At 36.9% G+C, this 230,686-nt stretch carries 209 protein-coding genes, 1 pseudogene, 3 riboswitches and 1 other annotated feature (1 of these 214 only partly in view); of the genes and pseudogenes, 91 read left to right on the top strand and 119 right to left on the bottom strand.

The window, feature by feature from the left end; genetic code table 11:
* Both ylqF and BZZ03_RS04550 read left to right on the top strand, forming a co-directional pair.
* Positions 1-853, top strand: the 3' portion of a protein-coding gene (gene ylqF, locus BZZ03_RS04555; protein WP_019294031.1) for a ribosome biogenesis GTPase YlqF. Its footprint begins 5 nt before the window's first position; only the last 853 of its 858 coding nucleotides appear in the window; its start codon lies off the left edge, out of view; its stop codon occupies positions 851-853.
* Entirely contained in the window at positions 840-1,601 is a 762-nt protein-coding gene (locus BZZ03_RS04550; RefSeq protein WP_086582639.1) for a ribonuclease HII, read from the top strand. Before ylqF ends, BZZ03_RS04550 begins: the two co-directional genes overlap by 14 nt.
* A 19-nt stretch (positions 1,602-1,620) precedes the next feature.
* Here BZZ03_RS04550 and BZZ03_RS04545 read toward each other — a convergent pair whose 3' ends face one another.
* On the bottom strand, positions 1,621-2,367 hold the full coding sequence (locus BZZ03_RS04545; RefSeq protein ID WP_086582638.1) for a mechanosensitive ion channel family protein: 747 nt from the start codon (positions 2,365-2,367) through the stop codon (positions 1,621-1,623).
* 137 nt (positions 2,368-2,504) lie between these two features.
* Here BZZ03_RS04545 and BZZ03_RS04540 point away from each other — a divergent pair, with 137 nt between their 5' ends.
* From BZZ03_RS04540 to BZZ03_RS04485, 12 genes are all read left to right on the top strand, one after another.
* The gene (locus BZZ03_RS04540; protein ID WP_019294028.1) at positions 2,505-3,527 is read left to right on the top strand and encodes a branched-chain amino acid aminotransferase; all 1,023 of its coding nucleotides are present in this window, start codon (positions 2,505-2,507) and stop codon (positions 3,525-3,527) included.
* A gap of 120 nt (positions 3,528-3,647) precedes the next feature.
* Positions 3,648-3,887 (top strand): YneF family protein, encoded by a 240-nt coding sequence (locus tag BZZ03_RS04535; RefSeq protein ID WP_004257058.1) that lies wholly within the window; start codon positions 3,648-3,650, stop codon positions 3,885-3,887.
* A gap of 27 nt (positions 3,888-3,914) precedes the next feature.
* Positions 3,915-5,327, top strand: coding sequence for a glutamate racemase (gene racE / locus BZZ03_RS04530; RefSeq protein ID WP_086582637.1), 1,413 nt, complete (start codon positions 3,915-3,917; stop codon positions 5,325-5,327).
* Positions 5,328-5,362: 35 nt separating this feature from the next.
* Positions 5,363-5,872, top strand: a complete 510-nt coding sequence (locus tag BZZ03_RS04525) for a metallophosphoesterase (protein WP_064305315.1) — start codon at positions 5,363-5,365, stop codon at positions 5,870-5,872.
* A 20-nt stretch (positions 5,873-5,892) separates the two neighbouring features.
* On the top strand, positions 5,893-6,357 hold the full coding sequence (cbpB, locus tag BZZ03_RS04520) for a cyclic-di-AMP-binding protein CbpB (protein ID WP_019294026.1): 465 nt from the start codon (positions 5,893-5,895) through the stop codon (positions 6,355-6,357).
* The gene (gene xerD / locus BZZ03_RS04515) at positions 6,332-7,042 is read left to right on the top strand and encodes a site-specific tyrosine recombinase XerD (RefSeq protein WP_004257070.1); all 711 of its coding nucleotides are present in this window, start codon (positions 6,332-6,334) and stop codon (positions 7,040-7,042) included. Before cbpB ends, xerD begins: the two co-directional genes overlap by 26 nt.
* On the top strand, positions 7,039-7,779 hold the full coding sequence (locus BZZ03_RS04510) for a segregation/condensation protein A (RefSeq protein WP_019294024.1): 741 nt from the start codon (positions 7,039-7,041) through the stop codon (positions 7,777-7,779). The genes xerD and BZZ03_RS04510 overlap by 4 nt, the downstream gene beginning before the upstream one ends.
* Positions 7,772-8,341, top strand: a complete 570-nt coding sequence (scpB, locus tag BZZ03_RS04505) for an SMC-Scp complex subunit ScpB (protein ID WP_086582690.1) — start codon at positions 7,772-7,774, stop codon at positions 8,339-8,341. The genes BZZ03_RS04510 and scpB overlap by 8 nt, the downstream gene beginning before the upstream one ends.
* Positions 8,328-9,044 (top strand): pseudouridine synthase, encoded by a 717-nt coding sequence (locus tag BZZ03_RS04500; RefSeq protein ID WP_017369897.1) that lies wholly within the window; start codon positions 8,328-8,330, stop codon positions 9,042-9,044. The genes scpB and BZZ03_RS04500 overlap by 14 nt, the downstream gene beginning before the upstream one ends.
* Before the next feature lie 86 nt (positions 9,045-9,130).
* Positions 9,131-9,228, top strand: a riboswitch (purine riboswitch).
* A gap of 158 nt (positions 9,229-9,386) precedes the next feature.
* Positions 9,387-9,980 carry a xanthine phosphoribosyltransferase gene (locus BZZ03_RS04495; protein ID WP_019294022.1) on the top strand — a complete coding sequence of 198 codons (594 nt, stop codon included), beginning with the start codon at positions 9,387-9,389 and terminating at the stop codon, positions 9,978-9,980.
* A gap of 17 nt (positions 9,981-9,997) precedes the next feature.
* A complete protein-coding gene (locus BZZ03_RS04490) occupies positions 9,998-11,299 on the top strand; it encodes a nucleobase:cation symporter-2 family protein (RefSeq protein WP_019294021.1) in 1,302 nt (433 codons plus the stop codon).
* 291 nt (positions 11,300-11,590) lie between these two features.
* Entirely contained in the window at positions 11,591-13,699 is a 2,109-nt protein-coding gene (locus BZZ03_RS04485; RefSeq protein ID WP_086582636.1) for a MucBP domain-containing protein, read from the top strand.
* Between the two features lie 74 nt (positions 13,700-13,773).
* Here the strand turns inward: BZZ03_RS04485 and BZZ03_RS04480 are convergent, their stop codons facing one another.
* Positions 13,774-14,277: a tRNA (cytidine(34)-2'-O)-methyltransferase gene (locus tag BZZ03_RS04480; protein WP_086582635.1), complete on the bottom strand. Its 504-nt coding sequence runs from the start codon at positions 14,275-14,277 to the stop codon at positions 13,774-13,776.
* 488 nt (positions 14,278-14,765) lie between these two features.
* Between BZZ03_RS04480 and BZZ03_RS04475 the strand changes: the two genes are divergently transcribed.
* The 11 genes from BZZ03_RS04475 to glmS all read left to right on the top strand — a co-directional run bounded on the left by BZZ03_RS04475 (position 14,766) and on the right by glmS (position 24,434).
* Positions 14,766-15,281 (top strand): dihydrofolate reductase, encoded by a 516-nt coding sequence (locus tag BZZ03_RS04475; protein WP_019294017.1) that lies wholly within the window; start codon positions 14,766-14,768, stop codon positions 15,279-15,281.
* Complete coding sequence (locus tag BZZ03_RS04470) at positions 15,278-15,451, top strand: hypothetical protein (protein ID WP_014024827.1); 174 nt, start codon at positions 15,278-15,280, stop codon at positions 15,449-15,451. The genes BZZ03_RS04475 and BZZ03_RS04470 overlap by 4 nt, the downstream gene beginning before the upstream one ends.
* 31 nt (positions 15,452-15,482) lie before the next feature.
* Positions 15,483-16,721: an ATP-dependent Clp protease ATP-binding subunit ClpX gene (gene clpX / locus BZZ03_RS04465; protein WP_019294016.1), complete on the top strand. Its 1,239-nt coding sequence runs from the start codon at positions 15,483-15,485 to the stop codon at positions 16,719-16,721.
* A 180-nt stretch (positions 16,722-16,901) separates the two neighbouring features.
* Positions 16,902-17,489, top strand: a complete 588-nt coding sequence (gene yihA, locus BZZ03_RS04460) for a ribosome biogenesis GTP-binding protein YihA/YsxC (protein WP_019294015.1) — start codon at positions 16,902-16,904, stop codon at positions 17,487-17,489.
* On the top strand, positions 17,482-17,829 hold the full coding sequence (gene folB / locus BZZ03_RS04455) for a dihydroneopterin aldolase (RefSeq protein ID WP_086582634.1): 348 nt from the start codon (positions 17,482-17,484) through the stop codon (positions 17,827-17,829). Before yihA ends, folB begins: the two co-directional genes overlap by 8 nt.
* Before the next feature lie 56 nt (positions 17,830-17,885).
* The gene (gene folE / locus BZZ03_RS04450; protein WP_019294013.1) at positions 17,886-18,935 is read left to right on the top strand and encodes a GTP cyclohydrolase I FolE; all 1,050 of its coding nucleotides are present in this window, start codon (positions 17,886-17,888) and stop codon (positions 18,933-18,935) included.
* 1 nt (position 18,936) lies between these two features.
* Positions 18,937-20,010, top strand: a complete 1,074-nt coding sequence (folP, locus tag BZZ03_RS04445; RefSeq protein WP_086582633.1) for a dihydropteroate synthase — start codon at positions 18,937-18,939, stop codon at positions 20,008-20,010.
* A complete protein-coding gene (locus tag BZZ03_RS04440) occupies positions 20,010-20,504 on the top strand; it encodes an NUDIX domain-containing protein (RefSeq protein WP_086582632.1) in 495 nt (164 codons plus the stop codon). The genes folP and BZZ03_RS04440 overlap by 1 nt, the downstream gene beginning before the upstream one ends.
* Positions 20,501-21,787 (top strand): bifunctional folylpolyglutamate synthase/dihydrofolate synthase, encoded by a 1,287-nt coding sequence (locus BZZ03_RS04435; RefSeq protein WP_086582631.1) that lies wholly within the window; start codon positions 20,501-20,503, stop codon positions 21,785-21,787. Before BZZ03_RS04440 ends, BZZ03_RS04435 begins: the two co-directional genes overlap by 4 nt.
* Before the next feature lie 39 nt (positions 21,788-21,826).
* Positions 21,827-22,465 (top strand): deoxynucleoside kinase, encoded by a 639-nt coding sequence (locus tag BZZ03_RS04430; RefSeq protein ID WP_086582630.1) that lies wholly within the window; start codon positions 21,827-21,829, stop codon positions 22,463-22,465.
* 151 nt (positions 22,466-22,616) lie between these two features.
* The gene (gene glmS / locus BZZ03_RS04425) at positions 22,617-24,434 is read left to right on the top strand and encodes a glutamine--fructose-6-phosphate transaminase (isomerizing) (RefSeq protein WP_086582629.1); all 1,818 of its coding nucleotides are present in this window, start codon (positions 22,617-22,619) and stop codon (positions 24,432-24,434) included.
* 32 nt (positions 24,435-24,466) lie between these two features.
* On the opposite strand, the gene proC is transcribed toward glmS, so the two are convergent.
* Together proC and BZZ03_RS04415 are read right to left on the bottom strand one after the other, a co-directional pair.
* On the bottom strand, positions 24,467-25,279 hold the full coding sequence (proC, locus tag BZZ03_RS04420; protein WP_019299359.1) for a pyrroline-5-carboxylate reductase: 813 nt from the start codon (positions 25,277-25,279) through the stop codon (positions 24,467-24,469).
* 46 nt (positions 25,280-25,325) lie between these two features.
* On the bottom strand, positions 25,326-26,333 hold the full coding sequence (locus BZZ03_RS04415; protein WP_019299358.1) for a DMT family transporter: 1,008 nt from the start codon (positions 26,331-26,333) through the stop codon (positions 25,326-25,328).
* Between the two features lie 141 nt (positions 26,334-26,474).
* Here BZZ03_RS04415 and BZZ03_RS04410 point away from each other — a divergent pair, with 141 nt between their 5' ends.
* The 3 genes from BZZ03_RS04410 to BZZ03_RS04400 all read left to right on the top strand — a co-directional run bounded on the left by BZZ03_RS04410 (position 26,475) and on the right by BZZ03_RS04400 (position 32,404).
* Positions 26,475-27,437, top strand: a complete 963-nt coding sequence (locus tag BZZ03_RS04410) for a helix-turn-helix domain-containing protein (RefSeq protein ID WP_019299357.1) — start codon at positions 26,475-26,477, stop codon at positions 27,435-27,437.
* Between the two features lie 399 nt (positions 27,438-27,836).
* Positions 27,837-27,996: riboswitch (M-box (ykoK) riboswitch) on the top strand.
* Positions 27,997-28,268: 272 nt separating this feature from the next.
* Positions 28,269-30,971, top strand: a complete 2,703-nt coding sequence (mgtA, locus tag BZZ03_RS04405; RefSeq protein WP_086582628.1) for a magnesium-translocating P-type ATPase — start codon at positions 28,269-28,271, stop codon at positions 30,969-30,971.
* Positions 30,972-31,174: 203 nt separating this feature from the next.
* Positions 31,175-32,404, top strand: a complete 1,230-nt coding sequence (locus tag BZZ03_RS04400; RefSeq protein WP_061413062.1) for an FtsW/RodA/SpoVE family cell cycle protein — start codon at positions 31,175-31,177, stop codon at positions 32,402-32,404.
* Positions 32,405-32,555: 151 nt separating this feature from the next.
* On the opposite strand, the gene BZZ03_RS04395 is transcribed toward BZZ03_RS04400, so the two are convergent.
* Positions 32,556-33,209, bottom strand: a complete 654-nt coding sequence (locus BZZ03_RS04395) for a redox-sensing transcriptional repressor Rex (RefSeq protein WP_019299353.1) — start codon at positions 33,207-33,209, stop codon at positions 32,556-32,558.
* 152 nt (positions 33,210-33,361) lie between these two features.
* Positions 33,362-34,255: a LysR family transcriptional regulator gene (locus tag BZZ03_RS04390; protein WP_004257125.1), complete on the bottom strand. Its 894-nt coding sequence runs from the start codon at positions 34,253-34,255 to the stop codon at positions 33,362-33,364.
* Positions 34,256-34,418: 163 nt separating this feature from the next.
* Between BZZ03_RS04390 and BZZ03_RS04385 the strand changes: the two genes are divergently transcribed.
* The 16 genes from BZZ03_RS04385 (at position 34,419) to BZZ03_RS04315 (ending at position 52,520) form a co-directional block, all read left to right on the top strand.
* Positions 34,419-36,041 carry a malolactic enzyme gene (locus BZZ03_RS04385; RefSeq protein ID WP_019299352.1) on the top strand — a complete coding sequence of 541 codons (1,623 nt, stop codon included), beginning with the start codon at positions 34,419-34,421 and terminating at the stop codon, positions 36,039-36,041.
* Positions 36,042-36,058: 17 nt separating this feature from the next.
* Positions 36,059-37,336, top strand: a complete 1,278-nt coding sequence (locus BZZ03_RS04380; RefSeq protein WP_017371074.1) for a 2-hydroxycarboxylate transporter family protein — start codon at positions 36,059-36,061, stop codon at positions 37,334-37,336.
* Between the two features lie 277 nt (positions 37,337-37,613).
* A complete protein-coding gene (gene msrB / locus BZZ03_RS04375; RefSeq protein WP_061413063.1) occupies positions 37,614-38,057 on the top strand; it encodes a peptide-methionine (R)-S-oxide reductase MsrB in 444 nt (147 codons plus the stop codon).
* 135 nt (positions 38,058-38,192) lie between these two features.
* Positions 38,193-39,032, top strand: a complete 840-nt coding sequence (locus BZZ03_RS04370; RefSeq protein ID WP_086582627.1) for an aldo/keto reductase — start codon at positions 38,193-38,195, stop codon at positions 39,030-39,032.
* A 182-nt stretch (positions 39,033-39,214) separates the two neighbouring features.
* Positions 39,215-39,382 carry a hypothetical protein gene (locus BZZ03_RS12155; protein ID WP_019299349.1) on the top strand — a complete coding sequence of 56 codons (168 nt, stop codon included), beginning with the start codon at positions 39,215-39,217 and terminating at the stop codon, positions 39,380-39,382.
* Positions 39,383-39,443: 61 nt separating this feature from the next.
* Positions 39,444-40,118, top strand: coding sequence for a DnaD domain-containing protein (locus BZZ03_RS04365; protein ID WP_019293991.1), 675 nt, complete (start codon positions 39,444-39,446; stop codon positions 40,116-40,118).
* 1 nt (position 40,119) lies between these two features.
* Positions 40,120-40,764 (top strand): endonuclease III, encoded by a 645-nt coding sequence (gene nth / locus BZZ03_RS04360; protein ID WP_004257144.1) that lies wholly within the window; start codon positions 40,120-40,122, stop codon positions 40,762-40,764.
* Positions 40,757-41,434: a tRNA (adenine(22)-N(1))-methyltransferase gene (locus tag BZZ03_RS04355; RefSeq protein ID WP_086582626.1), complete on the top strand. Its 678-nt coding sequence runs from the start codon at positions 40,757-40,759 to the stop codon at positions 41,432-41,434. Before nth ends, BZZ03_RS04355 begins: the two co-directional genes overlap by 8 nt.
* The gene (locus BZZ03_RS04350) at positions 41,431-42,201 is read left to right on the top strand and encodes a Nif3-like dinuclear metal center hexameric protein (RefSeq protein ID WP_019299347.1); all 771 of its coding nucleotides are present in this window, start codon (positions 41,431-41,433) and stop codon (positions 42,199-42,201) included. Before BZZ03_RS04355 ends, BZZ03_RS04350 begins: the two co-directional genes overlap by 4 nt.
* Positions 42,202-42,364: 163 nt before the next feature.
* The gene (locus BZZ03_RS04345) at positions 42,365-43,129 is read left to right on the top strand and encodes an HAD-IIB family hydrolase (RefSeq protein WP_086582625.1); all 765 of its coding nucleotides are present in this window, start codon (positions 42,365-42,367) and stop codon (positions 43,127-43,129) included.
* Positions 43,130-43,135: 6 nt separating this feature from the next.
* On the top strand, positions 43,136-44,524 hold the full coding sequence (gene rlmD, locus BZZ03_RS04340; protein WP_086582624.1) for a 23S rRNA (uracil(1939)-C(5))-methyltransferase RlmD: 1,389 nt from the start codon (positions 43,136-43,138) through the stop codon (positions 44,522-44,524).
* Between the two features lie 26 nt (positions 44,525-44,550).
* The gene (locus tag BZZ03_RS04335) at positions 44,551-45,168 is read left to right on the top strand and encodes a class I SAM-dependent methyltransferase (protein WP_086582689.1); all 618 of its coding nucleotides are present in this window, start codon (positions 44,551-44,553) and stop codon (positions 45,166-45,168) included.
* A 114-nt stretch (positions 45,169-45,282) separates the two neighbouring features.
* Positions 45,283-46,464: an AI-2E family transporter gene (locus BZZ03_RS04330; RefSeq protein WP_019293983.1), complete on the top strand. Its 1,182-nt coding sequence runs from the start codon at positions 45,283-45,285 to the stop codon at positions 46,462-46,464.
* Positions 46,464-47,705, top strand: a complete 1,242-nt coding sequence (locus BZZ03_RS04325; protein WP_086582623.1) for a tetratricopeptide repeat protein — start codon at positions 46,464-46,466, stop codon at positions 47,703-47,705. Before BZZ03_RS04330 ends, BZZ03_RS04325 begins: the two co-directional genes overlap by 1 nt.
* Before the next feature lie 197 nt (positions 47,706-47,902).
* Positions 47,903-49,570 carry an acetolactate synthase AlsS gene (gene alsS / locus BZZ03_RS04320; RefSeq protein ID WP_086582622.1) on the top strand — a complete coding sequence of 556 codons (1,668 nt, stop codon included), beginning with the start codon at positions 47,903-47,905 and terminating at the stop codon, positions 49,568-49,570.
* A 391-nt stretch (positions 49,571-49,961) separates the two neighbouring features.
* Positions 49,962-52,520: a DEAD/DEAH box helicase gene (locus BZZ03_RS04315; RefSeq protein ID WP_086582621.1), complete on the top strand. Its 2,559-nt coding sequence runs from the start codon at positions 49,962-49,964 to the stop codon at positions 52,518-52,520.
* Between the two features lie 631 nt (positions 52,521-53,151).
* Here the strand turns inward: BZZ03_RS04315 and BZZ03_RS12410 are convergent.
* Both BZZ03_RS12410 and BZZ03_RS11890 read right to left on the bottom strand, forming a co-directional pair.
* Positions 53,152-53,454: pseudogene (locus tag BZZ03_RS12410) on the bottom strand (Rgg family transcriptional regulator); the annotation flags it as partial.
* 12 nt (positions 53,455-53,466) lie between these two features.
* Positions 53,467-53,724 carry a hypothetical protein gene (locus BZZ03_RS11890; RefSeq protein ID WP_143466328.1) on the bottom strand — a complete coding sequence of 86 codons (258 nt, stop codon included), beginning with the start codon at positions 53,722-53,724 and terminating at the stop codon, positions 53,467-53,469.
* 516 nt (positions 53,725-54,240) lie between these two features.
* Here BZZ03_RS11890 and BZZ03_RS04300 point away from each other — a divergent pair.
* From BZZ03_RS04300 to BZZ03_RS04285, 4 genes are all read left to right on the top strand, one after another.
* Positions 54,241-60,120: a P-loop domain-containing protein gene (locus tag BZZ03_RS04300; RefSeq protein WP_086582618.1), complete on the top strand. Its 5,880-nt coding sequence runs from the start codon at positions 54,241-54,243 to the stop codon at positions 60,118-60,120.
* An 87-nt stretch (positions 60,121-60,207) separates the two neighbouring features.
* Complete coding sequence (locus tag BZZ03_RS04295; protein ID WP_086582617.1) at positions 60,208-60,684, top strand: nucleotidyl transferase AbiEii/AbiGii toxin family protein; 477 nt, start codon at positions 60,208-60,210, stop codon at positions 60,682-60,684.
* A gap of 59 nt (positions 60,685-60,743) precedes the next feature.
* Positions 60,744-62,699 carry a DUF4365 domain-containing protein gene (locus BZZ03_RS04290; RefSeq protein ID WP_086582616.1) on the top strand — a complete coding sequence of 652 codons (1,956 nt, stop codon included), beginning with the start codon at positions 60,744-60,746 and terminating at the stop codon, positions 62,697-62,699.
* A 423-nt stretch (positions 62,700-63,122) separates the two neighbouring features.
* Positions 63,123-63,923: a PhzF family phenazine biosynthesis protein gene (locus BZZ03_RS04285; RefSeq protein ID WP_086582615.1), complete on the top strand. Its 801-nt coding sequence runs from the start codon at positions 63,123-63,125 to the stop codon at positions 63,921-63,923.
* Between the two features lie 60 nt (positions 63,924-63,983).
* On the opposite strand, the gene BZZ03_RS04280 is transcribed toward BZZ03_RS04285, so the two are convergent.
* Entirely contained in the window at positions 63,984-65,228 is a 1,245-nt protein-coding gene (locus BZZ03_RS04280; protein WP_086582614.1) for an S-layer homology domain-containing protein, read from the bottom strand.
* A 365-nt stretch (positions 65,229-65,593) separates the two neighbouring features.
* Between BZZ03_RS04280 and BZZ03_RS04275 the strand changes: the two genes are divergently transcribed.
* A complete protein-coding gene (locus tag BZZ03_RS04275; RefSeq protein ID WP_086582613.1) occupies positions 65,594-66,322 on the top strand; it encodes an alpha/beta hydrolase in 729 nt (242 codons plus the stop codon).
* Between the two features lie 34 nt (positions 66,323-66,356).
* On the opposite strand, the gene BZZ03_RS04270 is transcribed toward BZZ03_RS04275, so the two are convergent.
* Together BZZ03_RS04270 and BZZ03_RS04265 are read right to left on the bottom strand one after the other, a co-directional pair.
* Positions 66,357-67,019, bottom strand: coding sequence for a lytic polysaccharide monooxygenase auxiliary activity family 9 protein (locus BZZ03_RS04270; protein ID WP_042219796.1), 663 nt, complete (start codon positions 67,017-67,019; stop codon positions 66,357-66,359).
* 31 nt (positions 67,020-67,050) lie between these two features.
* Positions 67,051-68,532, bottom strand: coding sequence for a glycosyl hydrolase family 18 protein (locus tag BZZ03_RS04265; RefSeq protein ID WP_086582612.1), 1,482 nt, complete (start codon positions 68,530-68,532; stop codon positions 67,051-67,053).
* Positions 68,533-68,815: 283 nt separating this feature from the next.
* Here BZZ03_RS04265 and BZZ03_RS04260 point away from each other — a divergent pair, with 283 nt between their 5' ends.
* On the top strand, positions 68,816-69,301 hold the full coding sequence (locus BZZ03_RS04260) for a TspO/MBR family protein (RefSeq protein WP_019293975.1): 486 nt from the start codon (positions 68,816-68,818) through the stop codon (positions 69,299-69,301).
* Positions 69,302-69,388: 87 nt separating this feature from the next.
* Here BZZ03_RS04260 and BZZ03_RS04255 read toward each other — a convergent pair whose 3' ends face one another.
* Entirely contained in the window at positions 69,389-70,213 is an 825-nt protein-coding gene (locus BZZ03_RS04255) for an Rgg/GadR/MutR family transcriptional regulator (RefSeq protein WP_046401147.1), read from the bottom strand.
* A 175-nt stretch (positions 70,214-70,388) separates the two neighbouring features.
* Between BZZ03_RS04255 and BZZ03_RS12385 the strand changes: the two genes are divergently transcribed.
* The 5 genes from BZZ03_RS12385 to BZZ03_RS04230 all read left to right on the top strand — a co-directional run bounded on the left by BZZ03_RS12385 (position 70,389) and on the right by BZZ03_RS04230 (position 77,172).
* Complete coding sequence (locus BZZ03_RS12385; RefSeq protein WP_328288145.1) at positions 70,389-70,781, top strand: ArsC/Spx/MgsR family protein; 393 nt, start codon at positions 70,389-70,391, stop codon at positions 70,779-70,781.
* Positions 70,782-70,847: 66 nt separating this feature from the next.
* Complete coding sequence (locus tag BZZ03_RS04245) at positions 70,848-71,555, top strand: EAL domain-containing protein (protein WP_086582611.1); 708 nt, start codon at positions 70,848-70,850, stop codon at positions 71,553-71,555.
* A 12-nt stretch (positions 71,556-71,567) separates the two neighbouring features.
* A complete protein-coding gene (locus tag BZZ03_RS04240) occupies positions 71,568-72,713 on the top strand; it encodes a GGDEF domain-containing protein (RefSeq protein ID WP_086582610.1) in 1,146 nt (381 codons plus the stop codon).
* 296 nt (positions 72,714-73,009) lie between these two features.
* Positions 73,010-74,977 carry an N-acetylglucosamine-specific PTS transporter subunit IIBC gene (gene nagE, locus BZZ03_RS04235; protein ID WP_046401176.1) on the top strand — a complete coding sequence of 656 codons (1,968 nt, stop codon included), beginning with the start codon at positions 73,010-73,012 and terminating at the stop codon, positions 74,975-74,977.
* A gap of 158 nt (positions 74,978-75,135) precedes the next feature.
* Positions 75,136-77,172 carry a copper-translocating P-type ATPase gene (locus BZZ03_RS04230; protein ID WP_086582609.1) on the top strand — a complete coding sequence of 679 codons (2,037 nt, stop codon included), beginning with the start codon at positions 75,136-75,138 and terminating at the stop codon, positions 77,170-77,172.
* Positions 77,173-77,197: 25 nt separating this feature from the next.
* On the opposite strand, the gene BZZ03_RS04225 is transcribed toward BZZ03_RS04230, so the two are convergent.
* Positions 77,198-77,647: a GNAT family N-acetyltransferase gene (locus tag BZZ03_RS04225; RefSeq protein ID WP_046401178.1), complete on the bottom strand. Its 450-nt coding sequence runs from the start codon at positions 77,645-77,647 to the stop codon at positions 77,198-77,200.
* Between the two features lie 165 nt (positions 77,648-77,812).
* On the opposite strand from BZZ03_RS04225, the gene BZZ03_RS04220 reads away from it, so the two are divergent.
* The 4 genes from BZZ03_RS04220 to BZZ03_RS04205 are packed head-to-tail and all read left to right on the top strand — an operon-like array spanning position 77,813 to position 80,480.
* Complete coding sequence (locus BZZ03_RS04220) at positions 77,813-78,139, top strand: PadR family transcriptional regulator (RefSeq protein WP_046401179.1); 327 nt, start codon at positions 77,813-77,815, stop codon at positions 78,137-78,139.
* Complete coding sequence (locus BZZ03_RS04215; RefSeq protein WP_086582608.1) at positions 78,132-78,752, top strand: DUF1700 domain-containing protein; 621 nt, start codon at positions 78,132-78,134, stop codon at positions 78,750-78,752. The genes BZZ03_RS04220 and BZZ03_RS04215 overlap by 8 nt, the downstream gene beginning before the upstream one ends.
* A complete protein-coding gene (locus BZZ03_RS04210) occupies positions 78,749-79,627 on the top strand; it encodes a DUF4097 family beta strand repeat-containing protein (protein WP_086582607.1) in 879 nt (292 codons plus the stop codon). The genes BZZ03_RS04215 and BZZ03_RS04210 overlap by 4 nt, the downstream gene beginning before the upstream one ends.
* Before the next feature lie 13 nt (positions 79,628-79,640).
* Positions 79,641-80,480, top strand: coding sequence for an undecaprenyl-diphosphate phosphatase (locus BZZ03_RS04205; RefSeq protein ID WP_019293965.1), 840 nt, complete (start codon positions 79,641-79,643; stop codon positions 80,478-80,480).
* A gap of 107 nt (positions 80,481-80,587) precedes the next feature.
* Here the strand turns inward: BZZ03_RS04205 and BZZ03_RS12150 are convergent, their stop codons facing one another.
* Positions 80,588-81,229 carry a hypothetical protein gene (locus BZZ03_RS12150; protein ID WP_165716825.1) on the bottom strand — a complete coding sequence of 214 codons (642 nt, stop codon included), beginning with the start codon at positions 81,227-81,229 and terminating at the stop codon, positions 80,588-80,590.
* A gap of 186 nt (positions 81,230-81,415) precedes the next feature.
* Between BZZ03_RS12150 and BZZ03_RS04190 the strand changes: the two genes are divergently transcribed.
* The 11 genes from BZZ03_RS04190 to hpf all read left to right on the top strand — a co-directional run bounded on the left by BZZ03_RS04190 (position 81,416) and on the right by hpf (position 91,256).
* Complete coding sequence (locus BZZ03_RS04190; protein ID WP_086582606.1) at positions 81,416-81,988, top strand: TetR/AcrR family transcriptional regulator; 573 nt, start codon at positions 81,416-81,418, stop codon at positions 81,986-81,988.
* A 19-nt stretch (positions 81,989-82,007) separates the two neighbouring features.
* Positions 82,008-82,367 (top strand): iron-sulfur cluster biosynthesis family protein, encoded by a 360-nt coding sequence (locus BZZ03_RS04185; protein ID WP_017369821.1) that lies wholly within the window; start codon positions 82,008-82,010, stop codon positions 82,365-82,367.
* 1 nt (position 82,368) lies between these two features.
* The gene (locus BZZ03_RS04180; protein WP_086582605.1) at positions 82,369-83,727 is read left to right on the top strand and encodes an FAD-dependent oxidoreductase; all 1,359 of its coding nucleotides are present in this window, start codon (positions 82,369-82,371) and stop codon (positions 83,725-83,727) included.
* Between the two features lie 127 nt (positions 83,728-83,854).
* A complete protein-coding gene (locus tag BZZ03_RS04175; protein ID WP_086582604.1) occupies positions 83,855-85,009 on the top strand; it encodes a cystathionine gamma-synthase in 1,155 nt (384 codons plus the stop codon).
* A gap of 108 nt (positions 85,010-85,117) precedes the next feature.
* Positions 85,118-85,666 (top strand): DUF6036 family nucleotidyltransferase, encoded by a 549-nt coding sequence (locus BZZ03_RS04170; RefSeq protein WP_046401186.1) that lies wholly within the window; start codon positions 85,118-85,120, stop codon positions 85,664-85,666.
* The gene (locus BZZ03_RS04165) at positions 85,667-85,948 is read left to right on the top strand and encodes a hypothetical protein (protein ID WP_019293959.1); all 282 of its coding nucleotides are present in this window, start codon (positions 85,667-85,669) and stop codon (positions 85,946-85,948) included. It begins immediately after the preceding gene.
* A 68-nt stretch (positions 85,949-86,016) separates the two neighbouring features.
* A complete protein-coding gene (locus BZZ03_RS04160; protein ID WP_086582603.1) occupies positions 86,017-87,390 on the top strand; it encodes a M24 family metallopeptidase in 1,374 nt (457 codons plus the stop codon).
* Between the two features lie 264 nt (positions 87,391-87,654).
* On the top strand, positions 87,655-88,218 hold the full coding sequence (gene ahpC / locus BZZ03_RS04155) for an alkyl hydroperoxide reductase subunit C (RefSeq protein ID WP_019293957.1): 564 nt from the start codon (positions 87,655-87,657) through the stop codon (positions 88,216-88,218).
* Between the two features lie 58 nt (positions 88,219-88,276).
* Positions 88,277-89,806 (top strand): alkyl hydroperoxide reductase subunit F, encoded by a 1,530-nt coding sequence (gene ahpF, locus BZZ03_RS04150; RefSeq protein WP_086582602.1) that lies wholly within the window; start codon positions 88,277-88,279, stop codon positions 89,804-89,806.
* A gap of 164 nt (positions 89,807-89,970) precedes the next feature.
* Positions 89,971-90,588 (top strand): FMN-dependent NADH-azoreductase, encoded by a 618-nt coding sequence (locus tag BZZ03_RS04145; RefSeq protein ID WP_017370397.1) that lies wholly within the window; start codon positions 89,971-89,973, stop codon positions 90,586-90,588.
* Positions 90,589-90,698: 110 nt separating this feature from the next.
* Positions 90,699-91,256: a ribosome hibernation-promoting factor, HPF/YfiA family gene (hpf, locus tag BZZ03_RS04140; RefSeq protein WP_086582601.1), complete on the top strand. Its 558-nt coding sequence runs from the start codon at positions 90,699-90,701 to the stop codon at positions 91,254-91,256.
* A gap of 51 nt (positions 91,257-91,307) precedes the next feature.
* Here hpf and BZZ03_RS04135 read toward each other — a convergent pair whose 3' ends face one another.
* Positions 91,308-92,144 carry a DUF368 domain-containing protein gene (locus BZZ03_RS04135; protein ID WP_019291677.1) on the bottom strand — a complete coding sequence of 279 codons (837 nt, stop codon included), beginning with the start codon at positions 92,142-92,144 and terminating at the stop codon, positions 91,308-91,310.
* 224 nt (positions 92,145-92,368) lie between these two features.
* On the opposite strand from BZZ03_RS04135, the gene BZZ03_RS04130 reads away from it, so the two are divergent.
* From BZZ03_RS04130 to trmFO, 7 genes are all read left to right on the top strand, one after another.
* The gene (locus BZZ03_RS04130; protein WP_086582600.1) at positions 92,369-92,989 is read left to right on the top strand and encodes a GntR family transcriptional regulator; all 621 of its coding nucleotides are present in this window, start codon (positions 92,369-92,371) and stop codon (positions 92,987-92,989) included.
* Between the two features lie 205 nt (positions 92,990-93,194).
* The gene (locus BZZ03_RS04125) at positions 93,195-94,397 is read left to right on the top strand and encodes a quaternary amine ABC transporter ATP-binding protein (protein WP_014024780.1); all 1,203 of its coding nucleotides are present in this window, start codon (positions 93,195-93,197) and stop codon (positions 94,395-94,397) included.
* A complete protein-coding gene (locus BZZ03_RS04120) occupies positions 94,390-96,114 on the top strand; it encodes an ABC transporter permease/substrate binding protein (protein ID WP_086582599.1) in 1,725 nt (574 codons plus the stop codon). Before BZZ03_RS04125 ends, BZZ03_RS04120 begins: the two co-directional genes overlap by 8 nt.
* A 143-nt stretch (positions 96,115-96,257) precedes the next feature.
* A complete protein-coding gene (gene budA / locus BZZ03_RS04115) occupies positions 96,258-96,956 on the top strand; it encodes an acetolactate decarboxylase (RefSeq protein WP_046401190.1) in 699 nt (232 codons plus the stop codon).
* Positions 96,957-97,042: 86 nt separating this feature from the next.
* Entirely contained in the window at positions 97,043-97,912 is an 870-nt protein-coding gene (dprA, locus tag BZZ03_RS04110; RefSeq protein ID WP_086582598.1) for a DNA-processing protein DprA, read from the top strand.
* Between the two features lie 189 nt (positions 97,913-98,101).
* Positions 98,102-100,252 (top strand): type I DNA topoisomerase, encoded by a 2,151-nt coding sequence (gene topA, locus BZZ03_RS04105; RefSeq protein ID WP_061413090.1) that lies wholly within the window; start codon positions 98,102-98,104, stop codon positions 100,250-100,252.
* Between the two features lie 45 nt (positions 100,253-100,297).
* Complete coding sequence (trmFO, locus tag BZZ03_RS04100; protein WP_086582597.1) at positions 100,298-101,641, top strand: methylenetetrahydrofolate--tRNA-(uracil(54)-C(5))-methyltransferase (FADH(2)-oxidizing) TrmFO; 1,344 nt, start codon at positions 100,298-100,300, stop codon at positions 101,639-101,641.
* Positions 101,642-101,714: 73 nt separating this feature from the next.
* Here the strand turns inward: trmFO and BZZ03_RS04095 are convergent, their stop codons facing one another.
* The 8 genes from BZZ03_RS04095 to BZZ03_RS04070 form a co-directional block, all read right to left on the bottom strand.
* Entirely contained in the window at positions 101,715-101,936 is a 222-nt protein-coding gene (locus BZZ03_RS04095) for a hypothetical protein (protein WP_019292266.1), read from the bottom strand.
* Positions 101,937-102,001: 65 nt separating this feature from the next.
* On the bottom strand, positions 102,002-103,063 hold the full coding sequence (gene xerS / locus BZZ03_RS04090) for a tyrosine recombinase XerS (protein ID WP_061413091.1): 1,062 nt from the start codon (positions 103,061-103,063) through the stop codon (positions 102,002-102,004).
* Positions 103,064-104,016: 953 nt separating this feature from the next.
* The gene (locus tag BZZ03_RS04085; RefSeq protein ID WP_086582596.1) at positions 104,017-104,847 is read right to left on the bottom strand and encodes an LPXTG cell wall anchor domain-containing protein; all 831 of its coding nucleotides are present in this window, start codon (positions 104,845-104,847) and stop codon (positions 104,017-104,019) included.
* A gap of 77 nt (positions 104,848-104,924) precedes the next feature.
* Positions 104,925-105,074, bottom strand: a complete 150-nt coding sequence (locus BZZ03_RS11975; RefSeq protein WP_158092865.1) for a hypothetical protein — start codon at positions 105,072-105,074, stop codon at positions 104,925-104,927.
* A 72-nt stretch (positions 105,075-105,146) separates the two neighbouring features.
* On the bottom strand, positions 105,147-107,177 hold the full coding sequence (locus tag BZZ03_RS04080) for an ABC transporter ATP-binding protein/permease (RefSeq protein ID WP_086582595.1): 2,031 nt from the start codon (positions 107,175-107,177) through the stop codon (positions 105,147-105,149).
* A 270-nt stretch (positions 107,178-107,447) separates the two neighbouring features.
* Positions 107,448-107,609, bottom strand: a complete 162-nt coding sequence (locus tag BZZ03_RS11970; protein WP_158092864.1) for a hypothetical protein — start codon at positions 107,607-107,609, stop codon at positions 107,448-107,450.
* Between the two features lie 121 nt (positions 107,610-107,730).
* The gene (locus BZZ03_RS04075) at positions 107,731-108,783 is read right to left on the bottom strand and encodes a zinc-binding dehydrogenase (protein ID WP_086582594.1); all 1,053 of its coding nucleotides are present in this window, start codon (positions 108,781-108,783) and stop codon (positions 107,731-107,733) included.
* Positions 108,784-108,795: 12 nt separating this feature from the next.
* The gene (locus tag BZZ03_RS04070; RefSeq protein ID WP_086582593.1) at positions 108,796-109,179 is read right to left on the bottom strand and encodes a cupin domain-containing protein; all 384 of its coding nucleotides are present in this window, start codon (positions 109,177-109,179) and stop codon (positions 108,796-108,798) included.
* A 210-nt stretch (positions 109,180-109,389) separates the two neighbouring features.
* Between BZZ03_RS04070 and BZZ03_RS04065 the strand changes: the two genes are divergently transcribed.
* Positions 109,390-109,827 carry a MerR family transcriptional regulator gene (locus BZZ03_RS04065; protein WP_019293941.1) on the top strand — a complete coding sequence of 146 codons (438 nt, stop codon included), beginning with the start codon at positions 109,390-109,392 and terminating at the stop codon, positions 109,825-109,827.
* Between the two features lie 176 nt (positions 109,828-110,003).
* Here BZZ03_RS04065 and asnA read toward each other — a convergent pair whose 3' ends face one another.
* Positions 110,004-111,008, bottom strand: coding sequence for an aspartate--ammonia ligase (gene asnA, locus BZZ03_RS04060; protein ID WP_086582592.1), 1,005 nt, complete (start codon positions 111,006-111,008; stop codon positions 110,004-110,006).
* A gap of 190 nt (positions 111,009-111,198) precedes the next feature.
* On the opposite strand from asnA, the gene BZZ03_RS04055 reads away from it, so the two are divergent.
* Complete coding sequence (locus tag BZZ03_RS04055) at positions 111,199-111,648, top strand: GNAT family N-acetyltransferase (protein ID WP_086582591.1); 450 nt, start codon at positions 111,199-111,201, stop codon at positions 111,646-111,648.
* A gap of 75 nt (positions 111,649-111,723) precedes the next feature.
* On the opposite strand, the gene BZZ03_RS04050 is transcribed toward BZZ03_RS04055, so the two are convergent.
* Positions 111,724-114,366, bottom strand: coding sequence for an HAD-IC family P-type ATPase (locus tag BZZ03_RS04050; protein WP_086582590.1), 2,643 nt, complete (start codon positions 114,364-114,366; stop codon positions 111,724-111,726).
* Positions 114,367-114,631: 265 nt separating this feature from the next.
* On the opposite strand from BZZ03_RS04050, the gene BZZ03_RS04045 reads away from it, so the two are divergent.
* Complete coding sequence (locus BZZ03_RS04045; protein ID WP_086582589.1) at positions 114,632-115,204, top strand: TetR/AcrR family transcriptional regulator; 573 nt, start codon at positions 114,632-114,634, stop codon at positions 115,202-115,204.
* Between the two features lie 81 nt (positions 115,205-115,285).
* Positions 115,286-115,951, top strand: coding sequence for an NAD(P)H-dependent oxidoreductase (locus BZZ03_RS04040; protein ID WP_086582588.1), 666 nt, complete (start codon positions 115,286-115,288; stop codon positions 115,949-115,951).
* Between the two features lie 55 nt (positions 115,952-116,006).
* On the opposite strand, the gene BZZ03_RS04035 is transcribed toward BZZ03_RS04040, so the two are convergent.
* The 25 genes from BZZ03_RS04035 to spx form a co-directional block, all read right to left on the bottom strand.
* Complete coding sequence (locus BZZ03_RS04035) at positions 116,007-118,781, bottom strand: Spy0128 family protein (protein WP_086582587.1); 2,775 nt, start codon at positions 118,779-118,781, stop codon at positions 116,007-116,009.
* Between the two features lie 354 nt (positions 118,782-119,135).
* Complete coding sequence (gene dltD / locus BZZ03_RS04030) at positions 119,136-120,425, bottom strand: D-alanyl-lipoteichoic acid biosynthesis protein DltD (protein ID WP_086582586.1); 1,290 nt, start codon at positions 120,423-120,425, stop codon at positions 119,136-119,138.
* Positions 120,412-120,654, bottom strand: a complete 243-nt coding sequence (gene dltC / locus BZZ03_RS04025; protein WP_004257293.1) for a D-alanine--poly(phosphoribitol) ligase subunit DltC — start codon at positions 120,652-120,654, stop codon at positions 120,412-120,414. Before dltC ends, dltD begins: the two co-directional genes overlap by 14 nt.
* 27 nt (positions 120,655-120,681) lie before the next feature.
* Positions 120,682-121,896, bottom strand: coding sequence for a D-alanyl-lipoteichoic acid biosynthesis protein DltB (dltB, locus tag BZZ03_RS04020; protein ID WP_086582585.1), 1,215 nt, complete (start codon positions 121,894-121,896; stop codon positions 120,682-120,684).
* On the bottom strand, positions 121,896-123,398 hold the full coding sequence (gene dltA / locus BZZ03_RS04015) for a D-alanine--poly(phosphoribitol) ligase subunit DltA (protein ID WP_086582584.1): 1,503 nt from the start codon (positions 123,396-123,398) through the stop codon (positions 121,896-121,898). Before dltA ends, dltB begins: the two co-directional genes overlap by 1 nt.
* 12 nt (positions 123,399-123,410) lie before the next feature.
* Complete coding sequence (locus BZZ03_RS04010; protein ID WP_080567254.1) at positions 123,411-123,545, bottom strand: teichoic acid D-Ala incorporation-associated protein DltX; 135 nt, start codon at positions 123,543-123,545, stop codon at positions 123,411-123,413.
* A 52-nt stretch (positions 123,546-123,597) separates the two neighbouring features.
* On the bottom strand, positions 123,598-124,539 hold the full coding sequence (locus BZZ03_RS04005) for an alpha/beta hydrolase (protein ID WP_086582583.1): 942 nt from the start codon (positions 124,537-124,539) through the stop codon (positions 123,598-123,600).
* 161 nt (positions 124,540-124,700) lie between these two features.
* Positions 124,701-125,957: a glutamate-5-semialdehyde dehydrogenase gene (locus BZZ03_RS04000; RefSeq protein ID WP_086582582.1), complete on the bottom strand. Its 1,257-nt coding sequence runs from the start codon at positions 125,955-125,957 to the stop codon at positions 124,701-124,703.
* Positions 125,954-126,778: a glutamate 5-kinase gene (gene proB, locus BZZ03_RS03995; protein ID WP_086582581.1), complete on the bottom strand. Its 825-nt coding sequence runs from the start codon at positions 126,776-126,778 to the stop codon at positions 125,954-125,956. Before proB ends, BZZ03_RS04000 begins: the two co-directional genes overlap by 4 nt.
* A 109-nt stretch (positions 126,779-126,887) precedes the next feature.
* The gene (locus BZZ03_RS03990) at positions 126,888-129,818 is read right to left on the bottom strand and encodes a beta strand repeat-containing protein (protein WP_086582580.1); all 2,931 of its coding nucleotides are present in this window, start codon (positions 129,816-129,818) and stop codon (positions 126,888-126,890) included.
* A 34-nt stretch (positions 129,819-129,852) separates the two neighbouring features.
* On the bottom strand, positions 129,853-130,530 hold the full coding sequence (locus BZZ03_RS03985) for an LPXTG cell wall anchor domain-containing protein (protein ID WP_086582579.1): 678 nt from the start codon (positions 130,528-130,530) through the stop codon (positions 129,853-129,855).
* A gap of 18 nt (positions 130,531-130,548) precedes the next feature.
* Positions 130,549-131,793, bottom strand: coding sequence for a class C sortase (locus BZZ03_RS03980; RefSeq protein WP_086582578.1), 1,245 nt, complete (start codon positions 131,791-131,793; stop codon positions 130,549-130,551).
* Between the two features lie 30 nt (positions 131,794-131,823).
* Positions 131,824-133,545, bottom strand: a complete 1,722-nt coding sequence (locus BZZ03_RS03975) for a SpaH/EbpB family LPXTG-anchored major pilin (protein WP_086582577.1) — start codon at positions 133,543-133,545, stop codon at positions 131,824-131,826.
* 140 nt (positions 133,546-133,685) lie between these two features.
* The gene (locus BZZ03_RS03970; RefSeq protein ID WP_086582576.1) at positions 133,686-134,027 is read right to left on the bottom strand and encodes a YxeA family protein; all 342 of its coding nucleotides are present in this window, start codon (positions 134,025-134,027) and stop codon (positions 133,686-133,688) included.
* Positions 134,028-134,371: 344 nt separating this feature from the next.
* Positions 134,372-135,457 carry a ribosome small subunit-dependent GTPase A gene (rsgA, locus tag BZZ03_RS03965; protein WP_086582575.1) on the bottom strand — a complete coding sequence of 362 codons (1,086 nt, stop codon included), beginning with the start codon at positions 135,455-135,457 and terminating at the stop codon, positions 134,372-134,374.
* A 177-nt stretch (positions 135,458-135,634) separates the two neighbouring features.
* Positions 135,635-136,522, bottom strand: coding sequence for a ribose/proton symporter RbsU (gene rbsU / locus BZZ03_RS03960; protein ID WP_019292290.1), 888 nt, complete (start codon positions 136,520-136,522; stop codon positions 135,635-135,637).
* Between the two features lie 25 nt (positions 136,523-136,547).
* Positions 136,548-136,943: a D-ribose pyranase gene (rbsD, locus tag BZZ03_RS03955; protein ID WP_019292291.1), complete on the bottom strand. Its 396-nt coding sequence runs from the start codon at positions 136,941-136,943 to the stop codon at positions 136,548-136,550.
* Between the two features lie 11 nt (positions 136,944-136,954).
* Positions 136,955-137,863: a ribokinase gene (rbsK, locus tag BZZ03_RS03950; protein ID WP_019293914.1), complete on the bottom strand. Its 909-nt coding sequence runs from the start codon at positions 137,861-137,863 to the stop codon at positions 136,955-136,957.
* A complete protein-coding gene (locus BZZ03_RS03945; RefSeq protein WP_086582574.1) occupies positions 137,856-138,848 on the bottom strand; it encodes a LacI family DNA-binding transcriptional regulator in 993 nt (330 codons plus the stop codon). Before BZZ03_RS03945 ends, rbsK begins: the two co-directional genes overlap by 8 nt.
* A 152-nt stretch (positions 138,849-139,000) precedes the next feature.
* Positions 139,001-140,323 (bottom strand): dihydrolipoyl dehydrogenase family protein, encoded by a 1,323-nt coding sequence (locus tag BZZ03_RS03940; protein ID WP_086582573.1) that lies wholly within the window; start codon positions 140,321-140,323, stop codon positions 139,001-139,003.
* A 77-nt stretch (positions 140,324-140,400) separates the two neighbouring features.
* On the bottom strand, positions 140,401-140,673 hold the full coding sequence (locus tag BZZ03_RS03935; protein WP_019292295.1) for a GNAT family N-acetyltransferase: 273 nt from the start codon (positions 140,671-140,673) through the stop codon (positions 140,401-140,403).
* A gap of 18 nt (positions 140,674-140,691) precedes the next feature.
* Positions 140,692-140,952: a (4Fe-4S)-binding protein gene (locus BZZ03_RS03930; RefSeq protein WP_086582572.1), complete on the bottom strand. Its 261-nt coding sequence runs from the start codon at positions 140,950-140,952 to the stop codon at positions 140,692-140,694.
* Positions 140,953-140,971: 19 nt separating this feature from the next.
* Positions 140,972-142,765, bottom strand: coding sequence for a pyruvate oxidase (gene spxB / locus BZZ03_RS03925; protein WP_086582571.1), 1,794 nt, complete (start codon positions 142,763-142,765; stop codon positions 140,972-140,974).
* A 200-nt stretch (positions 142,766-142,965) separates the two neighbouring features.
* Positions 142,966-144,063: a lactate oxidase gene (locus BZZ03_RS03920; protein WP_086582570.1), complete on the bottom strand. Its 1,098-nt coding sequence runs from the start codon at positions 144,061-144,063 to the stop codon at positions 142,966-142,968.
* A gap of 44 nt (positions 144,064-144,107) precedes the next feature.
* Entirely contained in the window at positions 144,108-144,503 is a 396-nt protein-coding gene (gene spx / locus BZZ03_RS03915) for a transcriptional regulator Spx (RefSeq protein ID WP_086582569.1), read from the bottom strand.
* Positions 144,504-144,856: 353 nt separating this feature from the next.
* On the opposite strand from spx, the gene BZZ03_RS03910 reads away from it, so the two are divergent.
* Entirely contained in the window at positions 144,857-146,215 is a 1,359-nt protein-coding gene (locus BZZ03_RS03910; RefSeq protein ID WP_086582568.1) for an MFS transporter, read from the top strand.
* A gap of 131 nt (positions 146,216-146,346) precedes the next feature.
* On the opposite strand, the gene BZZ03_RS03905 is transcribed toward BZZ03_RS03910, so the two are convergent.
* The 9 genes from BZZ03_RS03905 to BZZ03_RS03865 all read right to left on the bottom strand — a co-directional run bounded on the left by BZZ03_RS03905 (position 146,347) and on the right by BZZ03_RS03865 (position 156,693).
* Entirely contained in the window at positions 146,347-146,973 is a 627-nt protein-coding gene (locus BZZ03_RS03905) for a hypothetical protein (protein WP_086582567.1), read from the bottom strand.
* 66 nt (positions 146,974-147,039) lie between these two features.
* Positions 147,040-147,363 (bottom strand): rhodanese-like domain-containing protein, encoded by a 324-nt coding sequence (locus tag BZZ03_RS03900; protein WP_086582566.1) that lies wholly within the window; start codon positions 147,361-147,363, stop codon positions 147,040-147,042.
* Positions 147,363-147,659, bottom strand: coding sequence for a rhodanese-like domain-containing protein (locus BZZ03_RS03895; protein WP_019292302.1), 297 nt, complete (start codon positions 147,657-147,659; stop codon positions 147,363-147,365). Before BZZ03_RS03895 ends, BZZ03_RS03900 begins: the two co-directional genes overlap by 1 nt.
* 106 nt (positions 147,660-147,765) lie before the next feature.
* Complete coding sequence (locus BZZ03_RS03890; protein WP_086582565.1) at positions 147,766-148,638, bottom strand: ROK family protein; 873 nt, start codon at positions 148,636-148,638, stop codon at positions 147,766-147,768.
* On the bottom strand, positions 148,638-150,071 hold the full coding sequence (locus tag BZZ03_RS03885) for a glycoside hydrolase family 1 protein (RefSeq protein WP_086582564.1): 1,434 nt from the start codon (positions 150,069-150,071) through the stop codon (positions 148,638-148,640). Before BZZ03_RS03885 ends, BZZ03_RS03890 begins: the two co-directional genes overlap by 1 nt.
* A 121-nt stretch (positions 150,072-150,192) precedes the next feature.
* Positions 150,193-151,365: an EndoS/ChiA family endoglycosidase gene (locus tag BZZ03_RS03880; RefSeq protein ID WP_086582563.1), complete on the bottom strand. Its 1,173-nt coding sequence runs from the start codon at positions 151,363-151,365 to the stop codon at positions 150,193-150,195.
* A gap of 35 nt (positions 151,366-151,400) precedes the next feature.
* Complete coding sequence (locus BZZ03_RS03875; RefSeq protein WP_086582562.1) at positions 151,401-152,720, bottom strand: glycoside hydrolase family 125 protein; 1,320 nt, start codon at positions 152,718-152,720, stop codon at positions 151,401-151,403.
* Entirely contained in the window at positions 152,698-155,322 is a 2,625-nt protein-coding gene (locus BZZ03_RS03870) for a glycoside hydrolase family 38 N-terminal domain-containing protein (RefSeq protein ID WP_086582561.1), read from the bottom strand. The genes BZZ03_RS03875 and BZZ03_RS03870 overlap by 23 nt, the downstream gene beginning before the upstream one ends.
* 30 nt (positions 155,323-155,352) lie before the next feature.
* Positions 155,353-156,693: a PTS sugar transporter subunit IIC gene (locus BZZ03_RS03865; protein WP_019293899.1), complete on the bottom strand. Its 1,341-nt coding sequence runs from the start codon at positions 156,691-156,693 to the stop codon at positions 155,353-155,355.
* A 177-nt stretch (positions 156,694-156,870) separates the two neighbouring features.
* On the opposite strand from BZZ03_RS03865, the gene BZZ03_RS03860 reads away from it, so the two are divergent.
* The 3 genes from BZZ03_RS03860 to BZZ03_RS03850 all read left to right on the top strand — a co-directional run bounded on the left by BZZ03_RS03860 (position 156,871) and on the right by BZZ03_RS03850 (position 160,056).
* Complete coding sequence (locus tag BZZ03_RS03860) at positions 156,871-157,584, top strand: GntR family transcriptional regulator (RefSeq protein ID WP_061413122.1); 714 nt, start codon at positions 156,871-156,873, stop codon at positions 157,582-157,584.
* Positions 157,585-157,732: 148 nt separating this feature from the next.
* Positions 157,733-158,428 carry a metal-dependent transcriptional regulator gene (locus BZZ03_RS03855; protein WP_019292310.1) on the top strand — a complete coding sequence of 232 codons (696 nt, stop codon included), beginning with the start codon at positions 157,733-157,735 and terminating at the stop codon, positions 158,426-158,428.
* 71 nt (positions 158,429-158,499) lie between these two features.
* Positions 158,500-160,056: an Nramp family divalent metal transporter gene (locus BZZ03_RS03850; RefSeq protein WP_086582560.1), complete on the top strand. Its 1,557-nt coding sequence runs from the start codon at positions 158,500-158,502 to the stop codon at positions 160,054-160,056.
* 35 nt (positions 160,057-160,091) lie between these two features.
* On the opposite strand, the gene BZZ03_RS03845 is transcribed toward BZZ03_RS03850, so the two are convergent.
* From BZZ03_RS03845 to BZZ03_RS03805, 9 genes are all read right to left on the bottom strand, one after another.
* Positions 160,092-160,790, bottom strand: coding sequence for a TIGR00266 family protein (locus tag BZZ03_RS03845; protein ID WP_019292312.1), 699 nt, complete (start codon positions 160,788-160,790; stop codon positions 160,092-160,094).
* A 95-nt stretch (positions 160,791-160,885) separates the two neighbouring features.
* On the bottom strand, positions 160,886-161,401 hold the full coding sequence (locus BZZ03_RS03840) for a hypothetical protein (RefSeq protein WP_019293345.1): 516 nt from the start codon (positions 161,399-161,401) through the stop codon (positions 160,886-160,888).
* 130 nt (positions 161,402-161,531) lie between these two features.
* The gene (locus BZZ03_RS03835) at positions 161,532-163,481 is read right to left on the bottom strand and encodes a cation:proton antiporter (protein ID WP_019293346.1); all 1,950 of its coding nucleotides are present in this window, start codon (positions 163,479-163,481) and stop codon (positions 161,532-161,534) included.
* Positions 163,482-163,593: 112 nt separating this feature from the next.
* Positions 163,594-164,325 (bottom strand): class I SAM-dependent methyltransferase, encoded by a 732-nt coding sequence (locus BZZ03_RS03830; RefSeq protein WP_086582559.1) that lies wholly within the window; start codon positions 164,323-164,325, stop codon positions 163,594-163,596.
* 128 nt (positions 164,326-164,453) lie between these two features.
* Positions 164,454-165,671 (bottom strand): MDR family MFS transporter, encoded by a 1,218-nt coding sequence (locus BZZ03_RS03825; RefSeq protein ID WP_019293348.1) that lies wholly within the window; start codon positions 165,669-165,671, stop codon positions 164,454-164,456.
* A gap of 109 nt (positions 165,672-165,780) precedes the next feature.
* Positions 165,781-166,197 (bottom strand): nucleoside-diphosphate kinase, encoded by a 417-nt coding sequence (ndk, locus tag BZZ03_RS03820; protein ID WP_019335827.1) that lies wholly within the window; start codon positions 166,195-166,197, stop codon positions 165,781-165,783.
* 141 nt (positions 166,198-166,338) lie between these two features.
* Positions 166,339-168,942: an ATP-dependent chaperone ClpB gene (gene clpB, locus BZZ03_RS03815; RefSeq protein WP_061413128.1), complete on the bottom strand. Its 2,604-nt coding sequence runs from the start codon at positions 168,940-168,942 to the stop codon at positions 166,339-166,341.
* Between the two features lie 158 nt (positions 168,943-169,100).
* Positions 169,101-169,730, bottom strand: a complete 630-nt coding sequence (locus BZZ03_RS03810; protein ID WP_061413129.1) for an SDR family oxidoreductase — start codon at positions 169,728-169,730, stop codon at positions 169,101-169,103.
* 88 nt (positions 169,731-169,818) lie between these two features.
* Entirely contained in the window at positions 169,819-170,259 is a 441-nt protein-coding gene (locus tag BZZ03_RS03805) for an Rrf2 family transcriptional regulator (protein WP_019335830.1), read from the bottom strand.
* Positions 170,260-170,404: 145 nt separating this feature from the next.
* Here BZZ03_RS03805 and BZZ03_RS03800 point away from each other — a divergent pair, with 145 nt between their 5' ends.
* Complete coding sequence (locus BZZ03_RS03800; RefSeq protein ID WP_014024733.1) at positions 170,405-170,935, top strand: HdeD family acid-resistance protein; 531 nt, start codon at positions 170,405-170,407, stop codon at positions 170,933-170,935.
* Positions 170,936-170,983: 48 nt separating this feature from the next.
* Here the strand turns inward: BZZ03_RS03800 and BZZ03_RS03795 are convergent, their stop codons facing one another.
* The 3 genes from BZZ03_RS03795 to BZZ03_RS03785 all read right to left on the bottom strand — a co-directional run bounded on the left by BZZ03_RS03795 (position 170,984) and on the right by BZZ03_RS03785 (position 175,169).
* Positions 170,984-172,150 carry an MFS transporter gene (locus BZZ03_RS03795; RefSeq protein ID WP_017369318.1) on the bottom strand — a complete coding sequence of 389 codons (1,167 nt, stop codon included), beginning with the start codon at positions 172,148-172,150 and terminating at the stop codon, positions 170,984-170,986.
* 201 nt (positions 172,151-172,351) lie between these two features.
* On the bottom strand, positions 172,352-174,613 hold the full coding sequence (gshAB, locus tag BZZ03_RS03790; RefSeq protein WP_086582558.1) for a bifunctional glutamate--cysteine ligase GshA/glutathione synthetase GshB: 2,262 nt from the start codon (positions 174,611-174,613) through the stop codon (positions 172,352-172,354).
* A gap of 109 nt (positions 174,614-174,722) precedes the next feature.
* On the bottom strand, positions 174,723-175,169 hold the full coding sequence (locus BZZ03_RS03785; RefSeq protein ID WP_086582557.1) for an SACOL1771 family peroxiredoxin: 447 nt from the start codon (positions 175,167-175,169) through the stop codon (positions 174,723-174,725).
* A gap of 140 nt (positions 175,170-175,309) precedes the next feature.
* Between BZZ03_RS03785 and BZZ03_RS03780 the strand changes: the two genes are divergently transcribed.
* Both BZZ03_RS03780 and BZZ03_RS03775 read left to right on the top strand, forming a co-directional pair.
* Positions 175,310-176,158 carry a transporter substrate-binding domain-containing protein gene (locus BZZ03_RS03780; RefSeq protein WP_086582556.1) on the top strand — a complete coding sequence of 283 codons (849 nt, stop codon included), beginning with the start codon at positions 175,310-175,312 and terminating at the stop codon, positions 176,156-176,158.
* Positions 176,145-177,620, top strand: coding sequence for an amidase family protein (locus BZZ03_RS03775; protein ID WP_086582555.1), 1,476 nt, complete (start codon positions 176,145-176,147; stop codon positions 177,618-177,620). Before BZZ03_RS03780 ends, BZZ03_RS03775 begins: the two co-directional genes overlap by 14 nt.
* Positions 177,621-177,655: 35 nt before the next feature.
* On the opposite strand, the gene BZZ03_RS03770 is transcribed toward BZZ03_RS03775, so the two are convergent.
* The 10 genes from BZZ03_RS03770 to BZZ03_RS03725 form a co-directional block, all read right to left on the bottom strand.
* Positions 177,656-178,075: an N-acetyltransferase gene (locus tag BZZ03_RS03770; RefSeq protein ID WP_019292323.1), complete on the bottom strand. Its 420-nt coding sequence runs from the start codon at positions 178,073-178,075 to the stop codon at positions 177,656-177,658.
* 103 nt (positions 178,076-178,178) lie between these two features.
* Positions 178,179-178,754, bottom strand: a complete 576-nt coding sequence (locus BZZ03_RS03765; RefSeq protein ID WP_019293474.1) for a TMEM175 family protein — start codon at positions 178,752-178,754, stop codon at positions 178,179-178,181.
* Positions 178,755-178,798: 44 nt separating this feature from the next.
* A complete protein-coding gene (locus BZZ03_RS12380; protein WP_019292325.1) occupies positions 178,799-178,996 on the bottom strand; it encodes a hypothetical protein in 198 nt (65 codons plus the stop codon).
* Positions 178,997-180,026: 1,030 nt separating this feature from the next.
* Entirely contained in the window at positions 180,027-180,920 is an 894-nt protein-coding gene (locus tag BZZ03_RS03750; RefSeq protein WP_233128951.1) for a BadF/BadG/BcrA/BcrD ATPase family protein, read from the bottom strand.
* Between the two features lie 9 nt (positions 180,921-180,929).
* Positions 180,930-182,018, bottom strand: a complete 1,089-nt coding sequence (locus BZZ03_RS03745; RefSeq protein ID WP_086582553.1) for a DUF871 domain-containing protein — start codon at positions 182,016-182,018, stop codon at positions 180,930-180,932.
* Positions 182,019-182,036: 18 nt separating this feature from the next.
* Positions 182,037-182,372, bottom strand: coding sequence for a hypothetical protein (locus BZZ03_RS03740; protein WP_086582552.1), 336 nt, complete (start codon positions 182,370-182,372; stop codon positions 182,037-182,039).
* Between the two features lie 54 nt (positions 182,373-182,426).
* Positions 182,427-183,734, bottom strand: a complete 1,308-nt coding sequence (locus BZZ03_RS03735) for a PTS sugar transporter subunit IIC (protein WP_086582551.1) — start codon at positions 183,732-183,734, stop codon at positions 182,427-182,429.
* 312 nt (positions 183,735-184,046) lie between these two features.
* Positions 184,047-184,181, bottom strand: coding sequence for a hypothetical protein (locus BZZ03_RS12345; RefSeq protein ID WP_259294796.1), 135 nt, complete (start codon positions 184,179-184,181; stop codon positions 184,047-184,049).
* Between the two features lie 11 nt (positions 184,182-184,192).
* Positions 184,193-186,763, bottom strand: a complete 2,571-nt coding sequence (locus BZZ03_RS03730) for an LTA synthase family protein (RefSeq protein ID WP_198943945.1) — start codon at positions 186,761-186,763, stop codon at positions 184,193-184,195.
* Between the two features lie 97 nt (positions 186,764-186,860).
* Positions 186,861-188,366 carry a flavocytochrome c gene (locus BZZ03_RS03725; protein ID WP_086582550.1) on the bottom strand — a complete coding sequence of 502 codons (1,506 nt, stop codon included), beginning with the start codon at positions 188,364-188,366 and terminating at the stop codon, positions 186,861-186,863.
* A 473-nt stretch (positions 188,367-188,839) separates the two neighbouring features.
* Between BZZ03_RS03725 and BZZ03_RS03720 the strand changes: the two genes are divergently transcribed.
* Positions 188,840-190,000: a hypothetical protein gene (locus BZZ03_RS03720; protein ID WP_019293462.1), complete on the top strand. Its 1,161-nt coding sequence runs from the start codon at positions 188,840-188,842 to the stop codon at positions 189,998-190,000.
* A gap of 116 nt (positions 190,001-190,116) precedes the next feature.
* Here the strand turns inward: BZZ03_RS03720 and BZZ03_RS03715 are convergent, their stop codons facing one another.
* The 5 genes from BZZ03_RS03715 to BZZ03_RS03695 form a co-directional block, all read right to left on the bottom strand.
* Positions 190,117-190,452, bottom strand: a complete 336-nt coding sequence (locus tag BZZ03_RS03715) for a DsrE family protein (RefSeq protein WP_019292332.1) — start codon at positions 190,450-190,452, stop codon at positions 190,117-190,119.
* A 14-nt stretch (positions 190,453-190,466) separates the two neighbouring features.
* Positions 190,467-192,668 carry an ATP-binding cassette domain-containing protein gene (locus BZZ03_RS03710; RefSeq protein WP_086582549.1) on the bottom strand — a complete coding sequence of 734 codons (2,202 nt, stop codon included), beginning with the start codon at positions 192,666-192,668 and terminating at the stop codon, positions 190,467-190,469.
* 276 nt (positions 192,669-192,944) lie between these two features.
* The gene (locus BZZ03_RS03705; protein ID WP_019293461.1) at positions 192,945-193,808 is read right to left on the bottom strand and encodes a PRD domain-containing protein; all 864 of its coding nucleotides are present in this window, start codon (positions 193,806-193,808) and stop codon (positions 192,945-192,947) included.
* A gap of 11 nt (positions 193,809-193,819) precedes the next feature.
* Positions 193,820-195,274 carry a glycoside hydrolase family 1 protein gene (locus BZZ03_RS03700; RefSeq protein WP_086582548.1) on the bottom strand — a complete coding sequence of 485 codons (1,455 nt, stop codon included), beginning with the start codon at positions 195,272-195,274 and terminating at the stop codon, positions 193,820-193,822.
* Between the two features lie 21 nt (positions 195,275-195,295).
* On the bottom strand, positions 195,296-197,113 hold the full coding sequence (locus tag BZZ03_RS03695; protein WP_086582547.1) for a beta-glucoside-specific PTS transporter subunit IIABC: 1,818 nt from the start codon (positions 197,111-197,113) through the stop codon (positions 195,296-195,298).
* Between the two features lie 322 nt (positions 197,114-197,435).
* Here BZZ03_RS03695 and BZZ03_RS03690 point away from each other — a divergent pair, with 322 nt between their 5' ends.
* Positions 197,436-197,783: a VOC family protein gene (locus tag BZZ03_RS03690; protein WP_086582546.1), complete on the top strand. Its 348-nt coding sequence runs from the start codon at positions 197,436-197,438 to the stop codon at positions 197,781-197,783.
* 41 nt (positions 197,784-197,824) lie between these two features.
* Here BZZ03_RS03690 and BZZ03_RS03685 read toward each other — a convergent pair whose 3' ends face one another.
* The 10 genes from BZZ03_RS03685 to BZZ03_RS03640 all read right to left on the bottom strand — a co-directional run bounded on the left by BZZ03_RS03685 (position 197,825) and on the right by BZZ03_RS03640 (position 207,385).
* The gene (locus BZZ03_RS03685; RefSeq protein WP_086582545.1) at positions 197,825-198,499 is read right to left on the bottom strand and encodes a 5' nucleotidase, NT5C type; all 675 of its coding nucleotides are present in this window, start codon (positions 198,497-198,499) and stop codon (positions 197,825-197,827) included.
* 200 nt (positions 198,500-198,699) lie between these two features.
* Positions 198,700-199,065: a 50S ribosomal protein L7/L12 gene (gene rplL / locus BZZ03_RS03680; RefSeq protein WP_004257497.1), complete on the bottom strand. Its 366-nt coding sequence runs from the start codon at positions 199,063-199,065 to the stop codon at positions 198,700-198,702.
* A gap of 78 nt (positions 199,066-199,143) precedes the next feature.
* Positions 199,144-199,659 carry a 50S ribosomal protein L10 gene (rplJ, locus tag BZZ03_RS03675; protein WP_004257506.1) on the bottom strand — a complete coding sequence of 172 codons (516 nt, stop codon included), beginning with the start codon at positions 199,657-199,659 and terminating at the stop codon, positions 199,144-199,146.
* Positions 199,660-199,693: 34 nt separating this feature from the next.
* Positions 199,694-199,820 (bottom strand) — a sequence feature (ribosomal protein L10 leader region).
* A gap of 132 nt (positions 199,821-199,952) precedes the next feature.
* Positions 199,953-200,537, bottom strand: a complete 585-nt coding sequence (locus BZZ03_RS03670) for an ECF transporter S component (RefSeq protein ID WP_019291903.1) — start codon at positions 200,535-200,537, stop codon at positions 199,953-199,955.
* 100 nt (positions 200,538-200,637) lie between these two features.
* A riboswitch (FMN riboswitch) is annotated at positions 200,638-200,754 on the bottom strand.
* 57 nt (positions 200,755-200,811) lie between these two features.
* A complete protein-coding gene (locus BZZ03_RS03665) occupies positions 200,812-202,869 on the bottom strand; it encodes a cation:proton antiporter (RefSeq protein WP_086582544.1) in 2,058 nt (685 codons plus the stop codon).
* 8 nt (positions 202,870-202,877) lie between these two features.
* A complete protein-coding gene (locus tag BZZ03_RS03660) occupies positions 202,878-203,324 on the bottom strand; it encodes a hypothetical protein (protein WP_086582543.1) in 447 nt (148 codons plus the stop codon).
* 143 nt (positions 203,325-203,467) lie between these two features.
* Complete coding sequence (locus tag BZZ03_RS03655; protein ID WP_086582542.1) at positions 203,468-204,265, bottom strand: EAL domain-containing protein; 798 nt, start codon at positions 204,263-204,265, stop codon at positions 203,468-203,470.
* Positions 204,266-204,268: 3 nt separating this feature from the next.
* Complete coding sequence (locus BZZ03_RS03650) at positions 204,269-205,603, bottom strand: glycosyltransferase family 2 protein (RefSeq protein WP_019293452.1); 1,335 nt, start codon at positions 205,601-205,603, stop codon at positions 204,269-204,271.
* Positions 205,593-206,123 carry a hypothetical protein gene (locus BZZ03_RS03645; RefSeq protein WP_019293451.1) on the bottom strand — a complete coding sequence of 177 codons (531 nt, stop codon included), beginning with the start codon at positions 206,121-206,123 and terminating at the stop codon, positions 205,593-205,595. The genes BZZ03_RS03650 and BZZ03_RS03645 overlap by 11 nt, the downstream gene beginning before the upstream one ends.
* Before the next feature lie 119 nt (positions 206,124-206,242).
* Positions 206,243-207,385: a GGDEF domain-containing protein gene (locus BZZ03_RS03640; RefSeq protein ID WP_086582541.1), complete on the bottom strand. Its 1,143-nt coding sequence runs from the start codon at positions 207,383-207,385 to the stop codon at positions 206,243-206,245.
* A 213-nt stretch (positions 207,386-207,598) separates the two neighbouring features.
* Between BZZ03_RS03640 and BZZ03_RS03635 the strand changes: the two genes are divergently transcribed.
* Complete coding sequence (locus tag BZZ03_RS03635; RefSeq protein WP_086582540.1) at positions 207,599-208,435, top strand: Rgg/GadR/MutR family transcriptional regulator; 837 nt, start codon at positions 207,599-207,601, stop codon at positions 208,433-208,435.
* Between the two features lie 23 nt (positions 208,436-208,458).
* Here the strand turns inward: BZZ03_RS03635 and BZZ03_RS03630 are convergent, their stop codons facing one another.
* From BZZ03_RS03630 to mgtE, 23 genes are all read right to left on the bottom strand, one after another.
* Entirely contained in the window at positions 208,459-209,127 is a 669-nt protein-coding gene (locus tag BZZ03_RS03630; protein ID WP_019291910.1) for an SDR family oxidoreductase, read from the bottom strand.
* 127 nt (positions 209,128-209,254) lie between these two features.
* On the bottom strand, positions 209,255-210,244 hold the full coding sequence (gene guaC / locus BZZ03_RS03625; RefSeq protein ID WP_019292704.1) for a GMP reductase: 990 nt from the start codon (positions 210,242-210,244) through the stop codon (positions 209,255-209,257).
* A 172-nt stretch (positions 210,245-210,416) separates the two neighbouring features.
* A complete protein-coding gene (locus tag BZZ03_RS03620; protein ID WP_086582539.1) occupies positions 210,417-211,052 on the bottom strand; it encodes a TIGR01906 family membrane protein in 636 nt (211 codons plus the stop codon).
* A 1-nt stretch (position 211,053) separates the two neighbouring features.
* Positions 211,054-211,833, bottom strand: a complete 780-nt coding sequence (locus BZZ03_RS03615) for a TIGR01457 family HAD-type hydrolase (RefSeq protein ID WP_019292706.1) — start codon at positions 211,831-211,833, stop codon at positions 211,054-211,056.
* Positions 211,830-212,591 carry an acyl-[acyl-carrier-protein] thioesterase gene (locus BZZ03_RS03610; protein ID WP_019292707.1) on the bottom strand — a complete coding sequence of 254 codons (762 nt, stop codon included), beginning with the start codon at positions 212,589-212,591 and terminating at the stop codon, positions 211,830-211,832. Before BZZ03_RS03610 ends, BZZ03_RS03615 begins: the two co-directional genes overlap by 4 nt.
* A gap of 115 nt (positions 212,592-212,706) precedes the next feature.
* A complete protein-coding gene (locus BZZ03_RS03605; RefSeq protein WP_004257543.1) occupies positions 212,707-213,147 on the bottom strand; it encodes a deoxycytidylate deaminase in 441 nt (146 codons plus the stop codon).
* 1 nt (position 213,148) lies between these two features.
* Positions 213,149-213,484 (bottom strand): arsenic metallochaperone ArsD family protein, encoded by a 336-nt coding sequence (locus tag BZZ03_RS03600; protein ID WP_019335855.1) that lies wholly within the window; start codon positions 213,482-213,484, stop codon positions 213,149-213,151.
* Between the two features lie 119 nt (positions 213,485-213,603).
* Positions 213,604-215,247 carry an FAD-dependent oxidoreductase gene (locus BZZ03_RS03595; protein ID WP_086582538.1) on the bottom strand — a complete coding sequence of 548 codons (1,644 nt, stop codon included), beginning with the start codon at positions 215,245-215,247 and terminating at the stop codon, positions 213,604-213,606.
* Between the two features lie 10 nt (positions 215,248-215,257).
* Entirely contained in the window at positions 215,258-215,542 is a 285-nt protein-coding gene (locus tag BZZ03_RS03590; protein WP_086582537.1) for a rhodanese-like domain-containing protein, read from the bottom strand.
* Between the two features lie 169 nt (positions 215,543-215,711).
* Complete coding sequence (locus BZZ03_RS12145; protein ID WP_014024702.1) at positions 215,712-215,849, bottom strand: hypothetical protein; 138 nt, start codon at positions 215,847-215,849, stop codon at positions 215,712-215,714.
* 226 nt (positions 215,850-216,075) lie between these two features.
* Positions 216,076-217,557 (bottom strand): PTS sugar transporter subunit IIC, encoded by a 1,482-nt coding sequence (locus tag BZZ03_RS03580; RefSeq protein WP_086582536.1) that lies wholly within the window; start codon positions 217,555-217,557, stop codon positions 216,076-216,078.
* Positions 217,558-217,603: 46 nt separating this feature from the next.
* Positions 217,604-218,701, bottom strand: coding sequence for a DUF871 domain-containing protein (locus BZZ03_RS03575; protein ID WP_086582535.1), 1,098 nt, complete (start codon positions 218,699-218,701; stop codon positions 217,604-217,606).
* A gap of 39 nt (positions 218,702-218,740) precedes the next feature.
* Entirely contained in the window at positions 218,741-219,064 is a 324-nt protein-coding gene (locus BZZ03_RS03570) for a PTS sugar transporter subunit IIB (protein ID WP_019293481.1), read from the bottom strand.
* Between the two features lie 289 nt (positions 219,065-219,353).
* On the bottom strand, positions 219,354-220,361 hold the full coding sequence (locus BZZ03_RS03565) for a GNAT family N-acetyltransferase (protein WP_086582534.1): 1,008 nt from the start codon (positions 220,359-220,361) through the stop codon (positions 219,354-219,356).
* 4 nt (positions 220,362-220,365) lie between these two features.
* Positions 220,366-220,791: a DUF3284 domain-containing protein gene (locus tag BZZ03_RS03560; protein WP_061413150.1), complete on the bottom strand. Its 426-nt coding sequence runs from the start codon at positions 220,789-220,791 to the stop codon at positions 220,366-220,368.
* Between the two features lie 83 nt (positions 220,792-220,874).
* Entirely contained in the window at positions 220,875-222,140 is a 1,266-nt protein-coding gene (locus tag BZZ03_RS03555; protein ID WP_086582533.1) for a dihydroorotase, read from the bottom strand.
* Between the two features lie 38 nt (positions 222,141-222,178).
* The gene (pyrE, locus tag BZZ03_RS03550; protein ID WP_086582532.1) at positions 222,179-222,808 is read right to left on the bottom strand and encodes an orotate phosphoribosyltransferase; all 630 of its coding nucleotides are present in this window, start codon (positions 222,806-222,808) and stop codon (positions 222,179-222,181) included.
* A 223-nt stretch (positions 222,809-223,031) separates the two neighbouring features.
* A complete protein-coding gene (locus BZZ03_RS03545) occupies positions 223,032-224,936 on the bottom strand; it encodes an ABC-F family ATP-binding cassette domain-containing protein (RefSeq protein WP_086582531.1) in 1,905 nt (634 codons plus the stop codon).
* A 104-nt stretch (positions 224,937-225,040) separates the two neighbouring features.
* Positions 225,041-225,892 carry a MurR/RpiR family transcriptional regulator gene (locus BZZ03_RS03540; RefSeq protein WP_086582530.1) on the bottom strand — a complete coding sequence of 284 codons (852 nt, stop codon included), beginning with the start codon at positions 225,890-225,892 and terminating at the stop codon, positions 225,041-225,043.
* A gap of 81 nt (positions 225,893-225,973) precedes the next feature.
* The gene (locus BZZ03_RS03535) at positions 225,974-226,462 is read right to left on the bottom strand and encodes a glutathione peroxidase (RefSeq protein ID WP_086582529.1); all 489 of its coding nucleotides are present in this window, start codon (positions 226,460-226,462) and stop codon (positions 225,974-225,976) included.
* Positions 226,463-226,537: 75 nt separating this feature from the next.
* Entirely contained in the window at positions 226,538-227,242 is a 705-nt protein-coding gene (locus BZZ03_RS03530) for a 16S rRNA pseudouridine(516) synthase (RefSeq protein WP_086582528.1), read from the bottom strand.
* Positions 227,243-227,423: 181 nt separating this feature from the next.
* Positions 227,424-229,013 carry a hypothetical protein gene (locus BZZ03_RS03525; protein ID WP_086582527.1) on the bottom strand — a complete coding sequence of 530 codons (1,590 nt, stop codon included), beginning with the start codon at positions 229,011-229,013 and terminating at the stop codon, positions 227,424-227,426.
* Positions 229,014-229,221: 208 nt separating this feature from the next.
* Positions 229,222-230,583: a magnesium transporter gene (gene mgtE, locus BZZ03_RS03520; RefSeq protein ID WP_086582526.1), complete on the bottom strand. Its 1,362-nt coding sequence runs from the start codon at positions 230,581-230,583 to the stop codon at positions 229,222-229,224.
* Positions 230,584-230,686 lie beyond the last annotated feature (103 nt).

Genomic DNA, 230,686 nt, shown 5'->3' with positions numbered 1-230,686 from the left:
TGTAGCAATTCAATGGTTCCCAGGGCACATGTCCAAAGCGCGTCGTCAAGTTCAAGAAAATTTAAAATATGTTGATTTTGTGATTGAGTTGGTAGATGCACGTTTACCAATCAGTTCACGTAACCCAATGTTGGATAAAATTATTGGGGATAAACCACGTCTTATCGCTTTAAACAAGGCTGATTTAGCTGACAGAAACGCTGTGAAATCGTGGGTGGAGTTTTTCGAAAAGCAAGGCATAATCGCTCTAGCCATCAATTCGAAAGAAGCACATACTGCCAAACGTTTGACTGTTGCAGCGAAAACTTTGATGGCTGATAAGCTTGCGCGTAATGCTGAACGAGGCATCCAAAATAGTTCTTTACGTACGATGATTGTAGGTATTCCTAATGCGGGTAAGTCAACACTGATGAACCGTCTTGCAGGAAAAAAAGTAGCTGTTACAGGAAATAAGCCTGGTGTAACTAAGGGGCAGCAATGGTTGCGTACCAATAAAGAGTTGGAAATTCTTGACACACCAGGGATACTTTGGCCAAAATTCGAAGATGACCAAGTTGGTCTAAAACTTGCTTTAACAGGCGCTATTAAGGATCAGCTTTTGCCGATGGATGATGTGACTATTTTTGGTTTGCAGTATTTCCTTGAAAATTACCAAGAAGCAACTATGAAACGTTTGCGCATGAAAGAAGCAGATCTGGAGTTAGAAATTCCCGATCTCATCATGGAATTGACCAAACGTTTTGGCTTCCGTGATGATTATGACCGTTTTTATCAAATGTTTGTTAAGGATGTACGTGATGGCAGAATGGGCGAATATTGCTTGGATAAAGTGAGTGACTATGTCAACGATTAAAGAAATAAAAGAGCAACTGAACGGCTTAAATACACTACTCGAAGTGGACGCTTTTTTGGAAGATACTCGTGCAGGAGTTCAAACAGCGATTAAACGTCGTAAAAAAGAGATTTTAGCAGAACAAGTAGAAGACGAACGTTTAGAAATGATGCTGAACTTTGAGCGACAAGCATATGCGCAAGGGATGGACTTGATTGCGGGTATAGATGAGGTTGGACGTGGTCCCTTAGCTGGTCCTGTTGTGACTGCAGCCGTGATTTTACCAAAAAATTGTAAGATTAAAGGTCTCAACGACAGTAAGAAAATTCCAAAATCTAAACATGAAGCTATTTTTGCAGAAGTCCAAGAAAAAGCGCTTGCTGTCAGTGTTGGCTTAGTTGATAACGAAACGATTGACCAAGTGAACATATATCAGGCGACTAAAATCGCAATGCTTCAAGCTGTAGAAAAATTAGAAATACAGCCAGAATGCCTCTTAATCGATGCGATGAAGTTAGACATTAATATTCCTCAAGTCAGTATTATCAAAGGTGATGCCAAGTCGTCAAGCATTGCGGCAGCAAGTATTGTTGCGAAGGTGACACGAGATCGAATGATGGCGGAGTATGGACAAAAATACCCACATTACGACTTTGAACATAATGCAGGTTATGGCACGGCCAAGCATTTGGAAGACCTAAAGAACTACGGTGTTACAGCGATTCACCGTAAATCTTATGAACCTATCAAATCAATGGTAGAAAAATAAGCAGATCATCATGATCTGCTTATTTTGTATAATATTTGTTCATAATTTCCATCCGTAAGCCATTTATTTCGCTGAGATTCGCCGTGAGTAAACTCCGTATAAAAATGCTTTCGTCTCGTGTAATAATACCGTTGTAAACGACTTGAGGATATTCAGCGTTCACACGGAGAACTTGGTCTTTCATCACTTCTAAATTTTCGGCTGTAACTGGGATGTCTAAGTTCATCGTCCGATCTTTGTAAGAGAAATTTTTCAAGGATTCAATATTACGGTTAGGAATGAAAGCTGTGGCACCATCATCTGAAATCAAAGTGATTGAGCGGATACCTACAGCAGTAACCTCCCCTTCGATACCGAGATTTTCAAAACGAATCCAATCGCCCACGTTAATCTGATGTTCGATAATAATAAAGAAACCATTGATGATATCTGCGACAAGGTCACGGCCTGCGAAACCAAGAGCAACACCAAGAATACCAGCACCTGCAAGTACACTTCCTACAGGAACACCAAGAATAGAGAGAATGGTATAGATCCAGAGAAAGGCTGTCAGATAAGTTAAACCACTTTTTGTTAAGCGGGCTAAGGTCATTATCCGAGAAACATCTGCCCAAGAACGATTGCTGTAGTTTTTGAAAAGAGTTTCTACGATGCGTGCACTGATCCGGTATAAAATAAAAAACAAAAGACTGACTAAAAAGACGTAGATTAATTTATCCAACAAGAGTTGGCCGAGTTCTTGAAAATTTATTCTAAGAATATTCATTTTATTTCCATTTCTATAATTTTCTGAATTTATGTTGAAATCACATTCAAAATAGCTTATAATAATTAATTATAACAAATACCATGAAGTTTGGCTTTATGGAAAAAGAATGTCAATAAAATGGGGGATGAAAAAGAATGACAGTTGAATTAGATTGGGAAAATTTAGGTTTTGAATACAGAGAGTTGCCTTATCGCTATATTTCACATTTTAAAGATGGGAAATGGGATGATGGAAAACTTACAGGCGATGCGACTTTGCACCTTTCGGAAGGCTCGCCAGCGCTTCATTATGGACAACAAGGATTTGAAGGACTCAAAGCCTACCGTACAAAATCTGGAAAAATAAATCTTTTTCGTCCTGACCGTAACGCTGAGCGTTTACAAGCTACAGCGCGCCGCTTGCGTATGGCAGAAGTACCAACAGACAAGTTTATCGATGCCGTAAAACAAGTCGTTAAAGCAAATGAAGACTTTGTCCCTCCTTACGGAACTGGAGCTACGCTTTACCTCCGTCCACTATTAATAGGTGTTGGCGGCCTTGTTGGGGTAAAACCAGCTGATGAATACATCTTTACAATTTTTGCGGTCCCAGTAGGTTCTTATTTTAAAGGTGGTTTAGCACCAACAAACTTCCTCGTATCCCGTGATTATGACCGTGCGGCGCCACATGGTACAGGTGCGGCAAAAGTTGGAGGGAATTATGCCGCTTCGATTGAGCCAGGACAAAAAGCACATGAAGCTGGCTATTCTGATGTGATTTATCTTGATCCTGCAACACACACTAAGATTGAAGAAGTGGGTGCAGCAAACTTCTTTGGGATTACCAAGAATAATGAGTTCATCACGCCTTTAAGCCCTTCAATTTTACCTTCTATCACAAAATATTCTTTATTGCAATTGGCGGAAGAACGTTTAGGAATGAAAGCTATTGAAGGAGATGTTTTTGTTGATCAACTAGATGATTTTGTCGAAGCAGGCGCTTGTGGAACTGCTGCAGTCATTTCACCAATTGGTGCTATTGATGATCAGGATAAACACCATGTTTTTTATTCAGAAACAGAAGTTGGCCCAGTGACTCAACGCTTATACAATGAACTTGTTGGTATTCAATTTGGCGATAAGGAAGCCCCAGAAGGTTGGATTTATACTGTTGAATAATAAATAAAAGTCTCAAAAAATAAAGAGAAAATCTGCAGCTGACAAATGTGTCTAAATTTGATATAATAAGGAGTAAAAATTACGAAAGCGATTTTATAGCTTTCTTGTAGGAGAGTATTAATGAATTTATTTGTTGCAATTTTACTTATGATTGTCTTTGCCATTGCTGGCTTTGCTGGGGGCGCTTGGTTTACACAAAAACAAACTAAAAAACTCTTGATGGATAACCCACCATTGAATGAAGATGCAGTACGTATGATGATGGGTTCAATGGGACGCAAACCATCTGAAGCACAAGTACAACAAGTACTTCGTCAAATTCGTAGTGCAGCTAAACAAGCAGACACTAAGAAAAAATAAGATAAAAAGTAAATTTTGGAGGTATTTATGGACAACAGACCTATTGGCTTACTAGATTCAGGAGTTGGAGGCTTGACCGTTGTTCGCGAGATTCTCCGTCAATTACCAAACGAAGAAATTGTCTATATCGGTGATACGCAACGTGCGCCTTACGGGCCACGCTCAAATGAGCAGATTACTGCTTTCACTTGGGATATGGTCAATTTTTTGCTTTCTAAAAATGTAAAAATGATTGTTTTCGCTTGCAATACAGCAACAGCAGTTGCAATTGAAGAAGTAAGAGCAGCTCTTGATATTCCTGTCATAGGTGTGATTTTACCAGGTGCTTCAAGTGCGATTCAAAAAACAATTAACAAGAAAGTCGGCGTAATTGCGACACAAGCAACGGTTAATTCTGATCAATATCGTAAAGTTATTCAACTCAAATCATCAAGTGTTGATGTACGTAGTTTGGCTTGCCCAGAGTTTGTACCATTGGTTGAATCCAACGGTGCAGATTCGGAAGAGGCTCAAGAAATAGTAGCGAAGGCTTTAAAACCAATGGTTGGCAAAGTTGACACCTTGATTTTAGGCTGCACACATTATCCTCTTTTGCGCAAACTCATCCAAAAAGAAATGGGACCGGATGTTCAGCTTATTGACAGTGGTTCTGAAACTGTACGTGATATTACCGTTTTGCTAAATTATTTTGATCTCAACGGTGAAGAGCGTCAAAATCTCCATCACCGTTTTTATACAACAGGTAAGTCAGAAGATTTTCAAGCTATTGCGGACAGATGGCTTGGTTCGGCAAAAATCACTGCACAGCACACAGAATTATCTGCTAAAAAAACGATACTCATCGCCACACGTAACGATGGGAAAACAGCAGAATTCAAACGTCTATTTGAAGAATTTGGCTACAAAATTAAAAATCTTAAAGATTATCCTGAGTTACCAGATATTGCTGAAACTGGCATGACTTTTGAAGAAAATGCACGTCTCAAAGCAGAACAAATTGCCGAAATTACTGGTGAAGTTGTCATCGGTGATGATTCTGGCTTATGTGTGGATGTTTTAGGGGGTTTGCCTGGTGTTTGGAGCCATCGTTTTGCTGGGCCTGATCCAACAGATGAGGAAAATATTGCAAAACTTCTCCATGAGTTAGCTTCAACAGCAATAACACCTGAGCGTCGGACGGCGCATTTCCATACGACATTAGTTGCTGCTTATCCAGGCCATGACAGTTTGGTTGTTGAAGCAGACTGGCAAGGACGTATTGGCCTTACGCCGCAAGGCGAAAATGGTTTTGGCTATGATCCTATCTTTTTAGTGGGAACGTCAGACCGAACTGCTGCTCAGCTTAGTGCTGAAGAAAAAAATACAGCTTCACATCGTGGTCAAGCTTTACAAAAATTAATGACAGAACTCCCAGAATGGCTGGAGCACATTAAAAAATAAAAAGCGGCATGAGTGTTAGCTAAAAGGAGCCTTCAATGTTTATTGTAATGAGTGATTCACATACTGATCGTGACGTAATTAAAAAAATCAAAAAAAAATATGAAGGCACAGCATCAGCTTTGTTTCATTGTGGTGATTCTGAATTGCCAAGTAATGATGATATATGGCAAGGTATCACCGTAGTTGCGGGAAATTGCGACTACGATGAAGGCTATTCTGAGATAAAAATGGTGGATGTCGAAGGGAAGAAAGTTCTTATTGCTCATGGCCACCAGTTTTACGTTGGCTTAGGTCTTGATCGTTATTCTTACTTTGCAGAAGAAAAAGAAGCGGACATTGCACTTTTTGGTCATATCCATCAGCCTGTCGCACAGATGATAGGAAATACCTTGTATATTAATCCGGGTTCAGTAAGTCAGCCTAGAGGAAGTATCAATATCAAAATGTATGCTGTCGTCACAATTTTAGAAGATGGCTATAAGGTTTCTTATCATGATTTAGAGCACCAGGAAATTCCAGGTCTACAGTTTACTTTTGAGCTTTAGAAAAAAGAGGTAGAGTAAAAATGATTGATAAAGCTATTGAAAAATATTTCTTAGAACAAAGCGAAACTTTTATAAAAGATGCTGACGACGTAGCTATTTTATGTGACGAACATAATATTTCTCATGCAAAATTATTGCTCAGTCAGTATAAATATTCTAGAGTTCCTGTTCTCACTAAAGATAAAGAGTTTGTCGGCGTTTTAGGGCTTGCAGATATTGTCGAATTTGAGATGGGTGAAGATTTCTTTTATGAAAAATCGATGAATACACCTATATCAGAGATTGTGGACACTGAGATAGAAACAGTCTCCCCCTCAGCACCCTTGGAAGAAATCTTACATAAGTTGGTTAAAGAGCCTTTCTTGCCGGTAGTAAAAAGAACCGAGTTTGTGGGGATTATTGCACGTCAAGAAATTCTTAAAGCCATTAACGCTTTTGCCCATGAATTTAGTAAAAAATATGATATTATCGAACGAAATTCCTAATTTTTTAGAGAGTAAAAATTTCTCAGAAAATACCAAATCAAATTATCTTTATGATTTACGAAATTTTGCCGAGTTTTTTGAGAAAAGAACAATTTCTCGTGAGTCGCTCATGCTTTATCGTCAGTCTTTGAAAAAATTGGCTGTGGCAGCACAACGCCGCAAGATATCAAGTGCAAATCAGTTTCTTCTCTATCTTTACGATAAAAATTTATTGAAAGAATACCATAAAATTCAGCAAGTAAATGCACCAAAGAAAGAAGTAAAGAAAAAGTTAGAAATCAAGAACATGTCATCCGTTTACAAACCGGTGACTTCTCCTGGTCATTTTTTAGCATTTTTAATTCTTGAGTTTGGATTAACTTTTTCAGAAATACAGCACTTAAGGTGGGAAAATTTCAACTGGAAATTCCGAATTCTTACTGTTGAGAAGGCCGGCTTAAAGCGTGTTTTACCAATACGTGATAAGTTTGCACTTTATACCCAAAGAATAAACAATGCTGATGAATTGTTTACCAAATCACGTCAATTTCTTTATTTAGAACTAAAAAAATATACGGATTTAACAGCAAAAGAATTACGCGAACAATATATCTTACAACAAGTGCGGCTGGGTAAAACCGTATACGAATTAGCAGAAGCTCTAGGGCTATCTACAACAACTACTTTAGAGAAATACTATAAATGAGTGAAGAAATAAAGATAAAAATCAATGATTTTGAAGGTCCTTTAGATTTACTTTTGCACTTGGTTGGGCAATATAAAGTTGATATTTTTGAGGTGCCTTTGGTTCCGATTATTGAACAATATTTGAACTTTTTGAAGGCCATGAAAACATTAGAGTTGGAAATTGCCAGTGAATATATGGTCATGGCGAGTCAGTTAATGCTGATAAAGTCCCGTCGCCTTTTGCCTACAGTGGCCGAGGAATTCATCGAAGATACTGAACAGTTGGAACAAGATTTGCTGGCACAAATCGATGAGTATCGAAAATATAAAGCACTATCCGAAGATATTGCCCAGATGCATGAAGCTCGTAGTCAGTATTATTCCAAAGCCAAAACGGAAATTATTGGAGAAGATGCAGTACTTTTACAAGATCATAACAGTCTGGATTTATTTTTGGCTTTCAGTAATGTTTTAGCCTTACAAAAACAGTCTTTCACAGATGAGAATACAACAATAGAGGCAGAGAAATTCTCAATTTCCGATAAAATAGTGGAGTTATCCCGTTACTTTTTAAAGAAAAAGACGTGTAAGTTTAGTTCTCTGTTTTCGAAGAAGACATCGAAAGAAGAACTTTTGACCACTTTCATGGCTTTACTAGAGCTCATAAAAACACAACAAGTAACGTTTAAGCAGGAAGAAGTTTTTGGTGAAATTCTATTAGAAAGAGGACAAACGAAAGATGAACAATCTGAATAAAACAGCTACTTTGGAGCTGTTACTCTTTGTTACGGGTGAAGAAGGACTGGAGTTAAATCAATTATCAGAGCTTTCAGGCATGAGTAAGTTTGCTTGTGAACAACAAATTGAGCGCCTTATTGAGAAATATCAAGCCGATGAAGAATCTGCACTAACTATTATCGAAACAGCTGGGAAATATAAGTTAGCAACGAAAGATAGCTTTGCTGATATTCTTAAAAACTATGCGAAGACGCCACTAAATCAAAGTCTGTCCCGTTCTGCCTTAGAAGTACTTTCGATTATTGCCTACAAACAGCCGATTACGCGCCTAGAAATCGATCAATTACGTGGCGTCAACTCTAGTGGAGCGCTCTCAACACTGCGTGCTTATGATTTGGTCGAAAAAACAGGTACGCTTGAAGTTGTTGGTCGTCCAGGACTTTATGGAACAACAGAGTTCTTTTTAGATTATATTGGTATCAATGACTTGTCAGAGCTACCGGAAATAGATGAAAGCCAATTTATTGGCGAAAAACAAGTATTATTTAACGAAAATGAGGAATTAAATGCGAATCAATAAATTTTTGGCACATGCAGGTGTCGCCAGCCGACGTAAGGCAGAAGAACTTATTCTATCAGGAAAAGTTTCTGTCAACAACGTTACAATGACCAATCTGGGCTATCAAGTAGAATCAGGAGATATCGTTGAAGTCAACGGTGTAGCTGTTTATAACGAAGAACCGGTTTACTATATGCTTAACAAGCCACGTGGCTATATCTCAAGCTCAAGCGATGATAAGGGGCGCCAAACCGTTATGGATTTGCTCCCTTCAGGAAAGGAGCGCATTTATCCTGTCGGTCGTTTAGACTGGGACACAAGTGGACTCCTGTTGCTGACTAATGATGGAGAATTTACAAACTTGATGACACATCCGCGCCATGGTGTTGAAAAAGTTTATATCGCTAAGGTTGAAGGGCAAGCCAATAAGGAAAACTTGCGTCCTTTGACTTTAGGCATGACCATTGATGGGAAAAAAGTGAGCCCAGCACGTTATGAGATTATGAAGCAGGACAAAGCGAAAAACAGCTCGCTTGTTAGCTTGACAATCCATGAAGGACAAAATCATCAAGTTAAGAAAATGTTTGCTGCAGTTGGTTTGCCTGTCCAAAAACTTAGCCGTGTTCAATATGGACCATTAAGTTTAGATGGTTTAGTCCCTGGTCGCTACCGTCGCCTGACCAAAAAAGAAGTTTCACAATTGGTAAATGAAGCAAAAAAATAAGTAAATTCCGAACAATTCTGATGAATATTTGAAAAAATTTTATTTATTACGATATTTTCTTGCTAAAAATAATAAAATGCGATATACTGTATCAATATTAAAAATCTTATTTATGCTTAGGATATGGCTAAGTGTTTCTACCCTGCACCGTAAAGGCAGGACAATAAGAGGATTCTATTTGTACAGTCCTATCTTTAAATCGAAATTTTCATCGTTTACATTTAAAGGTCGTAAATAATATCTTCTTTTTGTCGTCTAGAAATACTCTACCTTATCGGGTAGAGTTTTTGTGCGTATTAGAGCCAAAGCCAGTCTTGAGTGATAAATGTTATAGGAGAAGTTATGAAGTTATTGGAAAATCGTATCGCAACTGATGGACAAGTTTTGGGAGACCAAGTATTAAAAGTGGACAGCTTCCTTACACATCAGGTCGATTATGAGTTGATGAAAGCGATTGGTGCACGCTTTGCTGAAGTTTACAAAGATAAAAATATCACTAAAGTTGTAACGATTGAAGCAAGCGGTATTGCACCAGCACTTTATGCAGCAGAAGCACTTGGTGTACCCATGGTTTTTGCTAAAAAATCCAAAAATATCACAATGAATGAAGAATTATTGACAACAGAGGTTTTTTCATTTACAAAACAAATTACTTCAACAGTTTCAATTTCTCGTAAATTTATCTCTTCTGAAGATACTGTTTTACTTGTAGATGACTTTTTAGCCAATGGTCAAGCTGCGCTTGGTCTCGAAGAGCTGATCAAACAGGCAGGCGCAAAAGTTGCTGGTATCGGTATTGTCATTGAAAAGAGTTTTCAAACCGGACGCGATCTATTGATGGAGAAAGGCTTAACAGTGACTTCTCTAGCCCGTATTGAAAAGTTTGAGTCAGGTCAAGTCGTCTTTGCGCCAGCAGATGATGCTGCTTGGGATTAAGAAGGAGAAGGGAAGAAATGTTTAATACAAAAAGACAAGCCAACGGACAAGCTGCAGTTTTAGGTTTGCAGCATTTACTCGCCATGTATTCAGGTTCAATACTTGTTCCTATTATGATTGCCTCAGCCCTCAATTATAGTGCTATGCAATTGACTTATTTGATTTCGGCCGATATTTTTATGTGTGGTTTGGCGACTTTGTTGCAATTAAAGATGACCAAAAACTTTGGGATTGGTCTTCCAGTGGTCTTGGGCGTTGCTTTTCAGTCCGTTGCCCCACTGATTATTATTGGTCAAAAACATGGTGATGGCGCGATGTTTGGTGCCTTAATTGCCTCAGGTATCTTCGTTATCGCTTTTGCAGGAGTTTTCTCTAAAATTCGTAAATTTTTCCCACCACTTGTTACTGGTTCAGTAATTACCACGATTGGTTTAACTTTGATTCCTGTTGCAGTAGGAAATATGGGTAATAACGAAGCAGCTCCAACAGCCAATAGTCTCTTGCTTGCGGGATTTACCATCTTGGTTATTGTCTTGGTAAATATCTTTGCAAAGGGCTTCATTCGTTCTATTGCTATCTTGATTGGTTTAGTTGCAGGAACAATTTTAGCAGCAAGCTTACATATGGTTGACTTCTCTGCGATCAATCAAGCGCCATGGGCCCACTTGCCGATTCCTTTCCGTATGGCAATGCCACGTTTTTATCTGGTTGACTGTTTGATGATGATTATTATCGCCATTGTTTCAATGGTCGAATCAACAGGTGTTTACTTAGCTTTGGCTGACTTGACAGGTGATGAATTATCTGAAAAACGTTTGCGTAACGGTTACCGCTCAGAAGGTCTTGCTGTTTTGCTTGGTGGAATTTTCAATACTTTCCCCTATACAGGTTTCTCACAAAACGTTGGATTAGTACAGTTATCAGGTATTAAATCACGTAAGCCTATTTATTTCACTGCTGGCTTTCTGATTGTTTTAGGTTTGATTCCTAAGTTTGCAGCAATTGCTCAACTTATTCCAGTTCCCGTACTCGGTGGAGCTATGCTTATCATGTTTGGAATGGTTGCCATGCAAGGTGTGAATATGCTTGGTACAGTAGATTACAAAGATAATCAAAACCTGCTTATCGTAGCTGTTTCAGTTGGGATGGGCGTTGGTTTTAACTCAAGTAACCTTTTTGTAAGTTTACCAAGCTGGGCACAAATCTTCCTTTCTAATGGAATTGTTGTAAGTACTGTTTCAGCTATCTTGCTTAATCTCGTTTTAAATTCAGAGCGTAAATCAAAAGTCAACTTAACTTCAACAGAATTCACACAGTAAGATGAAGGATATAAGAAAAACAGCCAGTTATAGCTAGCTGTTTTTTTCTATTCTGAGGTATAAAAAGCATATTTCAATAAAAGTACGGTTTTTCTAACACATCTCTTTTCACATAACCGATACATCTCCATTATACCTTTATCTTTTTATCTATGCAATAGCCCATGCATGATTTCCTATGATAAACTTCTGTTTAGAAAGGCTTTATTACCGGCATTGTCAAGTTTTTTTGTTTCCAACAAACCGTACTTTTTCGCGCAAACGAAATATCAAGGGAAATTGGATTAATATATGAAAAAATTGACTCATGCAATCGCTTTAAGCACAATAGTGTTGGGAGCTATCTCACCCACATTACAAGTTATTGCTGAAACCCCAAAAGTAGAAGAAACCCAAGAAGTAACCCCAGAGGCTTCACCAGAAAATGTTGAAGTTCAGGCAAGCTCAAGTGATATCGCAGCAGGAACTTTTGGGACAGCACCGTGGAGAATTGATTCATCAGGTGTGTTACACATTGGAGCTGGAACATTTTCTGACACACCGGTGAACCAAAATGGCGCAAGACTGAGTCCCTGGTATCAATGGAGCAAGCAGATAACAAGTATTCGTTTTGAAGGCGACGTTGTTGCTGGAAATATACTAAGTAATTTATTTGATTATTTAACGAATGTCACTAGTATTGATGGTATTGAAAGACTTAATACCTCTCATACCACTGAGATGCAACGGGTGTTTGGAGGTTGTGCGAGCTTGACAAGTCTTGACTTGACTTCTTGGGATGTATCCAATGTTACAACGATATTTTCTTTTCTTAATGGTGCGACAAATATGGAATCATTAAATGTTTCCAATTGGAACGTTTCAAATATGATTGCCATTACTTATGCTTTTTCAGAGATGCCCAAATTAAAGGAACTAGATTTGTCTCAGTGGCGACTTACTCCTTTATATTCTGCACAAGGTGTATTTATGGGAGATTCTTCTTTGGAAGCTCTTGATCTTTCAGGTTTTGATATGACACAATTAGAAAAATCATGGATAACAGGCTATGAGATGTCACGTTTTTTCCAAAATACAACTTCTTTAAAGGTGCTAAAACTTAGCGATAAATTCCGTTTTTGGGTTACGGATAGTGTCAACGTGGAGCTTCCAGAAATTTCAGCAAATAATCAATACACAGGGAAGTGGCAAAATGTTGGGACAGGTTCGCTTTCGCATCCGCAAGGAGCAGATGTTTGGACAAGTAAGCAACTCACTCAGAACTTCAATTCCAATGCTAAAAGCGATACCTATGTATGGCAACCTTACACCATAGCAGCAGGGAATGTGACTGTGAAGTATGTAGATACAGAAGGCACTCCTATCGCCGAAGATGTCATAAAATCAGGAAATATTGGAGAAACTTATACAACAGAACAAAAAGATATCCCAGGTTACACTTTCAAGGAAGTACAAGGTAATCCCTCTGGTAAATTTACAGATCAACATCAAACTGTCACGTATGTTTATGAGCAACACAAAGATAAATCAACAGTTATTGTACATGACTCAGAACTAACAGTTGGTGATCCATGGAAATCAGAAGATAACTTTGACAGTGCCACAGATTATTATGGAAATGCGATTCCTTTTTCAGATATAAATGTTGAAGGGCAAGTCGATACGACAAAAGCAGGAACTTATAAAGTCACGTATACCAGGTTTGTACCTAATTTCTTTTCAAACTCTGAAAATCAAGGCACATATTCTGCTGTAGCCACAATTACTGTAAAAGAAGCTCAACCTGTAAAAGGTGGTGATATTACTGTAAAATTCGTGGACATAGAAGGCAATAAAATTTCTGATGATGTGATAAAAGCAGGAAATATTGGAGAAGCGTATACGACAGAGCAAAAAGATATTCTAGGCTATACATTTAAAGAAGTTCAAGGTGATGCATCAGGTAAGTTCACTGATCAAGCCCAAACTGTCACTTATGTTTATACTAAGAATGAACTTCCTCATGTAACTGGAACTGTCCTTGTCCAATATGTAGATACGAATGGCCAGTCAATTTCGGAAGACGTTGTAAAATCAGGAATTGTTGGAGAAGGTTATAGCACTGAAAAGAAAGATATCAAAGGTTATACTTTCAAAGAAGTTCGTGGTAATGCTACAGGTCATTATACAGACCAAGTACAAACTGTAAGTTATATCTATACAAAAAATAAGACGATTTCTCAAGCAACTGAAACTCCTAAAGGTGGAGAAAAAGATCAAGTAGCTTTAGCAAAGCAAAAATTTTTGCCCAAGGCAGGTGAAAATGAAAATATGACTCTAATCAATTTTATTTTAGGACTGACTTTCTTGGTTTTAGCTCTGTTTGGGCTTACACTTCGTCTCAAGAAAATTAATAAATAATAAAAAACGGAAGTTACACGCTATAACTTCCGTTTTTCTTTAAATTTTTATCTTTCAACTAAGAAAGAGTAAATTTATTTTAGTTTGTCATTTTCATAAGTATGTTTAAGCTCCAAACCAGAAAATTCTTGCTGACGAAGCGCTTCATAGACAATCATACAAGCAGTGTTAGAAAGATTTAGACTACGTACATGTTCATCATTCATTGGAATGCGAATACATTTTTCAGCATTTTCTCGCATAAAGTCTTCTGGTAAACCAGTATCCTCTCGTCCAAAGAGGAAATAATAGTCTTCTGAAGTTTCCGTATAATCAACATCTGAATATACTTGATCCGCAAACTTACTAACTAAAAATAGTTTCCCATCTACGTGATTGATAAAATCATCCAGATTTTTGTGATAAACAATGTTGACCTGATCCCAATAGTCCAATCCAGCTCTTTTGAGATTTTTATCGGTAATTTCAAAGCCGAAAGGCTCAATCAAATGTAAGGTAGTGTTAGTAGCTGCGCAAGTGCGTGCAATATTTCCAGTGTTAAAATGGATACGTGGTTCGAAAAGTGCAATATGATTCATAATTTTCTCCATTCCGTTTTTGTAAGGGTTTTACATTTTTACAAAAATAAAAACTAGGTAGCTCGGAGTATGGTCTCAGCGAGCAGCCTAGTTGGGGGACTAATTTGCTTTAATCATAACAGGGTTGATTGAAACAAATTAATTGATAGAGTAATCTTAACACATCTTTAAGGAAAAGTAAAGGAAATAATGGAAATTTTTTTCATTTTTTTCCGAATAAGAAAAATTAAAGTAAAAAAAGGTGTTTTTTGGTATAATAGGAAAGGTAATTCTATCCCTCAAAGCAGAAAAAAGCTTCTGAGAGAACAGCGAGAGATTAACTGTTTAAACGGTTAATAAATAAGGTCTTGAAGGATTCTTTATGAATTTCATCAGCTATTTGTGTATGAAATAGATGGCCTTAAAATCCCAAAAGAAAGGAACATCTTTGTTTAAAAGGATGATTGGCTTTTCAAAGCAATTGAAGAAAAGCACGTAGGTGAAATAAAATGATTTACGCTATCTGGGCAGAAGATGAGAAAAAAGTGATTGGCATTGATGGTCATTTACCTTGGCGTTTACCTGCTGAACTCGAACATTTTAAAAAGACAACTTATCATCAAGTGATTTTGATGGGCCGCAAAACCTTTGAAGGCATGAATAAGCGCGTGCTTCCTGGACGTATCACTATCGTCCTTACACGAGATGAAGCTTACCCTAAAGAAGATAATGAACGTGTCTTAATCATGCATAGTGTATCCGAAGTTATAGAATGGTATAATAATCAAGAGCGTGATTTATATATCATTGGCGGATCAGAGATGTTCCTTCTTTTCGAAAAGGAGCTATCAGCGCTCTATAAAACGGTTGTTCATGGAGAATTTGCGGGGGATACATATTTCCCTGATACGTTTGATTTTTCGAAGTATGCGAAGGTGTCAGCGGATTATCACAAAAAAGACGAGCAAAATCCTTATGACTTTACCGTAGAAAAATATGAGCGGAAGGAGAAACAAAAGCCGTGACAAAATCTATTTTTGGCTTATTTACCGCTGTTTTATGCGCAATATGTGTAATACTTGCACTGCAATGCTTCCGCAAAAAACGCTGGGGCTTAGGAACTATTTTTCTTCTTAATGCCTTTACGAATATTGTAAATTCCATTCATGCTTTTTTTGGAACTTTATTTTCCTAAAAATGTTTAAAATCTAGAAAAAGAGAAATAAATGTCTAACGATACAAAAGAAAACGAAAATATATATTGTTCATTCTGTGGCAAGAGCCAACCAGAAGTAAAGAAACTTATCGCCGGTGTCGGTGTTTATATTTGTGACGAATGTGTGGAGCTATCAAGCCATTTGATTGAAGAAGAGATGCGCGAGGAAATGGCTCAAGAATTTGAAACCACTCCTGTAATGACCCCAAGAGAAATGTTGGATCATCTGAATGGTTATGTTATCGGGCAAGAGCGTGCAAAACGTGCACTTGCGGTTGCTGTTTATAATCATTACAAACGCATCAACTTTACAGGTCAAGATGACGAAGAAGTTGAACTTCAAAAGTCTAATATCTTATTGATTGGTCCTACAGGTTCAGGGAAAACTTTTTTGGCACAAACTTTAGCTAAGTCGCTTAATGTTCCTTTTGCTATTGCTGATGCTACAAGTTTGACAGAAGCAGGCTATGTGGGTGAAGATGTTGAAAATATCTTGCTCAAACTGCTGCAAGCTAGTGATTTCAATATTGAACGTGCTGAGCGTGGTATCATCTACATTGATGAAATTGATAAAATTGCTAAAAAATCAGAAAATGTTTCTATCACTCGTGACGTTTCCGGTGAAGGTGTACAACAAGCCCTCTTAAAAATTATCGAAGGTACAGTTGCCAGCGTTCCCCCACAAGGTGGGCGTAAACATCCTAACCAAGAGATGATTCAAATTGATACTAAAAACATTCTCTTCATTGTAGGCGGAGCCTTTGACGGTATTGAAGAAATTGTCAAACAACGCTTAGGTGAGAAAATTATCGGCTTTGGCACAAATAATAAGGCCTTGTCTGACAATGAATCTTATATGCAAGAAATCATTGCTGAAGATATCCAAACTTTCGGATTGATTCCTGAATTTATTGGACGGTTGCCTGTAGTTGCTGCGCTTGAACGTTTGACAGAAGCTGATCTTATCAGTATCTTGACCGAGCCTAAAAACGCACTTATCAAGCAATACAAGCAGTTGTTAAGCTATGACAATGTGGAACTGGAATTTGAGGATGCAGCTTTGCATGCCATTGCTGAGAAAGCTATCGAACGTAAAACAGGTGCACGTGGCTTACGTTCAATCATTGAAGAAGTGATGATGGATATCATGTTTGAAATACCAAGTCATGATAATATTGAAAAAGTGATTATTACGGAAGCAGCTGTGCGTGATAAAGCAGAAGCAGAAATCATTTATATTCAAAAATAAAAAACAGAAAATCATGAGTGCTCATGGTTTTCTTGTTATTATCATTGATTTACCTTTAGTAAATCAATGATAATAGACAGGGAGAGATGTGATTTGTGAACCTTCTTCCCTAAAAAAGACTTTAAATAAACCTTGCGCAACTATCTAAAATAGTTTGACACACAAGGAAAGAGAGAAATAATGAAAATAAACCCTAATAATTTACAACTGACTATTTCAGCAGCCTCTGCCAAGCAATATCCAGAGACAGACATGCCGGAAATTGCTCTTGCTGGTCGCTCTAACGTTGGAAAATCAAGCTTTATCAATACCTTATTAAACCGTAAGAACTTTGCGCGTACCTCAAGTTCGCCAGGTAAAACGCAGCTCCTAAATTTTTACAATGTAGATGATACGGTTCATTTGGTAGACGTTCCAGGATACGGCTATGCACGTGTTTCGAAAAAAGAGCGTGAAAAGTTCGGTAAGATGATTGAAGAATATCTCACTACAGCGCCTAATCTTAAAGCGGTGGTCGCTCTCGTTGATTTACGACACGAACCATCTGAAGATGACAAGCTGATGTACACTTTTTTGAAATTCTATGATATTCCCGTAATTTTAGTTGCAACAAAGGCCGACAAAATTCCACGCGGTAAATGGAACAAGCATGTCTCAGTGATAAAAAAAGCCTTGCAATTTGACAGCACAGATGATTTTGTAATCTTTTCTAGTTTTGATAAAACAGGAATCGAGGAGGCTTGGAAAGCCATTGAACAATATGTATAAGATTAAGATTAACAATATGAAGTTCTTTTCACATATCGGTGTTTTACCTGAAGAAAAGATCTTAGGGCAAAATTTAGAAATTGACTTGATTGTTACCACGAATTTTTCCTACTCTGGTTTAGATGAGCTTGACAAAACTTTGAGTTATGTTGCTTTTTATGAGAGTATCGCGGAAATAATTGAAGTCTCACGTGCAGATTTGATTGAAAAGTTGGCTTTCGATATCATTCAAGCCATTAAACAAAACAATAAAGTGAAAACAGTAGAAGTACATATCCGCAAATTGGCTGTACCTATTGCAGGAATCTTTGACAATGTCGAAATTGAAATGGTCGGTTAAAATATTTAACTTTTAGAAAATATTTACGGCTTTCTAAGGGGGGAAGCAAGAAAGTGATGCAAACGGTTTATTTGAGTTTAGGGAGCAATATTGGAGACAAGCAAGCTTACTTGCAAGATGCGGTAAGCTTATTGGGACAGGATTCGGCCATTTTAATAGATAGAAGATCAAAGTTTTATCAAACCTCACCTGTCGGGGGAGTGGAGCAAGATGACTTTGTCAATATGGCCTTGAAGATTTCAACGACACTTGAAGCTAGCCAGCTATTGGAGCTTATTCATAAAATCGAAGCCAAATTAAATCGTGTTCGCAAAATTCATTGGGGACCACGCACGATAGATATCGATATTTTATTTTACGGAAACGAACAAATTTTAGAGGAAGATTTGATGGTTCCGCACAAAGAAGTCTTTAATCGCCTTTTTGTTCTTGTGCCACTTTTGGAAATTTTAGAGCCTGGTTTCTCATACGAGCAACAAGTGAAACAAGCTATTGAAAAGCTCAAGGATACTGAACAAGAAATAGTAGAAATTCCGACGGAAAAGCCCGCTAGAAAACGTATTGAGCTTGCTGTACGAGAAATTCTCTCAGCTGTTGGTGAAGATCCTGAACGGGAAGGACTCTTAGAAACGCCAGAACGTGTAGCTAAAATGTATGAAGAAATTCTCTCTTCACAAAAATTAACGCAATTTGAGGAGTATAAACTCTTTAAAATTGAAAAAACAGACCAGGATCAAACTATCTTAATCAAGGACATTCCCTTTTACTCGATGTGCGAACATCACATGTTGCCTTTCTTTGGTAAGGCAAACGTAGCCTATATCCCTAAAGATGGCAATATTATTGGCTTAAGCAAGATACCGCGCTTGGTCAACTACGTTTCGCATAAACTTTCAGTACAAGAGAACATTACGCGAGACATAGCGGAAATCTTAAATGATATCTTAGAGCCAAAAGGTGTTGCAGTTGTTGTCGAAGCGCGTCATATGTGTGTGGAAATGCGTGGTGTTAAAAAAGGAAATTCCCAAACAAAAACCTCTTTCTTCATGGGTGAATTTGAAGAAAGCAGAGAAACACGTCTCGAATTTTTAGAAAGCTTGAATTAAAATGAAAATCATTGAAAAAAACACTGATTGTTTTTCTCTGAAGCACATCTCTATCTGTTTTACTGAGATGAGCAGCCAAGAAAAAGCTAAATTGGGTAATCTTTTGTACCGTGTAAGAGCAAAAGTTCTCGTAGACAATCATGATTTGCTGACTTTTTTAACGATTTATGAATTGGCGGATTTGATTAAGGCTTGGCCTACATCTCAGGAAAAATTGGATTTGGAGCGCATTTTTAAACGTCATCAGATTATTTGGTCAGGACAGAATTTCTCTTTTGATTTGACTTTGGATCCGATTGTTTATTCTATTGTCAATGTCACACCAGATTCATTCTATGATGGTGCAGAAGAAAATCTCAATTTGGATTTTATCCTACAACGAGTAGAACAGGATTTACAAGAGGGGGCACAAGTCATTGAACTTGGAGGAAAGTCTTCTCGTCCAGGTTACGCAGATATTTCGCCAGAAGAAGAATGTCAACGTCTCGCTCAGCCCTTGCAGAGTATTCGTAAGGCATTTCCGGAAGCAGTTATCGCTATAGACACTGATGAAGCCTATGTTATGCAGCGTGTACTGGATGCAGGTGCAGATATTATTAATGATATTGATGGTTTTGATACACCTGAAAAACTACAGTTGATGCAAGAATATCAACCGGCTTTGGTTGCTATGAATAATGGTCGAGCAGGTATGCATTACGCAGATAATGTTTATCAAGAACTGCCAGTCTATTTTACAGAGAAACAGAAAGAATTAAATCAACTTGACATTGCGAATGCACAAATATGTGTAGACCCAGGCGTTGGTTTTTCAGGCGGAGCAACAGGAATTGACTCTTTACAGCGCCTAAAAACGACTGAACTATTGACTTGCCTAGGTTTGCCGGTGATGGTCGCAATCTCTCGTAAATCTTTTATGACCAATCTTATGAATATGGAAGTAGATGAGCGTCTTTTATCAACATTGATTCTTGAAAATCAAATGATGATGGATGGTGGGCGTGTCCTACGTGTACATGATGTTGCAGCAACACGACGTTTAATTGATAATTTTAAAATATACCAAAAATACTAATGTATAATGATTTGATACGTGAACTTTCTGTTTTAGAAAGTTCTAAAAAACAAGAACAGGTAATTGCTCTTTTACGCAATAAAAAAGGACTTGAAGGAAAACAGAATCCGGATTTGCAACTATCAGCATCTGCTGTCGTTTTTAAAGGGGAGAAAATGTATTTTATCGAGCATCCCTATCAAAAAGAACTCTTACTGCCTGCTGGACATGTCGAAGAAGGGGAAAAACCCTATGAGACGGCAAAGCGTGAATTCCATGAAGAAACAGGTCTGACAGCTGATACACAACGTCTTATAGATGTGAATCTTATTAATATTCCCTATAATGCGGTTAAGGAAGAAAAAGCACATCAGCACATAGATTTTCGTTATCTCCTTAAATTGCGGGATGAGCCTTCTGAACTGGCAGAGCTGCCTGTTTTTTTGCTTTCCAAAACAGAGGCACCTGAGGAATTTAAAAAGTATTTTCTAGAAGGGAAAACAAGCCTAACATGACTATCGAAACAGCACTAGAATGGATACATTCTCGTCTTAAATTTAATATCCGTCCAGGATTGACACGAATTGAAGCCTTGCTCAAATTGCTTGGAAACCCTGAAAAAGAGTTATCAATGATTCATGTTGCTGGTACAAATGGCAAAGGTTCAACTGTTGCTTTTACCAGAGGTATTCTGGAGCAGTTGGACTTGACTGTAGCTACTTTTACCAGTCCTTTTATTGCGACTTTTGGCGAACGGATGGCGATTAATGGTCATCCTATTCCTGATGACAAACTTATCATGTATGTTGAGCAACTAAAACCATTCGTAGAAGAAATGGATAAGGATGAAAGCCTTGCTGGCATCACAGAATTTGAAATTATTACCGCTCTGGCTTTTCGCTATTTTGCAGACGAACACGTTGATGTAGCTTTGATAGAAGTAGGCTTAGGGGGACTTTTAGATAGTACTAATGTCATTCAACCTGTAGCAACTGCAATTACAACAATTGGCATGGACCATATGGATATCTTAGGGGATACCCTAGAAAAGATAGCTGCCCAAAAGGCAGGAATCATTAAGCCGAATACACCCTTGGTGACAGGGAAAATAGCAGACGAAGCTCTAGCTGTTATTGCGCAAACAGCTCAAAAAAATCAAGCGCAGCATTATCAATACGGTATTGATTATCAGGTAGAAATCCTTGAAAATGAGCGATTTAATTACAAGGATGATGAAATTCACTTGCTCAACTTGGAAAAAGCCTTACTTGGTCTTCATCAAATAGATAATGCAGGGCTTGCTGTTAAACTTACTATGGTTTACGCGCAGAAAGTAGGATTATCACTTTCAGAAGAAGCAATCAGAAAGGGCTTAAAAAGAACTTTCTGGCCAGCGCGCATGGAAGAAATCAGCCGAGCTCCTTTAACACTACTTGATGGGGCGCATAATGTACATGCCATGCAACGACTCTTGGAAAACTTAAAAAATGAATTTTCAGGTCGTAAAATTACGATTCTCTTTTCAGCTCTGGTCACAAAAGATATTACTGAAATGATTAAAATGTTGCAAACTGTTGATAATTCTGAGCTTATTTTGACAACTTTTGATTATCCGAAAGCTTTAAAATTAGAAGATTTTACTTACTTAAAAAAAGAAAATGTAGCATTGGCTGAAGATTGGAAGAGTACATTTTCAGCATTAAAAGCAAATCTACAGAAAGACGATGTACTTTTAATGACCGGTTCTTTGTATTTCATGTCTCAAATTAGGGCATACATCTTAGAGTCAGAGCGATAAAAAAAACAGTCCTTGATGGACTTTAGGAGGAAGAAAACTGTGATTGTTTTAGCAGGAACAATAGGAGCTGGAAAATCAAGCTTAGCAAAAGCTTTAGGGGAGCATCTTGGAACAGATGTTTACTATGAGGCAGTAGATAATAATCCGGTTCTTGATTTGTATTATCAAGATCCAAAAAAGTATGCTTTTTTGTTACAAATCTATTTTTTGAACAAGCGTTTTGAATCAATCAAAATGGCTTATACTCAAGAGAATAATGTCCTTGACCGGTCAATTTTTGAAGACGAACTTTTCCTAACTCTAAACTATAAAAATGGCAATGTTACCAAAACAGAGTTGGAAATCTATCAGAACTTGCTCAGTAATATGCTCGAGGAAATGGAAGGAATGCCTAAAAAGCGGCCTGACTTACTTGTTTATATTGATGTGAGCTTTGAAACAATGCTTTCCCGGATTGCGCAACGTGGTCGCAGTTTTGAACAGGTTGACGATCAGCCTGAATTAAAAGCATATTATCATCAAGTTCACGAAGAATACCCGTCTTGGTATGAAAATTATGATGTGTCACCTAAAATACGGATTAATGGAGACGCACTTGACTTCGTAAATAATGCAGAAGATCTCGAAAAGGTACTTACAGAAATAGATAAAGCATTATTCAAATTACAATTAAAGTAAATCGGAAGATTTATTTTTTTTACTTAATAAAAACTATACCAATTAATGATTTATTATTCTTGACAAATACAAAACATTGTATTATCATATTCTTATTGACGAAAAATAAAGAAAAAGCTAACTATACCAATTAGCTTATGGAGAAATTAATATGTGTGGTATCGTAGGAGTTGTCGGAAATCGTAATGCAACAGACATTCTAATGCAAGGTCTTGAAAAACTTGAATACCGTGGTTATGATTCAGCAGGAATCTTTGTTGCTGATGGTACCGGACAAGCGAATCTTGTAAAATCTGTAGGTCGCATTGCAGATTTAGAGGCAAAAACAGGTGATAACGTTACAGGATCAACAGGGATTGGTCATACACGTTGGGCGACCCATGGTAAACCAACTGAAGATAACGCGCATCCTCATACTTCTACTTCAGGACGTTTCGTTTTAGTACATAATGGTGTAATTGAAAACTTCTCCGAAATCAGAGAAGAATATCTCGCTAAAGATACATTTAAAGGTCAAACAGACACAGAAGTTGCTGTCCATCTCATCGCTAAGTTTGCAGAAGAAGAAGGACTTTCTGTACTTGAAGCATTTAAAAAAGCACTCTCTATTATTGAAGGTTCTTATGCTTTTGCTCTTATGGATGCTGAAGATGCTGATGTAGTCTATGTTGCGAAAAATAAATCTCCTTTACTTATCGGCTTGGGAGACGGCTACAATATGGTGTGTTCTGATGCCATGGCGATGATTCGTGAAACATCTGAATTTATGGAAATTCATGACAAAGAACTGGTTATCTTAACTAAAGATAAGGCTGAAGTCATGGATTATGAAGGAAATAAGATTGAGCGCCAAAGCTACACAGCAGAACTTGATCTTTCTGACATTGGTAAAGGAACATATCCTTACTACATGCTCAAAGAAATTGATGAACAACCAACAGTAATGCGTAAATTGGTCTCAACTTATGCCGATCAAGACGGACAATTAACTGTTGATACGGATATTGTTAAAGCAGTTCAAGAAGCAGATCGCATTTATATTATTGCGGCAGGAACGTCACTTCATGCAGGTTATGCTTCAAAACAAATCCTTGAAGAGCTGACAAATACACCAGTTGAGCTTGGCGTGGCTTCTGAGTGGGGTTACGGTATGCCATTATTGAGTAAAAACCCTTTGTTCATCTTCCTTTCACAATCTGGTGAAACAGCAGATAGTCGTCAGGTATTGGTAAAAGTAAATGAACTTGGTCATCCAAGTTTAACAGTTACAAATGTTCCTGGTTCTACATTGTCACGTGAAGCAACATACACAATGTTAATTGGTGCTGGACCTGAGATTTCGGTTGCTTCTACAAAAGCTTATACTGGACAAATTGCAACCCTCGCTTTCTTAGCAAAAGCTGTAGGTGATGCAGACCAAAATCCTAAGTCGCTTTCTTTTGACTTGGTTAAAGAAATTTCACTCGTGGCTCAATCTATTGAAGCTACATTGTCAGAAAAGGACTTGATTTCCGACGTAGTAGCTAAGCTTTTATCAGAAGCACGAAATGCTTTCTATATTGGTCGCAAGCAAGACTACTTTGTCTCTATGGAAGCCAGCTTGAAATTAAAAGAGATTTCATATATCCAATGTGAAGGCTTTGCTGCTGGAGAACTCAAACACGGAACAATTTCTTTGATTGAAAATGGTACACCTGTTATTGCACTGATTTCAAATAACGAGGAAGTTGCAGCACACACCCGTGGAAACGTTATGGAAACAGTGGCACGTGGGGCTTCAGCAATTACGATTGTCGAAGAAGCTGTAGCGCGTGAAGACGATGATATCGTTATCAATAACGTTCATCCTTATCTTTCAGCGATATCAATGGTGGTACCCACACAGCTTATCGCTTACTACGCAACTGTCCAACGTGGATTGGATGTTGATAAACCTCGGAACCTCGCAAAGGCAGTGACTGTTGAATAATAAAAAAGTGGATTTTATTAATCCACTTTTTATTATTTGTTATTCATTTCTTGATCTTTAATAATAGTTGCATCTATTCCTTTAACAACAGTTGAAATAAATGACTCATCTTCTAGTGCCATTAAACCAGCAATAGTTGTACCACCTGGCGAGCATACTCTATCAATCAGTGTCCAGGGATTTTCTTTACTTTCAATAAGCATAGCTGCACTTCCCAAAACAGCCTGGGCAGCAATTTCATTACATAAATCTTTTGGAAGACCATTTTTTACTCCAGCCCTTGAGATACTGTCAATAAACAAGTAGGCATATGCTGGTGAACTTCCTGCTAATGCTGTAAAGTTAGAAAAATCTTTTTCAGGAAGTGACCAAGCTAATCCAACTGATTTAAACATTTCTAAAGTTGAGTTGATATGTTCATTACTGGTAAATGTGTTACCACAAACAGCAGCAGCACCTTTACCGATCATAGCGTTCACATTTGGCATCACACGGATAATAGGAATTTTATCATTAGTATTCAAAAAGTTATAAATCTTCTGAGTAGGTGTCCCTGCTGCTATTGAGATTAACAAAGGCTTTGCTTCTATTATCATTTTTCTATTTTCTGTCAGTATTTTCTCAATAATATTAGGCTTTACTGAAAGCACAACAGTATCTACAGAAGAAATAAGTTCTGAAGTTGAAGCACATACATTTGTATTGTTTTCTTTTGAAAAAATGTTGACTTTTTCAGTCATCACATCAAAAAGGTAAATGTCTGTGCTTGCGACAAAATTATTTTTTATAATGCCTTTTATGATGGCAGAAGCCATATTTCCAGTTCCGATAAATCCAATTTTCATAGTTTCTTCTTTCTGTTATTTATTATTTTTTTAGTTAGAGTTTCTCTTACAAATTATTGCTTTTAAGTTTTCTGGTTTCTTTATGTCTTTCTAACTTTTTAAATTGTGAAGGACGATTGATTAGAACAATAGAGAGACAAACTAAAATCAAGCCAATGGCAAGAGAAGTAGTAAAATGCTCTCCAAGAAGTACGGCGAGAATACTACCCGAAATTGGCATAATAAATTTATAAACAGTTATTTCTCCAAGATTTGCGTATTGGGCTGCCCAATACCATAAACTAAAGGGAATAGCAGATGCAGCAGCAAGTATTATTAGTAGAATTATACCAGTAGCAGTCCAATTTATTGCTGATAAACGTCCCCCCATTAAAAAACCGATTATATAAAGAAACAGAGAACCAATAATTAAATTCCAACCTGTCATTACGAAAGAATTTAGAGATGACCCAATTTTTTTAGCAAGCATAGTTGCTAATGCAGCAAGCAAACCATATATAAGCATAAAACCTTCTCCAGTAATAGAAAAAGAAAACATGTCACTAATATGTGTTCCGCCATTTAACTGAGAAATAATTAACCCGATAAAACCAATAACAAGTCCTAAGATTTTGCTGGTGCTTAATTTATCATTTTGATATGCAAAGTGAGCAAGGATTGCTGCAAAAAAAATTGTTGACTGTGCTAAAATTGTTGAATTTATTGTCGAAGTTATATTTACATTACCAATATTAAAAAAGAAATAGGCTGCTGTCGTAGAAACTAACCCCATTAGTATAACTTCTTTCCATTGAGTTTTATTAACTTCTAGTATATTTTTTTTGATGATTTTAGCAAATATGAGTGTCATGATTCCTGCTATAAAAAAACGAAGACTAATAGTTGCAAGAACTTGTCCGAGATAATTACTTCCCAATAAATCAGGAACTATTCCCATCTCTATGTTCATGACTTTAATAAGTTTAAATGGTGTTCCCCAAATTATGTTTGCAATAACTGCAGCAATTGCAATTGTAGCAGCTTTCGGGGCATTTTTTTTGAGTGTTTCACTCATGTGTTTTCCTCCAATTTCCATTGTTTGTTTTTTCACAATAAAAATAAATACAATATTTATTATAATGAATAGCTTGCAAAATTAAAATCTGTCATATATACTTTTATTAGTAGGTTATTTTAAGATTTTAGAGGAGTTATTATGTATAAAGTGTCTGGAGAAGATTTTACACATTTTTGGTTTTTTTTAGAAACTTTAGACTGTTATATTAAAAGTGAGTCAGGTATGATTGATGAGCTGAAGAGTTTTGATGAAGATTTAAGACGAGAAATCGCTGCTTTAGTCTGTCAAAATACATCAGGTAGGCTTACATATACAGCTCCTTATATAAGAATTATATATGTACTTAAGGGAAGCGTTGCTGTATATTTAGATAATAAAAAATTTTTATATAATGAAGGGATGCTCATTTTAGCAAATAAAAGTACAAAAATTGAATATCAAGAACTATCCTCAGAAACGGTAGTTACTGGATTTTATTTTAAATTAAATTATTTTAATAATAGCTTACTCAATCAATTTATAGAAGAGTCAATGCTTTACAGATTTTTTGTGGAAAGTACTTCGTATGATACTGAAAATGTTAGTCATTATTTTATTTATCAATTTAGTACTATGGATGATGTGCATTTTTATATTCTATCTTTACTAAAACAAGTAGTAAAGATGTGTTATTTTAATAATAAGTTAACTAAAGCTGCTTTTGTTCTACTAATTGTTGAGATGAGTCAAATGACAGATAGTTGCTTGTGTTTACATGACTCGGATATCTCTAATAATGTCCTAGCTAAGGAAATCTTAAATTTTATAGAAAATAATATCCGTACGGTTAGTTTAGAAAATATTTCTCAAAAATTTCACTTTCACCCCAATTATTTATCAGCATTAATAAAAAAAGAGACGGGATGTAGTTATTCGGAGTGGCTAATAAAATTCCGTATAGATTATGCTAAGAAATATTTATCACAAACAGATTTATCTGTGCAACAAATTATTGAAGAAGTTGGTTATTCTGATAAAACTTATTTTTTTAAACTTTTTAAAGAACACGTTAATATGACCCCTGGTGCTTATAGAAAATATATTCGAAAAAAAAATAATTAAAATAAAGAAACAAAAAAATTTTTTGAAATAAAAAGGCAAATATACCTTGCCTTTTTTATTAAATATATTATATCTTTATTTTACCTCTGGTGGTTGTTCTAAGTCAGTTTTTCGAGATATGTAAGACCAGTAGTATCATATTAATATAGATGATTATTATAATAATGGTACTCGAAAAGTATAATCTTGTCATAATTCTTAATATTTCTATAGAAATATTAAGAATTATGACTATATAGACACTTTCTAATAAAAAGGTCATAAATCAATGAGAGTTACAACATAGTTATATGACTTTTTGATAACGAAATACTTAAATTTAGTTAAAACTAAATTTACTTTTCATTTGACAAATAAAAAGTAAAAATATACAATAACCATGTTATGTGATTTTTAATACATAACTTTCGGTAGGTGAGGCTACCATAGGGATACGGGTTGCTGCCGCAGAGTCGTGGAGACACGATGAGAGGGCCAACAGTTCATGTCGAAAAACAAGGCATGGAATAGTGCAACAACATTGCCCTATGGAGCTAAAGCTTGAACGATGACATGAAATTAATCTTTGCTATCTTTTTAGCTTATTATTTTTCTCAGGAATTATTTCCTTGTCTACGTTCAAGCACGTAGGCAAGGTTTTTTATTTGGAGAGGAGGTGAGAACATATGGACCCTGAAAGTATTAGCAGCCCTGACCCCATAAGGCTAACTAAAAAAATTATAGGCAAAGGCGTAACTATGTTCTCATCTTTTAAATATTTAAAAGATAAATAGGGTTAGGTGCTGTACATCAAAAGTAAGAATGATTATTAATGAAATTGAGGTGCAGTAAATGAAAAAAAATAAAGAAAATAATGAAGTATCAAATAATCTAAAAAGAGCTAGATTAAGATTGGAATTTGCTAAAGTAGCTTCTAAAGATGAATTGTTAAAAAAATATGGAATACATCCTGAGGGTTTAAGTGAAAAACAAATAGAAGAATCGTTTAAAATGTATGGCAGTAACGCAATTACTCATGGTAAGAAGCCTTCTCTTATTCATAGGATATATCAAGCATTTGTAAATCCTTTTACAGCAATTTTATTTGTACTAGCTGTTGTATCGATATTTACAGATATTATCTTAGCAGAACCGGGAGAAGCAGATCCTATGGCTGTCATAATTATCACAACTATGGTAGTCATTTCTGGTTTTCTAAGATTTGTGCAAGAAACACGGAGCGGGAATGCTGCTGAAAATCTTTTGAAAATGATAACAACAACAGCAACTGTTTATAGAAAAGGTTTGGAAAAACAAGAAGTTCCTATCGAAGATATTGTTGTAGGAGACTTAGTACATTTATCTGCAGGTGATATGATTCCTGCTGATCTTCGTATTGTACAAGCAAAAGATTTATTTGTAAGTCAAGCTTCACTTACTGGAGAAAGTGATCCAGTAGAAAAAGTAGATACTATTATTACTCAAAAATATGATAGTATAACAGAAGTTCCGAACCTTTCTTTTATGGGTTCTAACGTAATAAGCGGGAGCGCAACAGGTTTTATTGTGGCTGTTGGTAATGATACCATCTTTGGTGAAATGGCACAAAGTGTTACAGAACCTCAAGTAAAAACTACTTTTGAGAAGGGTGTTAACTCTATTTCATGGGTACTTATTAGATTCATGCTTATTATGGTTCCGGTAGTTCTTTTTATAAATGGTTTTACCAAAGGAGACTGGATGGAAGCAACTTTATTTGCTCTTGCAGTAGCTGTAGGCTTAACTCCAGAAATGCTCCCTATGATTGTAACGGCTTGCTTAGCTAAGGGAGCTGTTGCAATGTCAAAAGAAAAAACAATAATAAAAAATTTGAATTCCATTCAAAACTTAGGTTCAGCTAATATACTATGTACAGATAAAACAGGGACGCTTACCCAAGATAAGGTAGCGTTGATGTACCATATGGATATTCATGGTTCTGAGAGTCTCAATGTTTTAGAGCAGGCATTTTTAAATAGTTATTATCAAACAGGCTTGAAAAATCTTATGGATGTAGCAATTATTCAGGCGAAAGAAAATAAAAAACAAAAATATCCTGAACTTTCTACTTTAGATTACAATTATAGTAAAATTGACGAGATTCCATTCGACTTTGAAAGACGCCGAATGAGTGTAGTTGTTAGGGATAACTTAGGAAAAACGAAGCTCATTACAAAAGGTGCAGTGGAAGAAATGCTAAGTATTTGCCAATATGTAGAAGATAACGGCAAAATTGTCCAGTTAACGGACAGTGTTAAAAAATACATTCTTAAGAGAGTAGACGGATTGAATGCTGAAGGAATGCGAGTTATTGCTATTGCTCAGAAGAATAATCCTAAATCAGTAGCTGAACTAACGGTTTCAGATGAAATGGGAATGACTTTAATGGGTTATCTTGCATTTTTAGATCCACCAAAAGAATCTTGCCCTGCAGCAATTCATGCTCTTGAGAAACATGGTGTCTCCGTTAAAATATTGACAGGAGATAATGAAAAAGTAACCAGAGCTGTATGTCGTCAAGTCGGTATTTCAGTGGATAAGATTCTGCTCGGAAGTGAAGTAGATCGCCTGAGCGATGTCCAACTTTCTGTAGTTGCGGATGATATAAGTGTATTTGCAAAGCTATCACCTAAGCAGAAAGCTAGAATTGTAACAATTCTTAGAAATAATGGGAATAGCGTAGGATACATGGGAGACGGGATAAATGATGCTGCTGCTATGAAAGCCTCAGATGTTGGTATTTCAGTTGATACTGCTGTGGATATTGCAAAAGAATCCGCGGATGTTATATTACTTGAAAAAGATTTAATGGTTCTTGAAAAAGGAATTGTTGAAGGACGTAAAACATATGCTAATATGATTAAGTATATCAAAATGACGGCAAGTTCGAATTTTGGAAATATGTTTTCTGTTTTAGCTGCCAGTGCCTTTCTTCCATTTATGCCAATGTTATCAATACACCTTATTTTACTTAACCTGATCTATGATTTATCCTGTACAGCTATCCCTTGGGATAATGTGGATGAAGAATATATTAGAGAACCTAGAAAATGGGACGCGAGCTCCGTGAGTAAATTTATGTTTTGGATAGGTCCTACTAGCTCTGTATTTGATATTACTACTTATCTTTTAATGTTTTTTGTTATTTGTCCAGCAACGTTTGGCTCCTTTAGTACTCTTACACCAGGGAGTGCATCCTATATAGGATTTATAGCTTTGTTCCATACGGGATGGTTTGTGGAGTCTATGTGGACACAAACATTAGTGATACATATGCTTAGAACTGCAAAAATCCCATTCTTACAAAGTCGAGCTTCAGGGATATTAACTTTTCTTACATTTTCTGGGATTATTGGTTTAACAATTATTCCCTTTACTGGTTTTGGAAAATCTATCGGTTTGATGAGCTTACCATTAAGTTTCTTCCCGTGGTTATTTTTAACTATCGCATTATATATGGTTTTAGTAACTATTTTTAAGAAAATATTTATTAAAAAGTACGGAGAGTTACTTTGAGTTATTAAATTAATTTAATAACTCAAAAATATATAAATCGTTATACGTACTAAATTAAAATAATAAATTTCGAAAGGTTGAAAAAATTATATTAATGTGAAGAAAGTAATTTCTGCTTATGTTTAATTAATAATTTCATATTTTCAGATATAATTTTAATTACCATATGAAAAATAATTTAGCTGAAAATGAGGGCTACTTAAATGAAAAATAGTCTAAAAAAATCAAATTTCTTAAACTATTCTATATTAATCCCATATCTTTTACTCTCAGCAGTAGGAATTGTTATGGTATGTTCTACAACCGTTCCTCATGAGCTATCTAGAGGTCTGCCACCATATCATATGGTTGTAACTCAAGCTATATTTATGATTTTAAGTTTTATTATACTTTTTATTATATATAGAATGAAGTTAAAGACACTAAAGAATCGTAAATTAATCTGTTTTATATTAATTTTTTTGATTCTTTCCCTTGTGTATACTCGTCTATCTCCAGGTACAGAAGTTAATGGTTCTCACAGATGGATTCAAGTACCAGGAATTGGAACAATTCAACCCGCTGAGTATGCAAAAATATTTACTGTTTGGTTTCTAGCGTCTGTATTTTCAGATAAACAGGATGAAATATATAAACAAGATATAAAATGTTTATTCAAAGGCCAAAATTTGTTTTATAAAATTTTTGGAGGCTGGCGACTTCCTATTCTTATAATGATAGGGACAGTAATAATTATGCCAGACTTAGGGAGTTCCGTGATGCTTCTTGTTATTACTGGTAGTATGGTTGGTGCTAGTGGCGTATCTTCATATTGGTTTAAATATGCAATAAGAGTATTAATTATTGGGATAATTATATTTATTATATTCTTATATACTGTAAATGGTGATGTTATTCCAGGTCACTACGTTAATAGTAGGTTTAAAGCTATGGTGGATCCATTCGGAGGAATAGAGACATATGGACACCAAATGGTAAATTCATATTATGCAGTAGTTAATGGAGGCTGGTTTGGTTTAGGACTAGGAAATTCTATTCAAAAACATGGTTTCTTGCCAGAAGCTCATACTGATTTTATCTTTTCAATTGTTATAGAAGAATTGGGTGTACTCGGAGGGGGGATTATACTCGGATTGTTATTCTTCATGATTATAAGAATATTAATAGTTGGTATTCAGGCGGTTGACTCTTTTAATTCTCTTATTAGCATAGGAATAGCAGTTACATTACTTATATCAGTTACTGTTAATGTCGGAGGGGCTTTTGGAATTATTCCTGAATCAGGTGTAACTTTTCCATTCATTTCACAAGGAGGATCGTCTTTCTTAATTTTATCTTTAGGGATTGGGTTTGTATTAAATGTATCTGCCGATGAGAAAAGAAAGGAAATAATTCGTTTATCTCAGGAATCTCTATTGTTGGAAGAAGTCTAATAAAGATTTAACGTAGAGAAGCTTTTTACAGTAATAAATTTTTTGTATATAAACTGTTTCATTATTATGGATGTTTTCCTTAATAAATGAGAATTAAAGTCTGTGCTAATTAAAATGAAAAAGTATAACTAGTTAGTTATACTTTTTCATTTTAATTTATGTCCTTATTTGACATAAAGAACAAAAGGGTTTGAAGCTCTTTTGTTAAGTCAATTGACTGAACAACGACGTCTTCTGGTACATGCAAACGCAAAGGTGAAAAGTTAAGAATACCTTTGATACCTGATTTAACTAGGATATCTGCGACTTCTTGAGCGTTCTCTTTATTTACAGAAATAATTGCTGTTTTAATTTTTGAATCTTTAATATTTTTAGAGAAGTCAGCGATGTCGTAGATAGGAACACCTGTAGAAGTTGTTGTACCAACGAGTGGGTTTTCTGGAACATCATAAGCTTGGGTAACGCGCATTTTATTGCGGTTTTGGAATTCATAATTAATAAGGGCGCGTCCAAGGTTACCGACTCCTACGAGTGCGATATGCGTTTCTTGATCTTGTCCGAGTAATTCTCCAAAGAAATCACGTAAAGCGCGTGTTTCATAACCATAGCCTCGACGTCCCAGCTCACCAAAGAGTGAAAAATCGCGACGAATCGTCGCTGCATCCACACCAATTTTTTCCGAAATAAGTTGTGAGTTTGTGCGTGTTACTTGTTCATCAACTAAAAGTTTGAACAAGCGATAATATTGAGGCAAACGTTTTGCCGTTGCCTTGGGTAGTTGTTTATTAACTTGGGAGCCAGCCATGTTATCTCCTTTACATAGTCTTTGTGAATATTTTACCTTTTTTGAGTGGGACTTGTCAAACAATTCTTTCCGGAATTATGCGGTTGGCGAAAGTTTGTGAAAAAAACGGAGAAAATTTAACAAAGAAAAAAGAGAAAAAATCTCTTTTCTCTTCAATTTATTTTTTCATTTAGCTCATCCAGTAAGCGAATCAATTCTTTCAAGTCCGCATTGAGAAGTGTACTTCTTAAATAAGCATATTGAACATGAAAAATTTGCTTATCTTCAGGTATTAGTGGTATCTTTATAAGACTATCCATATCGGCAAAGGGAAGAAAATCGGTCATCAAGGTTATGCCAACATTTGAGTTGACCAGTTGGCCAATAGTATGGATATCCGAAAAATTAAAGAGAACTTTTGCTTTTTTCTTGTATTTTTCATTCAAATTTTGGAAAGCTTCCATATGCACAAAACTTTCATCAAGCAGGATAAAAGGATAATCCAAGGCTTCTTTAAACGAAATTTCTTGACGTGAGGCAAGTGGGTTATCTTTAGAGACAAAGATATAAAATTCGCGTTGGTAAAGTAATTTCACAAAAAGGTTGGGGTGCATCAGGGGAGCAATGCTACCTATAAGGCTAAAATCAATTGAGCCGGAGATAAGTTTGGCCAGAAGTTCCTCCGAGCCACCCGATACTAAATCAAACTTAGATAAAAAGCTAATCGCCTCTTTATCGTTTAAGAGTTGAGCCAGAATTTTTGCTCGAATAATAGGGGGGAAACCAATATGATTTTGATGATTTTTAGAATGCTCGATGGCTCTTTGCGTGAGTGCCAACTCTTCCAAAATACTTTCGATATGAATTTTCAATATTTTCCCTTCATCTGTCAGGACAACTGTTCGGTGAGAAGGATCTTTGTATATTAAATTACAGTTATAATATTGTTCCAATCTCTTTACAGCATAGGTAATTGTCGGCTGACTTACCCCAAAATGATTAGAAACAGCAGTAAAAGACAACAAGTCTCCTAAGGCATTAAAATACTCGAAATCATGCAAATTCATTAGTTTAAACGCTCCTTTGACCCTTATATTCTATCACAAGTTTATCGATTTGTTATAAATAATATTTATTATAACCCAAAGGTTTGACTATAATTTTTTATAAGTATTAAAATACATCTTGTAAGAATTTCTTATAGGAATAATAAATTTGGAGGACGTACGAATGCGTGCACATGAAATTTTAAACAATCCTTTTTTAAATAAAGGAACAGCATTTACTATGGAAGAACGTAAGGAACTTGGCTTAATCGGTCTTTTGCCACCTTATGTTCAAACACTTGAAGAACAAGCAGAACAAACTTACCAACATTACTTGGAAAAACCATCTGATTTAGAGAAACGCCATTTCTTGATGGAAATCTTCAATACAAACCGTACTTTGTTCTACTATTTGTTTAACCAACATATCGTAGAGTTTAATCCTATCGTATATGATCCAGTTATTGCTGAAACAATCGAAAACTACAGCCGTCTATTTGTAGATCCACAATATGCTGCATATCTTGATATTAACCATCCAGAAAATATTCAAGAAACATTGAAAAATGCAGCGGGCGATCGCAATATCCGTTTGATTGTTGTGACAGATGCTGAAGGAATTCTTGGTATCGGTGACTGGGGAACACAAGGTGTTGATATCTCTGTTGGTAAATTAATGGTTTATACTGCAGCAGCCGGTATCGATCCAGCATCAGTTCTTCCTATCGTTATTGATGCAGGGACTAACCGTAAAGAACTCTTGGAAGATTCAATGTATCTTGGAAATCGTCACGCACGTGTTTATGGTGACCAATATTATGACTTTGTTGACCAGTTTGTGGAAACTGCTGAAGCAATGTTCCCTAAACTTTACTTGCACTGGGAAGATTTCGGACGTTCAAATGCTGCAAATATCTTGAACAAATACAAAAAAGAAATTCCAACTTTCAACGATGATATCCAAGGAACTGGTATTGTTGTTTTAGGTGGTATCTTCGGTTCACTTGATATCACAGGTGAAAAATTAACAGACCAAGTTTACCTCTGCTACGGTGGTGGCTCTGCTGGTGCAGGGATTGCTGACCGTGTTCATGCGGAGATGGTAAGTGAAGGACTTTCAGAAGAAGAAGCCTACAACCATTTCTTTATGATGGATAAACAAGGTTTGCTCTTTGATGATATGGAAGATTTGACTCCAGCACAAAAACCATTTGCTAAAAAACGTGCAGATTTTGCAAATGCTGGCGATATGACGGACTTAGCCAATGTTATCAAAACAGTTAAAGCTACTATCTTGGTAGGTACTTCAACTGATGCAGGTGCATTTACAAAAGAAGTTGTTGAAGCAATGTGTGCCAACACTGAACGCCCAGTGATTTTCCCAATCTCAAATCCAACTAAAAAATTGGAAGCAACTGCTGAACAAGTGATTACATGGTCTGATGGTAAAGCCTTTGTTGCAACAGGTATTCCTTCAGGAACTGTCTCTTATAAAGGTGTCGAATACCAAATCGGTCAAGCAAATAACGCTTTGATCTATCCTGGTTTGGGACTTGGTATGTTGGCTTCAGAAGCATCACTTCTTACTGATGAAATGATTGGTGCCGCTGCGCACTCATTGAGTGGTCTTGTTGATCCAGGCGCTGCTGGTGCTCCTGTTCTTCCTCCATTTGAATATGTTGCTGATGTTTCAATCAAAGTTGCAGAAGCAGTAGCTAAAAAAGCTCAAGAACAAGGTTTAGCACAAGCTCAAGAAAAAGATATGGTGAAAGCCGTTCGCGAGATGAAATGGTATCCAAAATACTAAGAGGTTAATGGATTAAAATGAAAAAATTAAAAGAAATAAAAATTTCAGGAATAAGTCTTCCTCTCTATGCCTTTTTTATGATTGTGTTGGCAGTGACAATAGGTTTAGGAAAATTACCACTTAACATGGTGGGTATTACTCTCCTATTAGTACTGTTGGGACACTTGCTTTACTTTATTGGTGAAAAATTACCCATTATGAATTCATATTTGGGTGGTGGATCAGTTTTCACTTTGTTAGGTGCAACTCTCTTATCCTTTTTCCATATCATTCCTGCAAATGTGATTGATGCAGTAGGCAAATTTATGGGCGGTCAATTTGGTTTTCTTGATTTCTATATTGCAGCCTTGATTTGTGGATCAATCTTGGGAATGAACAGAAGTTTGCTTGTCAAAGCTTCTGCTAAATTTATCCCTGTTGCTTTGGTCACAATGGTCGTTGGTTTCTTCGCTGTTGGTGGTATGGGTGTCTTGCTTGGCAATGGTTTTGCAGACTCTGTCATGTATGTTTCAATGCCAATGATGTCTGGTGGTATGGGAGCCGGAATTACACCTTTATCACAAATCTATGCTGATGGTTTAGCCAATGGTAACCAAACCGCAATTTTCTCTCAACTTGCTCCCGCAGTAACCTTTGGGAATATTATTGCCATCATTGGGGCGCTTTCCATTTCTAAAATCTTTGCGAAATCAAAATACAATGGTCACGGCACCTTAGTTTCTGCGACAAAAGAAGAACTTGCAAAACCTAAAATTGAATTTGATGCCACTAAAATTGGTGTCGGTATGCTGTATGCCTTTACCCTACTCATGGTGGGTGTGATTTTGAATAAATTCTTCCCAAATATCCATGAATACGCCTTTATGATTATCATCGTCTTTGTTCTCAAAGCCTTTGATGCTGTACCAAAAGAGTTGGAAGAATCGGTTGTGATGTTTAACCAAATCATCATGACCAATCTTACACATGCGGTATTGGCAGGTATTGGTTTGGCATTGATTGATTTGACCACACTAGGCTCTGCTTTGACATGGCAATTTATTGTGCTCTGTCTGACAAGTGTTATCGCAATGGGCTTGACAAGCTGGTTCTTGGGACTTGCCTTAGGTATGTACCCTGTCGAAACAGCTATCGGTGCTGGTATGATTAATAACTCTATGGGTGGAACAGGTAATATTGCCGTTCTCTCTGCCTCTGATCGTATGGAAATGATTGCCTTTGCACAAATGGCCAACCGTTTGTGTGGTGCCATTGTCCTCATCATGGGTGGTATACTCATTCGCTTCTTTTACTAATTGATCCTCCAATCAAAGTAATAAAGTAATATAATAACAAAATAATAATGAACTAAAACGAGGTTTAGCAAAACTTCGTTTTTTTATTGCATTTAAAGAGAAAGGGTTACCATTATAATAGAGGAAAACAAAATTCTTTTCGAATAACTTTCAATCATAACAAAAAGACGCCTCCAGTAAGAAGAAAGCTTAAGGAGAAATTACAGACAGAACTAGCTACTTTTTATGGGGAGAGTGCTATAATAAAGGGAGAAAAACAGATAAGGTGGTGTTTATCATGGAAAAACCTTCAAAAGAAGAACTCAAGCAAAGATTGTCTGATATAGAATATGCAGTGACGCAAGAAAATGCAACGGAACGTCCTTTTTCAGGAAAATACGATGATTTTTATCAAGAGGGAATTTACGTTGATATTGTCAGCGGGGAACCGCTCTTTAGCTCAACTGATAAATATGATGCTGGTTGTGGCTGGCCATCCTTTACTCACCCCATAGAAAAACGCGGGGTCAAAGAAAAAGCTGACTTTTCATTAGGTATGCATCGTGTGGAAGTAAGAAGTAAGGAGGCTGATTCTCACTTAGGACATGTGTTCAATGATGGACCACAAGATCAAGGAGGATTGCGTTATTGTATAAATGCTGCGGCTTTAAGATTTATCCCGGTTGAAAAGCTAGAAGAAGAGGGCTACGGCGAATACAAATCCTTGTTTGGCAAAGAATAGTTGGAAAAATAAAACCTCGTCGTTCAAAATTAATAAACAGGTATTTTTTCTCCAACTCTGTCCTATGTTAGAATGAAAATATAGAGAATATGTGTTTATTTTCTGTGGAAATTCAACTATAAGGAGGATTTACTAATGAAAACACCTTTAATAACGATGAATGATGGTCATTTGCTACCGTCTGTAGGTTTAGGAACATACCAGATAAGGGGCGGAGAAGGTCTGGATCAGGTTTTGACAGCTATCCAGAGTGGTTACCGTCTTTTGGATACATCAACTAACTATGACAGTGAGGGGATAGTTGGTGAAGCAATTCGTCGCTCAGGTCTTCCGCGTTCAGAGTTTTTCGTGACGACGAAGTTACCGGGGAAATATCATCATTATGAAGATGCTTTAGCCATGATTCAAGAATCACTCTATCGGATGGGCTTGGAGTATTTTGATTTATATCTGATTCACTGGCCTTTGCCAAAACGTGGACTATATGTGGAAGCCTGGAAGGCTTTAATTCAAGCTCAAAAAATGGGCTTAATACGCTCTATCGGGGTTTCCAACTTTGAACCCGAGCATTTAGACAAAATTATTACTGAAACAGGCGTTACTCCAGCCGTTAACCAAATCGAAATCCACCCCTATTGGGTGCAAGAGCGTATGGTGAAAGCCAACGCTGAGCGTGGTATCATCACGGAAGCCTGGAGTCCATTAGGGCGAGGAAATGATGCTCTTGAAGAGCCCATTATCACAAGTCTGGCTGAAAAGTATGGGAAGACAACAGGTCAAGTTGTATTGCGTTGGCATGTAGAACGTGGCATTGTTCCCATTCCAAAATCGAGAAATTTAATCCATCAACGAAAAAATCTAGCAATTTTTGATTTTGAATTAACTGAAGATGAAGTTGCGCAGATTAATACTCTGGAAAAACCAGACGGACGTATTGATGGTCAAGATCCAAATGAATATGAGGAATTTGATTAAAATTGGTATCAAATAAAAAAAGAAACCCTTAGTAAATTAGGGTTTCTTTTTTTATTCAATATCATATTTTGTAAATGAGCTAACCCCCAATAAATCGGTCTCAAGATGTAGTGTTCTATAGGATTGCTTATACTAAAATAACATGTGTCATTATTAAAAATAAAGAATTATAAGAGAAATTTATGAAAAACATTGTAGCTATCGCCGTATTAATTGCACTTGAAATTGTTGTTATTGCACTTCTAAAAGTATTAGGAATCGTCGATTCTCATAGTACACTGGCAGTAATTATCGTTATTATTTTTTCATTTGTTGAGCGTTTTGTTTACGTCAAAAAATTTAAAAATTAAATGTGTATTTCAATGATGATGTATCTGTGGTTGATTGAAGCATTTATGATAAAATAGAAGTATGACCTACTATGAAAATTACATGACTGGACACATCGTACTTCCTCATGCTATGCTGGAGCATTTCGCTCAAGTGTTTCCTTCGGCAGAGGATTTTTTGGTTTGGCTCTATTTATATGAAAATCGTGATATAGCACCAAGTGAAATTGCAACTAAAATAGGAAAAAAACTTGCCGATGTGAATCGTAGTATTGACAACCTTCAAGAGTTTGGCTCTTTAAAAGTCACTTTACTCGGAATTGCTGGAGATATGGAAACCATTTTTGATGTCACACCAGCTTTAAAAAAGTTAGACCAACTGGATGGTTTAGCTAAAGAAGAGCATGCAGAAACAACTGCACCAACACAGCAAAATAAGAGCCAGCTACAAGAATTGGTCAATATTTTCGAAGCGGAAATGGGCATGATTACTCCAATGCAAAGCGAAGAGCTTCGTATTCTCTTGTTTGAAGATAAGTACGACTTTGAGCTCATTAAACTTGCTCTACGTGAAGCAGTGGTGAACCGTAAGGTTTCGCTCAACTATATCAAAGCCATTTTACGCAACTGGCGTAATGACGGCTTGATGAGTACCCAAGCGGTGGAACAGCGCAAGGAAGAACGTAACGAAGCAACGCAAAACCATAAAAATACTGATTTCTATATCCCGATGGATGGGCCCTGGAACGGAAAATAATATGCTGAGTAAGAAACGATTTTTAGAAGCTTTAGATATCATTGTCGCTATGTTTCCTGAAGCACATGGAGAGCTAGAATGGGAAACACCCTTTCAACTTTTAATTGCCACGATTTTATCCGCCCAAGCAACAGATAAGGGTGTGAACAAGGCAACACCGGGACTTTTTGCTAAATACCCTGATCCAGAAAGCTTGGCACAGGCAGATATCGCAGATGTTGAACAATGTATCCGAACGATTGGACTTTACAAAACAAAAGCGAAAAACATTGTCAAGACTTCGCAAATGTTGGTAGAAAATTTTAATAGTGAACTGCCAAGAGATAAAAAGTTATTACAAACCTTGCCAGGTGTAGGCCGGAAAACGGCAAATGTTGTTCTGGGAGAAACCTACGGTATTCCCGGAATAGCTGTTGATACCCATGTTGAGCGGATTTCAAAACGTTTGGATATTGTGCCACAAAAAGCCTCCGTCTTGGAGGTTGAAGAGAAGTTGATGAAGTTGATTCCTGAAGAACGTTGGGTGGAAAGTCATCACCATCTCATCTTCTTTGGCCGTTATCATTGTACAGCGCGTGCACCAAAGTGTGAAGAATGTCCTGTGCTCGAATACTGTAAATTTGGAAAGAAAAACTTAAATGAATGAAATAAAACTCTCAAAACGTCTACAAGCTGTTGCAGATCTTGTGAAGCCAAACAGTCGTCTTCTGGACGTGGGCAGTGATCATGCTTATTTACCTACCTATTTGATTCAGCAAGAAAAGATTGACTTTGCCATCGCAGGCGAAGTAGTTAAAGGACCGTATCAAATTGCCCATAATCACGTGGCTGAGCAGAACTTGCAAGAGAAGATTGAAGTCAGATTAGCCAATGGTTTGGCTGCCTTTGAAGAAAGTGATAATATCACAAGCATTGTAATTGCTGGTATGGGCGGTATTTTAATCTCCGAAATCCTCGAAGCAGGAAAAGATAAATTGAGCCAAGTAGAGCAACTCATTTTGCAACCTAATAATCATGAAGAAAGCCTTCGTTCTTGGCTTATGGACCATGATTTTGTAATTACTTCCGAAAAGATACTTCTGGAAGCAGGGAAAATCTACGAAATTATTGTGGCAGAACATGGCACAGCCGAGCTGAATGAAGCAGAACTTGAATTTGGACCATATTTGTCCCAAGAAAAATCAGAAGTCTTCTGTCAAAAGTGGAATAAAGAGCTCAATACTTTAAATAAAATACTTGAGCGACTTCCTGAAAATCATGAAAAACGTGCCACAGTTCAAGCAGAAAAAGAAAAAATAGAAGGAGTTCTCCAATGAAAATCAGAGATTTCATGGCCTTGTACGAAGAATTTTGTCCCAAAGATTTAGCAGTTGAAGGCGATCCTGTTGGATTACAGATAGGCTCTCTTGATGCTCCAGTAAAAAAGGTCTTGGTTACTTTAGATATTCGTGAACAAACAGTTTCAGAAGCTATTGAAAAAGATGTGGATTTGATTTTAGCGAAACATCCGGTTATTTTTCGGCCTTTAGCAAACCTGACAGATGCGGACAGTCAAGAAAAAATTGTCCTTGAGTTGATAAAAGCGGGTATTGCAGTTTATACAAGCCATACCAATATTGATGTTGTGGATGGTGGGCTGAACGATTGGTTCTGTGAACTTTTAGAAATTAAAGATACGGAAATCTTATCAGCGGAAGGTTTAGGTCGTGTTGGAAATATTACACCGATGAGCTTGGCTGATTTTTCAGAAAAAATGAAACAAACTTTTGCTTTAGATCATCTGCGTTTGGTGACTTATGATCGCTCTTTGAGCCAGACCATTCAACGTGTGGCAATCTGTGGTGGCAGCGGCGGCAAATTTTGGCCGGAAGCCCAAGCCAAAGGTGCAGATCTCTATATTACGGGTGATATATATTATCACGTTGGTCATGACCAGCTTTCGCAAGGGCTTATTGGACTTGATCCTGGTCATTACTTGGAACATCTTTTTATCCCGAAAGTCGCTGAAAAACTAGCTAGTTTTGGCACAGATGTTGAAATTATTGAAAGTAAAGAAAATACTAATCCTTTCTTCGATATTTAAATTCAAAACTTTATGATACTTTACAGGTCATGGAGTTTTTTCATTTTATAAGCGCAAATGCCGAACCATTTCCCAAATAAAAGCTGCATCGGGTTTCGCATAGCTCTAAATAAAGCTCATGTCTGTTAAAATAAGTTGAGAGAGACAATGATGGAGAAAGAGAATGTATTTTAAGAAAGAAAGTTATGATGCATTGGTGTTTGACTTGGACGGGACAATTGTTTTTAATGGTTACGAAATCGAAGCAAATATACTGGAAAAATTACGTCAACTGGATGAAAGGGTCAAAATAATCTTTGCTTCAGCTCGTCCCGTACGTGATATGTTGCCGCTTTTGGAAGACTTCCCCGACAATGATTTGATTGGCGGAAATGGTAGTATTGTCCGCATGAAGCAACGCATTTTCTCTACCCAAACTATCACACCCAATAGTGTAGAAAAAATCGTAACTTTTATAGGGTCGCGAAAGCTAGAGTATGTCATAGATTATGATTGGAATTACAGTGCAAAAGTTTCTACTCAAACAAACATACTTAATAAATTGGATACCGCCCACAAAGCTCAAAACGTCGACTTGAGTTATGAAGATGTTATCAAAATCATCATATTTGGTGTTACACCAAGATTCTATCAGGAATTAGATACAGGCGAAGAACTGGCTGTTTTATACCATTCCGATGTAGAGGAACTCGTGATTACGGCAAAAAACATCAATAAATATCAGGTGTTATCGGAAGTCATGGGACAAACTAACTATATCGGCTTTGGTAATGATAAAAATGATGTAAAATTACTCGCACATGCCAAGCTTGCAATTTCCGTAGGAGATAACCCAGAAGTTCTTCAGGTGAGCCAGGAGCATCTACCTGCAGAGAGTGAAAAAATTACTGCTTTTTTGGAGAATTTGATTCTTGATAGCAGAGGATGAAAGACATTGGACTTTATCAAGCGGGTATGCTATCATAAAAGCATGAAAAAATTCCAGAAAAATGAAGTGATTCAAGGAACAGTCCTTGACTTAACACATGAAGGGCAAGGAGTTATCAAAGCAGATAACTTCCCTTTTTTTGTTGAAAATGCCTTACCCGGTGAAGAGATTAAAATGAAGGTCCTAAAAGTCGGAAAGAACTTCGGCTTTGGCAAGGTTGAAGAATGGCTCAACCAATCACCAGATCGTGTGCAAGATGTCAATATGACCTATCTCCGTACAGGAATAGCTGACTTTGGGCACATGACTTATCCAGCCCAGCTTCACTTTAAACATAAACAAGTTGTTGATGTACTTCGTAAAAACGCACATAAGCCAGACTTTCCGGTTCTTGACACTTTAGGTGCGGAGCAAGAAAGCCAATATCGTAATAAAGCACAGGTGCCTGTGCGTAGCATCAATGGTAAAACAGAAACGGGCTTTTTCCGAAAAAACTCACACGATTTAGTGCCAATCCGTGATTTTTATATCCAAAATCCAGAAATTGATGACTTGGTTAATCAGGTGCGAGAGAGTTTAATCAAGCTTAATATTCCGCCTTATGATGAGCAAAGGAAGCGAGGGATTGTACGTAATATCGTAGTTCGTCGCGGTCATCATAGCGGTCAAGTGATGCTGATTTTGGTTGTGACTAAAGAGAAATTCGCTGGTCTTTCAGAACTTGTCGCTGAATACAGCAATAAAGTGGACTCTTTCCAGCTCAGTATTAATACATCAACAGGAAATGCAATCTTTGGCTCTAAGTTCAAATTGCTCTCAGGTAAAGATTATATTACGGACAGCATGTTAGGTAAAGACTTCCAAATCTCTGCACGGGCTTTCTATCAAGTCAACACAGCACAGGCTGAAAAGCTTTATCAATTAGCTTATGATTTTGCAGATTTGAAAGCCGAAGATGTCGTGATTGATGCATATTCCGGTATCGGTACTATTGGACTTGGAATGGCAGATAAGGTCGCACAGGTGTATGGTATGGAAATCATACCAGAAGCAGTTGAAAACGCCAAGACCAATGCAGCGCTGAATGATATAAAAAATGCGCAGTACGAAGTAGGACCAGCAGAAGAAGTAATGCCACAATGGGTACAAGACGGTATCCAACCTGATGTTATCTTTGTTGATCCACCACGCAAGGGTCTAGACGAAAGCTTTATCGAAGCCGCCACAGCAACCCAAGCACGTGCCGTGGTCTATATCTCATGCAATCCGGCAACATTTGCGCGTGATATCGTCCGCTTTGAAGAAGAAGGTTATCTTTTGGAAAAAGTACAACCTGTTGATCTTTTTCCACAGACGAAGCATGTGGAGTGTGTGGGATTATTGATGAAAAAATAAGACTCAATACCAAAAAGGACTCAAAAATGTCACACAAAAACCACAACTACGAAAAAGAATCCGAAAAATTCTATGACAATATCGCCCAGCGGTTTGACCATTCCTTTGATGGATTCCTTGCTTCATTTTTTAAAAAGTTTATTATCAAACATTTGGAAGTGCCCAAAGATGCTAGTATCCTTGATATTGGCTGTGCCAATGGGACACTGCTATCCATGCTTAGCAAGCAGACAAAGATTTTTGGGGCAGGTTTAGACATTTCTTCTGAAATGATCAAGATTGCCAGCCAACGTCATCCGCAGTTTGAGTTTAAGCAAGGCAGCGCGGAAGCTGTTCCATTTTCGAAGGATAACTTCGATATTATCATTTGTTCAGCCAGTTTTCATCACTTCCCTCATCCCGATCGCTTTTTAGATGAAGCTAGTCGTTTGTTAAAACAAGATGGTAGACTGGTGATTGCGGAAATCCATATTCCTGTAGTGACAAAACTTTATAATTGGCGTTTGAAACGCTTTTCAACTGAAGGTGATGTCAAAGTCTATCAACCTAAAGAGCTGGTAAATTTCTTTCAAGAAGAGGGCTGGAAAATTGTGAAACGTAAAATTTTTCTGCAAATTCAATATTATGAACTAAAAAAGCTGTGAATACAGCTTTTTTATATAAATAAAATTATGTAAAAAAGAACCTTCGATGTCAATATTACAGGGATTATGTTATAATTTAAACAGTATTTTACACATTAGAAGGGGAAAAATCCTATGGAAAAACAAAATTTTAGAGCCTCTGTTTTTTTCAAATGGTTTGTAAATAATAAAGTCGTGACGGCACTCTTAGTTGTCTTACTTTTATTACTTAATATTCTATTACTCAGCAAAGTCAACTTTATCTTTGCACCAATTGCAGATTTTCTGACCATTGTTTCATTACCTGTCGTTTTAGCAGCCGTGTTTTATTACCTGCTTAATCCGATTGTTGATTATCTCGAAAAGAAACGTGTGCCGCGTATCGCCAGTATTATTGTTCTTTTTATTCTTATTGCTGGATTGTTGGTTTGGGGCTTGGCTTACGCCATTCCTTCTATTTCCAACAGTGTGGCGAGTTTCTCTAAGCACGTGCCTAACTATGTCGAACAAGCACAAGAAGAAGTAAATAAACTGTTGACCAATCGTCACTTTGAGCAATTCCGCCCACAAATGGATGATTTCATGGATTCCCTTGGGAATAATATCGTGGACTGGTCGAAAAACTTTTCAACTGCTGCCTTTAGCTCAATCACTGATGTGATTACGCGTACAGCAAGTGTCTTTATTTCACTGGTTATCTTCCCGTTCGTGCTTTTCTATCTTTTACGTGACGGAAAAAACTTGAACGGCTATATCACACATCTTTTACCAGTCAACTGGCGCAAAGATACTTCAAAAATCTTGACTGAGATGAATTCACAACTTGCAAACTACGTACGTGGTCAAGTTATTGTTGCGATTGCGGTTGCTTTGATGCTTGCGATTGGTTTACCAATCATTGGTTTGCGTTACGGGATCACCCTTGCTATCTTATCTGGACTCTTTAACTTGATTCCATTCCTTGGATTCTACTTGGCCATCATTCCGGCTATGATTATCGGTTTAGCAACAGGTGGACCAATCATGTTGCTAAAAGTCTTGATTGTCTATATCATTGAACAAACACTTGAAGGACGTTTCGTTTCGCCTTTAGTTTTAGGTAAACAGTTGAGCATTCACCCGATCACAGTTCTCTTTGTGCTCTTAACGGCCGGCAAAGTCTTTGGCTTATGGGGCGTTCTACTGGGAATTCCGTTCTATGCTGCAGCAAAAGTAATTATTACACATATCTATGATTGGTATCGTGAAATTTCGGAACTTTATCAACCTGTTGATTTAGGAAATACAAGTGAACTTGAAAAAATAGAGGAGAGCTAATGTCTTATTCAGAAGATACCATTGATTTTCTACATAAAGGTGATTTGATTGGGATGCATAATGCTTTGAGCAATGCGCTCAAGCATGATAATGAAGAAATGCTTGCGGATTTGGCAGAATATTTACAAATGATGGGTTTTATCGATGAGAGCCATCAAGTCTATGATAAGATTCTGGGTGACAATCCAGAAAGTACCGACTACTTGATTAATCTGGCAGAGATTGCAGAGGATGATGGACAGATTGATGATGCTTTAAACTATCTCTATCAAATTCCTGCTGGAGACGAAAACTATGTTGCTGCTTTGATTCAAATTGCGGATTTGTACCAGTTTGAAGGCGACTTTGAGACGGCCATTAGCAAGCTTGAAGAAGCACGTGAACTTTCCGACTCTCCCCTGATTACGTTTGCGCTTGCGGAAAGTTATTACGAGCAGGGTGCTTATCAAGAAGCTATTCAAAACTATGCCAAGCTTTCTGTACGTGAAATTCTACAGCAAACTAAAATCTCTACTTATCAGCGTATCGGTGAATCCTACGCACATCTAGGGAATTTTGAAAATGCGATTTCCTTTTTAGAAAAGTCTTTAGAGTTCGATAAAACTGTTGATACGATTTACAAGATTGCTTTGCTTTATAGCGAGTTGGACAATCAAGCACGGGCGATTAGCTATTTCAAACAGCTAGAAGATTATAATACAGATTTACTAAATTACGAATTAGCCTATGCCCAAACACTGGAAGCAGACCGTCAGTTTGATGAAGCTGCCCGTGTGGCTCAAGAAGGTTTATTGAAAAATCCGAATTCGGCTTTACTGTTGCATTTTCTCTCGAAGCTGGCTTATAGTCAAAAAGATCAAGCTGCTGCAGAACGATACTTGATGGATGCACTCAATGTTGCTGAACTCCATGACGAAACAGTATTCCTCCTGGCAAACCTTTATTTCAACGAGTCAGACTTTGAAGCTGTGACTCGTTTGGAAGAGTTGTTAGAAGAAGAACATCTCCTGGCGCAATGGTTATTTGCCCAAGCCCATAAAGAGTTGGAAAATGATGCACAAGCAGAAGTGCTCTATACAGAGCTCTTGTCGACTGCCTTGACTGATAATCCAGATTTCTTGAAGGATTATGTTGATTTCCTTTTGCAAATCGGACAAAATGAGAAGGCGCAAACCTATATTAAACAATATCTGGAATTCGTGCCAGAAGATGAAGAAATGAGAGGACTGTTGTTCGAGTAATCGAGCAATGGTTTTTTATTGAAGTAAGATTACAAAGTCTGTAATATTTCATAGGAGAGGATGTAAGCGTTTTAGGTGCATATGTCTTGTGAAAGCAGACTACATATACATTCTTCAAGCGCGATTTTTGTAAATTAAAATGTTTTCTGCTAAAATTGATTGTGAAGATTGTGAATCTTAATTGAAATGGAGAAGAAATGACTGATAAAAAATTCGGCTCAGACTTAGTTGTAGATAGTTTAATTAACCATAATGTAAAATATGTTTTTGGTATCCCTGGTGCCAAAATTGACCGCGTGTTCGACCGCTTGGAGCATGATCCAAAAGCGCCAGAATTAATCATTACTCACCATGAGCAAGGTGCTGCTTTTATGGCACAAGCTGTGGGACGTATCACTGGTGAACCTGGTGTTGTTTTGGTTACTTCTGGACCCGGTGTATCAAACTTGGCAACGCCACTTTTGACAGCAACATCTGAAGGAGATGCGATCCTTGCTATTGGTGGACAAGTAAAACGTGCTGACCGTTTGAAACGTGCACATCAATCTATGGATAATGCTCAAATGATGGCGCCAGCTTCAAAATATTCGCAAGAAATCTTGGACCCATCAACAATTTCGGAAACAGTAGCCAATGCTTACCGTATTGCTAAAGGCGGTCGTGCAGGTTCAAGTTTCTTATCTATCCCACAAGACGTGACAGATTCAGAAGTTTCAGTGAATGCCATCAAACCTTTGTCAGATCCTAAGATGGGTAATGCCTCAATTGATGACATTAACTATTTGGCGCAAGCGATTAAAAATGCTGTATTGCCTGTTATCCTTGTTGGTGCTGGCGGTTCAGATGAAAAAGTAGCTAAAGCTTTGCGTAACTTACTTTCACACGTCTCTATTCCGGTCGTTGAAACTTTCCAAGGTGCAGGTGTGATTTCGCGTGACCTTGAACATACATTCTTCGGTCGTATCGGTCTTTTCCGTAACCAACCGGGAGATATGTTGCTCAAACGTTCAGACTTAGTCATCTCTGTTGGTTATGACCCAATCGAGTATGAAGCACGCAACTGGAATGCAGAAATTGATAGTCGTATCGTTGTTATTGACAACGCTATTGCTGAGATTGATACTTATTACCAACCAGAACGTGAATTGATTGGTGATATCGCTCAAACATTGGAAAATCTTTTGCCAGCAGTCCGTGGTTACAATTTGCCAGAAGGTTCAATTGAATACCTTAAAGGTCTGCGTGACGTGATTAATCAACACGAATTTGATGTTGAAGCAGCTGAAGAAGGACGTTTGCACCCACTCGACTTGGTAAGTACTTTCCAAGAAGTTGTTAAAGATGATGAAACTGTGACTGTTGACGTTGGCTCACTCTATATCTGGATGGCACGTTACTTCCGTTCTTATGAGCCACGTCACTTGCTCTTCTCAAACGGTATGCAAACACTTGGTGTAGCTTTGCCTTGGGGAATTACAGCCGGCTTGCTCCGCCCAGGACACAAAGTTTATTCTCACTCTGGTGATGGTGGTTTCCTCTTCACCGGTCAAGAACTTGAAGTTGCCGTTCGCCTTAACTTACCATTGATCCACATTATCTGGAACGATGGTCACTATGACATGGTTAAATTCCAAGAAGAGAAAAAATACGGCCGTGCAGCAGGTGTAAACTTCGGCAGTGTCGATTACGTGAAATACGCTGAAGCTATGGGTGCTAAAGGCTATCGTGTCCACAGCGCAGAAGAACTCAAAGAACTCCTGGAATCAATCCCTGATAGTACAGGACCAGTTGTTATTGATGTTCCGATCGATTACTCAGACAATATTAAATTAGCGGATACGCTTTTGCCAGAAGAGTTTTACTGATAAAAAATAAGCAAATTGTGAAATAACAAAAATAAAAGAAGAAGTCCTTGAACACGTAAGCGTTCAGAGACTTTTTTTGTGAAATAAAACAAATGAAATCTTAAACAATTTTTGTGAAACTCCCCCTCAGTTTGTGGAAAATTGCCTATAATTGCCGAATAAAATACCTTTTTACCACTCCAAGAGGATGCTTCAAATTAGCCAAATACCCTTTTTAGAGGATGCGCAAAAACAACAAAAGAAGATGAGTATAGAACGATAAATTTATTATGATAGGCTGAGAAAATTGGACATTTAAGGCGGCTTTTAAAACGCACAAGCTCTTATAAATGGTATAATAAATACGAATACTCGTTTTAGTAAGAAATAAAATTTATTTAGGAGAACTTTTATGCCGATTAATTTTGCTACTTTAAAAAAGTCAACAAAGACAACTTCTGTGGAGCCGAGAGATATTTTTATGAGTTTACCTCAAAAGGATAAGAAATATAGTTATCCCAGAGATGTCCAAACAGAGGTATGGAAACAATGGTACGATAAAAGAAAATTAAAAAACAATATTGTTAAGATGAACACAGGAAGTGGTAAAACGGTAGTTGGTTTAATGATTCTTCAAAGTTGTTTAGACGAGGGAGTTGGTCCGGCTGTTTATGTGGTGCCTGATAGTTATCTTGTTCAACAGGTATGCGATGAAGCAAAAAAGCTTGGAATTAAAGTTGCACACGATGAGTATGATGAGACAGGAAAGCGACTAACAAAAGGGGAAGAAAATTATCAATTTTTGACGGGAAAAGCTATTTTAGTAATCAATATTCATAAGCTTGTAAATGGGAAAAGTATTTTTGGTATGCGTACAAACGGAAATAATATTGAAATTGGCAGTATTATTCTGGATGATGTTCATTCATGCCTAGATGTAATACAGAAACAATATACAATTTCGATAGGAGCAGATCATGGTATATATATGAAGCTCCTAGAAATTTTTGGCAAGTATCCACATGTCTCAGATAGTCAAGCTTTTCTAGATATTAAAAATAAAAGAAATCCTCAAAAAAATTATTTAGTTCCTTTCTGGATTTGGCAATCTGAATCTGCGGCTATATATGACTTGCTAACAAATGTTGAATATCAAAATGACATTTTTAATCTCTTTAATTTTCCATTGATGAGGGAATATATTAAAACAATGAACTGTGTTATATCTGAACAAGGAATAGAACTAAGTTTAAACGGAATTCCAATTGATAAAATATCAAGTTTTGAAAACGCTAAAAGAAGAATATTTATGAGTGCAACACTTTCAGATGATGGAGCTTTGATTTCAGCAGCTGGATTGAAAGAAACGGATTTATCGAATATTATTACACCAGAAAAAGCTGATGATATTGGTGAAAGATTAATCTTATTCCCTAAACTGATAAACTCGTCATTGATAGATACACAAGTAAAGCAAAAAATTGTTCAGCTTTCAGAAAATCAGAATGTTGTGATAATCGTTCCGTCATACAGACGCTTAGAATTTTGGGATAATGTCCCTTCAAAACAAGTATTGTCTAATAAAGAAAATAACATTGAAGAAGGAATAAAAAGATTAAAAACTGGTGAATATAAAGGTCTAACAATTTTAGTTAACAAGTATGATGGGATTGATTTACCTGATGAAGCTTGTAGAATACTTGTTTTAGATGGATTGCCTACTCTTCAACGAGAGTATGATACAGCAATACAAGGGATTAATCCAAATGATAGCAGAATATTAAGTGAGCAAATTCAAAAAATCGAGCAGGGTATGGGACGAGGAGTTCGGTCAAATAGTGATTTCTGTACAGTTATTTTAATGGGAGATAAATTGTCTAATGTTTTAGCTAATCAAAAAGGGGAACAATTTTTTAGCTCTGCAACCCAAAAACAATATGAACTCTCTAAACAAGTTTGGGAACAATTGCTTGAGGAAGAAGCTAGGCCTGATATAGAAACTATATTTTCTTTGGCTGATTATTCCTTAAATCGAGAATCAGAATGGGTGTCCATAAGTAAAGATATTTTAAATGATTTAGAATACGAAAAATCTCCACGTATAAATACTCAAATGATTGCTTTTAGAGAGGCTTTTGAATCGGAAAAAATTGAAGATTATAATAGAGCGTTTTCAAGTCTTGAAAATGAAAAAAATAGAACAGATAATGATAAAACAAAAGGATTTTTGATGCAGCGCATGGCAGAATATAAAAATTTATCTAATCCTGTTGAGGCACAGCAAATTTTATTATCAGCAAGAAAATTAAATCCGATGGTTTTGAGACCAGAAGAAGGAATTCAAATTGAAAAAATGCGTGTTTCACCTAACGGACAAGCATCTACTATTGTAAGATATGCTGAAGAACATGAATTAGGGCCGGATAATTATGTATTTAAAGCTGATAATGAATTGGTGGATTTTATATTTTCTGATGCTGATGCAAAAAAATTTGAAGCTGCACTAGATAATATTGCGAAAATGCTTGGCTTCACTTCCCAACGTCCCGAAGTATTATACGGTGGCAAGGCTCCAGATAATCTAATTGCTTTAGGTAATGGCGAATATGCTGTTATTGAATGTAAAAGTAGAACAACAAGTGAAAAAATTTCGAAGAAAGACTGTAGTCAGCTTCTTAGTGCAGTGCAATGGTTCCGAAATCATTATTTAGATACGGACTTAAAAATCTATCCAATAATAATTCATAATAGTTGCATTTTCTCGACAGATGCTAATCCAAATCCTGATTTTCGCATTATGACGCCTAAGCTACTTGAAAAATTTAGTGGAGTAATTAAAGATTTTTCAATTACGGTTTCTCAAAATAACGTATTTGGAAATGCAAATGAAGTTGAAAAGCAGTTGAAACATTTTAAACTACTAGGCTCACAAATTATTGAGAATTATACTACATCATTTGAAACTTTGTAAACTACCTCATACACAAACTTCTAATAGAAAGCACAATTCAGCTAAAAATAGGTCAATGTATTAAATAGCTGAGCGATAGGGAAAAGAACATTAGAAGGATATATTTAAGAAATTCAAGAAGATACTCAAGTGGAATTTGAGAAAGCGATGATATTTACTGGAAAAGTTTGAGTCGATTTTGTGAAAGAAAGTTATGGGATGACGGAGAATTAAATTTATTTTTCAGCCAGATATAATTGATTGCTGGCTCAACAGTACTTACCTATAAGGAGTTCCAAAAGCTGTCTTATTTAGGTACAAGAAAGAAAAAATTTCCAATAAATATTTATATTGCGGGGTGTTTTTACAAAGCTAAAACTGACAAGATTAAATTTAAAATGAAGACAAACAATGTCCAAGCTTGTTTGTTTATTCCAGACGAAGAAAAGAAAAAATAAAATAAGCTGAATCAAGTTGATGAGTTACCTTTTTCATTATAAAAAGCGTTAGTAGATGATGCCAACACTGGCAATTTAGTAACGCTTTTTTCGCTATATTAGTGAAGGTAACTCAGACAGTTCATGATCCTCCATATTGGCAGTTTTTAAGCAATCACAAAAAATCAAAATTTCTTTGCATTTTTCCAATATCTTTAATGCAGTGGGATTCTCTTTTTATAGGATAGCATTGCTTTATTATATATCAGAGTTAATTTTTCGTACATATAATATTCATGAATATCACTTTTATCTAAATATGAAATAAACGTATCTACATAAACGAAATTTTCCTTATCAATTAATGCACCAATAATATTAATCACGGTCTGAATAAGCGAATGTTTGACATAGTGCAACTTTATCAAAGATGATTTTGGATTAATCATATCACGACGAATGATATAAAGATGAGTAGTATTAATATTATTTACACAATGTTCGAGCAGTAGAATATCATACTGTTCCCATTATTTAAGTTTGCTAAAGTGGTTAATAAGATAACTCCGCTCTGAGTCTAAGATGGGGAATGAAGGTTCAAGTGTTGTTATGAGGGTTTTAACTCGAATGATATCAAGCATTTTCTTTTTAGGAATAACTTTATTCCTAGAGAGGTTATCAAAATTAGAGTTGAGCCTTTCTAAAATAAATTTCAGCTTTATAACATTATGCTCAATGTAGGCACGAGAGAGCTCAGTTTCAAACAGTAAGATATCTTTTGATTCCAAATGCTGTTCGTAGCTATATTGAAATTCATACATATTAGTGCAGATATTGTTTAAAATTTTGAATAAAAGATGGACGGATATATTTATATTTCCTGATTCAAACGGGGATAATTTAGATAAAGCAACGTAATTACCAGCAACGCTTTTTTAGGAAAAATTTGGCATTTCATCAACCTCTAAAAATCATTCCCAATAATGGACCGATTTTTGTTGTCATTTTTAATTCTGTCATTACAACACTCCCTATAATTAAAATAGATAATCAATTTATGAAGATTATTGAGGTTAATATTTTTTAAAATTTGGTAAATTTTATTCTCAGTTGACGAATGAAAAATAAAACTTCAAAGTTAGGTTTCCCTATGAAATCTAACTTTTTTTCTACCTAATAGGATGAAAGAGAAGGTTTACAATTTATGATAAAATAGTACTTATATAATTATTAGCAGAGTAACTTAAAATGTTTTTTGATATATGTAATAAATCACTTTTTTTCAAACAAGGAGGATGAAATAAATGTCAATACCTGGTATAGCGAATCCGCAATGGTATGAATGGTACGTTGGATTAAAGCAATTAATCAGAATGATTAATCCTGATAATAATATTGAATACGTAATGTTTCAAGCGGCTGACTATGATGCGATTGATGATATCGTAGTCGGCTATAAAAATCGTATAGAGATGTGCTATCAGGTTAAACATGAGATATCTGAATCTTCTAGAAATGGCATGACTTTCAATAAGTTGGTTGCTACATCTACAAGGAGGAGCGGGACTGAGAAGAATAGCCTTTTATACTCGCTAGCATCTGGATGGCATGAGGCCAGTAGTAAAAATCAAAATGAGATTATTCCAGTTTTATACACAAATAGAAATTTAGGAAAATCAAGAACTAAGAGAACTTTTAATGAGATAGCTTATAATGCTTTACCACTAGGTGAATTTTTAGAAGCAATTAAAGATTCAATTTCTAAATGTGAGAATATTAATCAAGTTACGGAATCATTAAATGGTGACTTACGTATACAATGGTTAGAATTTGTGAATGCTTTAGAAAATAGAGATGTTTTTTTTCCTTTTTTAAAAAGGCTCGAAATCATGTCTAATATGGAGGGTTATGAAGAATCTGAGATAAGTATGATTCTAGATTTGAAGAGAACATTTGCTTGCACTGAAAATGTCGCTATGAAACTATTCCAAAAACTAGTCCATGAGTTACGAATTTGGACGACAACTAGAAGAAAAGATAATACTAAAGTTAAAATTGAAGAATTATATAACGTGCTTGCAATAGATTCAGACGAAGAACACGGAGAACATCAATTACGTTACCCACTTCCCTTTTTTGAAAGTCGGGATATATTTGCACAATCTATAATTAATGAAATCAAAGACAATAATCATAAAGTGTTTTGGGTTGAGGGTGATCCAGGAAGTGGAAAAACTAGTTTAATTAGCTATTTACAGCTAAAATATCATCTATTTTCTGCTAGGTACCATACATTCCGACCGATTTCACCTGAGCAAAAATATTATAATACTGATGCTGGACTATGTAGCAAAGAATCTTTATGGAATGATTTACTCATTCAGTTAAGAAAAAAATTCTTAGGTAGATTATATGATTTAAGTATTCCAGTTACTAATTCACTTTGTACAACTGAACAAATGAGAAGTGAAGTGCTTCGATTATCAGAGTTATTGTTCTTAGAAACTGGAGAAAAGACAGTTATTTGTATAGACGGTATAGATCACGCTGCGAGAGCAAATGAGCGGATAACATTTCTTGACAGTCTTTACTTACCCAGCGAAATTCCTGATGGAGTAGCTCTAATGATTGTTGGGCAACCATCAGAATTATACTCAAACTACCCTACTTGGTTAAAAAATAGTAACGATTATGTACGAAAATTATCTATGCCTAAGTTGACATCAGATGATATCCTGTGTTTGCTACTAGAAGAAAAGAGAAGTGATTTTGATTATAACAGAGATATCATGGCGAAGATGCTTTATGAGAAAACGCAAGGAAATAATTTATCTGTTGTATTTGCAATTGAAGAATTGATTAGAGCTAAATCATCAGAAGAATTTGAAAAAATTTTGAATTCCAAAATAATCAGCCCTGATGTTTCAAATTATTATAGTCATATTTGGAGTTATGTTAAGACTAGTCTATCTTCTAAAGGATTGAATATACCATTTCCAGATGCTGTTCTTGGTAGTATTATTATTTTATTAAATGGTAGAGTAAATACAGAAGTTTTATCTTGTACATTTGATTTTAATTTTGAAAAATCAGATTGGGAAGAGCTTTTGGAACAATTATTTCCTCTAATGAAAAAAGGAAATAACCAAAATGATTATGTTATTTTTCATAATGATTTTCGAGTATTTTTAATGGGAATTATAAAGACTTCTGGTAAATATAAAGATGTAGCATTCAAGTTATCAAATTATTATTTGGAAAATCAAGATTCTTTAGAAGGAATAATTAATCTAATACCCTTAATTATATCTGCTGAAAAAGAAGAATTAATACCTGCTATATTTGACACTAAATTTATAATAAATGCTCTTACTTTTGGAATTTCTAAGCGAAATATTGAATATTGGGCAACTTTATCTTATCAATCAATTTTGAAACAAAAGAATTGGGAGTTATTTCGTACTTTTCACTTAGCAATAAAAACTTTACATCAACATGAACGCTATTTTGAATACCATGAACGAAAATATAATGAAAACGATAAATCTCATCTCAAGACATTAAGTATTTTTGATTTGGGTTCTAAAGAGATTACAATAAATAATTTGGAAGATTTCCAAAATATGTTTATATTTTGCCGAGAATTAGTATCTTTGGAAGATGCAGCATCACAAGAACGAGCAAGATATATATTTGAAAATTGGACAGAAAACTTATCACCTACTGAATTTCTTAACCGATTGAGTATAAATTATGATTTACAAAATAAGCTTAATCTTTTAGAAGATATGCTAGAAGACTGGGCAAAGTTAGCAGTACATTTTAATATTAGATACGATGATTTTGGAAGAGAATCACAATCTTCTCAGATAAAAAATATGTTATTATCATTTAATGATTGTTATTTTGAAACTAGTTTACTATTCAGTGACTCCAACGATAATGTGAATTTTATCCTTTCTCAAGGAGTATCAAGTGATTGTTTAAAGAAAAATATCCAGACTATTTTATTCGAAGGGAAGTCAGCTGAATATGCTGGTATCATAAAACAACTTGCGAACGAAAAAAATACTGATAATAGTGTTCTTTTATCAAAAGTCGCTTTGCTTTCTGAGTCAGATGATTTCGATCAAATAGAATTTTCTTCAGTTGAAAAAGTGAAGAAAATTTATAGTGAAACTAGTGAAAAGCTTATTTTCTTATCAATACTATATGGATTTCAGGACTGCAAAGAGAGCTTAGAAAAATCTTTTGGTGGTTTAGAGTTGCTTCTTGGAGAAGTTGAAGAAAAAAAGCTTGATGAATATTTTATAATGCTATTACGACATGGATTTACCTTAGGCAGAATATTAGGGTTAGAAAAAGAAAACTTTAATGACGTGGACACAGAAAAATACTTGAGAGACTCCTACGATAGCTTTTTTGCTTATGATTTATCCAGAGTTAGAACATTTGATTATATTAAGGGATTCGAGGTGTTGCTATACTTATCATTGAATATTAAATGTGCTGTAAACTTAGTTGATGAGTCAAATTTAATTGAAAAAATAGAATTACATTTATTTCATAGAAATCGTCTAGGCATGTTTTATAAATCTAAAATTCTAGATTTTTTACTTGAAAGAAACTATTCAGAAATCATTATAAATTATTTGAAACAATTATATGGTGAAAACGGTAAGAAAATAATTGCACAAAGTGACAGTAATGAGACTCATCTACATTTCAAAAAATATTTAAAAATTATGATGCCTGAATTCTTAAACAATTTAGAAAATCGATTGAAATTTGATGTAGCTAACTTTGTGGGGCATAAGGATTACTCGCTATGGGATTCTTCACAAAGGTTAAAAAAAATTATAGCTGATAATCCTCATCAGTGGAGTGGAAGAGGTTTAAATCTTTTAGCAATTTCTTTTTGTGCCGATAATAAAGATGGGAATAGGTCAAGTGATGAAATAGACAAAATTATTGCAGCAGCATCTGTTCAATGTGGTATTGAAGATTTTTGGAGATTTAATCAAATATCAGAATATCGATTGTCATTGTATATCTTACACTACCAACTTCCAATTATGATTCAAAAACTCACAGATATCCAACAGTTAGTAAATTTCTGGCTCTTTGTTTGTGGTATTCTATCTTGGTATGTTAATGAGGATCGAATATTTCTTCAAGATATTTATTCTAAATGTTTAGAAAAAGAAAAGAGTTTTCAAACAAAAGAATTTGAAGATGTCATCAAACAAGTTACACCAGAACATTATGAATTAGTTTCAGAAAGCGAGATTGATAACTTAATGCAACAAAGTGAATTCTCAAATGATTTTTCAAAACAACGAGATATGAGAAAAAATCAAATGAGAACTTCTTTTCATGATATGGATGATAATGAAATACTTAACTTTTTAATAACAGAAAACTCAACAATCCCAAATTGGGAAAATATAGAAATTGCTTGGGAAGTGATTGAAAAGCGAGGTAATCTCTCAGAGGAAGTTATAGATCGTTTTGCGGTGATTTTATATACTTCACTACCAGAATATTCGTGGGAACAATCGGGATGTCTAGTTATATTTCAAAGACTATTTTCAAAGAGAAAAGAGAGACTACTTTGGGAAATTGCAGAAAAAAGTTTAAAAGTAATTAAGGACGAAGATAATTTTTATTCTCTATCTTCCAATTTAGAATTTTTGTTAAGGTATGTGGAAGAACTCCAAGGAATTGACTTTTGCAAAAAAACGTTTGACTTAGAAATTCAGATGTTTAAACTGTGGGTAACAGGAAATAGTCATATTGATGTAGATTTTGAAATTTCTCAGACGCCTAGTAATTTAGTAATCCCTCAAAATTTAGATGAGCTATACATCTGCTTGTTACTGGAACAATTGTTCTCAAAAAATATTCATAGGATTGAAATTTCATCTCAGGGTCTTGATTTATTTTTGAAAAGCAATCCATATATGTTTTGGTATATAGTAGAAATATGGGAAAGTCTTGATGAGATACAAAAAGAATATTTGATGAAGTTATCTGAAAAATGGATTCGCTTTAATTATGATGGTGTTGAGCAATTTCTGAATATTTTCCGAAAAGAATATCAAACCACCAATGAGCTTGATAAGAAGTTAAGACTACATCTTTTATTATTGAATTTGGACTTTGAAAATTTTATAGGTCTAATGTTAAGGGAAACATATGAAGCAAAAGAAAAAAACTATGTTTTGCCTAAAAATTTTCAAAAATTAGTTAATAAGAAAACAATCTCAGCTCATTCAGAAAAATTTTTAGATATCATGGATTTGTTCACTCATTCTAGTAGCCAAGATATCAGAAATTATATTCAAGAACATAAAGAGGTCTCCACTTATCAACCGCTAAAAAATGCTAGTAGGAATGGTGATGCAATGCTTTATCCTCTTGAATATGATGAGTTGGATATGCAAGTTTTATACGGTGAGAGCAAAAAAGGTAGATGGAAGAATATCCCTTATGAGTTTAAAGCACAATTACTATTAGAAGCTGATGATCCACTTGTCTATTCTCAAGTGCCACATATGGATTTTTCGTCAGTATGGGATGTAGAATATGAGTTAGAAGAATTACAATCATCTGATAACCTTGTTGAAGGTAAAGAAATTATGAAGGAGATTTTATATCATAATTTACCTTTGGGATTCAGTGTTATTGGAGGAGTGATACGTTATCCTATTAATGGAGAGGATTTTGTTATTTTTAGAGAATTTGTAAGTACGCATGAGATGGGTGAAAACAAAAAGATCTATAATTCTTTTAATCCAAGAATAGTAGATTTTAGTGGAACGGAACAAGGTTTTAATTTTCAACGGCAAGTAAATTTTAAGTGTCAAAATAGTTATTCATTGGTTGAAAATATTGAGGGATATAAAATATTCATGTACGGTGATTCTGATTTATATCCTTCTTTGAAATTGATAGAAAAATTAGATTTGATTCCAAGTGAAGAAATTCCTTTGGCATGGGAAAACGCTTGGGGAGAAATAGTTTTGTATTATGAAAGAAGTGCTGCACCAATTCGTGAAGCAATGCGAGAAAGATACTATAGACAACCTTTAATGAATAGATGGTTGCTTAAAGAAGAATATCTTACGAAATTAAATGAAGTATCATATTCAAGTGATATTTTTTATATATCGGATTTCTAATACTCTGTGTAGCATGTAGTTCTCGGATGGATAGGAATAATATGATTTGCAAAATAATTCCTAATCGGTGGAATAGTTGGCTTAGATATGCGTTCAACAATGGATTTAGATACAACAATCAAGAGTTTTGAATTAACAGCAAAAGTTCTCTCGGATATTACAAAAGACATTATTGAAACTCCAACAGACGAATCTTTTACATTAATGTTTGAAGGTGTTGAGGAGATACGAGAAACAGATGATTATCCTGGATATAAGATAAACTTGCTCGCACAGTTTGAAAAAATAAATGAAGTGGTTACGATTGATGTAACGACAGGTGATGCAATTACTCCAAAAGAAGTTGATTTTAGTTTTAGCAGAATGTTTAGTGATGATGCTATCGGATTATTATCTTATCCAGTAGAAACTATTTTAGCTGAAAAAATAGAGACCATTTTATCAAGAGGGATTGTAACTACTAGACCACGTGATTTTTATGATGTATATTTATTATCGAAGATTCAGAATGAAAAATATAGTTCTAAAACCTTGAAAGATGCACTTAATCGTACAATATTATAAGCATGTAAGCAATCTTTCATTTAATACTTGAAAAATATATTTGAAATTTGGAGAAATAAATGGATAAAGCAGTTAAACGAAGTACTGGGCAAGAAACAGGGGACGAAGGAGAACTTGTTTTAGAAAGATACCTAATTAGATATTGTGTAACAAATAAAGTTCGACATGATTACGGAGAAGATTTTATTTGTTCAATTGTTGACTTAAATAATAATATCACAGAAAAGATGTTTTATGCACAATGTAAAGGGCATGAAGTAATTGATACAAATAAAGAATTTCACTCAGAAACAATTCGAGCAGTAACTTTACTTCAATGGGTTAAAAGAAAAAACTTAACTTTCTTATTTTTAGTAAATACAACGACGGATGAAATATTTTATGTTGACCCTACATCTCAGATAAATGATAATTTAGAAAAGTTGCAAGCACATCAGAGTCTCAGTATACGAATTCCTTTGAAAAATAGGTTAGATATACAGAAAGAATTTCCAGCAGCTTTCACTTCAGCGATTGATAGTTTTGACTTTAATTTATTTGATGTTAATGGTCCATATATTAAAACTCTGGAATATTTGAATACATTTACGGAAAAAGATTGGTATTCTCATGAGGATGAATCAGTAATTGATGATTCAGAACAATCTATCTCAATAAGATATAAAAATATTCATTTCTTTGGATTCTATTGGGATCCATCAGGTCATTTATCAGGTTCTTGCCAAATAAATGTTGCAAGATTTAAGAAAATGGCAGAAAGTTCAATAGAATTGGGACCTAAAGAAATTCTAAATTATCTATATTTTGGAAGAGATACATTATCTAGTTTTGAATATGGTAATAACTACAGAAAATATGTCAGGGTTCCACTTCCAGATTATGAGCAATATAATATTGGATTTGGGAATAGTACAATATATCTTTATCCAAATGAACTTAAAGAATTGAATAAAGTGATAGATCTCTTTATAGAAAAATATACATCAAAGTTGTTAAGGTATAATGAGCGATATAATGCGTTTGGATATCAACCTGTAAATGGGAATTTGAATCAAATCAAACTAATGACAGTTAGCAAAACTCTTTGGGAGGAAATGCTGCAGTATAAAGAAAAATACATTGTTCCCAATGGAGAATATGAAAAAGGATATTGTTTTGAACCATTTAATGGTATTATTGCGCTTGCAACAAAAGAAAGTTCGCCTTTGACAAAGTTTTATATTACTGGACGGTATAAATTAAGTGCATACAGTAGTGAACCTGAAGTTGAGGTTGTGTGGAATTCTCCAGATTCTTTAGCCTATGTAAAGTATGAAGAGACTTCATGGTATTCTACTCATGATACATATGATTTTTTAGTCGAAAATATTATTATGAAAATCAGAACGCCTTACAAACAATATAAAAAACACATCTTAAAAAAACAGTTAATAGATGACCGAACATGGTTTGATGGTGGAGAGAATTCACCTCAAAAAATTCTGCTGTCTAGTAAGAAAACTTACCTTTTGAGAACTAATTTATCTAAAGAAAAAATTGAAGAAGTATTCATTTCTGAAAGTCATTCATATAAGTTGGAAATAAATGATATACGCACGATAAGAGATTTGATTCATACGCTTCTGAAATTAAGTGACTTTACTAGGAGGCGTGGTTATTTAATTAAAGATGAAATTGATGAGTTACATTTTTTTGCTGAACAGATTATAAAAACTGTAAATAAGCTATTTATTAATGGAGATAGCTATGATGATAGTAACGAAAAAGAATATTTTGAAAGATGTTTTAAAAGATATGAAGAAGATATAAATTCATTATGCTCTCAAATCAAAAAAAAATTATCAGAAAAAGAAAGGTCACAGCTTTATGCAACATTACTTAAGGAGTTTTATGATTTGTTAGGAGATTTTGAGAAACATTTAAATTTTATAGACTTCAAAAATTACTTGCATTATCTTTCAAAGATTATATCGCTTTACAATGACGAGAAGTTGATTAAATTTTTAGCGGAATAAAAATACTACGACTTATATAACTAGGCGCATTCAATTATAAGGAAGTTAGAATAACAATCTGTCGATTTTTCATTGCGAATTGATTTTCACATAGCATGGTAGATTTTGTTAAAATATATAAGAGTATGAATTCAACAAACCTCAAAATTAACTTGCTTATACTTGCTAGAAAGCTATGCTCATTTCATGCTCTTTTATCAAAATGGAATAATTACGAGCGTACAAAGGTTGATTTAATGGGAATCAGAAACCAATTAACATTATCGGAAGAGTTTTATTGATAACATTGAATAAAGAATAAAAATAAGTAAAAAACTTGATAACACTGACTTTATCAAGTTTTTTCTTCTTTATAGTTCTCTATTGTAAATTATAGTATATAATAAAGGTACATATTAAAACGAGTACAATAAGGAGTAATTCATGCACTACGACATCATCAACGCTTTCACCGGCAAGGAGAGTTTAGGAAATCCTGCGGCAGTCTGTATCTTAACCCAACGCCTCCCCAAAAAGCAGCTCCAACAGATTGCTTCTAAAATTGCCTTGCCTGAAACCTCCTTTATCTATAAAAATGTAGAAAATGAATGGGAAATCCAGTGGTTCAGCCCTAAAAGGGAAGTTTTATTGTGTGGACATGGTATGATTGCGGCCGCGTTTGTTATCAAGCAGAAGTTAGAAAACGAGTGTGAGGTTTTGAGCTTTAAATCCAAATCTGGGAAATTAACTGTCGCCATGCATAATGATCAATTTATCTTAAACTTTCCACGTCAAGAGCTTTTTCCAAAAGAAATCACTGAAGAAATGAAAGCAGCTTTCTCAGGGAGAACCATTCAAGAAGCTTACACTACCCAAGAAAAAGATCATCTTATACTTGTGTTAGATTCAGAATCAGCAGTAAAGGATGCAAAACCACAGATCGCTATCATTAAATCATTAGCCACTCATGCAGTCACCATTACAGCAAAAGGAGCAGAGGTTGATTTTGTATCGAGATATTTTGCACCTCATGGTGGTGTAGATGAGGACCCAGTGACAGGTTCATCACATACACGATTGGCACCATTATGGGGAGAGAAGCTAGAGAAAACAAAACTCATCGCCAAACAACTCTCTAATCGTGGTGGGGTGATTGCTTGCGAAATTGAGGGGGAAAGAGTTAAAATCTCTGGTCAGGCCGTTCTTGAAAAAGAAAATATCGTCATTACCAACTATGATATGTAAGAATAGAAAAAAGTGCTTAGAACAACTATCCAGCACTTTTTAGTATAATTTTCTTGACTATTAAGGGCGAATAAATTTAACACCGGCTGTTGAACAGTCACGCTCAGTGCCCCATCCACCGTTATAGTTTCCTTCACTTACTCTCATTTTAGAGCCGGAAACCGAAATAACAACTGCGATGTGGCCAAGCTCTCCTGCACCTTGATTTCCTGGAGGAAAGACAGCAATTGTTCCGACAGCAGGCTTGCTGTTAGCGTATTTGTCCCAGTCTTTTGCATTGCCGACATAGAGAGGAATATTTCCGTTGAAATAGTCCCAAACATAAGCTGTACATTGGCCTGCAGGATAGGGATTTTGTTTATTTGTCTGGGAAGTGACATTATAGAAACGTTGGAGGAAAGCTGCCATCTCACCACGTGTCACATATGCATCAGGTCTAAAAGTTGTTGGTGTATAACCCGTAGTGATACCTTTGGAACTCAACCAGCCAATGTCATTGGCAAACATATGATTTTTAGCATCCACGAACTTCGTGTTATATTTTCCTGAGGTAGGAGCATTTCCTGAAACTTTTGCCATTCTATGGAGAAAGGCAGCCATTTGCCCTCGCGTCACGTTACCGTTCGGATTGTAGTGGGGCGCAGTTCCGTTGGATACAGTTGTCGCTGTCAGCCAGAGAATCTGGTTTTTATACTGGTTGACATCTGTATAGACATTGAATGGCGCTTTATAACTTGGAGTTCCCGCGAGACGATGAAGAAAGATAGCCATTTCACCACGCGTCACGTAACCATCTGGATTATATGTCGTTGGTGTATAACCTGTGGTAATTCCTCGACTATAGATCCAGCTAATGTAATTTTTATATAAAGAGTGTGAAACGTCTTTAAAAGGATTGCCTGGATGCTTGATAGGTAATTTTTCTAAGCTTACCGGCACCTTTGGTAGTGTACCGCTACTAAGAGGTTGCTGATAAGTTACAGCACTACGAGCTTGTACCACAGGACGCTCGGTCGTACTTGCAGCTTCCGCCGTTTCAGCACTTGCATCTTGTTCCTTTATCGCTGCTTCAGTACTTGAGCTTGAGCTGCTTTTATCTACTACACTACTTTCAGTACTCTTATTTTCAGTTGAAGTTTCAGAAGTACTTGCAGAAGTTGAAGTGTTACTTTCCTCGCTGCTTGAAGCTATTGGCTCATTTTTATCCTTGTTTACGGCTGTGAGCTCACTCGCACTTACCATTATTCCTTGCGTCGACGACAGAAAAACTGCGCTCAGCATTAAAACCTTTTGATATTTTTTCACTATAAAATATCTCCTCCTTATTTACCATGTCTCTTATAATCATTATTTGTTTGCTTTTTTTAGCATATTATAATCATAACATATGATTTAGTTTTTTTTAAGGAATTTTGAATTAAAATAAATATTATAAGCAGAATTAAAGCATTCTCTTCATAAGAATGATAGAATAAGAATGGAATTGATGGTAAAGTAAATAAACAGAAATCGAGAGTCATGAGGCATCTGGCTTCACTTACAATAATGGCTTTCGATAAACTATATATTTTAATTTATTTTTTCCTCAATGCAATTTTAAATAATGTTTAAAAGTCCTTTCTTTGAGGGCTTTTAGTTTGAATAAAAATATTTTAAAAAGGAAAAACTCAATGAAAAAACTCAAAAATATAGTCCTGTGGTTTGTAAGTATTTTACTCGTCCTTCTGGCCGCAGGATTTATCTACATCAAGTCCAGTACATATCATCCAACTCCTCAAGCATCAAACTTTGCAAGCCAAGCCGAAAAGGCAGATAATGCTTTGGTCTTTAAAGGCAATCCAGATAAACCCAGTGTTATCTTTTATCAAGGCGCTTTGGTGGACAATGCAAGCTATAGTATTTGGGCCAGTAAAGTAGCAGAAGCTGGATATTCTGTTTATCTTCTTAAAGAACCATTGAATCTTGCCATTTTTAATCCTAACCTGGCTGAGAAAGTAATCAAGGATGAACATCTCTCCCAATATATCGTTGGGGGTCATTCTCTAGGTGGAGTTATGGCCAGTCGCTTTGCATCAGGTCATCAAGATAATTCAGCTTTAGAAGGTGTCTTTTTCCTTGCAAGTTATCCTGATCAAAAAGGAAGCTTGAAAGATTTCAAGGGGAAAGCTTTATCTATCGTAGGCACGAAAGATGGCGTGCTTAACCAGTCTTCATATGATAAGGCCAAAACCTATCTGCCACAACAAACGATAAATGTAGAATTGGAGGGCGGTAATCATGCCGGTTTTGGTAGCTATGGTGCCCAAAAAGGCGACAACCAAGCAGACATTTCAAATGAAAAACAACAAGAAGAAATTGCGGCAGAACTCATCAAGTGGCTCAAAACTTCCGAAAAGTAAAAAGAACTCTTTGATAAGAGTTCTTTTCTTTTGTTTATTCAACCGCAGCAAATGGTCCGAAGAGCATATTATTATTTTGGACATTGACATCGATAACATTGTAGAAAGCATTTGGTGTATCAGCAACATCCCAAACAGCGAGGATAATATGGTAACCTGAGCGATTACTTGGGACAGTGATAGAGTGTGTCAAGTTGTTAGAAGCAGTAGAACCATCATGATTGACAGTACCAATGAGCTCTAACTCTGAACGTTTGAGTGGCGCATTTTGATCCCAACCAGTTTTGGTCATGTAATAGTGCCATTTGGTTGTTTTATGTGGTGCTGTATATTTCCACGTGAACTGATTTACACCAGTGTTTATTGTTGTTTTTTTCCAACGGTCGCTTGTTTGATTATCAAGGACAAAGTCAGCGATTTGTCCTAGACCACCATTAGCTGAAGCGATGCGTCCATCTACAGGTCCGCTTTCAGGGAAACCTTTGGGAGCTTCAAGTGATTGAGGATTTGTGATGACATTTCCATAGAGATTATAAGCTGTTGTCCAGCCATATTTTTCATAATCAAGCTTACCTTGATAACCACGTGCTGGAGGACTCTCAACGTAACCGTGAGCTAAGACCGTTTTAGTATTGAAAGCCAATGAAGCACCCAATACTCCTAAAGTGATTAAAAACCCAATAAACATTTTTTTCATAACTTTGCTCCTTTCTGCTTGTTAAAGCATATCATATTTCTTTCCAAGGTCCGTAAGGGCCTGACAAGTCAGGTTGGTCACCCTTGGTCCACCATTTTGCTTCATATTCTTTTCCATTGTAGTAGACGCGGTCACCCGTCCAATATTCTTTATCCTTGCTCCATGTATTTTCAGGAGTTACTGTGCCACCTGTAGTGCTAAAAGTCGTGCTTGCACTGTCAGAACGAATGCCGGCATTATTGATTGCGACAACTTCAACGGTATAAGTTGTTGCGGCTTTAAGACCGGAGATAGCTTGTAATCCATCTTTACTTGTATAAGTTTTTCCCCCAACTTTAATCTCGTAGTTGGCTATCCCAGATGCATCTGTTGATTTTGCTTGAATTGTAGCACTGGTTTCTGTAAGATCAGAAACTGTGATTATTGGAAGTGTTGGTTTTGTTTCATTTCCGCCCCCAGTGTCTCCAAAAAGCATTGGTGCATAGGTATTGACGAAGGAATTGTTGTAATTTAAGCCTGTCACGCTCTTACCTGCATCCCAATTGACGGACCAGGTCATTAAGCCTTTGATTTCATTTCCAGAAGCTTTTAGGCGTTTTAAGGCATTTTCGACATCTTTAGGATTTTTAACGTAACCTGTTGCTGCCGCATCCTCATTTGCAGGCAAGCCAATCACAAACTTGTCTGCCGGAATTTTGATGAAATTATCGGTTCCTGTGACAAGGCGATGTGTCAAACCATAGAGGAAAGCTTCTTTTTGCTCGTCGTTAGATTGGGAAATCCACATGTTTAAGTCAGAATCCCAAAAACCATCACCGCCTTGATTGTAATACTGAGGATTAATATAATCGTAATCACCTTCTAAACCATTGATATAAGGCGCATACTTCCCTGTAGTTGTAAGATAAGGAAATTCTGGGGCCATCGTAATCATAAAGTTCTTACCTTGTTGACGATAATGAGCTTTGACTTTCCGTAAAGCTGATGGGATGACAGTATTATTGTCAGCTGCATCAATGGCAGATTGCTCTAAATCAATATCCAAGCCGTCAAAGCCATAAGTATCTACAAGACGGATAACCTCATTCACAAAGTCATCCTCTTGCGCTTTAGTAAGTGCGATATGAGCGTCTGCACCTCCTAATGCAATTAATACAGATTTGCCTTCTGCGTTGAGTTTTGCAACCTCAGCTCTGAATTCAGCATCGGTCTTATTATAAGGTTTAAATGTGGGAAGAGAACTTCCTTGAGGTGTTTTCATGAAAGATACGTTAATAACATTGTATCCGTCTTGTGTCTGTGAAAGATCAAAATCAGCAGAGGTTCCGTATTTATAACCATCTTTACCTGTTGATTTCCAATTGTGCCAATAACCGACTAAAACCTTATCGGTGGGATTGACCATTTCATCGGCAGCATCTGCTTGAGCATGCGCGCCTGTAAAACCAAGTGTAGCCAAGGCTAATATCGCAATAGCTATTTTTAAGTGACGTGTGTTTCCATTTTTGATCATAGTTCCTCCTGTTGGTGGTAAGACTATGTCCGGACTAATCATGTAAGCGCTATAATTATTATAACAATTTTTAATTTTCGATTCAATTAAAAAGGGAATTTTAAAAAATAAAAATAGGGTAAAGTCAAAGTAAAATCTTTATCAAAGAGTATAGACAAAGCTTTCTAAGCAACCCAACATGCGTAAAATTTACAATCGAATAACTGCCTTTAAAATAGGGGATATGTTAAAATTAAGAAAATACTAAAGAAAACGGATAACTTAGAAAAAGAGGAGGAGCATTATGAAACATTCTAGTAAACTAAAACCGATATTACTTGTTGGGTTGTTTATCATTGTGGTAGAAGCAATTGGGAGTTTATCAGGAATATTAGCTGGTGATATCAAATCAATTTATAACAACTTACAACTTCCGCCATTGGCGCCACCAGATTATCTGTTTGGTATTGTTTGGCCAATTCTCTATGCCTTGATTGCTGTAGCAGGTTTTATAGTTTTTCAAAATTTAAAATTAAGAAAAAGTGAAGCCCAGCCCGCTCTCTTGCTCTATGTCATCCAGTTATTCCTCAACTTTATCTGGAGCATTATCTTTTTCAAGGGTTATTTCTGGTTTGGAGTACTTGTTATCCTTGTTCTTGATATTGTGGTCTATCTTTGTATTAAGAAATTTTTCAAAATCAACCAATGGTCAGCAATCCTACTCTTGCCATACTTTGTCTGGATACTCTTTGCGACTTATTTGAGCTTGGCTGTCGCTGTTTTGAATTAGATAGCGATAAAATAAAAAAAAGAAACGGGATTTGATACTCGTTTCTTTTTATTTGAAATTCATATACAGAGTAGAAAATTCTATTCTTCATAGGTCAACTAACATTTTAAATTTTTCTTGGTGAAATTGAGCGACCTCAGGCTGAGCAGCAAGCAACAGTATTTCCATCGCTTTTTTTATCTGTTCTTTTCCTTTAAGTTTGTTTTCAAAATTATATACCCACAACCCTTTTACCGCCTTAAATAAATTTCTTAAGAGCATAGATTGAGCTAGATTGAGTTCTTCAACTCTTTTTATAAAATAGTGAGCTTCGTCTTTAAGTCCGTAATTTGAAAGGACAGTGATAACTTCTAGTATCACGTGAGACAGATGACGGTGATAAATTTCAGAATTAGACATCCCTTTTCCATATTGTTTTAACCTCTTCATAATGTTTAAAATATCTTGAGGGGCCAGTTGGTGCATGATGATGTAAAAAATAGAAAGTTCTTTTATACCAAATGCCTTGGTTTCATATAAGAAATTGACGATTTCATTTTTTTCTTCTAAAGTTCCCTTTTTCAGTAGGAATTTTATGGTTAGGCAAAGATTTCTTTGCTTTGTTTGTTTACAAGTCATGTAAAGGTCTTTCAATTTTGGGGAATCATTGAATAGGATTGCTCTTTCTAATTCTTGCAATATATATATGGGATCAGTAGGAGAGTAGAAATTTAAATGGCTATCAAAATCAGATAAACTACAGCCCATGAGTTGTAAGGCTAAATCAATTTTTTCCAAACTAATCATGGTCAAACCACGTTCGAAATCAGACAAGGTCGAACTTGCTAAACCTACTTCGGAAAAATCAGATAAAGTAAATTTATTTTGTTTTCTCATATTTTTAAAAGTTATCCCATATTTTTGATAGACCAAATAAATTACTCCTACTAAAATTTAATATCAAACTTTATTATAATATAAAATTAGAAAATATGTATTTATTAATCCGAAATACCGGATATAAAAAATTTGAACGTCATTTATCGTTATAATCTATTAGTGATTTAAATCACTTCTAACAAAACAAATAGAATAAAAATTCTTAAAGATAAAATTAGAGGATAAAGACATCATACAAGTATATTATAAAAGGGGCTGTAATTCTTCGCGTCAAACACTTAAGTGGTTTAAAGATCACAGCATAACAATAAGCAAAGCTCCTATTGCCAAAATTTCAAAAGAAGATATAGTAAAGACATTATCAATGACAGATAAAGGTTTAGAAGATATTGTTAAACACCCAACGCGAAGTAAATCTGAGACAAGAAAAGGTATACTTCATTTATATGAATTGTCATTTAATGAAGGACTTGAGTATTTAAAACATAATACAAACCTCCTTCAAACACCGATTGTTTTAGATGATAATAAGCTTTTAGTTGGATATAACAGTGAAGAAATCAGGAAATATCTTCCGCAAAAGTACAGAAGGTATCATTAAGAAAAGTGTCAGTAAACCTGAGAATGTATCAGCCACTTTAAGATAAAATTGGAATAATAAAAGAAAATGACAAATAATAAGGCAAGAAAAAGTATCAATAACTTATGCTTTTTTAGACAAAAAATATGTAATATGAATGATTCGATCCAAGAAGAATACGAGCTGCTATTGAGGGAAGAAGTTTCAGGGAAATATGTGTTTCCAGAACAACTCTTTGATGAATTAATGTCAGATCGAGAATTACATAAGCTCTATATAGAAAAAATCAGTAAAATTTTGAATGATTTATTGAAAAAAGAGAAGACTATCTACTCTTTAAATATTGACTATCAAGAATTGTATTATTCTGAAACGATTGCATTTCTTGAAAGTTTCAATTATAAAGAAAAGCTGAAAATAGAGCTGACAGAACGGATTCCTCTTTATAGAAATAACCACTATTCAGAAATTGTTCCACGTGAGATAATAAAATCAATCAAGCAGATGGGCTATGATATTGCCTTAGATGACTTTTTATTGGGTGTTAATTCATTTAGGAGCTTAATTGACTTGCATCTCTACATATCACGAATAAAATTATCAACCTTGGAGTTTAAAAATATTCTTGAATCAGAACAACTCTCCAACTATTTATTAGCAATAGAGTCGATTATCACATCATTTGATAAAGAAATAGTTATTGAAGGCGTGGAAGAAGAAGCGCTTCTGAAAACTTTTCCTCAAGAGTGGAAACAGCAAAGTTACTATTACAGTATTCCACATCAGTTTTATTGAGAGGACTAGTTTATGATTTATGTCAATGATATTCAAGATATATTTGGAAGTAATTTTATTGTAAAAATGTTTTTAATTCCTGGCATTTTAGGAATGATTTATATTTTTAAATATTTAATTCGCCACTATAAATTAAATAAGAATAGTTTTTTTACCTATATTTTATATTCCACGAATTTCACATTTCTAATCATTGTTTTAAAATTATTATTTACCCAAATTGATAAAAACTCACCAGAAGGCGGACTATTAAGTGATACTTCATTAATTTTTGTTGTTGTGGCTATCGATTACTTTGTTGTATCCTACTATAAATACGTAGAATATGCAGTCATACCGTTATTTTTACTCTTTTATGCCTTGTATACTTACACTTATGGATTTGACATACGCTCAACTATGCTTGTCTTATTGGCACTCTTTTTATTTTGGACGAGTTTATACATCATTTCCAAGTACCGATTGCTTGTAACAAAAAAACGTTACTTCTATTTATTCGCGAGCTTTCCTATCACTCTATCTGTCATGCTCATATCTAGTTCCAGATTTCAATTTAGTTTAGGTTATTCTGTAGGTATATTTTTAAAAATATGCATTATGCTATTTATTGCTGAAAAAGTATTAGCGATTTTAAAGTTGATCGTTCAAGAATATTCTGAATTGAGGAAGTACTCCTACATGGATCCTCTTACGAATACTTATAATAGGAGAAAATTTGAGGAAACTTTACAAGAAATCATTGAAAGTCAGTATATGTCAGTTTTTACTGTCGTCCTTTTTGATGTGGATGCCTTTAAGCATATAAATGATACTTATGGTCATGCTGCTGGTGATTATGCATTAAAAGAGGTTTGTGAGCTTGTTAGGATTAAGTTAAAAAAAGAAAATACATCTGGTCAGTTATTTCGTTATGGAGGAGATGAGTTTTTCATCATATTTAGAAATAATCTAGAAGAAGAAGTCAAGGAGATTATGGAAGACATTGTTAATATGGTCTCAACTTATGATTTCGAGTATGAAAAAAGTAGCTTCAAGGCTTCGATATCGGTAGGAGCAGTTGAAGTAGTTGGCGCACAAGAGCAGCAAGAAATTATCAATGATGTTGATAAGAAACTTTATATTGCAAAGTCTAAAGGTAAAAATCAGGTCGTATATTGACAAGTAATTCATCCTCTACACCTATACTCACCAAAATCACCAAGAAGATGTTAAAATAATATTGTACAAATAAATTTAATCATATTAAGTGAAAAATATCATAAATTTTAACTGGTCGAAGATTTAACGAAACAAGGCGATTGTGTAAGCATTGGCAATGGCCTTTTTATATGTCAACCAAAGTTAAATCTTACTTTTTGTGAAATAAGAAGTATTGATATTGGTGCTTAAAAGTAGAGGTTTGTGTACGTGCCATTTTTGGTAAATTATTTAATTTTTCTATTCTTGGAGGATTTATGAAAGAATACATGCAGAAGATGGGCCGATCGCTCATGCTTCCGGTTGCAACTTTACCTGTTGCAGCTTTATTTACGGGGATTGGATATTGGATTGATCCTACAGGCTGGGGCGCCAATAATGTATTGGCAGCCTTTATGATTCAAGCCGGGCAAACAATTCTGAATAACTTAGGATTACTCTTTGCTGTTGGACTGGCCTTTGGAATGTCCAAGGACAAAGATGGCTCCGCAGCACTGGCTGGCGTAGTATCCTTCCTTGTCCCAATGACTTTACTCAATCCTGATTCTGTGGCTCTCTTGCAAAGAATTGATGTCGAAAAAGTGAATACTGCATTCACTAAGATTAACAACGGGAACGTTTTTATAGGTATTTTAGCTGGTCTAATCGCAGCAGCAGTTTATAATAAGTTCAGTAACACGAAACTGCCGATGGCCTTGTCTTTCTTTAGTGGTCGGCGTTTAGTGCCAATACTTACTGCGGTTATAATGGCCGCTCTTTCAGCTGTTTTACTTTTCCTTTGGCCTGCCGTTTTCGGAGGATTAACAACTTTTGGTAAAGCTATCGTTAATCTTGGTCCTTTAGGAGCTGGAATTTACGGTTTCTCGAACCGCTTGTTAATCCCAACAGGAATGCATCACGCACTCAATAACGTTTTCTGGTTCGATGCTGCAGGGATTAATGACATCGGTAATTTCTGGAAAAACATTGGAACTCAAGGGATTACGGGCCGTTATCAAGCAGGATTCTTCCCTATTATGATGTTTGGCTTGCCTGCAGGTGCATATGCAATTTATCGCAATGCACGTCCCGAAAAGAAAAAAGCTACGGCTTCACTTATGCTTGCTGCTGGTTTTGCTTCATTTTTCACTGGTGTAACCGAACCTTTGGAATTCTCATTTATGTTTGTGGCCTGGCCACTTTATGTTGTGCATGCGGTATTAACAGGTATTTCCATGTTTATCGCTGCCCTTTTCCATTGGACTGCCGGCTTTAACTTTTCGGCTGGTCTCATCGACTTCATCTTGAGCTTACGTGTGCCAATTGCGAATCAACCTTACATGCTTCTTGTGCTCGGTTTGGTTATGGCTGTCGTTTATTACTTTACTTTTGATTTTGTCATTAAGAAATTTAATATGATGACACCGGGTCGTGAGGAAGGTGGCGAAGGTGAGGAAGAGCCAGATTTATCTTCTACAGATGAAAAATTTGCTTTTCTTGCTGGCCGTATTTATCAAGGTCTTGGCAATGATAATCTTAAAACAGTTGATAATTGTACGACACGATTACGTTTAACTGTCGAAAATTCTGACTTAGTGGATCAAGCTGCAATCAAAGCAACTGGTGTACCTGGGGTGCGTGTTTTAGATAAAAAGAACGTCCAAGTCATCGTAGGTACAGAAGTGCAATTTGTAGCGGATGAATTGAAAAAAATTCAACAAACTGGAGAAGTTCCGGACCATATTGTAGCAACAACAAAAGAGGTTGTTCTGGCAGATACTAAAGCATTCACGCAAGAAATATTTGCGGTGGCTACAGGTAAAGTTATGCCAATCACGGAAGTTCCGGATCAAGTTTTCTCAGCTCAAATGATGGGAGATGGCTTTGCGATATTACCGACAAAAGAAGAAGTATTTGCACCAATTTCAGGTAAAATAACAAATATCTTCCCAACCAAACATGCAATGGGCATCCAAACAGAATCAGGCTTAGAAGTTCTTTTACATATGGGCTTAGATACGGTTGAGCTTAAAGGTGAGCCGTTTAAGTTAACTGTTTCTGAAGGCCAAGTTCTTAAAAAAGGCGATAAGATTGCTGATATGGATCTGCAAAAAATTAAAGCTGCAGGAAAAGGAACAGAAATTATTGTGGCTTTTACAAATGCGGAGCGTGTAGAAAATATCAATCTTACAAAAACGGGTAATGTCATTGCCAACCTCGTGATTGGTCAAGTTACAAGTAAATAAAGATAGAAGTGGAGTTAGTTCCACTTTTTATTTGGCGCAAAACAGCAGAAGGGAGTTTTCTCTTTTCAATTTTTTGTTTTTACTTGACTTTATAAGTTTACAATTGTAAACTGTAGATATAGAGTTATTAAAAGAATAGAAAATTTAAGGAGGTTGAGATGGAAGAAGAACATAAAGAGCACATGCATCACGAGATGAATGATATGGCAGAAATGGACCATCATGATGGACATGATATGATGAACCATGGAGGACATATGATGCACATGGGTAATATGGGTAAGAAGCTGAAAGTCAGCATTGCGCTCATGGTTCCTTTGCTTGCTATTTCAAGTATTGCTGGTTTTCAGCTGATAAGCTTTCAAGGCGATTCGATTGTCAGACTTATTTTAGGGTCCATTATTTTCTTCTATGGTGGCACACCTTTCTTTAGTGGCGCGCGTGGAGAATATCAATCTCGAAAACCGGCGATGATGATGCTCATTACGATGGGAATTGTCGTGGCTTATGCTTACTCGGTTTATGCTACGGTTTTATTATGGACAGGTGGCGAGGCAATGGACTTTTGGTTTGAGCTCTCGACCTTGATTGTTATCATGCTGGCAGGTCACATTATCGAGATGCGCGCAGTTAGTCGTGCAGGTGATGCACTAAAAGACCTCGCATCCCTCATTCCTAAAAAAGCACATCTGAAAGACGGAAAAGATGTGGCCATTTCTGAGCTCCAAGTGGACGATATTCTTCTCGTAAAAGAAAACGAACGTATTCCAGCTGATGGTATTGTGACAACAGAAACGGCTCATTTGTCTATCGATGAATCGATGATTACAGGTGAAGCGCGTTTGGTCTCAAAAGAAGCAGGAGATACAGTTTACGGCGGTTCTCTAAACCAGAACCTCCCTTTTGAAATGAAAGTAACTTCTCTAGGAAAAGATTCTCTTCTGGCGCAAATTGCGCAATTAGTAGAGAAGGCGCAAAAGCAAAAGTCTGCCAGTGAAAACTTAGCAGATCGTGTAGCAGGTTGGCTTTTCTGGGCGGCATTGATTGTGGGGGTTGGTTCCTTTATTATTTGGATGATGACTTCTTCATTGAGCTTTGCACTTATGACTGCTGTTTCTGTCTTTGTCATCGCATGTCCTCACGCCTTAGGATTGGCTGTACCTTTAGTCGTGGCACGCCTAACTAATCTTTCGGCTAAAAATGGTTTGCTGATTCAAAACCGTACATCTCTTGAATCTATTAGTAAAATAAAATATGCCCTTATGGATAAAACCGGGACACTCACAGACGGAAAATTTAGTGTACGTCAAGTAGTCGATTTGCCTAAGGATGATAAGGTAGATATTCTACAAGTTATGGCCGCATTAGAAAGTGGTTCAACACACCCTATTGCGCTGTCAATTGTCAATGCTGTTGACGATTTGAAATTAGAAGCAGAAAATCTGGAAAATATTCCTGGTGTAGGCTTGAAAGGTACTGTTCAAGGAAAAAATTACAGTATCGTCTCTTACGCTTACCTCAAAGAAAATGGAATTACGGTTGATGAGGCAGAAGTTCAAAAGGTCTTTGACCAAGGTCTGACTGTTTCCTTCCTCATTTCGGATAAAACACTTTACGGTTTTGTCGCTTTAGGTGATTCCCCAAAAGAAGATGCGAAATTCTTTATCGAAGAATTGAAAAAACGTGATATCATACCTGTAATGTTGACTGGAGATAATGAAGCTACCGCAGAAAAAATTGCAAAAAATCTTGGTATTGCGGAATATCGTGCTGAATTAAAACCAGAAGATAAAGCAAAGATTGTCCAAGATTACCAAGAAAAAGGTGGTGTTCTCTTTATTGGTGACGGTGTCAATGACTCACCTGCGCTTGCTACAAGTGATCTCGGCATTGCGATTGGAGGCGGAACATCTGTCGCTATCAATACAGCAGATGTTGTCCTGGTCAACTCACATCCGAGTGATGTTTTAGCACTGATTGAGATAGCTAAACGCTCTAATCGTAAGATGAAACAAAACCTTTGGTTTGGAGCGGGTTATAATATCATTGCTATTCCTGTTGCTGCCGGCATTCTTTACCCAACCTTTGGTATCTCTATTGATCCATTGGCTGCTGCAGTATTGATGAGTATTTCAACAGTAATTGTCTCAATCAATGCGATGGGACTAAAATATGAAAGACCACAAGAAAAATAAAAAAAACTCCTATTTAGGAGTTTTTTTAGATTTGGTAAGAATACATCCGTAACATCTCGTCTTCATCTTCCGCTTGAACAAAGCCAATAAATTCCCAACCGTAGCGTTCATAAAGATGAGTATGGTCAGTGACAAGATAGAGCCTATGAACCCCTTGCATCTTCATATCATCGCAAGCTTCTTGGAGTAACTTTTCCGCAATCCCTTGACTACGGAATTCTTTTTCCACATACAAAGCACAAATATTAGGCGATAAATCTTTACGATTATGAAAATCATTTTCAATAATTCCAAGGCCACCAATAATTTCTGATTCATGGATCATCATATACCATTGCGGAATGGTTTCTGAACCTTGGAGGCAAGCCTCCATGCTTTCTTGATAGGCAGAAAGTGGAATTTCCCATTTCTGGTGAAACCAGTTTGCAGCTTGTTCAAGCTTTTCCTTATGTTCCCGGAGTTTTATGATTTGCATGCAGTTCTTTACCCTTCAGTTTAACTTTAACTTATTTTATCATATCTTTTGAAATTATTGCCTCATACTTGTCAGCAGATGTTTTATATGTTATTATATGTCGTATAGTATAGTATCATATTATACAACATATAATATGCTATGAAGGAAAAGGAAAGGACAATTATGGATATTCAAATTCCAACCTTACTTCTAGACGGGACAGTGCTTTCTTTGTTGAATAAGAAAGATATGTATGGCTATGCGTTGACAAAAACAGTACAAGCCCAACTTCCGATTAGTGAATCAACCATGTATCCTGTCTTACGTCGTTTAAAAAAGCATGAGCTTTTAGAAAATTATGACGAGCCTTATGAAGGTCGCATGAGACGTTATTATCGGATAACAGAGAATGGACGCCAAGAGCTTCAAAAAATAACTGCTGACTGGCAGCAATTCCGTAATGCCATGGATAAACTTTTAGTAGAAGGAGAACTCGAAAACGATGAATAGTTATTTAGAGGCTGTGCAGGCCCATCTGACAGATCTACCTCAAGAAGAAAGTAGAGACTTAATCGCTTATTATCAAGAATACTTTATTGAGTCAGGAATGACACTTGAGGATATAACAGCACAGTATGGAACACCAAAACAATTTGCTACCAAGCTCAAACTCAGTTATTTCTTAGACCAAGATGATCACGCGCAAGAAGAAGAAAAAAGTATACCCGCTAAATCACGCTTTCAGCTGGTCTGGCTCATTATACTTGGTCTTTTTGCTTCACCGCTTTTGGTACCCTTGGCACTTGCCATTCTTTTACTTATTCTAGCCTTGTTAATGATGCTATTAGCTCTCCTCTTTAGCCTGTACATGCTTGATGTTTCACTCGTGTTTGGTGGATTATTCTCCTTCATTTCTGGACTTGGTGTCATCTTCAGTAGTCCAATGACAACACTTGTCTTTAGTGGACTTGGTCTTTTGCTTTTTGGGTTGGGAATCCTTATCAGTCCTTTTATTCTTTTCCTCACAAAATGGCTGTGCCTTCGTTTTCTTGGAATGATTAAATGGTTGGGGCGTAAATTAACTCAAAGAACCAAACGCGATCAGAAAGGAGGAGTCTTGTGAAAAATAAAAGAACGATAGTTGCCGCACTGACTATGATTATTTCTGGCATTATTCTTTTAGGTATTGGCTTAGCTGCTGGAGGTAAAACGAGTCTTGTCTGGAAAGAAGGCCGTCCTCAAATCTCTCATCTTATTTCTACAGAACAGACTTTTGCTACAGATAAAGTAAAAAATATGATTATCAACAGTAAAGATGCGGATTTAGAAATTATCTCTGGCTCAACTCTGAAAGTTGAGAGCCACTTGCTTGATCAGAAGCCTGAGATTAACCTTCAAGGTAAAACTTTGAAGGTTGAGGCGAGAAAAAGCACCTTTGACTTCAATTTAGGGCTTAATTTTGGTAAAATGGGTCAGGAAAAAATAATTGTAACTGTACCAGAAAATATGAATTTTGAGAAAATCATTATCGACGGAACATCCGGACAAAAAACCTTGCGTGATTTGAAAGCAGATAGTCTCAAAATTAATCTTCGAGATGGTGGCCTTTCCTTAGAAAGAATTAAAGGAAGCCAACTCACGATGAATATTAGTGATGCTGCGTGGCAATTGCGTGATTTGACTTTGGCGGGACATTTGAAAGTAACTTCTAATGATGGGGCATCTGTTTTAGAACGTGTGACAGCAGAAAGTATGGATTTTGCTTCAAATGATGGTGCAACTATTTTTGAAAATCTTCATCTGAAAGAACGTAGCAAAATTGTTAAAAAAGACGGCCAATTGAAAATAATAAACAGTCAATTGCCGGGGATAAATGTAGAGGCAGAAGAACTTTATGTAAATCATGTCAAAAAAGAATTTCCTTATCAGATGGGAAATCAAGAGACAGCTTTGACAGTCAAAGTTACAGATGGCAGTTTCTACCTCATTAATGAATAGGACATAAGGAAAAATGGATTTAAATTTTATTGAACTTTTGAAAATTATTTTTCTCGGCATCGTCGAGGGAATTACAGAATGGCTCCCCGTATCAAGCACAGGGCATATGCTTTTAGTGGATGCCTTCATTCACACCAATATGACACAAGCTTTCAAAGATATGTTCTTTGTAGTCATCCAATTAGGTGCAATTATTGCAGTTATTGTGGAATTCTGGTCACAGATGAATCCTTTTGTTAATGTTGAAGGAAAAGGTGTACGGATCAAACGTTCTGTCTTTAACATGTGGGTTAAGGTTGTAGTGGCCTTCCTTCCGTCAGCTGTATTTGGCTTATTCTTAAATGATTTCTTAGAAGAAAATTTTGGGACACCATTGACAATTGCCATTATGCTGATTGTTTATGGTATCGCCTTTATCGTGATTGAACGTTGGAATAAAACACGTGTACCAAAAATCAATACAATGAAAGAAATTACCTATCAAACTGCACTGATCATCGGGATGTTCCAAGTCCTCTCAATGATTCCAGGGACATCACGATCAGGCGCAACAATTGTGGGTGCCTTGCTTATTGGAGTTTCACGTGTCGTTGCTGCCGAGTTTACTTTCTTCCTCGCAGTACCCACTATGCTTGGTGCCTCTGCCTTTAAACTCTTGAAATTCGGCCTTCACTTTAGTCTCTCAGAAGTGATTGCCCTTATCGTTGGAATGGTTGTCGCTTATGTTGTATCTATCTTCGTTATTAAATTCTTGATGAGCTACATCAAACGCCGTGACTTCCAAATCTTTGGTTGGTACCGTATTGCGCTGGGAATTATCGTTATCCTCTTCATCCTTGTGGGTGTAATTTAAAACACAGATCAGAAAAACCTACCCTGCTTAAGGCCATGTACCTTAAGCAGGGTAGGTTTTTATTTTGAATTTTTTAAAAGCCTAAATACAAACAAAAAGCTCAATTTTTACTTCACTTGTATTTTGGAAATGATTTGAGCAGCTTCGTAATCAAATGAAATAGGTATTTCTATTGTTTGCATGCTGTCTAGTAATTTTTGCGATTCCTCCTTAACCCATGAAGGATTTTTGGGGTATCTTTCATCTTGATAATGATTTGGATCTTTATAAAAATTTATTGAACCGTCATGATTAGAACTATAGGTAATAATAGTTGTTCCGGCCATCGTATTATCTTTGCTAAAGGATAAAGTAACAGTTTCTTGAGGAAGAACTACAGAGCCTTCAAAAGGAAAAATCTGATGATTTTGTCCATTTTTAGTGACATCGATAGATACAGGTTGATAATCCCCTTTATAATAATGAATTATTGCTTCTGTTACGCGCGCATATTCAATTTGTTCAGCACTATAACCTTCAAATAAAGAAGAAGAAGTTTGTTCAGTTTCCTTTTCTTCAGATGTAGGAGTTGATGTAGGGATACTCTCCAAAGCACTTGATGATTGGGTTTCTGTTGTCTTTACGGTGCTCTTATTAGTACTTGAAACTGGAACATTTTTTGTTTCAGTATTTTCTTTTTTGACATCTTTACATCCACTAAGTACAAAAACTCCTATTAATGCTATCGATAATAGTATGGTCTTCTTCATAATTCCTCCAATATAGTTTTTACATCCGTTATATTTTAGTGTAACAAAATATTATAATTTTTAATATCATAAACCTTTCACAAAATTAAGAAAAGAAAATCTCAGTTCAATTATTTGGTCAAGGCATCATAATTTGGTATATTAGTATTGTACCAAGCGGTAGGTAAAATGATTGGAGCGTGTAAAGTGTCAGAAGCAAAAGAAAAAATCATTGACAGCAGTAAAAAGCTTTTTTGTCAAAAAGGTTATGCCTCAACTTCTATCCGAGATATTCTCGAGGACTCGGGTACTGGAAAAGGACAACTCTATCATTATTTTTTATCAAAAAAAGAAATCTGTTTAGAAGTGATTCGTTCGCATAGTAATGACTGGGAAACACAATGTTTTGATCCCTTATTGCTCCAGATGGAGGATCCCAAACAAGCTTTGCTAGCAATGCTAAACTGGGAAATTCAGGTGCATGTGGATGAAACACAACATTATGGTTGTGCTGTAGGAAACCTAGTCGTTGAACTTGGTGCGAGTGAAGACAAAGATTTTCGTGAGTTGTTAGGACAGCTTATGGAGACTTGGACAGCATTGATTCAAGCTAGGATTGTGGAAATCACAGGTTGGACTCAAGCGCGTTCTAAAACGCAAGCTCAGCATATCATCTCAACGATACAAGGAAGTCTCCTACTACTGAAACTTACACAAGACTGGTCAGTTTTTGAAAACGGCTTGGATCAATTAGGAAAAGAAATTAAGGCACTTGCTTAAACCATAGGAGGAAAAAAGCATGAAAATTATATTTGACAAAACAGTAAGCGAAAAATTAGCGAAATTTGATAATGCAGATTTTGTATTGGATTTTGACCACGAGTTGAGTGAAAAGAACGAGGCTATTGACGCATGTGCGGGCGGTATCTCACGTTACCGTATCCTTGCTATTGACAAAGGCAAGTTGCCAGAGGCTTTTGATGCACATATGGATTCAGAATTTGGCCCTGTTTACTTCAAAAAATGGGGGGAAATGTTCTGGAGCGCCCAAGATTTACATGCAAAAGTAGAAGGCAGCTACAACCTCATTGCTTTGAAAACAGACGGAGAATATTTGAGCCATAATCTTCTCATCGTTGACTATAGAGGCAAGCTGTAATATGGAGAGAAGGACATTTAAGAATTTAATTATTGGCTTTGGGAAGGCAGGGAAAACCCTTGCTAAATCATTGGCCAATAAAGGGGAAACAGTAGCAATCGTGGAACAATCTACGCGGATGTACGGGGGAACTTGTATTAATATTGGCTGTATTCCGTCTAAGTCGTTAATTGTAAATGGCCAAAAAGGTGAAGCTTTCACCGAGGCAGTCCTTCAAAAATTCAGCCTGGTCGAAAAGCTGAATAAAAAGAATTACCATATGATTGCAGATGAACCAAATGCAACTGTAATTGACGGGAAGGCGAGATTTCTTTCAGACCATGAGGTCGAAATATCCGAAGAAGGAAAGCCCATAATGCTTGTTCAAGCTGAACGTATCTTTATCAATACGGGTGCGCGTGCTATTTTGCCCTCAATCCTTGGTATGTCGGAGAGTAAAAATCTTGTGACCTCGACAGGGTTGATGGACTTACAAGAAAAACCTGAACACCTTCTGATTGTGGGTTCTGGCTATATCGGACTTGAATTTGCAGCCATGTTTCTGTCTTATGGATCAAAGGTAACGATTATTGACTCACACGATATATTTTTGCCGCGTCAAGATAGAGATGTTGCGCAGCGCGTGAAGCAAGATTTAGAAGACGCTGGTGCTGTCTTCAAGCTCGGCTATGAAATAAATGGTGTTTTTGATCGTGATGAAGCAAGTATCCTCAATATTACAAAAGATGGTCAAGCAGAAGAAGTACAAGGAAACAAGATTCTTCTTGCTACAGGTCGTAAGCCCAATACTTCTGGATTAGGTTTAGAAAATACTTCAATCAAAGTTGGCGAGGCAGGACATATCTTAGTGAATGAAAAGCTTGAAACCTCTGCTCCAAATATTTGGGCTTTGGGTGATGTACATGGTGGACCACAATTTACTTATACGTCATTGGATGATTTTCGTATCATTGAAAGTCAACTTTATGGCGACAAATCTCGGACATTAAGTAATCGAGGTGAGTTAGCAAGTAGTGTTTTTATCACACCAACTCTGTCTAATATAGGCTTAACAGAAACAATAGCTCAAGCTCAAGGTACCAAATATCGATTGTTCCGTTTAGAAGCTACATCTATTCCAAAATCTGCAGTACTTGGACAAAGTAAAGGGCTACTTAAAGCATTAGTAGATCCAGAAACACAAGAAATATTAGGTGCAACTCTTTATGCTGAAGAATCACATGAAGTGATAAATATTTTATCGCTTGCGATGAAAGCAAAAATACCTTACACCATGTTACGAGATCATATCTACACTCATCCAACCATGAGCGAAGCTTTAAATGATCTTTTTGCTCCGGCAAATGAAGTGAAACTATAAGAAAAAAGCCCTTGTTTAAGGGTTTTTCTCTTAACATAAAAAAATTAAAAGTCGGATATAGGATTACCCAAAGTCAACAAAAGATAATCTGCATTATAATAAATAAACAATTAAAAAGAGGTGAAGTATGAGTGAGATGAAATTAAAAACAAAGATGATTCATGGAGGCATCAGTGAAGATGCTACCACAGGGGCCGTTTCTGTTCCGATCTATCAAGTGTCGACATATAAGCAAGATGGTTTGGGTCAACCCAAAGCTTATGAATATTCACGATCGGGAAATCCAACCCGTCATGCCTTAGAAATGCTCATTGCTGACCTAGAAGGCGGTGTGCAAGGCTTTGCTTTTGGCTCAGGTTTAGCTGGTATTCATGCCGTTCTTTCTATTTTTAAATCGGGGGACCACTTGATTCTTGGGAATGATGTTTATGGGGGAACTTTCCGCTTAATGGATAAAGTCATGTCTAATTTTGGTTTGGAATATGATTTGGTCGATTTGACAGATATTTCTGATTTAAAAGATAAGATTAAAGCTTCAACCAAGGCAATATATTTTGAAACACCTTCTAATCCTTTGATGACTGTTTTAGATATCCAAAAACTTGCAGATATTGTTAAGGAAAATAATCTACTGACAATCGTTGATAATACTTTTGCGACACCTTACTTCCAACGTCCTTTAAGTTTAGGTGCGGATATTGTTTTGCATTCCGGTACGAAGTACCTGGGTGGACATTCCGATGTTGTTTCCGGTCTTGTCACCACAGATAAAGAAGAATTAGCTGAGCGTATCGCCTTCATGCAAAATTCAATTGGTGGTGTTTTAGGTCCTCAAGACAGTTGGCTAGTTCAAAGAGGGATCAAAACTTTAGCACTTCGTATGGAAGCTCATGCCAAAAATGCTCAAAAAATTGCAGAGTTCCTTGATGCATCAGAGGAAGTAAGCAAAGTATATTACCCAGGTCTCCCGCAAGATCCAGGACATGAGATTGCTTCTCAACAAATGTCTGGCTTTGGAGGAATGCTTTCTTTCGAACTTAAGGATGAACATAAAGTAAAAGACTTTGTCGAAGCTCTAGAATACTTTACTTTAGCTGAATCACTCGGAGGTGTGGAAAGTCTGATTGAGGTACCTGCAGTGATGACACATGCTTCAATACCGAAAAAGATTCGTGAAGAAGCTGGCATTAAGGATGGACTGATTCGCCTATCTGCCGGTATCGAAGATATCCAAGATTTATTGGAAGACTTGAATCAAGCCTTTGCGAAAATTAACTCTTAAAGCACCACTAGGTGTTTTTTATTATGTAAAAAGAGGAAAAACTCTTTTTTTATAAGACACGGTATGCTATAATCAAGAAGAGAGTTTTCAAGAGAAAGTATATAATTTATGAATTATAATAAGTTGTTTACGCGTTTGAATGAAAAATTAGCAGAAAATGATATCCACCTAAGCTTACAATGCGTAGGCGGTTTTGTCTTGGAGTATCATGGTCTAAAAGCTACAGAGGATATCGATGCCTTTTATGAATCAACTGCGAAAGTTGAGGAAATTATTGCTGAGATTGGGCAAGAATTTCATGTCGGAACGGCTAATGAACCTTGGTTAAGCCATTCTATCGGTCGCATCATGTCACTTTCTGATGAAGATAAAGTTTTAATCTTCAAGGCAAGTCATCTCGAAGTCTATTTGTCTTCCTTGCAGTCAGTTTTGATTGACAAAATTCAAGTGGGCAGAGCCAAGGATATTCCTGATATTGCCCAGATTATGAAGAAGTTAAACATTGAGCGTCCAGATACGCTCCTTGATTTACTCAACAATTATTCAGAAGGAACTTCAGATCCTGCGGTTGTTTTAGAAGCTTACGGTCTCGCTTATGGCCAAGAAGCGTTAAAAAATTATTTAAAAGAAAATCCCGAACTTTTGAGGCTATTATAAATGAATTGGAAAGAATATTTTGAAGCTGCGGCTCAAAAATCAAGAGGAAATGCGCGGCTCTGGCTCCGCTATTTGAATAAAGCAATCCAGCGTGAACAAACTTTTTTGACACAAGACGATATTGATTATCTTCGGCAGTCAGAGCACTTGTCGTATTTTCAGCGCTTTTTCCTGACTTTAGCAGTTGAGGAAGGGAGCAAAGCTTGGGAAATGACGGTTTCTTTATCCGAACCTGCTCAATTTTCACGCTTGAAAGCCGTCGCCCAAGAGTTAAAAAATTAAAAGAATATAAAGTAAGAAATAAGAATTGCTGAAGCGGCAGTTCTTATTTTGACAAAAAGGAGCAAGAGATGATTCAACTCACGAAATTTACCCCCCCAACGCTTGAAGAAAACTTAAGACCAGTTGGACTGACAGATGATACAATGGCGCAGAGAAGGCAGAAATTACTTGATAAAATGACCCAAGATAATTTTGATTGCTTAATTATCTATGCGGACCTAGAACATGGAAGTAACTTTGAGTATCTTACAGGTTTTCTCCCGCGTTTTGAAGAAGCCCTGCTTGTACTTCATAAGGATAGCAAAGCTTATCTTGTTTTAGGTAATGAAAACCTAAATAAAGCAGATAAGGCAAGGTTAAAAGCAGAAGCTGTACATATGCCACATCTTTCTCTACCTAATCAGCCTATGAATACTCAAGAAACAGTTGAAGAAATTTTAAGCAAATGTGACCTAGAGCATACTCAAAAGATTGGTTTAGTAGGGTGGAAAAACTTTACCAGCACAAAAGAGGATAATTATCAGCTTTTCGATTTACCTCATTTTTTAGTTCACGCTGTCCAAAGCTTATGTCCAAAAGCCATACTAGAAAATGCTACACGTCTGTTTATTGGGGAAAATGGTGTTCGCACAACAAATAATGCAAATGAATTTGCCCATTATGAATTTGGCGCTGCTTTGGCAGGACGCTGCATGTTAAACGCGATGAATCAGATAGAGCTTGGAAAAACCGAAATGGAAGTTGCAAGAGAATTATCAGACCTTGGACAAGCACATAATGTCGTTACAATAATGGCAACTGGCGAACGTTTTGTAAAGGCCAATATCTATCCAAACGATAAAGTCATTAAAAAGGGAGACAAACTTTCCCTAACGACAGGGTATAAAGGAGGCCTCCAAAGCCGAGGAGGCTATGCGGTAAGTCAAGTTTCTGAGCTTCCAGATGAAGAGAAAGATTATCTTTCGGCTGTTGCAAAACCTTATTTTAATGCCGTTAAAACTTGGCTGGAAACAATCAAGATTGGTATACAAGGGCAAGAGCTATATAACAAAATAGAAGAAGTTTTGCCACAAGAAAAATACGGTTGGACTCTTAATCCTGGTCATCTCTCCGCTGATGAAGAATGGATGAGCTCACCAGTTTATCCGCAGTCAACAGAAAGTATCGAGAGTGGCATGCTGTTCCAGATTGATATTATTCCATCTGTTTCTGGATACGGTGGTGTAAGTTGTGAAAGTGGCATTTTCTTGGCGGATGCACAGTTAAGACAGGAGATAAAAGAAGCGTATCCTGACATTTGGGGGCGCGTGCAAGAGAGAAGAGCTTATATTCAAAATGAATTAGGCATCACACTTCGCGACGAGATACTTCCAACAAGTAGTGCAACAGCTTATTTACGTCCTTTTATGTTGGATAAGACGTTAGCTTTTACTGTAAAATAAAGAAGCCCACCTGGGCTTTTTTTGTTTTTAATAGATAATTTTTAAAAGCGAGTGATTTGTTATTTGATAAACATTTTCGTGATGGGTGTTTCGTATATCTAAACAATAGTATATAGAATCATCACTCAAAATGTAATAATTCAGAAGTGTTAAGCGCTTTATTTTCTCTAAAAACTTGAACATATCTTTTGACTAACCTTATTCATTTTGTGATAATTATTTAAGAAGTACAAAAAAATATTAGAAAAATTGGAGATAATAATCATGTCATTAATCGGAAAAGAAGTTGCACCTTTCGTCACTGAAGCTTATCAAAATGGCAAGTTCTTGACAGTAAACTCAGATGATCTTAAAGGAAAATGGAATGTCATCGTATTTTACCCTGCAGACTTCTCTTTTGTTTGTCCAACAGAATTGGAAGATTTACAAGAACAATATAGTATTCTTAAAGATTTGGGCGTAGAAGTTTATTCATGTTCTACAGATACACATTTTGTTCATGCAGCTTGGCACGAGCACAGTGAAGCTATTGGTAAAGTAGAATATCCAATGCTTGCTGATCCATCACAAAAGATTTCTCGTATTTTTGATGTATTGGATGAAGAATCTGGTTTATCACAACGTGGTTCATTTATCATCGACCCAGATGGTATTGTACAAGCTGTCGAAATCACTGCAGACGGTATCGGCCGTGATGCAAGCCAATTAGTAGATAAAGTGCGCGCAGCACAATACATTCGTAAGAATCCAGGTGAAGTCTGCCCTGCCAAATGGAAAGAAGATGCAGAAACTTTGACACCAGGTTTGGACTTAGTCGGTAAAATTTAATTTAATAAGGCGAAGTAGATTACTCGCCTTTTTAAGCTAAAAAGAATGGAAAGATAAAATGTTAGAAGAGAATCTTAAAGCGCAACTCAAACAATATTTAGAACTTTTAGAAAATGATATCGCATTACGTGTCAAAGCAGATCCTGAAGATGTCAATGGTAAAAAAGTTCGCGAATTTGTCAATGAAATTGCTGAAATGTCACCACGTATAAGTGTTGAAGAAGCTAAGTTAGTCAAAGCTCCTGGCTTTTCTGTCGTTCGCAAGGGAGAAATGAGGGGTATTGCTTTTGCTGGTATTCCTTTAGGTCATGAATTTAACTCGCTTGTTTTGGCTCTTTTACAAGTAAGTGGTCGCGCACCAAAGATTGAAGATGACCTCAAAAAACGTATTCAAGCCATTGATAAACCTTATCATTTTGAAACTTATGTAAGTTTGACTTGTCATAACTGTCCAGATGTTGTCCAAGCCTTGAATATCATGAGTGTTCTTAACGAAAATATTACGCATACGATGATTGAAGGCGGCATGTTCCAAAACGAAGTCAAATCTCGTGGTGTGATGGCTGTGCCAACAGTTTTTGTTAACGGTGAGGAATTTTCAAGTGGGCGCATGAGTCTTGAAGAAATATTAAATAAACTCGTGGGTCAAGCTGGAAGTGAAGAATTTGATGATAAAGATCCTTATGATGTTCTTGTTGTTGGCGGTGGTCCAGCAGGTGCGAGTGCGGCTATTTATGCAGCACGCAAAGGGATACGCACAGGTATTTTAGCAGAAAAATTCGGTGGTCAGCCATTAGAAACTCTAGGCATTGAAAACTTGATTGGGACGACTTATACTGAAGGACCAAAGTTAGCTGCTCAACTGGAAGAACATGTCAAAGCCTATCCAGCTGATATTATGAAAACACAAAAAGCAGTGAAATTAGAGAAAAACGACCTGCTTGAAGTGACTCTGGAAAATGGAGCTGTCCTACAGTCTAAAACGGTTGTATTATCAACAGGAGCACGTTGGCGTTCACTTGGTATTCCAGGTGAGGAAGAATTCAAAAATAAAGGAATTGCTTATTGTCCGCATTGTGATGGACCGATCTTTGCAGGTCAAAAAATTGCCGTAGTTGGGGGAGGAAACTCGGGGATTGAAGCAGCCATCGATTTAGCTGGTGTAGTTGAACATGTGACTGTTTTAGAATTTTTACCAGAGCTTAAAGCAGATAAAGTTTTACAAGAAAAACTCTATTCACTGGATAATGTTACGGTTCTGACCAATGTAGAAACGAAGGCTATTCATGGTACAGATAAAGTTGAAAGTCTAGATTATGTCGAGCGTGATACTCAAAAAGAAGTAAACCTCGAATTATCAGGTGTCTTTATTCTTATCGGTCTTGTGCCCAACACAGAGTGGCTTGAGGGAGTAGTAGAGCGTAACTCTCGAGGCGAAATTATCGTTGACAAGCAAGGGGCTACTAATGTACCTGGTTTATTTGCTGCAGGGGATTGTACAGATTCAGCTTATAAACAAATTGTGATTGCTATGGGAAGTGGTGCAACAGCTTCTCTGGGTGCTTTTGACTATCTCATTCGTCATTAAAAATAAAACCATCTTGAAACATTTCGAGGTGGTTTTATTATCTTTTAAGTTTGTGCTAAGTTTCACGTACTAAAATTGTAGCATTCGTAAAATGTTTTTGCTATAATATTAAAGTAAAAATTGTTTACAAATGTAAATTAAACAAAATCTTGGAGGATTTATTAATGACTAAATTACTTGTTGTAAAAGGACATCCTTTGACAGCTGAAGACAGCTTCTCAATTAAAGGCTTGGATACTTTCGTATCAGCCTATAAGACTGCAAATGCAGATGATGAAGTAGAAGTACTCGATGTTTTCTCTGCCGACATTCCTGAAATTGATCAAGACATGGCTTCTGCTTTTATTGCAATGCAAAATGGTGTAGACTTCACTGCCTTGTCTGAATCACAACAAGATAAAGTTGCACGTTTTGGTGCCTTTACAGAACAGTTCCTTTCAGCAGATAAGGTAGTCATTGCGAGCCCATTGTGGAACCTTATGATTCCTGCTAGCCTTAAAAAATGGATTGATACAGTCAATGTTGCTGGTAAAACTTTCCGTTACACAGCAGAAGGACCAAAAGGTTTGGCAACAGATAAGAAAGTTATGCACTTGCAAGCAAGCGGTGGTATGTACAATGGTCAAGATACAGGTAGCCAATACATGAAGACTATCTTTGAATTTATTGGTACAGACTTCTCTTCACTTAGTGTTGAAGGTCATGCTTACCAACCTGAAAAAGCTGAAGAATTTTTGGCTGAATTCCTTGGTAAAGTAGAAACTGCAGCACAAGAGTTTTAATTCTGGTAAATCTCGGATATTAGTTGACCCATATTTGTTTTTATATTAAAATTAAATAAGAAATAAATAAAAGAAAGAGCATTTCTTTGAAATGCCATGGGAACAACCTTATGATTAAATTTAGTATTCGTGCTGAAAATGTGGAAATTACAGATGCAATTCATTCATATATCGAAGATAAAATCGGTAAATTAAATAAATATTTTAATGATGGACATGAAGTCACAGCCTACGTGAATATTAAGTCTTATTCCGATAAGCGTAATAAGGTTGAAGTAACTGTGCCAGCTAAAAATGTAACTTTAAGAGCAGAAAATACTGCTCTAGATGTACTTGCAGCTATTGATTTAGTGGAAGAAAAGTTAGAACGACAAATTCGCAAATATAAAACGCGTGTAAACCGCAAATCAAAAATAAATGTCCCAACTGGCTTAGCCTTTGGTGACGAATTTGCTCCTTTAGATGCCATTGATGAGATTGAAGAAGATACTGTGAAAATCGTCCGCACGAAACGTGTTGATCTTAAACCGATGGATGCGGAAGAGGCAGTGCTTCAGATGGATATGCTTGGCCATGATTTTTATGTTTTCTTGGATGCCTATACTAATCGTACGAGTGTTGTTTACCGACGTGCCGATAAAAATATTGGTTTAATTGAAACAGACTAAGATAAAAAAGACTGGATTGATATCCAGTCTTTTTTATTATGATATTAATCTTTATTTATATTTTTCTTCTAACTTACTCATCCAGAGACCTAATACAAGTCCAATTACAAAGAGTAGAGCACTCATAAAGAAGGTTGAGAGAGTTGCACCTGCATAATTGATGGCTTCGGCACTTTGTGTAGGTACTACAATCAGCAATGTGCTTGAGAGTACTAAACCAATGATAAAGTTGTAAACTTTAGAATGGAAATTAATAAGAAGTTTCTCCATTAATTTTGAAAAACTTACTAGAGCAAATAATCCACCAATGGCAATAGGAAGAAACACACCGAAAATATCACGGTTTTTAAAACCTTCGAGCATCGGAGAGAAAAGTCCAAGAATCAAAAGAAGATTTGATGGACTAAGTCCAGGTACCAAAACACCTAAGGCAATTAAAATACCTGCAAGGAAGAAACCAAAGAAGTTTGCCGGAACCGTCCCTGCAATGGCAGGTAACATATATAAAATAAGTGTTGACAAAACAAATGTGAGGATTAAAGTAAAGGTATCACTTTTATCACGAGCCTTCTGACGTGTGCTTTCTTTAAAGAGAGAAGGGAGTGTTCCTAAAATTGCACCTGCAAACCCCCATAATACAATTATCTGATAATGCGCTAACACCCACTCAAGAGGTCGACTAAGGAGAACTAAGCCTAAAATCCCACCAATACCAACAGGAAGGAAGAAAAGAAAATTCTTCTTGAAATCCTGACGAATATGAGCCAAGAAATGGAGCATACGTTCATAAATCCCTAAAATGGCTGCAAGAACCCCGCCAGAAACACCAGGAAGAATGAAGCCAAGAGCAATAATCATTCCTTTAATCAATCGAAAAATCCAGTTCATATTATCACTTTCTATTTTTAAACTTTTGCGACTATTATATCATAGATTACTTATACGAAACATATTTATCATACAAGTCGATAAAATACAAACTAGGATATATTCGAAATTTTACACTATAAAAATAATTTTACTATCTTTTTTTGTATTTTTACATTAAAATAGAAAGCATAATGCATTTTTATATGATGATAGTATACGAATAAATAAAAAAGGAGGAAAAAGTGAAAGAGGTTAGACAACCGAAATATCAGCAAATTGCTATATTAATTGCGGAAAATATTGTACGCAACGAATTAAAAATCGGTCAAAAAATTTATGCAAGATCGACCTTAGCAACAACTTTTGGTGTTTCTCCCGAAACAGCACGAAAAGCAGTAAGCATTCTTAGTGATTTAGGGATTGTGGATTCAATTCATGGAAGTGGCGTCGTTATTGCTTCACGTCAAAAAGCTCAACAGTTTTTGACTCAACATCAAGAAGTTAAATCAATTCAGGATTTACAAGCTGATATTTTGAAAAGTGTCGCTCGCCAACAAAAGGAACTTGCCAATTTTTCATCGACTTTAGATAAACTCGTTGGACAAACAGCACACTTTCAAAAATCCAATCCAATGACTCCGATTGAACTTGAGCTTAATGAACCTTCCGAAAACTTAGGTAAAACTATCGGAGAAATGAACTTATGGCAAAATACAGGTGCAACCGTTATTGCCATCTTACAGAATGACGAATTAATTATTTCGCCGGGTCCATATGCAACATTGAACCAATATGATACCTTGTATTTTGTTGGTGGAGCAGATTCTTTACAAATTATTCAAAATTTCTTTTATAAAAATTAGTTTTGACATTGAGAAATATCTTTCTATAGAGACAGGCAATAGGAACTGTCGCTATAGGAGGATTTTTTTCAAATTTAGGCAATTTAAGATATTTGTAAGTTTACTTATTTGACAAAGTGACAATACCTTGTTATTATGGAATGGTCACTTTGATGAACATTAAATAATGAAATGTATTTAATTATTAAGAGTAAAGGAGAATATTTTGCCAGTAAAAATTAAAATTGAGCACTTAACCAAAATATTTGGTAAACGTGTAAAAACTGCTTTGGCAATGGTCGAGCAGGGTGATTCGAAAAACGAAATTTTAAGAAAAACAGGTGCGAGTGTCGGTGTTTATGATGCCAACTTCGAAGTAAATGAAGGCGAAATTTTCGTTATTATGGGACTTTCTGGTTCAGGGAAGTCCACACTATTACGTTTGCTTAATCGTTTGATTGAGCCAACAAGCGGTAAGATTTTCATTGACGGTGAAGATGTTGCTACGTTAAATAAAGAAGATTTGCTGAAAGTGCGTCGCAAAACGATGAGTATGGTTTTCCAAAATTTTGGTCTCTTCCCTCATAGAACGATTCTTGAGAATACAGAATATGGTTTGGAAGTACAAAACGTACCAAAAGAAGAGCGTCGCAAGCGTGCTGAAAAAGCTTTAGACAATGCTAACTTACTTGATTTTAAAAATCAATATCCAAATCAACTTTCAGGAGGGATGCAACAACGTGTCGGCTTGGCTCGTGCTTTAGCCAATGACCCAGAAATTCTTCTGATGGATGAAGCTTTCTCAGCTTTGGACCCATTGATTCGTCGTGAGATGCAAGATGAACTTTTGGAACTTCAAGCAAAATTCCAAAAAACAATTATTTTCATTTCGCATGACTTGAATGAAGCATTACGTATCGGTGACCGTATTGCCATTATGAAGGATGGTAAAATCATGCAGATTGGTACAGGTGAAGAAATTCTTACTAATCCTGCTAATGATTACGTTAAAACCTTCGTGGAAGATGTCGATCGTGCAAAAGTTATCACAGCGGAGAACATTATGATTCCTGCCTTAACAACTAACATTGACATTGATGGTCCAAGTGTTGCGCTTAAAAAGATGAAGACAGAAGAAGTAAGTTCTTTAATGGCTGTCGATAAAAAACGTCAATTTTATGGTGTTATTACCAGTGAAGCAGCAGTTCAAGCAAAACAAGCGAATAAATCTCTTCGCGAAGTTCTCATGACAGATGTTGGACAAGTTGGTAAAGAAACATTAGTAAGTGATATCTTACCTATCATATATGACTCTCCAACGCCTGTTGCCGTGGTAGATGACGAAGGATTCCTCAAAGGTATTCTTATCCGCGGACGAGTACTTGAAGCTTTAGCAGATGTAGACGATGAGGAGGTAAATAATGATTGAGTTAGCAATAGGTAAGATACCCTTAGCAGATTGGGTTTCGACTGCAACAGATTGGATTACAAGTAATCTAAGTGCTGGTTTTGATATTATTCAAAAAGCTGGTACAGCAATTATGGATACAGTAACTGCAGGACTTACAGCTGTACCATTTTGGTTAATGATTATTGTTGTTACTTTTTTGGCAGTTTTAGTTTCTGGACGTAAAATTGCCTTCCCTATCTTTACATTCTTAGGTTTAGTTCTTATTGCCAATCAAGGTTTATGGACAGACTTGATGAATACAGTAACACTGGTCTTGCTTTCTAGTTTAGTTTCTATTATTATCGGTATTCCTTTAGGTATATGGATGGCTAAGTCCGAACTTGTTGCTAAGATTGTGCAGCCCATTTTGGACTTCATGCAAACCATGCCCGGTTTCGTTTACTTGATTCCGGCCGTTGCTTTCTTTGGTATCGGTGTGGTCCCTGGTGTATTTGCCTCAGTTATCTTTGCTTTGCCACCAACAGTTCGTATGACAAACTTGGGTATTCGTCAAGTTTCTACTGAATTGGTCGAAGCAGCAGATTCTTTTGGGTCAACACCAAGACAAAAGCTCTTTAAGTTAGAGTTTCCGTTAGCAAAAGGAACAATTTTAGCAGGTGTTAACCAAACTATTATGTTGGCACTTTCAATGGTCGTTATTGCTTCAATGATCGGTGCACCTGGTCTTGGACGTGGCGTCTTAGCGGCTGTTCAATCTGCGGATATCGGTAAAGGTTTTGTAAACGGTATTGCTTTAGTTATTTTAGCTATTATCATTGACCGTTTCACTCAAAAACTTAATGTTGCCCCAACTGAAAAACAAGGCAATCCGCAACTTAAGAAATGGAAAAAAAGAGGAGCGCTAGTAGCCCTTATCGTTCTTATCATTGGTGGTATTTCTGGTGTTACACTTACGAAAACAGCAGCAGATAAAAATGTTGAGCTTGTATATATGAACTGGGACTCAGAAGTTGCATCTATTAACGTATTAAGTCAAGCTATGGAGCAACATGGATTTGACGTTAAGAAGACAGCTTTAGATAATACAGTTGCTTGGCAAACTGTAGCAAATGGTCAAGCTGACGGTATGGTTTCTGCTTGGCTCCCAAACACCCATGAAACACAATGGAAAAAATTCAGCAAGTCCGTTGAATTACTTGGCCCTAACCTTAAAGGAGCTAAAGTTGGTCTTGTCGTACCAAGCTACATGAAAGCAAATTCTATCGAAGACCTGAAGGATCAAGCAGATAAATCAATTATCGGTATTGAACCTGGTGCTGGTGTTATGGCCGCAACAGAGAAGGCTCTGAAAGATTATGATAACTTGAAAGATTGGAACTTAGTACCATCGTCTTCAGGTGCGATGACTGTTGCCCTTGGTGAAGCTATCAAGCAACATAAAGATATCGTAATCACTGGCTGGTCACCTCACTGGATGTTTAATAAGTATGATTTGAAATATTTAGAAGATCCTAAAAACTCAATGGGTAAAGCTGAAGACATCAATACTATTGTACGTAAAGGACTTAAAGAAGATAATCCTGAAGCATATAAAGTATTAGACAAGTTTAACTGGTCTCAAAAAGATATGGAATCTGTAATGCTTGATGTTCAAAATGGTAAAACACCAGAACAAGCAGCAGCAACATGGATTAAATCTCACAAAGAACAAGTTGATAAATGGTTTGAAGACTAATACATAATTAATCAAAAACTAAGCAATATTGCTTAGTTTTTTTTAGAAAATGCCTTAAAAAAACAATCCGTATTTTTATCATGACAGTAATAATATGGTAAAATTAGAGTATTGAAAATTACAAAATTTGAAAGGAAAGAAAAATGAAATTATTTCAACACAACACCCTTGCAGCTTTGATGTCAGGACTTTATGAAGGAACCTTAACGATTGGTGAGCTTTTGAAAAAAGGCAACTTTGGTATTGGAACCTTGTCAGGTATCAATGGTGAGTTGATTGTCTTGGATGGCAAAGCTTATATTGCAACAGGAGACAAAAAAGTACGTCAAGTAGAAGACAATGAAACTGTCCCATACGCTGCAGTATCTCATCATGAAGCAACACTTTCTTTCCAACAAGAAGAAAAAATCGCCAGCGAAGAACTCTTCAAAAAAATTGAAAATGAGTTTAATAGCGAAAATACCTTTTATACAATTAAAATGACTGGTGATTTTGATATGATGCATGTGCGCATGGCTCCAGGCGCAGCAGAAGGCGAACCTTTTGCTAAAGTAGCAGAAAATCAACCCGAATATAAAGAGGAGAACGTCAAGGGAACTATCGTCGGTTTTTGGACTCCAGAAATGTTTCATGGTGTAAGTGTCGCTGGATACCATCTGCATTTTCTTGCTGATTCATGCAATTTTGGTGGCCATATTTTAGGATTTACTGGCTTTTCCGGTAAAGTAGAAATAGGCCAAGTGGATGCCTTAGAGCAAAATTTCCCAACAAAATCTCAAAACTTCCTCCAAGCCAAATTTAATCTTGATCAACTCAAAAAAGATATTGAACAAGCGGAATAAAAAAACTGCAGAAATGCAGTTTTTTATGTGAACAGCTTCTATTTTTTGCGTATTAATTAATGAATAACACCAAAAATGGAGGCTGCATGATTAAAAACTTTGAAATATTACGTTTAAAAAAAGCAGGAATGTCTAATTTAGGGATTTTGAAACTGATTGATTATCAGAGGAGGCATGAAGCAAAACTCACTCTACGCCAGTTAGCGCGGATTGCAGAGGTCAAAACTGTCCCTAATTTTATTGAGAGTTATAAGAGTCAAGATGTGAAACGACTTCGTGAGCAATACAAAGTTTTCCCCTCCTTTTCCATTTTAGATGACATTTATCCCGAATGGCTGAGAGAAACATATAATCCGCCTGCCCTCCTTTTTTATCAAGGAGATCTTAAATTGCTTAGTCTTCCTAAACTTGGGTTTGTAGGCAGTCGTGAAATGTCTAAGGAAGCACCAAGAATAATCCACAAGCTTATTGAGGAATTAAAGCAAAATTTTGTTATTGTGAGCGGATTAGCACGCGGTGTTGACACCTCAAGCCATGTAGCAGCTGTAAAACAAAAAACTCCAACCATTGCTGTCATTGGTAATGGGTTAGATATTAGTTATCCAAAAGAAAATCGTAAATTACAAGAATACTTAGCAGCACATGAATTAGTTTTATCAGAATACCTTGTAGAAGAGCAACCCCTCAAGTTTCATTTCCCAGAGAGAAATAGAATCATTGCTGGTCTTTCCCGTGGTGTTGTCGTTGTGGAAGCAAAACAACGTAGTGGTAGCCTTATCACAAGTCGTTATGCTTTAGAGGGTAATAGAGAAGTTTTTGCTGTACCTGGAGATATTTTGAATAGAAATGCTTCTGGCTGTAATCAATTAATCCAACAAGGTGCAGCCAAGCTTGTCACTCATGGACAAGATATTTTAGATGAATTTTATTTATATGAAGGGAATTTCTTTCCTTAATTTTTTATAAAAATTGAAAATTTATAAATCTATGTAAAATTAGTAAAACCAAGGACTGACAGAACTTTTTTTCCTTTTAATAAATGTTTAATTCTCCTATAAGAAAAACACTTTTGGTTTTATTACTTGACATCTGACCTAAAAGCCTATATTATTAGACTATTGAAATTTGAAAAAATAGGTAAATATATGGCGAAAGCAAGTGAAAAACAAACAACTACAAAAAAGAAAACGAGCAGTAAGAAAACTGCGAGTAAAAAGAAAACAAAAATTGTTAAAGGCAAAAATCTCGTAATTGTTGAGTCACCTGCTAAAGCAAAAACAATTGAAAAATATTTAGGGCGAAACTACAAAGTTGTGGCATCTGTTGGGCATATACGTGATTTGAAAAAATCAACAATGTCCGTAGACATTGACAATGATTATGAACCACAATATATTAATATACGTGGAAAAGCACCGCTGATCAATTCTCTTAAAAAAGAGGCTAAAGCAGCAAAAGCTGTTTACTTAGCAAGTGACCCGGACCGAGAAGGAGAAGCCATTGCTTGGCACTTGGCACATATTTTAGGTCTTCCTTTGGAAGATAAAAATCGGGTTGTTTTTAACGAAATTACTAAAGATGCTGTTAAAAATGCATTTAAAGAACCACGTAGTATTGATGTTGATTTGGTAGATGCACAACAAGCACGTCGTATTTTAGACCGTTTAGTTGGGTATTCAATCAGTCCAATTCTTTGGAAAAAAGTTAAAAAAGGATTATCAGCTGGTCGTGTCCAGTCTATCGCCCTCAAACTCATTGTTGATCGAGAAAACGAAATTAATGCTTTTATCCCTCAAGAATATTGGTCAATTGATGGCGAATTTAAAAAAGGAGCTAAAAAGTTTAAAGCTGCTTTCTGGGGTGTTGATGGTAAGAAACGTGCACTAAATAACAATGATGATGTGATGGAAGTTATGTCTCGGTTGTCTGGTCCAGATTTCGATGTCGATAAAGTAGAGAAAAAAGAACGTCGTAGAAATTCACCACTTCCATATACAACAAGCTCAATGCAACAAGATGCGGCCAATAAAATTAATTTCCGTACACGGAAAACCATGATGGTTGCCCAACAACTATATGAGGGGCTCACATTGGGTGCACAAGGCCACCAAGGGCTGATTACCTATATGCGTACCGATTCAACACGTATCTCTCCAGTGGCGCAAGGCGTAGCTGCAGACTTCATTACAGAGCGTTTTGGTGCTAAGTATAGCAAACATTCGTCAAAAGTTTCTAATAAAGCCGGAGCTCAAGATGCCCATGAAGCAATCCGTCCCACTAATGTCCTTAATACCCCTGAAGCAATTGCAAAATATTTAGACAAAGATCAGTTAAAACTTTACACTTTAATTTGGAATCGCTTTGTGGCAAGCCAAATGACAGCTGCTATTTTTGATACGATGAAAGTAAACCTTTCACAAAATGGTGTAATTTTCATTGCCAATGGCTCACAAGTTAAATTTGATGGTTATTTAGCTATCTATAACGACTCTGAGAAAAACAACATGCTTCCTGATATGGCAGCTGGAGATATTGTTAAGAAAGCAAATCTCAAACCTGAACAGCACTTTACTCAGCCGCCTGCCCGTTACAGTGAAGCAACTTTGATTAAAGTCCTGGAAGAAAATGGAGTTGGCCGTCCATCAACATATGCACCAACTCTTGAAACAATCCAAAAACGTTATTATGCCCGTTTAGTGGCCAAACGTTTTGAACCAACTGAACTAGGCGAAATTGTAAATAAACTTGTGGTTGAATTTTTCCCGAACATTGTAAATACTGAATTTACAGCCGAAATGGAAAAAGATCTGGATAAGGTAGAAGAAGGACAGCGTCGCTGGGTTGATGTCGTTGATCAATTTTATAAACCTTTTGCCGTCGAACTTGAAAAAGCCGAAGTTGAAATGGAAAAAATCGTCATTAAAGACGAACCAGCTGGTTTTGATTGTGACGTTTGTGGACATCCAATGGTAATTAAGTTGGGACGATATGGCAAATTCTATGCATGTAGTAATTTCCCTGAATGTCACAATACCAAAGCCATTGTAAAAGAAATTGGCGTAACCTGTCCAAGTTGCCACAAAGGGCAAATCATTGAACGTAAGACAAAGAAAAATCGTCTTTTCTATGGTTGTGACAGATACCCTGATTGCGAATTTACAAGCTGGGATAAACCTGTTGGCCGTTCTTGTCCAAAATGTGAGCACTATTTGGTAGAAAAGAAAGTACGTGGCGGTGGTAAACAAGTAGTATGTAGTAATGAAACTTGTGACTACAAAGAGGAAAAACAAAAATAAAGTCATTTTACATAATTAATTTTATGTTTAATATAGAAAGTTAAAATGAATAAAACACATATAAACGTTATTGGCGCAGGTCTTGCGGGTTCTGAAGCTGCTTACCAAATTGCAAAACGCGGTATTCCAGTAAAACTTTACGAAATGCGTGGCGTTAAAGCTACGCCTCAGCATAAAACAGACAAATTTGCCGAGTTGGTTTGTTCAAATTCTTTCCGTGGAGCAGCAATCACAAATGCTGTGGGACTACTGAAGGAGGAAATGCGTCGTTTGGATTCTGTCATGATGCAAGCTGCCGAAAAAACACAAGTACCAGCTGGCGGAGCTTTAGCAGTTGACCGTGAAGAGTTTTCAGCTTTTATTACTCAAGCTGTTTCAGAAAACCCTTTGATTGAGGTAATCCGCGGTGAAATTACAGATTTACCTAACTTAGACGAAGAAATTACAATTATTGCAACTGGTCCTTTAACAAGTGATGCTTTAGCTGCAAAAATTCATGAATTTAATGGTGGAGATGGCTTTTATTTCTATGATGCTGCAGCTCCGATTATTGATGCGAATACAATAGATTACGATAAAGTCTATAAAAAATCTCGTTACGATAAAGGAGAAGCGGACTATATTAATTGTCCAATGACAAAGGAAGAATTCAATAATTTCCAACAAGCTTTAATTACTGCTGAAGAGGTCCCACTCAATTCATTTGAAGATCTAAAAGTTTTCGAAGGCTGCATGCCAATCGAGGAAATGGCTAAACGTGGTTATAAAACAATGTTATTTGGACCAATGAAACCTGTTGGATTAGAATATCCTGATACATATACCGGTCCACGTGATGGTGATTTTAAAACGCCTTATGCCGTTGTACAGTTGCGCCAGGATAATGCTTCGGCATCTTTGTATAATATCGTAGGTTTCCAAACTCACCTTAAGTGGGGGGAGCAAAAACGTGTTTTCCAAATGATACCTGGATTAGAAAATGCTGAATTTGTACGTTATGGTGTAATGCATCGAAATTCATACATGGATTCCCCTAACCTACTCAAGCAAACTTTCCAATCAAGAAAACAAGAAAATCTTTTCTTTGCCGGTCAAATGACTGGTGTAGAAGGTTACGTTGAATCAGCAGCAAGTGGTTTGGTTGCCGGAATAAACGCTGCTCGCCTTTTTAAGGGTGAAGAAGAAATCATATTCCCGCAAACAACAGCTATTGGTGCCCTCCCATATTACATCACACATACAGACAGTAAACATTTCCAACCTATGAATGTGACGTTTGGTATTGTCAAAGAACTTGAAGGTCCGCGTATCCGTGAAAAAAAGGAACGTTATACGAAGGTTGCTGAGCGAGCATTAGAAGACTTAAGCCAAATCATTGAAAAAATGTAATAATAAAAACCTCTAAATTAATAGAGGTTTTTATTATTAAGTGTATTGTACATAAAATTAATTATGTAAAATGCTATATATTTATGCTTAAAATATCATCTAAGGCAATTCTCCGCACCAAGTTCTCTTCTTTAATATAAAGTAAATCATAGTCAATACCAAAAATTTTACCTTGAGAAGTAGTTTCTTGCGAGTTTTGCAAAAAGCGTATGCTAACGGATTTTTGTCTGCTCCAAGCATATTTCAATTCATAAATAATTTCTTGTTGTGACATTTTTAGAGTAGTATTATTCATTCGATTCTTTCCACTTATAGTTTTTATCTAAAATTAATAGTCTACTTAAATTTTACCAGTCTTGCTTATAGTTCGTCAAGTGCATTTTTCTGTTCTTGACTAATAATATGGGTGTAGAGGTCTGTAACCTGTGTTGAAGAATGTCCGAGCTGATGACTTACCAGAACTTGAGAATTGGTTTGTGCGTAAAGGCGAGTTGCTAAGGTGTGACGAAGTTTATGTGGTGTTATTCTTACTTTAAAAGCTTGCGAGTACTTAGAGACTAACTTTTCAATGCTTGATCCATCAATCCGAGAAGCTTGCCCTCGGTAAATAGACAAGAAGAAGGCTTTATTATTTTTTTCTGGTTTATAACGCTGTTCACGAATCTCTAAGTAGTTGAGTAGATAAAGCTCAGCAAATTTTGCAATATTAACGGCATCCCGTTTGCCCCCTTTACGTGTAACTTCCACAACTAGAGTCTTCATATTCAGATCAGCTATATTGATATTAACAGCTTCAGACAAACGTACGCCAGAAGCCAACATCAGCGCAATAATCGCTAAATCACGTTCTTTATTTTTATTAAAAGAAGAGAGTGCTCGATTAGACAAACTTTTTTCGTATTCATTATCAATAAAATCCAGAAAACCTTGTGTTTCATCGCCTAAAAACAGTTTTCCTTTAATATTCTCAGCCCTGGAAGCCAAAGTTTCTCTATTTTTTTGAATCTGCACTTTTTTCATAACATTACGGTAAAAGTATGGCTCGCCATTTACGCCTTCAGCTTGCTCCGTAAGATATTTAAAAAGGCTGGAAAGTGCAGCTAAAGTACGTTTTACTGAGTTTTGTGTTAGTCCAGACTTATTATTTTGACGTGGTTTTTCACGTAAGTAGAGGATATAACCCTCAATGTCAGAACGTGCCAGATTTTCTAATGTATCTAAATCTATACCAGAAATATTTTTTGCTTTGCTGACATCACTATCAATAAGCCAATTAAAAAATCTCTCGTATTCTAAAAGATATTGATAGAGCGTAGTCAAGCTATAAGGAATACTAAGCTTTGATTGATAATATTCCAAAACGAAGTCGGGCATACGTTTTTTTATGCGGTCAATATTTGCAAGTAGAAGTTCACGTTTCATAGTTTTTTAAGTATACCATAAATTTATAAAACTTTCAAGAATATTATAGTTTTTCGGAAAGATGTCATAGGATATCCCAAGATCTCTCTAAACTATATACTCAGTAAGTTTAATAAATTCTTTCTATTTATTTATTTTTTCGAATATAATTATATCATAACTTCTATAAATAAATAGGTTTGAACTTGACTGTTGAGCCATTTAAAGTAATTTTTTTATCTGGCTTTGTATAACAAAAGGTTTATAAGAAAAACACTAAATTGAAAGAAAATATTCTTTAAACCAATTAAATCTCATAGAAAAAACTCCGTAATGTGGAGTTTTTATTTGATCCATTGACGTGTAAAGCTTGGATTGTCTTCATTTTATTTATTCTTCCTTGGGTTATTGCTGATAAACATATGATAATAGAATCTTTTATTAGACATCTTTCCGAAAAACTTGCGTTGTAATTCTTTTGTGCTAAATTTAACTCTAATTCTTATGTAAAGAATGCATTGGACGGATAAAGTTGGAAAAAAACAATGAAACATTACCGAATAAGATAAAAACTATTCTAGAGAAAAAACAAATAATATTATTGCTACTGCTATATTGTTGGAGAGAAGGATAGGTGGGGAATGATGTGCTTCTTCTTTTACTTACATAACTTTGTGACTGATATTGATGCTAAAGGAGTGGGTAAGAGATTTTTGCAAAGGCGAAGAGTATGCAAGCACCAAAGGAAAGAAATATTTTAGATTAGATTCTGCTGAAGATAATAAAATTTGGAACGATACTATACATCGGAACATCAGAGAAAGTATATGTTAAAATTAGATGTTAAGTTATAAAAGAAAGTTATATAAATTCCCGTTATTAAGCAAAGATAATCCCCATAGAGATTACTAACCTCCATGGGGATTATAAATTATCTTTTATTATTTTTGAGAGAATTTCAGGTATGAGTAACCTTAACTATTACGTTGTAAATATAGTGCAAGTACTGCAGCGCCTACAATCGAACTCATACCCAAAACTACATATGTTATCGTATCAACCTCACCTGTTGCAGGTAGTGGTATGCCCTTTGCTTGATACGTTCTAGTAGATGCGTTTTTCATACTTGTGCCTAGTGTTGTCAACACAGCTTGGTTTTTGGGTGTCAGTGTAGCTACACGTGTATCACTTTTAGCTTTTTTTATTTCTTGCTTGGTATCTGTAGGAATACTATTATGAATTGCTGAGTTATCCAGTATTTTCGGTTCCATGATTCTGATAGTTGCTGAACCGTTTGCGTCAATTTCTGGCTCTTCTATCGGATCTATCACCGTTATAGGTTCTGGTATCTTTTGCTCAATGGGTTTCGGTGCTTTTTCTATATGTTGAGGTGCATCAAGGTGTGGCCCTACCGTTTGGATTTGGGGCGTCAATTGTTCTCTAGCTCGAGGGACATTTACCTCCTCTACAGCTATATTGTCTGTCGTGTCAACAGTCGGAAGTTTAGTTGGTATCTTTTGCTCAGGGAGTGCTTTATGCGGTACTTCTGGTTCTGCTGTAACCTCTGGGATTTTCGGTATTTTAATTGCTGGTATTTCAGGCTTGTCTGGGGCAAGAAAACCACTCTCACTGCCGTCATCAGCATACCAGGTACCACCATCATTATGCCATATCATACCGTTTTTCCCGATTGCAGTATTTGAGTCTGCGAGCGTTACTTGGTGCCCATTGATTGAGTCTGCTGAGGCTTGTACGCCTATTGAAACTGTTGCGAGCATAAGCCCAGCTATGAGTGTCTTTTTCATTTTACTTTGTCTTCTAATTCTTTATTTTTTTGCAATAGAGTTAATTAATTACATATTGTATTTTTCAATTGCCTTTTTTACATATTTTCCCAAGCACTTATGTTTGCTTTAAGAAGTTTTATGTCTTGTTCAATTTTATATTTTTCTAAATATTTATCTTTAAGAATATTTCTAAGGTCATCATTTGTACCTTTGCTTTGTTTCTCTAATTTTGAATTATTAAACATAACTTTGAGCTCCTATCATTTTATTAAAAAATTTTTTATATTATTAAGTAATTCATAATATAATTTAGGTTTTTAGTCTGCCGACAATGCTTCAATCGTGTTAAGCCGTGCTGCACGACTACTTGGAGCAAGGCTTGCAAGTAATGCTATCAACACAGCAATAATCATAGCAAAGATTATATTTCCTGTAGAAATTTTAACAATTTGTGCGCCATTTAGTAAGTCTGATAATGCTGAATTAATTATAAACTCACCTAAGTAAGCAATAACAATTGCAAGAGTTGCAGATAAAAGTCCTAGGATAAAGCTTTCTGCCGTAAATAGTCGAGAAATATCTTTTCTTCGACCACCTAATGCTCGAATAACACCTATTTCTTTTGTGCGCTCCGCAACGCTCATATAAGTTGTAACAATAATCATAAATATTGAGACAATTAAACTTATACCTGCAATCGCTGCGAGAAGATAACTCACGATACTTGTTATGTTCGTAAAAACATCTAGGAATCCTGTGGCTGAATAGGTTATAAAAGCTTTACTTCCATCAATTTTTGCATTTTGAACAGTTTCAGTGACAGCTTTAACATTTTTGACTTCATTTACAGTAATTACAGCATAATTTGGATTACTGTCTGCTCCCGCAGAAGAAAGGAGAGTTGCCATAGTTGAATAAGATACTATAATGTTACTTTCACCACTTGACTCAGTTGAACTTGATACAGTTACACTATTTGAATCACTTGTAGATGCATCTTGTAAAACTCCGGATACTTTTAAATCAGCCGAAACAGATTGTGTGGCTCCTTCTTTTGATTTTGCTTCAAAATTTAAGTGAATTGTTTGTCCTACAAGGGCTTTATAGTCTGGAGAGAGAAGCTTAGCTTCCGTTCCATAGAGTGCAATTTCTCCCTCATCTGGCTTCCTCCCCACACTATATTTATCATTTGCATTGGATTCTGTCCAGCTCAAAAGTGAGAGAGGGCCCGTTTTACTCTTGTCTCCATATTGAAGAGAACCCTTGCTTGCAATAGAGTAGGTTGGTTCTACTTTTTTGACATTATCATTGTTTTTCAACTTATCAATATAAGTAGAATCCATATTTCCTTTAGAGGTTCCAATGTTTTGTTGTGCCTTATTTAGTGCATCATCATTGCTTAATTTATCATCTTTCGTTGTACGTTTAAATACTGTTACAACATTTGGATTGATACTTGACGTCATCATATGGTTCATATAGTTTCTGACACCATTGCCTAATCCCAGGAAAAAGATGACGGAGAATAAACCAATGGCTGTCCCTATCGCAATAAGTAAATTTAATTTCCATGTGTGTGTGAAATGTTTAAATGCTGTTTTAAATATTTCGCTTCTGGAAAGGACTTTCGACTGTATATGACTTTTCTTTTCAATAGGATAAGAATCTTTCAGACGTTCATCGCCAATAATTTTCCCATCTGCCAAACGAATAATACGCGTACCAAAATCAGCAACTTCTTGTGAGTGAGTCACAACAATAACAGTCTTTCCTGATTTTGCAATTTTACTTAATAAAGCTAATACTTCTTTAGTATTTTGTGAATCGAGAGCGCCAGTTGGTTCATCTGCAAGAATGATTTCAGGATCCGATGCTAATGCACGAGCAATTGCTACCCGTTGCTTTTGACCTCCCGAAAGTTGAGAAGGGGTCTTCTTGCGGTGGTCATATAACCCAACTTGTTTTGTCAATTCAACAGCTCGAGCATGTCTTTCTTTTTCAGAAAGGGTCGTCATCTTGAGACTAATGAGGATATTGTCTAGAACATTTAAATAGCTAATCAGATTAAAAGATTGGAAGATGAATCCTATCGTATCCCGGCGATAGCTATCCATATCTTTTTCTTTTTTTCTTTTTTGAGGGATACCGTCAACAATAACATCTCCATCATAGTTTCTATCTAGCCCTCCAATTATATTCATCAAAGTGGATTTACCACCTCCGGACTCACCAAGTAAACTAATGAATTCACCTCTATCAAAATCTAGGTCAATTCCTTTTAGAACGGGGAACTCTTCCTTACCAAGAAAATATGATTTCCTTATTTTTTTTAATTCTAATATATGCATAGTATTTTTCCTTTATATTAATTACTGATGTAGATGTTTAACTTTTGTTTTTCGATTTTATTTGTAACCTCCAATATTTTTCATTTTGTATTATATAATTTAATGAATTGATTGTCAAGAGTAATTTATTGTTTATCGATGTTTATTTTGTGTTTTTCATTATTTGTTTGTTGAATCTCAAAACACACTATGTTTTGATTTCGTAAGAAAATAATTTAGTTTATATAATAAAAAAACTACTGGAGTTCAACCAATAGTCTTTATAAATATTTATATCTGACCTTCAATATATTCTAGTAGATCACCAGGTTGACACTCTAATACTCTACTGGTTAAAACCTGCTCATTTGTTTTATCAGGATTTAAAATATATTTAACTGCATTATGGAAATGTGATTCGGATTTTATTTGTCCTGTTTTAGTTGTTGGCATTTAATATTTCTCCAATCTTGACATATCGGCTTCGGTTTCTACAAAAAACTCTCTTTCCATTTTTCTAAAAGGAAGATTTATTTTAAGTACCTACACAAGGCTTTTTCTCATTGCTTGTAATTTAATAACTTTTGGACATAACAATCATAGATTTGATTGTTTTACGATCTTGCATGTCTTGATAAGCTTGATTGACATTCTCAAAATCATAAGTTTGAGTAAATACGCGACCAGGATTAATATTTCCATCCAGGACTTCTTTTAGCAAGAATTGTTTATCATATGTCGTTACAGATGCTGAACCTCCGGCAATTGAAATATTTTGTGCAAATGTCGAACCAAGCGGACGGTTATTATAGTGAGGTACACCAACAAAACCAACGCGTCCCCCATTGTGAAGAACTCCAAGTGCTTGGTCTATTGCTGATTCAGTTCCAACACATTCAAGAGCAGCATCCGCACCGCCACCTAAAATTTCACGAACTTTTGCAATTCCTTCTTCTCCACGTTCAGCAATAACATCTGTTGCACCTAACTCCAAGGCTAATTTTTGACGATCTGCATGACGACTCATCAAAATAATTTGAGAAGCGCCCCGCATTTTAGCGGCTATAACTGCACACTGACCAACAGCACCATCCCCAATAACTACGACTTTGTCTCCTCTTTGTACATTGGCGCATCTCGCAGCATGGTAACCTGTAGGCATAACATCTGCCAGAGTAAGTAAGGACTTTAACATACCTTCAGTATAATCGGAGGGTTGTCCTGGAATTTTTATTAATGCCCAATTTGCATAGTGGAAACGAATATATTCTGATTGAAAACCATTTGACCAGTTTGAACCTCCAAGGTGTCGATCACATGTCCCATCGAATCCTGAACGACATGCATCACATTCACCACACCCATGTGTAAAGGGAGCAATTACAAAGTCACCAGGTTTTACTGTTGTAATAGCAGATCCGATTTCTTGCACAATCCCAATGGCCTCGTGCCCTGTATTTTCAGAGTGGGCTTCCTTGTTGTCTCCATGAGCATACGACCATAAATCTGATCCACAAACACAGGCACGGACAACTTTGATAATAACATCATCTTCTGCTTGTAATTTTGGTTTTTCCACTTCTTGAACTGTTACCAAACCTGCTTTTTCAAAAATTGTTGTTTTCATTTTCTATTCTCCTTACAAATTTTCATACTCATCTGTTACTTTTCCTAACCAAGTAGTAGTCCCCTTGCTAATTGCAATATGACTAAACCAAGAGGTTTTTGTTGCACCATGCCAGTGTTTGACACCGTCTGAAATGCTTACGACATCTCCTTTAGCAAGCTTTCGAGCAGGCTTTCCAGCTTCTTGGTACCAGCCCTCTCCATCTGTGACAAGAAGGATTTGGAAACCATTGCTATGCGTGTGCCAATCATTTCTAGTTCCTGGCTCAAACGTAACGTTATTAACTGAAATATCTCCTTGACTTGCTAAAAATTTTAAATGAGAATCTCCAATAAAAAATTTTGCATAGTCAATGTTTAATTCACCTTTACCAAATAATGGATTATAATCTGTCATTATTCTATCTCCTCTCTTATTGTAAGATTTATTATATACCCTAGAGTGCACTTTAGGTCAAATAATAAGTAAAATTATTTTATTTCAAACTTCTTTTATAAAAATAATTAGAAAATTGTTATGATATAATTTAGTATGTAAAGAAAGTTAACGTATGATATTTACGATATTATTGTACAAAACACTTTCTCACTAAAAGAGGTAGAAAACATGTATACAATTGGTGAAGTTTCAAAAATGTTTGATATTCCTATATCAACGTTACGGTATTATGATAAAGAAGGATTATTTCCAAAGATTGAGCGAAAATCGGGTATTCGTCAATTTTCTGAAGACGAAATTGAAGCTCTCCGGGTTTTTGAATGCCTGAAAAAATCTGGTCTAAAAATTAGAGATATTAAAAAATTCATTGACTGGACGGAGCTTGGTAACGAAACTCTCGAGGAAAGAAAAAAACTCTTTAATGACCAAAAACAACAGATTGAGGAAGAAATTAATCATCTGAATAAGACACTTGATATGTTAAAGTTCAAATGTTGGTATTACGATGAAGCTTTGAGTACTGGCGATGAACAAGCTGTAAAAAGAAAAATTCCTGAGGACTTACCTCAAGAAATAAAGGACAGCTATATAAATTCACATTCTTAACTTGAGATAAAACCCATAGAGAAGAGTAGTCTCTATGGGTTTTATAAATTTTCTTTTATCATTTATGCCTTGGAGGATAATAATCTAACAAAAAAAGTTTATTTTTATTATTAAGCAATAACTTCAAACACACTTTATATTTTTTAACTCTAATTACTTTCCTTCATCCCTAGTTTTTATAGTAAAAAGACCTTATCTTTACAAGCATTAAGTGTTTCTTCATCCCATAAAGAAACTTGTACTTCACCGATATGTACTTTACTCAGTAATAACATGCACATGCGGCTTTGTCCAATACCTCCACCAATGGTTAATGGTAATTCATTATTGAGTATTTGCTGATGAAAAGGATATGCTAAACGATCGTTGGCATTGGCCTTTTCTAATTGTGTAAGTAAAGCTTTATCATCTACACGAATGCCCATACTCGATAATTCCATTGCGCATCCTAAAGGTTCATGCCAGAAAAGTAAGTCACCATTTAAAGACCAATCATCATAGTCTGGTGCCCGCTGATCATGTGGTTCACCGTGGCTTAAGATATCACCAATTTGTAAGATAAAGGTAGTCGGATGTTCTTTAACGTAAACATTTTCTCTTTCTTTTGCTGTTAAGTTGGGATAAAGATCTATTAATTCTTGACTTGTAATGAAGGAAACATTTGTATCTATGACTGTTTCTACTTTTGGATATTTGGTATGTAAACGACTTGATGTTTCTGCGATAGCATTCACTAAATTTTGAACGGTTTCTTTTAGGTAATCAAGGCTTCGTTGTTCTCTTGAAATCACTCGCTCCCAGTCCCATTGGTCTACATAAATTGAATGAAGATTATCTAACTCTTCGTCACGTCTAATGGCATTCATATCTGCGTAAAGGCCGTTGCCTACATGAAAATCATATTGTTTTAAAGCGGCTCTTTTCCATTTAGCTAAGGAATGTACAATTTCTCCATTATAATTTAAAACTGGTACATCAAATTTTACAGGTCGTTCGTTTCCACTTAAGTTATCATTTAAACCCGAATGATCGTCAACAAAAAGTGGGGCTGATACTCTTTTTAGTTTTAAACTTCCTGTTAGCGCTTCTTCAAAACAACGTTTAATAAATCCAATAGCTGTTTGAGTATCATAAACATCCAGTATTGATTTGTAGTCTTTTGGGATAAAGGTTTTTTCCATAATTTCAAGAACTCCTATTTTTTAATTTTATTGAATATTATACCATAATATAAAAATTAGTATAAATATATATAATATAATTAAACAGAAAAAATATCTTCTAAAGAAAGACTCTAGTCATGCCATAAATTGAAATAAGGAACTTCATGTGTTAGGATTAGCTTAGTAAAGTATTAAGGAGCATAATTAAGTGAAAGTTATAGATATTGATTTAAAAGATAGATCTGAAGATTTAGTAGAAAAGTTATTGGTGATTTGGGAAAGTTCTGTAAAAGAAACACACCTCTTCCTTTCAGATAATGAAATAAGTGATATTAAAAAGTATGTGCCTCAAGCACTAAAGGAAATTCCTCGTTTAATTCTCTTAAAAAACGATAAAGATACGCCAGTTGGTTTTATGGGTATTGTCGATCATCATCTAGAGATGCTTTTTATTGCATCTGGTGAAAGAGGTAAAGGCTTTGGCAAGAAACTCCTCGAATATGGAATCACTGAATACTCCATTAATGATCTTGCTGTGAATGAACAAAATCCACGCGCAAGAGGGTTTTATGAATATATGGGCTTTGAAGTCTATAAGAGAACGGAGTTCGATGAGCAAGGAAATCCCTATCCACTGTTATACATGAAGCGAGATTAGTCTAAAAAAAGCTAATGAATTGAGTTATTCACTAGCTTTTTTATTTTGATATTCATCGAAAGTGATAAATTTTTTCTATGCTAAATTTCTAAAGAGACGATGTGAAATAAATTTTTCTAGCTCTACTACGACGAAAACTGTTAATCCAGCTAAGGATGCATAAAGAAGATTATGAATCCCGATGTTTGTCGTACCTAAAGCGTTACTAATTGTTGGGATATAGACAATAGCAAGTTGCAGCACCAATAAAATAAACAATGATAGCCACAACACACGATTTTTAAACATGTTTTGGTCGATAGAGAACTTGGATATACTTCGACAATTTATCATGTAAAACACTTGTCCGAAAACGAGGGTCATTAAAAGAGTAGTTTGGGCTACAGGTGTTGATGCACCCATAGATATAACAATATTATTGACTAAAAAGCCCAAAGCAGCTAAGAGTATAGAAACATAGAACATTCTAAAGATAGCATAACGACTTAAAATATTTTCGTGTGGATCGCGAGGAGGTTTGTCCATGACATCAGGGGCTTCTTTTTCGAAACCTAATGCAAAAGAAAGTGTAATTGTTGTGACCATATTTAACCACAGAATTTGGATTGACGTCAATGGTAATGGACGATCAATTAATATGGATACCACAACTAACAAACCTTGAGCAAATGCTGTTGGTAAAGAAAAGTAAATTGTGTTTTTTAAGTTATCATAGACACGTCTTCCTTCGCGTACTGCATCTGAAATGGTAGCAAAATTATCATCTGCCAAAACCATATCTGCAGCATCTTTTGTAACTTGTGTTCCTTTTTGCCCCATTGCGATACCAATGTCTGCTTTTTTAAGAGCTGGAGCATCATTCACACCATCTCCTGTCATTCCAACAATTTTGCCATGCGCTTTTATAGCACTCACTAATCGCAATTTATGTTCTGGCGTAGTTCTCGCAAAAACATCATTTTTAAGTACAACTTCGGATAGCTCTTGTTCTGTCATCGTTTCGATGTCTTTACCAGTAATGGCTCTGTCCGTATTTTTCAGACCAATTTCTTTCGCTATTGCGACAGCTGTATCTTTGTGGTCTCCGGTAATCATCTTAACGGAAATACCAGCACGGTGGCTCTTTTTAATTGCTTCTATTGCAGATGGTTTTGGTGGGTCAATGATACCATACATTCCAACAAGAACCATATTCTCTTTCAAATCTTCATGTGTAATTGTTTTTTGATTCGAAGAAACTTCTTTCATAGCCGTAGCGAGTATACGCTGTCCTTTTTTGGCTTGATTCGATATCATTTTATCCCATAGTTTGGGGTCAATTTTTTCTGTTGTGTTATCGCCAAATTGATAATCTACCATTCCAAGTAAAACATCTGGTGCCCCTTTTAAGTAAATAAAGCGTTGATTATCTACATCAACTAGAGTCGCCATGTATTTGTATGAGGAATCAAACGGAATTTTATACAGCACCTTTTCATCTTGAGTAGTTTCCATGTGAGAAGCCCACTCTAGTAAGGCTGCTTCGGTCGGATTACCAATCACAGTCCTTTGCCCATTATGGTAATCAATTTTTGTATCATTACAATAAATAGCAGTTTCAACCAACTTCTTGAGTTGGTAATCTTCATTAAAGATATTAAGGTCATCTTTCCATTGTTCAGTTTGATTTTTTTCAAATATCTTTTTCTTAGTCAGGACTGTCAAAACTGACATTTCATTTTTAGTCAGGGTACCAGTTTTATCGGAACAGATAATTTCCATACTTCCCAATGTCTCAACTGCTGGCATTTTTTTAATGATGGCTTTCTTTGCAGACATGCGCGTGACACCCAGAGATAAAATAATTGAAAGGACTGCTGGCAATCCTTCAGGAACTGAGGACACTGCCAGTGAAATAATCCAGGAAGTTGCTTCTTCAAACGTGAAATCCCGGTGAAAGAAACTGAAAACAACTAATGAAACGATGAGTATTAAAAGTATAAAAAATATTTGTTTATTCAAATATTTCATCTTTTTAATCAAAGGAGTTTCTGTCACACCAACCTCTTTCAGGTGGACACTAATTTTCCCTATCTCTGTGTTGTCACCTGTTTCAACAACAACCGCTTTACCACTTCCGCTGTTCACTAAAGAACCTGAATAGCCCATATTGACACGGTCTGCCAAGTCTACTTCCGTTGATATGGAATCAGCATTTTTCTGTACAGGGGTTGATTCCCCTGTTAGCATTGCTTCATCTACAACTAAATTATAAGCTTCTAAAATTCTTACGTCAGCAGGAATAATATCTCCTGAGTTCAGTAAAACAATGTCACCTTTTACTAAAGAATCGGTCGAAACAACTTTTTTCTCACCGCTAATGACGATTGTCGCCTCTGTTCCCATTAAACTCGTCAGGCCGTCTAAGGAGTTGCTTGCTTTTGACTCTTGGATATAACCAATCAATGCATTTATAACCACAACGATTAAAATGATAAACATATCGATATAGTCTTGACTAACTCCTTTAAGTAGTGCAGCTACGAGCAATACATAAATCAATAAATCATTGAAGTGTTTGAAAAACTTTTTTAATTTTCCCTCAGTTTTTTCTCCAGATAATAAGTTAAAACCATTTTCTGATAATCTTTTTTTGCGCTCCTCTTCTGCTAATCCAACATCCTCTTCTACTTGGAGCTTCTTTAATATATCTACTTTTGATAATTGAAACCAGTTCATTATAATTCCCCCATAATTCTTTTAGTTTTTATTAAAATACTTATCTTTTTTAAGAGTACTTATTACTAGTTTATCATGCAAACTATTTAAAACATAATAAAATAATATTCTCTGTATTATTTTATTGAAAAATATACCATTTTGACTTTTATTTTTAGTCTTAAATTTTTTATCTTTTATGCAAAAATTCCTCAAACTTGCATCAGATATATCTTTCTGTTATTATTAGAATGAACGTTCTACTATTTATAGAAAGGAGAATATTTTGCCTAGAGCCAAAGAGTTTGACTACGATGTGATTTTAGATAAAGCAACAGATATTTTCTTGGAAAAAGGCTATGAACATACTTCTGTTCAAGATTTAGTTGACCATCTAGGTATCCATCGAAGAAGTATTTATGATACTTACGGTGATAAACGCCAACTTTATCTCAAAATCTTAAACAAGTATGATCAAGATATGAGTCAAAATTATGTTTTGATTACTGCTAAAAGTATTAGTATTCGAGAAAAGTTTGAAGCAATTTTTAAGGACTCAGCATTTCCAAAAGAAGAATGTCGTAAAGGTTGTCTTTTTGTAAATTCGGCAATTGAGCTCGCCTTACGTGATGGTGATATTGCTGATCAAGTTCAACATTTTTTCGAAAAGACAAAAAGTTTTTTTGTGCTTTTGCTAAATCAAGCGAAGGAAAAAGGTGAATTAGCTGCTGATATTGATACACGTATTTTAGCAAGCTATTTAAACAATGCTTTAATTGGCATTCGGGTACTTGTACGCTCAGCGACGAGCCGGAGAGAGCTTGAAAATATTATTAAAACAACACTATCAATTCTATAAAATATAAAAATATTCTGAGTGATTCGGAGTATTAATATTTTTAGTTTTATGAGAACAAGCGTTCTAAAAAAGGAGAAAAAAATGAATCAAGAACAATTAAGAAATATGATATCAAAGGCACACACTAATCGTTTTGCAACAAAAAAATTCGATAGAAGTAAAAAAATTGCTGTGCAAGATTGGGAAACAATCCTTGAGGCTGCGCGTCTATCTCCAAGTTCATTTGGCTATGAACCTTGGAAATTTCTCGTCATCGAGAACAAAGAAATACGGGAAGACCTGAAAAGCCGGGCTTGGGGAGCAGTAAATAGCCTAGATGGAGCAGATAAATTTATTATCGCTCTAGCTAAGAAAGGGGTTTCTTATGACAGTAGCCATGTCAAACATATTGTTGAAGATGTTTTAGAGCTCCCTTATTCTGAAAACTCACCCCAAAGCCAATTTTTCAAAAAATTTCAGGCGGAAGATTTTAAACTATCTGATGACAAGGCAAAATATGATTGGGCGGTAAAACAAACATATATCCCATTAGCAAATATGATGACTACTGCTTCTTTTCTAGGCATTGATAGTTGTCCTATCGAAGGTTTTAATATCGATGCTGTTGAAAATTATTTATCTGAAAAAGGACTAATTGATTTAGAAGAATTTGGTGTCGCATATATGGCAGGTTTTGGTTACCGAGCAACGGAAATTCCTAATAAAAAGCGTCAAAGTTTGAGTGAAATTCTAGAAACTGTAGAATAATCTTTATCATAATAACTATAAAAAGACTAGTTAATACTAGTCTTTTTATACATTTCTATTTTCTATTCTTTCTAAATTTTCTTGCCCAGAAGATTGCCAATACCACTAAAATTAAACCAAGCCCAGTGACAATAGCAGCTGTCTTATTAAACTCTCCTGCTTTTGGTAAGACTTTTTTTTGTGGTTCGACCTTTTCAATCAAGTTCTTGTTTCCATCATCTTTAGAAGATGATTTTTTTTCTTCAAGATAGATATTTTTAAACTGTGGTTTTTGTTTGTAACTTATAGATGCAACAAGTTTTCCTTTTTGGTCTACTACTTCAACATGAATCTTATAGGATTTAGTATCGTAGGTAATTTGAGGATCTACTCCTGCCTTTTCACGAATCGTGTAATCGTAGCTTCCTGTTTTTGTATAAGCTAGCTTATCAAAGCGAATCTGTCCTGAAGCATCATTTTTGGCCGTTTGAATAACTTGATTTGAAGCATTGACTAATTCAAACGTGAATTCCTGATCTGTCAGTTTCTTTCCGACAAGTTCTTTGGTTGCTTGCAAATGAATTTCTGTACCAAATGGTTGATAACTGTTTTTAAACTGTATCGCTGCATCTCCTGTAGCTGTAGCAACAAGGATCCCTGCTTCTTCCTTGATGCTAACAGTAACTTTATAATTGGCAGCATCATAGTCAATGGTCTTATCCAAACCACCCTTCTCTCTCACTGTATAATCATAATCTCCCGTACTTGTGTAAGTGATTGGTGAAAATACTATTTTGCCTGAAGCATCATTGTGTACGGTTTGAATAACTTTTCCTGCACTGTCTAGCAACTCGAAAGTAAACTCTCCCGCTAAAAGAGAACGTCCGCTCAATAGTTTTTCAGCTTGGATTTGGTAACGAGTACTTTTTACTGTATCCGGCTTAACAGCAAGCTTTGGTGTGCCAATAGTATCGTAACGTTTTTGATTATGAGGGTCTGTATAATAGAGCTTTGCGCCTGTATCTTCATCGTCAATTCCTCGTTCAGGATCCAAAATATCCATGGCTTTATCACTTGTATCTGCATTTGTTGGGTAGTAAGTATCCTGTGAAACCTGACGATATTCTTCTTTTAATACCAGCGGAATATTTACAGATGGATAGCCATCTGGACTATAATCATAAAGATCGCCTAATTCCCAGACAATCGTCTGTTCTTCGCCTTTGTCCTCATAGTTTCCTTCAATCGTGACACCTTGAGGCAGAGTGGCGTTTTCTGGGACATAATAATATTGACTCACTTTATCTCTAAGAACAGAATCACGCCCACCTGGGAAGAGCGTAGAATTAAGCAGCAAATCAGTCAAGTACGTTTTTCCTGCACCAACATTATCAGCTGGAACCTCAAAATAATTTTGTGGGTCGTTTGCCATTGTTTTTAAGATAGCACTGTTAGCCATATAATCTACTGTCAGCATTTCTGCGCCCATTCCAGCAACTTCATAGGTTGTTCCCTCAATGAGTTTTAGATAATTTTGGTCGATATCGTGACGTTGATATGTCCCTGTTGGTGCACCTTCTACTTCTACAGGTTCATCACTTGTAATAGCTGCGGACATTGCTAGAATTCTACCATCTGTTTGTCCAAAAGATACAATGGGACCGCCACCTGACCAGCCAGCTCGCATTGTTGCAGTACTTTGTGGAACACCATCGGATAAGAAAACGACCATCGCACCTTTTGTTGCCTTAGCTTCATCACTGCGTGATTGAAGCAAATTATATGCCATACTCAATCCGTATTGATAGTCTGTTTGTGGGGTTGTAAACAGACGAGGAAGCATATCATCAATGGCTGCTCTATTTTCAGCAATATTATCCTTCCAACCTACAGTAGAATTATAGGTGCCACTGATTGAGCCGTCTGCTTCAATGGTTGTTCCTGTATTTGGGCCAAAGTAGCCATGTTCATTATTTTTTAAAACAAGATTATCTCTAAAATTTTTCATTCGTTGTGAATTATAATTTAAATGGGTAACCATTGATGAATCTCGAATTGAAAATGGTGCCAGAGCCACTCTATTTTCAGGATGTTCTTGGAGTAACTTATCGGTCACTTCCGAAATAGCTTCTTTCGATAGCATCCATCGGTCATAGCAACCTTCATCTTCATCGCCATGCACCCAAACGCCAGGTTGTGTTTTTCCAGCTACTTTAGCTGCAGCATCCCAATGACTGATACGTACAAATTTTTCACCTTCCTTCTTGAAATGGTAAGGAATATACTTGGCTGTACTTTGAGTAAATTGCTCAAAAAGATGAACCGGTGTAGTCCCAATCACTTCCCATTTATCAACATCCGCGTTATAAACTGTGAGGGTATTATCACTATTCTCATAAACTTTTAATTTATCTGCGTTTGCTTCGGGTTCCTGTCCTTCATGTAGTGGTTCAAGATAAAAATGTTCCTGGTTTAAGCAAGAGCTGGAGAATAAAGGATATCCTTCATAAGCTGTCGCATTAGCATTATCGGTATAAGTCATGTCCATGCTACCTGAGCGGTCTAAAACAAAAACGACATCCATCGGCCCAGAGAGACTTGAACCGTTCACTTTTAAAAGTAAGTTAGCTTCATAAGCTTCTTGATCTGTCCACCATGCCTCTTTTTCTAAAATTTGAGCTGTGTTGTTATTCTTATCTCGTATGGGTGCCACTTTTTGATCTGTTTTCTTATCAACTCTATCCGCACTCACTCGACTCAAGGTATTTTTTAATCGCATCCCGGAGATAATTAATACCGAAAGTACTATCGCCAACACAAGCCCTTGCAATACTTGTCTTAAAGTTTTCATGTTTCTACTCCTTTTTATTTTGAATTAATGAACTTTTTTAGAAAAAATCAAAAAATAGATGTCACTTTGTTTGCAACATTTCGTTTCCCTCCTTTTTCTTTAGTTTAAAAAAGATTAAACATTAAAGTAAAATGATAATTACTTTAGTTTTTTTCTCTTTCTCCTAATTTAATAATACAAAGATAGAGGGATAAGTCCAAATGTTTTTAATATTAGATTGAGTAGACGATTTTTAACTCCATAAAATAAAATAGAGTAAATTAAGCATTTTCTGTCATAAATAATGAGAACATGTCCAAGAAATCGGACAAACAAAAAACGACAATTGAATATTGTCGTTTTTTAATTTATTTTTTATCTATTAAGAGAAACTTCCTTATCTCCATTGGCCCATTCTGTGCTAAAAAATTGAGCATTATCGATCTTATATGCTGTCTTAGTCGGATGTTTCATAAATTCTTCGATTTTTTTATCTAAAGCCACCCAACCACGATTATTCAAGTGGATAGTGTCCCCAATATAGTACTTTTCGTTGAATTTATTTGTCATGTCATAAATGTGATGGAAACCTTGGCTGTTAAGTTGATATTTAATTTTTGCGCTAAACTCCTGTAACATGTCATAAGAGAGCCCTGTATACTGGTACCATGCTCCATTTACAGGTGGAATAACGAACTGCACATCATTATTATTTTTTGCAAATTGATTTAAAAGCTGTTGAAAATCAAGATATTCCGGACTTCTCAGGTAACTCACTTCCTTCATCACACCTTTACGTTCTTTAAAGACCTTTTGAAGATTTCTTGACCACACATGGTCAACAATTTGAAATTCATTATTTGCTGAATTTGCAGCTCCTCGTTCGTATGCTGCTTGATCCAGTTTTTCAAAATCTTTTGTGTTTGGTAATTGTTTACTGATTCGCTCTATCTTTTCGTATGAATTTTCTTGCCTACCGCTGAGCTTTGATAAGCCCGTAAAAAGAGAATCTTGTTTCGTCCAGAACTGATTTGCAAGTTTAATTGAAATCTGATTTATACTGTCGATTTTTTTACCATTTGCTAGAGCTTTTAGTGCATGAGTAACAACAATATCCTCAGGGAAATCTTTAAAATTCAAAAGGCGTTGAGCGAGTTTTTGTGTCGCGACATCTTTTGGTGAGGCAGATTGTAACCACGCATATATTTCCCCTTTAGAAACAAATTGACTTAACTCAGGTGTACCAATACCTTTACGTGTAAACCATTGTGGACTGATGATAAAAACAATCTTACGGTTATGCAATTGCTTTTCAACAGAATTCAGATAGAAAAAGTGTGTTAAGGATTGGGTTCCGGGTTGACCTGCTAGAAAAGGGGTAAAACCTTTATTATTTCTCATAAAGAAACTACTTGGATGAAAAGGATCAATATGTTCCAGTTCAGAAGAGCCTAAAATTGGCAGATAATGCGGATTAGAGAATGCTTGTGATTTAATCGCATAGCTTACAAAGCCTGTCCGATTCTTAGGATCAGTCGCAAACTCATCAAGTTCATGCTTATTAAACTTAGGGAAAACAGTGAGAGGAGAAAAGATGAGTATCGCTAGCAAAGTAAGGGCCGCAACCAAAGGTGCGAGTTCTTGAAGTACCTTATCTTTCTTCATCCATCTTTTCCTTGATACGATCGGCAATTTTATTTGCTGTATTCCAGTCGTCACGATCCATTTCAGAAGGTGGTAAACTTAAACTAAAGGCATTTTCAAGCTCGACAATAAGCATAATGGCTCTCATAGAGTCAAGAATGCCTTCTTCAAAAAGATCCATATCTAAATCTTCACGAAACTCATCTGTGCCAGCAACTTCTTCAATGATATTTAATACTTCATTTTTCATATTTATTCTTCTTTCTTCTATTATTGTCTAAAAATTAGGTAAAGGACTACCAAGTCCATTGATTGCATGCATTATAGCATAATTAGGGATTCCTGAAAAGATAAGGAAACTGACCATAACGGCATTAAAAGTGATAAATATTGCAGCTCCACGTGTCCACATATTATCAGGAATATTCCATTTGTGCTTCTTCTTCATTCGCTTCCAGGCATCATAAATGATCATCAGGCAGGCATGATAAACACCATATAAGATATAGTACCACGTTAAACCATGCCAGCATCCCATAATGAACATGTTTACTAAGTAACCCACGTTTGAGATGGTTATCATATTTTTGGACCATTTTTTAACCATAATCCACTTTACTAAACGCATAAAGACAAAGTCTCTGAACCAGAATGATAAAGAGATATGCCAGCGTTGCCAAAAGTCGTTAATATTTTTTGCGAGAAAGGGTTTATTGAAGTTAATAGGAATTTTATATCCCATAATCAAAGAAACACCCATCGCAAAAAGAGAATAACCTGCAAAGTTGAAAAAGAGATAAAAACCGTAAGCGTACATGCTCCCCATCATATTCCACAAATTGGGATGCAATGTTGCTTTTATCGCTAAATCATGCAGAAAATAATGTGAGATCAGATAAGAAATGATGAAATTATATAGGAAACCTTGGAAAATATAGAAAATTCCTTTTCCTAAATACTCTGAATACTTATCTGTCAGTGGCGCTTCGAGCTCTTTTTGGAAACGTCGGAAACGATCAATTGGCCCTGACGAAATGGTGGGAAAGAAATATAGAAAATAAAGATATTCCTTTAAGGGAACTTCTTTAATCAGGCCATCGCGTAACTCAAGAATTACACTTACAGTTTTAAAGGTCACATAAGATATTCCTAAAAAACCAAGGATAGATTGTGGGTGCATCGGGTCCAATAAGGGTGTCACCTTAACGATTATTAAAGGTAGTAACGATGCAATCACTGCTAAAACGAACACCCAAGTTTTGTTTTGGAGTTTTCGATAGTGCTCGTAAAGCTTGATTAAAGTTGTTTCAAAAATCCCAAAACCCAGAAGGGACCAAAGACTGACTTTACCGCCGAAACTGATCCAGAGAAAGGCAATGGTCAAGATGACTTGATAGCCCATCCATTTTTTTCCGTAGGCGTGTGCCATGATAAGTGGAAGCAGTGCTAACCCTAAAATCACAAAATAAAAAGGTGTTGCATATGGTTCCACTAGTTCTTACCTCCAAGGACTTGTTTGGTTAAGGCCTTTCGGTCAATTTTTCCATTGGGAGTAAGCGGGAAATCATCAAGATAAATGAATTTAGTCGGCATCATATAATCCATAATCGTATTTGAAAGTTGTGCCTTGATTTTTTTATTAAATGCGCGTTCTTCAGCCTTAGTTTCAAAACTTAGAGAAGAATGGATGACTGCTATTAATCCTGTTACTTTATGTGCGGCATTTTCTTGAGGCACCACTAATGCTTTTTCAATCTCAGCAATTTCATATAAATGAGCTTCGATATCCTGCAACTCAATCCTAAAACCATTGAATTTTATTTGAAAGTCGATACGACCATTATAGTTAAGGACCGAATTTTCATCAAAATAGCCTGAATCTCCTGTATGATACGCCTTCTTGCCTTCATACTCAAAGAAGACTTCTGCTGTCTTCTCCGAATTTTCAAAATATCCCTGTGCTACAGAATCCCCAATAATAATAATTTCATCATCAATGATTTGAATTTCAACCCCTGGCTTTGCAGTGCCAATAGGCAAGCGCTTATAGTCCTGAAGGATTGTTCTATCAACTTGAATACTTGTAATAGCACCTGTAGCTTCGGTTGGTCCATAAGTGTTCCAAACTTTTGCATGTGGGAACTTGTCGAGCAGCTTCGATGCTGTTTTGTGCGTTAATTCCTCGCCACAAAAAATAAATTGCTGTAAATCTGGATGATTTTCTTCAACAAATGATGGATCAAGCAGGCATATTTCGATAAAGGATGGAGTAGAAACCCAGGTATTGATTGTACTTGAATTAAGTCGTTCAAAAAGTTTTTTGAAATTCGTTGTATCCTCTTGACTAAGTGAAATCAAGGTCCCACCTGTTGTCAAGCTAGGATATAAACTGAAAATTGATAGATCAAAGCTATATAGTGCTTGAGACAGAAAGTGATTATTTTCGATTATAGAAAAATCCTTATTCATCCATTTAGTGAAGCTAAGTAAGTTATTATGTGTTACTGCGACACCTTTTGGAAGTCCCGTTGTGCCCGAAGTATAGATAATGTAGTTAATATCCTCTCCGCTCACAGCTTGACGACTGTCAATCTGTGAAAAATCGAAATCGATATTTTCTTGGTATTCAGTATAAGATGTCCTTGATGTAAAAAGTTGGGATAACTTCTCTTCAAGTTCCACTGTATGTATGACTAAAGAGGGGTTTGCGGCTTGTTTAATCAGCTGCGTTCTCTCAAAAGGTGTATGGGCATCTACAGGAATATAGGCCCTCCCTGTAAGCGAAACACCGAGTAGTGTAGCTAATGATAAAAATCCGTTTTTACCAAATACAATAATTGGCCGTTGGGAGATGGGCATTGCAGATATTTTTTGAGCTACCTGTGATGCTGCATCAAGCAATTGACGATAAGTATAATCTTGGTCGTGTTCGACTATCGCTAAACGCTCCGGATATTTTGTTGCTCCGGATAAAATTTCGTGAAAAATGTTCATGACATCTCCTTTCTAAAATTCGTTGTAGATAAAGTGTGCGCCTCCTGTTTTACTATAAGAATAAAGATAAAGTAGAATTAAAATAACTACGAAGTAAAACAGTGTCTTTCCCAAAAAGATGAATAATTTTTTATATTTTCTATTCATAATATATGATTGTACTATAATTAAATTGTCTGTAAACTTACATTTTGGTAAGTTAAGTTGAATGGTAGAAAACCTTCTCGATATAGTCTTGTGCTGCAGGCATTTTACAAATCGAACCGTGAGAATAGCGTTCTCCTGGGCTATTTGTATAGGTGAATTTTTCCGTTATATTGCCATTTTTTTCAAAGAGGTTATAAACAGAAAAGAGATCGGACCACGGGAGAACGCCATCAAAGTCAGAGCCGACAGGCGTATCTAAAGCCATGAGATAGACATGGATGCCCTTATCCATTTTTGAATAATTTTTCTCAAAATAGTTATAATCAGCGCTTTTGTTTTCGGGACCATTTTGATACAGGCTTTCCATGGTCTCGTTGGTTCTTAATTTTTCTTTGCGATTAAATTCACCATCTAAGGCAACAAACTTTTTAGCGGGAGGTAAATTTTTATCTTGCGAGTAATTGATCAAAAACCGCATAGCTCCACCTGCTCCCGAAGAATAGCCTAAAATATTATACCAAGGGACATTATAGTGTGCCGCTAGATATTCTATTGTAGCTTTTATCGCATACTGATAGATTTCGTGATTATTTGTTCCATGATCTGTCCCAACAGCAATAGCTGGATATTTATTACTAGTATCAATTTTTCCAGTAATTCTTAATTTATATTTGTTTCCTGTTTCTGCAATTACAGTGAGGCCTGGTTTTGCGCCATTATTTTTATTGGTTACTGCTTGAACTAAATGACTGATGTTGTTTTTAGGACTGCCACTTGAGCCAGTAACATACAGTGTTGGGTAAATGGTAAGCTCTGACTTTAGTTGCTCTTCTGTTTTTTTAATCACGCGCGTACTTGGCTCGCCAGGGCTTGCCTTGGTCTGTTGATAATATAAAGCAACACATAAAACTCCAATTACCGCAGCAATAAAAACAAAAAATGTCACACCTAACATATCGATTCCTTTCTTTCTCTTCTGCGCTCTTTTTTTCATATGTACTCCTTATATTTAAGCAAGCTTCAATCTCTTGAGCTAAGAAATATCAAACTCTTATACTCATTTTTCTTTCTATTTTATCTTTTTTTGCTTAACTGATTCCTTACTTTTTTGTAATAAAAGAACGGCCCTGGAAGACCGTTCTTTATTTAAAAATATTAGCGGATTTGACCATTTCCGTCAATTAGATATTTACTTGAAGTCAAAGCTTCTAGTCCCATTGGCCCGCGTGCATGGAGTTTTTGAGTGGATATCCCAATTTCAGCACCAAGTCCGAAGACAAATCCATCTGTAAATCGTGTCGATGCGTTTACATAGACTGCCGCTGCATCAATCTCCTCTTGAAATTTTTGAGCGTTAAAGTAATCTTTAGTTACGATACTTTCTGAATGACGACTCGAATATTGATTAATATGTTCAATTGCTTCATCTAAATTGTCAACCGTTTTAACTGACATAATATAGTCTAAGTACTCTGTACCAAAATCTTCTTCTTGAACGGTAATTGCTAAGCTTCCAGCACAAGCTTGGAGAATTTTCAAGGCACGTTCATCCGCTCTAAACTCAACCTCATGTGCTTTTTTCAAAGCTTCCTGCAATTTAGGTAAAAATTCAGCAGCGATTTGTGCATGTACCACGAGACTTTCAGCAGCATTACAAACACTTGGGCGCTGTGTTTTAGCATTGACGACTATTTTTGTAGCCATGTCTAAATCAGCAGTTTCATCAACATAAATGGTACAGTTTCCAACTCCCGTTTCAATAACAGGAACTGTTGCTTTTTCTTTTACACGGTTAATCAATCGAGCAGAACCTCGAGGAATAAGTACATCTAAAAATTGATCAGCCTGCATCATCTTTTCTGCTTCTGCATGACTGGTATCCGTGAGAAGCTCTACGATACTGGAGTTAATTCCTTGCTTACGTAAGCTTTCTTTAATAATTTCAACTAAGACTGTATTAGAATGTATGGCGTCTGAACCACCGCGTAAGAGAACACTATTCCCTGTTTTAAAACAAAGTGAAAAGGCGTCAATTGTCACATTTGGGCGGCTCTCAAAAATCATCCCAACCGTACCGAGTGGCACACGTTTTTGGACAATTTTTAGCCCATCAAGATTTGTGAATCCTTGTAAAACTTGGCCGATAGGATCAGGTAAGTCCGCCACTTGACGTAACCCAAGTGCCATATCCGAAATTCTTTCTGGCGTCAATCGTAAACGATCTACCATAATATCCGAAATGCCATGTTCTTTTGCTTTAAGTAAGTCCCTCTCGTTCTCAAAAATAATCCGGCTTGTGTTTTGAATGAGAGTATCTGCTAGGAAAAGCAGAAAGTTGTTTTTTGTTGCAGCAGATAGTTTTGCTGCTTCTTTACTTGCCGCTTTGACTTTTACTCCTAAATCTTCAATCATCTTGCTTCTTCTTTCTCAATTTTTGGGTGAAAATAAGTCCCGATTTCCTGTCCAGCAATAATATCCTTTATTTCACGGATGCGTTCACCATTGGTCAGAACCATCTCCTGCTTGTTCTCAAATAAAATTTCTGCAGCGGCAAGCTTAGAGGTCATCCCGCCTGTACCAAAACGACTCCCGGCTCCGCCCGCCATTTGTCGTAATTCATCCGTAATGTCATGGATTTCTTTAAATATTTTAGCATCATCATAAATATTGGGGTTTTTATTATAAAGTCCATCGATATCAGAAAGCATAATGAGTAAATCAGCATCCACAAGCTTTGAAACAATCGCTCCCAGCTTGTCATTGTCGCCAAATTTTGTTTGGTGATCCATTTCATCGACAGCTATAGCATCATTTTCATTGATAATAGGGATGATTCCCAGAGAGAGCAGCGCCTTCAAGGCATTTTCAGCATTATTTGAGCTCAGTGGAAAATCGGTAACATCCCGTGTTAATAAAAGCTGTGACACTTTTTGAGAATAACGACGAAACATTTGCGTGTAAAGACTCATCAACTCTACTTGACCAATACTTGCTAAGGCTTGTTGCTGTGCAATATCTTTTGGACGTTCATTCATCTCAAGGACGTTTAAACCCGCTCCGATAGCTCCTGAAGTTACTAAGATAACTTCATATCCCTTATTATTTATATCGGACAACACAAAAGCCAGTTCATCTATATTTGATAAATTTATCTTCCCATTCGGTAAAATCAACGAGCTTGTACCAATTTTTACTACGATTCGTTGTGCTTTTAGTATATTTTTTCTTGTCATAATGCTTAATTATACCAATATCTGAGCACAAATACACTTATATACCTCAATTATTGCAAAAAATTAGAAAAAACCACACGATCGAGATCCTGTGGTTAAAAGAAATACTTTAATCTTTCCTTTTAAAGATGTAAAAAGCTAAAGCAAGAAAGGCAAGTGTAGCTGATGCTAAGATTATCCCAAACTGTCCTGAGCCTCCTGTATAAGGTAAGACAAAATTTTTAGCTAAAAGGACATTAATCGTTATGTCACTAGTGCCAGAGAAATGCGCAGTCTGTAGCTCCGCAATTGTGGGATAAATCTTGGTATCTCCAGGATACTGATACCCTTCAATAAAGTATCCATTTGGCGCTGTCGCTTTTGGATCTGTAAGTGGCGCGCCTGTTAACACACCTGTTTGGACAATGTCAGCAGGGGCAGCCGGTGGATTAGATATACTTGGATCGTATGTGTAGTGCCAACTTATCTTATTTGCAATAGGTGTATAAGTAATCACGAAATTATTTGCTGCTGCTCCTTCTTTAAAAGTATTGGCTTGAGTCGCAGTTGTTAATGGCGTAGTTGTTTTAATTACTGTAGAGCTCGCAACAGCATTGGAATCCGATGTGTATGTTATTCCATTTGGTGCACGCACAGCCACAGAATAGCCACTAAGAGCCTTATCATTTGGAGGAGCTACAAAGGTCTGGTAATTGTTTCCCGGAGAATTTATGCCCGATGTGTCTCGCGCAATGGTGTCACCGAAGCCACCATTAGAAGTTGCTTGACTTGGAAGATTCCCATAAATCTGTCCGGCATTTCCATTATAACCTGGTGTAATATTGGCCCAACCATAAGTATAGTTTGCAATTTCCGCATTTACTGTAAGCATAGCCATTACATTGTTATCAAATGCCCCTTGATTATTAATTATGGGAGCTGCACTTAAAGATGAGGTTCCAAAATACATTCCCCCATTTTGCTGAGTTATCGCTGCTGTGAGTGCCAAACTAATCGATACATAATAAGGAGTAGGCGTATTAGCTGCTCCCGTTTCCGGATTTGTCTGATCAATCCAAGATGACCCCTTGTTATTCATCACAGCAGAATAATGATATCCTGTCGGGGCGGCTCCTAAGCCACTTATTGCGAGTGGTGCGCCAGTCAAGCCTTTTTGGCTATAAGCATTGGGTGGGAAAGGTGGTACATTTCCAAAATTTGTAAACGCATAGCCATAATTAATATAAAATGTTTGCTCCTCTGCACTCAAAATGACTTGAAAATCATTTGTGGAAGGCATGTAAACATCAGGTGTCGTTGTGTTCGAAGTCGTACCAAATACATTATTAACCGCTGCTAAAGCTGCAGCCAGTGTGCTGTAGATTGTGCCGTTTGGTGCTTTATAACCCGAGATATAATAGCCCTTGGGTGCTGCAGATAATGTTGGCGCTGTTAGAGCTCCTCCAACGGTTCCTTGCTCTGATACACGTGCCGGAAGTTGCCCAAGTAAAGTACCAGCTATCCCGTTTTGTCCAGGAACATTCGCCGCCCATGCATAACTAAAATTGGCTTGTGCAGGAGATACAAGGTTAAATTCAAGCTGGGCGGAATTTTGATAGCTGGTAATTTCTGCTGCTGTAGGAATTTTTTGACCAGTAAGCTTGTTTAAGTCTGCTAAATTACTATGAAAAGTTCCAGTTACTCCAAATGCACCACTTGTAGGACTTGCCAGCAGACTAGCAGCTCCGGTACTATTGTAACCGTTAATGGCGTAAGCTGAAGGTGAACTTGCATTTAGCACAAATGGCATTGCACTTGCGTCCGTTCCTAGGATGCTACTTCCAGTTGTTTTACTTGTATTAAGTCGAACATGTTTCGCAGAATTGAGCGTAAAACTGTCAGTAGCAGCCAATGTTCCTAAGAAAGCATTTGAAGTATTCCCTGTACTATAGTCAAAACTCGCCCCCTGTCCAATCGTTGTTTTAAAAGCGCCACCTGTAGCATTATAATCAAAGAATCCGGGTGCAGTTATCGTTGTACTAGAATTAACACCATAATTCATCGTAATCGATGACATACCGGTATTGCTATAAAAATTATTACTACTTGCGCCAGCCATGTTGAGCTTTAGAGTGCCATTATTATTTATCGTAAAAGTGGGTGTATTATCAAGATAAATAAAACCACGTCCAGTTGAACTTCCCGTAAAATCTAAAGTCGCTCCTGCCGCAACATTTATTGAAGCAGCGGATTGAGCCCACAATGGGGCATTTCCACCAGAGCTGTGTTTAATTGTTGTGGTTCCATCAAGGACATTAATCCCTGTACCTTCCATGAATTCCTGCCCCGAATTATAGTTAAAGTAATTGGTTCCAGAGAAATTAACAGAACTTCCAATATTATAAAAAGGTTGTCCACCAGCTCCCCAAGTTGTTACAGTCCCTAAATCTTGGACAACATTTTTATAAGTTATACTAACTCCCGAGATATTTGTTGCACTAAAGAGACCATAATAGTAGTTGTATACTCCTGTTACCGTACCTACTCCTAAGGGACTTGGTACAGTAGTGCTATTAGTCGTCCCTGTTGATACAATACGTTCATTTTGAAAAGTTATGGTATTCCCTACAGAAGGTGTAATAACGGCAGCTCCTGTATTGTATAAAGCATGGCCGCCCATATCAAAAACTAAAGTTAAGTTTAAAGGCAATACTGCAGTAACGCCTAAGGTCAAGTCGTTTGCTGCTTTTATATAAAGTGTAGAACCGGGAAGTGCTGTGGTAGCTAACGTATTGATATCATTACCTGCTGTGATAAGATTCCAAGTTATACCAGAACCATCCGTTTGTTGAGTAATGGAAGCCTCAGCAGAAAGAGTCCCCAAAGAAGGCATCCAATTCACAACAGGTGACAATGGACTAAGTATAAATAAGGTGAAAATATATAAAACTAGTTTAAAGTATTGGTGTAATGCTTTGTTTTTCCTTCTTTTATTCTTTCTTCTTATTTTCTTATAATATTTGTAGCCCAAACTTAAGTCACCACAATCACTTTTGCTCATTTTCTTCAAATAAATTCACCTCCTTCCCCTAAATTCACTTCGTTTGTGTACTTTTTTCTTTACGATTAAGAACAAAAGCAACAATAATCAGAAGAAATGCCCCACTAAGTGCAATAAACCATGAGATTTTTTCACCCGTATGTGGTAAATCATGTCTGTACTGAATTTGTGTTGGCTTGGTAAAGTTTTGTGTAGGTTGCTTTTCAGTGTTAATAAGGCTAGATTTGGGATATATATAAATCTCTTCTAGGCTATCTGCTGTTGGGAGATCAAGCAAAACAGGAGCTTGCGGATTAATAAGCCCTGCAGCATTATTGGCTTGCTCAGTTAGGATGTATTTGCCGTCACCTAAACGTGTATTTGCGATACCATCTTTATTTGTCACGAGTTTTATCGGGTTGCCCACTTTTGTATAGCTTGAGGGGTCCATTACTGCTAGATCATCCTTCTCCGTAATTTGCTGTACTATATAGCTTATATCAGCTATGGGTTGAAGTTCCTTACCTTCATTATCAATAATAATATTGTTAATTTTTAAGCCGGTATTAAAGCTTTGATCAGTAGAAAATCCATGAGACGTCGATGTGAGCCCATATTTTACAATGATTATATTTTGAGAATGTCTTTCCGCTGCTTGAATTGGCGCATTATTCCATCTCAATAAGACAATTGAAAAAAAGAATATAAGAGCCAATAGTCGTCTTTTTTTCATGTGGATCCTCTCTAGAATTTATTCTTTTACCATCACCTTAATTAAAATACAGTTTTCAGGAAGCTGTTTTGTATTTAACCGCTCTTGTAACAGGTGCTCCGCTGTCTTTTTAAACTCAAGATATGTTGTGCTTTCTAAGTGTTCATCTGTTTTATTAAATTCATCTGCATCTATGATTTGAGTAATTTTTACCTTTTGTTTTTCAGCTTTCTTACTCTTATTAACACTCTCCCACTGTTGGTCATCTACTTTTGCAAAATATTGACGTTTATCAGACTCAAGAGCCTCTGCCGCAATGAGTGTAATCTTATCTTTTAAGCGGTACTTTCTACTTCCCGGAGGAAGTGGCGCAATAATAATTTCTTGTTTGCCTTTTTGAATCGCATCGAACTGTGCTCTATCGATTCGCATATTATAGTTTTTAGCACCCAAGACATTGCGTAAAACAAGCCCCAATGTACACAGCGCTAACAGACTTGCAAGAAGCATCACCCAGAAATTGTAGCCATATTTATTACGTTGGATGTGCTCTTGTGGATTCAATGTATTTGTAGCAACTCTTCTTCCTGTAACAAGTAGGCGTTTATTGTTAATACCTGTTGGCCAGCATGTAACCAGTGTGACCAAATCCTTTCCCGGAATGACATTAATAGCATCCGTATCTTCAGGATTTACAATTTTTCGCTCAAAAATCTCGTATTTTAATGTTTGATCTAAGACATGAATGTAGAAAACATCCTTCATTTTCAAGTCTTCCAAATCAGAAAATAAGGTATTATTAATATGCCCAGAATGTGCTGATAATACAGCATGTGTATTTTCTCCACCAATGGGTAAACTTGTCTGCGGGATATGGCCAACACCTGCTGCTAATGTTTCTTCACTATCGCCACTATAAACAGGGATGTTCGTAACCCTAATTTGTGGAATGGAGAGATAAGCAATAACTTTATCATTGTTAGTCACCAACTGTTGCTTATAATCTGGTACTGCTTTATTCCAGCTTTGGTATTGACTTTTGGCATAAATATACTGATTATAAATAGTTGCTTCATTTTTGAGATGCTTTGCTTGGGCTGGATCTATTGTTTCAACGCTATTGGTATATTTTTGGATTGTTGTTTTATTTTGTTGCGCGACCATGTAGTTCACAAAGATAGGATAAAATAAAAGACCCAAAGCAAAAATCAACAGAACAGTGGAAATAATATTGCGCAGTGAAAATCGACGTTCGCTTTTTCTATCTGGACCTTTATCACGCATGTGCTCCTCCTGCATGGTAGCCATATTTTACTATTTTGAATCTACCTCTACTTCTTGTTTCTTTTTACGAATAACCATTGCTGCAAAGCCTGCTACTCCTGCTACTAATACCACGGCGACAATTCCTGCTCCACCTGTAAATGGAAGTGGGAATGGTTTATTATTCACAATATCATTATTATGCGCAGCTGGTGTTGTTGAAGCATTGACCTTTGTTACATTGGCAGCTGTGGTTGCTGTTGGTAATTGGAAACCATCAGGGGCAATCACTTCGACCGCAAAATAGTTGCTTGTGTTTTCTGTGTCTGTGTTGGTGTCAACAAGGTTAAGACCAGAAAAAGTAGCAACTCCTGAAGCTCCTGTTGTTTTGACAGCAATTGTTCCGTCAGCTTGTGTCACGAAAGATGCTTTGTCTGTTGATGAGTAGGCTGTCGGTAAACTGGAAAGATCTGAAGAAGAGCCATTAAAGCTTGAGGCATGTTTTTTAACCAAGACCTCAGCCGCGGCTGCATCTTTTGCTCTTACCAGCACAAATGTAGCTGGAGATGAAGTAATTGCTGAAGTCCCATCTGTTTTCGTCAGTTGGACACCACCAATATTTACAGTAGAATTTTTAGGTGTTGAACTGAGATCGACACCGTAAGCATTGATGATTGTTGTTTTGGCATTATCTTTATATGACCCCGCTGTAACACTACCTGATACTGTCGTAGGAATGTAGAGGTTCATATTTATTCTACCTGTTGCTGCATCTAGTAGACCAGCTACTTTTTTCATGCCATCATTTGTTAAAGAAACTGAAACCACTTGATTCGTAATGGTCATTGTATAATCTACTTCAGGTGTTAAAGCTGTTGTACCCGCCTTAAGCGTTGGAATACCGATTGTGAATCCAGCTGGAATCGTATCTTCAATCGTAAATTTTGCTTTAACATTATCTGCGATGTCAGGCGAAGTCACTGTATCAGAAGTATTGGTCCATTGGGATTTATCAAAACTTGTATTGACATTCCAACCGACCTTGTTTCCAGCTGCTGCTGTCGTTGTATTCGCAGCGTCACTCTCATTTGTATCAATTAAAGTCGTCGTATCTGCATTAGGTGATACAAGTTCATTAGGCGTTTTTCCGTTGTAGTTATCATCAGCGTTTGTAGCAGCAATATCAAATAAGTTTTTATATTTCGTCATATCCTGCTTCGGATAGACATTCAGTGGACCTTTATTGGTTGTATCGGAAGTATTAACCGTCACAATAAAATCCTTAACAGTCTGTACACCGCCAACCAAAGTCATTTGATGAAAAAGCCAATAACCATCAGTAAGTCCCGTAAAGTCCGTCATACCATTTGTATCGGTTTTCTGAATTTTTCTTGTTGAAGCATCGGCTGTAAAGGCTGAGGATACAACATCACCTGTACTGTTAACCATTGCAGAAGCAGCACCAGTCGGTGTAATTTTAGTTGCAGAAAATTGAACGTTCGACATTGTTAAGTTATTTGTCGCCGTAGATGTTGAAGATTCACCTGCAGCTTGTTGTGTACCGTCATTATTCCCGATAGCATTTCCCGTAGCGGCAGCACTTGAAGGTCCAGCCTGTTGTGCATAAATAACAACCTCACCATTAGAGACCTGATTTTTAATGGTGGTCGTTACGGCCTCCACAGCTGATTGAGAAACAATCATGTTTGAAACTGCAGCAAGTAACACCACAGAAGCTAAGGTGAACTTTCTTTTCCTTGTATTAATTTTCATATCCTTCTCCAATCTTTTGGTGTGATAGCGCTTTATATTTTAATTGTACAGAATTGTCAGAACAAAAGCGAATTAATTGCTTAAACATTTATTAATATTAAAGAAAATAAAAAAATAATGCAGTAGGCATTATTTTTGTTCTATAACTTTATCTTCTCTAGCGCTTTTGGTGGAACACTTCTTTCTTCTACAATATTCCAACGTACAATCTTATCGTAATTTACGTGAGCCATGATGTATACACCTTCACGTAATGAATCTGCACGTAAACGTAGATCTTTGATTTCCCCTTTACTATTAGAGGATTTGAAGAAATAGACGTATTCACTTTCTGAATCAGAAGTGCTTCTGGTCACATAACTCGTCTTGTTTTCCAAAGTAACTTTCGCGTAATAGTCAGTCGTGTTTAAAATATGTTTTAAAGCAAAATATCCTCCACAAAAAATAATTGATACAACAGTTAACCCAATAAATCTTTTCATATTTTCTCCAATAGTCTTATTTACTTATAGTATACTAAAACATAAATACATTTTTAAGAGCAATTTGAACATTCATGTTTTTGTGTTTATTATAAGTAATAAAAGGAGACTTTTTTTATGATAAATACTATTTTTGTCTAAAATAGTGCGTGTTTTTTTCTTTCGATATTTTATGGTTTTGTTGTTCTTCTTAAAAGTAAAATAACTGCCACTTCTTCTTGCAATTCAAAACAGTAACCGTTCTTTGATTTTGATTACTATATTTTTATCCCTTTATTCCACAATGGATAGGAAAGTACTCCTGAAAGACAAAGCACTGACAATAAAGATCAGTGCTTTTCCTTCTAGTAGTAACGTTTATTTTTTTGTTTTAGAGTTTTACGAGCTTTTTTCATCCCACCAACTTCTTTAAACATTGTGTCGAGTTTTTTTCTTTCCACTTCTCTGGCATGTAAACCTAAGTAAGTCATTTCTTTTTGTAGTTTTTGATAGTTTGCCAAACGTTCGTAGGAAAGCTCTCCTTGTACAAGAGCAGCTTGTACAGCACAAGACGGCTCATTGCCGTGTGTACAATCAGAAAATTTGCATTGCGATTCTAAAGCTTCAATATCTGAGAAGCTTTCACTAAAATTTGCCCGATCTAAGCCAACTTCACGTATCCCCGGCGTATCAATAATCATAGCTCCTGAAGGTAATTTAAATAGCTTACGTTGTGTTGTGGTGTGCTTTCCTTTGCCATCACTGCGTAGATTATTTGTTTTTAACGCTTTTTGTCCCAATAATGCGTTAACCAATGTTGATTTACCCACACCAGATGAACCAATCAAAACATAGGTTTCTCCGGCCGTGATGTAGGATTGTAAAGGAAAATATCCATTTTCAGTTTGTGAGGATGTCAGAATAATATCAACACCTAAACTAATCACTTGGAGAGCTGCTTGTTTTTGTTCCATATTCTGTGCTACATCTGTTTTAGTTAATACAAATACAGGAAGAGCACCTGATTCCCATACTAGGGTAAGATAACGCTCTGCTCGTCGTAGATTAAAGTCTTCATTAAGCGACATACAAATCAAGACTTTATCTATATTAGCCGCCATAAGTTGGCGTTCATGCGTCTCTCCAGCTGCTTTACGAATAAGAGCTGAGTGGCGTGGCAAACAGCGCTGAATTTGTGCTCGTCCAGTAGAATCTGTTTCTCGATCTAAGAGAACGAAATCGCCGACTACTGGAAAGTCAAGTGATTCTAATGCTTCAAAACGATATTTCCCCGATACTTCTGCTTTGACTTCACCTGATTGAGTTGCGACGATGTATTGATTGCGATTCTGTTCAATCACTCGTCCGGGATAAAAATCTGGATAATTCATAGCTTCTTTTTTAAATTTTTCTGTGAAGCCTAATGTATTTAATCTATAGTTTGTGTTCATGTTTTGTTCCTCCAAAAAGTTTTAGTGACTTATTGGGAGACAACATGGTTCAGACGTGAGCAAGTGCCTCCCCATGTCTTACAATTTCCTTATTTACGTGCATAATTGCTCCTTTCTTTTACTTCAAGTATAGCATATCTTAATATAAAAAAATACAGCCTAAAGCTGTATTTCTCTTTAGATAGTAACAGTTATTGAGGCTGCAATAATGATTAAGACCAGACCAATAATTGTTAGGAGCATTTCTTTTTTTGTTTTTCTTTGATTTAAGAACCAGATACCTGTCAATGTTGCTAAAACAACAGATGTTTGAGAAAGAATAAATCCAGTCGCCAAACCATTCATATCAGGTTGAGCAGAGATGAGGTAAGTTAAGGCCGCAAATGCAAAGAAGAAACCGGAGATGATATGTTTGTATGATACACTTTCAAAGATTGCCATTTTAGACTTTTCTTTGAAAGAGATAACAATACTGTAAATAAGGGCAGTCAAGAGCATACCAATGGCTTGTGGGAGAAAGGCTTCTTGACCTGACAAGTTACTAGCTTGAGGAGCAGCAGAGTAGGCCCAATACCCAATCGCACCAAGCGCTAAGAAAATAACTACTTTTCTCAAAAGACCCGTACTTGCAGGCGTTTTTTCTTCAGACCAAACAGTCAAGCTCGCGCCAAAAATAATAAGTATAAGAGAGAAAGCTCCCAAAATTTTAGCACTAACACCAGGCCAGTTTCCCAAAGCAACAACACCCCAAAGTGATGCAGCCAAGAGTTGGAAAGCTGTCGTAATTGGCATTACTTTAGAAGAACCAATCAAACTAAAACAGTAAAAAGTTACGATTTGCCCTGCAGCCCAACCGATTCCAGATAAAATACCGAGAAATAAATCCATCCCTGAAGCTAAATGAATGCCTTGTGACATAGAAAAAACTAGGGCAAAAATTAGAGTACCTAAAGTTGAACCAAGGATTTGGTTGACGGGTTTCCCACCAATTTTTGAAACGATTGTTGGGTAAAGCCCCCAACCAAGAAGCGGGCCAAGGCCAATTAATAGTGCTGTTGTATTCATGTTTTTGTTTTTCTCCTATTTGTCTTTAAAATACGACATTGCTTTCTAGTAAGATGTTTGCGTAAGGTGTCATTTCTCCTGTACGGATAAAGGCATGACAGTTATTTAACTCTGCCTTCATATCGCTATGTGGAATAAATTCGACAGGTGTATTAGGTAAGCGATCAGTAATTTGAGTTAAAATTTTTGGATTATTTTCTTTAATTTCTTCAGCAAGATAGATTTTTTGAACTTCAAGTTCTTCTAACACGTTATTTAAGACATCCATGAAGCTTGGAATACCATTATCTACAGCCAAGTCAATTTTTTCTGTTCCTCTTGGGACTGGCATCCCAGCATCACCAATGCTAAGCTTGTCAAAGTGACCCATTTGAGCAATGACACGTGAAATATCAGAATTTATAACTTTTGTTTTTTTCATTTGAAATACTCCTAATCCAGTTCATTTTTGTAAGGGATAGAGGGTTGTGCGCCGTATCTTTGTACAGTCAGTGATGAAGCTTTACTGCCATAAAGAATAGCATCCTCAATATTACTGAAATCAGCTTTTAAAACAGTGCTTAAAGCACCGATGAAAGTATCACCAGCAGCTGTTGTATCGACAGCCGCTACCTTGAAAGCAGGAATAATACCAGACTTGCCATCTTTGATATCATAATAAGCTCCCTTACTTCCTAAGGTGATAATCACTGCTTCAATACCAAGATTGTGGAAGTAATCAGCAGCAGCTTTTAGACTATGCTCATCTTCTACTTTTATTCCAGTTATGAGTTCAGCTTCAGTTTCATTGGGAATAATGATATCGGTTGTAGCTAAGAGCTCTTGTGGAATATCCGTTCTCGCAGGTGCTGGATTAAGAATAGTTCTAACATCATTTTCTTTAGCAAGCTTAAAGGCAGTAACTGTACTGTCAAGGGCACTTTCAAATTGGGCAATCAAAAAATCGCTGTTGGCAATAATATGCTTTGAGTTTTCAACGTGATCCGATGTAAATGCATTATTCGCCCCTGAGAAAATCATAATGCTGTTTTCACCAGAATCATCCACGGTAATAAAGGCTTGACCTGTAGATTGGCTTTCTAAGAGTTGGACAGCTGAAGTATCTATATCTTCATACTCTAAAAGCTCACGCATCATTTGTCCAGCACCGTCTTTACCAATGGCACCGATAAAGAAAGTATCAGCGCCAGAACGCTTTGCTGCTACCGCTTGGTTGGCACCTTTACCGCCACCGGCAGTAAAATGTTCTTTTGCATGTAAAGTCTCACCTGGTTTCGGCATATTGCTTACTCTCAAAGTTGTATCTAGGTTGATACTGCCAATAATTGTGATCTTATTCATTTTCGTTCTCCTTTATTTTTCTAGTACTGTCACGTTCAACATAAGAAACTTTAAGTTTAATCTGTTTTTGGTCAATTGGCTGATGATTTGCCAGTTTATAAATTAATTGGGCCGCTTCATGCCCCATTTCATAAGCGGGTTGATGAATCGTTGAAAGCGCAGGATAAACATATTTGCTCATCAAAATATCATCATAACCAATCAGTTGGATATCTTCAGGAATACGTTTATTTATGCGATGAATCTCCTGCATATATGCAACCGCATGAACATCAGAAGGCAGAATAATCGTATCAAGAGTGTTTTGTTCTTTGAGAAGTTTTTCTGCTTCCGCTTGGATTTCCGAGAAATCATAGCTCATACTTTGAAAAACTTGATAGTCTACCACTGCTTGATTTAAGTAGGTAATACTAGAACTAAAGCGTTCATTCGTATTATCGGTTGTCAATGGCCCTCGGACAACTGCAATCTGCTGTGCTCCTGCTTCTACTACAGCCTTGGCAGCCAGAAATCCGCCGTGGCTGTTGTCAGAGAAGACACCAAATTCACTTTTCTTACCTACACGATCCACAGTAACTGCAGGTAAATCAAACTCAGGAAATTCTTCCTTAAAGTCAACCGTTGTGATGACACCAGCAGCATTGCTTTGAACTAAAAACTGAAGATAGGACTTGATGATTTCACGATCTTCACTAACATTCCCTAAAATTAATTGGTAGCCTTTTTCTCTAAGAAATTCTTCCACTCCTTTCGCCAACATTGGAAAGAAGGGATTAGAGATATCAGGCAATAAAAGACCGACCAAGTTACTTTTTTTACTTTTTAGAGACTGAGCCGAGATATTTGGTGAGTAATTCAAGTCCTGAATCGCATTTTTAATCTTTACCTCTGCTTCTGCGCTAACATATCCGTTATGTGTGATATATCTTGAAACTGTAGACACGGAAACGCCAGCTTTCGAGGCAACCTGTTTGATTGTAGCCAATAGACCTCCTTGTGACATAATGTGGAAACGTTCTCACATATTACTTAACTATTGTAATCGCTTGCTGTAAATATGTCAAGCATAAACTAAAAATTATTAGATTAATTAAAAAAACGCAAAAAAAGAGCCTCAACCTTGGCTCTTTCTGCTTTTTAGTCATAAAGATAGAATAAATCACTAGCAATTGTGGGATAGGCCATGATCATATTTTGAAATTTGTCCAAATTAATAGCTTGATTAATGCAGAAATTCAAGATATTTACAAGTTCTTCTGCCACTGTCGAGAGAAGTGTCGCTCCAAGAATTTCATTTTTATCATTTACAATAACATTAATTTTTGAAAGAGGATCAGCTATGCGTTTATAGGTATACCAATCCGTCATATCTATGTTTCGCTCATTTTCTTTATCAAAAATTTGGGTTTGACCAATTTGGGCGAGTTTGCTAGATCCAAAAATAACAGTAGGAATGGCCGGATATTTGATACCTTCATTTTGACCGTCCTGTGCAAAATAACGTGCAAGGTATCTAGCTTCAAAACCTGAAACAGGGGTTAGCTTGGGCTGCTTTTTATCTAAAACATCTCCGATAGCATATATATTTGGGTTATTAGTTTGTAAAAATTCATTGACTTCGATACCTTTAGCCGTTGTTTTTACACCGACAGCGTCCAGATTTAGGTCTTCAATATTTGGAATACGCCCGACTGCTGAGATAACACCGTCAGCAGTGACATTGCGATTGTCTTCACTAGTGATTTTGATTCCTGAGTCAGTTTGTTCAAGCCTTTCAGGCGAAAAATTATCAATAAAGGAAATGCCTTCCTTTTGTAATTGCTTAATATACGAGGCTGCAAATTCATCCGCGAAACCTCGAATTTTTAGTGCTCCGTGTGTGAGAACAGAAACCTCAGCTCCCGCTGCATTAGCGATTTGCGCTAATTCAAGTGAGACATAACCCGAACCTAAGAAAACAAGACGTTTGGGAAGTTCCTCTAGCTCTAAGAAGTCATTAGAAGTCAGTAAATACTCATTACCCGGAATATCCAAAACCCTTGGTCGTGCACCAGTTGCTAGGATATAGTTATCCGCAAAGTATGCCTTATCCCCGACATCTAGATGTCCATCGGTCTGAAAACTTGCCGAGCCATAAACAGTCTTAATGCCTGCGCTTTTCAATCCTTGTTCAGTGCTTGAAGGAATGCCATCACTGTATGCTCTTTTTCGAGCTAGCATCTCTTGCCAATCAATTCTAAGGTTACTGTGTAAACCAGCGGATACGAGATTTTCTGCTCTGTACTTTGCTTCAACAAGTGCCATCATAATCTTTGTGGGATCACAACCATAGTTCGGGCACGTTCCGCCCCATTTATCCTTTTCCGCAATTAGGACAGATGCTCCCTGCTCTTTGAGTGCATAAGCTAGTGCATTCCCTCCAGGTCCTGCACCGATAATAATATAGTCATATTTTTCCATATCTGCTCCTCCAACTTTCTCTTAAATCCATCATAATAGTAAAAAAGCCAAAACGCGAATGTTTTGACTTATTTTTCCTATTTTAAAACGTCTTGTAATTCTTCTTTGTGGGTTCTAAAATACTTTGCCGCATACGGGCAAGTCGCTTGAAGTTTGAGATTTTCTTTACGTGCTTTCTCGATCCCTGCTTTTAAAAGTAGTTGAGCAAGACCCTGGCCTCGATATTCAATAGCAACACCTGTATGAGTGATAACAATATTATTGCCCATTCTCATAAATGTCATCTCGCCGATGCGTTCATTATTGTCATTGTACAAGATAATGTTGTTGTCTTCTTCAACAGTTTTCATAGTCTTCCTCTTTTCTTTTTACTTGATAAATTTTAGTGCACCAGATGGACAACGATTGATAACCTCTTGATTATCAAATTTTTCTCCATTATCTGGGATAATCCATGGTCTGCGCCCCACTTCCCAGACAGCTGCATTACCACGTACGCATTCTCCTGCATGCTCACAAATTTGAGCATTATAATAGATATCCATTTCCTTACCACGATAACGTCGGTAACCTGCTTGCTCCAAGTTTTCATCAGTTGTTGCTTGATTATTAATTTTTGAATTGTCCATTTTCCCCCCCTTAATGTGATTAGAAGCCTCCCAAGTCTGTCGCCTTTCCTGCCTCAACTAAACCTTCTTCCTCCATATAAACAGCAAAAGGTTGTAATTTTTCAGCATGGAAACGTTCTTTGAAAGCATCAATAGTTTCTTGTGGATATTGTTTAGGATCAAGCTGCAGACGTTCCACTGGAATAGGACTTTCACCCGTAATTTTAGCATCAATAAGTACAGGTAAGCCTGATTCAACCAACTTCATTGCTTGGGCAAAAACATTGTCCAACTCTTCGACTTTGTTAACTGTAAAGCCATGAACGCCCATTGCCTCAGCAACTTTTGCAAAATCAATCCCAGTAAATTCCACCCCAAGATAACCTTTATTAGTCGTTTCTTGCTCATCTTTGATAAAACCAAACTGTTGATTAGAGAAAACGACATTAATAATTGGTAACTTTTCTTGAGCTTGAGTTGCTAAATCTTGCATAACCATTGAAAAAGCACCATCACCTGAAAGTGACCACACTTGACGATTAGGGAAATCTAACTTGGCCGCAATCGCACCTGGAATCCCAACACCCATTGTCGCAAACAAACCAGAAGTGCGCCAAAGTTGACCTTTACCCATATGCAAATGACGAACAGATGTCATCGTAACATCTCCAACATCAGTTGAAAAAAGTGCATCCTTTTTCGCGACTTTATTAATAGCATGATAGACCTGATAAAGATTCAACGGATTTTCTTTATCTTCTTCAAGGGTCTGCGTATAATTTTTCCAGTTGGCGATATTTTTTACATTAGCACGCCACCAAGGTGTCTCTTCTTTTTCCTTCATTTGCTGAGAGAGAGCTTTCACAACTTTTTTAGCATCTGCTAAAATGCTGAGTTCTGTCCGTTGTCGTTTGCCTAGTTTTGCAGGATCAATATCTACTTGAATCACGTGTTTCACATGTTCAAACATATTCGTAACATCGATAAAAGGTTGATTCGTTCCCAGCATTAAAACCGTATCTGCGTTTGCAATAGCATCATTAGCTGGCTTTCTTGAAACTCGAGTAGGCGATCCAAGAAAAGCATCAAAGTCATCATCCACAATATCAATAGCCAGTGCGGAAACCATTACTGGGGCTTTAATTTTTCTTGAAAGCTCCATAAGTTCAGTCCCTGCGCCACGCATCCCGATACCAGAGAAAATGACAGGACGTTCAGCATTTTGTAAAATTTGCATCGCTTGCTCAATAGCCTCTTGCTTGGGTTCAGCAAGTTCCGGTTGGATATAAGCTTGACTTGCATCAAACCATGAATCTTTTTCAATTTCTTGCCAACCTAAATCAACAGGAAGTTGAACGACAGCCACACCTTTTTTGCTGTAGGCTTGACGAATCGCTTCGTCAATAATATGAGGAAGCGATTGTGCGGTCATGACCACACGATGGTAGACTGAAACATCAGCATAAATAGTATCTTCATTCATTTCTTGGAAAGTATCCATATTCATTCCAGTAGTGCCAAATTGACCAATAATTGCCAACAGAGGAACATGATCTTCTTTTGCATCATATAAACCGTTCATTAAGTGCGTTCCGCCAGGTCCTGCAGAACCGAAGGCTACACCGATATGTCCTGTAAATTTAGCGTGCATACTTGCAGCCATCGCACCCACTTCTTCATGTCGGACCTGAACAAAATGAATACGCTCTTTTTCTTCTAAGAGGGCATCCATCAAAGAATTAATGGAGCCACCTGGCAGACCATAAATATCTTTTACTCCCCAATTTTCAAGAACTTTAACTGCTGCAACACCAGCTTTTATTGTTTCTACCATTACTATTTCCTCTCATTTCTAAAAACTTAAAATATGAGTGACCGAAAATTAGATGACGAATTGCTGCTCTCTAGCGAAAGCCTTTTCATTTCAATATATCTTAATTATACTACGAAATAGTCTGAAAAGGTAAAGATACCCGAAAAATAACTTTTTAAGAGAGGATTTTCGATACACTTTTTGATTTAACTTACTCAAATTTAAAGTAAGTCAGTGTTTTTGATAGCTTCAATATCTTTAGCACCAGCTAACTGCATGGTAATCGATAATTCTTTATTAAGATGTTCAAACACTGATTTAACACCTTCTTTCCCGCCTAAGTTTAAGCCGTAAAGTACGGGACGACCAATAGCAACAAGGTCTGCACCACTAGCTAAAGCTTTGAAGACATGCTCCCCACGACGTACACCACTATCAAAAATAATTGGGACACGTTTATTGACCACTTGTGCAATTCTTGGAAGGACGGTAAAGGAAGCTGGTCCTCCATCAAGTTGGCGACCTCCGTGATTAGATACCCAAATACCATCAGCACCAGCTGCAATAGCCTCCATCGCATCAACTGGATCTTGAATACCTTTCACGATAACAGGAAGATTTGTCCAGTTTTTAATTTTTTGAATGTCAGAGAGAACGAGGCCTTGTTTTGCTTCCGCATAAATTTCAAAAATACCTTTTCCTACACCATCCGACTCAGAAAATGCTGCCAAATTTGGCATCGGAAGTGGAAATTGGAAATGATTAATCACATCTTCTTCGCGATACCCACCTAGTGTAGAGTCAGCAGTTAAGATAATAGCTTTAACTCCAGATTTCACCGCTTTTTCAAGCAAGAACTGATTAAATTGGTCGTCTTTACTCATATAAAGTTGAAAAAATTGCGGTGCTCCATTAACAGCTGCTGCTGCATCTTCCACAGATGTTGAACCATAAGTTGAAATAGAGAAAAGTGATCCCACTTCTTCCATGGCTTTAGCTGTATCAACCTCTCCTTCCATATGAGCTAAACCTTGTGCAGCAACCGGAGCTTGTATAATCGGTGTTTTAAGATCAATTCCAAAAATGCTGGTTCTCAAGTCTGCAGAATCAATTCCCCGTAACACACGAGGAGAGATTGTTTTAGTATTAAAGGAAGCCGTGTTTTCTCGCATTGTCCACTCATCCTCTGCGCCACCACGAATATAACCAAAGGCACCTTTATTCCCTTGAGCTTCCATACGATCTTTTACACGTCTCTCAAGCGAAGCAATATTTACGATTTCTACTTTTTGTTCATCATTACTAGTAACATATGCCATGGTAATTTCCTCTTTCTTTTCTATTATTTTTTCAAGTTTGTACTTTAAGCTACTGCGTTCTTTGTTTCTTGTAATTCAATTTGACGATATTCTCTCGAAAAGAAACTGCGCAATTGATCTTCATTAAATCCAGCTTGGAGCTGTGGACCTTTCACTAAAAGTGGTCGGCGAAGAAGCTCCGGATGTTGTGAGATGAATTTTGTCCACTCTTTAACAGTCATATCTTCTACATTGACGTTTAAATTTTTAAATGCTTGTGAACGTGTTGAAATGAGATCTTCAGTGCCGTTTTCTGTTTTAGCTAACAATTCACCAATCTCCTCTTCTGTCAAAGGATCAGCAAATAAGTTATGCTCTGTGTATTCCAGATTGTGGTTTTCTAACCAAACTTTTGCTTTCCGACAGCTGGTACATGAGGGAGTGTAGTAAAATTTAATCATCTTGTCTTCTCCATTTTATTTCTATTGTAGGAAGTGAAACTCACTTGCCCGAAATTGTTTACGTTTGTAAACACAACTATATAATAACTCCTTTTCCTCAAAATATCAATAATTAAGTAATAAATACAGGTTAAAATTTTGATAGTTAAATAATAAAAATATTTCAATTAAATTTCTTGGACTTGTCTTTCATATTTACAGTTGCATTTTTTTATCATAGAAGTTATAATAGAAAAGTTATAACTTTCGTACAGATAACATAGATTTATGTTGATATTATACAGAGGCGAAATTATTATTTTAGGATAATAATTTCGCCTCTTTTTGTTTAAATTAGGAGGACATTTAACTGCATGAATAAAAACAAACAATTTCATCTCTTAGGTGCTGTCATTGCTACCGGGCTCTTGTCTTTTTCAGGTGTATTAATCGAAACAGCGATGAACGTGACCTTCCCTCAATTAATTACTGAGTTTGGGCTAAGTACTTCCAAGATACAGTGGGTGACTACTATTTACCTATTAGCAATTGCGATTATTATTCCTTTGTCTTCGTACTTTAATCACCGCTTCTCGTCTCGTAAGCTCTTTATATCTGGGAATCTTCTTTTCTTCCTTGGTGTCCTGATTAATTGCTTTTCACCTAACTTTACCCTCTTGCTTGCCGGACGCCTTTTACAAGGTGTCGGAACCGGTATTGCTTTGCCTTTAATGTTCCACCTTATCTTAACCAAGGCGCCGCTTGAAAAACGTGGTATGATGATGGGATTAGGAACAGTGACAACATCAATTGCACCGGCCATTGGGCCAACTTATGGTGGTATCATCTCAAACGCATTGGATTGGCGCTATATTTACATCTTTTTACTTCCATTAATCGTTGTATCCCTAATTATTGGTCTTTCTTCACTTCCAGAAGAGAAAAAACAAACGACAAAAAAACTGGCACTTCGACCAGTTTTGGCACTTTCTGTCATGTTTTTCGTCTTCATTTCTGCCTTGAGCGCTGAGCAAATTCTGACCTTTGTAATTCTCTTTATTGTTGGTATTTTAAGTGCCCTACTCTTTGTTTATTATAATCGTAAAGAAACACTGATCGAATTAGCTATATTACGTCATCATAAATTTGTTGCACTTCTCTTTACGCTTCTGGTTTATCAAGGTCTTCTTTTAGGTCTATCCTTTATTTTACCTAACTTTATCCAAGTTTCTGCTGGGTATAGCTCTGCTGTGGCTGGACTCTTTATGTTTCCAGGAGCTCTTGTCGGAGCAATCCTCGCTCCGATTTCTGGGAAAATCTTGGATCAGGTTGGTGCGAATAAACCAATCACCTTTGGTTTATTAACTGCAAGCTTTGGTATCATTTTACTTTTTGTTTTCCTACCAACGCAATCACTTATTTTATTATTGATTGCGCATATCGTTATGATGCTTGGGCTGGGTGTTTCCTACAGCAACTTAATGACCAGCAGTTTAAGCACACTTTCATCGGAAGAGCTCTCAGACGGAAATGCATTGGTTAATACATCACAGCAATTTATCGGAGCCATTGCAACTGCTTTGGTAGCCAACATTCTCTCTGTCTTTCAACACGCTCAAGGGTTTAAAGAAGGCACTCAATTTGGGACATCAGTCATTCTACTCATGTTCTTCGTATTAGTAATTCTGGGACTCTTTGCAAGTTATTCTGCATTGAAAAATAAGAAAAAATAAAAAAAGAGCATTCCTGTGCTCTTTTTTTATTTATGTAAAACAATCTAAAGACCATTTAACTCATTATTAAAACTTAAGCCCAGACACTTTTTAATTTTATTTTACATATTTTTATTTATGTAAAATAATTATTATACTGTAGCATCCGATAATTTAAAGGTCACTAAAGTTTCTGCAGGATAGGCTGCCAACTGACTGGCGAAGCTATCGTCATCATCTTTTTTGACTTTAGCTTTAAGATTGATGCTTACCTTATAGTGTTCTTCGGATAAGATATCATAAAGTGAGCGGAGATCTGAAATGTCTTGGCTACTTGCCTTAGGCAATACCGTATATTTTGCATATTCAGAATCAAACCATGAACTTTCTTTCTCAAAATCGACGGGCGAATTTTCATTAATCTGAAGTTTGACAGTGATGCTGTAATCATAGCCTTGTTGCTCAATCATTTTAGCAATTTTTACCATATCTTCATAAGTCCCTGAAGCTTTGAGTTTCAACGTTGCTTTGTAAGTTATACCAGCAAGTTCAAAACTCTCCGCAATTTTAAATGGATCTTGTTCACTACCTTCTTTGTCTACTTGTGGCGGGAAAAAGTTAACTGAGATAGAATAACCTTCAGTTAGAAGTTGCTCGTACTGTTTAATGACTTCTTCTGGTTCCAAGTCATCCATGTATTCATTAAATGTACGTTCTGTTAATTTATTGCTCTCAAGGGCTTCTTCTTTAGGGTATATTATTTTTACTTGATAAGTCATAAATGTATTATATCAAAAAAAGAGAGAGACTTGTTAATCCCTCTGAATTTTTCTGCTTTTAGCTTTTTAATCTTTTCGTGTCACGTTACCATGCCATGACAGCATTCCCCCGGTCACGTTTGTTACGTTGTAGTTCATTTTTGAAAGTATTTTAGAGGCTTTTTTCGATCTCATCCCTGATTGACAAATCACAAAATACTTTTTACCGGGTACTAGTGACGCACCAGAAACTTGCCCTAAAGGGATGTTTATAGCTCCTCTAATATGCCCTTTTTTATATTCATAAGGTTCTCGCACATCAATAACTTCTTCTTTTGTCTGACTATTTCTCAGATGTGTAGCAAGCTCTGTTGTTGTTATACTTTTAATTTTAGTAAATAATCCAAACATCAGTTCTCCTTACTGGCCAAACAACCGTCCCAAGCATTTGTACCGCCCAAGACATTAATAGCGTCGATATTATTTGCAGCGAGCCATTGTGTCACCTGTGCTGAGCGAGCACCCGATTGACAGATAATATAGCTTCCAACATTAACTTCGGCAATACGGTTTTCGATTTCACTCATGGGGAGATTACGTGCTGTTGGTACATGTCCAGCTTCATATTCATAAGCTTCTCGCACATCAATAATATCAGCTTTGTCCTTCATTACTTCTATTAATTCTTGCATTGTAATTGTTCGCATTTACTATTTCCTTTATTTTGTTTATAACACCATTATATACCCTATAGGGTATATAATCAAATTTAATGCTTCTATTAAAAAAGACATAGTTTTCTATGTCTTTTATTTATCTCTTATTTTGTTGAAAATTTACGGCTGCACCTATGAGATTGGCTGAGTTTCGATAGTGGCAAACCTTAATCTCAGGCAAAAAAGGCGGTATTTCTAAAGTCTTAATTATTTTGTTCAGCTGTTTGTTAAGTTCTGCAACCAGCCACTCCGCTTGTGAAACTGCCCCACCAATGACAATGAGTTCAGGATCAAAAGCATACTGGAGATTATAAATACCTTTAGCAACATTAAATGTAAAGCGATCCATCTCCTCTTGTGCAAGAATATCCTTTTCCTGTATTGCTCGTCTAAAGACTTCTTGTCCTGTCACATTTGTACTACACCGTTGATTGTAACGCTTTGCCATGTTTACTGCTGTTCCCAGTTCCGAAAAAGTATGTTTTTCATCCATCAACATAAAACCAAATTCACCACCAAAAAGATGTTTCCCGTGATGAATTTTTCCATTGAGAACAACAGCTCCACCTACTCCTGTGCCAAGTACTAGAAAAAGTACATTTTTTAGATGCCTTGCTGCTCCAAAAGCAACTTCGGCAAGAGCAGCACAATTGGCATCATTTTCAATAGTCAAAGTTAAGCCTAACTTTTCTTCTAACGCGTGTTGGATATTAAAGCCGTGAATATAAGGCAATGCGCTGAATCCTTCAATATAGCCTGTTGATTGATTCACCGCTCCAGGAGAGCTCATCGCAACACCAGTAATATTTGTCCTCTCTTGTCTCATTTCACTCACAATATCCTTCAGACAGCTGTAATAATCTTCGAGATTATCGGGGGTTTGTTTCGACTTGACTTCTCCTAATTTCCCTTCAGAGAAAAGACTATATTTAATGCTGCTTCCACCAACATCAATTGTTATCAGTGCCATTATTTATCCTCTTTCAGTTTTTGTAACAGTGCTTCTTCAATATCAACACTTGAGCTTTCTGAAACTTTACGATACCAATGTGCTGATTTTTTTAGTTTCTTGATTTGTCTGTGAATATCGAGAGAAATTAGTCCATAGCGGTTTTTATAGGAATTACGCCAACTCCAGCAATCTATTGGTGTCCATGTATGATAACCTAAACAAGCTGAACCTTCGACCATTGCTTGGTGTAAATAGTAAAGATGTTCCGTCATAAATTGAATACGGTAATCATCTTGGATAACACCACTTGTATCCTCAAAACGCGCTTCATTTTCAACACCCATTCCATTTTCGGAGATGAACCAAGGAATGTTATTATAGTCATTTTGTATCGTTTTTGCTATTTTATAAATCGTCTGCGGGTGAATCTCCCAGCCTCTGTCTGCATTCATACGCACGCCTCTTTTGTTAAAGGATGCATAATATTTTTCAGGTAACCAATCCTGAGCCAAACTGTCACTTGAAAACTCTGGCTCTTGGACACGACTTGGGTGGTAATAATTGACGCCTAAAAAATCCACCGTATTGTGCTTTATCACCTCAAGCTCTTCAGTAGTGCTTTCCCACAATACACCATCACGCTCTAAAATATTGACGAGTTCTTGTGGGAAATGTCCTTTTACTGAAGCATCTAAAAACAGTTGGTTTTGCCATAAATCAGCAAAGTGAGCCGCTCTGAGATTCTCTATTTCCTCGTCCTTAGCATAATTAGGCGTTAAGTTGAGAATGATCCCAATCTGAGCTTGGGCATTCTTATTAATTTTTCTAAATCTTTCAATCGCTAAACTGGAAGCTAACTGCAGATTATAGGCAACTTGAACTGCTTTTTTACCATCTTTAAGGTCGGGATAATGGAAACCTAAAAGATAGCCACATTCAACAACTACTATTGGCTCATTATGTGTAAACCACTCCGTTACTCGGTCGCCAAATAAGCGGAAACATTGCTCCGCAAACTGAGCAAAGAGTAGCGCCACTTTTTTATTTTCCCATCCGCCATATTTATGGAGAAGCTCTACAGGCAGATCAAAGTGATGTAAGTTCATCATGGGCCGAATCCCGGCAGCTAAGAAAGTATCGATTACGCGGTTATAAAACGCCACTGCTTGAGGATTAGTCTTCCCAGTCTCAAAATCCTCAATAAGTCTGGACCACTGAATACTTGTTCTAATACTGTTGAGTCCAGCTTTCTGCATCAAACGGATATCTTCTTCGAAATCATTGTAAAAATTACTAGCAGTATCTGGACCAATTGAGCCCCAAAATCGTTCACTAAAATGATCAAAGTCATAATCAAAAACATTGTCGTGTTTTTTCTTGAAACGTCCTTCAGTTTGTGGACCACTTGTCGCTGCCCCCCACCAAAAATCTTTTGGAAATTCTATTTTCATTGTTCTGCTCCTTCTACTTTCCTTCTTCTCAAATAGAAGGATTTATACTTTTTCAAAAATAGACCCTAGAAAAAGTAAAATTTCCTAGAATCTCATCTATTTTTTATTCAATAACGAAAGTCTACTTCATGAGTTGTAATTCATACATTGGGTCATATTGAGGACTTACACCGTCATTGGCAAAGTTATCGCTTGATCCAAGCAAGACTTTATTAACTTCATAAATTGACTGAGCTTGATTAATCCTATTTAAAACAGTTTGATAATTCTCTGCTCCTTGTCCAACACGCTTCCAATGATGTAGTGCTATATTTTTTGTCTCTTGGAGAGTAAAGCCTTTGGCCTGTAAAATGGCTGTTTTCGTCCAAAGGAAGTTAGAAGGCACAATATGATTTAGATCAAAATTGTTATATGTTCTTCCATCACGGTCTAAGGCATAAAGAAACATGCCATACAGTTTATTTTCTGCTGTATATTTTGCTACTTTGTAAATATTACTTTCTTCGTAAGGTTCTTTAGCATCGTACCATCTATTACGGTCTTGCTCTTCCGGAAAGGCTAAACCAGGCATAAATTGTTCTTTTGGAATTACCCCGGTATAATCTTTTATTGCTCTGGCTGTGCGTGTGTCATCTGACCCATATTGTTGGTAACCAAGATATGTAAAACTGTCAGCAACGTCTTTCAAAGGATTGAGATTGGAACCATTGGTATCATAAACAAATACAGTTCCGTTCTTTGCTAGAGGCCCAATATATTTTGATAATGCTCGAATAACACCATTTGACAGAGCAATATCTGTAGTACTTGGATACGTTTCCATGTCAATATCTAAGCCATCAAGTCCGTATTGGCGTACATGCTCGTCTAACAATTGATTCGCATAAGCATCAAATTCTTCTGGGGTTGGAAAGTTGCCTGCATATGGAATTTTTAAAAGCTCTGAATAATCTATTGCCTTAGTCAACTTTACACCTCGAGTATGTAAGTTGGGGACATAAGACTTTTTAAGCTTTTCAAAAAAGGGGGCAGCGGCATCTTCTTGACCTTGAGGGACATAGCTAAAAACATTGACAATATCAATTCCATAAGGAATATCATCCATGCTTAACCAATTTTCGTCTGTAAGGCTGGTATTGACACCTTTCATTTCCTTATCACGCCATGCACGGTAGTAGACCATAGTTTTCGCTTGCTGGCTGTCTTCTTGTGCCTGCGCAGAGATTGGACCAAAAATAAGCATACCAAGTCCAACTGTAAGCAAACCCAAAATATAGCGTTTCATTTTTTTCATCTTGCCTCCTCCTTAAGAAAACATTTTTAAAAATTTTATTTGTTTTGACTAAACTTTAAGTACCGAAAAACTAATTGACAATAGGTCATGTTTGACCAAGAGAACCATTCGCGAGTGTAATTATTTGGATTGTCCACATCAATCCCCTCATGGCACTGGCCAGTTCCTCCATCTGTGGCAACGATTGTCTCTATCTGTTTTTTCATTTTGTCTATATCGTTTGTTGTCAATCCTTCCATAGCTAAAGCTATTGGCCATACATAACGTGGCGGCGTATGTGGGCTACCGATGCCATGCAAATATTGTCCCACATAATAATAAGGATTTTCTTCACTTAAGCATTTTTCTCTCGTTTTTGTATAAAGCGGATCTTCTGTTTCACAATAGCCGAGGAAAGGCAAGGAAATTAGACTTGGCACATTTGCATCATCCATAAAGAGTTGTTTACCTAAACCATCAACCTCATAGGCATAATAAGGATTTTTTTCAGACGAAACTAGACCATAAGTTTGAATTCCTTCTGTTATTTCTTCTTGAAGTTTCTTTATTTTTCTTTTTAATCTTGTAGAGTGATGCTCCGGAAGCAGCTCTAGAAGTTGACCCAAAACCACTAAGATAAAGCAATTTCCTGGAATAAAATAACCGTACTTACACGCATCATCACTCGGTCTAAAGGCGCTCCAGACCATACCTGTATAACCAATTGGTTCTCCACGTCCTTCATGAGATAGTGTATCGGATGGCGGGCAATTTGTTCTTTTAAAAATATAGTCTGAGCTTTCATGATGTTGCTCCGTAATAAAAGTGTCGAGAACAAGTTCAACTGTTGCCCAATAATCTTCCTTAAGGTGTTCGCTATAGCCTGTATGCTTGTAGAGTTGATAAGCCAGGAATAACGGTGCACACAAGGAGTCAATCTCAAATTTTCTTTCCCAGACTAAAGGCGATATTTGAACATTAGAGACATCTTGACTATAGTGATTGTCTGTTGGTTCTTTATTAAAAGCATTGGCATAAGGGTCATGATTAATATAGCGTAATTGTTGCCTCAACACACCGTGAACCAAAGATATTATCTCCGGAATAGAATCCGCCATTTCCAAATATGGGAGTATTTGAAAGGTAGAATCTCTTAACCACATTGCCGGAATATCACCTGTGGCCACAAATATTTCCCCATTTTCACGTACTGAAACGGTGTTTGAAATAGTATCCACTATGGCATCTTGAAAAAGTGATGTAGCTCGGTCATCCCATAGACGAATTGTCTCTGCATGTTTTTTAATCTTGGAGATTAACTCTTCTTGTTTTATCAACTCCTTTGTCCTCCTACTATTTTTTGAAAAAGATACCATAAGTTCTAATTTCACCTGGTCTAAATTCTTCCATTATGAGCTCTTCGGCAGAATCTTCAAGATTGCCAATAATTTTACCTTCCAAGTTTAACAGCTTAATTGTTGCTGGCTCTTGAAGTTTGATGATTCCCGGCATATCTTGGGCAGTATCACAGGGATTATAGAGCCGTAGTTGTATTCCTCTTTGATCGATACTAGTTTCCATGCTGCTGAAGGCTACTTCACTGTTTGCTAAAGCTATTACCTGTTGCTCTTTTAATTCTAGCTTCTTCTTGTTTATAGGGAAATATTCTATTGGTGTGCTAAAACGATTGATTGTCTGTGTTTGGTAATATATATTTTCCTGTGTAGTGAGTAGGTATTGATTTTGGAGAACTGCAGCATCAAAATCAGTGTCTATCACGATATTTCCTTCAAAGAAAACATCTCCTAAAAGTTGGCTATCAGGTGTTTCAACCTCTCTGGTTTGCAAACCAGAAGCATCTCCTGGTCGTCTTTGTGTATCTGGTCTTCCTAGGTAACCAACACCTCTAAATATCGTAATAGCAAGCTCTTGCTGATCCTTATCAAGAACTTGGAAATCTTTTGTTCCTTTACTTAAGAAACTCCAACTGGTCTTCGTATCATGAAGATTGGCGAAGTGAATCATCGGACGCATGCTTGTGGGTTCTTCTTTATATCCTCTTGCTCGCCAATCTTGCAAGTGCTTTTCTTCAATCGGTCGATTGATAATACCAAAAGGTGTATCGCTGGTCGAAAACTCAGACTGAACATCTGTTTTAAGTACTAGGCGTAAACGATGATCAAGCACTTGATTATTCACATTTAGTCTAAGCTCAATCCGATTATCCTGCTTATTAAGCTCTAAAGTTAATATATATGTGACCTGTCCATCAAGTTGTCGTTCTTTCCGTGATGCCAGGTTATAAGGAAGTTTCCATTCGCCTTCTACAATTATTCGACTTAGTAATTTTCCTTGTTCCACATGAGAAGTTTGACTGTTATTAAAATTCAGATTTAAGATCCAATCCGCAAAGGCTGGTGAATAATCGTAGGTATCTCCTTCATCTCCTCCATCTTCAAAAGATAGAAAATCTAAATATTTTTTTCCGTTCTTCTTAAGGTAAAGATTGAACTTCCCCTCGGTAAACTCAATCTGATAAAAATCATTTTCAATCCTTGTTGCCTTTAGCAGTGTTTGAGGCTTTTCTTCCTCGGCACTAACATGATAATGTACATAGCCCATGGCTGGTAAAGTGCATTCTACTGCTATTGTACTAACATAGTAAGATTCATCAAGCATTTCCTCAGGATTTCTGCGAAGTAATGCTGCATTTTCTGTTACTTGCTCAATAATCTCAAAAGCTACCTTCTCTCCTCTGTCGTCAGTGAGTGAAAAATGTTTATTTTGTGTAGAAAGTTTGACTTTCTTTATCACTTTAAGCTCAAAAGGAAGAGGATTCCACATGAAAAGACTGTCTTCTTGATTCCTATTTAGTGAAATAGTTAATTTTCTGAGCAAGTAGTCCATACAAGACTGAGCTTCCTGTAGGCCATTTATCCCACGCATATAGATATCCCGGTTGGTTTTATCACTATTACAACCACCAGCACTGTCGTGTGCTTGACCGCGGCTTACTATCTTCCACAGGCTATCTATTAGACCTTGTTTAACAGGAATGCCATAACGTGCAGCTAAAACAGACATTGGTTCTAACTGATAAGTTAAGAGACGCTCCAGTTGATCATAGACTTGTTTTAAGTCATAACGTGATGAATAAATACCACGGTGAATTTTGGAATCTATTGGCTCAATAAACTCGCCCTTGATATCTAGAAATTCTTGGGCATCTTTTTCGAGTGCCTTGAAAAATTGCGGGTAGTTACTTTCAATAAACACTGTTGATTCTTCAATTTCTTGATTTGCCTTATCGATCCTTGTTTTTAAATTAAAATCAACTGCACGCTGATCTCCTCCCACCGGTAAAAGATGTGCGTTGCTATTTGTATGTGTTGATATTCTTTCAACAAGGTCTGAAAAATCATTCTTTTCTACTAAATCAACTCCCGCATAGTAACCATTTTTAATATTGGCTGTCAGTACTTTTGAACCATCATTACTTGACCAATAAAAGTAGCGTGTGTTCGCTTCATTCGGCATCCCGCGCCAAAAAAGGGCATGTTGGATATCAAAGCCATGATAGATTTTCGGCATGTCTTGACTTTGACCAAAAGAATCTGGCAAGTAGCCAATTCTCATAGCGCTGCCTAGTTCTTCTGCTTCACGAATACCAATACGTAGATTTCTTACTATTGATTCCCCAGAAGTTGTCATTTCATCAATTTGTGTGAACCAAGGTCCGACAAAGAGTCTGCCCGCCTGGACAAATTTTTTCAGCTGTTTTTCTCTTTCAGGAAAGAGACTGAGATAATCTTCGACAATTGACATTTGACCATCTAAAGTATAAAAATCCAACTGATTACTTTCCAAAGCTTCTAAAACTTCATCCATGTGAAAAATAAATTGCACACGTGCTTCTTGTCTTGTAAAATACCATTCAAAATCCCAGTGAGTATGTGCAACAGTATATACTTTTTTCATGGGTACTTTCCTCTATTTCTTATTTAAATTCTATTCTGCACTGAGCATTGCTGCTTGTTCAGCACGTTCTTGTTTTTGGTTAAGAATTACAAAAGGAGCATATAAAACAATGTCTAAGACAACCAAAACAAGAGTCAATATAACCGGACTAATATGGAAGGCTCCTAAAACCCAGGTACTGATAAAGATAGGTTCATTTCCAGAATTCAGGACGACCAGAGGAACAACCCAGCCAATCGATGTTACAATATAAGCGATAACAGCGTTAATCATTGGGACAAGCACCCAGGGGATAAACATTAACGGATTAAGAACGATAGGAAGGCCGAAGATAACCGGTTCATTTATCCCAAAACATCCAGGTATTAAAGCAAGTTTTGCCACTTCACGTTCTTTTTCGCCTTTCTTAGTAAAGATAAGCATCGCGATAATTAAACCAAAGGTCGCACCTGAACCACCAATCATGGCATATACGTTGGTCATTGTATTTGGCGCAATAGAAATGCCAGCAAAACTTTGTGTTTCAGCAAATTTTGCTACATTTTCTAAGAAAATAGGGAGCCAGAAAGCTGATACGACACCCCAAACGATATTGAAACCATGAAGGCCGAGGAACCATAAGATTTGTTGGAGTAGAATAACGATGAGAATGGCAGGTAATCCTGTACCTACTGTTAGCAAAGGCTTAATAAGTACTTCAGAAATCATTTGCAGTAATGACACATAACCCAAGGATTGTAGGGCAATCCGAATTGCGCCAAAGATTAACAATACACCACTAATCGGAATTAATGAGAAGAAAGAATCAAATACATTTTGTGGCACATTGCCGGGCATTTTGATTGTAAATTTACTTCGTGTAAATCGTGCAAATAAAGCTACGGCAATTAAACCAACGATGAGGGCAGTAAACATCCCTTCATAGCTGAAAAATGAGGTTGAAAAACCTTCAACAATATCCGCTTTCGGATCCAAATAATTAACGTTATTGGGTACCATCACGAAATATGCTGCAAAGGCTAGCAAAGTTGCAATGATTGGATTAAGTTGGCTGTTTTTTTCATTTCTTTTGAGCTCGAAAGCATAAGAATATGCTGAAGAAAAGACCACAATAAGTGCAACAATACCTAAGGTCGCATTTCCGATATAACCAAACAGATTACTGATATTCGTCAATAAAGCATTATGAATATCTTGGTTTTTAATAAGGGCATCAAGCTGCATTTTGATCAGATTAGAGAAGGAACCTACAACCGTGAACGGTATTGTCCTTACAAAGGCATTTTTAATGGCCTGTAAAATCGTATTCCGCTCCACCCAAGCAGATACTTTTAGTAATGGTTCTTGAAACTTCTGCACATCAATTTTCATAATACGCACTTCCTTTTTCTTTTTTTAGAAGCCACTTCCATCAAAAAGAAACCGCTTCCGTTTTTTATTATATACAATTTTTTAAAATTTGTAAAGACGAATACAAAATTAATGTAGACAAATCATATAAAATGTTATATAATATATATACAAATTATAAAAATCGAGGTATACAAATTGTACAAATACCGTGAAATTTACGCTGACATCAAACGAGACATCCTGACCAACCATTATCGAGCGGGAACGCTTCTCCCTACACAAGAATTCTTTGCTGAAAAGTATAATGTGTCACGTATTACTTTAAAAAAATCTCTCACTTTATTAGAAAACGAAGGCTTAATCTTTAGTAAACAAGGCTCCGGAACTTATATTCGTCCGAGAGTGGAAGAAACCACAGAGCTTCTACCTTTAGATTTACCGATTGGTGTAACTTATTCGCATCGTGATCAAGAGATTAAAAGTAAAATACTCTTTTTTGATGCGCGTTTACCTTCAACAGAAGAGCAAAAGCATCTTCTATTGAATAAAACAGATCCAGTTTACGAATTTAAACGTCTTCGTATTTTGAATGGCAAAGCGTATAGTTTTGAACATGTTGTCATGCCAAGTTATATCGCTCCCATCACCGAAGAAATCTTAGAAGGCTCTGTCTATGACTATCTGGGACAGGAAGCAAAACTACAGTTAGTAGATGCTAAACGTGTCATTTACGCCGATCAAGCCGATGAGGAAGTGAGCAAAAATTTGGAGATTGAACGTCATTCGCCCGTCCTCGTTATTGAGCAAACTGCTTACGACCAAAAAGGACATGCTTTTGAATTTTCTAAATCCTACTTTATCAGTAACCAAACCAAATTTGCACTTGATATTCATCTCAAAAAGAACTAAAGCGATTAAAAAGCCACAAATTTAAAAATGTTTGTGGCTTTTTAATTTGCATTTGCAAATATCCTCCTCATTAGGTTACCCTTGTATTATTGAAAAATAAATAAGGACGTGCTATAATGTTCTTGTTATAATATAAGGAGAAACTCAGGTGTTAAAACTAACAAAAAATGAGCAGGATTATCTTAAGGCTATTTATACCTTGGAACGTGCGGGAGATGATTCAGCTGTCAGTATACAACTTATTGCAAAAAAATTATCTGTTGCTGCGCCTAGTGCAACTGAAATGATTAAAAGATTAGCAAAAAAACAACTTGTAGACTATGCACCATATCGTGGTGTAAATTTATCAGAGCAAGGCAATGTTCAGGCTCGCTTTATTATTAAAAGTCATCGTGTTTGGGAAAGTTTCTTAGTGGACAAACTTGGCTATTCTACAGAGGAAGTTCATGATGAAGCTGAAAATTTAGAACACGCCTCTTCGCCAAAGCTTGTGGAATACCTCTATGCTTTATTAGATTATCCTGCTGTTGATCCACATGGTTCAACCATTCCTTCAGAAGTGTTTTGGAAAAAAAATAAAGTAGAAATTCCGCTCAAGCAAGCTGAGGAAAACAAAAGTTACTATATCACGACTTTAAACGAGGAAGCACAAGCCTTCTTTGAAAAGTTAAACATTAACATCCCGCACTTTATTCAGATTATTGAGCGGCTTCAGGATGGATCAATTATTCTGAAAGAGGACAATGGCCAAGTTTCGGTTATTCCTCAATTTTTACAAGAAAAAATCTTACTAATGCAAAGAACTGGAACCGTTGCTTCTGCTTTAGAAAACGAAAACACCTAGACATTTTCTCTTATATTAACAGTAATATTAAAAAACAATGTTGAGTATAGTTCAACTTAGAGAAGGTAAAAATGAATGATTTTAAAAATCAACCACATAAGTTGATTTATCATACAAACGGAAAGTCTCTTCAAGAGATTAACGGCACAGTAAAAGTTCCAAAAGATGGTAAATTTTTTAGGACACTTCTTGCATATTCAGGACCTGGAGCTTTAGTGGCTGTGGGTTACATGGATCCGGGAAACTGGTCAACCTCAATCACAGGTGGACAAAATTTTCAATATTTATTGATCTCTGTCATTTTGATGTCAAGCCTAATTGCTATGCTCCTTCAGTACATGTCAGCAAAACTTGGGATTGTTAGCCAGATGGACCTCGCCCAAGCTATCCGTGCACGTACCAGCAAAACTTTAGGAATCATCCTATGGGTACTTACAGAGCTTGCGATTATGGCAACAGACATTGCAGAAGTTATTGGTGCAGCAATCGCACTGTATTTACTTTTCGATATTCCGCTTATTCTAGCGGTCTTCATTACGGTTTTTGATGTCTTTTTACTCTTGCTCCTCACAAAAGTAGGTTTTAGAAAGATTGAAGCTCTTGTTGTGTGTCTAATATTAGTGATTTTATTTATTTTCACCTATCAAGTTGCTTTGTCTAATCCCGATTGGAAAGGAATTGTGGAAGGCTTTATTCCAAATACACGGACCTTTGCTACTTCCCCTTCTATTGCAGGAATGACACCTTTAACGGGAGCTCTTGGTATCATCGGGGCAACTGTAATGCCACATAATCTCTATCTCCATTCTTCAATTTCACAAAGTCGTAAAATTGACCATGATGACGATAAAGATATCGCTCGAGCTGTTCGTTTTTCAACTTGGGATTCTAATATCCAATTGAGTTTAGCTTTTGTTGTTAATTCGCTTTTGCTCATTATGGGTGTTGCTGTATTTAAGACAGGTGTCATTGATGACCCTTCATTTTTTGGCCTTTACGATGCCCTTTCGACACCAGATTTATTAAGTAATGGTGTACTCGCGGATGTTGCTAAGACAGGTGCTTTATCTACCTTATTTGCCGTAGCTTTACTGGCTTCTGGGCAAAATTCGACAATCACGGGGACTTTAACAGGACAAATCATAATGGAAGGATTTATCCATATGCGGATGCCAATGTGGGCGCGTCGTCTAATCACGCGCTTACTATCTGTCGTTCCTGTCTTGATTTGTGTTACGATGACACGTGGCTACAGTCTAAAAGCACAGCATGAAGCCATTAACAATCTCATGAATAATTCGCAAGTCTTTCTTGCATTTGCACTGCCCTTCTCCATTATTCCTCTTCTAATGCTTACAAATAGTAAAAATGAAATGGGTAAATTTAAAAACAATTGGATTGTTCAACTCTTTGGTTGGTTCTCTGTCATTGCGTTGACTTACCTTAATCTTATTGGTCTACCAGATCAAATTGAAAGTCTATTTCCTAAGAATCTTGCCTATCTTGCAGATGGAACCGCAATTCTACTTATTGTTTTAGTAATTGCTTTACTCATTTGGACTATATTTGAACTCTACCGAGGCAATAGAAAACTCTCACTGCTTAATCAAAAAATATCAGATTCATAAACATAAAAAAAGCTATCACCGATAGCTCTTTTTATTTAACCATTACTTGGTAAGAAAGGGATGATTGACTCAGCAAAAGCCTCCATATTACGGCTTTGAATCATGATTTTACCACGACCTTTAAATTTGTTGACAAGCCCTTCACCAGTTTTAAAACCAAAAGTTCCAGAAGCGACTTCGATTGAATAATCAAGCGTTTTGCTCCATGCAAGGACGTGATGATTGTCCACGATATATTCTTCTGTACCATCTAATTCAATTTCGACAATATCACCATAGCCATTAACTAACATACGGCCACTTCCTTGTGTTTCCATAACATAGAGACCACCAGTGCCACCAAGAAGAGCTCCACTTAGTTTTTGTCGTTCCATCGTATAGTGAACATCGCCATCACTTGCAAGGAAGGCCCCTGTATTCAAACGCCATTGTTCTTGACCAATATTAAGTTCTTTCACAGCACCCGGAGTAGCTGGCGCCAAAGTGATTTGACCATTAGCACTGCTTGATTTGACCTTAGTGATAAAGAAACTTTCACCGCTTGTTATTGAGCGCCCAAGAGCTTTCAAGGCGCCACCAATACCACCTCTCCCATTGCTATTCATCTTACCTTCAAGCGTAACTGAAGGGTTGTGGTAAACCATTGCTCCTGACTCAATCTGAATTTCTTCCTTATCTTGCAGAGTAACATGTACAAGTGGAAAAGCTGATGTTGAGCTCAATTGATATTCCATAAATTGGGGCCTACTTTCTCATTTTTTCTCATTATAACATAAAATTAAAGAGAGTAAAAAGCCTCTTGCTCAGGTCAAGAAACTTTTTGCTCTCTTTATCTATAATCAATAGTTTGAATTGTTTTGCCTTGATCATCGGTAAGATTCACAACAAGTTGAGGATGATTTACCCCAGAAGCTTTCATTGATTCTAAAACTTTATCGGCAACTTTTTCTATCTGATCACCATTTGTTGCTAAGATGCTGTGAGATAAGAAGCCATTCATTTTAGAGGAACTTACTGTATATTTTACTGTCTGTCCATCTGTTGTGGCTTGGGCCGAATCAATAAAACCTTGCGAACGACTCACAATATTGCTGGCATTTTGATTCAGTGTTGAGACAATCGCTTCTGGACTGGCTGGAGCAATATTTCCTGAAGCATCAGTCAAACTTTCTGAATAGGGAATAACTTTCGACAGAAGATTATCCGTATTATTGGCAATTGCATAACGCCCAAGCAAAACAAGACCTCCCACAAAAAGCGCAAGCACGATAATAAGCCCCACAAGAAAACCAATTAATCTTCTCAAAATTCCTTTTTTATTTCTTTTTGATCTTCTTGAAACCATAATCTCCCCTTATCTGTGAGCAACTTATAAACGGCCGTCTGTCACAAAGACATTTTAAATTTAATTATTATTTTTTATTTTACAGTACTTTTCTTAAGCGAAAGTTATTATAAAAAAGCCTTAAGGCTTTTTATTGATTTTGTAGTTGTAAAACTTGCGCGTTATTGATTTCTTTAAAGAGTTTGTTGCTTGTTTCTTTTGAGATAGTTTCCGATTTCACCTGATCCAGTACATACTGATATTCAAGTTGGAAAGCTTCAATAAGTAGTTCGTTAGGCACGATTGTTTCTTCTTGAATTTCATTTCGCATACGGTAATGTCTATTTTCGAAGACTCGCTTCACTTCTTCAATGTCGCTGAAATCAGTAACCTTCTTCTCAAATCGTTCTCTTTCAAGACGATTTAATTTTTCCATTGTGGCCTCATAAAGAACATCCTCTAAATGCCCAAGTTCATTTCTTACGGCTATGAATTCTTGCATCTCACTTTGATCAGCTCCACGTAATCGACTTCTTCTCGAAAACATTCTTCTAATTTTTTTACTCATGGCACGCTTGCTGCTATTCTCCAAGTAAATTCTGAAGTAGTCAATAGCTTTCGCTGAAAAATTTTCTTGAATATCTGAACTATCCAAAAATGCTTCTTGCCAGGTCACAATGTTTTCTAAGAGTCGACTACTCTTATTATGATCAGGAATTTGCAAACCTTTTTGTGATTGCAATTGCTTTGTTAAGCTACTGCGCACCTTACTGTCCTCTATCACTTGCATCATATGTAAAATAGCATAGTCAACCATATCATTTCGAACACTATCAATGTCGTCTGAACTTGCAGCTTTCATTGGTGACAAGAGTTTAGGCAAGATAAAGGTAGGCACAATAAGGCTGAGCAAAATGACTATTGTTGCCATACTAATAATAATCTCTCTATTCTCAGTGCTCAAAATAGCAGTATTCAGAGGTAAAGAGAAGGCCATTGCCAATGTCATTGTTCCGTGTGCTCCTGATAGAGCAAAAATAGTGGAGTCTTTACCGCGCTCTTTCTTATCGTTTGAGAAGAAATGTTCGATAGAACGATTACCTCTTTGATTAGTCCAAAATTTTCGTATAAATAACATCAGCACGTAAACCAAAGCACTGATAAAGAAGAGTATAACAGCTTCTTCTAAGCCCAATGATTTAAAGATATCCCAAATACCAAAGAGACTTACTCCTAATAAAATAAAGACAAAATTGTTGAGAATCCCACTCAGTATTTCCCAGATGGTATTATTGGTGAGTTGAACATTGGTCGACGTAAGTTTAAGCATATCGCCTTCAAAATTATGGATTAATCCTGCAGCAACAACTGCAAGTACTCCAGAGGTGCCAAAATGCTCAGCAAGCAAATAAAGAGCAAAAGGCGTTAAAATAGAAATCGGAATAATCGTCGCTTCTGGATTTGTTGCCCGAAGATTAATCGCAATGCGAATACGAACTAAGAAAGTCCCGACAATTAATCCAATAAGTATTCCCCCAATGGAAACAAAAGCAAACTGGCCAAGTCCTCTCCAAATACTAAAATGACCACTTTCCAGCACCGAAAGCCCCAAACTTAAGAGGACCAAACCTGATGCATCATTGAAAAGAGATTCAAACTCGACAGCTTCATTTACGCCTTGTGGCATTTTTTTACCCGCAATAATAGATTTAACAGCAACAGAGTCTGTTGGCGTAACAATAGCAGCAAAACAAATTGCCAAGGGGAAAATCCAGCTGCCCATAATATTTGTGGTCAATGCTGCAACAAAGAGTACAGTTACAACAGCTAAAGTAATGGAGAGAAAGAATATTCCTCTGAAATTTTTTCTAACTTCTTTCAAAGATGTTTTACTGCCTTCATTAAACATTAAAGGTGCAATAATTAACATCATGAAAAACTCTGGCTCCAACTCAAAATGCCTAAACTCTGGTAAGAAACTCAGAAGAATTCCTACTCCGATCAAAATAAAGGTTTCAGATATTTTTGGGAAAAATTCTTTGATTACATTTGCCGCAATGACCCCAATCAACATTACAGCTATGAAACTAACGGCTGACATAAAATACCTTTTCTAATTTTTTCTATTTCTTTAGTATACCACATACTACGTCATACAAACAATCCTCCTGTGTGAAAATCAAAAGCTAGGAATAATTATTCCTAGCTTTTCTTTATTTTTTCCTTGCAGAAACAATCAACATCATCGGGCGTCTCAGCTCATCATGCATTTCTTCAAATACAAGCATTTGTTTAGGTGGCTGAGGTTCAATCACATGTTGAAGTTCAAAGCCAAGTTGTAGCAATGTGTTGAGATATGTGGTTAAAGTTCGATGATATTTAGTTACTTCTTCTCCTAAGAAGGACACCTTACGTTTTCCCTCGTAGAAATAATTGTCTACAGGAAAGTACTCTTTTTTCCCTTTTGCATCATAAATCCAATCTTGCAGGCCAGATGCAGTAAAAAGAGGATGTTCTACCGAAAACACAAACTGACCGCCCGTAGTTAAGCACATGTATATGTTGGAAAAAAGCATGGGCAAATCTTCAATGTAATGTAAGGCTAATGAGCTCAGAACCACATCAAAAGAATCCGGTTCAAGACATAAGTCCTCCATAGCGATGCATTGATAAGTTATTTTCTCATCTGAGTTTTTACTTGTCGCTCTTTCCAGCATTTTACTCGAAATATCTGTGCCTAAGACATAAGATGCTCCATTGTCAACAGCATATTTGCAGTGCCAACCATATCCACAGCCAAGGTCCAAAACTTTTTTGTTCTGAAAATCAGGTAAAATATTTCGTAGCTCTGACCATTCCCCAGCAGCTTCTAACCCTGATTTTGAACGCTCCATTTGAGCATATTTTGAAAAAAATTCTTGATTATTATATTTGTTTTCTTTCACTTGTTATTCTCCCATGTAAATTTTATTTATACGTTTACATGGGTAGAAACAATTTTTTGAGCAATAATTCCTTCTGACATTATTTTTACTCCTTTGTTTTTTATTATAACATGGACCGTTTTAAAATTCTATGAGGCTTCATGCATTCGAATAGCCCGCAGTGAGGGAAGGATACTTAAAAGGATAATTATTCCCATAAATATAGCCATGCCAATATTCCCATAGAGTGCTGACAGCGAAACCAAAACACCTGAGAGTACGGAAGCGACTGGCTGAGTCACTGAAAAGGCGCCCGTATAAGTCCCAACATGATCACCTTCCATCAAGTCGGCTCTCAAAGCTTGAGAGAAAGGTACAAGAATCATTTCGCCCAAAGTAGCAACTACTGCTGCTGTAACTTCCCAGCTTAAATTATGACCTAAAAAGGCAATAATAAAACCTAAACCTTGGAGAAAAATTCCTAATGTAATCCCTGTGCTCCGCGACCAATTTTTAGTTAGTTGATTCATTTTACTCATAAAGAGTACGATAATCAAGGTATTGATCAATAGGAAAAGTGTCAACATCCGTTGACCATAAAGTTCCAACCCTAAAATTCGTGTTGTTGAGAAACTGTCACTTAGATGTACTGGCAAGTAATAGTCAATTTGATTAAAAATCATCGCAATAAAAACCGAAGCAAATAAATAAGACATAAAGATGCTGTCTTTAGCCACAAAGAAATAAGCTTTTATAATATTTGGCGCTTTCTTTTGATGTTCTTGATGCGGGTCAAAAGACTCATCAATCCAAAACAAGACAACGACAAAACTCAAAATTTCTTCAATAGTGATCACCAGCAAAAGCCAGACCAAATAATCACGGAAAAACCAGCCAGAAAGTCCCGAACCAATCATAATAGCAAAATTGATAATCCAGTATTGAATACTGTAGACTGTTCTCCGGTTTTCACTTGTTGTTAAATCAACAATCATCGCTTGACTGGCTGTATTAAAAAAGCCAAAACCAAAATTCACGATTAAAAATCCGAAAAAGGTTGTCCAAGGATTAAAGTAAAATCCCGAGTTAGAAAAAGTTGCCAGTGCTGCTCCAACTGCAGTTACTGCAGTTGAAAAAAGCATGACAGGCCGACGACCTTTTAAATCTGTCAAATGTCCCGCATAAAGGCCAACCAAAAAAACCATAATAGAGCTCACAATAAGCAAGAGTCCTGTGATACCAGCACCCATATATTTATTATAGTAAATTGTCATGGAGCCACCAACTGTACTAAAGCATAGTGCTCCTAAAAAATTCATCACTAACCTAATTTTAATGGTCGGATGAAGTCCCCAAAATTCTTTCATATTCTTCTCCTTGAATAAAATAGCAAACAAAAAAAGACTTCCCTTTAATGTTTGGAGCTTTGTCGCTCAAACTTCCATGGAAAGCCTTTGTCCTTGACGTTATTTCTGTTTATGAAAACCAGAGTGCTATTTCTCGCTCTGCAGATTCCGGTGAGTCTGATCCATGGACAATATTTTTAATGGCTTTACCTTTTTCAGGTGATTGAGCAAAATCTCCACGAATAGTCCCTGGTTGAGCTTGACTAGGATTAGTTGTCCCCATCATTGTGCGCCAGCAAGAAATAGCTTCTACACCAGATATCACACCAACAACTACTGGTCCAGAAGTCATATAACTACGAATACTTGGATAAAAATCTTTATCAACTAATGCTTCGTAATGCTTGTCAATCAAGTCTCCATTTGGAGCAGAACGTCGCTCTAGTTTTTCTAGCTGAAAACCACGCTGCTCGATTCGTTTCAATATTTCACCTACAAGACCACGTTGAACGCCGTCAGGTTTAATAATAAAGAAAGTTTTTTCCATGATTGACTCCTCCTATATATCGTGTTTATATTTTACATCTAAAAGCTATAAGTTGTCAAGAATTATCTGTAAATTTCGACAAAATACTATTTTTATATACAAAAAGCCCGAGATAACGCGGGCTTTTCTCTTTTTCTTCAATTATTCTTCGATGGGTAAGATATCAAAGTCAATTTTATTGTCGACAAGTTTGACAAGAACTTTAGTTTTTGGTGGAATTTTACCTGCAATAATTAATTTAGCAAGTGGATTTTCAATAACTTTTGTCAAGTAACGTTTTAATGGACGTGCACCATAAGCTGGTTCATAAGCATTTTCTGCAATCCATGCTTTGACTTCTTCACTAAGTTCTAGTTCAACAGACATTTCTTCAAGACGTTGTGTCAATTGACCGGTCATCTTCACAATAATATTTTTAATATTATTCAATGACAATGGTTTGAAGAGAATAGTATCATCAATACGGTTGAGGAATTCTGGTTTGAAATGCATCCGCAATTGTTTCATCACTTCTTCAGTTGTTTCTTCAGATATTTCACCTTGATCATCAACATTGTCTAGCAAATATTGTGATCCGACATTTGATGTCATAATCAAAACAGTATTCTTGAAGTCGACCAAAACGCCTTTTGAATCCGTCAAACGGCCGTCATCCAAGACTTGCAACAAGATATTGAAGACGTCTGGGTGAGCTTTTTCAATTTCGTCCAACAAAATAATTGTATATGGGTTACGGCGCACAGCTTCTGTCAGTTGACCACCTTCATCATAACCAACATATCCTGGAGGAGCTCCGACAAGACGGGATACACTGTGTTTTTCCATATATTCACTCATGTCAATACGAACCATGTGTTCTTCGGAGTCAAATAAATTTTCGGCCAAGGCTTTAGCTAACTCTGTCTTACCAACACCTGTAGGTCCTAAGAAAAGGAAGGAACCTAAAGGACGATTAGGGTCTTGAATTCCTGCTCGAGCACGAATAATAGCATCAGACACAGCTTCAACTGCCTCATCTTGCCCTACTACACGTTGATGAAGAGTTTCTGGTAAATGAAGGAGTTTTTCACGTTCACCTTCCACCAGTTTTGTCACAGGAATACCTGTCATACGGCCCACAACTTCCGCAATTTGTTCTTCAGTGACAGATTCTTGAACAAGACTGAGATCATCTGATTTTGCTTTGCTTTCAAGATCTTTCAGTGATTGTTCAATTTCTGGAATTTTACCGTAACGTAAGGCCGCTGCTTTTTCAAAGTCACCTTCATTTTGTGCTTCTTCTAATTCATGGCGTGCACGTTCCAGTTCATTCCGTTTATCAGAAATATTGCCCACTTCTTTCTTTTCAGCTTCCCATTGGGCTTTAAGTTGATTGTTTTCTTCACGAAGTTCTGCAATTTCTTCACGAATGATATTTAAACGTTTCTTCGAAGCATCATCACGTTCTTTTTTGAGCGCTGCTTCTTCAATTTCCAACTGCATCAAGCGACGGTTTGCTTGGTCGAGTTCTGTTGGCAGAGAATTCATTTCAACACGAATTGTTGCGCTGGCTTCATCGACTAAGTCAATCGCTTTATCTGGCAAGAAACGGTCTGTAATATAACGATCAGAAAGTGTTGCTGCTGCAACCAATGCGTTATCGTGGATTGTTACACCGTGGTGAATTTCAAAACGTTCTTTCAAACCACGCAGAATGGAAATAGTATCTTCAACTGTTGGTTCAGTAACTAGAACTTTTTGGAAACGACGTTCCAAAGCTTTGTCTGTTTCCATATATTTACGGTACTCGTCCAAAGTTGTTGCACCAATTAAATGCAATTCACCACGTGCAAGCATCGGTTTCAAAAGATTACCAGCATCCATTGAACCTTCAGTCTTACCAGCACCGACGATCGTGTGTAACTCATCAATAAAGAGAATAATTTGTCCGTCAGATTTTTTAACTTCATTCAGTACTGCTTTCAGACGTTCTTCAAACTCACCACGGTATTTAGCACCTGCAATAAGTGCCCCCATATCCAAAGAGAATACTGTTTTATCTTTTAGATTTTCAGGTACATCTTTACGGACAATACGTTGCGCAAGTCCTTCAACAATGGCTGTTTTACCTACACCAGGTTCACCAATTAGAACCGGGTTATTTTTTGTTTTACGTGATAAGACACGAATAATATCACGAATTTCTTCATCACGTCCAATTACAGGATCTTGTTTTCCTGATTTCACTTGAGCAACAAGGTCGACGCCGTATTTTTCAAGTGCTTTATATGTATCTTCAGCATTTTGGTTTGTCACTTTATCACCTCCTCGTAGGTTTTCAATTGCTAATTTCGTTTTTTCTTTATTCATTCCATGGCTAACCAGATATTCTGTTAAAGGATTTTTCTTTAACTCAAAAAGGGCCAAGAGTACAATTTCAGTTGAGAGATATTCATCACCCATATCTTTGGCAATCTTATCTGCTGCATTGAACAAATTAAAGAGATCTGCGCTAATATTTTGACCATAGGTAATATTGCTTCCCTCAACAGAAGAAATTTTATCTATTTCTTTTTCAATAACTTTTGTAAATTCTTCAATGTCAATTTCTGAATCTTTGTAAAAATTAAAGGCAAAACTGTTCGGTTGTACAAATATTCGCCATAAATGTGGAATTTCAATCGCTTGATGATGGCGAGTCTGCGCAATTTGTTGCGCTTCATAAAGCGATTTTTGCATACTTGTTGTCATTTTTTCGATGTCCATAATGCACCTCGATTCATTTCATAGTAATGTAGTATTTTTCTCATTTTTCTTACTACCTCTTAATTATACTCTTTTGGTCAGTAAAGGTCAAACTATTTGCTCATAAATTTACATATAAAAATAAGAGGGGTTTTCTTGAGAAAACCCCTCTTATTTTACTATTTTTGAAAAACGCTGATACGTTGTCCGACATAATTTCCTTCCAGTGCAATATTAATCATCGCTTTCGCATAGTCTGCATAACTAATCACACTTTCGCCTTTGTCATTAACCGTAAACTCTTCTCCCGCAACAACATAGTCTCCAGTTTTTTCACCATCTGCTTGGAAGTCTGCAGCAGGGCTTACATAAGTCCATTTCACATCCTGACGTTTTCTCAACGCAGTTAATGAATCAGACATAGCTGTTGCCAATGGTTTGAAAGCATCTGGGAAACCTTCTGATTGATAAAGTGCCAAATCATGTTCTGGATTAAGATAAAGACTTCCGGCACCACCAACAATCAACAAGCGCTTGTCCGTACCTTCAACAAGATCAGCAAGATGTTGGATTGAAGTAGTATGTTGCTCCAAGCTATCTTCTGCCCATGTTCCAAAAGCATCGATAATAACATCAAAATCCTTGATGTCTTCTTTAGTTAAATCAAACAAATCTTTCTGGATAGAAGATGGAGCTACTGTTTTGTTTTCGCCTCGAACAATTGCTGTTACATCCAAGCCTCTGTCTACTGCTTCTTGTACAATAAGACGACCAGCTTTACCATTTGCTGCTACTACTGCTAATTTCATATTAGACCTCCATGTCTTTTTTGTTGTAATATTTTTTGTTACAACTAATTCTACATAAGCTTTTATTAAATGTCAACGATTTGGTTTCTTAAGGATTTATCGCCACATAATGATCAATATCAGTAATTACTTCTTGTAAACTCATCGCCTTCATTTGGTCTTCCATCGCTTTTTGAATTAAATCAAGTTTATCATCCAGTACCTGATGGATATTTTTCCCGACAGAACAGTCAGGGCTGGGATGTTCGTGAAAATGGAATAAGCCATTTTTATTAATGACTTCAACCGCACTATAAATATCGAATAAACTAATGTCTTCAATTGGTTTAGCGATTGCAGCTCCACCACTCCCGCGTACAACATGCACTAATTCGTTAGCTTTCAGTTGCTGTAATACTCTTCGAATAATCACGGGATTTACATTAATACTTGTAGCCAAAAAATCACTGGTAATCTTATGTTCTCCCTCAAAGGTATGGATACAGGCAAAAATATGAAGTGCAATCGTAAAGCGACTTGATATTTGCATTTTTTTCTCCTTCGACTCTCATTTTACCTTAAGTATAAATGTCCTTTTTCAGAATGTCAATTATAATAACTAGGCAAATATATTATGGGCACTTCTCTCCAAAATAAGTTATAATTAAATTATCAGAAAAGAAAGGGGTATAAATATGTTTTCTGAAAACTTTTCGAAAAAATTACGTAACAACGTCGGAATTAATGGTCTTATTTCCACACTTATTGGATTACTCATTTTGTTTTGGCCTGGACGTACAGCACAAGTTGGAACAGTTTTGATTGGGATTTCCTTCATTTTAATTGGGGTTTCTTATCTTGTTTCTATCTTTGCCTTGATGAATGAAAATCCGTGGTCACGCTTTGGACATCTTCTTTTAGGTACGGTTTACTTGGTTGCGGGGATTTTCTCTTTAATTAACTTGGCAGCTGCAACAGCTACCTTGTTTATCATCATTGGTATTTTAGTTGGATTCACATGGATTACTGAAGGCTTTGTTTCCTTTGGGTTTGTTCCATATTCTCCATCTAAACCTTGGACAATTCTTTCAGGACTTCTCAGTGTCGTTGCGGGCTTCATGCTCTTGCTCACACCCTTATGGGGTGCAATGGCACTTTGGACACTTCTCGGTGTTGTTGTTCTTATCTTAGGAATTTTCAAATTGATTCGTTACTTTACTTGGTAATCTTTGCAAGTGCCAAATAAAAAAGGGTTCTTCGTAAAGAACTCTTTTTTAATTTTTCATTTTTTTCGATTTACGGTTCATAAGCATTGACAATACACCGGTACCAAACAAGATAATCGCAGAGATATAGTAAGGGAAGAAATGATTGATATCAAACATTACTCCTGCAGCCAATGGACCTAAAATATTACCAAAACTTGTAAAGGTTGAATTCAATCCATTGATTGCTCCTTGTTGGTCTCCTGCGTGTTTTGACAAGTAAGTTGTTACTGCCGGTCTAAATAAATCAAAGGCGAGGAAGACAACAAATGTAGAAATAGCAACAGTGATGCGATTACCTGTGAAAGCAATAATAGCAATAAAGAGCGCACTTGCAAAGAAGGTCAAATGAATCAAATGCATTTCACCAATCTTTCCAACAATCCAGTCGAACAGGAAGAGTTGGAAGAAAAGGGCGATAATACCACTTACTGTAATTACTAAAGCAATTTCACTTGTAGTAAAGCCAAAATTGATTGTCGCCATGATGCTATAAATTGATTCGAAGGCTTGCAGACCAAACGAAGAAATTAAAATAACGACAAAAAGCGATGTGAACATTGGATTTTTGAGGATATCCAAGAAAGATGCTTTTGGTGTGTCAGGATTAATATCCATTGTTTTTTCTGGCTCTTTTAACACAGTCATACTCAAAATAAATCCGATGAAAGCTAATAGTGCAGCCACAAAAAAAGGAACCCTTATACCAAAAGTCGCTAAAAATCCTCCGACACCAGGACCAATGATAAATCCTCCACTGATTGCTGCTGAAACTTTACCCATGGCTTTGGCACGTTCGCCTAATGTTGTCAAATCTGCCACATATGCTGTAACAGAAGGCATCAATAAAGCTGCTGCAATGCCTCCCAAAGCGCGAGACACGTAAAAAAGAGCTTTTACTTGTGCTAAACCAAATAAAAGTTCAGAAAAGGCGAAAATAATCATACCCAAAGCAATGAGCTTTTTTCGTCCAACCTTATCCGATAAATGCCCAGCGATTGGAGAGGCAATCAATTGGGCAATAGCAAAAATCGAAATCATCATTCCCATTGTTGTTCCTGAAAAATGCATTTGCTCTTTCAGTTGTGGCAAAACAGGAATAACGAGACCTACACCTAAGAACACAAGCAATAAGTTTGAAATTGCTAGGTTAATCATCCATTGTTTGTTTTTCATAACTATACCCCGATACCCGATAAAAAGACAGATTCAAAAATTTGAAACCGCCTTTTTATCCTATTTTATTTGTTAAGTCTATTCTATCATATTCTGCACAAAAATAAAAAAGTATAAATTTATTATCAATTTTTTCATATCAAATGTTCATAAATACCGTACAATAAATAAAATCCCTCACGAGTAGAGGAATTTTATTTATTAGGCAAAAATTTCTGGAAAAAGGAATTGCAAAACGTCCATAGTTACCCGACGACCTTTCCCTTTCAACGGATAGAGATGGAAAAGCATAGCAGGATTAAAGTTAGCTTCAATTATACTGTACTTTTCACCCAAGCTATCATTGAGATCTTCGATCAGTATATCCACTCCAGTGATCTTGACTTGCAAAGCTTCAGCAGCTTTTTCAGCAATGTTCTTATAGATTTCAGGCATCTCATCCGTGACATCGATAGAGTCTCCGCCTGTCGATACATTAGAATTTTCTCGGAGGTTTACCTTTACGTCTTTTCCAGGGATACTCTGTTCCGTATAACCTTGGACGTTCAGCATAAGTTTTTCGGTGGCAGTAATCTGGATTTTTTCCAAGGGGAAACGATGATCGTGGCCACGTAGAGGGTTCTCATTTTTCTGTGCGACCAGTTGGCTGAGCGTGGATACTCCATCACCAATAACATGTGCGGCATCCCGGCGAAGGACTGCCCTTGTCTTGCCATCCAGCACAAAGAAACGGTATTCGGTACCAGAAACAAATCGTTCAACAAGAACTTCTTTATCTTCTCGGAACGCAATTTCTAGAGCTTTATAAAACTGTTCTTGTGTCGCTGGTTTTTTAAAGATAGAAATTCCTATGCCATAATTCGTTGATTTAGGCTTGACAACAATTGCGGCCGATTCGAAAAGTGGAAAGGCAGCCTGTGCAGTTGCTAAATTGCTAAATTCTTGCCCTTGCGGAGTTTTTAAATGTGCCCGACTGAGCAGCTTTTTCGTGACCACTTTATTTTCCATAATGGCATAAGCGACCATGGAATCTTTCGAAGTCATATTTCCTTTTTCGATAATTTCTGTATGAGATTTATAACTTAAAGCAATCATCTGGTCTTGTGCATCTAAAATTTCAACTTTTAAGCCTTTTTGAATAGCATCAAAAAGCAAGTTTTGCGTCGAAAGTTCAAGATGTGTAAAGCCTGCCAATTGAAAAGGACGTTTATAGGATTGCTGATGGTATTTGCGAGACAAGTCCAAAGCAAAAGCTTTGTCTTGACGATAAGCCAGCTCCATCTGTCCAGCAATTGTGGTTTCTGGTTTTTCCAGCATTTGAGCAAACTTATCAATCAGCGTCAAATCATCTTGGGCAAACTCTAAGTTCTGGGCAAACCTGCGCATCTGATCGAAAAAGAGCTTGCCTTCATTATAATAAGCTGTTTTTTCTAAAGGATTTTCTAAAGCTACAACATCATTTATTGTATAACCTAATCTTTGTGCTTCATCTGGCGTCTCTTCTTCCTCTTTATATATCAGATAAAGGCTAAAAAGGTGGATAAATCGAGCAGTATCTTCATCCAACCCGACTCGCACAAAAGGATTCAAGTCAAAATTGCGAAACTCGACATACTGAACGCCCACGTCCAGCAACTCTTCCGCCCGCTTTCCACCACGTAAACGAACAGCAGAATAAAACTCCTTCATCTCAGAGAGTGCACCCTTTTTGACGTAAGTTTGCAAGTCATCATAATACTGTTCAAGACTCTGATAGCTTACGAAAATATCAGGCGTGTTCCGATAGCCAAATTTAGAATTTCTAATAGAACGTACAGGTTCCTGTATTTTTTCATTTCTATCAGTAAAAAATCCAGCATTGACACGTGGCGAAGCTCCTAAACAATATGTAATAATCCACATATAGCGCAAATATTGTCGTGAGAGCTTCATATAAATTTCAGATTTGAAAGCTTTAAAATCTGTCGCTCGTTGTTGCTTCCACATCGCTTCTAGCAAATCCTCACCAAACTCAAAGTTGTAGTGAATACCAGAAACCATTTGCTTTCTTTTGCCATATTTTTCTGCTAAACCTTCACGGTAAAGGACATCTTCTTTTTTTTCTAGATTGGCAAGACGGATATTTGATTCATTTTCCGGCAAAGCGGGTGGCATGGATTGGGCCCAGAGGAGCTCATCTTGTTCAAGAGAGCGAATCATCACGTCATGAAGAGCCTCCATAAATTGTAGCGCCTGCTTTGGCTCTTCAAAAACTGGAGTAATGGCTTCCATTTGTGTTTCTGAAAAGTCAGTTTGAAGATAAGGATGAAAGCTCCGCGAACCAAGTGCTACCGGATGGTTTAAGTGGCTTATGTTTCCTGATGAATCCACACGGTGACCTTCTCTTTCTAAGCCAAACCGCGCTTGAAAAAGATAAGGTTTTACTTGTGAGCTTGAGAGTATTTTAGGATAAGCAATCGTCATTTTTATTTCCAGATTTCTATTTTTTCTCGAATTGAATTTTTTGAAACTTTTACTGCTATTATATCATGTTAATACTTACCCTCCACCAAAATAAAAATGGAATATCTGCTTAACTTGCTTTTTCCTTTTCTAGATGGATGTTAGCTTCGATTGCAACATTACCTTGCACGGCTCTCGAAATCATGCAAGAAGTTTCGGCATATTGAGCAAGGCGATAAGTCTTGTCGTAATCTGTTTTTTCATCAATTTTCAAATAAAGGTCATGGACAATTTTTTCATAAGTAAAAACTCCTTTTTCAACACTAACTGTTGCTTCAGATTCAACTTTAAAATCAAGTACTGCAATCTCATTGCGTTCAAGTAAAGCTGCCAGTGTAATCGTATAACAAGTACTTGCAGCTCCCAAGAGCATTTCGTCTGGATTCGTCCCCACACCTGGACCATCCATCACAGATGGAATCGAAATTTTCTCTTGCAAAGCGCCTGTTTCTAGCTTTCCGATAGCATTACGTCCACCGGGCCAATTAATTTGCGATGTAAAGATATGTTTTGCCATTTTTATCTCCTTTATCCTATTCTTTTGTTCTTTTTGATCATACCAAAAATTTCCAAACATAAAAAGCTTCTGAATTTTTAAAATTTGCTAAAATAAAAATATACAGAAAGGAAGGGTTTGCAAAAACCCATTATATATAAATGAATAAAAAATTAGTTTTAGGTCTAGCCTTATTTTCTCTCACTTCTTTTGGGGTTTTGACCGCTTGCAGCAAAAAAGAAAGCGTTAAGCCTGAGCCAAAGGAAATTATCGTGGCCACAAATGCTAACTCAAAACCTAATACTTATATGGAGGACAATAAGTTAACAGGTTATGATGTGGAACTTGCACGCGCTGTTTTCAAAGAACTTCCTGAATACAAATTAAAATTCCAAGTCATTGATTTTAATTCTGTACTGTCTGGAATTGATAATGGACGTTTTCAAATGGCTGCAAATGCTCTTTCTTGGACACCTGAACGTGCAGAAAAATACAATTACTCACTGCCTCTATCCAAGTCAGCAACATCGGTAGCAGTTAAACCTGAGTTACAAGTCAAATCTTTGAATGACTTAGCCGGTAAAACCACCGAAGTCTTATCTGGTGTTCAAGTCGCAACAATGCTGGAAAACTGGAACAAGGAAAATCCTGACAAAGCAATGAATTTAAAATATATGGACGCCAGCTATCCATTAGCTTCTTATGTTGCTGATGTTGACTCAGGAAAAAGTGACTTTGTGATTTACGATCAAATTTCCCTCACACAAATCATCCAGCAACATGCTTATAATTTAAAAGTCGAACCAATTGATTTAGGCGAGACAGATAAACATACAGGATTTAGCTATTTCATTTTTGGTAAGGAAAAAGAAGACAAAGACCTACAACAGAAAGTCGATAAAGCCTTGGTAAAACTTCAAGAAAATGGAACGATGAAAAAACTTTCTGAAAAATACCTCGGTGGCGATTTTACTCCTAGAGAGGAAGATATGAAAGATGAGAAAGATTAAAGACGCTACATATTGGGCAGAAAAAATCCGTGCTGGTCAAATCAGTGCTACTGAATTACTCCAAAACACTCAAAAAAAACTGGAAAAAATCAATCCGCAATACAATGCCGTCGTTGCCTATGACTTGCATCAGGCTCAAGCTGATTTATCAAAAACAGAAAACGGTTATTTCGCAGGTCTTCCCTTTCCACTAAAGATGCTGGGGCAAGATCATGCAGGACTTCCGTCAACTTCGAGTTCAAAACTTTTTGAAGACAATATGGCCCATTCAGACGATAACTTTGTCAAAGCTGCTCTTAAAGCTGGCTTAACGCCTTTCGGACAAACAAATTCTCCTGAATTTGGTTTTAAAAATATTACAGACTCAGCTCTTTATGGCGACACACGTAATGTTTGGAATACAGCTTATTACTCTGGTGGCTCTTCAGGTGGAGCTGCTTCCGCTGTAGCTTCTGGGATTTTCCCTATGGCTGGCGCCTCTGATGGTGGTGGCTCCATACGTATTCCTGCTTCTTTTTCAGGTCTTATTGGTTTGAAAATGACACGAGGTCTTATGCCACAGGGCCCAGGAAACTACCGAGGTTGGCAAGGTGCAGCAACTACTGGAGCTTTAACTATTTCTGTACGTGATACAGCAAGTTTTGTGGCCGAAATGCAACTTAAACAAGAAGCTGATCCTTATCAAACAGAGTTATTAGATAAGAAGGCACTGCATCATCTCACAGAACCAAACAAAGCTTTAAACATTGCTTATTCCTTTGAATCACCGGTATCGGGAATAATGCTTTCGGAGACCTCTAAGGCCGCTCTTCAAAAAGCCGTAGACTTTCTAAAAGCTCAAGGTCATCAACTAACTGAGGTTTCTTTTCCTTTCGATGCTCGCTCTTTGATTCAGACATATTATCAAATGAATGCTGCTGAAACATATGCTATGCTTAAACCTTGGGAAATTGCTAATGACCGCAAGATAATTAACAGTGATGTAGAGCCACTAACTTATGCCTTGTTAGAAGCTGGTCGTAATGCGGATGCTGCTTCTTATGTTCAAGCTTTAAATAAGTGGGATAGCGCATGTGCCACATTGGATGAAGAAATTTTTAAAAATTTTGACCTCTTCTTAACGCCGACTACAGCCAAAACAGCCCCCAAAGTGGACGAAGAACTCATCCATCCTAACATTACGGAAAAAATGAAACACATGGAGTTATACGACTTTTCTGAACAAATCTCAACCATAGAACAAGCGTTCGAAAACTCCTTGGCTTTCACGCCTTACAACTTTATCAGTAATCTCACAGGACAACCTGCCTTGTCACTTCCAATTTACTTGGAGGAAGAAACACATTTACCACAAGGTGTTCAACTTTGGGGCCAGAAAAACTCGGAAGTATTGATGCTAAGTCTCGCTTTACAATTTGAAAATAATGACCAGTTCATCTTACCTGAGTTTTATAACAATTGAGTAAAAATCAAAAAAGAACCAAAATATGGTTCTTTTTAGTTCCAAGTCATCAAAAACTCTTTTTCATTATTATCTTCATCTAAGCCTTCAGCCACTATTTTAAAGCCTTCCCTTTGGTAGAAACGAAGAGCACCTTCATTTTTCTGGTAAACTTTTAAAGAGAGCGTTTGACTTGAAGCTTTAATATGCTGTAAAAGTGATTTGCCAATACCTTTAGACTGCTTGCTATTACTCACAAAAATGCCTGCAATATATTGGTCAATCAAACCGACAAAAGCAATGATTTTTTGGTTTTCTTCGTAAACATATATTTCAGCATCTTTCATGGCTTCTTCAACAGCTGCAGCTTGCTTCAGCCAGTACTCACGCTTGATGAACCGATGATTAGCAATATTAACTCTCAGCCAAAGCTCTACAACTTTTTGCAGGTCTTCAGCCTTCATTTTTCTGATCATGCTTCTTCTCCTCTCACTTCATCTTAACACAATTTATGTTTCTTACAACAAAATAAAAGTGACCAAACACTGTGTTGAGCCACTTTTTTTGACAATAGATTGTTTAATTTTTATTGACATAATTTTCAATCTGCTTATCTGGAATTACCCACGGAATCATACTCAAGATCGTTGCCACTAATGAAATCTGAGCTACAGGCAGTAAAACGGTCAGTAAAATTCCGACCATTAAAATGAGGATGGAGAAACCGCCTTTCCAAACCCAATGCATGTCCTTTAGTTTATAATTTCTCGATTTAAAAATTTCGTAGCTTAAGATATTGAAAATAATATCAATAAATAAGTTATTTACAGCATAAACAATCTCAGGCGTTTTTGAACCTGAAAATTCAGACAGCCAGTTTGTGGTAAAGGGAATGAAACTCATAAAAAATAAGAGCACGACATTCCACCACAGAATTCTTCCTGAAACACGTTCAGCCAGATGGAAAAGGTGATGATGGTTATTCCAATAGATGGCTAACAAGTAAAAACTTGCAAGATAGGTTAAGAAAATAAATCCCATATCAAATAAGTCTGTCCAATTTGGACCTTTAGGAATGCGCAGGTTTAAAACCATAACAGTAATTAAGATGGCGACAATTCCATCTGTAAATGCAGATAAACGTCCACTTGTCATTTTGTTTCTCCATGTATTATTATCGCCAAGCAGGCGGGAATTTATTATTTGCTCAATTCAAAATAAAGCGCAGCAATATTTCCTTCAAATTCGCGGTTTTGACCATCAATTTCGAGTTCTAATACTTTAGCTGAATCTTCTAAAGCAGGAATTTCACGATTTTGGAGGAGAACAAATTCTTCTACGTTAGCGAATTCTTTACTTTCTTGACGGCCGTTAAGATGTTGTACTTTAATTTTCATGATTTTCTTCTTTCTTTTTTTAAAATGAACACCTTGCTTTTGATAATAGCGCAAGAGTTCTTGACGTTTTGCTTCATAACGTGGCGGTAAAGCTAAATCGCTTCCCAAATCTTGAACTGATTCATCCAGAGTAAAGCCTGGAGTTAGGGTCGCAAACTCAATCCTTACACCGCCTGGCTCTTTAAGATATACCGATCGAAAATAACCACGATCCGCATATAATTCTCTCTCATAACCTAAGCTTAGCGCTTTTTCCCATATATTATCGAGCGCTTTACTGTTAGGAACTGCAAAAGCGATATGGTCAATTGACCCTCTCCCCCAGACTCGTTTGCCTTCTTTAGATGTTGCGGGAAGAAGCGTAATACCTCCCTCACTCCCCAGTATCTCTTGGAAAAAGATCCTTGTCTGCTCAAGATTTGAGCTGTAAAGACGACTGCCCCAGAGTCCTGTGATTTGGAAAGCTGCAGGTACATCTGACAGCACATTGATGTGGGCATCTTGATTTTGCTCTTCTACTTCGATAAACTCAAGTAAAATCTTGTCAAAATCAAGAACCTGTAAAGTATTGTCTGTGTGTTGATATTCTAAGCCAAACTTCTTAAAACGTTGCGCCCAGTATTCAGTAGAATCCTTAGGAATTTTGAATTGGATACTGGACAAATAGTCACTCCCATCTTGCCGTTCTACATCAAAGCGTTGATCCGGAAAAAAAGTCACTACAGTTCCAAGAGTCCCCATAAAGTCACCGTAATACACATGTCGCATATAGATATTACCTTGATTAATAGAGTTTTTCACCAAACGCAAGCCTAAAATATTAACATAAAAATCAAAATTCTGCTCAAAGTCAGCTGTAAGTAGAGATATATGATGTAGTTCCATATGCCCGCCTCCTATGTTTACAATTGTAAACCTATCTTTTTGATATGTCAAGAATAAATGTTGAGAAGAACGTATAATAAAAACACTTGAGAATATTGCTCAAGTGTTTTTTTAAAATCACAAAGAATATTGCGAAAAATTCTTTTTATAATTCAGCCAAAGCCAGGGAAAATGCACCTTGGGTTGAGGATACTTCTTCAGTTATGATAGAGGCTGTTGGTACAAATTTCTTTACTTCTTGTATAAATGTTGTCTGCACTTGAGGTATTTTCAAAAGGACAGAGCCCTTTAAAGCAATGCCAATGGCTTGGGGCCGATCTAATTTGTTATAGTTATCAATTGTTATCTGTGCCAAAAACTGTCCTGCTTCTCTCAGAATATTTTGAGCTGAAATGCTGTCCTTATTTGCTTCGGCAACAATAATCGGTGTCAGTGCTGCAAGTTCTTTCTTAGGTGCGCCGTAGACAAATCGTTTTATTGCGAATGAATCAGGAAGGTTAAGATAATGGAGAATCGCATTTGAAAGTTGGGATAAAGGTTTCCCGTGGTCTTCGTCGTTTGCCATCTTTTCAATAGCCTGAAGAGCAATCCAATATCCAGAGCCACGATCGGCTCCGATCAGATGCCCCCAACCACCAGTCATTACTTGCTTTTCTCCTTTGTGACCAAAACTGACAGCACCTGTCCCTGCGATTGTCAAAATACCATCACCCTTAGGGAAATAGGCCGCATGTGCGATATGTGCATCAGTCTCTATCCGGATAGGAACCCCAAAGGAGGATAAAGCTTGCTGAAGCTCTGCGTTATATTTTCCTGAACCTATTCCAGCCACACCTAAAGAAAGGGCAACTAACTCCGCATCAGGTAATACATTCAAGCACCTTTTGATGGCTTGCTGAATATGATGACAAGCTGCTGTAAAATCAATCAATACATTTCCATAGGAAGAATATGCCTGTGCTAAAGAATTTCCATCTCTATCGTAAGCTACAGCTTCTGTTTTTGTTCCACCAGCATCCACGCCAATAATAATCTTCATATCTTTCAATTATCCTTTAACTTGAAATTGAAAGTTTTCCCAAGCTTGTAAATAATCCAAAAGAAAGATTTCTTCTTCCCGGATTCGGGCAACTACATTTGTTTTACCTGAATTTTTCATGTCCTTAAGTGCTATGTTCAGCTCTCCTTTATATTGACCATATGTTTCGTTCTCAATAATAATGTCACCCCGTCTAATATCACGTGTATTTCCTTTAGGGAAGGCTTCAGACTTGTATTTTACCCGTGATTGCGTGGAGCGAATCATATATTCAGAAATATCACCACGGTAAAAATGCGGCTCTTCTTCTACAATCACACGCTCTAACTCTGTAATTGCTTCGTCAAGCTCAATACCAAAAGTCATCATCTGACGGTTGAGAGCAGCAAGCTTTTGTATCTCCGCTTCTGAAGCATAAGCATTGCCAATAATAATATCGTCAATCAACCCTGTAGCTGATAAATGCTGTGCTTGAACTTCGATGGGCAAATCACGGTGCATCTCCAGAGTTGCTAAACCTTCCATAACTGGCCAGGGACCATAAGTTGCATCGTGAGAATTAACAAAAGCTGCCGTCTGAATGTAGTTTTCCTTATACATTTTTGAGCATTTGACAAAGAACTCATAAGAAAGCCCCGAGAAACGCTTGGGATAAAAATTATGACAGCCGACTAAAAGGTCGCGATTGGGTACATGACTTAAAATATTTTCCATATACTTTGTCGCATTGGACATATTGATCTCGATTTTGAGCCCATAGGGATTGTAAGTCATCAAGGCTTCTTCTTGACCTGTAAAACCTACATCTAAACGTATCCCATGCGCACCCATCTCCGCAAAAAAAGATAAATCATCATATGAGATTCCCAACTCATCAAAAATACGTGGTGCAATATCAACCGTCACTTCAAAATTTTTGCTTCTGGCATAGCTTATCGTTTCCTTAAAATTCTGTAAAATTTCTTCCTTTTCGCCATTGACGGACAATAAACAGGTAAAGATACGGCTAAAGCCATATTTATGAGCAAGGTCAATATAAGCCTTGTCTTGTTCAAGTGTACTATGTTCTGGATAGATCGAGATTCCTAATCGTTTCATATGTTCTTCCTTTTAAAATTAATTCAAACTGTTCACTTCGTGAATATCTTTGCTGTCATATGTATTTATATTTTTCTTATTATAGATGGTCATAGCCCGTTCAATCGCATGTCGTGTCATTTCAAAGAAAACCATTGCTGCGAATACCGCAAAAATGATAAGAGGGATTTTTAGTAGCACAAGGAAACTTGGGAGCAGTAAAATACCAATTGTCAGAGCAAGCATGCTCATAATTCCCCAAAACCAACGGCTTCGCAAATATTTATTTTTAAAGTTTTCTGCTTTGATAGAGAAATGGCGCGCGCGAAGGATAACAATTACTGTAGCGATAAAAAAGAGAATCGAATATAACATAAGTCTATACACTTTCTATATGTGAACTTTTATTTAAATAATGAGCGCTTAAATCTATGCTCCTTCAGTTTCAGCAGCTGCTTTCTTTTCTTCTTCAAGCATTTGCTTGTCATACATTTTTACAAATGGATAATAAATTAAGCCAGCAATAAAGAGATTGACTAAAACAAGAATAATTGCACGCCAGTCATTCCCCGTTGCCATATAAGCACCAATTGGAGCAGGTAAGGTCCATGGCACATTGGCCACAAAACCATTTACCAATCCTAATCTGACAGCACTGTAAGAAACAATCGTTAAGATTATGGGATTCAAAACAAAAGGAATCGTAAAGACCGGATTCATCATCAAAGACATACCGAAGATTAAAGGTTCGTTGATATTAAATAGCCCTGGTACAAAGGTCAGTTTTGCCATATCTCTCAGATATTTGGCACGACAAATAAAGAGCAGGAAAACAAGAACCAATGTTACACCCGCACCGCCCATTGTGACAAACCATTGATAAAATTGCTCTGGTGCGACATAAGGAAGTTGTGTCAACGGAGTTCCATCAGCCATAGCAGCCATATTTGCATCAAGCATCATGAGCCACATCGGACGGACAATGGAGCCGATAATGTTCATTCCATGAACACCAGCCGCCCAAAGCAAATGGATAAAAATCATAGGTAATAGAGCGCCAAACATATTATTGCCCATCAGATCAGCAATTGGATTGAAAATGCTCATGATAAAGGCATTAATATCAAAATTGAGCATTACACGTACTATCCAGAGAAAGATAATAATAAATCCGCCTGGTAATAATGCTCCGAATGAACGACCAACTGCTGGTGGTACTCCATCAGGCATTTTAATCGTGATATCCCGTTTGATGAAGAAACGATAAATTTCCACGGCGAAAATCATTGTTAGAATCGCAGAGAACATTCCTGCACCACCTAAGTATTGCATAGGCAGGACCCAACCAATCGCCGCTTCGCCTGCTTCAGTCAGTACAGTATCGACATTTAAAGGGATTGTTAAAGTCAAAAAAGCTGCTAATGAGAGAACGCCTCCTGTGACACCATCTAAATCATAAGACTTAGCCAAAGAATCCCCCATGGCAAAGGAGGCATAGATTGCCATTAAACCCATTGTAATCCGAAAAGGAATTGTTAAGTTGGCTGTATGTGGTGCTAACCATTCCGCCACAGCCGGAATCGGAAAATTGGCGAAAACCATGATGAAAGAGCCTATCAGGATAAGGGAGAGTGTAGAGATAACCCCGTTACGTATAGCAACCATATGGCGTTGCATCCCAATTTTGGTCATAGGTGGCATCAATCTTGTTTCAATCCACTTGAGAAATTTTTGCATGTTTACTCCTTTAAGTAAATTTTATTTCATATCAGCTGTAAATCCAGCTAATAATGATCACTTGTTTAAATAAAATATGCGCACGTTCATCGGCTCAGCCACTAGCGATTGACTCCTTCTTTTAGGAAATCAGCAAAACGTACATGTCTATTCAGCAGAACAATATTTCTTTGAATACCCTTTCATTATATATTAATTGAAATTATATTTCAATCAATAACCAAGATTTCACTTTGTTTATCCCTGGATGACATTTTTAATAAAAAAGCTTTAACCCTCTTGTTAAAACTTTCTCTTCTATAGAAATTACCTTCACCCAAAAAACAAGTAACTCACCGCCACAGATAAAGCAATCAGGACAATATCATGAACAAATAATCCAATGGTCATCTTTCTATGTTTGCTCTCCAACTTTTCAACTCTGTCTTTTAATTTTTCTGTTTCCATGTTTCTCGATTCTATTCTGATAATTGAAAGAAAGAATCACTTTCCTTTAAATAATGTTTCCCTGCCGTTAAGTCGTATTGAATGATTTCTAAGTCCTCCTTATATCTTTGCTGCGCGTTATTAAAAGTTAATTGTGGAGCTAATGCAGAGTTGTATTGCGACGGAATCTCCCACATCACTTTGGATAGAAGAGCATAATATGGAGAAACTTTTGCCCCTGTGCTTTCAAGCAAGGCTGGGGCGAACTCTGCTGCATTTATCTCTTCTTGTTTATTGTGCATATTCCCTGTGTTGCTCCAGATAAAGTAGTCTGTCTGATAAGCTTTTAAGGGCTCAGCTTTTAGACTTGGATAATGAGTCGGAAAGACATTGGAAAGATGATCGCCATAAAAAACAACGTTAATCTTTTTGTTGATTTTCTGTAGCTTTTCTAAGAAATTTTGTGTTTCTTTATCCGTATCAGAAATTTTCCGAACATAGTTTTGTAAGAATTTATTCTGCTCTTCATCATAACCATCGCCAGTCGCTTTGATTGTTGAGGCGCCTGAGTATTTTTCATAGGACATGTGGTTTTGCATGGTGAGGACACTAAAGAATTGCGAACGTTCAGGATCTATCTTGGCTAAGACCTCTTGATAAACTTGCGCATCTGTAACGTAACCATCCAAAGTTTCTTGATTGGTCAAGATATCCCCTTGTTCAGTATTTGAGAGCGCATAGAAATGATCAAAACCAAGCTTTTTATAAATTGTATTACGGTTATAGTTGGCAGCATTTTCTGGATGCAACGCAATTTTTTCGGAAAATTGATTTGAAATGGAAGGGATAAAAGGCATACTCGGAAACACGTCTGAATTAATGGTCGAGATATTGCTTGAGTAGTTTACCATCGGCAAACCACTCAAAGATTGTGCTTCCATATTGGCTGTGCCACCCGCAAAACCATTAGAGTACATCAAACCACCTGTTGCTTCTGCTTTTATCTTGTCAATATTTTTTAGAGGATTTTCTGAGAGATTTGCACCTTTAATACGATTTGGATTGGCCAAGGATTCACTTAAGATATAAATGACAGTTTGATCAGATATGTCTTCTGACCGTTTTTCATTAATTTTTTCCGCTTCCTTGCTGTAACGCTGGACAATTTCTTTAAGCTTTGATGGACTGTATCCCTCAGGCTCTTCCATAGTTTTTCCGTATATTTTCTTGAGCCAGACATATGACAGAGATTTGTCTCTAGCAAGTTTGGGCGAGCCGCGCCACAGAAGGCTTTTGTTGTAACGCTGTATATATTGACTAAGGATGGGAAAGTTAATTTGTTGTTTGGGTTCATTCAGATTTTGAAAATTTTGCATGATTGGAAAGAAAAGCAAGATGATTCCTAGAAGCACCATCGTTCTTACTTTCCAAGTCATCATTTTGCCCTGGAAAAACTTTCTGCTCAGTAGAACAGTGAGGAAAGAAATGCTGAGGAGAGCAAAACTAAAGACTCCCAATAACTTCCCATCTATAAAAGAAGCCAAACTCTGCAGATTAGATAGCCAAGCAAGTTCAGAAACGTAGATAGGCTCCTGACGCACTGAAAATTTTATTGCATTGCCAAGACTAAAGCCACCAAAAATAATGATAATTATCGCTGTCGCAATCATATAACGATTCACCACCATATAGATGAACATAAAGATCAACATTAATATCAGAATCTGAAAGAGATTAATTCCTGTTACAACATATCCATAGTACATTCGTCCTTCATTTACACGCATTGAAGCTTGGATAAGGAAGTTAAAAACAAGGGCCAATAAAAAACTACTCGTTAAAGCACCTGAAAAATTAATATTATTGGTCGTCAAGGCTTGAATACCCTTGACGATAAAGTAACTTAAGGTGCCGATAACTATAAAAATCAAGACTAAATTTCCTAAAAGTTGGATAAAATCCTGACGTCCAAGGATGCTCATATCAGCATAAATCAAACGCAATGGCGCAGTTGAATCAACTGGAGCAAAAATAATATTCCAAACCAAACGTGCGACTAGATGATCCGTAAAAGCAAGAGCCGTGAGCACGGCCCAATAAAAGTGTTCCTTTTTTAACTCGGCTGTGACATTTAAAAGTTTTGATGGAATCTTTCCTTCTGGTAGATCAAGCACTAAACGAAGGACAAACAAAATGATCAGGACCAGAGGAAGATACTGCTCTACTAACAAGCCTAAGTTTAAAGAGCGATAACCAATTACAAAATGAGTGTTATTTAAATTCTCCATAAAAATCATGTAGAGGTGAAAAAGGTAATAACTAAGAAATATAAAAGGAAGAGGTTTGATATTTTTCCAGTTTAAATATTTACTTTGAGAGGAATCATTTTCTTTATAAATTAACCAAAGCTTTTTATTTTTGATTAAAATGAGTGCCAGATAACCAAAACTTACTGCGCCTAAAAAACGATAAATCATGAGCACCCACAGAACAGGGGCAGAATAATGCACTTGTTCTGGTAGAATATTGTCAAAGATAAGAGAGGACAACCCGATAAAAAGGGCAACTTGTGCGATTACTTTCAGGATGGTGTTTGTTTTCATTGTTACACTTTCTTTACTTTATAAAGTGAATGCTATATCAGAAAAGAAACTATTAAAAAACCAGAATCATCATTCATCTGGTTTTTTAGAACTCATTCTATTCTGCTTTTACATACTCTGCTGCTTGGAGTCCGGCTTGACGTCCAAACACCATGATATCCGCAACAGCGTTACCACCAATACGGTTTTGTCCGTGAATACCACCTGTTACTTCGCCTGCTGCATATAAGCCCGTAATTGGAGAGCCGTCTTCTTTCAATACTTGAGTTTTAGTATTAATTTTTACACCACCCATTGTGTGATGGATACCTGGAGCAATTTGGATTGCGCAGAAAGGTCCTTCTTTCAAATCATAATCCATAGCAGTTTTACGACCGAATTCCTTATCGGTTTGTTCCGCAACCGATTGGTTCCATTTATCTAAAGTCGTTTTTAAAGCTTCGGGATTCATGTCAATTTTTTTCGCCAACTCTTCAATAGTATCCGCTTCGACTACAACACCCTCTTCTCTATAGTGTTCCAATTGTTTAGCTTTTTCTGCTAACGCATTATCAAAAATCAGGTAAGCATAGCTTTCAGGCAAAGCAGTAATTGCAGCTGAAACATTATCACGAGTCTCTAGTTCATTAAAGAAACGTTTTCCTTGTTGGTTCACAAGAATAGCTCCTTCACCTCGTACAGTTTCCGTAATCAACATGCCTGTATCTTGAACAACAGTTGGGTGAACTTGGATTTGATCCATATCGACAAGTGCACCACCAAGAGATTTAATCATCTTGATGCCATCACCGGTACTCCCTTTAGAAGTTGTGCTGACATAACCTTTAAGATCCGGGCGTTTTTCTTCAATCAATTCCTTATTAGATCCAAAACCACCTGTAGTTACTACGACTGCATCGCCAGCAATTTCCTTTTCTTGCCCTTCAATTTTAACCTTAACACCTGTTACTTTTCCATCTTTTTCATTGATTGCTTTCACATCAGCATTTACAAACAAGGGGATTTCTTTCTCTTGGATGTTCCTTAGCAAGCCATCTACTAAGTAAGTACCAACTGCTGAGCCATCTGTAGGACGATGGATACGTTTAACGCTAGCACCGCCACTATAGCTGATATTATCTAAGGTAATTCCCATTGTATCTAACCAATCAATGGCTTCAGCAGAATTATCCACCAAATAGTGCAACAAGTCTTGATCATTAGTGTTATTACCACCCTTTAAGGTATCATCAAAAAACAGTTGGTTTGAATCTTTAATGCCTGCTTTTTCTTGGAATTTAGTTTCTGATGCATTCATTCCACCGGAAGATTTCAAAGTGTTTCCCCCAGCTACAGGCATTTTTTCTAAAATAACCGGATTCATGCCTGCCTCTTGTGCCTGGAGGGCTGCGGCCATCCCAGCACCACCTGCTCCTACGATGACAACATCATAACGATCTTTGAGCTCAGAGGCTGGTGTATAGCTTACTTCTTTAGTGGCTCCTGCAGCAGTATCTGCTTCTTTTTCCGGCTCAGAAGCTGCTTGGTTGTTCCCACATGCGACTAAGGTCAGAGATAAGGCTGCAATTCCAAGGACAGCTAGAAGTCTACTTCGGCGTTTCATTGATTTTTTCCTCAATTTCTTTCTTTATTAACTTTCTTCATCGACGAACATTACTTTTGTTTCTTTTAAGTTACATCAACTGTAATCAATAGTAACATTTCTTAATGTTATTGTCAAAGTAGATAGAATTAAAGTATTGGCACATTCATGAGACATCTACATTTGAACACTATTAAATTTTTGATGTTATCTCTTCTTCTAAGGTTATTTTTTAGGATGAAAAACAATTAAACACACAGAAACCCTAAGCAATCTATTGCAGATAGATGTCATAAAGTAAGGTATACAATGCAGTAATTTTCTCTTATGTCTTGCAATTTGTATGGAAAAGATGCACTTTTTAATTTTGTGAATAAACCGGCAAATTCTTGCTTTTTATTTTTTTTTAAGTTAGAATTAAAGTGTCGAGGTTTGCGAGCGATTTCATAACCACTCCCAAACTCAATTCAAATTTATTATTTAGGAGAATCTAAATGAAAACCACTAAATTGGCTTCAATCGTAACTTTGTCAGCAGCTTCAATCTTCTTGCTTGCAGCATGTGGCAACAACAATGACTCAGCAAACGGCAACAACGATGCGAAAACTGAACAATCTGACAGCAGCAAATCAGCTGATGCCTTCACAGGAGCAACTGCTGGAGCAAACAGTTTCGAAGATTTACAAAAAGGTTTGTCTAAAAACGGTTCATGGTTGGCAGCAATCACAAAAGATATGGATGCTTCAGGTAAAACTTTGACTGTTGAGGGTGTTTATGCTAGCAAAAACCAAATTGCACGTAAATTTGCAGCTTACGCACAAGATGCTGATCACGTTGTAACTGACCGTTACACTTTGACTGTTGATAAAGTTGAAGTAAAATCACCTGGTTTCAAGCTTTCTAATGGTACAATTAAAGGTGATGTAGCTGTCTTCGCACCTGGATTCGGTGCACAAAGCGGTAAAGGTGTTGAAGGTAAAGCAACTATCGACGGTAACTTGACTTTTGCAAGTCAGGACCTCATGGATGCTTATAATAAACTTCCTGAAGAGCAAAAACCAAAAGTAACAGGTGAAACTAAAGTTGTCGAAGGTGAAGTTCTTGAATTCCCTATGGGTGCAATCACTATTGGTGAACACGGTGAAGTAACTCACGAATTTGAAGGTAACGGACCTGATACTCAAACTGGTGCAACAACTGGTACAGATGCAGCTGATGTTTTAGCTTCAGGCTTGAGCGCTAAAGGTGCTTGGTTAGTATCTGGTAACTCAGATATCGATGCGGCTGATAAAGACATCACTGTTGATGGTATCTTCATGAACGAGAGCGGCCAAATTCAACGTACATTGGCATTGATCGCCCAAAACGACAAACACCAAGTCACAGATTCATTTACTTTGACTACAAAACGTTTGATCATTAAATCACCTGGCTTTGACCTCGAAGGTGGTAACATTAAAGGTGATGTTTACGTTGCAGAAAATGCATCAATCAAAGCTCGCGATATGAAAGGTACAGATGGCAAAACAATCCCATCTGAAATCAATGGTAACCTTTACTTCGCAACTCAAGAACAATTGGATGCCTACAAAGAATTGGATGCCGCTAACCAATTTAAAGTTTCTGGCGAAGTTGCTGTGAAAACTGCTGAATAATTAAAAATAAAAGATCTCATAGGAGGTCTTTTTTATTTCAAATATACTATATAGCTAAAAAAAATCATCCCGATAGTCTGGGATGATTTTATGCTCTATATTGAAAGTAAAGTATCTCATGGTTTAACATATGCAAAGCCTGAGTTCTGTTTTTGGACGAGTTCCACAATACCAGCGGGCACAACTGTACAACCTTCTTGTAGGCTTTCTACTTTGTATCCTCTCATGTTTAAAGAATTTTGGCAAACGGCAACTTTGACGTCTCTTTTGAAGACTTCCACAAGATCCACTGGTGAGGACTTCAGTACCATTTCTACTGCTTCTCCATTCACTAAAATCTCAATCTTGCCAGGTTCTTTATTCTGAGTGAGCCATTCTTTGAGATTCTTTACGTTAGAGAGGAGTGTGTTCCATTTGTTGTTTTCATCAATATGCAGAATAACTTGTAACATCTTTATTTCTCCTATTAGATATATTGGGCAGTAAGTGAAGCTGAACAATTTCGTAACCCAGCTGGCGGTCCTGCGTAAATCACTTGGCCACCAGCTGAGCCACCTTCTGGACCTATATCAATAATCCAGTCCGCCTGGCGAATGATATCTAACTGATGTTCAATCACGACCAAGGTATTGCCTTGGTCAACAAAATGTTTCATAATCTTCATCAGACGGCTAATATCAGACAGATGCAGACCTGTTGATGGTTCATCCAGAATAAAAAGATTTCCTTTTTGATAAAACTCATTAGCCAACTTCAAGCGCTGACGTTCACCACCAGATAAAGTACTCGTTGGCTGTCCCAATGTCAGATAACCAAGTCCTACTTCGTTCATAGCTTTTATTTTTTTCTTAATCGCTGGAGCAGACTTGAAAAAATCCAATGCTTCTTCAATCGTTAAGTCTAGGACTTCCGTAATATCTTTTCCTTGATATTTAAAGGCTAGAGCTTCCATCTTGTAACGTTTCCCCTGACAAACTTCACAGGTTTGTTTCACTGTTTCCATAAATGCCAAGTTAGATTCGATATAACCTCTACCTTCACAAGCGGGGCACGCGCCTTCGGAGTTGTAGCTGAATAGACTAGGCTTAACTTCATTCACTTTTGCAAAGGCTTTTCTGATGTTATCCATAATGCCTATAAAAGTCGCTGGATTCGAACGACTGTTGGCAGCTAGACTTGCTTGTGTCACCATAATAGCTTCTGGATAAGTTGCTCGTAAAGAATGCTCTACAAGTGTTGATTTTCCTGAACCAGCTACACCGGTCAAAACGGTGAGAATCCCTTGAGGAATATCAAGATGTTCATTTTTAAGGTTGTTAGCGTTTGAAATTTCTCCTTGATAAAAGTGAACAGGATGTCTTGGTTTTTCGTTAATCGTTGTCATCTTAGAAAGATATTTTCCCGTTAAACAATCAGATTGAAGAAGCTGCTCATAGCTTCCTTCAAACATAATTTCACCACCATGTACACCAGCACCAGGTCCAACTTCTATCACCCAATCAGCAATTTTGATGACATCCGGATCATGCTCAATAATAAGCACAGTATTTCCTTTATCTCGCAACTTTGTAAAGATGCTATTAATACGAGCCACATCCCTCGGATGCAGACCAACAGAGGGTTCATCAAAAATATAGAGCATATCCGATAGCGCGTTATTTAAATGCTTTACTAATTTTACACGCTGAGATTCTCCACCAGATAAAGTCGTCGTTTCTCGATCAAGACTGAGATAACCTAAACCAAGGTCGATCAGATGATCAATTTGTTGTTTAAGGTGTTCTGTTCCCTCGTGTGGAGCCAGAGCATCACTTAAGTCTGTCAGCTCCATACTCATCAAATCCGCAAAGCTATAGCCAGACCAGCGCACTGCTAGCGCTTCTTGGTTTAAACGTTTCCCTTGGCAGACTGGACAAACTGCTTCATGCGTGTAAGTCGCAAGTGTCTTTTGGGCACCTGCAGACAAGTCACCTTCTTTTTGCAAGAAACCACGATTAAACTTGTCAACTATTCCCTCGTAGGTAAGATTGTATTCGCCCATTTTGATTTTGCCGACTTCTTTGCCGTGATATAGGCGATCCAGCTCCTCTTCTGTATAATCTTTCAATAATTTTTCACCATCAAAAAGACCATTCTCTACATACATTTTGGTGATTTTTTGGTAAGGCTTAAAAAGAACTGCACCATTATTAAGTGAGCGTTCTTTATCAATAAAAAGCTCCATTTTCAACTCTAGTTTTTTACCAATACCTTGACATTCTGGACACATGCCCGCTGGAAGATTAAACGAAAAATGGTCTGCTCCAAGCTGGGGGCTTCCTCCACCTGCAAAAAGTTGACGAATAACAGGTGCAATATCAGTGATTGTCGCAAGAGTCGAGCGGGCATTGCCCCCTAAAGTTTTTTGGTCAATGACGATGGAGGCCGGAAGATTTTCAATCCGCTCCACATCAGGACGTTCGTATTTGGGCAGAAACTGTCGAACAAATGCCGGCAAGGTTTCATTTAAGAGGCGTTGTGACTCATCGGCAAGAGTATCAAAAACAAGGCTTGATTTCCCAGAGCCCGAAACACCAGTAAAGACTGTTATTTTCTTCTTGGGGATTTCAAGCGATACATTCTTTAAATTATTGACCTTATCTGCAATGACACGAATCGTATCAGGCATCGTTTTCTCCTTTTTCATAAAGTCCGCAGACAAGAGCCTGCAAACTATAAAATTCAATTTTTTGGGGGTTGCTTAAGTCCTATTCTATCATTTTTTTAGTTGTTTTTATCTGATTTTCAGGTTACTTAAAATATAAAACCCTCAGCTGTTTGAATAGCTGAGGGTTTTTCACTTTACTATTGTTGTTTTATTTTTACAGTTCTTTTTTATTTCTTGTAGCGCCAAGAATATCCTTCTTATCAGACTTTCTACAAATACAAATTAAGAGTTACACTACTATTTTTTATCGTTTTGCTTTTCTATTTTATGCGAATTAAGTAAGCGATTGATATGAATAGTTAAATAAGTGATTTCATCTTTTGTGATTTTTTTAGAATAAATGGCTTCGATATGGTCTTTAATAAGAAAGGATATCTCTACCGCTTGGGGATACATCATAACTATTTGCTCGAAGAGCTGGTTGTTGCTTTCATCTAGAAGACTATCACTAAAAAATCGCTCTGCAAAAAATTTTAAATGTGTAATAAACCTTTGATAGTTTACATTATCTGTATCTATTTCTTCACTAATGCTATATCGTATAATACTATTGATGGATGATATGAGTTTTGCATAGTTCATCCCATCTGCTTGAAGCCCTGATTTGACTTGAGCATTGATAATATGAAACGCGATATTTGCAGCTTCTTCTTGCGGTAAAACCACGCCACACTCTTTTTTTAAGATTTTTAAGGAATATTCTCCCAACTTAAACTCTTTAGGATAATAAGTTTTTATTTCCCAAAAAACCCTATTTGTTATAGATATATTACTTCTAAATCGTTCTACTGCAAAGTTTAAATGATCACCAAGCATAAAGTATATACTAGGATTGAGTTTGCAGTCTAATACACGCTCAGCTTCTGAAACTATTTCTCGAGTTATTTCTAACAGTTCTGGAGGAATAGCTTCTAAAATTCCCATATATTCCTTTAGATTTGAACTTTTTAAGGGAATAAACGTTTGATTAACTGTATCTTCTTCTACAGCTGCTCCTATTTTTTTACCGTAACCAATCCCTTTGCCTAAAAGTATGTACTCTATGCCTTTATCATCAGTCGCTAGTACAGCATTTGAGTTCATCGTTTTTTTTATTATCAACAGATGTGCTCCTATTCTAACTTCTCACCATTTGTTTCAATAACTTTTTTATACCAATAAAATGAATCTTTTTTATATCTTTTTTTACTACCCTTGCCTAAATCATCTTGATCGACATAGATGAAGCCGTATCTTTTACTCATTTGTGAGGTCGAAACACTAATGGAATCAATTGGCGCCCAGCTCGTATATCCTATGAGTTCTACTCCCATATCTACAGCTTTTTTCATTTCTTCGATATGTGATTTCAAATAAGCGATGCGGTAACTGTCTTTAATTGTATGATTATCTTCTAGATTGTCAATTGCGCCCATACCATTTTCAACGATAATTAAAGGGAGATTATAGCGATCATACAGCTCTAACAATGATATTTTCAATCCAACTGGGTCAATCTGCCACCCCCATTCGGTTGATGATAAATATGGGTTTTTCACACTCATAATAGTATTGCCGGCTGCTTTTTCTTTTTGCGGATCTGCGGATTCTGTTCGTGACATATAATAGCTAAAGGCTAAATAGTCAGCTCTTCCCTCTGATAAAATACTTTCGTCATCCTCTTCCATTATAATATTAATCTTTTTATTTTTTAAGTCTTGCAGATACAAACGGGGATATTTTCCAAAAATCTGTATATCTGCATGAGAATAGTTATCTAAATTACGTTCTAACGAAAGTAGTACATCTTCAGGATGACATGTGTTTGGATACGTTGTTAGTTTGGTCAACATACATCCCATCAAGCTTCCAGAAATTAATTGGTGGCATAGTTTTGTCGCTTGAGCTGCTGCGATATACTGATGATGAAGGGCTTGATATACTGCTTCCTCCAAACTATAGTCTATACATTTGTCTGGCACTATTCCAGCTGTAATAAATGGATGACGTCCTACGCTATCAATTTCATTAAATGTCAGCCAATATTTCACATATTCGCCAAACTCTACAAAACAAACTTTGGAATATTTAACAAACATGTCAACAAGCTTTCTATTGACCCATCCACTATATTTTATACTAAGATGAAGTGGCATTTCATAGTGTGACAGAGTTACGATTGGTTCAATATTTTTTTCTTTTAAGGTTTTAAAAATGGATTTATAATAATTAATTCCCTCTTGATTAGGATGTTCTTCTTCACCCGTTGGGAAAAGACGTGTCCATGCAATTGAAATACGTAAGGTTTTAAATCCCATCTCTGAAAATAGTTCAATATCTTCTTTGTATTTATGATAAAAGTCTATTCCTCGTCTTTTAGGATAAAATTTGTCATCTTTCGTTTCAACTGCTGTTTTTATCATTTCTGATGTAATGTTATTGTGACCTGCATAGTCGCTCACGTCTAAATCAGGCTTGTACATTGCTACATCAGCAACCGATAAGCCTTTGCCGTCTAAATCCCATGCGCCCTCAACTTGATTGGCAGATAGTGCCCCACCCCAAAGAAAGTTCTTTTTAAAACTCATAATTATCTTCTCCTTATTTCATTATACTATGGTCAACAAATTTTCAAATTTATTGACTTCATTTTGTTTTGTTATATTTATTTTAATTGGATTTGGTTTGGTAAAGATAAATACAGTTGTCGGGTCAAATCCTGCTGCTTCAATTTTCTTGATGTCAAAGCTGACCAGCAATTCTCCAGTTTTTACTTTGTCCCCTTCAGTTACATGTACATTAAAATATTTTCCTTCTAGATTAACCGTATCAATTCCAATATGAATTAAAATTTCTTGACCATTATCTGTTTCTAAGCCTATAGCGTGTTTTGTTTTGTACACCATTTTAATGATTGCATCACTTGGAGCGTACACTTCACCTTTATTTGGTAGTATTGCGACGCCATCCCCAAGTAATTTAGCTGAAAACACATCATCATTTACTTCTTCCAAAGGAATCAAAGTTCCTTCTACTGGCGATTTCAAAGTCGTTGTATTTGTACTTTCTATTTTTGTTTTTTCTGTAGTGGGTTCTTTCCATAAAATAAAGGTAGCAATAAACGAAACAATGAAAGATATGACTAATCCAATAACCGCATGAAGCATGTTATTTGCCAATCGCTCTGATATAAACATAGATAATGTAGCAAGTCCTGGACCAACTGCAACATATGCTTCTACAGCCATCAATCCTAAGGATGCACCGCCAATAGCACTCCCAATCATTACCCCGTACAATACACGTTTATGTAAAATTGTCACACCATATAAAGCAGGTTCAGTAATACCAAACAGTGCCGAAATCCCTGCAGAAAGAGCCGTTGAACGTAAGTTTTTATCTTTTGTTCTTAATGATACCGCAAAATTTGCTCCGGATTCTGAAATATTGTGCGCAAGAGAAGCGGCGTTATAGATAATTTCTTTTCCAGTTTGTCCTAAAGATGTAACAACATAAGGAATCATTGCCTTGTGCATACCTGTAACCACCATAAAAGGTAAACATGCAGCTAACACTGCTACGGCAATCCACCCAAATTTACCAAATAGGAACATTATTACTGAGGCAAATCCTTGACCAAATGTAAATCCTAAGGGACCTAAAATAAACAGAGTTAAAGGCACCACAATGAGCAAACTAAACATTGGAACAAAGAATGTCCGTACCACTTTGGGGACTATCTTTGTAAAAACCTTTTCGAGTTGGGAATAACAGATAACAGATAATATGGCTGGGAATACTTGATAAGCATAATTTATATTTGTTAAGGGTAGTCCAAATAATTGTGTGCCCTCTGTTAACATGGAGGTTAGATCAGGCGTTAATAGAGCACTCACTGCAGCAAGGGCCACAAGTGAATTAGATTTTAATTTATTTGCTGTAGTTACAGCAACCAATAAAGGAAGAAATCTAAGTGGAGCATCCCCTATGAAAAATAAGATTTGATAAGTTGTGGAAGCTTTATCTAATAAGCCGAATAATGCAAAAAGCATAAGAAAAGATTTAAGAATCCCCCCTCCAGCAATGGCAGGAATCAAGGGTTGAAAAATACTAACAATAAAATCTAAAACTTTTGCTGACAACTTCATGTTCTTTTTCTTTGCTGTATTTTTTTCTTCCTCACTGTTTGACCGCAGCTTATTTATCTCATTATATATTTCTACCACAGAATTACCAATAATAATCTGAGTCTGTACATTCTGAACAACTCCTAGTACTCCCGATAATTTTTTCAATCCTTCAACATCGGCTTTGGAATCATCAATTAAAGTAAACCTTAATCTTGTTGAGCAGTGTTCCAGCTGAGATATATTAGAATTAGTTCCGACTAGTTCTAATATGCTCTGTGCTAACTCTTTTGCATTCATGGTTTGTCTCCCTTAGTGTTAGTATTAGCATCCTACATGAAAACACAAAAAAACCGAACCAAATAAAAAGAATATAATTCTTTAAATCTAATCCGGTTATGCCTGCATTATCAGTTACATGCCATTTATTAAGTTAAGTAAATGATATCACAAAAAAATGTAAACGTCAACATATAATAAAAATTTTTTCCTGAATCTCAGTAAACTTCTCCTTTCGGAACAGCTTCTTCTACTTTGCTTGGAGGATTACCCACAAATCATTGGTAAAGCAACCAAGCGTTTTGTACAATAAAATAATAAAGAATAGAAAGTGAGTGCTATCATGAAAATTTCAATTAATCTTTTTGTGCAAGATATCAAACAATCGCTAAAATTTTATCAAAATGTTTTCGGAGCAAGCATACAGGATGGATGTCATTTTAAAATAGAAAATTATCCCTTTACTTTAGCTGAAGTAAAAGAAAACACCCCGAAATCTCGAGGCGGTGTTGGTCTTTGTCTGCAAATCTATTTGAAGGATATTGACAACATTTTAGCGCTGGCATTTAATAATGGCGGACAAGTGGTTGCTCCCGGTACGCCTGAAAACCCTTCTTTCATTGCTCATGGCCAGCGTGTCATTAATATCGAAGATCCCTCAGGCCATATCTGGTCTGTGACAGAAATATGAAAGTAAACTCTCTCAGCACTCAAGCAAGAAGCTCCAAACAGTTATTCCAGTCCTACTTTATAGCGATAATCATATTCTGTGGCACCACGGTTATAGGGCGCTGAGACGAGCACGGCTTTTGTGCGTACTTTATGATTTTTAATGGCTGCAATGGTTTCCGGTTTGTCATCATAGAACCAATCAATATCCAATCCAATAATTAACGGCAGTTTCTCCTCAGTAAAATAAATTTTGTCATAATAAATACCGAAACGATTAAGTGATTCTATCGTTTCTTTAGCATAAGAAACATGACGTGCTGTAATCAGTACTATTTCTGCTCCGTTCAAATGTTCTTCTGCCAAATCTTCGACCATCTTGCGATTTGGTGTACTTTCTCTGATAATTTTTCGCTGAATGTCTTCATCCATTGTTGCATAATAAATCAAGTCATAGTCAATAGCTTCCATCGTTTCAATATTTAAGTTAGTGCCCAACTTTTGATTGGTACATTCAATGGCTTTCTTCATAGAAAAAATTACACCATCAAGATCATAGCCCATCACTTTACGGCGTGGAAGATAACGCACTTGACCAGTTTCGTCACGTAAAAACTGCATGGTAACATTCACCCCCTCAATCTCTTCACCTGGCAGCTGATGCTGTGGTGCTAACTTGGACTCCTCCATAAGTAAAGAAAGCAATTCTTTCTTAGGCAAGTTGTATTTATCAATCATATGCACTCCTCTTTGTATTCGAATCAGTTTCTATTATAAATCTAGTATAACAAAAATATAATTTCTCACGTAAAAATACAAGGGAATAATTGTGCCAACTCACTACATAACGATATAAAAAAACAGCCAATAATGGCTGTTTTTTTATTGCAATCTTATCCAAAATATTGGATGCTTGCATCTAAATTGAACTTAAATGATTATTTAAGTGTGATTGAAGCACCAGCTTCTTCCAATTTAGCTTTGATTTCTTCAGCTTCTGCAGTTGCAACGCCTTCTTTGATCATTGTTGGTGCGCCATCAACGAGTTCTTTAGCTTCTTTCAAGCCAAGACCAGTGATTTCACGAACAGCTTTGATTGTAGCAACTTTTTTGTCGCCTGCTGCTGTCAATTCAACGTCAAATGAATCTTTTTCTGCTGCAGCTTCGCCGCCAGCAGCTGCTACTGCTACAGGAGCAGCTGCAGTTACGTCAAATTTTTCTTCGATTGCTTTAACGAGCTCAGAGAGTTCGAGGATTGTTGCTGTTTCAAGTTCAGCAACGATGTTTTCAATGTTCAATGCCATTTTGATTCTCCTAGTAAATTTTAGTTTGTTGCGTAAATCCGCCGATATAAAATTTGCTTACTGTCATTCCATATGGAATTAAGCAGCTGATTCTTCTTTTTCTGCAACAGCTTTGACTGCGAGAGCCACGTTGCGGACAGGTGCTTGAAGCACTGAAAGAAGCATAGAAAGAAGACCGTCGCGGCTTGGAAGAGATGCAATAGCTGCAACTTCTTCTTTGCTTGTAACTTTTCCTTCGATAACACCAGCTTTGATTTCAAGTTTGTCTGCTGTTTTAGCAAACTCGCTCAAAATTTTAGCAGGGGCAATAGCATCTTCGTTTGAGATAGCTACTACTGATGGGCCTACGAAGCTGTCGTTCAAACCTTCGAGTCCAGCTTTTTCAGCTGCACGACGCAAGATTGAGTTTTTAACAACTTTGAATTCCACACCGGCTTCACGCAACTCTTTACGAAGTTGAGTGTCTTGTTCTACAGTTAAACCACGTGAGCTTGCAACAACGATAGATGTCGCAGCTTCGAATTTTTCTGCAAATACGTCAACCAACTCAGCTTTCTTAGCAATAGTTGCTTCGTTTACTTTGTAATCGCTCATTTGTTTACCTCCATTTTATTTTGTTCGTAGGAATTTTTACAAATAAAAATCCCCACGACCAAAAGACATAGAGAGTTCAATCATTGTTTAAAATGTTTGTCCTCGGTTGGATGCTTATGACTTATGTCCCCAACTGTCTTCGGTCAGCCCTTTTCAGAACTTCTATTAGTATATCAGATGTTTTTAAAAAATGCAAGGGAAAAATTAATAAAAAAACAAAAAAATGACCATTAACGAAGTCATGATCATTTTCTCTTTCAGTTTGCCCTGAGTTATAGGCTCTATTTTTCTGTTTAAGCATTAATAAATTTGATGGCTTTTGATCCACGGAGGGCCCAATACAGTAAAGCAAAGCTTCCTGCAAAAATGAGACCTTGTAGAATATTAAAGACAATAACAGCACCAATATAAGCTGAAATACCACCAGGAAACATTGTAGCGATATCAAAATTAGCAAACATTGCGTAAAGGGGTATAGCGTATACATAGTTAAGTACTACCTGCAAGACAGTTAAAGCCAATGTCCCCAAAATGGCTGCCATAATATAGTTACGCAAGCTAAATCTGTGACGGAGAAAGAACCAAAGTACCAGCACAAAGACAGTAACTGTCAAAATATTCATTGGTAAACCAATATAGGTATTCACTCCGTCACTATTTAAAAGTAACCACAAAAGCGAACGAATGATAAGAATAGCAAAAGCACTGCTTAAGCCAAGCATAAATAGTCCAATCAAAATGGGCAAGATTGTGAAGTCAATCTTTAAAAAGCTTGCACTTGGCACCAAAGGAAATTGGAACATTGGGTAGGACAGTACAAAAGAAATTGCACTGAGCATTGCGATAAGTGTGAGTCGACGTGTTTTTGAATTTGACACGAAAAAACCTCCAAAATAGAAAATAATATTTCTTCATTTTGAAGGGAGTTTTTGAATATTGACGAAAACGGACTCAACCCAAAAAGAGCTGGTCTTATTTCTTATTCTTCTCCCATCCAGACTTTACTGTCGGTTGTGGAATTACACCACATCAAGCTTTTCAGCTTCGCGGACTTTAACCGCCGGTCCCGAATTTCACGGTGCCCTGAAGATACGTTTATTATATCACAAAAAATTATTTTTGGTCAAAAAAAAGAGCGCTCACACGCTTTTTTTATTTTCTTTTTCTTCTTTTGCGAAACTCAAATAAATCGTAAAGGAAGGAACGGTGATCGCTTGCTAAGGCATATTCTTCCAAAAGATTAACGGTTTGGCGTAATTTTTTAGCTTCATTAAGCGCAATTCGTCCTGTATGCTCATATTCGAAAATCACCTTACGCTCTAAATAATAGGCTTCCATCAATTCTTCTATATTCGTCAATTCTGTAGCTACACGAAATCCATTAACATAGTTCCAGTTACCTTGAGCAATATGTTCTGCTTGACGGAAGCGTTCTGCTTGGAGAAAGTCAACAAGTTGTGCATTATAGATTGTCCCTAAATTTTCCAAAAGTTCAAGAACAAGTTCTGTATTATCTAAATAAAGATTACTAATCTCTTGGCGCGTTTCTTCCATATCTTCAACTTTTGGACGGGAAAGTTGGAAGTCAAAACGAGAAATACGTGTTTTTAGAACTTTCAAAGCCCGCAAAGTAACCACTTGGGCAAACTGGATACTCGAAACCAAGTCATGTGCCAAATCTTGCTCCAAAGTATGTATGTAGCGATGGTAGGTGCGATAAGTACGCATCGAGATTTTTTCTTTCTCCAGCGCATCTTCAAGCCCTTCAATTTCTACACGGATAATTAATAATTGCAAGGTGTTAAAATTTTCTGTAATTCCAGCACTTTCTTGCTCTACAATGAGCTTCTGAATCCGGTTTTGATAATCAGCAATCACAAGGTGATAGCCATTTTGCGCTTTCTCAGTAATTCTTTCCCGTAATTCTTGCACAACGTCACCTAAAATTGCGATAACTGCCAAATTATTGACCGTGCGTTTTTTCTCAACTGCAAAGTAAGGCAAAGTCAGCAAACTCACAAGAAAGCTTAAGCCAGTAACTGAGGCGCAAAAAAAGATTAATAGATTGTTGGTATTATCAGCAAGCCGAGGTAAAAGGAGTATGGTCGCAATGGAAACCGTCCCTTTTGTACCAGAAAAAGTCAACAATAACAATTCGCTCCAATAAGAGTGAAAGATTTCTCCCTTGTCTTTGACAGTCACCAAATAATAAGACAATAAGATTAAAAATCTTAGCAAAAATAGGGCAAAAGTCAAAAGTAGTACAACAAAAACCAGCCAAAAAACGGAATATGTCCGATCAAAAAGGAAAGGAAAAACAAGACTATGCAACTCAATCCCAAGGAAAATAAAGACACTTGAATTCAGCATAAACACAATCGTTTCCCATACACTATTTTTGACACGCGTCACTTGTGCATCAAACACAGTAGTTGGTCGAAAACCATTGGACTGGAAGATACCAGCAACAACAACGGCGATAATTCCCGAAACGTGCAAAACCTCGGCCAAAGCAAATGCTGCAAGCGGCATTACGAACTCCAGCATCAAATAGCCACTGACATCACGCGCATCGACATCATCAAGAATTTCTAAAATTTTATTTTTAAAAATCGAAAGCCCAATACCAATAGCAAAGCCACCTATAATGGACAGGATTAAATTAAGGGTTGCCTGTGGTAAAGAAAAAGTCCCTGTTACGAGTGCAAGCACAGCAATCTGGAAGGATACGATACCAGATGCATCATTAAAGAGTCCCTCACCCTGGAGAATATTCATGATTCTTTGAGGAAATACAAAGCGGGTCGATAGCGTACCCACAGCAATTGCATCCGTTGGGGCTAGTGCAGCTCCTAAAGCCAGACAAGCTGCTAAAGGAATGCTCATATAAAACAGATGTAAAATGCCACCTAAACCAAGAGCTGTAACAAAAACCAGCGGGAATATAAGCACAAATATCAAATGTCGGTGTTTAACAATCCGTTTCACTTCTGCTTCTGTACTCTCTCGAAACAAGAGCGGCGCAATGATGAAACCAAGGAAGAATTCCGGATCAACGTGAAGAAATTCTGAAATACCTCCAAAACCAAAAAGAATCCCTATGAGAACTTGCACTAAAGGCAAGGCTAACTTAGGGAAAATTTTATTGATAACATTTGAAAAAACTAATGCGAGCAAGAAAATGATCACATGAAGGATAGACTGAAGCATATAACTCCTTAAATATCATTTCTAAATCGTCTTTGTTTCTCTTGAATTTTCTTGTCCAACTTTGAACAGTCCTTATTATTCATGCGTAGACGACAACGTTTAAATTCCAGTTCTGCCAACTGACGTTTGATTCGTTCTCGTTTTGCAGCACTAAATTCATCTTTTTTAACATATTCTAATTTTTGAAGCATAAGTTCTTTTTTCTCAGCTAATGCTTCCAGATGATGCTGAATATTCTCACGTGAGAGAGCATCTGTTTGATTGGAGAGAGTGCTTTCCAAAGCTTCTCTTTTATTTTCAATTTCTGTTAAATGGGCTTCAATTTTTTTGATTTTATCTTCTTTTGATAAACTCATGAAAGCATTCATCTCTTGAGCTTCCTTATCTTCATTATCGCCTTCAAGATAAGTCTTTCGAAGCTGTTTTAAGCGTTCTTCAAAAGTCATTTCAGTCATTTCCGTACTCGTCCTTTTTTCATTGATTATTGTCTGAGATGCGCCACATTTTTTTAAAATCGTTTTGCTCAAACCTATTCTACTCTTTTTCCTAAATAATGCAACTTTCAAGCACTAATTTAAGCAAAAAAAAATAGAACAAGCTATTTCTCATAATGAGGCTTGTCTATAAAATAACCTTGTCGATTGTCGATTTTTAATTTATCGGCTAAATCAATACCTGCTCGATCTTCAACCTCAGTGATATCAATATTTTTGTTTTTTTCTCTAATCAAACGGACCCAATCGCCCATGTTGAGATCAAACCATTCAGAATCACTTTTCTTTTGAAATTTAGAAAGCGGGATTTTCACACCATAGATATCATTCAATAGCCACTTGATCTTGTGAAAGTATTTTTTACTTGGTTCGACTTTTTCTAGGATAACATGAACACCAATGTCTTGGCTTAACTTCAAATTCTTCTTGATCCTTGATTTCATGAGCCAGCCAATCTTGTCTGTCAACTCCACATTGATTTCAATCCGCAACTCCATCGGATAGCATTCGCCTTTGACCCAGCGAATAAAGTATTCGTAACGTGGATCGGCAAGTTGTTTCAGGCTAATATTAATGGCTAAAAATTGTGACGGATAGTTTATTTTCACAAAACTTTTATGAAGCAGATAAATCACTTCACGTAAGGTAAATTTATCAATATCATCTGGGAAAACCCATTCTTGTTTTTCTGCATCATACTTGCGGAGCAGTGCCTCTAAACCAGTTTTTTCTCCTTTATTATCAATAATTGCCTGAAAGTAAAAAGTATAATTTTCAGCATCTTCCATTGTTTTAGGATAAATTCTGTTTTGTCGTTTCGCCCAAACATAGCTGGTCACAATTCCGAGCAAGCAGAGAAGAATAAAAATTATTGTCAATAGAAACATTACATCTAAAAGCATAGTTTATCCTTTCTTCAGGCTTTTCCTTGTAGGGCTGACCCAAGCACCTGCGTGTTCACTTTTACCAAAACAAGCCTTCATGGCTGGTATAAAAGTCGTGATTATCGTCAATGGATTGACCATCCAGAAAAATAACATATAGAGGGGAGCAAAAATAAAGTATTTAAATTTTTGTCCCTTACTGTCTAAGATTAATGCGGCTAAAAGCTGCAAGGTGCCCGCTATAAGCTCGAAGGTAACAAAGATAAAGGACATCGCAAATCCATGCCAAAGCCGCTCATAATTACCTACAATAAGGAAATAGAGCATAGCCAAGATAAATATAATTGACGTAATGAAAAAGAAGAATGACCAAATGATGGAAAAAGTCGTGTCTATAAACATTGACAGAACATAACGGTACTTAATGGGATGCAAGATAAACTTCAGTGAGTTAGTAAACCATACTTCAGTACCTCCCTGAGCCCAACGTTTTCTTTGCTTATAGAGCTGCGAAAGGGTTTCTGGTACATTCATGTGAAAAATAATATCTGGGGCAAAACGAGGTGTCACACCATACATTAAGTGATCCCAAGCAATACTAATATCCTCTGTGCTTCGGTCTTGTCTAAACCCGCCAACGTCGATCAAAAACTGCTTTTTATACATGGTATTTGCTCCACTGTACGAGTACATTGAATCATTGATCGCGGTTTGGCTTCTTTTAATGACACCAACGATACTTGAAAACTCAACAGTTTGCGATTTTCCCATAATAGTCGTCCGGTTCTGCACATCCATATTGGCTGTAACCGCAGCTGTGTTGACATCGATTTCACTCATGAAATAGTTCATATATTTCATAAGCGCATCTCTTTCAGGGATTGTATCCGCATCATTACTTAAAATATATTCCCCCTTCGCAAAGTAAGTCCCAATGTTAAAGCCGTGTGCCTTTCCTTGATTTTTCAAGATATTAATAACACGCAACTTATCGTACTTTTCTTGTAAGTTTTGGAGAATAGGCAAAGTTTGATCGGTACTACCATCATTAATCACTAATATTTCATAGTTACTATAATTGAGCATTGTAGCTAAGTACTCAATCGTTTCCTCAATCATCACTTCTTCATTATGAGCAGGAATCATAATCGTAATCATCGGTTGCTCATCAGGTGCTAGTTCCACAAAATTTGTCTCTTTTCGCCCTTTTTTTAGGAAACGATAACTCAAAGAGCCAAAAAACCAAAACAAAGCACCAATAACGGGATAAAGACACAAGATTATTAAACACACGGTGATAACCATTTGTAGACCACTATCCGATGTAAACATCTGGCCGAAAATATCAGATATCATAAGTATCCACCTCATCTTTACCTAGAACTTTTGAAAGCTCGTCATTTTTTAAATTCTTTTCTGGTAGAACTTCAAAATATTTTACATTATGACGGAATTCTTCTTCACCGAAACGGTCCGCCATAAATTTCTTTCCCCTTTTTCTTCGCTCAATACTGGAGACCGAATCAAATGTAGGCCATTTTTCAATGACCGATTCCCTTCGGTTATTTTGAATAATTGTCATGCTCGCTGCATAAGTAAAGGTGATGACCACACAGAAAGCCAGCAGAATCAACAAAAATTTAATTTCCAAAACTCCTTCGGAATATTTCCAAAAGGCAATGCCATACTTCCCATTTGAAGTCTTATACAAAAATGATGCTATGGTAATAAAAGTCGGTACAATGAAGCACACCCAACCCAAAAGAGCGATGAGGAGCTGTTTAATTTTTAAAAGCCAATGTCCCTTTTCAAAGAACAGATCGGAATAACTGTAATTTTCTTCGGTTTGTTCCTTGTTTAATTCTTCCTTTTGCAATATCTGATACTCCTTTAATGTAAAAGCACACCTTCCTGTTTCCTACAACTTCAGTATACTTAAAAACTTTCTTAAAACAAAATGAAATAGACAAAAAAAAGAGAAAAATCAATTTTTTTCTATTTAAAGTAAACTTGATTTTTCCCGTTTTCTTTTGCAATATATAAATGTTTATCAACACGATAGATGGCTTGGTCACGTGTTACTTTATCCGTAATTTCAACCACCCCGACAGAAATTGATGTTTTAATAGTGTTAGAACTCGCGTGAAAGACATATTCGGAAATTTCTTTGGCTATCTGCTCCATAATATCACGTACGACTTCTCCTTTGCGATTGCGAAAAAGAAGAAAGAATTCATCACCACCATAGCGGAAAAGTTGCCCGTTTTCTCCTGTTTCTCTTAAATACTTTTTGATGATCATACAAATTTCTTTTAATACATAATCACCTGAGCTGTGCCCATAATGGTCGTTAATGTGTTTAAAATTATCAATATCAAAAAAGACTAATGAAAATTTGGAAATCTGATCACTGGCGAGGATTTCATCCATCGTTTCTTCAAATTTTCTCCTATTATATACATTGGTTAGTGCATCAATATAAGTATATCGTTTGTACTTTGCATACTCTCCTACAATAGAAGAAATATCCAACAAAATAAACTTGGCAATCACAAGGAGTATAAATGTTTTCCAGAAAATTTCTAATGAATGTATCAAACTAAAAGCAAATTCGGAAAGGAATAAGAGCTGCACAGAAACAACCAGACTTAAACCTATCAGCATCATTTTACCGTAACTTTGCATTACAGCCGTTTGATTTTTGGCAATAAAATAGAGCGTCAGCCAAAAAAGACCCAGAGATAAGGTAACTAATAAAATCGACTTCCAATGAAAACCATAGTTGTAAATATAAAACAGATAGAAAATTGTAAACAGCGGAAGCATAGCATATTCTATTTTTTCATAATGCGTAACAATACAATAATCGACTGCAATAGCAATAAAAATGAGCGAAATATCACTCAGTAAATAACCATAAGCACCGCCCTGAGCTATTTCAATAAATAGTAATTTTAAAAGAAAAAACCATAATGTAAAATTACTCGAATAGAACCAAAAGGCAGAGTAAGGATTTTCAGCGTATTTACTGCGATGGATGATATTTTTAGTGAGAAATATCCCACCTAAGATTGCCGGAATCAAAAATAATTTGGCAAAAAAATAAGGCCCCAGTATTTCTTTGATAAGATCCATCATCTTCACCTCTATCCTTTTGATGAAAAAGAAAAGTGGCTTTTCTTCTTCTGCTTCTTACAATATATTATAATATAATAAATAATTTTATCTTTTCATATCGTTGCATAAAAGCAACGATATTCTTTATCGTCACGTATTTGATAACACTTTATTTTTTTGTTGCATTTTCTGATAGTATAGCTATAACTGCCACTATGAATGACTGGAGATTTTATGGTATATAAAAAATTTGGATATGTTTTTCGACAAATACGTGAGCAAAAACATATCTCCTTATCTGACTTTTCTTCTATAGGAATCTCAAAAGCCACCCTTTCTCGTTTTGAGCGAGCTGAAACCATGATGAATTTTGAAAAAGTCGTACAAGCTTTGCAACTGATGGGGATTGGGCTTGAGGAATACGAATACCTTTTAAACGATTATGCACCCAATGAATCAGAAGCCCTTTTAAAGGAAATCGAGATGGCTTTTCTTAAACAAGATAAAAAAGCACTTGACAATCTCTATAAAGTCGCTTTTGAAGCAGGCTATCCTTATATCTCCTTAGCAGCAAAAGCTTCATATAGTGAATTAAGTTCAGAAAATATTGATACAATCACAGATTATCTCTATGATATCAAAGTTTGGGGCCAGATTGAGCTTTATGTATTTTACTTTACAATGAATAAATTAAGCATACGCGATATTTTATATATTCTTGACTTATTCCTCTTAGAAAAAAAGCATAAAATATTTAACTCCGTGAAATATCTGGAAATTTTTGTTTGTGCATGCTGTCGTGCTATAGCACTCTTAGCAAGCAAAGGCTACCAAGAATACAGTGCACACATTCTCAATCGGGTTGAATCACTAGAACTCGTACAATCGATGTTTTTGCGCAATCTCCTTAACCTCTCCAAAGGTTTCTGGACCTATCGCTTCAAAGATGAAAAGGCTGGAAATACGATGATGCTTCAAGCATTAGAAATATTTCATCAAATTGGTAGTCAAGAAATTGCCCAATATTATCAGCAACAGTATGACCTTCATGTAAAAAAAGTGAACGTGTGATTTAAGTCACACGTTCATTTCTTTTAATCCTTTAAATTTTTGACGGCTTCATCTATCGGAGTAACTCCACTGACCACTTCAAATTCTTTTCTGATGGTCACGTCATTTACCAATGTTTCCAGAATAACTTTAGCCACATCTTCTCGCGGAATTCCTCCTGCTTCCACATGACTTGCTAATGCTACCTTACCAGTACTTTCTTTGTCTGTAAGCATTCCAGGATGAATAATTGTCCAGTCTAACTCTGTTCGTGTTTTGAGCCATTCATCCGCATAATTCTTTGCAATCGTATAAATCTTAAGCGAAGAATCTTCTTGAATTTGTCGTGTAATTTCTTCTCTTCCCACGCGGAAAGTGCTGACCATAACAAAGCGTTTGACCTTTGCTTTTTCGGCTGCCGTCATAATTTTAACCGCTCCATCTAAGTCAATCATAATTGTTTTATCCAATCCAGAACCACCTGCGCCGGCACTAAAAACAACAGCATCAACGTCAGACATTGCTGCAGCAAATTCTTCAATTGAATTATTGACAATATCCAAGATTATAGTTTCAATCTCTAATTGGTTAAAAAATTCCTGTTGTTCTTCTTTACGGATAACAGCTTTTTCTTGAAGTTTAGGATAGTCTTTTAGGTTTTTGGCTAAATGTTTCGCCACTTTTCCATTTGCACCAACAACAAGTACTTTCATATCTCTCCCTGCTTTCTTTTTCTATCTTTACTAACATTCTACATCATCTTCTACTTGGATTCAAAAATAATTAACTTTCTACTATTTAATATAAATAAAAAAACTGTCACTAGACAGTTTTTATCTTTTATAATGAATCACCGTTCCAAATAGAATTTTTCACGATAACATAATCGACTTTACGTAATGCATTAAGATCACGTCCACCGGCGTAAGAAATAGAGCTTTGGAGATCTTCTTGCATTTCTTGAAGTGTATCTTTCAATGCACCTTTGTGTGGCAAAAGAATTTTCTTTCCTTCAACATTTTTGTGTTCACCTTTTTGGTATTCACTTGCTGAGCCAAAATATTCTTTGAAAAGTTTGCCATCTTGTTCAATAGTTTTACCGGGCGACTCTTCGTGAGCAGCAAAGAGTGAACCAACCATTACCATTGTTGCACCAAAACGAACAGACTTAGCAATATCACCATGCGTACGGATACCACCATCAGCAATAATTGGTTTACTTGCTGCTTTTGCACACCAGCGTAAAGCTGCAAGCTGCCAACCGCCTGTACCAAATCCTGTTTTTACCTTAGTGATACAAACTTTACCTGGGCCAATCCCAACTTTCGTTGCATCAGCACCAGCATTTTCTAACTCACGGACAGCTTCTGGTGTTCCTACGTTCCCCGCAATTACAAAAACTTGTGGCATCAAACGCTTGATGAGCTGTACCATTTCAATAACAGAATTGGCGTGACCATGCGCGATGTCAATTGTAATATAATCTGGAATTGTTGCTGTTTCTGCCAACTCACGTACAAACTGACGTTCATTGTCTTTAACACCTACAGAAATTGATGCAATCAAACCTTGAGCATGCATTTTTTCAATAAAGTCTTTACGTGTACTTTCTTCAAAACGATGCATGATATAGAAATAACCTTGCTTAGCTAACATTTCAGCAATATTTTCATCAATAATTGTTTGCATATTTGCTGGAACAACGGGAAGTTTGAAAGTGTGATCCCCCAACTTAACTGACGTGTCTGCTTCACTACGACTGTTAATAATACACTTATTAGGGATAAGTTGGATATCTTCGTAATCAAAAACTGGAACCATTGTGTTCATAAGAATGCCTCTTTATTCATTTGTTATTACAGAATACCGACCGAGTTTCCGTTATGGACAACCTCGCTAGTTTGGCGATAAAAATCTCTGCAAACCAAACCTTCCTTATTTATTTTAACGCATATTGATAAAAACAAAAGAAAAAAAACTGATTTTATATCAGTTTTACATCTTATTGTTCGGTTTTTCCGAAAATTTTCTTTTGTAGTCTTTTATTTCCTGACCAGTAAAGGAGGAAAAAAATTAATTCAAAAAGGACGACAAATAGAATAAAGGTGAACATAAAATAGTTCTCCGTCAAGACATTAATGATCGGATCTGTATCGGGATTAAAGAGCCAGGTGTCATCTCGGAAAAAAATTTCATGGAAATAGATAAAAAAATTATCAAATCCAATCAAGGCAGCAACCAAACCAATAAACAAAGGAGTTCCCATCACAAAACGTAGGCCATTGTGATAGAGAATGGCTAAATGTTCTTTCAAAAATAAAATGAGCGCGGGACTCAAGACAAGCGTGAGTCCTAAGGCAAGCATAAAGAGCTTTTTTACATCCTTAAAATGCTGTAAAGCATCGGGAGACGACGGAAAATCAGGCATCTGTAACACACCTTCAAATGGATTAACCAGATAAGTCATCAGAACATTAAAGTTATGTCTTAGCACTTCTGCTGAAAGTCCTGATATCTGGGTCAAATTTTCCAAATGAATATCTATGTAAAAGAGTGGGACAGCCAAAAGTAAGGTTAAACTTACTGCTGCTGCAATGCCCCATAAAATAAGACTCGTGAAAATCAGGCGATCACGCATCTCAAACTTCCCAATGCTCTAAACTTGAAACGACATGGGTTGGTGGTATTGGAAGTCCAGGGACTTCTTCAGCTTTTGTAAATCCTGTTGTAACAAGCAAACTGTCGATACCATTATCAATCCCTGTACGAATATCTGTCAAATAGTTGTCACCAACCATTAAAAGATCTTCTTTAGGAATGCCCATTTTTTCCACCGCTTTTTCTGCAATAATCGCCTCAGGTTTTCCAATAAAGGTGGGTTGAACACGTGTGGCTGCTTCAATCATTTTAACCAAAGAGCCCGCTCCTGGCAAAAGTCCTCGTTCGCTTGGAAGGTTCAAATCAGGATTTGTTCCGATGAATTTCGCACCTTTATGTATAGCAAGAGTTGCCAAAGCAAGCATTTCATATGTCAAGTCAGAATCCAAAGCAACAACAACATATGCTGGATTTTCACGATCCTTTTTATAGCCTGCTTCATAGATTGCTTCTTTTAAGCCATCTTCACCAATAATATAAACAGTCTTCTCCAAGCCTAAATCGTTCATATAATCGACTGTAGCTGCACTTGCTGTATAGATAGTTTCTAAAGGTGTATCAATATTAAACTGGGTAGCCAAACGTTTTTGGACCACTCGTGGGGTTTTTGTCGTATTATTTGTTAAAAACAGATAAGGAACTTTCGCTTCTTGCAAACGATGAACAAAGTCTTCCCCTGCAGGAATACGATGATTGCCCATATAAATGGTGCCATCTAAATCAATCAGATATCCTTTATATTTTTTGTAACCTTTTCTCATTTTCGTTCATTCTCCTCGCTTATTTTTGACCACTCAATCTCAATATTAGCATTATCTACACCATCTTTCCTAATAATATGGCAAGTGGTGTCTCCTTGAAATTCAAAAACAGGATGAATAAACTCATGATTGCCATAAAGGAGTTCGTGATTATAGCGAATATATATTTTTTTAGGTTCGTATGCCATACGGAAATCATAGTCCAACTGATCAACAGCCCAGTCGAAATATTTAGCATTGTTCACATGTCCATTCATATCCAGATCAGAGAACCGAATTGGAAAAGCTAGGCTGCATTGCGCTTGATCAGACAAGGTAAGATATTTGTGAGGACGAACAATTTTGCTGACTTTTGGTGCCTCATAAGGTGCCACAATCTCATCAACAACACGTTCTACCTTACGTGTATCTTTGTTCATCAAAACCCAAGTTGAACTTATTTTTACTAAGGTTTCGCCAGCTGTATTTTTGAAAATAAAGTCACGATAACAAAAGAATTTATTGTAAGACGTGGCTTCTGTTTCAATTGTAATCTGGTCATTAAACTCGGGTAAGCGATGAACCTGAACTTCGTGCTCGATAACAGCCCAAAATAGATTGAAGTTATCACAAATCCATGTGTCGCTACGGTCTAACGTATAAGACTGCTCTCCCGAAATTTGAAGTGCTACGGCAAGAAGATCTGATATTTTCATCTTACCTCGTGTGTCGCTCTCATAAAAAGCGACTTTATGTGTTTGACTGTATTTTATTCCCATTCATTTATTTTAGCAAAAACAGACATAAAAAGCTCAAGTAAGAATAAATTTTACAGATAAACTTAGGGAACCTTTTTTTACGTTAAAATAAAAAAACCAGCATGATTCTGGATTTTTATATTTTTTCAACTTGAATACCTAAAGTTTCAATCAACTCTTCCTCATAAGGATTTTTAGCATGGTATTCATTGATATATTTGATATGTTTTACACCCGATGCCAAGACGAGCTTCAAGCAAGCGATACAAGGGAATAAAGTCGTATAAAGAATTGCTCCTTCTGGTGAAACACCGTGCTTTGCTGCTTGGGCAATTGCATTTTGCTCCGCGTGAACAGTCGCAATGCAATGTCCGTCTTTATCTTCCAGACACCCTACATCTGTACAATGCGGCATAAGTGCTACAGAACCATTATAGCCTGTCGAAAGAATTTGCCCATCCGCAGTCACGAGAAGAGCACCAACTTGAGCGTGCGTACAGGTAGAGCGTTTAGCTACAACTTCGACGATTTCTTTAAAATATTCTTCCTTGCTTGGTCGTTGAAAATTTTCGATCATTTTATCCCTTTCCACAGTTACAATTGCCACACTGACATTCTCGTGTTCTAATATCTTGAAAACTCAAACCCGTAATCTCCGTCAAATCTTCCATATCAGGGTAAGCGCCAATCGTCATAATTTCTCCATCTACCAACATCAAAGGCAAAGCCGCTTCCATTTTTTTCATTGCTTGATTGACAACAGGATGATGCGCAAAGATGTCCGCATCTTCAGCTAAGTTATAGCGTACTGTTTGCAACTCGGCTTCTTCTGTTTCTTTACTAAAGGCTTCAAAAACCTGAGCAAGAGCTGCACTCGCTTCTTCTGGCTTTTCTTCATATAGTTCAAGTCTCATGACTTCCCCAAATCTAACAAATATTTTTTAATATTATACCATAAGCAGCCTACAAATTCATTAAAAATTTCAATAAGAAAAAAGGACTATCCTAAAATAATCCTTTCGTTCAGTTTGAGTTAAATGTCCTTCACCTTACTGTACAAGCCATAAGCTCCATCAAGATTTTCTACTTTAAAGCCTTCTTGTTTCAAGATACGTTCAGCTGTATAAGAACGAAGTCCTGATTGACAGCTGACAATGTATTCTTTATTTTTATCTAATTTGTCCATACTTTGGCGTAAATCGTTTAATGGTATATTTATCGCTTCTTTAAAACCACCACGCGCCACTTCATTTTCTTGACGCACATCTAAGAGTACTTTACCTTGGGCAAGTTCTGCTTCGAGCTGATGCCACTGAATGTTATCTGACAAGCCCATAGCAATATTCATAGCCGCATAACCAATCATGTTCACAGGATCCTTAGCAGAGCCAAATGGTGGCGCATAGCTCAATTCAAGTTCTGGTAAATCAAAAACCGTCATCCCTGCTTTAATCGCTGTTGCCAAAACATCAATACGCTTATCTACACCTTTTTGCCCAACTGCTGATGCTCCATAGATATGACCACTTTCTGGATTGAAGATAAGTTTGAGAAGAATAGAGCTTGCGCCAGGATAATAACCTGCGTGATCATTAGCTGTGATATGCACAGCCTTATATTTTAAGTCCGCATCTTGTGTCTGCTTCTCTGAAAGTCCAGTAGAGGCAGCTGTCAAACTGAAAGTTCGAACAATAGCTGTTCCGATACTCCCTTTATTTGTAACAGGTAATCCTGCTAAGATATCTGCAACTTGACGTCCTTGGCGATTAGCTGGGCTTGCTAAGGAGATAAGTGCATCATTACCTGTAATCTGATTTTTAACAAGAATGGCATCTCCCACAGCATAAATATCAGGCACAGATGTTTGATATTGCTCATCGACAAGAATTGCTCCTCTCATTCCAAGCTTAATCCCCGCATCAGCAGCAAGTTTTGACTCCACTTGAATCCCCACAGAAAGGATAACCACATCCGTACTAAGACTGTCGCCATTTTCCAGAATAACCGTTTTTCCTTGGTCTTGGAACTCTACAACAGACACACCCGTGAGTACTTTCAAGCCATTATGTGTCAACTCTTCTTCAATATGAACGGCCATTTCCTGATCAAGAGTTGGTAAAACATGATTGGCTTTTTCGATGATTGTAACCTCTAAACCAAGTTTTCGTAAGTTTTCAGCCATCTCTAGACCGATGAAACCCGCGCCAATAATCAATGCTTGCTTGCGGTGCTCCATTTCCATATAGTTTGTGATTTTATCTAAGTCAGGAATGTTACGTAGGCTAAAGACATTGTCCGCTTCCGCTAAACCTTTTATAGGCGGAATAAAAGGACTTGCGCCAGGTGACAAAATCAATGCATCATAATTTTCCGTGTAGCTTATCCCATTCGATACTACAGTAATTTCTTTATTATCCGGCTCAATAGAAACCACTTCAGAATCAGGACGAACATCTAAATTAAAACGCTGTGCCAGACTTTCAGGTGTTTGTAGGATAAGTTTATTTCTTGATTCGATTTCACCAGAGAGATAGTAGGGGAGCCCACAGTTTGCAAAAGAAACATACGGTCCTTTATCAAAAACAATAATTTCTGCATCTTCTTTTAAACGGCGTAATCGAGTGGCTGCACTCATGCCACCGGCAACGCCCCCAACGATAAGATATTTTTTCGTCATTTTCTTCCTCTTATTTTTCTAATTCTTGATCCCAAGACAGAGTACCACCTGTAACATTCGTAGTTGCCACTCCTTGTGCCTTTAGGAATTGACAAGCGCGCATAGACCGCATACCGCTTTGACAAATAATATAGCTCTCATCTTCTATCTCTAAGTATCTTTGCTTTAAAACACTCAGGGGTATGTTGATTGCTGTTGGCACATGTCCTTCGAGATATTCATCCTCTTCTCGAACATCAATCAGTGCAACTTGACCGAGTTTCTCTTTTAATTGTTTCATTTGGATTGAACGCATATTTCTCTCCTCAAATTTTTGATATATCCATTATATACCCTTAGGGGTATATAGTCAAAGAATGAGATTTGCCTCAAATCATAAAGCCTATGTTCACTTCTTTCATCTTATAACGCTTCTGCTTTAAAGTCAAACATAATAAAAGACCTGCCGGAGCAAGTCTTTTTTATTATTCTTCTTTTTTCTTCTTTTGTCGTGCAAGTATAAGCATGACCACAGATAGAATAAAGAGTGTACCTCCAAAACTCCAGTTTTGATAAGCTAGAAGTAAGAGTGACAAACTAAGTAATGCATATATCCAAGCCATATTTAAACCTCCTCGACGTTAAAGAATAATGCTGAACCAAATGAACTTTGTTTAATTAAGCGTTTTGCAGTTTGAGCATCCGTAGCTAAGTCGCTATTCGGACCTAGAAAATAGAGTTTCAATCCCTTTTTTCCTTATAAGTAAATCCATTTTCTTCTAGAAGGTGAATTACTTTTTCTTGCATCATAGCTACATTAACAATAATCATTGGGTTCCTTTCTGTTTTTTATAATTCAGGTTCTTCCATCTTGTTTGCTGCAATAACGAATGGTGTCCAAATAGCAAAGGTTACAAGTAAGTTGACAATTGCTAAGATAATTGCACGCCAGTCAAATCCTGTCGCAAGGAAGGCCTTCATAATTGGTGGTGTAACCCATGGCACAGCACTGACAACTGGATCAACCCAGTGAAGCATTGTTGCAACATAAGCGATAATAACCGCTACCAATGGAGCAATTGCAAATGGGATAAAGAAGATGGCGTTCAGTACGATTGGCATACCAAAGAGTACAGGTTCATTAATATTGAAGATACCTGGTGCTAAACCAAGACGTCCTACTGTCTTATAATCTTTACGTTTAGAGAAGATCAGAATGGCAAGGATTAAGGTAATTGTACCACCAGAACCACCAAACCAGACGAAGGCATCCCATGAACCACGAACCCAAAGACTGACATAGTCACCATTAATCGCATGTGCTTTATCAATCGCACCACGCGCTACTAAGTCACGAATACCGTCTGAGTGAACTTGGAAGTAAAGGGCTTGGTTATTAAGACCAAGAGGAAGCCAAATCCCATCAAGAGCAGGTGCCAAGACGTTTGGTCCATGAAGTCCAAAGAACCAGAAGATTGAAACGAAGAGAGTAACAATAAGAACTGAGAAAATATTTTGTGAGAGAATTTGGAAGGGTTCTGCAATATAGTGTGTAATCAAATTAATTACAGAATCATGTGTCAATTTATCAATAACATAGTAAATCAAGCTCACAGCGTAGATTGCAGCAATCGTTGGAATAATCGCAAGGAAAGCTTTTGCTACAGCCGGTGGGACTGACTCAGGCATCTTGATAGTGATATCTGCTAACATAAGTTTAGCATAAATAATCACCGCAAGGGCACCCATAATGATAATCGTAAAGTAAGCACCAGCATCCATATGTGCGGCAGCAAAAAGTGGCTTCCATGCTGCAAGACCTTGACCAGTCAATACACCATTGATTTTGTCTGTTGCAGCTACGCCGGCATCGCTCACACCTAATGCATCCAAGAATTTAGGCATTTGGTTTGGCAAACCAGCAAAGAGAGTGGCAACTGCTACAACACCACCTGCAAGGTCATTGACACCATAAGCACGGGCCAAATTGTAACCCCAAGAGAAAGCAAAGATAAGACCAATAACTGTCAAAGTCCCTTGGTTGACAAGTGTTGAAATGTTATTCAAATCGCCAATAATTGGTGTATTAGCAAGCGTCCAAACATCTTCTGGTGCGAGTTGGGAAAACTTGGTTGGACCCAAAACCATTTGTTGAATGGACTGTGGGAATGTTGTGACGATGGCTGATACCATCGCTGCAAGGGCACCTGTCAGTGTTGCTGGCAGGATACCAATGAATGAGTCACGCAAGGCAACCAGGTGCTTTTGCGACCCGATTTTTGCTGCTACTGGGACGAGATATTTCTCCATCCACATCGTAATTCCGTTCATAGAATTCCTCCTAAAATTTTAATTTATTTGCGTATAAGGTTATAAATTATAGCTCATCACTTTCAATAAATTTAAACGAACTCCAAGGCTTGATAAAGTCAAGTAAGAACATTTCGTCTTCCGCGACATGTCCAACAACATTGACCCGGCCGTCATTTTTCATTTCCTTCAGAGCAATTTGGGTTTCTCCCTTATATTGACCATATCCATCATTGTCAATAATCACATCGCCTGGTTTTATAGTATCTGTGTCATGTGGCGGAAAATCCAAGTCTTTGTAAATAACGCGAGTCATGGTTGAACGTAGCATGTACTCTGAGCGGTCGCCACGATAACTATGCGTAGCCTCAAAGACACATTTTCGTTCATTTTCCGTCATCGTAGCTCTTGGCACAACTTTGAGTTCTGGCATTTGCGCATGGAAAACTTCTGCCATTGTTTTAAGCTCGGCTTCACTCGCATAAGCATTAGCAATAGTAATATCATCAATACCATCTAAAAGCTTATAATGTTTTACTTGTGTCTTCAAGCTTAAGTCACGATGATCCTCTAAGGTACATAAGCCATCTTGTGTGGGCCACGGTCCAAATGTTGCTTCATGAGAATTAACAAACACCATAGTATTTAAATTATACTTTTTGAATTTCTCGGTACATTTCACGTAATGATCAAACGCTAGACCTGTGTAACGGTGAGGATAGAAGTTATGACTGCCAAGTAAGTTTTCAATGTTAGGCGAGTAATCCATGATACTGTCCACATAACTTGTTCCCTGACTCATATTAATCTCAATCTTAAGATTATAAGGGTTACGCGTCATACGTGCTTCCTCAGCTCCTGTAAATCCGAGGTCTAAACGAATACCATCAGCACCCATTTCATCAAAGAAACTTAAATCATCATAGCTAATGTTAAGTTGTTCAAATAAGGCGGGATTAATGTCTACCATGACTTCCATACCAAGACCATTAGCATAAGCAATCACTTTCGTAAAGCCCTCAAGAACTGCTTCCTTATCTCCTTTGATTTCTAAAAGTGAGGTAAAGACACGGGTGTAACCATATTGGTGCGCTAAGTCTAAATAGGCTTTATCAGCTTCAAAGTTGGAACGTTCCGGATAAATCGAGATTCCTAGTTTTCCCATAATACTCCTTTCTTTATCTAGAATTTCTACAAATTCTCTTTATCCATTCATTAATGCGTCAGCGGCTGCTACAACATTTTTTCCATTCATCATGCCGTAATCTTGCATTTTAATCACATCACAAGGAACATCAACTGCTGCTGCTTTTTTGATGACTTCATTTTTCATGTAAGCCACTTGCGGACCGAGAAGCAATACATCTGGTTTCTCTGAGCCAGACAACATGTTGTCAATTTCAGCTACAGACTTTGCGTAGATTTCATAATCTTTTCCTGCTTCTTGTGCAGCTTGTTGCATTTTTGTCACGAGTAATGATGTTGACATACCTGCTGCACAGGCTAATGCAATAACTTTTTCTGCCATTTCTATGATCTCCTTCTTTTTATCTATACCAATAGTATAGCGGTTTCAGAAAGCGATTTCAAATATAATTTGTCCAAACAATATTAAGCGAAAAAACAAGTATTTTTTAATGAAACCCTTATTTTTAGCGCTTTCATTTTCTTCAAACCATTAAAAACTTTAATTTTCTGGCTGATTTCTGAAACATGTTACAAATTTAGAAACAAAATCGTGTTATTTTTTTAGTTTTAATTAATAAAAACACCAAATCTACAAAAAAAGTTAAGATTCGGTGTTTAGTTTGATTATTTTAAAAATATTCACGAAGAATGGCTTTATTTTCTCGTAGTACACGGGCAGTAAATACTCCAATGGTCATTTCCTCTGGTTGGGCTGTCTCAGGGCCAACACAGATATTATTTTGTGGCAAAATATCATCAACAATACGGGCAGAAAATTCAGGCTGACCGTTCACTTTCAAAAATGCTTGCAGATTAACAATACGAGCTTGCATATAAGGTTGCAGCTGTAGCTGTATACGAGACGGTTCAGCCAGATCATGTTCAAGATATACATTTGAAGGAGCAGTCCATTTAATAACTTCAAAACTTGCAGCGTGGCTTGAGACAAAACGATAAAGTGCATCTTGAGCTTCATGGGTCAATGTAATACATTCACGAATCACAAAAGCCGTACCTGCAAATTCATAAATTAAGTAACCTAGGACTCTGCCATTTTCCTCATAAGTCGCAAAGAAGGGCTGTGCTTTATATTTGAAATAGTATTCCCAAACATGTTGTGGACGGACCAGTGAACCTTGGTTATAGACTTGATCATGGACCTGAGCCACTTCTTCCAAAAGCTCCTCACTTACAGTGCGGCGCTGCACTTGACCCACTGTTTTTTTGCCTTTAGGAAATTCTTGTGCAGGAATCGTATATGCTTTTTGGTCAAAAGCGTAATGATAACCAAATTGTCCGTAAAACTGATAAGAGAAGGGAGCCAGATAGCTTAAGGCGGTGCCAGCTTCATAGTTGTCTTCTAAAATATCGGTCATGAGTTTACGAATGCTGCCGTTTCCTCTAAATTCTGGGTAAGAGGCAACATAACCAATTCCCGACATCTTTAGCTTTGCATCCTTCCAATAGACCCTAAAAGAGGTATCGATAATCATAGAGGATAGCTCATCGTTTTCCCAGTAACTGTATGGTTTTGAAAAACTTAAAAGTTTATCAAACGCTTCTTCTCGCTCCTTACTTCGGGGCTTATTAAAAGCATAAGTCGCGAGGTCTAAAAGTTCATGCTGTTTCTTTTCCATCTCTTCACTTCCCACCACTATAAGCTTGTTCAATGTGATTCAAAATAGCGACCATCTGACGTTTTTTCCAGTGTCCCAGAAGCGTTCCGACAAACATATCATTTAATTTTTGAATCATTCCGCTTGAAGTACGGCTTTCCTCAATAGTTATCTCTGTTTTCTTATCATCAACAGGATGAAAACTCCAACGTGTATTGAATGTATTGCGGATAGTTTTCGTGGTAAAAGCATACTTATTGGCTTTCACCACTTCATCAATCGTAATAGTTCCATGTTGGTTTTTGCCAAATGTTTTTGAATATTCAAAGCCATTAAGAGACTTGATGTCAGGTCTGTGCCCAGTATTTTTTTCGATATCGTAAAGTGATGAATCCAGAATCTGATTGTAGACAAACTCGACAGGAGCATTAATTGTTTTACTGATTTTCATATGAGATTTCTCCTATTGCTTAGAATAAAATTTATTAAACATTAAAATCATTTTAACAATTTATGTAAGCTCTTGCAAGATTTTTATGGGCGGTAAACTATTTCTCCTGAACAAATCGTATATTTGACTTGTCCCACAAGTTCTTGGTCGATAAATGGTGAGTTCCTTGCCTTGGAATCAAAGTTTTCATCCACTTTATAAGTATTATGAGCATCAAAAATGGTAATGTCAGCCGGTCCACCTTCCGCTAAATATCCTGCATCAAAACCATATAGTTTGGCTGGGTTAACAGTCATTTTCGCCAGCAATTGAGCCAGTTCAAGATGTCCAGGAGTAACCAAATGCGTAAGCCCCAGTTGCAAAGAAGTTTCTAAGCCGATCATTCCGCTCGGTGCTTCAGCCAAAGCAACATTTTTTTCTTCATGGGTATGTGGCGCATGATCGGTCGCAATAACACTAATCGTGTTGTCTTTCAAGCCTTCCAAAATTTTCGCAATATCTTTCGTTTGACGCAGTGGAGGATTAAGCTTTGCATTTGTACCAATCTCTAGGACAGCTTGCTCTGTCAGTGAAAAATGTTGTGGTGTAACTTCAGCACTAACTTTTGCGCCCATCTTTTGCGCAAAACGAACTACATCTACACTTTCGCCTGCAGACAAATGTTGAATATGTAAACGCGCTTGAGTATCCAAAGCCAGCATTGCATCACGTGCAATCATACTGTACTCAGCCACCTTTGTCGCTCCTGTTAGACCACATTGGTGTGCCACTTCGCCTTCATTGATTCCAAGCGTATCCACTAAGTTGGGATCTTCCTCGTGAATAGAGAGCAGACTATCCGTTTCCTTGGCTTTCTTCAAAGCTTCATGCAAGACCCCTGAATCACTCAATGGAATACCATCATCTGAAAAGCCAACTGCGCCTGTCTTTAACAAAGCCTCAAAATCCGTCAAATGTCGCCCGTCAAAATCTTTGGTAATAGAAGCAATGGACTTAATATGAATTTTCTCTTCATCTGCAAGTTTCAGTGTCTCTACAAGCACTTCAGGACTCGATAAAATCGGTTTAGTATTTGCCATCATTACTACTGTCGTAAAACCACCACGTGCTGCAGATAAAGCACCAGTGTGTATCGTCTCTTTATGCGTTTGACCTGGTTCACGAAAATGAACATGAATATCGATGAGCCCAGGAGCAACAATCATGTTGCTGGCATCAATAATATCTGCACCTTCTTCTTCCAAATCTTGGGCAATACGAATAATCTTCTTATCTTTAACTAACACATCAGCAACTTGATCAAAACCGGACTCAGGATCGATTACACGGCCGTTTTTTATGAGTATCATCTGTTCCCCTTTTTATATTTTACATAATGTTTATTATGTTATTTACTCCATGTTTCTTGATTATCCTTGAATTTTTTAAGCATTTCAAGTTCATCTTCTGTTACATAACCTGTTTCCTGAGCAATTTGGATAAGTTCAGAATAATTTGTTAATGTGTGCAGTGGCACTTGCGCTTCTTGGAATTTTGTTGCTGCTTTTTCGAGTTGGTAGGTAAAGATAGCAATCACACCGAGAACTTCTATCCCTTCACGTTTTGCGGCAGCCACTGCTTCTAGTACTGAGCCTCCTGTTGAGATAAGATCCTCAACCAATACCATTTTTTGCCCTTTAGATACACGTCCTTCGATTTGGTTTCCTGCGCCGTGATCTTTTGGTTTGCTACGAATATAGGCAAAAGGCAATTGAAGATAGTCAGCAATAATTGCACCATGAGGAATACCTGCTGTTGCTGTACCTGCAATGACTTCGACCTCAGGAAACTCTGCCTTGACCAAATCCGCAAAAGCCTGCTCAATACGAGTGCGTACTTCTGGATAAGCCAAGGTCACACGGTTGTCTGTATAAATAGGAGATTGAATCCCACTTGCCCATGTAAATGGTGCACTCGGCGATAAGCTTACAGCTTTTATTTCGAGTAAATCAGCAGCGATAGTTTTTGATAATGACATGTTATCCTCTTTCTAGTCCCTTAAGTTAATATCAATAGCACGCTGTTTTACACAAAAAAACACTTGCATAAAGCTGCAAGTGCGTAAAAAAATATGCCAATAATATTTAGAATGCACCTAAATACTATACAAATAGACAATTATACGGTTTCCTTGCTAGCCTCTCGTGCTAATTTAAAGGTTTCTTGTTATATAGTCTAACAGATTTACTGTAAGTTTGCAATCATAAACTTTCTAAGCTTTCCATTGCTTCCAGTAAGTTCATCTCTGTTTCTTCTTTTTGTTCAGACAGTTGGTCGAGCGTTGCTTGGAGTTCACCCAGTTTAACAAAGTCATCTGTTATGTCTAACATAGCTTGGGAAATTTCTTCGCTTTGTTGTTCCAGAGCAGCAAGTTTTTCTTCCGCAGCATTGACTTCACGTTCGAACTTGCGACGGATTTTCTGTGCTTCTTTTTGTTGCGCATAGTCCATCTGGCCCGAACTTTCTGGTTGTTCTTCCAAAACAACTTCTTGATGTGTCTCTTCTTCTTGGCGTTTTTTCTCTAAATAATAATCGTAATCGCCCAGGTAAAGTTTACTTCCTTGAGGTGATATTTCGAGAACTTTGGTCGCAACCCGATTGATAAAATAACGGTCATGACTGACAAAGAGTAAAGTGCCATCGAAGTCGATCAAGCTATTCTCCAAAACCTCGCGGCTGTCGATATCCAAGTGGTTGGTAGGTTCATCCAGCACAAGAAAATTATCATGTTGCATAGCGAGCTTCGCCAAAAGAAGACGTGCTTTTTCTCCCCCCGATAACATCGAAACGGTCTTTTTCACATCTTCGCCGCTGAAAAGGAAGGCCCCTAAAAGATTACGTATTTCTACCTCTGGTAAGAGACGATGCTCATTCCAAATCTCGTCAAGAACACTGTTAGAAGGCGTGAGAGCCCCTTGTTCTTGGTCATAGTATCCTAAGTCGACATTCGCTCCCAGCTTCACCTGGCCCTTAAGAAGAGGAATTTGACCAATGATTGACTTGATCAATGTTGTCTTCCCAATCCCGTTTGGTCCAACAATAGCAATGGCATCATGTTTGCGTGTATCGATATTGATAGGCTCAGCGAGGACTTTATCGTATCCCACTGCTGCATCTTCAACTGTAAGAACGATGTTGCCCGACTTTTTAGCTGGAGAAAAGGTCATATGAGCAGCCGCTTCGCTTGCGCTCGGTGCTTCGATACGCTCCATCTTTTCCAACTTTTTCTGGCGTGATTGGGCACGTTTTGTTGTAGAGGCACGAACCATATTTCGAGCAACGAAATCTTCTAATTTTTCAATTTCTTTTTGTTGCTTATCATAGTTCTTTTGCTCAGTGGCGAGCATCTCTGCTTTAAGTTCAATATATTTACTGTAATTTCCTGCAAAGCGTGTCAGCTTGCCTCGTGAAATCTCCAAGGTTTCTGTCACAACCTTATCTAAGAAATAACGGTCGTGACTGACAATCAAAAGACTTCCTGAATAGTTTTTCAGGTAAGTTTCTAACCACGCCAAAGTTTCAATATCCAAATGGTTGGTTGGCTCATCCAAAATCAACAAATCAGGCTTTTCTAAAAGCATTTTTGCCAAAGCTAATCGTGTTTTTTGTCCACCAGATAAGGAAGAAATAGCACGGTCCCACATCTTCTCATCGAAACGAAAACCATTAAGTACTGACTTAATCTCTGCTTCATAGGTAAAACCGTTGGCTTGACGAAATTCTTCCGATAAAGAATCATAACGGTGCATCAAACTCTCTAAGTCACCACCCGTTAACTCCGACATCTGTAATTCCATCTGACGCAATTGTCGCTCTGTTTGACGGAGTTTTTCAAAGACCGTCAACATTTCTTCAAAAATGGTTAATTCTGAAGAAAGTCCTGTATCTTGAGCCAAATAGTTTAAATGCAAGTCCTTGACCTTAGAAATCGATCCTGCTGAAGGTTCTTCAACGCCTGCAATAATCTTCAATAAAGTCGATTTTCCCGCACCATTGCGTCCGACTAAAGCCATGCGTGAGTGGTCCTGAAGATTAAAATTTATATTTTCGAATAAAACATCGCCACCAAAAGTGCGTGCTATCCCATTCCCTTGTAGTAAAATCATTCTTCTATTTTAACATAAAAAAGTTTAAGGTAAAGAAAACAGTAAGAATCTCGCTTCACAACGAAAACGCCAAGATTTTTACTGTTTTTATGTATAACTTCACATCAATAATTTTTTTCCAGATGACGAACGATATCTAAAGAACGAATCACTGATTCTCGTGCATCATCAAAGTTTTTGCTGACATAGGCATAAAAGAGCAAATCGATGAGATACAATTGTGCCAGCATTGAAACCGTAGCTGCATGCCTAAACTCAAAATTCTCTCCTGATAGAGAAATGAGCGGATATTCGGCACGTTTAGCAAGACTTGAGTTTTCGATACCGGTAATCGCAATGGTTTCAATCTTTTCAGCTTGAGCCAAATCAAGCATAGCTAAAACTTCACGGGATTCCCCCCGGTCACTGACAGCGATAAAGAGTTTCTTTTGATTATTATTGGTTAAATTGACAGCCATCGTGTGCGTATTGTCCGCACAAATACTGATTTTGCCAATACGGTTCAATTTTTGAGCTAGGTCTTGAGCCACAAGAAAAGAAGCTCCAATCCCGAAAATAAAGATTAACTCCGCTTCATCAATCAGGTCGACCGTTTTAGCAAGTCTCTCATTGTTTAAATGACCATTAACAAGTTCTGTCATATGATTAATGCGCGCTTTTAATTTTGATTTTATTGAGTCTATCTCTTCATTAGGACGTAATTCTTGAAAATCTGTATCCGATTGGGCGCTCGCCTTCCAGACGGAAAGTTGCTGCTTAAGTTGGGGAACACCTTCAAGTCCGATGGATTTGACAAAGCGAATAACTGTAGCTGGTGACACTTGACTATTTTTAGCAATGTCTTGGGTGCTTAGGTTGATGACAGCCTCAGGAAAAGCGAGAACATACTTTCCAACTTTTGACTCGTTAGGGGAAAGTTCTTTTAATTTTGTTTGGATTTCGAGCAGAATATTCATGCCTCAATTATAGCATAAACCAGCTATAAATATGAGCTTCTTTATAATGATACCAAAAGAAAAAACAGGAGGCATATGCTCCTATTTTTCTACTTTTTCAAGCTCTTTTTTAATATCTTTGGCAATTTTTTCAGGTTCTGTTGCTGGAGCATAACGTGCGACAACTTCTCCCTGAGCGTTGATCAAGAACTTCGTAAAATTCCACTTGATTTTTTTTCCAAGCGGGCTTCCTTTTTCTTCTTTTAACCATGTATAGAGCGGGCTTTCATCCGCGCCATTAACATCAATCTTTTGAAAGCGTGGGAAAGTTGTTCCATAGTTCAATGTACAAAACTGATCAATCTCATCAGCTGTGCCAGGTGCTTGCTCTTTAAATTGATTACAAGGAAAATCGAGAATTTCAAACCCGGACTCTTTATATTCATCATAAAGTTTTTGAAGTCCATCATATTGTGGTGTAAAACCACATCTTGTCGCAGTATTCACTACGAGTAGAACTTTGCCTTTATAGTCGGACAAAGAGATATCATCTCCTTGTTTTCCCTTCACCGTAAAATTATAAATAGACATAGTGGCACTTCCTTTCTTCATCAAGTTTAAGTGATAATGATTATAACACTTGCCTTATCAGACTGTCAAAGAATCTTACTTTCTCATATAAGGCTTCAGACTCAAGATCTCTTGCTGCGTAAGAGGGCGATAAGCACCTGGTTGCAAATCTTCATCTAAGACCAGCGGTCCAAAACTTAAACGTTGCAGTTGCTCAACTTTTTTACCTAAAGCTAAGAACATTTTCTTAACCTGATGATATTTGCCTTCTTGGATAGTAACTTTAGCATGATGCGCATCTAAAATTTCGAGTTGCGCTGGCTGCGTACGAACACCTCCGATAAATTCAAGGCCCGCCGCAAAGGCAGCTCTATCACTTTCTTCAAGTGGTTCCCATGTCTCTACGAAATATGTTTTAGAAACATGTTGCTGTGGCTTAAGCATATCGATGCCCAATGGCCCATTGTCCGTGATGAATAGTAATCCTGTCGTTAAAAAGTCAAGCCGTCCCACAGGATAGAGTGCATCATTCTTTTCTTCCACAAGGTCACGATAGGTGGGCAGGTGCTCATCTTTATTGGCTGAAAGTACACCAGCTGGCTTATTCATCATAAAATAATGATGTCCAAATGTTGTGAGCTGTTGCTGATTGACAATAATTTCATGCATCTGAGGATCGACATTGCGACTTAGGTTATACTCTACTTCTCCATCAATTATAATCTTTCTGGTCTGTATCAAGCGTTTGCGTTCTTTCTTATCCTTCCATCCATTGAGGAACAGGTAGTGATCTAGTCTCATATTTGTCTATTTTAACAGAAATATCTTCTTTCCTAAAATTTACTTTGCAAAATGATAAACTTGTCTTCGATACGAGTAAAGTAAAATACAAAAAGACAAAGTCCTTGTGACATTGTCTTTTCTTATATCTCAAAATACTATACCTATTTTGCTTTTAGAAAAACTTCCCATTTTTAGGGAATTATTGATGAATGATAAGAGCAGGACGAGCTCCTCCACCGGTACTGCTATTCGTACGAGTTGTACTGCCATTTAAAGTACCAGAGGTTGTTAAAGACCATGCAACCGTAGAAAGATCACTAGGCGTACGGAGCCACCACCAGCCTCCTAGAGGATCACTGGCTCTGCGGTCCGTATTGTGAGTGAAACCAATACCATCAGTACGTGACAAGTGGTCCACATCAGCTAATGATAGAGAAAAGGCACGAGGCATTCCATCTTCTACAACAACAGTTCTATCTGCCGCAACATCTCCTGTAAGATTATTGGCAAGCCAGCGGCTTGGATTTGTAGTAAGACCTGCGGCACTATCTCTTACCTCTCCTGTGATGAAATCGTTGGCTACTGGGGTAACCATAGCTTTAAGGTCGGCTGGAAGCTCATTATCGAACCAGTCGTCGATACGTGACTCGTGGGCAGTCCAATTCACAGAGTTAAGAATACCATTGAGGATAATCATATGGTCACGGGCACTCCCCGCTGCTATATCTTCCATATTTCCAAGATAACGGAAGTCTTGGTCGCCTCGAGTAAAGATATCTCCAGGTTCCATAGTACTAAAGTCAAGCTCCCTTACAGAAATACCAGCACTAACTCGGACCGCTTCAAGAAGTTCATCAAGATAAGGTGTTTCTATTTCAGTCTCGAAGTTGCCTTCCATATCGATGAGTTGGCTGTCCACATGGATGGCATAATAGTAAGCACCATTGATGGCATGAGCGGCATCTTGCATGACGGCTGCATCAATCAGGTAAGACGTGGCTTGACCTGCTCGGAGTGCATTCGCCCAGTAAGCCCAGCCTGTGACATGGTCGATAACCCAAAAGTTACCGCTCCCTACGCCATCTTCAACCCACTGCTGGAGTGTCATTGGCGCACGTTCTTGACGGAGGTTCCGTGAAGTTGTACGTGTGCCTTCTGTTGAACCTGGCCATAGTATGCCATTTTCGCTATTGGTGTAGGACACATTTTCCTGCCAGTAACCGTCTTTTCCGTCTCCGGGATGCGTGGCACCGTTTGTTCTGCCATCTTTGGGATCCTCGCCTACGACATAGTCACGGGCATCACCTGTAGCGGCTGTCATTAGGTCATTCTTGTCATGATTAAAGGTTGGCAAGTACCATTGTCTTTCTCCTTCCCGACCAAAGGTTAGTCGAGCATGGGTGTTCATAACAGCACCATCTCCTAGACGTGTAGTGATATCATTCGGTGCTGGAATATAGGGTTCCCAAGTACTTACATTTTGTCGCGAACCGCCCACTAGTTGTTCAAATCCTGGTTCCCCACGTTCTTGATACTCCATAAACTCCGACAGCCGGATTCTTGCCATGATAGGTTCTTGACCGTAATTTTCGACAAAAACATCTTTGTTTTCTGTCTCACGGTTAAAATAGTCATGAACACGTCCAGCTGCTTCCCTAACTGGATTTTCTCTTAAACGATCGTTGATGGCTTGTTGGTTGAAGGCTGTGAAAGCAAAAGTTCCACCGATTAAACCAAGTAAGGCTAAAAGTGCGATATTACGCAGTTTTCGTTTCTTTTCTGGGCTCATATGTAACTCACCCCCTTAAGACATGGAAAACTTATATCTGGTTGATAGAAAATTACCGTCTGCTCTGCTCTGCTCTGCTCTGCTCTGCTCTGCTCTAAGATTATAAAACATTGGTTTCACCTCGTCAAGTTTTTATTATCAATAAGTAACTTCAACAACATTTATATAATCTAATTGTAATATTTTTCTTATCCAATTCAAAATAATATCATGAAATAAGATGGCCAAGGAAGAGCGAAATGCAGGTGAAGTAAATCAGTAAGGCAACTAAATCTTTAATCGTTGTAATGATTGGTGCTGATCCTGCAGCTTGGTCGATTTTTAACTTGATTAAGATAAAAGGGACTAAAAAGCCCAGCAAGGATGCGACGGTCATCGTGGCAAAAAGGGCTAAACCAACTGCCAAACCTAACATCGGAAAACCTAGCCATATGGTCGCCATTAGCCCCGCCATAATTCCCATCAATGCGCCAATGGTCAAACCGACATGTAATTCCTTGAAAAAGTGCTCAAGGAAGTTCTCAATCTCAATATGCCCTAAAACCAAGCCTCGTGTAAAGACTGTTGAAGATTGTGTCCCAATATTTCCTCCCATGCCCATAATCAATGGGATAAAAATTGCCACCATTGCGATGGATTCTAAAGTTTGTTCAAAATTTTCAATGACTAAACCAGAAAGCATGCTTAACAACAAAGTGGCTAAAAGAAAGGGTAAACGTACTGCCAAAATTTTGTTTAATTTGCCATTAATAAGTAGCTTGCTGCGGTCCTCCTCTGTATCTTTTAAGTCGGATAAACCTGCTTGGTTCAAAATGTCTTCTGTTGCCTCTTCTTCAAGAATTTCCATTGCATCGTCGAAGGTTACTATGCCTACTAATTTATTAGTATCGTCCACCACAGCTAAAGCCAGAAGATCCAACTCTTTGACTTTTTGTGCCACCTTTTCTTGGTCCTCAGAAGTTTTAACAGAAATCGGTTGACGCGACATATGCTCATTAATGACTGCTGTTGGTGCCATCATCAAAAGTCGATGTAAGGTTATAAAACCAGTGAGCTTTAACTTCTCGTCAATAATAAATAAAATGTAGATGTTTTCCTTGCGCGTGGCTTCCTCTGTGACTTTTGCCAACGCCTCTTCTTGGGTCATATCTTCTGTCAAAGTTACAAATTCCGTTGTCATAATTCGACCGGCTGTTTCTGGGACATAAGCTTGGAGGTGGAGTGTTTCTGCTCTATTATCGGGTGTTAAAACACCCAGAAGACTCTTCACTCGTCTTTCAGGTAGTCGGTCAAAAAGTCTGACACGATCGTCTGACGACAGCCGATTGAGAAAAGTTTGCACCATTGGCGGTTGTAGCGCATCTAAAAGATTTTTTTGCTGCTGAGTGCCAAGAATTTTGAACAACGCCACTGCTTTATCTTCTGAAAGGACTTCAAAAAAAATGACCTGTTCATCTTGCTTTAGATGTTTAAAAATCTCTTTCAGTTCATGTCTTTGTAAATCTTTAAGAATAACTTGAAGTTTTTTAAACTCCTTCTTTTTAATGTAGAACCGGATTAATTCTTCCATATTATATGCTCATTTCTTTTTAATCTCCTTTCTAAATTCTAATATTTTTGCAAGAGGAAACCTAATAATATAAAAAGACTGAAGCGTGTAACACACTTCAGTC

Source organism: Lactococcus petauri (assembly GCF_002154895.1).
GTDB lineage: Bacteria > Bacillota > Bacilli > Lactobacillales > Streptococcaceae > Lactococcus > Lactococcus petauri.
Note: the sequence above shows the minus strand (reverse complement) of the source record. Positions and strands in the feature narration are given on the sequence as shown.

Coding starts and splice junctions, on each gene's coding strand:
- BZZ03_RS04550 (WP_086582639.1), top strand. CDS start 840: ATGTCAACGATTAAAGAAATAAAAGAGCAACTGAACGGCTTAAATACA.
- BZZ03_RS04545 (WP_086582638.1), bottom strand. CDS start 2,367: ATGAATATTCTTAGAATAAATTTTCAAGAACTCGGCCAACTCTTGTTG.
- BZZ03_RS04540 (WP_019294028.1), top strand. CDS start 2,505: ATGACAGTTGAATTAGATTGGGAAAATTTAGGTTTTGAATACAGAGAG.
- BZZ03_RS04535 (WP_004257058.1), top strand. CDS start 3,648: ATGAATTTATTTGTTGCAATTTTACTTATGATTGTCTTTGCCATTGCT.
- racE (WP_086582637.1), top strand. CDS start 3,915: ATGGACAACAGACCTATTGGCTTACTAGATTCAGGAGTTGGAGGCTTG.
- BZZ03_RS04525 (WP_064305315.1), top strand. CDS start 5,363: ATGTTTATTGTAATGAGTGATTCACATACTGATCGTGACGTAATTAAA.
- cbpB (WP_019294026.1), top strand. CDS start 5,893: ATGATTGATAAAGCTATTGAAAAATATTTCTTAGAACAAAGCGAAACT.
- xerD (WP_004257070.1), top strand. CDS start 6,332: ATGATATTATCGAACGAAATTCCTAATTTTTTAGAGAGTAAAAATTTC.
- BZZ03_RS04510 (WP_019294024.1), top strand. CDS start 7,039: ATGAGTGAAGAAATAAAGATAAAAATCAATGATTTTGAAGGTCCTTTA.
- BZZ03_RS04500 (WP_017369897.1), top strand. CDS start 8,328: ATGCGAATCAATAAATTTTTGGCACATGCAGGTGTCGCCAGCCGACGT.
- BZZ03_RS04495 (WP_019294022.1), top strand. CDS start 9,387: ATGAAGTTATTGGAAAATCGTATCGCAACTGATGGACAAGTTTTGGGA.
- BZZ03_RS04490 (WP_019294021.1), top strand. CDS start 9,998: ATGTTTAATACAAAAAGACAAGCCAACGGACAAGCTGCAGTTTTAGGT.
- BZZ03_RS04485 (WP_086582636.1), top strand. CDS start 11,591: ATGAAAAAATTGACTCATGCAATCGCTTTAAGCACAATAGTGTTGGGA.
- BZZ03_RS04480 (WP_086582635.1), bottom strand. CDS start 14,277: ATGAATCATATTGCACTTTTCGAACCACGTATCCATTTTAACACTGGA.
- BZZ03_RS04475 (WP_019294017.1), top strand. CDS start 14,766: ATGATTTACGCTATCTGGGCAGAAGATGAGAAAAAAGTGATTGGCATT.
- clpX (WP_019294016.1), top strand. CDS start 15,483: ATGTCTAACGATACAAAAGAAAACGAAAATATATATTGTTCATTCTGT.
- yihA (WP_019294015.1), top strand. CDS start 16,902: ATGAAAATAAACCCTAATAATTTACAACTGACTATTTCAGCAGCCTCT.
- folB (WP_086582634.1), top strand. CDS start 17,482: ATGTATAAGATTAAGATTAACAATATGAAGTTCTTTTCACATATCGGT.
- folE (WP_019294013.1), top strand. CDS start 17,886: ATGCAAACGGTTTATTTGAGTTTAGGGAGCAATATTGGAGACAAGCAA.
- folP (WP_086582633.1), top strand. CDS start 18,937: ATGAAAATCATTGAAAAAAACACTGATTGTTTTTCTCTGAAGCACATC.
- BZZ03_RS04440 (WP_086582632.1), top strand. CDS start 20,010: ATGTATAATGATTTGATACGTGAACTTTCTGTTTTAGAAAGTTCTAAA.
- BZZ03_RS04435 (WP_086582631.1), top strand. CDS start 20,501: ATGACTATCGAAACAGCACTAGAATGGATACATTCTCGTCTTAAATTT.
- glmS (WP_086582629.1), top strand. CDS start 22,617: ATGTGTGGTATCGTAGGAGTTGTCGGAAATCGTAATGCAACAGACATT.
- proC (WP_019299359.1), bottom strand. CDS start 25,279: ATGAAAATTGGATTTATCGGAACTGGAAATATGGCTTCTGCCATCATA.
- BZZ03_RS04415 (WP_019299358.1), bottom strand. CDS start 26,333: ATGAGTGAAACACTCAAAAAAAATGCCCCGAAAGCTGCTACAATTGCA.
- BZZ03_RS04410 (WP_019299357.1), top strand. CDS start 26,475: ATGTATAAAGTGTCTGGAGAAGATTTTACACATTTTTGGTTTTTTTTA.
- mgtA (WP_086582628.1), top strand. CDS start 28,269: ATGAAAAAAAATAAAGAAAATAATGAAGTATCAAATAATCTAAAAAGA.
- BZZ03_RS04400 (WP_061413062.1), top strand. CDS start 31,175: ATGAAAAATAGTCTAAAAAAATCAAATTTCTTAAACTATTCTATATTA.
- BZZ03_RS04395 (WP_019299353.1), bottom strand. CDS start 33,209: ATGGCTGGCTCCCAAGTTAATAAACAACTACCCAAGGCAACGGCAAAA.
- BZZ03_RS04390 (WP_004257125.1), bottom strand. CDS start 34,255: ATGAATTTGCATGATTTCGAGTATTTTAATGCCTTAGGAGACTTGTTG.
- BZZ03_RS04385 (WP_019299352.1), top strand. CDS start 34,419: ATGCGTGCACATGAAATTTTAAACAATCCTTTTTTAAATAAAGGAACA.
- BZZ03_RS04380 (WP_017371074.1), top strand. CDS start 36,059: ATGAAAAAATTAAAAGAAATAAAAATTTCAGGAATAAGTCTTCCTCTC.
- msrB (WP_061413063.1), top strand. CDS start 37,614: ATGGAAAAACCTTCAAAAGAAGAACTCAAGCAAAGATTGTCTGATATA.
- BZZ03_RS04370 (WP_086582627.1), top strand. CDS start 38,193: ATGAAAACACCTTTAATAACGATGAATGATGGTCATTTGCTACCGTCT.
- BZZ03_RS12155 (WP_019299349.1), top strand. CDS start 39,215: ATGAAAAACATTGTAGCTATCGCCGTATTAATTGCACTTGAAATTGTT.
- BZZ03_RS04365 (WP_019293991.1), top strand. CDS start 39,444: ATGACCTACTATGAAAATTACATGACTGGACACATCGTACTTCCTCAT.
- nth (WP_004257144.1), top strand. CDS start 40,120: ATGCTGAGTAAGAAACGATTTTTAGAAGCTTTAGATATCATTGTCGCT.
- BZZ03_RS04355 (WP_086582626.1), top strand. CDS start 40,757: ATGAATGAAATAAAACTCTCAAAACGTCTACAAGCTGTTGCAGATCTT.
- BZZ03_RS04350 (WP_019299347.1), top strand. CDS start 41,431: ATGAAAATCAGAGATTTCATGGCCTTGTACGAAGAATTTTGTCCCAAA.
- BZZ03_RS04345 (WP_086582625.1), top strand. CDS start 42,365: ATGTATTTTAAGAAAGAAAGTTATGATGCATTGGTGTTTGACTTGGAC.
- BZZ03_RS04335 (WP_086582689.1), top strand. CDS start 44,551: ATGTCACACAAAAACCACAACTACGAAAAAGAATCCGAAAAATTCTAT.
- BZZ03_RS04330 (WP_019293983.1), top strand. CDS start 45,283: ATGGAAAAACAAAATTTTAGAGCCTCTGTTTTTTTCAAATGGTTTGTA.
- BZZ03_RS04325 (WP_086582623.1), top strand. CDS start 46,464: ATGTCTTATTCAGAAGATACCATTGATTTTCTACATAAAGGTGATTTG.
- alsS (WP_086582622.1), top strand. CDS start 47,903: ATGACTGATAAAAAATTCGGCTCAGACTTAGTTGTAGATAGTTTAATT.
- BZZ03_RS04315 (WP_086582621.1), top strand. CDS start 49,962: ATGCCGATTAATTTTGCTACTTTAAAAAAGTCAACAAAGACAACTTCT.
- BZZ03_RS04300 (WP_086582618.1), top strand. CDS start 54,241: ATGTCAATACCTGGTATAGCGAATCCGCAATGGTATGAATGGTACGTT.
- BZZ03_RS04295 (WP_086582617.1), top strand. CDS start 60,208: ATGCGTTCAACAATGGATTTAGATACAACAATCAAGAGTTTTGAATTA.
- BZZ03_RS04290 (WP_086582616.1), top strand. CDS start 60,744: ATGGATAAAGCAGTTAAACGAAGTACTGGGCAAGAAACAGGGGACGAA.
- BZZ03_RS04285 (WP_086582615.1), top strand. CDS start 63,123: ATGCACTACGACATCATCAACGCTTTCACCGGCAAGGAGAGTTTAGGA.
- BZZ03_RS04275 (WP_086582613.1), top strand. CDS start 65,594: ATGAAAAAACTCAAAAATATAGTCCTGTGGTTTGTAAGTATTTTACTC.
- BZZ03_RS04270 (WP_042219796.1), bottom strand. CDS start 67,019: ATGAAAAAAATGTTTATTGGGTTTTTAATCACTTTAGGAGTATTGGGT.
- BZZ03_RS04265 (WP_086582612.1), bottom strand. CDS start 68,532: ATGATCAAAAATGGAAACACACGTCACTTAAAAATAGCTATTGCGATA.
- BZZ03_RS04260 (WP_019293975.1), top strand. CDS start 68,816: ATGAAACATTCTAGTAAACTAAAACCGATATTACTTGTTGGGTTGTTT.
- BZZ03_RS04245 (WP_086582611.1), top strand. CDS start 70,848: ATGACAAATAATAAGGCAAGAAAAAGTATCAATAACTTATGCTTTTTT.
- BZZ03_RS04240 (WP_086582610.1), top strand. CDS start 71,568: ATGATTTATGTCAATGATATTCAAGATATATTTGGAAGTAATTTTATT.
- nagE (WP_046401176.1), top strand. CDS start 73,010: ATGAAAGAATACATGCAGAAGATGGGCCGATCGCTCATGCTTCCGGTT.
- BZZ03_RS04230 (WP_086582609.1), top strand. CDS start 75,136: ATGGAAGAAGAACATAAAGAGCACATGCATCACGAGATGAATGATATG.
- BZZ03_RS04225 (WP_046401178.1), bottom strand. CDS start 77,647: ATGCAAATCATAAAACTCCGGGAACATAAGGAAAAGCTTGAACAAGCT.
- BZZ03_RS04220 (WP_046401179.1), top strand. CDS start 77,813: ATGGATATTCAAATTCCAACCTTACTTCTAGACGGGACAGTGCTTTCT.
- BZZ03_RS04215 (WP_086582608.1), top strand. CDS start 78,132: ATGAATAGTTATTTAGAGGCTGTGCAGGCCCATCTGACAGATCTACCT.
- BZZ03_RS04205 (WP_019293965.1), top strand. CDS start 79,641: ATGGATTTAAATTTTATTGAACTTTTGAAAATTATTTTTCTCGGCATC.
- BZZ03_RS12150 (WP_165716825.1), bottom strand. CDS start 81,229: ATGAAGAAGACCATACTATTATCGATAGCATTAATAGGAGTTTTTGTA.
- BZZ03_RS04185 (WP_017369821.1), top strand. CDS start 82,008: ATGAAAATTATATTTGACAAAACAGTAAGCGAAAAATTAGCGAAATTT.
- BZZ03_RS04180 (WP_086582605.1), top strand. CDS start 82,369: ATGGAGAGAAGGACATTTAAGAATTTAATTATTGGCTTTGGGAAGGCA.
- BZZ03_RS04175 (WP_086582604.1), top strand. CDS start 83,855: ATGAGTGAGATGAAATTAAAAACAAAGATGATTCATGGAGGCATCAGT.
- BZZ03_RS04170 (WP_046401186.1), top strand. CDS start 85,118: ATGAATTATAATAAGTTGTTTACGCGTTTGAATGAAAAATTAGCAGAA.
- BZZ03_RS04165 (WP_019293959.1), top strand. CDS start 85,667: ATGAATTGGAAAGAATATTTTGAAGCTGCGGCTCAAAAATCAAGAGGA.
- BZZ03_RS04160 (WP_086582603.1), top strand. CDS start 86,017: ATGATTCAACTCACGAAATTTACCCCCCCAACGCTTGAAGAAAACTTA.
- ahpC (WP_019293957.1), top strand. CDS start 87,655: ATGTCATTAATCGGAAAAGAAGTTGCACCTTTCGTCACTGAAGCTTAT.
- ahpF (WP_086582602.1), top strand. CDS start 88,277: ATGTTAGAAGAGAATCTTAAAGCGCAACTCAAACAATATTTAGAACTT.
- BZZ03_RS04145 (WP_017370397.1), top strand. CDS start 89,971: ATGACTAAATTACTTGTTGTAAAAGGACATCCTTTGACAGCTGAAGAC.
- hpf (WP_086582601.1), top strand. CDS start 90,699: ATGATTAAATTTAGTATTCGTGCTGAAAATGTGGAAATTACAGATGCA.
- BZZ03_RS04135 (WP_019291677.1), bottom strand. CDS start 92,144: ATGAACTGGATTTTTCGATTGATTAAAGGAATGATTATTGCTCTTGGC.
- BZZ03_RS04120 (WP_086582599.1), top strand. CDS start 94,390: ATGATTGAGTTAGCAATAGGTAAGATACCCTTAGCAGATTGGGTTTCG.
- budA (WP_046401190.1), top strand. CDS start 96,258: ATGAAATTATTTCAACACAACACCCTTGCAGCTTTGATGTCAGGACTT.
- dprA (WP_086582598.1), top strand. CDS start 97,043: ATGATTAAAAACTTTGAAATATTACGTTTAAAAAAAGCAGGAATGTCT.
- topA (WP_061413090.1), top strand. CDS start 98,102: ATGGCGAAAGCAAGTGAAAAACAAACAACTACAAAAAAGAAAACGAGC.
- trmFO (WP_086582597.1), top strand. CDS start 100,298: ATGAATAAAACACATATAAACGTTATTGGCGCAGGTCTTGCGGGTTCT.
- BZZ03_RS04095 (WP_019292266.1), bottom strand. CDS start 101,936: ATGAATAATACTACTCTAAAAATGTCACAACAAGAAATTATTTATGAA.
- xerS (WP_061413091.1), bottom strand. CDS start 103,063: ATGAAACGTGAACTTCTACTTGCAAATATTGACCGCATAAAAAAACGT.
- BZZ03_RS04085 (WP_086582596.1), bottom strand. CDS start 104,847: ATGAAAAAGACACTCATAGCTGGGCTTATGCTCGCAACAGTTTCAATA.
- BZZ03_RS11975 (WP_158092865.1), bottom strand. CDS start 105,074: ATGTTTAATAATTCAAAATTAGAGAAACAAAGCAAAGGTACAAATGAT.
- BZZ03_RS04080 (WP_086582595.1), bottom strand. CDS start 107,177: ATGCATATATTAGAATTAAAAAAAATAAGGAAATCATATTTTCTTGGT.
- BZZ03_RS11970 (WP_158092864.1), bottom strand. CDS start 107,609: ATGCCAACAACTAAAACAGGACAAATAAAATCCGAATCACATTTCCAT.
- BZZ03_RS04075 (WP_086582594.1), bottom strand. CDS start 108,783: ATGAAAACAACAATTTTTGAAAAAGCAGGTTTGGTAACAGTTCAAGAA.
- BZZ03_RS04070 (WP_086582593.1), bottom strand. CDS start 109,179: ATGACAGATTATAATCCATTATTTGGTAAAGGTGAATTAAACATTGAC.
- BZZ03_RS04065 (WP_019293941.1), top strand. CDS start 109,390: ATGTATACAATTGGTGAAGTTTCAAAAATGTTTGATATTCCTATATCA.
- asnA (WP_086582592.1), bottom strand. CDS start 111,008: ATGGAAAAAACCTTTATCCCAAAAGACTACAAATCAATACTGGATGTT.
- BZZ03_RS04050 (WP_086582590.1), bottom strand. CDS start 114,366: ATGAACTGGTTTCAATTATCAAAAGTAGATATATTAAAGAAGCTCCAA.
- BZZ03_RS04040 (WP_086582588.1), top strand. CDS start 115,286: ATGAATCAAGAACAATTAAGAAATATGATATCAAAGGCACACACTAAT.
- BZZ03_RS04035 (WP_086582587.1), bottom strand. CDS start 118,781: ATGAAAACTTTAAGACAAGTATTGCAAGGGCTTGTGTTGGCGATAGTA.
- dltD (WP_086582586.1), bottom strand. CDS start 120,425: ATGAAGAAAGATAAGGTACTTCAAGAACTCGCACCTTTGGTTGCGGCC.
- dltC (WP_004257293.1), bottom strand. CDS start 120,654: ATGAAAAATGAAGTATTAAATATCATTGAAGAAGTTGCTGGCACAGAT.
- dltA (WP_086582584.1), bottom strand. CDS start 123,398: ATGAACATTTTTCACGAAATTTTATCCGGAGCAACAAAATATCCGGAG.
- BZZ03_RS04010 (WP_080567254.1), bottom strand. CDS start 123,545: ATGAATAGAAAATATAAAAAATTATTCATCTTTTTGGGAAAGACACTG.
- BZZ03_RS04005 (WP_086582583.1), bottom strand. CDS start 124,539: ATGAAAAAAAGAGCGCAGAAGAGAAAGAAAGGAATCGATATGTTAGGT.
- BZZ03_RS04000 (WP_086582582.1), bottom strand. CDS start 125,957: ATGATTGAAGATTTAGGAGTAAAAGTCAAAGCGGCAAGTAAAGAAGCA.
- proB (WP_086582581.1), bottom strand. CDS start 126,778: ATGACAAGAAAAAATATACTAAAAGCACAACGAATCGTAGTAAAAATT.
- BZZ03_RS03990 (WP_086582580.1), bottom strand. CDS start 129,818: ATGAGCAAAAGTGATTGTGGTGACTTAAGTTTGGGCTACAAATATTAT.
- BZZ03_RS03985 (WP_086582579.1), bottom strand. CDS start 130,530: ATGAAAAAAAGACGACTATTGGCTCTTATATTCTTTTTTTCAATTGTC.
- BZZ03_RS03980 (WP_086582578.1), bottom strand. CDS start 131,793: ATGCGTGATAAAGGTCCAGATAGAAAAAGCGAACGTCGATTTTCACTG.
- BZZ03_RS03975 (WP_086582577.1), bottom strand. CDS start 133,545: ATGAAAATTAATACAAGGAAAAGAAAGTTCACCTTAGCTTCTGTGGTG.
- BZZ03_RS03970 (WP_086582576.1), bottom strand. CDS start 134,027: ATGAAAAGATTTATTGGGTTAACTGTTGTATCAATTATTTTTTGTGGA.
- rsgA (WP_086582575.1), bottom strand. CDS start 135,457: ATGAACACAAACTATAGATTAAATACATTAGGCTTCACAGAAAAATTT.
- rbsU (WP_019292290.1), bottom strand. CDS start 136,522: ATGAATACAACAGCACTATTAATTGGCCTTGGCCCGCTTCTTGGTTGG.
- rbsD (WP_019292291.1), bottom strand. CDS start 136,943: ATGAAAAAAACAAAAGTTATAAATTCTGATATTTCACGTGTCATTGCT.
- rbsK (WP_019293914.1), bottom strand. CDS start 137,863: ATGAATAAGATCACAATTATTGGCAGTATCAACCTAGATACAACTTTG.
- BZZ03_RS03940 (WP_086582573.1), bottom strand. CDS start 140,323: ATGGAAAAATATGACTATATTATTATCGGTGCAGGACCTGGAGGGAAT.
- BZZ03_RS03935 (WP_019292295.1), bottom strand. CDS start 140,673: ATGAAAACTGTTGAAGAAGACAACAACATTATCTTGTACAATGACAAT.
- BZZ03_RS03930 (WP_086582572.1), bottom strand. CDS start 140,952: ATGGACAATTCAAAAATTAATAATCAAGCAACAACTGATGAAAACTTG.
- spxB (WP_086582571.1), bottom strand. CDS start 142,765: ATGGTAGAAACAATAAAAGCTGGTGTTGCAGCAGTTAAAGTTCTTGAA.
- BZZ03_RS03920 (WP_086582570.1), bottom strand. CDS start 144,063: ATGGCATATGTTACTAGTAATGATGAACAAAAAGTAGAAATCGTAAAT.
- spx (WP_086582569.1), bottom strand. CDS start 144,503: ATGATTAAATTTTACTACACTCCCTCATGTACCAGCTGTCGGAAAGCA.
- BZZ03_RS03910 (WP_086582568.1), top strand. CDS start 144,857: ATGAATAAAAACAAACAATTTCATCTCTTAGGTGCTGTCATTGCTACC.
- BZZ03_RS03905 (WP_086582567.1), bottom strand. CDS start 146,973: ATGACTTATCAAGTAAAAATAATATACCCTAAAGAAGAAGCCCTTGAG.
- BZZ03_RS03900 (WP_086582566.1), bottom strand. CDS start 147,363: ATGTTTGGATTATTTACTAAAATTAAAAGTATAACAACAACAGAGCTT.
- BZZ03_RS03895 (WP_019292302.1), bottom strand. CDS start 147,659: ATGCGAACAATTACAATGCAAGAATTAATAGAAGTAATGAAGGACAAA.
- BZZ03_RS03890 (WP_086582565.1), bottom strand. CDS start 148,638: ATGGCACTGATAACAATTGATGTTGGTGGAAGCAGCATTAAATATAGT.
- BZZ03_RS03885 (WP_086582564.1), bottom strand. CDS start 150,071: ATGAAAATAGAATTTCCAAAAGATTTTTGGTGGGGGGCAGCGACAAGT.
- BZZ03_RS03880 (WP_086582563.1), bottom strand. CDS start 151,365: ATGAAAAAAATGAAACGCTATATTTTGGGTTTGCTTACAGTTGGACTT.
- BZZ03_RS03875 (WP_086582562.1), bottom strand. CDS start 152,720: ATGGTATCTTTTTCAAAAAATAGTAGGAGGACAAAGGAGTTGATAAAA.
- BZZ03_RS03870 (WP_086582561.1), bottom strand. CDS start 155,322: ATGAAAAAAGTATATACTGTTGCACATACTCACTGGGATTTTGAATGG.
- BZZ03_RS03865 (WP_019293899.1), bottom strand. CDS start 156,693: ATGAAAATTGATGTGCAGAAGTTTCAAGAACCATTACTAAAAGTATCT.
- BZZ03_RS03850 (WP_086582560.1), top strand. CDS start 158,500: ATGAATGATTTTAAAAATCAACCACATAAGTTGATTTATCATACAAAC.
- BZZ03_RS03845 (WP_019292312.1), bottom strand. CDS start 160,790: ATGGAATATCAATTGAGCTCAACATCAGCTTTTCCACTTGTACATGTT.
- BZZ03_RS03840 (WP_019293345.1), bottom strand. CDS start 161,401: ATGGTTTCAAGAAGATCAAAAAGAAATAAAAAAGGAATTTTGAGAAGA.
- BZZ03_RS03835 (WP_019293346.1), bottom strand. CDS start 163,481: ATGTCAGCCGTTAGTTTCATAGCTGTAATGTTGATTGGGGTCATTGCG.
- BZZ03_RS03825 (WP_019293348.1), bottom strand. CDS start 165,671: ATGAAAGAATTTTGGGGACTTCATCCGACCATTAAAATTAGGTTAGTG.
- ndk (WP_019335827.1), bottom strand. CDS start 166,197: ATGGAAAAAACTTTCTTTATTATTAAACCTGACGGCGTTCAACGTGGT.
- clpB (WP_061413128.1), bottom strand. CDS start 168,942: ATGGACATCGAAAAAATGACAACAAGTATGCAAAAATCGCTTTATGAA.
- BZZ03_RS03810 (WP_061413129.1), bottom strand. CDS start 169,730: ATGAAATTAGCAGTAGTAGCAGCAAATGGTAAAGCTGGTCGTCTTATT.
- BZZ03_RS03805 (WP_019335830.1), bottom strand. CDS start 170,259: ATGCAAATATCAAGTCGCTTTACGATTGCACTTCATATTTTTGCCTGT.
- BZZ03_RS03800 (WP_014024733.1), top strand. CDS start 170,405: ATGTTTTCTGAAAACTTTTCGAAAAAATTACGTAACAACGTCGGAATT.
- BZZ03_RS03795 (WP_017369318.1), bottom strand. CDS start 172,150: ATGAAAAACAAACAATGGATGATTAACCTAGCAATTTCAAACTTATTG.
- gshAB (WP_086582558.1), bottom strand. CDS start 174,613: ATGACGATTGCTTATCCTAAAATACTCTCAAGCTCACAAGTAAAACCT.
- BZZ03_RS03785 (WP_086582557.1), bottom strand. CDS start 175,169: ATGGCAAAACATATCTTTACATCGCAAATTAATTGGCCCGGTGGACGT.
- BZZ03_RS03780 (WP_086582556.1), top strand. CDS start 175,310: ATGAATAAAAAATTAGTTTTAGGTCTAGCCTTATTTTCTCTCACTTCT.
- BZZ03_RS03775 (WP_086582555.1), top strand. CDS start 176,145: ATGAGAAAGATTAAAGACGCTACATATTGGGCAGAAAAAATCCGTGCT.
- BZZ03_RS03770 (WP_019292323.1), bottom strand. CDS start 178,075: ATGATCAGAAAAATGAAGGCTGAAGACCTGCAAAAAGTTGTAGAGCTT.
- BZZ03_RS03765 (WP_019293474.1), bottom strand. CDS start 178,754: ATGACAAGTGGACGTTTATCTGCATTTACAGATGGAATTGTCGCCATC.
- BZZ03_RS12380 (WP_019292325.1), bottom strand. CDS start 178,996: ATGAAAATTAAAGTACAACATCTTAACGGCCGTCAAGAAAGTAAAGAA.
- BZZ03_RS03750 (WP_233128951.1), bottom strand. CDS start 180,920: ATGAAGATTATTATTGGCGTGGATGCTGGTGGAACAAAAACAGAAGCT.
- BZZ03_RS03745 (WP_086582553.1), bottom strand. CDS start 182,018: ATGAAACGATTAGGAATCTCGATCTATCCAGAACATAGTACACTTGAA.
- BZZ03_RS03740 (WP_086582552.1), bottom strand. CDS start 182,372: ATGTTATATTCGATTCTCTTTTTTATCGCTACAGTAATTGTTATCCTT.
- BZZ03_RS03735 (WP_086582551.1), bottom strand. CDS start 183,734: ATGCAAAAATTTCTCAAGTGGATTGAAACAAGATTGATGCCACCTATG.
- BZZ03_RS12345 (WP_259294796.1), bottom strand. CDS start 184,181: ATGGAAACAGAAAAATTAAAAGACAGAGTTGAAAAGTTGGAGAGCAAA.
- BZZ03_RS03730 (WP_198943945.1), bottom strand. CDS start 186,763: ATGAAAACAAACACCATCCTGAAAGTAATCGCACAAGTTGCCCTTTTT.
- BZZ03_RS03725 (WP_086582550.1), bottom strand. CDS start 188,366: ATGAAACGCCGAAGTAGACTTCTAGCTGTCCTTGGAATTGCAGCCTTA.
- BZZ03_RS03720 (WP_019293462.1), top strand. CDS start 188,840: ATGAAAACCACTAAATTGGCTTCAATCGTAACTTTGTCAGCAGCTTCA.
- BZZ03_RS03715 (WP_019292332.1), bottom strand. CDS start 190,452: ATGTTACAAGTTATTCTGCATATTGATGAAAACAACAAATGGAACACA.
- BZZ03_RS03710 (WP_086582549.1), bottom strand. CDS start 192,668: ATGCCTGATACGATTCGTGTCATTGCAGATAAGGTCAATAATTTAAAG.
- BZZ03_RS03700 (WP_086582548.1), bottom strand. CDS start 195,274: ATGAGTTTTAAAAAGAACTTTCTTTGGGGTGGGGCACTATCTGCCAAT.
- BZZ03_RS03695 (WP_086582547.1), bottom strand. CDS start 197,113: ATGAATGCAAAAGAGTTAGCACAGAGCATATTAGAACTAGTCGGAACT.
- BZZ03_RS03690 (WP_086582546.1), top strand. CDS start 197,436: ATGAAAATTTCAATTAATCTTTTTGTGCAAGATATCAAACAATCGCTA.
- BZZ03_RS03685 (WP_086582545.1), bottom strand. CDS start 198,499: ATGATTGATAAATACAACTTGCCTAAGAAAGAATTGCTTTCTTTACTT.
- rplL (WP_004257497.1), bottom strand. CDS start 199,065: ATGGCATTGAACATTGAAAACATCGTTGCTGAACTTGAAACAGCAACA.
- rplJ (WP_004257506.1), bottom strand. CDS start 199,659: ATGAGCGATTACAAAGTAAACGAAGCAACTATTGCTAAGAAAGCTGAG.
- BZZ03_RS03665 (WP_086582544.1), bottom strand. CDS start 202,869: ATGCTTCAGTCTATCCTTCATGTGATCATTTTCTTGCTCGCATTAGTT.
- BZZ03_RS03660 (WP_086582543.1), bottom strand. CDS start 203,324: ATGACTGAAATGACTTTTGAAGAACGCTTAAAACAGCTTCGAAAGACT.
- BZZ03_RS03655 (WP_086582542.1), bottom strand. CDS start 204,265: ATGCTTTTAGATGTAATGTTTCTATTGACAATAATTTTTATTCTTCTC.
- BZZ03_RS03650 (WP_019293452.1), bottom strand. CDS start 205,603: ATGATATCTGATATTTTCGGCCAGATGTTTACATCGGATAGTGGTCTA.
- BZZ03_RS03640 (WP_086582541.1), bottom strand. CDS start 207,385: ATGATGGATCTTATCAAAGAAATACTGGGGCCTTATTTTTTTGCCAAA.
- BZZ03_RS03635 (WP_086582540.1), top strand. CDS start 207,599: ATGGTATATAAAAAATTTGGATATGTTTTTCGACAAATACGTGAGCAA.
- BZZ03_RS03630 (WP_019291910.1), bottom strand. CDS start 209,127: ATGAAAGTACTTGTTGTTGGTGCAAATGGAAAAGTGGCGAAACATTTA.
- guaC (WP_019292704.1), bottom strand. CDS start 210,244: ATGAACACAATGGTTCCAGTTTTTGATTACGAAGATATCCAACTTATC.
- BZZ03_RS03620 (WP_086582539.1), bottom strand. CDS start 211,052: ATGCGTGATCGCCTGATTTTCACGAGTCTTATTTTATGGGGCATTGCA.
- BZZ03_RS03615 (WP_019292706.1), bottom strand. CDS start 211,833: ATGAGAAAAGGTTACAAAAAATATAAAGGATATCTGATTGATTTAGAT.
- BZZ03_RS03610 (WP_019292707.1), bottom strand. CDS start 212,591: ATGGGAATAAAATACAGTCAAACACATAAAGTCGCTTTTTATGAGAGC.
- BZZ03_RS03605 (WP_004257543.1), bottom strand. CDS start 213,147: ATGATCGAAAATTTTCAACGACCAAGCAAGGAAGAATATTTTAAAGAA.
- BZZ03_RS03600 (WP_019335855.1), bottom strand. CDS start 213,484: ATGAGACTTGAACTATATGAAGAAAAGCCAGAAGAAGCGAGTGCAGCT.
- BZZ03_RS03595 (WP_086582538.1), bottom strand. CDS start 215,247: ATGACGAAAAAATATCTTATCGTTGGGGGCGTTGCCGGTGGCATGAGT.
- BZZ03_RS03590 (WP_086582537.1), bottom strand. CDS start 215,542: ATGCGTTCAATCCAAATGAAACAATTAAAAGAGAAACTCGGTCAAGTT.
- BZZ03_RS12145 (WP_014024702.1), bottom strand. CDS start 215,849: ATGGCTTGGATATATGCATTACTTAGTTTGTCACTCTTACTTCTAGCT.
- BZZ03_RS03580 (WP_086582536.1), bottom strand. CDS start 217,557: ATGAACGGAATTACGATGTGGATGGAGAAATATCTCGTCCCAGTAGCA.
- BZZ03_RS03575 (WP_086582535.1), bottom strand. CDS start 218,701: ATGGGAAAACTAGGAATCTCGATTTATCCGGAACGTTCCAACTTTGAA.
- BZZ03_RS03570 (WP_019293481.1), bottom strand. CDS start 219,064: ATGGCAGAAAAAGTTATTGCATTAGCCTGTGCAGCAGGTATGTCAACA.
- BZZ03_RS03565 (WP_086582534.1), bottom strand. CDS start 220,361: ATGGAAAAGAAACAGCATGAACTTTTAGACCTCGCGACTTATGCTTTT.
- BZZ03_RS03560 (WP_061413150.1), bottom strand. CDS start 220,791: ATGAAAATCAGTAAAACAATTAATGCTCCTGTCGAGTTTGTCTACAAT.
- BZZ03_RS03555 (WP_086582533.1), bottom strand. CDS start 222,140: ATGATACTCATAAAAAACGGCCGTGTAATCGATCCTGAGTCCGGTTTT.
- pyrE (WP_086582532.1), bottom strand. CDS start 222,808: ATGTCATTATCAAAAACTATCGCTGCTGATTTACTCGAAATAAAAGCT.
- BZZ03_RS03545 (WP_086582531.1), bottom strand. CDS start 224,936: ATGATTTTACTACAAGGGAATGGGATAGCACGCACTTTTGGTGGCGAT.
- BZZ03_RS03540 (WP_086582530.1), bottom strand. CDS start 225,892: ATGAATATTCTGCTCGAAATCCAAACAAAATTAAAAGAACTTTCCCCT.
- BZZ03_RS03535 (WP_086582529.1), bottom strand. CDS start 226,462: ATGTCTATTTATAATTTTACGGTGAAGGGAAAACAAGGAGATGATATC.
- BZZ03_RS03530 (WP_086582528.1), bottom strand. CDS start 227,242: ATGAGACTAGATCACTACCTGTTCCTCAATGGATGGAAGGATAAGAAA.
- BZZ03_RS03525 (WP_086582527.1), bottom strand. CDS start 229,013: ATGAGCCCAGAAAAGAAACGAAAACTGCGTAATATCGCACTTTTAGCC.
- mgtE (WP_086582526.1), bottom strand. CDS start 230,583: ATGGAAGAATTAATCCGGTTCTACATTAAAAAGAAGGAGTTTAAAAAA.